Below are 225,118 nucleotides of genomic sequence, written 5' to 3'. Positions count from 1 at the left end.
CGCGGTCTACACCGAGTGGGAGCGCACCCGCGTCGACCTTGCCATCCAGGAGGACGTCGCGCGGGCCATAGCGCTCCGGATCGCGCACCTCACGGACGAGGCCCGCCGCTGGAAGCGCCGCTGGGCAGGAGCCGTCGCCCAAGCCCGCAGCGAGCACGCCGACTCGGAACAGTTCAGCGAGGCCGTCAACCGGTTGATGAACGCTCGCGCCGAGGATCAGCGACTGATCCAGGAGCTCCGCTCCGAGCTGGCGGACTACCAGCTGGCCGACAGCGAACGTCAGGGCGCCGAGCAGCGCACGTCGGAGACCAACCCGTGAGCCGCCCGAACCCGGAGGCGCTGCTCTGGCCCGGTGTCAGCATCACCGCGGTCGGCGCCCTCAGCTTGGCCATCCCGCTGCTGATCCTCGGCTTCGCGCTCATGGCGGTCGCCGTCGGAACCGGCAGCGTTCGCGCCGCCCGGCAGGTCCGGAGCTGGTGGCGCAGGCCCACCTGGCGCGAGCAGGTTCTCGCCGCAGTCGACGACCTCCGGGACGAGCTGATCGACGCCGAGCTCGCCGAACTGCTCCACGCTCCGCTCAACCCCACCAGCCAGAACCACGAGGAGCGCTGACTCGTGGCCATCGCCCTGTTCGCGCTCTACCTGATCGGCGTCGTCGGGTTCACCCGCCACACCTCCGACCAGCTGAAGGACCTGTCGACCACGATCGGGCGCGCCGCGAAGAGCAGTCCGGCGCTCGCCGGTCTGGTCGCCGCGATCGTCGTGGGCCTGTGGCCCGTGGTACTTCCCCTCGGCGCGCTCCTGACCAAGCGCCGGCCCTGACTTCCGCGTAGGGGCGCGCCTTGCCCGGCCAAGGTTCGGGCGCGCCCCCGGCAGTGATCACCGTAACCCCACCAACCAGGGAGACCACGTGAGCACCGCCGACACCCGCAACACCCTGAAGCTCCTCCGCGACCACCTCGGAGACCTCAAGGCCGCGCAATACACCGACCCCAACCCCGTCTGGCCCCCGCAACGCCTCACCACCGAGATGTGGGCCATCCGCGACCAGGAAGCCGCCGCCGAGCGTGCCGAGCGCAACGAGTACGCCCTCGGCGACGCCCCCGCCCCAGTCCTCAACCTCACCGCGATGGAGACCTTGCAGCACGTCGAGGCCGAACTCCTCGCCCTGGCCGACATCGTGGCGAACACCTGCCAGCGGCCCGTGCCCACGCTCACGGTCAAGTCCAGCCCCATCGACATCCTCCGGGCCAGGAACGACCACACCGACCCGCGCCGCTGGCACTACAACGCCAGCTGGAAGCAGGGCGCGCACTGGGCCGCGGTCTACGTGGACGGCCGCCTGGCCGACGAGGACGTCTGGGAGCCCGACTCGCTGTTCCTGCCGATGCCAGACCGCACCCGCCGCGAGGCAGGCGAGGTCATCCGGGACTGCTGGCAGCGCACCGCCACCATCCTCGGCATCGGCGACCGCCGCGTCACAATCCCCGACCGGCCGTGCCCCTGGTGCGGCGGCGTCCTGATCCTCCACCAGCCCGCCGACGAGTCGCCGTCGATCACCTGCCAGACCGGCACGGACTGCACCGCCCCCGTCACCCGCGACCAGCGCGGACGCGCCGTGTGGGACTGGCTGCACCTCGGCGCGCTGGTCAACGCCCTCGACGCCCTCGAGCGCGGTGAGGGCAACCTCCTGTCGGAGTAGTTCATTGGCCTCACTTCGATTAGACCGTAGGGGTGCCTACGGAACCATTCCGATTCCGCTCGCACCGCCTTCTTGAGGCCTAGCCTGGCTTTCTTCGATGCGTCCGGAGGCATGCTCACGAAACCGATAGACTTCACGTCTACTAAACCGATCAACTTCCGATAGGACAGATACAGCGACGTTCTTTACTCTTATCCTGGCCCAGGGACTGGAAGCCATCACCGTGACAACCGTGGCACCCCCTACAAGCAAGGCCGTCTCGCCGCCATGACGGAAGTGACTAACATGTTCTCCGGGAACCCTATTTGGTTTTCGCCACGGTCGCCAAACTCGAATCTTTGGCATTCTCACTCCCTAGCGCACGAAGCTCAGCACCACGATCGATGCCATCTGAACTACCAATAGGATGATGCAAAGATCGTAGGACCCCGACATTTCATTCAGCGTCTTATCATTCGCTTCGGCGGAGACCGCCAACGCGAACACAAGCGTCGCCTTCGCATCCGCGCAAGTGCCAGGTTCGTATTCCAGGATCGCTTTAGGATCAACCCCGACGTGCCAATCGGTCGGCCCCAGAATGGAGAAGCTAAAGTATGCGACCAGGACCAGTAGCAGAATGACTAGGGCAGCAAATGCCTTTCCGGGAATTGCCGAATGCGCGACGTGAAATCGCCCGAGGGCCGCCCCGAACGAAGTGCCCAAAGCGGAAACGGCCAAGAGGCCGCCCGCCCTTGTTCTTAGACTGTCCAGCATATTGCCCTGCTGATCCAGGATTCGGACCGCAGCATCCAGGGCCAGGTCGGTTACAGCTTTCCTATGCTCGGAATCGCATGGCGTGTTCACAATGCACCTTCGCAATTTTGTCTGCGTCTTGCATTTCAGAAATAGTGAGCACCGGCCACTTCTAGGATGCAACACACTCAGCATGTCGGCATCTCCGCAACACGCCCAGCCACAGGTCGCGTCGGATCGTGGCCTCCGCGCGAAGCAGCCTCGGCTATATCGTCGTCAAGCCCGACCCCCGCCGGCCCGACGGCGGCGCCTCCCGCCCCGCCCTCGGCCGACTCCGCCACGACGGCCGGGTTCAGCTCGGCGAGTATGAGCAGCGGCTCGCCCGCTCCGTCGGGCCCACAGAGCAGGCCACGCAATCCTCGACGCCAGCCCTGACGCCACGGCGAGCTGACGACAAGCTACGCGATCTCCTGATCAGGCCGCCCGGCAGAGAGGCGCCCAATGGCGCAGCGGGAGCTGGTAAAGTGGAGTACCGCTTACTTCGATGGTTTCACTGTCAACGTAGCGCCCGGGTGCCTTGAGTCTCAGCGGGCTCAGCTTCTTCTCCGGGTGACTACGCCATTTCGCTATGCGAAAGGCGCAGTCACCTTGCTTTTTTTGATCTTGCTCGCTTGCGCTCCGATGCTCCTGATCCTCGTGATCGGAGCTGTGCTCGTGACCGCCGTACTGCGTTGCCGACGACGGGACATTCCCCGGGTCGTCAAGGCCATGCACTTGAAGACTCGCCTCGACTGGCGGAGCCATCGCCAGAAGAAGTGAGAATCGAGAGCCCCAGTCGCATTTCCGGCTGGGGCTCTCTGATGTTGAAGTGACTTCGGTCACGCCGATTGATCACTTCAGGTCACACCCTCTCTATGCGTAGTCTCGACGCCAGGTCAACTGTCAGTGCTGGCTGGGACTCTGGCCGCACAAATGATCGAGAGAGGAGGAACCGTGAGCAAGAAGCAGAAGGCAATCCTGGTATGGGCCGTAACCCAGGCCGCGGACGTGGCGATCCAACGCCAGGGCAAGAAGATCAACGCCCCGCAGTGGCAGATCGAGATCGCGAAGGTCGTCATCGCCATCGCGATCGCCGCGGCGATCTGACAGTGAAGCCCGGCCCCGCGGTCATCGGGGCCGGGCTTCTCGCCGTCGTCATTCTGCCCGACGCTGTTCACGGCCATTCCTCCGGTCCGCCGTCGTGCCAGGTGATGCCGGCGACGCCGTACACGTCGTGCTCTTCGAGGAGCACCAGCAGACCTATGAGGCTGACCGCGACGCCGATGTCCTCGCCGTCGACCTCAACTACGCGGCCGACGGGGTGTCCGGGCCCCGATTCGATGCCCCAGACGGTGACGTGGTGTCCGGTCACCCGCCCTCCAGGATCGCCCTGTACCAGCCGCTGCATTCGGGGCAGAGGGCCTCGGGCGGCACCGTCTCGATCTGGTTCATGGGGACGGTGGCGGCCACGGGGCTGAGCAGCTGGTCGCAGACGCTGGTGAACTTGCCTGCGCGGGTGATGTGCCAGACCACGGTCTCCTCGTCGGCGAACGGCTCGTGGCGGTGTTCGACGCGGAGTTCGTAGTCGGCGGGCGAGATCACGACGCCTTCCTTGGTGCCCGCTTCTTCGCCGTGGTCTTCTTGGCCGGCGCGGCGTCTCGTCCGGCTTGGGTTTCGGCGATGGATGCCTGGAGTGCGGCCATGAGGTCGAGGACCGGGGCTTTGGCCGCGCCGGTGGTCACGGTCTCGTGGGCGGGCTCCAGGTCGTTGGCGCGGGCCCGGAGGGCGTCTTCAAGGGCGACGACGTACGCGTCCTTTTCGGCGTCGAGGTCGTAGCCCTCGGACTTGCTGTCCATGAACTGGCGGGCCATCTTCAGCTCGGCCGGGTGGAGTTCTTCGTCAGCGGGCGCGCCTTTGATGCCCTCAGCACTGCGGATCTCGTCGGGCCACTTCACGGTCTGAAGGATCAGCAGGCCGTCCCGCTCGCGGAGGATCGCCAGGGACTCACGTCCACGGAGCGCTACCTTGGTGACGGCGACCTTCCCGGACCCGCGCATGGCTGCGGCGAGTAGCTTGTAGGGCTTCGCCGGGGCCTTGTCGCCAAGCCCCACGAAGTATGGGGAATCCCAGCTCAGAGTGTTGATCGAGGTCTCGTCCACGAATGCGTGGACGTCGATGACGTTCTTGCTGGGGAGCGGCAGCTGCTCCAAGTCCTCGTCGGTCAGGACAACCATGCGGCCGTCCGACGCCTCCCAGCCTTTCGCGAGTTCTCCGTATTCGACCTCGCGGTCCTCGGCGATGCAGTACCGCTTGTTCCGCACTCGGCCCGAGTCCGCGCGGTGGTACTGGTGCATCTCCGGGCCGGAGTGGGACTCCGTGGCCGGGTACAGCTTGACCGGTACGGCGACCAGGCCGAAGGTGATCGATCCGGTCCACGAGGGCTTGATCGCGATGGGCTCTCCCATGACTTCACGCTAAGCCTGGGTGGCCAGCTCGGCAGGTCGATCTTCAGCGGCCGTGGAGCAGCGACACCACCGTGATCGCCGTCGCCACGGCAGCCCCCAGCCCGGAGAGGATCGCCGCGCCGTTGAAGGTGATCGGGAGTCCCGGATGAGCGCCGAGCCCGTCCTGCCAGGTCCGGAACGCTACTCCGAAGAGGACCACGGTGACGAAGGCGAGTACGCCCCACATGGTCCAGATCTGGCCCGTGGTGAGGCTGCCGAGGTGCAGCGTGCCGATGGGCTTCACGGCGGCGAGGGGCAGGTGGTTCACGCGTGCAGGTTACGCGACCGCTTATACGGCAGGGCTGGTCGGCCTAGGAGAAGTCCACGCTCCTCGGGACCCATCTGACCCCGGAGAGGGCGTCTTCGACGAGCTGGACCTGCTTGTGCAGGGCAGCGAGTCGGGCGCCCTCCTGCTTGTACTGCTCCAGCTTTTCCTCGATCTGGTTGGGTTCGAAGTGGTCGGCGAGTTCGACGCGGGCGCGGCGGTAGGCGTCGCGGAGTCCGGCGAGGTGGGCTTCGACGAGGTAGCGGACGTCGCGGGCGAGCATGAGTGGCGCGCGGCGGTAGATCTGACCGGAGAGGCCGTCGCGCCAGGCGCCGGGGGCGTGGTCGATGAGCCACTTCGAGGCGGACTTCTCCCAGTCGGGCAGACCGGGGCCGGCGACCTGGGTGGGCCAGTCGGCTGGGAGCGTGGGCTTGAAGTCGGACACGTGTTCGAGTGAAGCACTACGGAGGACGCCGTACCAGCCGCTCCGGCGCGCACCCTCCGTCCTCCCGGGCGGAGAATGGAATACGGCAAGGGAGCCGCGATGCCCTTCTACCTGCGCGCGCACCTGGGCCCGATCGGCTGGAGCACCCGACTGGGCAGCTCACGACGGCCATCACAGCAGGGCAACGGCTGCGCGTGGATTACGCTCGCCACGGTCGCCATCGGCGTCCTTGTTGCGATCATCCGGTGGTGGTACATCTCGCTGCCGATCATCCTCGTCCTCGGTAGCCTCTTGGCTTTGTGGATCGCTTCCATCAGACGTGAAGCTGTGAAGCCGCCTGAGGAAGACTTCGAGCTCTTGGTCAAACTGAAGGCCGATACCTCAGCGCCCCAGTCCACTCCTCCACCTCTCCAAAACACCGCGGTCAGCCAGCCGTCCGCTCTGATCGTCGTGCAGGGGCCGCAACCGCTGAACTGGCGTGACCACGTGACGTTGCGCGAGGTACGCGATGACGTGCCCTACTACGAGCTCAAGGCGTCATCCGTGGAGATGGCCGAACAGATACAAGCCCTGATGGAAGCAGACGGCTGGAGCGTGACGATCGAGCGGTTCACAGGACACTGAACCGATCCGGCTTGAGTTCAGGCCCAGTCTGCCGCGCTCCGATTGCCGCCCTACGCTGACCCCGTGACCGACACCCCGCTGCCCGGCCTCGCCATCGAGCCCGACACCGAACAGCTCGTGCGCTGCACCGGCTGCGGCCGACCCCTGCGCGACCCCACCTCCCGGGCCCGCGGCCACGGCCCCGTCTGCACCGAAGTCCGACTACCAGAGCCACCGCGCGGCGAACAGGCTGAGACGCTGCCCGGATTGTGAGCCGCACACGCGCGATGCAGCGTGCCCCCGTCGGCCTACGTCGTCAGACTTGAGACGAATGCCTCGATCGGGGGGCCAAAGCAGCTGATAGTCACTTAGCAGCTTTGTGCGACGCTAGAGTTATGCGTGGTTGACGACGATCGCCGCCCGGATGTGCCGCTTGCTCATCAGGGGCAGCGGCGGGCTCTCGACAGAGGGCCTTGGCGAAAGGGGTCAGCCGTGACCAGCAAGTGCAACCGCAAGAAGCACCGGCCGCCCGACGGCGAACACCGGCCCTGGTGGGCCTGGCTTGTCCGCAGCACGGCCGAAGGCTTCTTCGTGGGCGTCGCCGAGGTGGTCGCCGTAGTGCTGCTGAGGCACTAGGTGGAGGGTGAAGGCATGAACGACCGGGCGAGGGTTGCGAAGAGCAGCCCGAGCGATTCCTAAGCGGTCGGGCTGCTCCGCCTGGCAAGGGTGGGGGGCCGGTCCTGGCAGACCGAGCCCCTCACGCCACGTCAGGGCGCGACAGCGTGAGCTGTCGACTCTTAATTTACAGACTAGCTCAGGAATGCACCCCGGCGGCATTCTTGCAGATTCCGAGCCCCAGTTTATGTGTCAGCTTGGATGCCGGACTTCCCATAAGCCCAGGTCACTGGCTGTGCGGTCGGCAACCTCTGGCTCCGGCTCCAAAAGTGCGGCGCTACAGCTTGCCGGCCGTGCCATCGCCGCGCTCGGCGCCGCCGTCTTGCCGCGAGGAGTCCTGACTCTTTGGCCGCGAGGACCATGAGCGCGAATAGCCGCGCAGGATGTCCTGAACGGTGCCCAGCGACACCCCGACCTCGGCTGCGATCTTCCGCAGCGAGACGCCGTCATCGCGGAGAGCGACGACGCGCTGCTGCCGTTCTGACTGCCACCGCTTGTTGCGCGCGGCCTGAGCCGCCATCACCTCGCCCATCGCCCGCACTCGCTCACTCGGGTCGGCGATCGACTCCACCGCATCGAGAGCATCCGACACCCGTTTCGTCTCCTCGCTCACCCTGGAGGCCCTTCTTCGGGCGGTCCGCTTCCATTGAGTGTATGGAGTCCATACACTCAGAGGAAGGCAGCCGCATGCTGCCGACATAGAACGGCCCCGACCACTCGCCTAGGAAACGTTGGTCGGGGCCGGCCAACCATCCCGACATCACCGGGAGGCCGACATGGCTGATCGTACGGGCGCCGCGCGCCCAACCCCACCCCAACTGCGCATTCGCCTCGTCGGAGCGCCCGACGAGGTCGACATCGCCGTCCACCGACTCCGCAGCGCCTTCGCCACGATCGAGGCCGACAAGCCGAGCACGCTCATGTACGACCCCGAGCTGGTCCGAGTCCACGTCAAGGCGGTGCTGTGATGGCCCTGTTCGGCCTGTTCGGCAACGACCGCACGATGGCCAGCAGCACCTACGCGGGCCGGGAGTCTGCCAGTGCCCGCCAGCAGCGGAAGGCCGCCGAGCGCGAGACCGTGCGCCGCGCCAGCGCGGTCCGTGGACACCGCCGCGCCGCGACCAAGCTCGACCGGCAGGTCGCCGCCGCCGAGGACAACAACCGCCGCGCCGACTCCGCGCCCCAGCGCACCCGGAGGTGGTGGTGATGAAGACGTTCTGGCCCGTCCGCATCGCCCGCGTCCTCGGCTGGACCGTGGTCCTGGGTGCTGCCTTCGCGTTCACGACCTGGTCGCTCTTCTCCGTCGCGCACGGCCGCTACGGCGTGCCCGCCGTCCTGTCCGGGTTCGCTGGCGCGGTCTACGACGGGGCTGCGCTCCTCGCCCTCGATGCCTGGTCGTCGGCGGCCGCCGATCCGCGCCAGTCCACGCTCCGGCCCCGCATCGTCGCGGTCGCCCTGCTGACGACGAGCATCTATCTGAACGTCACCCACGCCACGTGGCAACACCAAGGCCCACCTGCCGCCGTCCTGTTCGCAGCGCCGGGCATGGTGCTGTGGGCGATGGCGGAGCTGCGCCTCGGCGCCCGTCACGCCTCCGCGCGGCATCAGCTCGGCCTCGGTTTCGCACCCCGCCGTGCATACGGCGTGGATGCCTGGGTGGTGCGACGCGGCCGCGCGTGGCGGGCGTACACGGCGCACCTAGACGCGCGCCTCGACCACGCCCTCCCCGCCGCAGAAACCGCCCGGGAGGTGCTGCTAGGCCGCGAGCTGGAGGCCGGTGATGCGGACCTGATGCGCGGTGATGCGCCGCAGGTCAGCGGCCCACGCCCGGCGACGCTCGCCGCCGCGATCATGGCCGCCGCATCAGCGATCGGCGCTGATGCGCAGCCCGCCGACATCGCCGAGCTGATCGGCCGGAACCACGGCCTGGACCTGGACCTGGCCTACGTCCGGACCGTGCTGTCCCGGGCGAAGAAAGACACCGACGGCGAGCCGGACCATCAGCCGGCCCCCGCGAAGAACGGCCCCTACCTGTGACAACTTCCGACACCGCGTCCCGGCCCGGCCGGGGACTGCTCTTCCACGCCACCGCCGGGGCCGCCGCACTCATGCTGCTGCCGTGGTGGCATCGCGTGCTTCACGTCGGCGGCGACGAGTACGGCGGCGCGTGGGCGCTGGCCGGCCTCGCCTGGTGGCTGCACCACCGCCGCCCGACCTGGCTCCGCCACGCGCTGGTCTGCTCCGCCGTCGCGGGGGCGGTCACCGACCTGCCGGTCCTCCACGACTCCGTCAGTTGGCTGACGGGAGCCGTCTGGTGAGTACCACCGTGGGCGGCGCGCTGTTCGGGCTGATCGCGGCGCTGATCGTACTGCTGCCCTGGTACCGGAAGTCCGGCGGCGGCGCGGCGAAGGTCGACCTGGCCAAAGGCGGCCCGCCGAAGAGCGCCGGGCGGGGTGGCCGGAACTGGAAGCAGCTCGGCCCGTTCGGCTTCGCGTTCGCCATCGGCACCCTGTGCTCCCTGTGCTCGGGCGGCCTCCTCGGGGCGATGGCACACCAGCTCGGCAACGGCAGCAGCAGCATCGGCTCCAATGTCCTCGCGGTCCTGACCGGCGCGGCTTCCCCGGCGGTTGCCCGGCACGCGCAGCAGCGGCTCACCGCAGGCGGCGCGGTGGTCCTGGTCCTCCTCGTCGTCGGGGCGATCGTGTGGTGGCGCGGCTCCGGCCGGGGCATGCACCGCGACCTGCTCTGCGGCATGCTGTCGGGCGTCACGCTCGGCCCGACGGCCGGGATCGGCGGACTCGCGGCGGTGGCGTTGTCGCCGGTCGTCGATCAGGTCGGCGGCTGGCTGGTGGGCCTGCTGTGAACTGGCTCCGACGCCTCTCGGCGCGCGTGTACGACGGCAGCGTCGTGATCGGCTGGCGGGTCGCGCGCTGGCCGTGGGCGACCGCCGAGGGCGGCAGCCGTTTGGGCCGGCTGATCGTCCTCGCGGTGATCGGCAGCTTGTCGTGGCGAGTGCCGTGGCTGTTCTGCGCGTGCTGGGCGTTCGCCGCGTGGCGCGCCGCACCGCTGGAGCCCGAGCGCGCGCCCGAGCCGACTCCGACGCCGCAGAGCCCGGATGAGTTGTACCTGCGGCTCATCCTCGGTCACATCGGCGATGAGACCGGCATCCACCTCGCCGATCTGCTCCCCGCGATCCAGCAGGCAGAGGAAGGGCTGGAGCACATGACGCGGGACGACCTCCGCGACCTGCTGGCTGCGCTCCGCGTACCGGTTCGGGCGCAGCTGCGCGTCGGCGTGCGCACCGGGGTGGCCGGAGTGCACCGCGACGACGCCGCTCAGGCCCTCGTGGCGTACCTGGCTCGCGCCCCCTCCCCCGAGGCGTAGCCCCACCCGTAGGAGCGGGCGTAGTCGCAGGTCGTAGCGCCTTGTAGGCCCGCCGTAGGACCCCCGTAGACCCCGATGTAGACCCGCGTAGGCGACCCCTGATGATGCGACGCCTCGCAGCTGCGCTGCGGCGGGTGCCGACGTACTGCCCGGTGTGCGGCTGGTGGACCCAACGACACAGCCACTGACGAAACGAGAGGAGGATGGCCCCATGCGTTCTGTGGATCGGATCTCCGAGTGCTGGGGCGACAGTGTTCGGCGGCAGGCACGACGTGACGCCGGATTCCGCGAGGTCATCGGCTTGCTGGCGGGGATGGTGACTGCGATGGCGGGAGTCCTTATCGGGCTCCTGGCCTCGCTTCCGCACTGACGAGAGGGACACTGAACATGAGCGAGACCGAGACGGTACGCGTCCAGGTGCTGTTGCTCTTCGGCGAGGATGCTGAGGTCCGCGCGGACGCGGCGGACTGGTCGGAGCCCGAGCGGTATCCGGCGGCGGAGATCGCCGCCGCGCTCGGAGTGGCAGCGAAGGAGTTGCCGGGCATGCGGATGCTCGCGGACGTCGGGCCGGGTGACCGGCTGACGAATTGGCGACTGCCGTAGGCTGTGCGGCATCCCTTCGGGGTGTTGGTGACCGGCGGGCTTTCCGGCCTAGCTCCTGCACGGAGCGGGGTGCCCCTGATGGGGTGGGCCTGCCGGTCATTTGTGTGCCCGTCAGGGCGAATGTGAGCAGCGGCGAAGCCGCTTCCTTCGGCCCGAAGGGCCGCGAGCCCCGCGAGCGCAGCGAGCTGGTGGGGGCTCGCCCCGGCCGTCGGGCCGGGCTTGGCCGCCCGCGCCGCAGGCGCTTAGGGGGCGGCCGACCAGCCGCGCCCGCAGGGCGCTTAGGGCTGGTCCCGATTGTGCGCCGCAGGCGCTCCTTTACCGCCGCAGCCGCCCGTTCATGATCACAAAGGGGGTCGCCCCGGCTGGCTGCCGGGGCGACCGAGCGGGCCTACTCCTCGCTGCTGAACCGGTCAACGAGCCAGCGGGCGAGCTCCAGCGCGTACTCCTCAGTTGCGAGGAAGGAGCACATCGCCGCACCGGCGAGGTACTTCCTGCGGTGGTGGTCGTAGGTCGCCAGCAGGTCCATGCCGCCCACGAAGAGCAGGGCGACCATCTCCAGCTTGACCTGCTGATCCTGCGGCATGGGCTGGTCCTTGGCCAACTCGGCGAGCTGGATCACGCTCGGCTTGACCTGTTCCGGCGAGACCTCCCCGGAGGGCAGCTCAACGGGGACGGGCAGGATCCTGGAGGCCATGATGATGACCTCGTAGACCTTCCGGGCGAGCGCGGCCACGCCCGCGTAGATCAGGTCCTCATGGTCGGACACGTTGGTCCTTCCCTTCGGTTGGGTGTTGGTGGCCCGTCCGGGGTTCCGGCCCCGGTGTGGGCCGCGCCCCGCTCGGTGCGGGGTGCGGGGTCAGGCAGCCGTGTGGGCGGGTGGGAGCAAAGTCGCGGTGCGCGAGCGTCAGCGAGCAGCGACTTTGACGGTGGCCCGGTGCGCGCCGAAGGCGCAGGGCCACGGCGTCCGGCCCCCTGGCCGGATGGATGCCGGTGAACGCGCACGAAGTGCGCCCGGCGTCCACCCCGGAGGGCGCACCAGCGCCCGCAGGGGCGTCCCGCCCGCGCGCGCGGCACCCTGCCCCCGCACCCCGAAAAGACCCGTGCTGCGCCCCGCTACCGACCCGCACCGGCGCGCCCAGTAGCGCATCAGCCACAGCAGCATCACATCAACGTGACAAACCCTCAGTAGCGCTTCACATCAGGGAGCATGGCCGCCATGCAGATCCTGATCACAACCCTCGCGTCAGCGGCCAGCTCGGTGCTGATCTTGCTCCTCGGCCAGTGGACGGCACGTGCGCAGAAGCGCAGGGATGATGAGAAGGGGGCCCGTGCGGCCCTGCGGCGCGACTACGAATCCCTCCTGGCAGCCATGGCCAGATTCCGTATGGAGCGTGTAGCCCACCTCAAGGTCAGAATGAGCTGGCGGGCGCGCGGCAACGTCGCGATGCGCGCTGTGTACGAGTCCCTTGCGGCCTACGAGATCGCCGCGACCGACCGGAGCGTCGCCAGGTTCCGAGCCGTGGGACCTGCAATTCGATACATCACCGATTGGCGCCAGCGCGTAGACGAGCAAGAGCTGTCCGTCCTCGGGCCCATGAACGAGGTAGTCCGGGCGGCGATCCCGCTGGCGGGCTCGGACTTCGAGCAGGTCGCCTCCGCGACCAACAAGGTTCTTGGCCTGCTGCCAGACGATGATGATGAGGCCATGGACCGAGCACTCGCCGTACTGCGGCGAGCCATTCTCGACGCCGAGGCCGCGATGCAGAAGCGCCGACGGTTCCCCATCCGGCGTCGGCGGCCGGCACTGGTGACCAGTGAAACGAACAGCCTCTCGCCCGAACTGGAGACTGGCCAGCGCAGGCCGAGTACCAGGAGTAGCGTCCGCACATGAACTGGGCAACCATCTGGCCAACGCTCGCCTTCTTCTTGGGCGGCCTCTCTTCCTACGCTCGCGACGCCCTGACAGAGAAGCGGCAGCGGCACCGCCTCGCCGCCGAACGATCAGCCGAGCGTGCGCGAGTAACGCTCGATCGGCGGGAGGCATTCGAGCTGGACCATCTTCAAAGGCTCAACGACGCACTGCAAGACCTTGGACGTGCCGCCGGTCGAATGCACTACCTGGACACCATGGCGAGCCATCAGACTGGCATCTACGCCGGACCTGGGGTGCCCGAAGACGCTTCGACAGCACTCCTAGACGCGAACCGTTCGGTCCACACTCTCAAAGGCCTTGTGCTCGATGACGAGCTTCGCGAGAAGGTGGCGGAGACGCAAAGGCTGCTCAACATCCCCAGTTCGATGCACAACTCCACGCCGGCTGAGGCTGAGCGAGCCTTCGAGCCTGCCATTCGGGCTCTGGACGAGACACAGGCAGCCGTTTCCGCCCGGATTCGGGAGATCTACATCTCCCAGGCGGCAGCACAGCAACTGCTGGCCTCTGGCGTGCCACGTCGCCGCGTTATCCCTTCGTGACATTCGGCGGCTGATCGTCTATAGTCACGTCTCGAAGCGGCATGCCCGGAAACGGGAAGCCCACCGAAGCCCCGCCCTGTGCGGGGCTTTCGCTTTCCACCTCGGCGCTTCAGGGCCGCTCGGCCGAAGCGCCGAGCTTCCGGGCCTGCGACCTGGCTACCACGACGTAGCCGACGGCAGCGATCAGCGCGACAGGCAGCGCGGCGAAGCCGATCCACGACTTGTGGAGCAGCATCGAGGCGTAGCCGGCGACACCGATCGCCGTACTGACGGCATAGCGAGCGGCTTCGAGCCACCGCCGCTTGCAGGCCTGGAACGAGGCCAGGCCAAGGCCAACGGTGACGAAGCCGATGAGCACCCCTATGAGCATCGCTGGAGCATAAGCCCTGCGTCTGGGCTGTCGGCGTCCGCCCCTACCGGGCCCCTCAAGACCCACCACCTCACTCCGGAGGCACCCTCATGCCCGCGCCCGACGCTGCTCTCCTCGCCGAGTACCAGCGCGAACCCCGCAAGATCCGCCGCTACGTGTCCCGCGACCTCGCCCGCGCCTACCCGGTCCCGCCGCGGCCACCGCGCCACGACGCCGTCCCCCGCCAGGTGAACGCCCGTCGGCCGATCCCGAAGCGCTACCACGGCATCATGTCCGCGCTCGGCGGGGCGGTGCCGAGGTCCGGGCAGGCCCGCATCAACGCGAAGCGCAACCAGCGCAACGTCTTCTGGGCCGCCTTCGAGGTGGACCGACTGCTCATCGCAGCGGGCTGAGCATGGACCTCACCGGCCGCCACCCCGCCACCGCCGCAGTCGCGAAGCACTTCGCCTTCGAGCACCTCCCCGAGCACCTGCGCGCGATCAGTCAGCCCTGCCACGACCTCGCCGAGCAACTGCTCCAGCGATTGCCGGACGGGCCCGAGCTCACGGCAGGCCTGCGGAAGCTGCTGGAGGCGAAGGACTGTTTCGTCCGCGCCGCCCTGGAGTAGCCGATGCCAGCGAACCGCGCGCAGCAGACCAAGACCGCTGACCGGCGCCGCCAGGCCGTCGAGCTCCGCATCGCCGGCCGCTCCTGGCAGCAGATCGCCGACCAGCTGGAGTACAGCTCGAAGGGCGCGGCGTGCACGGACGTGCGGCGGGCGCTGGAGAAGGCCGTCGAGAAGCTCGCCATCCCCCTGGAGGCACACCGACAGCTCGAACTCGACCGCCTCGACGCCATCCAGAACGCCCTCTGGGACAAGGTCCTGGACGGCGACACGAAGGCGATCGACACCACGCTGCGGCTGATGGACCGCCGCGCGAAGCTCCTCGGCCTGGACGCCCCGCAGCGGCACGAGCTGACGCTGGAGGCGATCGATGCCGCCCTCGCTGACGTGGAACAGCAGCTCGCCGCTGCTCGAAGCGAAGCGGCGGAAGCTGAAGGAGCTGAAGAGGAAGAGGGCTGAACTCCGCCGCCTGGAGACGGAGCGGCTCCGCAACCTCGACGTCTTCAAACTCCTCGGCTACGTCCCCACTCCGAGGCAGCAGGCGTTCCACGACGCGACCGAGTTCGACGTCCTCTACGGCGGCGCGGCCGGCGGCGGGAAGACCCGCGCGCTGCTGATGGACGGCATCCGAGACTGCGTCCGCTACCCCGGCATTCGGGTGGGTGCGTTCCGGCGCACCTACGGGGAGTTGAAGGAGTCGCTGCTCGCGGAGCTCGCCGAGGTCGGCTACGCGAAGGCTCTCGGCGCGAGCTGGAACGGGACCGAGTACGAGCTCCGCTTCGGCAACGGCAGCCTGCTGATGTTCCGGTACGCGGAGACCATCAAGGACGCCACCCGCCGGCAGGGTGGCCAGTACCAGAAGCTGCTCTTCGACGAGCGCACTCTGACCGGCCCGGAGGTGTGCGGGTTCCTGGAGTCCCGGCTGCGGTCCGGGCGCGCCGACCGGCCGGTCCTGGGCATCCGGTCCGGGACCAACCCGGGCGGCCCCGGGCACGGCACGGTGAAGACCCGCTACATCGAGCCGACCGCCTACGGCCAGCGGATCATCACCGACCGGCGCGGCCGCACCGTCCGCTTCATCCCGTCGAAGCTCGCCGACAACCCGCACGTCAACCCGGAGTACGCGGACGACCTGCGGAACCTGCCCGAGCAGCTGCGCAAAGCCTTCCTGGACGGGGACTGGGACAGCTTCATGGGCCAGGCGTTCGGCGAGTGGTCCCACGACCGCCACACCCTCGACCCCATCACCCTGCCCGCCGAATGGCGGCGCGTGATGGGCGTCGACTGGGGCTTCGCGAATCCCTGGGCGGCGCTGTGGTTGGCGGTCGACGAGGACGACCGCGTGTGGGTCTACCGCGAGGCGTACAAGACGAAGGTCGGCGAGCAGGACCAGGCGAAGATGATCCTCGCCGCCGAAGCCCCCGGGGAGCACGTCGCACCCCGGTGGGCGGACGACGCGATGTGGGCCACCCGGGGCGGCGCGCGGCCGATCGCCTCCATTTACGCCGAGCACGGCGTGCACCTCACCGAGGCCAGCAAGGGCGGCCGCGTCGCTGGCTGGCAGCGCGTGCGGTCCTACCTCGGCGACGGCCCGGCGTGCCCCCACCACCGCGAACTCGGCTGGGTCACCTGCCCGCGCCTACACGTCTTCCGGACCTGCGAGAACCTCGCCCGCGAGATCCCCGCACTGCCGTTCGCCACGACCGGCGACCCGGAGGACGTCGACACCAACGCCTCGGACCACGCGGCCGACGCGCTGCGGTACGCGCTGATCAACCTCGGCGGCGGCCCGAAGTTCCCGATGGTCAACAACGGCCCCGCGCCGCTTGTCGAGCAGGAGCTGAAGGCGCCCTTCGGCAGCCGCTACGCGCAGACCACGGACCCGGACACACCCGTGCCGGACGACTTCGACGATGAGCCCGTGCAGCGGGGGAAGGTGGTGACGTCGCCGTGGGCGCAGTGATCGACGCGGTCCGCCGCTTCACCCGGCCCTTCGCCGAAGACGTCGCCGAAGCCGCCCCGACCGTTTACGCGGGGAACGGGCGGCCGACGGACGCGCAGGCGCAGCGCAGGGGCTACGAGTACGGCATCCCGCGCGGCGGGACGACCGAGACCAACCAGGGCGGCGGGGACCTCGGCGGGGACCGCCGCGAGCAGCTCCAGCAGATGTACCAGGTGTACGCGACGTGCACCTGGTCGTCGGCATGCGTGGACGCGATCGCCAGGACGGTGACGGCCGGGGGGCTGTACATCGACTGGGCCTCCGACGACCAGGAGGGCTCGAAGGCCCCCGCCCGCCCGGCTGAGGTCATCAGGTTGCAGCAGCTGATCGACTACTGCAACCCGTACGAGGACATGCAGCAGCTGCTACGCGGCATGATCACGGACCTTCAGGTCGCCGGGGACGCATACCTGGAGGTCGTGTGGTTCCTCGGCGAACCGATCGCCCTGTACTCGCTGGACGCCGCGAGCATGCGGATCATCTCCGACGAGCACGGCGTCGTCACCGAGTACGTCCAGGTCACCGAGGACAGCCAGAAGGCGTCCTTCAAGCCGGACGAGATCATCCACGTCTCCATGGACACACCCCGGTCCGGCCTACACGGCATGTCGCCGACGGAGAAGGCGATCCTCCCGATCACCACCTGGCTGTACGCGTCGGGGCTGCTGAAGGAGACGATGCGGAAGGGCGACCCGCCCATGCTCCACATCGACATGCCCGACTCCATGAGCGACAACGCCATCCGCCGCTGGCTGCACCAGTTCCGGGTCCGCGTGCTCGGCCCGAAGAACAAGGGCGAGCCGATCATCACCCAGGGCGGCGCGCACGTCACCGAGCTCCAGCCGTCCAAGCTCGTCGACCTCCAGTCCATCAAGACCCAGTCCCGCGACGAGATCCTCTCCGAGTACGGTGTCCCGCCGGCCCTCGTCGGCGTAATCGAGTCCGGCAATTTGGGAGGCGGCACCGGCGACTCCCAGCGGAAGACGTTCCTCACCAACACCTGCGGGCCGATCGCCTCCTTGATCTTGGAGAAGCTGAACTTCTTCCTGACCAAGCGCGGCTTCGGCATCGACGGCTGGACGCTGAAGCTCCGCGAGGTCGACATGCGGGACTCGCTGACGATCGAGCAGATCCGCGACATCCGCATCCGCAACGGCCTGTGGATCCTCAACCGGGGCCGCGCGGACATCGGAGAGCCGCCGGTCGACGGCGGCGACGACGCGGTGCTGATCGACCGCCAGAACCTGGTCCTGTGGCGCGACATCGCGATCATGTCCAAGGCGATCATCGCGAAGAACGCCGCACCGGGGCTTCAGGCCGGGGCCCTGATCGACGGCATCGACATGAAGCCCGAGCCGGAACCGCAGCCAATCCCGCCGCAACTCGCCGCCGTACCGGGCCAGCCACCGGTGCCGGGCCAGCCACCGGCACCGCCCGGCACACCAGCGGAGTCGGTCTACGACTGGCAGCACTACCTCGACGAGGACCAGGACGAGGAGCCGGATCGGTATGAATACTTCGACCGGCTCCGCCGAGCTCTCGCCGCCTGAGCCACCAGGCCCGACCGGGCCCGAGCCGGAACCGCCGATCGATGGCCCCGCGCGGGCACCGGACGGCGCACTCACAGCGGCCGGGGCCTGGCCGCTGATCCGCAAGACCATCTTCTGAGGAGCCGACCATGACGCAGCCCGCCCCGACCATCGGCCGGATCGTCCACTACACGCTCCACGAGCACGACGCGGCCGCGATCCAGCACCGGCGCAAGCAGGCCGGGACGCTGGCCAACTTCGTGGAAGAGGGCCAGACCTATCCGGCGATCGTCGTGCGCGTGTGGTCGCCCGACAGCGGCTCGGCGAACATCCGGGTGCTGCTCGACGGCAACGACGACCTGTGGGTCACCAGCGCAACGCCCGCGAACGAGCCGACGCCGGGCCGCTGGAACTGGCCGCCGCGCGCATGACCCGGCGCCCGCCGACGCTGCGTCTCGGTCAGCTCACCGGCACCTGGGCGACGGTCTACGCGGAGCGGGACCGGCTGGAGGCCGACGCCGATCGGGACGCGCTCGCCGCATGGCGGGCGCTGCTCGGCGACGTGGACCTGGCCGACGTCGTCGCCCTGGCCGCCGAGAACCCGCCCCCGCCCGGGAGCGACGAGCAGGCCAGGTTGCGGCGCCAGCACCTCCAGCAGGCCCTCGCCGCCGCCGTACTCGCCCGCCTGACGCTCCTCAGTCGCGCGCCCGGCTGGGCCCGCTTCCTGGCGGTCCTCGCTTCGGGGCTCGCCGGAGCGAACGCCACTGGGGCGGCTTCAGGCGACGCGGTCACCTCAAGCGCCGACACGGTGGCCGCCGGGCAGCCGGCCGCGCCCGGTGCGGGCGAGGACGTCGCGGCGTACCTGCTGGCGGCCCAGGCGCTCAAGGGCCTCGCCGCGACGGTCGCGCGGGTGCTCCTGGCCGGGGCCGCCGACGGCGCCACCTCAGCGCAGCTGGCCAAGGCCGCGCGCGGGGTCCTCGCTGAGGCGCTCCCCCTGACGTTGGCCGTGGCCACAGCCGTTGCGGTGGCGTTCACCGCCGGCCTCACCTCCGCGTACCTCGCCTTCGGCGCCGGCGAGCTCGCGTTCATCACCGCTGGCGACACCAACGTGTGCGCTACGTGCGCGGCCGCCGAGGACGCCAACCCCTATCCGGTCGCGAGCGTGCCCGCACCGCCGCTGCACCCCAACTGCCGCTGCACCCTGCAACCAGCCTGACGGGAGGTCACATGGCCATCGCGACGATCCGGGGCACGGCCATCGCCCCCGGCGTGTCCCGCAACAAGCGCCTCTACACCAAAGAACTCCTGGCCCGAGCGGTCAAGCGCGCGAACGAGCGGCTGACCGGCGGTGAGCCGATGACGATGCTCACCCATCACGGCGCGGAGGACGACTCCACGCGCATCGTTGGCCGCGTCACCAGCCTGAAGCAGCGCGACGACGGGTCGGTGGCGTTCGAGGCGGAGATCGCGGACACCGCGCACGGCCGGGACATCGCCGCGCTGGTGACCGGCGGCTCGCCGTTCCTCGACGGCGTCTCGATCCGTGGGGCGTGGCTGGGCAAGGTCCGGCGCGTCCAGCATGACGGCGAGGCCGTGGAGGTCGCCGACGAGCTGGAGCTGCACGGCCTGGACTTCACCAAGACCCCCGGGGTGCCGCTTGCGCGGATCGAGCCCGGAACCGGCCCGGCCGAGGCCACTACCGTCGAGCGCCTGGTCTACGAGTCCGTCACCGAGGCCACCGCCGCCCCAGCCGAGGCTCCGCGAGGAGATGTGGACTACGCCGATCCCGGCTACCTCGACCGGCAGCCCCGGTACCAGCTTGAGACCCAGCGGCGCGCCCGCGCGGCGTGGTCGCACATCAACGAGGCCGACAACGCGCGCCGGTACACCCCCCGCCAGCTCAAGCGCGTCAAGGGCCGCATCAAGAAGGCCTTGCGCCAGTTCGGAGTGACCGTGACAGCCGAGACCGCACCGCTGGTGCCGCTCGCCGAGAACGCGATGTGGGAGGCCGTGGCCGAATGCTACGGCGACGATCGCGCCGGGTTCTCCATCAGCGCCCGCAACGGCCCGATCAACGTCAACATCTCAGCGTACGACGGGATCGAGCCCGCCGAGCTGGAGGTCATCGCGAAGGCCGCCATGGCGGCCGCGTGCGCCGCGCTTCGCGCGATGGACCCGGACATGGACGCCGACATCGACGTCCCCGGCGCACCCAACGCGGACACTGACGGCGACATGGAAGCCGCTCGCCGGCCGGACGACAACCAGATGGAGACCGCCTCGCGGGCGCTCACCTCCGAGCAGTCAGCAGCGCTCCAGGCGGCGGGCCTGCTACCCGGCACGGTCGTCACCAAGGCCGTGCTCGCCGAAGCCCTCGCATCGACCGCCCCGGCCGCACCGGTTGGGGAGACCACCACAGCCCAGGAGGTGCCCGCCGTGAGCGAGCCCACAACTCCGGCCGCGCAGGCGGCCACCACCCCGGCCGCTGCTCCGGCCGTCATCCAGCTGACGCAGGAGCAGTTCCAGGCCCTGATGGGCCGGGCCCCGGTCGCAGAGACCACACCGGCAGTGCCTGCCCCGGCCGCGCCGGTCGTCGAGACCGAGGACCAGCGCATCGCGCGTCTCGTCGCCGAGGGCGTCGCCGCGCAGCGCGAGGAGCTCCTGGAGCAGCTCCGCGGCGAGGTCCGCCAGTCCGGTCCCGCCCGCAAGGGCCTGCGGACCGCGCAGCCCGGCGGTGTCGCCGAGACCGCCGACGCAACCAGCCCCGAGGCCGTACGCGCCGCCAGCAACGAGGCCCTCCTCAGCTGGGTCTCCAACGGCCGGTACAGCAACTACGAGGACTGACTCGCTCATCGCATAGCTGACTGACCGCCACCCAGACCCGGGTGGTGCCGCACGGCAGGAATGGTCGCCCGCCCCCGACAGCGCGCTCGCGCCGGGGGCTTTCGCACACCCACCCCCTGCCCTGGAGGCACCCCCATGTCCGTTGAGCTCCGCGAGGCGCTGACCGCAGCCGGCGCATCCGCGCTCGTCCCGAAGGTCATCGACCCGAACCTGTTCGAGAAGCTGCGCCGATACTCTCCGCTGATCGAGGTCCTGCCGTCGCAGAAGATCAAGACCACGACGTACTACTTCAACACCCGCAACGGCCTCGCGTCCGGCGGCGCGGTCTCCGACGGCGGCGCCCGGCAGGTCTCCACCGGCTCGTACTTCCAGACCGGCGCGACGATCAAGAACCTTCAGGTCGTCGGCGCGGTCACCGGCTACGCCGAGGAGGTCACCGCCGACGTCATCGGTGACCTGCGCGCCCGAGAGATCATGGGCGCCGTCAAGGGTCTGCGCTGGGACACCGAGCAGATGCTCATGTACGGCAACGCCGGAGCCACCCAGTTCGGCCCGTACCCGCAGTTTGACGGCCTGGCCTCCCAGATTGGACAGTTCACCGCCACCGGCAGCCTCGGGCAGAACTGCATCGACGCCGCAGGCAGCAACATCAGCATCTCGCTGCTGAACCAGATCATCGACATGGTCGAGAGCTACACCGCCGAGCAGGTCACAAGCGGCGGCTCCGACTGGATGCTGGTCATGTCCAGCACGGCCGAGGGCGCGCTCGCGTCGCTGCTGACCAACCAGCAGCGCTTCGTCGACGTCGAGGTCGCCCCGGGTCTCGTCGTGCCGTCGTACCGGAACATCCCGATCATCCGGTCCTCGTTCCTGGGGACCAAGGGCAACGCCATGGGCACCGTGACCGCCACCCCGGCGACCACGGGCGGCACCCTCGCGGCGGGCACCTACTACTACAAGCTGGCCCCGGTCCTGTCGCGCCAGGGCGAAGCCGCCGCGTGCCCCGAGGTCACGGTCACCACCACCACGGCCACCAGCACGGTCACCCTGGCGTTCACCACCCCGGCCGGGTTCCAGACCTCCACCCCGCAGACCTACATGCTCTACCGGGGCACAGCGGCAGGTGCGGAGACGCTGCTCGGCGTCGTGGACGCGACCGTGGGCCTCGCGGCGGACCAGGTCACGCCGATCCTGACCACGTCGATCGTGGACACCGGCACCGCGCTGGTCCCGCAGAACGGCGCCACGGTCCCGGCGCAGACCCCGGCCACCTACGTGGGCACGAACGCCGGGCTGAAGCCGCGCTCTTTGGGCCAGGAGGACCTGTACCTGATCTCCCGGGACCGCGACAACCTGCTACGCCCGTACGTCCGCGACATCCAGCCGAAGGACGTCTTCCCGACCACCCAGTCGCCCGACTCGATGCCGTTCGCGGTCGTCTCGGACACCTGCCTCGCGATCCGGGGCCCGGAGTGGGTCGGCCGCATGACCCGCCTCGCGCCGACGCTCTGACTCCTTCGTCCGGCCGCCCCCGCTACTCCCGGGGGCGGCCGTGCTCTATCCCCTCGAACTGCCTGGGAGGCAGCAATGTTCGTCAAGAAGCGCAAGCCCGGCGGGACCTCGCACGGCTACCAGTGGCCCAAGGGCGGCGAGTGGGTGGAGATGCCCGCCGATCACGCCCACGAGCTCGTCACGATCCAGCCCGACGAGTTCGAGGCGCAGCCGGAAGTGCCGCGCGGCGGGAAGCTCCACAAGCCAGCCGCCGAGGACGACGGCGACGACGGCAAGACGCCGGAGGAGTAGCCGATGGTCGCCGACGCTCCCGCGCTGCTGTGTACCTGGGCGCAGCTCACCGAGGGCCCGCTCGGCGACTTGGTCCGTTCCTACCCCTCCGGCCAGGCTCAAGCCGACCTGCTGGCCGAGGCGACGCGCCTGTGTGAGGACATCGCCGACCGCAGGCTCGCGCCGTTCACCGGCCTGATCGAGACCGAGCGGTCGACGGGCATCGACCCGGACGAGTACATCGACGCTGGGAACGTGCCGCTCGACTTGGCGGGGACGCTGGGGCGGTCGTACGCCTACGCGATGGGCACGACCAGCCTGGTGCGGCACGGCTGGCTCCAGCAGTGGGCGCCGAAGTACCAAGACCTGTGGACCTACTCGTTGCAGTCGATCACGATCCACCGCTCCTACGGCGGCGACCAGGTCGTGAACCTCTCGACGGTGCGCGGTCCGGACGCGGACACCGGGCACCTCTGGTACAACATCGGCACGTTCCTGCCGATCGGGAGCCTGGTCACCTACGTGTACGGCGGCGGCTACTCCACCATGCCGGCCAGCCTGGTCCGCGCGGGCAAGTGGATGGCCGGGAGCATCGCCGCCCGCGAGCTCGACCCGACCGGCCAGCAGCACGGCCACGACCCCCACGCGCTGCTCGACTGGGCACACGAGGCCCTGGCCGAGTACGGCAGGTAGCGGCCCGCTCCTACCTGTCGCCGGGCTGCGACCGGTTGGCGGGCCGGATCAGCGGCCACTTCTCGGCGATCTTCTGCAAGGTGCCCCCGGGCGTGAAGTACTGCTCGAAGTAGCCGCAGCTCGTGCACACGAAGTCCTCGGACTGCGCGGTACTCCACGCCCCGCGCACGGTCAGGCCGAACGCCTGGCCTCGCCGGATGCCGTTCCGCGTGAAGTGCACGGAGGCGCTGCGGCACTTGGGGCAGATTCCTGATCGCATGGCCGCGACCCTACCCGCGCGGAGGTGACCCGTGGCCTGGGGGACCCACCACCGGCGCACCGGCCGCCACCACAAGCACCACCTACAGGCTAAGCGCCGCAAGGGCCACCGCCTGCGGCACAAACGGCACCTGAAGCACAAGGTGCACCGCAAGCGCGGCTACCACCTGAAGCACAAGCGGCGGCACTTCCACCTCAAGCACAAGCGCCACCTGCGCCACAAGATCCATCGGCGCAAGGGCTACCACCTCAAGCACAAGAGGCACCTGAAGCATCCCGTGCACCGCCGCCGCGGTTACCACCTGAAGCACAAGCGCAAGGGCTCGCACCGTCGCCTGGGCCACCACCGCACGACCGCGCACCACCGTCGTGCGACGAGTCGTCGGGCCGGCCCGCGCGGCCGCAAGCACGGTCGGCGCCACTGGGGCACCCACCCGCGCCGCCACCACAACCGGTACAAGCACCTGAAGCACCGTGTGAAGCGCTGGACGAAGCCCGGCCACCACGGCAAGCAGACCCACTACCGGCCCCGCGCACTGCGCGCAGGCGGCCGGATCGCGCGCCGCACCGACCGCGCGGCCGCCCGGCATCGCCAGCGGAGGAGGCGCCGATGAGCGGCTTCACCACGGCCGACGCAGTGGCCCGCGAGGCAACCTGGCTGGCCGGCCACGGCGACGGCCTCCCAGCGCTGCTCACCGCCAACGGCGGCCCGTGGGACATCGTCCAGGCGTACCTGCCCCGCACCCCGGCCGCCCGGAAGTCCCAGCTCTATGTGCTGCGGCGACGGCTCCAGACCGAGCGGATGTCCCAGCAGCGCCGCCTGGCGACGTACACCTTCCACCTGACGTTCTACTGGCCGATCGGCGCCACCACCGTCGGCACGAACCTCGCCGAGTCTGAGCAGCAGGCCCTCGACAACGCCTTGGACCTGGTCCGGCAGCGTGTCGAGGGCTTTGTGGGCGACAAGACCCACGGCGGGAAGTTCCTGTCAGTGGCGGAGTCGCCGAGCGGCACCCGATTCGACGTCGAGATGAGCGACCCGGGCCAGAGCATGTCGGGCGGCGCCTTCCTGGAGGGCTTCGCCACATACGTGGCGGACGACGCCGAGTACGTCATGTGACACACCAATACCCCACGCCCCCGGACCGCGCCGCGTCCGGGGGGTTCCTTCATGCCCGGAGGCACCCGTGCCGCTCCAGCGGAACATCACCGATCACCCGCTGGACGTGCCAGCGGTCCCCATCACCCTCCAGCCCGGCGACGAGGTCGACTGGGACGACCCGATCGTCGGCTGCGAGCCCGTGCCCTCACCCCCAGCGAAGAAGAGCGCCGCGAAGTCGGCCACGACCCCGGAGGGCTGACGGATGGCACTGCTCGCACGCAACGGCTGGCTCGGAGCCGCGAAGGAGGCGTCCGGCTCGCCGGGCGTCTACCTGCCGCCGACGATCAACTTCCCCTACACGGGCTCCTCCGGCTTCGAGGACATGATCGCGTCGATCCGCGACGAGTCGGTCCGCGCGGACGACTCCGTCCTCCACGGCGTCTACCAGGGCCCGGCGCACGCCGAATGGGCGATCGACCACCACGCCTACCCGGACCTGGTCGGGCACCTCTTCGCCGCGACCGTCGGCCCGGACACCGTCACCGCGGCGACGGCGACCACGCTCAGCGCCAATACGCTCGTCAACGCGACCGCTGTCTCCTCGGCCGTGGCGCTCCCCGCCGGAACGGTCGTCAAGGTCGGCACCGGCCTGGCGCTCGAGTACGCGTGGACCGACGGAGCCGCAACCGGTGCTGGCCCCTACACGTCGAACGTGACCACGGTCCTCGGCCGGACCGGCGTCAACCGCGTCGGGCTGCTCAACGCCCACACCTCGGGTGATCCGGTCCTGACGACGACGCTGCACACGTTCAAGCAGAACCCCGCCATCGCGCTGCCGACGTACTCGTTCACCTACTTCGATACCGTCGGCTACATCTCCTGCTCGTACGGCCGGTTCTCGGACCTGCAGATCAAGATCGACCCCAAGGGTGCGATCTCGTTCTCGTCGAAGGCGATGAGCTTCCCGTCGGTCCCGGCCTCACTGGTGGCCCCCGCCTTCAGCCCGTACGACCCGCTGATGGGCTGGTCGTGGAACATGACGAGCGGCGGCGCGAGCTCGACGCGCGGCCTGTCGTACGACGCCACGATCAAGCGCGCTGTCGAGGCCATCCAGGCTTCGGACGGAACTCAGGCACCGCGTGAGGTCTTCGCGGGAGCGATCGAGTACAGCGGCACCCTGAAGGCGATCTACGAGAATGGCCTCGACCTGAATCTGTACCTTCAGAACACGCAGTTGCCGTTCATCGTGTCCGCGCAGCAGCCTGTGGTCCGCGGCGGCCAGTCCTTGACCGTCACCAGCTCGAAGAGCGCCTTCACGAAGGGCAAGCGCGACCTGTCGCAGCCCTACGCGCAGGCCGACTTCTCCATCGACGGCATCGCCAACACCACCGACGGCGGCGTCCTCCAGGTGGCGCTGGCGAATTGGCAGACCACCGCCTACTGACGCTCGCCGGGGCACGGGATGCTGGGGCCAGGCTGGCAGGCGGCCTGACCCCAGAGGGTCACCGGTAGAGCCTCAGGGAGTTCACTCCGCTGGCGAGATCAAGGATGTCAGGGACCAGCTGCCCGTGGGCGTTGATCATCTGATAGTTGCCCAAGACTTCTGGGAGGACCGTCCAGAGACCGGTGGGAGCGGTATTGCTGAAGGTTATCTGCACGTCAACGTGGTACCAGCGGCCCGGCGTCATCACGATTTGTCGACCTTGAGGAGCCAGGTCGAGCCAGAAGTCCCCCCACCGGTCGCTGCGATTGGAGTTCTGCCACTGGCCAGTGAAGGGGTTGAGCCAGCGTACGCTGACGCCCCGCTGTGGCTGCTCGACGGGCTTTCCTGCCACCACGTAAAAGCTCTCAAGCAGGGTCCGCTCCGGCGAGCGCTCCATGTACCAGACGCGCGTGTGAATCGTTCCGCCGCGCTTCAACGCGCTGGGGAAGCCCAGTGGGGCGTAGTGGAACTTCCCGACTGTTCTGACTGTGGCCGCGCGATCCCGCGCCTGGGCGGCTGGAGTGCTCAAGGTCAGCCCGCACAGCAGTCCCAACGTCCCGACGAGCGCAGCAGCGCGCTTTCGTTTGATGGCCATGTAGTCCCCTCCCCTGTGATCGCTGCGATCACCAGGCCGCGATCCTAGGGGATGGCCCCGAGGCCCTTGCAGGCCCTATCCCCTCGCTGCTCCACCTCAACTCGGCGCGGCCGCGCCTATCTGACTCCCGGTGCGTGGGGCGAGAGCGCTACGACGTGTGAGGGCGCGGGGAGCGCGCCCCCGCGCACCGGGACCAACCACCCCCGACACCCTCACAGGAGCCACAGCATGACCACGCCCATGCCCGTCTACCCGCCCACCGACCAGCCCTACCCCACACCGGCCCCGATGCCCAACCCCGCCAAGCCCGCCATGCCGGCGGCCCCGATGCAGCCCGTCGACGTGCCTCCGACGTTCCAGCCGCAGGCCGCCGTCCCGCTGCCCGCCTACGAACAGCAGCTCGTCGCCGACACCCCGCAGCCGCCGGCCCCGGTGCAGATCCCGAAGGGCGGCTACGCGCAGCGGTTCGTCACCGTCCCCCTGCCTACGTTCAACCTGCCCGGCATCGACTGCCAGGTGAAGCTGCGCAACCCCGGAATGATGGCCCACGGCGCGACCGAAGACATGGTCGCCGCTGTCGAAACAGTCGAGCTTGACGACGACGGCGAACCCGTCAACAAGGCTCAGGCGTTCCCGATGCTCCACAGGCAGCTGCTCGGCCTGATCGCCGCGTGGACGATGTGGGACGCGACCAGCCCGGACGACAACCCGCCACTGCTCCCATCGCCCCCCGCGAGCATCGACGACCTCAAGCGGGCGCCCTCCGGTGCGATCCAGGCGATCCTCGCGGCCGTCGCGGAGCTCCAAGTCCCTCAGTAGAGCTCGGCTCGTCATACCTCGAAAACGTCCTGTGGCCCGCCCAGTCCGTTTACGCGGACACCTGGGCGTCAGGGCCGATCCCGGTCGAGGTGGAGTGGGCCGAGCTCATGCGCGAGTACCCCTGGTCCTGGGACCAGTACCTGGCCACACCCCCCTACGTGCGGCGGGTGTGCTGGGACCTGATGATCGCCCGCCGCGAGGCCCAGGACGCGGCCCAGCAGCGCGCGAACGGAGGCAGCTGATGGCGACAGAGCTGCGGCCCGGCGTCTTCACTGCGGGCTTCGCGCGCCTCGACGCCGAGGGCCAGATCCGGGGGCGGCTCGGCCTGGAGGATCTCGCCCTGGCCGTACAGCGGAAGGCGAAGGCGAACGCCACCAACGGCACCCACCCGCGCGGCACGCCCACCCCGGCCCGGCCCGGCCAGGGGCCCGCGCGGATCTCCGGGACGCTGCGGAACTCGGTGGACCACTCGCACATCGCGAAGGACGCCACCGGGTGGGCCACGAAGGTCGGGCCGAAGGTCAACCAGTTCCCGGAGTACAACTCCCGGACTCCGGCTGACCGGTACGGCTATTACCTGGAGACCGGTCTGAAGAACGGCACGACGTTCCCGTGGCTCAAGCCCGCCGCGGAGTTCGCGTGCCGCGTGAACGCCCCGAAGATCTACAACAAGGCCTACGGCCACGGGGGCTGGGGCCGGATCTTCTGATTAGCGCTGCGGGCCGATCGAGCAGACGTGCCGGGTGCCGTCCGGGTCCTGGAGGATCGCACCGGCGCCGTCCACCTGGGTGAGCGCGACGGCGTCGACGTAGGTGCGCGGGCCGGCCTGCACTTGGTCGTCGTGGCGGAGCAGGTCACCGCCGGTGCTGTCCAGGTGCGTGATGATCTCCCCTGCCGTCGAGAACTGGAACTGGACCACGGTCGTCTGTCCGTCGGCGCGGTAGATCATCGCGCAGGGCGTGCCCGGGTCGCCAGCCTGGTCAATCGCGGCTGCTGGGTGGACGGCGCTCGGGGTGACCGTGACGGTGGCGCTCACGAGCGGGGCGCCACTCCGTCGCGGCGACGCCTTGGAGCTGGGGGCCGGCAGCGTAGCCCCGCTGACGGCGGACGCCGCCGCGTTGGGGTCCTGCGGTCCGTGATAGCCGGCCAGCGAGCCGACCCCGTACACGACCACCGACAGCGCGCAGAACCCGCCGATCCCAAGCCACACCTGCTGTTTGCGGGTCATCGGTTGCCGCGCCCCGCCTCGCCTACCGGCCACTGCACCCGCTCCTCCCGCGCGCCCGCTGCGGCGCGACACGGCACTGGACCGTAGCCCCGCACCGGCGGGCCGCGCACGAGAACTTCACAACTGCTCGATCGGAGGTGCCCTCTTGGCCTCCGAGATCGGCGACCTGTACGTCGTCCTCCGCGCCGTGACCGAGCCGTTCAAGCGGTCCATGAAGGAAGCCTCCGTCCAAGGCGAAGCATCCACCTCGTCCATCGGCGGGGCGTTCAAGAAGCTCGCCAGCATCGGCATGGTCGCCGGAGGCGCGGCGATCGCGATCGGCGTGGCCAGCGTGAAGTGGGCCGCCGACTTCCAGACCCAGATGACCCGCCTGTTCACCGCGGCGGGCCTGACGAACGGCATGCTCAAGCAGGCGGGCATGACGTCCGGCCAGCTCGATGACCAAGTCCTCAAGCTCGGCAACCAGGTCGGCATGACCGGCCAGCAGATGGCTGAGGCGCTGTACCACCCGATCTCCGCTGGCCTGGACCTGAAGTCGGCGTTGCAGGTTGTGAAGTACGCCGCGCAGGAGGCTCAGATCTCCGGCGCGTCGTTGGACGACACGACCTACTCGCTGTCGTCGGTGATGAAGGCGTTCAACCTGTCCGCCGCACAGGCCGGACCGACCATGGCGTCGCTGAACGCCATCGTCGGCGAGGGCGACATGCGCTTCCAGGACTTCAACGTCTCGGTGAAGAACTGGGCACCGACGGCCGCGCAAATGGGCATCTCGATCAACTCGATGGGCGCCGCGCTCGGCTACCTGACGGACCGGGGCAACAGCGCGGAGGAGGCATCGACCCGGCTGACGATGGGCCTGTCGATGATGACGACCCCGTCGGCCAAGGCCACGAAGATGCTCGTCGCGTTGGGCGTTGCGTCGACGGACGTGAAGGCGTCCAGCTCTGCGATGGAAGCGGCCATGAAGAAGGCCGGGATCACGCAGAACCAGCTGGCGATGGACCTGAAGAAGCCCGATGGGATCTACGTCGCGCTGAACGATCTGCGACAGTCGCTGAACCGAGCTGGGGTGTCGGGGACTGAGGCTGATTCGGTCCTGGCGAAGATCTTCGGTGGTGGCCGCAGCGACAAGGCGATCATGTCGCTGATGCAGAACCTTGACGGGCTCAAGGGCAAGTTCGACAAGGTCAACGCCGACGCGAGCATGTCGAAGTTCGGCTCGGAGTGGGCCAAGGCCCAGCAGACGTTCGGGGTGCAGCTCAAGCAGACCGAGGCAGCCCTGGTGAACATGGGCATCAAGCTCGGCACGGTCCTGATGCCCTACGTGCAGGCATTCCTCGGCTGGGTGCAGAAGGGCGTCGCCTGGCTGTCCCAGCATAAGGGCGCAGTCATCGCCCTGGCCGGGGCGCTGGGCACCGCGCTGGTCGCCGCGATCATCGCAGTGGGCGGTGCGATGGCCACGGCCTTGGGGCCGGAACTCGCCATCGCGGCCGGGGTGATGGCCGTAGGCGCGGCGCTCGTCTATGCGTACTCGCACTTCCGCACCTTTCGGACGGTCGTGAACGAGGTCGGGAAGTTCCTCGGCGGCGCGTTCAAGGTCGCCTGGCAGGTCGCCGGAGCGGTCATCCACTGGTTCTCGACGACGGTCCTGCCGTTCCTGAAGTCGGCGATCAGCGCGGTGTTCTCGTGGTTCGACGGTCACAAGGGCAGCTTCTCTGGCGCCTGGAACAGCCTGGTCAAGACGGTGCACGGCCTGGTGGTCTGGCTCGACAAGAACGTCCTGTCGTGGATCAAGGCGCGGATCGCTGATCTGACGGCGTGGTGGCACGAGCACAGCCAGCAGATCGCGCAGATCTGGGGCGTCGTCTGGAAGATCATCGAGACGGCGTTCAAGGTCGTCTGGGATGGGGCGATCAAGCCCGGTCTCGCGATTCTGATGGCGGTATGGAAGGTCGTCTGGGGCGTCATCAAGGACACGATCAAAGTCGTATGGGCGGCGATCTCCGGCGTGATCACTTTCGCGATGCACCTGGTGATGAACACCATCGGCTTGGTCCTGGATGTCATCACCGGCAAGTGGGGCAAGGTCTGGGGCGATCTGAAGAAGCTCGTCGGTCAGGCGTTCGGCGACATGCTCAACCTCATCGGCAACGTCACCGCCAAATTCGGCACGCTGCTGTGGGACGCCGGTGCGAACATCATCAAGGGCCTGATCAGCGGCATCAAGTCCATGATCGGCGGCATCGGCAACGCCATGGGCGACGTCGGCAAGACGATCCGTAGCTTCTTGCCGTTCTCCCCGGCCAAGCAGGGCCCACTTTCCGGCTCGGGCTCGCCCGACATCGCCGGGGCGAAGATCGGCCAGATGGTCGCCGACGGCCTCACCTCTTCCACCCGCCACGTCGCCCGCGCGGGACACCTCCTCGCCGGCACCGCCGCCATGGCCATCAGCGGCAGCGGCGGCGGCTTCGGCATGCTCGCGATCGGCGGCGGCATGGCGGCCGCCAACTCGGGTGCGGGTGGGCAGTTGCCGCCGATCGTCGTCAACGTCGACGGCCACCAGCTCTTCGAGATCCTCCAGGCCCAGGCGCTGCGAAACGGCCGCAGGAACCCGACCACCGGCCTTGTCTACAAGGGGAGGTGATCGTGCTCCCGCTGCTCGGTTCCCTCATCGACCCCTTCACCGCAGGGGCGTTGAACACTGCGGTGTGGACGGCCACGTCCAGCGGCGGACTGGTCACCCTGGCCACGCCCGGCCGTGTGGCCGTCCAGGCGACTGCGGCATACCCCGCCCTGGGGGCGGCGGGCCCGTACGAGGCGACCGGACAGGCGCTCTACGCCCGGGTCACCCCGGCTCTGGCCGGCACCGGCGGCGGCGCGGTGCAGACGACCATGAGGGTCCAGCAGGACCCGAACAACTACGCCGCGTTGGTCTGCACCCCGGGGACCTCCTGGCAGGCCGTCGTCTACAACGCGGGCGTCGCGACCACCGTTCCACTGCCCACGTTCGATCCCGCCCAGCACGCCTGGTGGCAGCTCACCGAGCGGGCCGGGCAGTGGCTGTTCTCCGTGTCCGCCGACGGCGCGGCATGGACGCAGCTCGCCGCGATCGCCTACACCTGGTCCCCGCACGCCGTGCTGGCGTACTTCATCGCCGGGTCGTCCACCGTGTCCGGCCAGTCCGCGTACGTCGAGCACGTCAACACCCCGCTCGGCACCAGCTCGGTGATGCCCTCCTGGCCGAAGATCCGGTTCCAGGTGGCGTTCAACCAGGGCGCGAACACCGGTGGACAGCCCTCGTTCGTGGACCTGTCGTGGCGGCTGCGCGGATCTTGGTCGGCGACGCCGTCGGGGCGGCAATACGAGCTGGACCAGGTGCAGTCCGGGCAGATGACGTGCACGCTGTGGAACCTGGACGGTGCGCTGGACGCGCTCAACACCGGCTCCGCGTACAGCCCGAACGTGTTGCCGATGCGGCCGTGTCGGCTCCAGGCCGTGTGGCCGCCGACGCGGAACCTGGTCCCGCAGGCGATGAGCAACGGCACCGCGCCCCCATCAGCCTGGTACGCCTACAACGGCACCGTCGCCGCGGCGACCGGGCTCGCCCCGGCGCCCACCGGGCACACCACCGCGACAGCCTGGCAGTTCCCGATCACGGGCAGCCTCGCGAACCAGTACCCGATCCTGACCGGCGTCACCGGCGGCAGCGCCGACCCGACCGCGTTCCCCGTGGTCGCAGGACAGTCCTACACCTGGTCGGGGTGGGCGTCGCGCTCCGCTGGCGGGGACGCCAGCCTGGGCATCACCCAGAACATCCTCTGGTACGACCAGACCGGCGCGCAGATCACCGTGTCCGGCGGCAGCCTCCCCAGCGTGCCGGTCTCCCCGGCCTGGGCGCAGAACGTCGTGACCGGCACGGCCCCGGCCACGGCCGTGTCGGCGCGGATTGGGACTTGGCTCACCAACGCGGCGACGACCGCCGTGAACACGATCTACCTGACCGGCATGCAGTTCGAGCAGGCCGCGACCGCGACCCCGTGGACGGCTGGCGGCGTCGTCTACCCGCTGTGGGCCGGATACGTCGAGCGCTGGCCGCAACAGTGGGACTACTCGGGCACGTACGGCATGGCGGATCTGACCTGCATCGATGCCCTCGCAGGGCTCGCTCAGTTCACGCTCCAGCCCAACTTCGCCGCGTCGCTCACCGCACTCAAGCCGACGTTCGTCTTCCCGCTCAATGAGGCTGCGGGTGCGACGCAGTTCCACGATCTCCTGGGCGCGAATCCACACCGGTTGACCTATAGCCCGCCCGCACTGGGTGCGGGCGGCGGCACGATCTCGGCGGGCAACAGCGTGCAGGGCGCGGGCAGCGTCGGCTCCTCTGGGCCGGTCATCACGCTCACCAACCCGAACTGGGGCATCAACGGCACGACGAAGGCCGGCGTGCTGCTGGCGGCGCAGCCGGGCAAGAACTTGCCGCCCACCCAGCGGCGGCTTCACCCGGGTGATCTGCTACCGCACCACGAATGTCCCGGCCACCGGCGGCGCGATGTGCCTGTGGGCCGCGACCGGCCCAGGCGTCTACGGCGCGGGCGGCTCCCAGGGCTGGATTGGGATCTACATCGGTGCGGACCAGCACCTGTACGGCATCGTGCAGGACCCCACCGGCGCCTACGGGGCAACCGTGCCTGTGCCGGACATCGCGAGCTGCGACGGGAACTGGCACATCGCCGTCGTCCAACTCTCCGCCGACGGGAAGACGTTCACCGTCGCCAACGACGCCCACGGCTACCAGGCGACGACTGCAGGGAACTACACGCCGTCGGGCTGCAACGCGGACACGATCGGGGCACAGGCCAACCCCTTCGCGAACTCCTGGCAGCAGTACTTCCAAGGTGACCTCGCCTTCGCCGCCCAGTTCCCGTACGCCATCGGGAACAGCTCGGCGTACGACCTCGGAGCCGGGTTCGCCACGGGCTGGGCCGGCGAGAGCAGTGCGCAGCGCGCGCAGCGGATCCTCAACTTGGCCGGGTACGGGGGCACGATCAACACCCAGGGCGCCGCGCTGGCGATGGGCGGCGCCTCCCTGGCGGGCACCGACCCGATGTCGGCCCTGACTCTGGTCGGGGACACGGAGGCCGGGCAGGCCTACGTGGACGGCGCGGGGGCGATCTGGCTGACGGGCCGTCTGTGGCGGTACTTGCAGCCCAGCCCGACCGTCGTCTTCGGCGAGCAGCAGGGCAACGGTGAGGTGCCCTACCTGGGTGACGTGGCGATGGACTTCGACACCACGCACATCTACAACGCGGCGCAGGTCACGCAGGTGGTGGCTCCGGGCGCTCCGCAGCCACCCGTGCAGCCGGCCAACAACACCTCCTCGCAGGCGTCGTATCTGCCGCGGACCGTTCAGCGGTCGATCAACACACAGGATCAGACGCTGGCCCTGGCGGCGGCGCAGTACCTGGTGTCCCAGTACGGCCAGCCGCTACCGCGCGTGGCCGCGCTCAACATCGACCCCGCGAGCAACCCGGCGTTGTGGGCCACGGTCCTCGGGCTGGGCTTCGGGACCAGAGCGCAGGTCAACCGGCGGCCGCCATCGGGTCCAGGGGCGGCGCAGATCAGCGTGCAGCAGTTCGTCGAGCACCTGACCTGGTCCGGCGACAACCAGGGCAACCTGAAGGCCACGGTCCAGCTCACCCCGGCGGCCCCGTACCTTAACTGGTGGGTCGCCGCGAGCCTGCACACGACCGTCACCGTCGGTGTCCCCTCTGGGCAGGCGACGCTCACGCTGGGAGCGCTGACCGGCGCGGCCACCAACCCGGCGGCCGCGGTGCTCGTGGCGGGGACCGTGCTGACGGTCGGCTACGGCACGGCCAACGCCGAAAACCTGACCGTGAAGTCCGTCGCCGCGACCGTCGCGGGCTACACCAACGTGGCGGTCACCTTCACCACCAGCACAGTCAACCCGCACGCCCTCGGCGAGACCGTGTGCCAACCCCTGCCGGGCGGCTACCAGCTGCCCGCCGCGACGGCGGCCGGGTTCCCCGCCTCGCTGGATCCGGCCGCGACGCTCAGCTCGACGGGCCCCCGCGCCGCCTACTGACCCCGATCGGCCCGGCCCCGCCAGCATGCCGCCGGGCTCCCGCCACGCCCTTGGAGGTGCCCGTGTCCGGCCTCGCCCCGCCCAGCCCCTATCAGTGGTCCGTCGCCGACGTTGCCACCGCCGCGGTGCTCAACGCCCAGTTGTACACGGGGCTGACGTTCCTGCTCGGACCCCCGATCGCGATCTACGCGCAGACCTCGGCGCAAGCCGTGGCCTCCACGACTGCGACCGCGATCACCTGGCCCACCCCGTCCGTCGACACCTACGGCGGCTACTCCGCTGGGAGTCCCACCCGGTACACCCCCCAGCAGGCCGGCTACTACCTGACGATGGCCACGGTCGCCTATGCCCCGAACGCAACCGGCGGACGAGGCGCGGCGATCAACAAGAACGGCTCGACCCTCGCCCAGTCGACCGTGGGCAGTGCCGGTTCCGTCTATGCCACGAACGCTCCGATCGTCTTCCCCGTGTACTGCAACGGCACCACGGACTACCTGGAGATCGGCGCCGCGCAGAACTCCGGTGTGTCCCTGAACACGCAGATCACGGTGACGAACTTCGCCGCGTTCTTCATCCACGTCTGACCCCGGAGCCCTGGATGACCACACCCGCCACACCATCCTGCGACCGCACCGGCTGCACCGCCGGTGCCGTCGTTCATTGGTCCCGCCGACCGACGGCCGAGGAGCTCGCGGCGACCCCCGCCGAGCAGCAGACCAGCGACATGCGGCGCCTGGTGCACGCGTGCGGGCCACACGCGATCGGCCTGGACCTGGCCGCGCACGTGCACTCCTCCACCTGCGCGGGCCCGAACGCGGGCACGCTGCCGCAGTGCGGCTGCACACCGGAGCCGCTGACACCCACCCAGCTGCCGACCCTAGCCACCCTGACCACCGGCTGGCAGATCACCCCCTGACGGTCACCCCCATCCCTGACGCCCCGCCAGCGCGCGGGGCTTTCGCATGCCCGGAGGCACCCGCATGTCCCACGCACACGACGGCCCCGTCGCCGCCCACGACCAGGCGGGCACCGCGCACTGGATCGCACACGTCCCCGCCCACGAGCCCCGCGAGCACGACCCGCACTACCACCTGTTCCACGCCGCGAAGGAGCGGATGCGCCGCCTCGGCCTGCTCCGGTGCGCGATCCCCGGCTGCAACTTCCCAGGCCCGATCGAGCTCCACCACACCCACATCGAGTTCTCCCTCGAAGGCGGGGTCGACCTGGAGCTCGCCTCGAAGGCGTATGGCCACCACTTCGCGGACGACGACGAGTTCGCCCAGTGGATCGAGAGCCCGGGGAACCTGGAGCCGCTGTGTGCAGTGCACCACCGCACGCACCTCGGCGTGCACTCGCTGCCCGGACCGCTGTGGGAGCCGCTGAGGGTGTGGCGCGCGGACATGGCCCCGCCCGCCGAGGTCGTCACCGGACGGGAGGCCGGACGGTGAGCCGCATCGCGCGGTTCAACGAGTGGCTGGCCGTGAAGGCGACGAACGTCTTCGGCAGCATGGGGATGACGTACCTGTTCTTCGGCTACGGCTTCGTCCCCGCGCTCGTCCCGTCCCTGATGGTCACGCTCCTGTACTGGAGCAACACCATCCAACTGTGGTCGCTGCCGCTCCTGCTCGTCGGCACGAACGCAGCCGCGCGGGGCATCAACGCGCTGATCCGCGAGACCCACGACACGGTCATGAAGCAGCTGACCACGCAGCAGGAGATGACCGCCACACAGACGGAGACCCTCGGCCTGGTCCGTGAGGAGATGCAGCTGCTCCGGGAGACTCACGACGCCGTCGTCGAGGAGGTCCGACTGCTGCGGGGCGAGCCCGCCACCGCGCCGGTCCGCGCCGGAGAGTCGGCGTGATCCCGCTCGCCGCGTCCCCCGGGGCCGGCGGACTGGCGGTCGGGCTCGGCGTCGCGGTCTCCGCGTCGCTGCTGATCGCAGCGCTGATCCGGGCAGGCCGTTGGATCGGGTCCGTCGAGGACCGCCTCGACCGCCAGGACACGGCACTCCAGCGCCTCGGCACCGCCGTGGCCAACAACGACCAGGACGAGGAGGGCTCCTGATGGCCCGGACCATGTACGACGCAGTGACGGCAACCAACGTGCCCGATTCCGCGACGCTGATCGCCGGGTACGGCGACGGCTACTACCAGAACACAGCCGAGTTCCGGGCCCGGTTCCCACACGCCACGATCGTCGAGATCGCAGTCTCCTCGCACCACGACCTCGGCCAGGTCCTCGACGTCGAGACCGGTGACGCCACTCCGGCCGAGGCACCCGGTTGGGTGGAGCGCAGGCGTGCAGCGGGCGTGGATCCGACGATCTACTGCAACTCCTCGACCTGGCCAACAGTCCGGGCCGCCTTCCAGGCGGCGGGGGTTGCCGAGCCGCACTACTGGATCGCCCAATACGACGACGATCCGACCATTCCGACGGGCGCGGTCGCCAAGCAGTACGCCGACCCAGGCCCGTACGACCTTTCGTCCGTGGCCGACTACTGGCCCGGCATCGACCCCCAGGAGGACGACATGCCCTACACCCCCATGCAGCTGGTGGAGTTCGCCCGCGAGGGCGCGGCCGCGGCGATCCAGGCTGAGCGCTCCGAGCGCGTGGCGGACAACCTGTGGTGGTGGCAGCACGCCATCTCCGGGGTCGTGCCCGCCGGGGCGTCGCCGGCAGCGGCGGCGGCGATCGTGGCGATCCACGCAGCGGTGAAGACGCTGGAGACCGAGACCGAGACCGCACCGGCGCCCGTCCCGAAGCCCACGCCGAAGACCAGCTGACCTCGCACAGCACCCAGCCCGGCCCGCCAGCGTGCGGGCCTTCGTCATGCAGAAGAAGGGGGGCGGCGTTGACGTCGCTCGTACAGGAGATCAAGACCGAGCTGAGCGACCGGTTCGTCCGCGCGCAGCTCGGCCGGTTCGCACGCCTGACCGTCGCCGGGTTCGTCGCTGAGCTCGCGCTGCTCGGCACAAGCCACCTCGACGGCAAGGCGTTCGCAGCCGCTATGGTCGGCGTCGTGGAGACCGCGTACCGGCAGTGGGCGCCGACGGTTCCGTGGGCGCAAGTCGCCGAGAAGCTGCACGCTGCCGACCAAGCCGTGCAGCAGGCAGCCGTCAGCGCGCCCGAGCCGCCTGTGGCGGGTGGGAAGTGACATCACCTCCGCCGGACACCGGCGTCTACATCTCGACAGCGCAGATGTACCAGCAGCTCCAGGGCGTCTCCGAGACGGTGAACCGCATGGACGCCAAGATCGACACTCTAGCCGCGCAAGGCGTCCAGCTCTCCGACCACGAAGTCCGGCTACGCCACCTCGAAGAGCGGCGCCTGCCGCAGTCCACGATGACGTGGCTTTCCCTCGCCGCTGCTGCCGGGGCCGCGTTCATGTCCGCGTGGCCCCACCATTGAAACCCGCCCCCGTTCCTGCCTCAGGGCAGGAACGGGGGCGGCTTCATCATTGCGGCAACAGCGGCTTTGGGAGGCTCCGCCTAGGTAACCTAGGCCGACCTGGAGTCCGGCCACCTGCGGAAACTGGCACGGCTTGCCCGTGAGTCCCCGGGATTACTCGAGCGATCCCGTCCCATCTGGCGCAGCTGTGGCGCGCGGACCATGCGAGGGCTGAGCCCCTCAACCGGCTTGATGCTCATCTCCTCCGCGGATGACGGTTCGGGAACAGCGCACCGAGGGTCGTTGAGACGATGGCTCCGAACGAGAGACCCCACCACGGCAGCCCCGTCAGCCCTCCCGGGCGGTGCGAGATGAGGGCATACGTGACAATCCCAAGCGCTCCGCACACCGCGAAGCTCCCGCCGCTGCGAAAAGCAGACCGCCACCTGGGCTGGTCGAGTCCTGAAGTCACGACGCGCATTCTCCACGCCGCCAGGGACGCGATCAAGAGGCGAGCGGCTTTGCAGACTGCTTGGCGTCCTGCCGTTGCGCCTCTTCTGACCTGCGGAGCGGTCCCCCAGACTCCCAGGCCGAACGTGCTTGGTCCGTCTCAGGTCGGGGGCGCTCGGGTTCCTCACCCTCATCCTCGTCCGCAAGAAGTTCAATTCGCGGGTGATGTGCCGAAAGTACCGGTCCACGAGGTTATCGTCAGAGCCGAGAACTACCCCGTTGACCAGGTGCTTTGCGCGTGTGCGAGACTCCGCGAATGCGCATCTCCCCGAACGTTCTGCTCATAGCTGTGGCAGCTGCCGCTGTCTTCGGCGTCGTCGCCTACGGCTCAGCCAACAGCAGCCATTCGTCGCCCGCGCCGATCAACACGCCTTCGCTTAGCCGCGACGCTCTCAAAGCCATTGACGCCCAGGTCTGGCAGTGGGATCGAACGGGTGGACAAGATCTCATAACGTTGATCAGCCAGGTGCAGAAAACCGGCAAGGACATGGCCAGCAAGGGCACAACCAGAGATGTCCTGTCCGCTGACTGCGCAGCCATTTCCAGCGACGCGACTCAGGTACAGCACGATGCCCCGATCCCGGACGGTCCGGCGGAGGCCCACCTCACACGTGCCCTCCAGGACATCCTGCCTGGCGCCAGCCAGTGTGGCCCAGGATCCAACCAAGGCGTCGAGGCTATGGGCAGTGCGACCTACATGATCAACCAGGGAATACTGGAGCTCGAAGCCCTGAACACGCGACTCGAGGATCTAGACGCCAGCAGGTAGAGCCGTGGCCGCACTTGCTCGGCCTGAGGGGTGGTCCCTCCTCGATCGGGCAGCTCTGCCGAACCGGCACTCAGACCGCCTCGGCGATCTCGCGCGCGGCCTTCTTGCGGGCCTGCTCGGTCTGCCACGCGCTTCGCCCCGCGAGGGCCTGCTGCGTGGTCGCATGCCGGTGGATGGTCATGACGAGCTCCAGCTGGGCGGCACGGAGTCGCGCCAGCTCGGCGGATTCCTCCTCCGTCCACGCGTTCCGCTCGCGGTACTGCTCCGGTTCCGGGTAGCGCTCGCGGTACTCAGCCGTCTTGCGCTGGCTGTACTCGGCGAGGGCCGCGCCAGCGGCGTCAAGGTCCCGCTGGAGCTGGACCAGGTCATCGGGGATCGGGAGAGCGTCAGCCATGCGTCCGAGCGTACGGCGCACCACCGACGAGATCGCGGAGGTGGCAATGTCAACAGCTTGCTGCGTCCCGGCCGAGGCCCCGACTACGGTCAAATCATGAATCTTGTCGATGCGGAGTGCCGAGCCCGGGTGGCTGCGGCGCGCTCAGCGCAGCTCGCGACGGCCTCCGCCGCAGGTGTGCCCCACCTGGTACCCATCACGTTCGCCCTGGAGGTCGACCGCCTGTACTTCGCCATCGACCACAAGCCGAAGTCCTCGACCGCCCTGCGCCGACTGCGGAACATCTACGAGAATCCGAGCGTCAGCGTCCTCGTCGACCACTATGCCGACGACTGGGAGCAGCTCTGGTGGGTCCGGGCCGACGGGCGTGCTGACGTTTGGAACGAAGGACCCGCGCGCGAGCACGCCTTGGATCTCCTCGCCGCCAAGTACCCGCAGTACCAGCAGACGCGGCCCTCTGGAGCCGTTGTTGCAATTGCGATCGAGCAGATCTCGGGCTGGGCGTACCGAGACTGACAGGCCGCTCCTGCCGTAGCCTGGCTTGCATATGCAAGCGGAGGCCACGTTGCCCATGACCGAAGCGCCACTGTTCCGGCAGATCGCAGACGCCCTGCGAGACGCCGTGCTGCGCGGTGAACTCAGGCCGGGCCAGCAGATCCCCTCTGAGAACGAGCTCAAGGACCGCTTCCACACCACCCGCGTCACAGTCCGCAAGGCCATCGCACTGCTGAAGGCAGACGGCCTCCTGGTCAGCCAGCAGGGCAAGGGCGCCTTCGTCAGGCCTCGGCCGGCCGTCCAGATGCTCACTACCGGCGCCAACTTCCGCCGCCGCCGATACAGCGGGGAGCCGAACTACAACGCCGAGGCCACGGCTCAAGGCCGCAACGCCCGCCAGGAACTCATCGACGTGGAGACGGTTCCCGCGCCGCCGGAGATCGCGGCGCGCTTCGATGTGCCCGAGGGAACGCCGGTCATCGTCAGGCGTCTGCGCTTCCTCGCCGACGAGGAGCCGATGCAGCTCGTCAACGCGTACTACCTCGCCGCACGCTTCGCAGGCACGGCCGTCGCTGACCGCCGGCGGATCCGCGGCGGCGTGAGCCAGCTGATCGAGGACCCAGACGGGCCGATCCAGCAGCGCATCGTCCAATTCGTTGAGGAGCTCGAACTGAGGATGCCGCAGCCGGACGAGCGAGACCTGCTGGCGATCCCGCCGGGTGTGCCGCTCGCCCGGGTCTTCCGCACGGGGCACGTTGCCTCTGGCGAGATCGTCGAGGTTCTCGACTCCCGCGTGCCCTGCGACCGGCACACGTTCCGCTATGTGATCGACATCCCGTAGTGCCTTCCGTGCCAAGGATCTGACGGGGCATTCGGTCCGCTATAGCTTGTATATCCATGCTCACGCTCCTATGGTGGTCTCAGCTTGTATATCCAAGCTAGGCGCTGCCGTCCGGCGCCTCTACCTGCGTGGTCCGCCTCACGAGTGCGTTGGCTGACGCGCCGCCTGAGCATGGAGGAACGCCGTGTGGGGTTTCACGCCCAGGGCATCCCAGTGGGATGACTGGCCCAAGCGGACGGCCAAGGAGGGCCTGGTCGAGATCGAGTGCGGCGTCCGCTTCGACGCGGTCCGCATGCCGGAGGCGCTGGGGCTGCGGATCTTCCAGGTCTGGCAGTGGGAGATGCACTGCGGCCCGCTCCTCCAGGCGTCTCCGTGGGTGTACGGGCTGACTCGGCCGCGCACCCACGCCGACATCTGGCGGCGTCTCAGCTCCGATTCCGCAGTACTTTCGACAGGCTCCTGGCTGATCTGCCCACGGCCGGACCGCCAGCATCCTGCGGCCGGTCGCTGGCTGAAGACCCCCGACGCCCCGCTGTGGGAGCCGACTCGGCTAGCCGACCTGCTCGCCGTGTTCGCCGAGCTCCAGCCCGACGTGTCCGCTTCGGCGATCGCGTGATGATCTCCCGTCCGGCCACTGATTCAGGGCCGCGGCCGGCCGGGGCGCAAGACCGCCCGGACGACCGTCCTGGCGAGCTCTACCGGAGAGGAACGAACATGGGCAAGAAGCTCACCACCGCGGCGCTGCCCGGCGTCACGTTCTCGGTCCTGTGCGACGACGACAACGTGGACCACTGCCCGGCCGTCACCAAGCTGCCGGACGGCTCCTTCGCCGTCACCAGCACCCTGCAACCCGAGCGCGTCGCGATCCTGACCGCCCAGGAGATGGACACCCTCCTCGGCCACGCCGATCAGATCCGCACCCTGTAGCAGCGGTTCACCCAACGGGGCCCCGGCCGAGAGAAGCGGCCGGGGCACCACCTCGACCCTAGCGACGAAGGAGCCCTCTGGGATGACGACCGCCCTGTCTCACCTCTGCGACCAGCCGGACGACTTCGCCGCGGCCTGGCCAGACACGCCCCGCGTGTACCAAGGCCACGACCTCCAGGCCCTCTTCCGGCCGCAGGACGCCACCGACATCTGTGCCGACCGCAGTATGTGGCCGCTCCAGGTCGGGATGGTTCGGCACAGCACCATCAGCAGCGACCCTCCCGCCGCCGATCACCCGACCGACACCCTCGTGCTGAACGGCATGCACCTGGCCTGGCCCTCGCTCAACGAGTTCTGCCGGCGACTGGAGGCCGAGCTCGGGCACCCGATGACAGCGAACATCTACCGCACCCCTCCCGGCGAGCAGGGCTTCGACGCCCACTGGGACACCCACCATGTCTGGCTCGCTCAGGTCGAGGGCAGCAAGCTGTGGCGACTGTCGGCCCCCATCTTCGACGCGCCGCTGGAGCACCACACCTGGAAGTCGATCGGGTTCACCGACGAGCAGCGCAAGAAAGCACTGTACGAGCCGGATCGGGTCGTCCGCCTCCGCGAAGGCGAGGTCCTCTGGATTCCCCGCGGCTGGGTGCACTGGGGTTCCACCGGACACGAGCCGTCGATGCACATCACGATCGGAGTCCATCTGCTCACGTGGAAGTGGGCGCTGGAGCAGCTCCTGGCCCAGATCGGGGACCGCTCGGTACCTCTGCGAGATGCACTGCCGCCCCGCCTCGACATCGACTCGTGGCCCGTGCTGGCCGACCGCGTCGTCGCGCTCGCCGAACAGGAACTTCACAGCACGGTGGGCAGCGAGGTGGCCGTGCCGCTGCGCAGTGCGCAGCACCGACTCTTCAACCACACCCACCACTGATGCACGCGGCGGCGCGGACCTTGCCTGGCGGGCAGCACCGCTTGACGTGCTGGTTCTGTAAGGTCCACGCGGCCATCCTGCGAGACGCGGACACCCTGCTCGTCTGGTGCCTCGGCTGCGCGCGGGACCTGTTCCACGTCGGCGACCCGGTCGTGTGCTTCACGGAGTTCGACGGCGACAGCTACGCGTTGGAACTCGCGCAGCGGGGCTACACCCGACGGACCCTTCCGGATCGCGACCCGCCGCACCCGCTGTAGGTCACGTGGCATCCTGGCGTTCATGGCGGGACGACACCGGCGAACATGCGTGTTCTGCACCGTGACGGCAGCGGAGATCGTGGACAGAGACACCGGCCGCGCGTGGTGCCTGCGCTGCGCGAGCGACCTGATCCACACCGGCGATCCGATCCTGTGCTTCTACGGGGCCGGCGCCCTGGCCTACGAGGTCGAGCTGTGCTCGCGCCGGATCGGCCGCCGCTTCGCCACGGCGGCCGACTGAATCCGGATCGTCAGCGGCAGGCCCAGAACACGAGCCCGGCCGCGAGGGCGCCAACCACTGTCCCCACCACGGTCTGTGCCGCCGTGTGGTCCTTCACCACCACGCGGGACCAGGCGATCAAGCCGACGACGAGGAATCCGGCCAGCCACCAGGCGCCGAGGCCGATGGACAGCATCGCCACGGCCCCGCCGGACACCGCCGTGTGAAGCGACACTTTCCACTTGAGCCCGGCTGTGATCGCGATGATCGGGATGAGGGTCGCGAACATAGCGAGGATCATCGCGATCATCTCTCGCGGCGCGCCCAGCACAACCATCAGCAGCAGGCCGACGATCACCGACGCGAGGATGACCGGCAGAACCTTCGCGCGCTTCGCGCGGTCGCCCACGTAGCGGTCACCAAGGTTGCCGCGTCGGATCCCGAACTTGATGAACGCCTGCGGTATGACGCCCGCGAAGAGCGCGGCGAACAGGGCCCATCCAACGCCCGCCCACCCGTGGTGCGCGGCACCGAGGATCACCAGAACGCCGATGATGACGTTCTGGGGGTCCAAGCCGCGGGTGACGGCCCGGGCCCAGAGGGGCGGCGTCTCGGCCGTCGGTTCCGCGGCGTCAGATTCGGGGACGGTGAGGTTCGTCATGCGGGCTGCTCTCCAAGGGTCGGAACGAGGTTGACGCGCGGGCGACGTCCGTAGGCTGCGGCAACCCGGACGAGCCGCTTGATCTCCTGCGTGACGTCGTCGCCGTGCGGCGCGCGGGCGGTCTCACTGCGCGCGGGCGCGCCGCTACGGAAGATGTCGAGCGCTGCACGAATCCACAGCGCCTCGGCCTCGATCTGGATCTGGTCGCCGCGCGCACCAGATGCTTCCGCAGCGGCTGTCGCCTGCTCGTGAAGGTCCTCAGGCGCGTAGCCGGCGAGCGTGAGAGCGGCGTCGCGAATCTCGACCGCGCGTCGTCGAAGCTGCAGATTCGGGCGCCCGGTGCGGATCTGGGCCCAGGCGGTAAGGGGCGGCTGTCCGAGGACGACGTGCGGGACGCACTCGGTGAGGTCGGCCCACAGGCGTGCGAGGCGGTTGAGGGCCCAGACGGCGCGGATGGTCCGCAGGAGGGCGGAGATGGGTGCCGTGACGGCGCCGGCCACGAGAAGCAGGATGGATACGGTCATGAGCAGTTCGGAGATCTGCTCCATGATGTTGATCATGGAGCTGCCGGTGGCCAGGAGCACGATCATGTAGGCGGTTCGCCAGGCGCCGAAAAGCCCGCCGAAGAGGCAGCCAGCCGCGAGCAGGACGATCCCACCAGGCCGCTGGTGTTCCTGACGGAGCTGGCGGATCCTGCGGATCAGAAGCGTCGTGGTCTGGGTACCGACGTAGACCATCCACAGGTAGAACAGGCACAGGAAGGCGATCTCGGCGGTGCGCCCGGAAGTCTTGCTGTAGTCCAAGGCGGCGGCGTTGTGCGGCATGAAGCCGACGTAGAGGACCGTCAGGGCTACCGAGAGAGCGCCAGCGAATATGTAGCGAGGGTGCAGGCGCCTGGTCAGCTGCGTGCCGTACAACGCGTAGACGAAGTCGGTGAGGCAGGCGAGAGCGCCGATGATCGCGAGGTGTTCCAGCAGGATCGTGGTGATCGACGTGACGCCCAGGAGCCCGTCCAGGCCGCCGATCACGGCGGGCATGCCCAGGACCAGCGCTGTGGCGAGGAAGGCGAAGCAGCCGATCAAAGCCCTCTGCTGCCGGGTGCCCCGCGCGGACGGCATTCCCCAGATGGAGAAGGCCACGAGCACGACGGGCATGACTATATGGACAAACCAGATCACGAATTGCTCCCCTGACGGTGTGCGGTGCGCAGGTCGGTGAGGTTGAGCAGAAACTGGTCAGCGCGAGGCGGTTCGGCCGCAGCGCGCTCGGCGATGAGCGTGGCCAGCATCTCTGCCTCCTGCTCATCGCCGCTGTTGTAGCTGGTCCGCCCCATGACGACCGGGCGGCGGCGCAGTTTCCGCTGGATCAGGCCAGCGGAGAGGTTGGGCAGGACACGGCGGAGCATCGCCTCGTCGATGACACCGCGATGGCCGCAGAGAAGGTGGGAGAGCTCATGGAGCTTGATCTGCTCCTGGAGCAGGGGCGACGCATGAGCGTCGTAACAGACCAGATCGCAGTCCTCCAGGGCGAACCATTGGCCGCAGGGCAGATCGGCGTTTGACTCGCCGAGCGGAAGCAGCAAGATGGGCCGACCTCGTAGCGCCCCTATCGCCTGCGCGTAGGCGTCAGCCGTGAACGGATCGGGCAGCGGCGGTAGTTGGTCCAGGGTGGCCTCAGCACGCACCAGGAGGTCGGTGAGGCTGGCAGCTTGACCAGCCTGCTGGCGTTGGCGGCGTCTATGTATCGCCACCGTCCAGGCCCTCCCTCCGGCGCGCGGCGTCGATCTGGGCGTTGATCTGCGCGAGCGCCTGGGAGGACAGGCCCGCGGAGCGGAGCGCGATGGTGCGGATCTCGCCGCTGGAGATCGCGTCGAGGAACTTCAGCTCTTCGTCGATGCGGGAGGCGACCTCGTCGTCGAAGAAGTAGGCGGCGTCGACACCGAAGTACTCAGCCAGCAGGTTGAGCAGTTGCCGGAGGGGGGTGACGTCGTCGCCACCAACGTTGCCCCACGCGGCTCGGAGTGCCTCTGGGTCGCGGTTGACGAAGTACGAGGGATCAACGTCGAAGTGCGAGGCGATGATCGACAGGTGCCGGAGCGTGGGATTGTCCTTCTTGCCCGTGCTGAGCTGCCAGGTGTACGGAGTGGAGATGACGCGCTCGCCGGCCTGGATGTTCATCTCGGCGGCCATCTGCTCGTAGGACGGCGGCTTGGAGGGGTCCTCGGCTGTTGCGCGCCGGAGGTATTCGATCTTGTCCGCGAGAGTGGCGCCCGGCCCCGGAGGCGTAGGGGGGGCGGCGTCCCGGGGTTCGGGCGTCTCTGTCACACGGTCTCCTTTGAGCCGCGGTATGCCGCGGCCCTGCCGGGTCGAGTGGCAGGGGCGACGCAACGCGGACGCGGATCTTCAACATGGCCTTGCACGCCAGCCATGTACTCATGTTAAGTGATGACGTGAACGATTGTCGTGGGCATCATGGGGAATTTGTGAACCACGAGGTAGACGGGGGGTCTATCTGACGGCACAGGCCACCGGCCGACTCGGGCGCGATCGAGCGCTCAATGCCGAGTGCGGGCGCGTCAATGCTGCCGCATCCCATTCCCACCATCGGGCCGAGCCGAGACCGACGATGACTACCCTTCGGCCCTCCACCCCGGACAGCCGAAGGCCGGGGCCGCACCCACCTGCATCCCCAGGCGGCGGCCCCGGCCTTCGGCTTCACTCCTCGGTCAGCCCAGGAGGCGCGAGGAGGTGATCTTGGATCGGGACTACGTCAATCTGCTAGCTTCTATCAGCTTCTGCCAGGTCCCAATTCACCCAGCCGCTGGTCAGCGCTCTGACCAGCTGGATCATGCAGGGAGAAAGGCAGCTTCTGGGATGTTCTCCATCCCCTCGACCCACGGACGGAAGAAGATCTTCAGCAGCGGGGCGACGATCATCTTCATCAGCCGGTAGAACAAGCCTGACCTCCATAGTCACCTGACCAACGAGAACCTTAGACCGGTTTCCCGCAATCTCCCTCCACCCTGCGCCGCCGGGAACAGGGATGCTGTACGGGTGCGTTGCCGACATGGGACGATGACGCCACTGGCGTGTCACGTTTCTGCACATGTTCGAGCCGTTTGTTCGAGCCCTGGGGAAGGACCACAGATGCCGCTGCTGCCCGGCGCCGAGCCGTACCGCCATCATGGCGGGCCTGTGGGGATCCTGGTCTGCCACGGCTTCACCGGCTCGCCGTTCTCGATGCGCGGCTGGGCAGAGCGCGCCGCCGCCGAGGGCTACAGCGTGTCGCTCCCCCTGCTGCCGGGCCACGGCACGCACTGGAAGGACCTCAACACCACCCGCTGGCCGGACTGGTACGCGACGGTCGAGCGCGAGTTCCTCAGCCTGACGGACGAGTGCGACCAGGTCTTCGTCTTCGGCCTCTCCATGGGCGGACTCCTCTCCCTGCACCTCGCTGCGCGGCAGGGCGCCGGCGTGAGTGGACTGGTCCTGGTGAACCCGCTGGTCAAGATGCCCGGACAGGCGCATGTGGCGCTGCCGGTCGTACGGCACCTGGTGCCCAGCTTCCCGGGCATCGCCAACGACGTCGCCAAGCCCGGCGTGGAGGAGGGCGGCTACACGCGCACGCCGCTGCACGCCGCGCACTCGATGAAGCAGCTCACCAAGATCGTCCAGGGCGAGCTCCCGACGGTCACCCAGCCGCTGCTGCTCTTCCGCAGCCCGCAGGACAACGTGGTCTCGCCCAGCAGCGGCAAGCTGCTGTTGGAGCGTGTGGGCTCCAAGGACGTGGAGGAACGTCTGCTGGAGCGGAGCCTGCATGTCGCGACGCTGGACTACGACGCCGAGACGATCTTCGACGGCAGCGTGGACTTCGTGCGTCGGCTGACCGTCCCCGCGACGAAGGGCTGAGCGCGATGGCCGAGCCCGAGGGCGCGGAGCGCCCTGAGCCGACGGAGCCGACCCGTTCGGACGACGAGCTCTTCGCCGAGCTGGTCGCCGGCTTCGACGACCCGGTCGCCGAGGGAGAGCGGAACTGGCCGAAGGCGGAGGACGTCTCCGACCTCTCCGACTTCGCCCCGCAGGCGCGGCCACGGCCACGACCGGCGATCCGCCCACTGCCGATGGTTCCGGCAGTCCCCCCGGTCGACCCCCGCGCGTGGTCTCCTGCGGAGGACCCGGACGAGGACCACTACGTCCCTCCGGAGCCGCCCCCGGTCCCCAGCGCCGAACCCGCGACGAAGCTGGCGCTGTTCGCCCTGGTGGGCGGCGTCATCCTGGCCCTGCTGGGCGGCTTCGGCCAGCTGCCCGGCATGGCGACGTTCCTGGGCGTGGCCTGCGCGGCGGGCGGCGTGGCGACTCTCGTCGCCCGCATGAAGGATCCGGACGAGGACGACCATAACGACGACCCGAACCACGGTGCCGTTGTCTGACCGGGGAAGTTGCACCATCAGGGGCGCGAGGAACTGCGCGGCAAGCCACCCACGCAGGTAGAGCCCCGAACGCGCAGGGCCATCCGCACAGGGGGGTTACTCGCGCAGTTCCTCGCGCCCCTGAGGTACTGCGAGTACCGCCAGGACCGGAAGGTGATCCGTCGCGAGGGTCAAGTCCTTCGCGCGGAGTCCTGGGAATCCTTCTCCCACCACGCCGCAGGCCAGTACCTCGATGTCGCGGGTGGCGAAGACGCCGTCGATGCGTTGGAACGGGTTCTTCGGGACCGAGCTGAACTCGTGGCCCCACGGGGTCGTCGCCCAGCCGTCCTGCAGTCTCGATGCCAGCAGGTCCCAACCCCGTTCGCCCGGGTGTTCGTTGAAGTCGCCGCCGACCACGCCACCGGGCACGCCCAGACCGTCCAGATGATCCAGCAGCAGCTCGAACTGCTGGAACCGCTCGTCCCCGTCCAGCGAGAGGTGACAGCTCGTCACCGAGAACGGCGTCGCCGAACCCAGCTGCACCACAGTCGTGGCGAAGCCACGTTGGTGGAGGCCGGGCGTGCGCGGGAGCCAGACGTCGTGGACGGAGAGGGGCTGGGCGCGGAGGCGCCCGAGAAGCAGGGGGCCGGAGGCCGACTTGCCGCCGCTGAGGACCATCAGGCCGGCCGAGCGGGCGAGCCAGGCCGCCTGCGGGCGGGGGAACCAGAAGCGCGGGGACTCCTGGATGCAGACCAGGTCCGGCTGGAGCGCGCGCAGCACCCGGACCACTGCCGTGCGGTCGTCCCGCAGCGAGCGGATGTTGTAGCTGACCACCCGGACGATCTCCGAGCCGTCCGGCTGCGGTCCTGAGGCCGGCAAGCTCCACGTGTCCTGCGCCGCAAGCGAGTCCATGATCCGAGTGTGGCAGCAGACGCCGCCGCCCGCACCGAACTACGATGCGGGCGCGTCGCGCGGGAACCCGAGCCGGTCAGGACTGGCGGGCCAGGTCCGCCGCGCCGATGATGCCGGCGGCCGAGCCGATCGTCGCCAGCACGACCTCCGCTCGGGGCCGGTGCACGCCGCCGATGATGTACTTCTCGAAGGCCTTGGCGACCGGGTCCAGCAGCAGCCGGCCCGAGTCGGAGACGCCGCCGCCGAGCACGAAGACCGCAGGGTCGAAGAGGGAGGCCAGGTCGGCCAGGCCGCGGCCGAGCCAGTCGGCCAGCTCGTCGTAGACGTCCAGGGCGAGCGGGTCGCCCTCGTTGGCCGCCTGGGTGATCTGGCTGCCGGTGATCGTCTCGGCCACGCCCTCGTTCAGTTCGAGAAGGCGCTTGCCGCGCACCGGGTCGGCCGCCGCGTGCTCGCGGCCGTAGCGGCGCAGCGCGCGGCCGGAGCCGTACTGCTCCCAGCAGCCCCTGGAGCCGCAGCCGCAGGGAAGGCCCTCGGGCACCATGTTGAGGTGGCCGATCTCGCCCGCCACGCCGAAACTTCCACGGTGCATCCGGCCCTCGATGACGATGCCGCCGCCGATGCCGGTGCCGACCGTCACCATGATCATGTCCTGGTGGCTGGCCGCCGCGCCGAAGCGGAACTCGCCCCAGGCGGCCGCGTTGGCGTCGTTCTCGATCACCGTGGGGAGGTGGACCAGGTCCTCGATCCGGGCCTTGAGCGGCTCGTTCTCCCAGGCGATGTTCGGCGCCATGATGACCGTGGAGCGACCGCGGTCGATGTAGCCGGGCGCACCGACGCCGACGGCGGTGATCTCGTGGTCTCGCCGCAACTCCGTGATGGCGTCGGCGATGGCGCCGACGGCCCACTGCGGATCGGCGGGCGTCGGCACGCGCGTGCGTCCCAGGATCGTGCCGTTCTCGTCCACGACACCGGCTGCGATCTTGGTGCCGCCGACGTCGACGCCGATGGTGAGTCCCATGTGTCCCTCAGTCTTCGGTGGTTCTCCGCTGGGCGGTACCGTACCCGCCCACAGGGGGGCGGGTACACACCTCTGCGTACATTAGCCGAAGACAGGGTGACTGGGCTTCCAGTTGGCGGCTTCAGAAGTCGTAAACAATCCCGCGGTCCGGGTCAGTCCAGGTCGATGTGCTCCGAGCCGTTCTGCTTCGGGGCCGACCAACGGCGTTCGGAGGCTGAAACCGCCGCCCGGTACGCGGCGATCAACTCGCCGCCGGCCGCGAGCAGGTGCCCGTAGACCGCGGGGTTCTTGGTCCGGAGCGGGGCGGCGAGGTTCTGCAGGACCTCCATCGGGTCGCTGCCGCCGTTGCTGACCGCGCTGACCTTCTCGCCCACGGCGGAGGCGAATTTGCGCACCTCGTCGACGAGCGGGCCCAGGTCGGCACCGAACGGCAACTCGGGGCCGGTGGGGGCCTCCTGCGCCTTCGGCTCGGCGGCGGGCTCGTCCTTCGAGACGGGCACCGGCTCGGTCTCGTGGAGCTGCTGCTCGGCCACCGCCTCCGCCCAGACGTCCCCGTCCTCGCGCTTCTCGGATGCGCTGTCGTCGGCACTGGTCATCGTGCATCTCCTTCGTGGACCCGGAGGTTCGTCTGCCTTCGACGCTACCTGAGCGAGGCGGGCCACAGGGAAGGGTCGGGAGCGAATCGCACCATCAGCAGGCCGTCGAGCAGGGACGCCCCCGCGACCGTGCAACGGCGCAGCGCGGAGGGCAGCGGGACGGTGCGCCGGTAGGGGCCGACGCCGAGGGAGAGTTCGTCGCCGCGCCGGACCAGGTCGAGGTCGCCCCGCTCCGCGCCGGGCAGCGGGATGTGCCAGACCAGCACCCGGTCCGGGGTGTCCAGCCGGTCCTCGACCTGCCAGGCGGCGGATTCGCGGGCAAGGTCGTCGGTCCAGGTCCAGGTCACCAGGGCGGCGGGCGCGGCCAGTCCGCCCAGGTCGGCCCGCTCCGGCTCGCGGCCGAGGTCGGCGACGAGGTGCACCGGCACGTCCGCGTCCATTCCCATTCCCACGTCGGCCCCCGGCGAGGCGCCGTTCACGATCAACGACTCCAACGGCAGCTGATGCAGGGCCAGTCCGGCGCGCATCCGGCGCAGCTCGGTGCGGGCCCGCGGACCGCGCGGCGGGGCCACGACCAGCCGCACGGTGGTGCCCGGCGCCTCCAGCGCGGCGCGCACCTCGGCGAGCTCGGCGGAGGCCCAGGCGCGGGCCTCGAAGAGCCACTGCGACGGCATCGGCACACCGGCGAGCCCGGCCAGCACCGGCCGCAGGGCCCGCGCCGCCTGGCGTTCGTCGGGCAGCAGCCGGGCCAGGTAGGCGTCCAGTTGGGCGGGGAGCGCGAGCGCGGGCACAAGTTCGTGCACAGGCTGCGCGTCGACGACGACGAGATCCCACTCGTCCGCGCGCCCGTGCGTGCGCAGCGCGTCCAGGAGGGCGAGCTGGCGCGCGCCCGGCAGGGCGGTCAGCTCCTCTGGTTCCAGCGGCTCGACGCCGAGCAGGTCGAAGAGCGACTTGGCCCGTTCCAGCAGTCGGACCCCGGCGGCGCGGAAGGCCGCCTGCTCGTCCAGTCGCAGCGCGAAGAGGCCGGGCTCGGAGGCGACGCGGAGGGGTTCGGCGCTCAGCCGGTGGCCGAGCAGCCCGTCCACCGCGCGGTGCGGGTCGTCGGCGGCGACGAGCAGGACGCGCTCGCCCGACTCGGCGGCCAGCGCCGCCGTCGCGGCGGCGATCGTGCTGCGTCCCGCGCCGCCCGCGCCGGTGACCAGGACGAGCCGGGGCGCCATCAGCCCTCGACGCGCTTCTTCAGCCCGGCGAGCGCGCGGTCGATGATGACCTTCTCAGCCTTGCGCTTGATCATGCCCAGCATGGGGATCTTGACGTCGACGGCCAGCTGGTAGGTGACCTCGGTGCCGGCGCCGGCCGGGGCGAGGCTGTAGGAGCCGTCGAGGGACTTGAGCATCTGGCTCTTCACCAGCGTCCAGCTGACCTTGCGGTCGCCGTCCCAGGTGTAGGCGAGGACGTGCTCGTCCTTGATCGCGCCGGCGTCCAGCAGCAGCCGCACCTGCTCGGCGCGACCGTCGTCGCCGGTGGCCAGCACCTCGATCTCCTTGACCTCCCCGGTCCACACCGGGTACGCCGCGAAGTCCGCGATCACGGCCATCACCTGGGCCGGGGTCGCGTCGATCGTGGTGCTCGACCTGGTGTGCTCCGCCATCGGATGGCCTCCGCCTCTCGACCTGCTGTCATGGATCTCGCCCTGAGGCTACCGCGTTCGGGGGTCCCGGCTCGGACGGAGGCCCGCAACAGACCGTCAACAGAGGCCCTCAGATGTCGAGGACCCAGGGCCGGCCGGTCGCGTTGAAGTGGCCGACGTTGACGCACTCGGTGCGGCCGATGCGCATCCGGCGTCGGAGCGGCTGGTGCACGTGGCCGAAGAGGGCGTAGTCCGGCTGGGTGGTCCGGATCGCGTCCAGGACCGCTTCGCTGCCGCGCTCGAAGCGGCGGGCCACGGTGTCGTAGGTCAGCTCGGGCAGCGCGGGCGGGATATGGGTGCACAGCACGTCGACTCGTCCGAGCGCGGCGACCTTCGCGGCGTACTCCTCCTCGGAGATCTCGAAGGGCGTGCGCATCGGGCTGGGCAGCCCGCCGCCGACGAAGCCGAAACGGCGGCCGCCGATCGTGGCGACCTCTCCGTCCAGCACGGTGACGCCCGCGCGGGCGAACTCGGGCCAGAGCCGGGGCAGGTCGACGTTGCCGTAGGTGGCGTAGGTGGGCGCGGGGAAGGCGGCGAAGAGCTCTGCGTACTGGCGGCGCACGGCTCCCTCGATGGCCTCGCGCCGGTCCGTCCCGATGCCGGCCCAGAGCTCGGCGGAGAGGACGCGCGCCTCCTCGAACCGGCGCTGGTTGCGCAGCTTCACCAGGCGCGACGCGTTCTCCGCCCCGAAGAGGTCGGGGAAGATGCCGCGGCCGTGGTCGGCGTAGTCGAGGAAGAGGATCAGGTCGCCGAGGCAGACCAGCGCCTCCGCGCCCTCCCCCGCCCGCGCCAGGGCCTCGCTGTTGCCGTGCACGTCACTGACCACATGGACCCGCATGACTGCCAGCCTAGCCAGCCCCTACCCTGGACCGAGTGTGACCCTGGAAACACCTTGGCGGGTACATCTATCCAGAAAGTCCTACCCGCTAGTAACGTCCTGGCGTCCCAGCAGCGTGGCCGTGACAGCGCCCCTGGTCCCCGACCCGGCCGGCGCTTCGATGATCGAGGAGCAGCTTTGCGCGAGTTCAGCCTTCCGGCCCTCTACCAGGTGCCGAGCGGCGGAAACCTCACCGATCTGGTCCACCGCAACGCCGAGCAGTACCCGGATCTCCCCCTGGTCGCCCGCAAGGTGGACGGCGTGTGGGAAGACCGCACCGCCGCGCAGTTCCTCACCGAGGTGCGGGCGGCGGCGAAGGGCCTGATCGCCTCCGGCGTCGGCCCCGGCGACCGGGTCGGCCTGATGTCGCGGACCCGGTACGAGTGGACGCTGCTGGACTTCGCGATCTGGTGCGCCGGCGCGGTCACCGTGCCGGTCTACGAGACCTCCTCGGCCGAGCAGGTCGAGTGGATCCTCGGCAACTCCGGCGCCGTCGCCTGTATCGCCGAACTGCCCCGGCACGAGGCCGTGATCGGCGAGGTGCGCGAGCGGCTGCACGACCTCAAGCAGCTCTGGCAGCTGGAGGCCGGCGGGCTGACGGACCTGGTTCGGGCCGGAGCCGACGTCTCGGACGAGGCGATCGAGGAGCGCCGGGCCACGCTCGGTCCCGACTCGCTCGCGACCCTCGTCTACACCTCCGGCACCACCGGCCGCCCCAAGGGCTGCATGCTCACGCATGCCAACTTCATGGCGGAGCTGGGCAATGTGACCGCGCGACTGGAACCGCTGTTCCGCCCCGGCGAGGCCTCGGTCCTGCTCTTCCTGCCGCAGGCGCACGTGCTGGGCCGGATCGCCGAGATCGCCGCCGCCATGGCGCCGATCAGAATCGGCCACGTGCCGGACATCAAGGAGGTCACCGCCGAGCTGGCCTCGTTCCGGCCGACGCTGATCCTCGGCGTGCCGCGCGTCTTCGAGAAGGTCTTCAACGCGGCCCGCGCCAAGGCGCAGAGCGAGGGCAAGGGCAAGATCTTCGACCGCGCCGCCGACACCGCCATCTCCTACAGCCGGGCGCTGGACACCACGGCCGGCGCCTCGCTCGGCCTGAAGCTGCGTCACAAGCTCTTCGACGCGCTGGTCTACAGCAAGCTGCGCAACGCGCTGGGCGGCCGGGCCACCCATGCGATCTCCGGCGGCGCGCCGCTGGGCGAGCGGCTGGGCCACTTCTACCGCGGCATCGGCTTCACCGTGCTGGAGGGCTACGGCCTGACCGAAACCTGCGCGGCCACCGCCTTCAACCCGCACGACGAGCCCCGGATCGGCAGCGTCGGCCAGCCGCTGCCCGGCTCCTCGATCCGGATCGGCGAGGACGGCGAGATCCTGCTGAAGGGTCCGCAGATCTTCACCGGCTACTGGGAGAACCCGGAGGCCACCGCCGAGGCGCTGCAGGACGGCTGGTTCGCCACCGGTGACCTGGGCTCGCTGGACGACGACGGCTACCTGAGCATCACCGGCCGCAAGAAGGAGATCATCGTCACCGCCGGCGGTAAGAACGTCGCCCCGGCCGTGATCGAGGACCGGATCCGGGCGCATCCGCTGATCGCGGAGTGCATGGTGGTCGGCGACCGCCGGCCCTTCATCGCCGCGCTGATCACCGTGGACCCGGAGTTCTTCCCGGCCTGGAAGAAGCTGCACGGCAAGCCGGAGGAGGCCACCGTCAGCGACCTGGCCGGCGACTCCGACCTGCTCGCAGCCGTGCAGGCCGCCGTCGACGACGGCAACGCGGCGGTCTCGCACGCCGAAGCGGTCAAGAAGTTCGCCGTACTGGACACGGTTTTCTCGGAGGAATCCGGGCATCTGACGCCCTCGCTGAAGCTGAAGCGCGCCGTGGTGATGAAGGATTACGCGGCGGCCGTCGAGGCGCTTTACTCACGCTGATCGCATACCCACGTCTTACCTTGGCTTACCGGAATCACGCCCACCCCCCGGAATGTAAAATTCCGGGGAGTGTTGCATTAACGGGCCGTATATTCATGCAGATTCCGACACACACCCCCCACAACCGTTGCGATCCTGGGCCCGCGCATTCCGCGCTCATCATGACGAGGGGGGACTTCGTCCGCGATGCCCGTTCGCAAGTTCGCGCCACTTCTGGCTGCCTTCAGCCTGACCGCTGCCCTGTTGGGCGGAGCCGCCGTCTCCGCCACCACCGCTCACGCGGACGAGACCACGGTGTCCCAGGACACCTACCGCACCGGATGGGACCAGAACGAACCTGGGCTGACGCCCTCTCAGGTCTCCTCCTCCGACTTCGGCCAGCAGTTCTCCACCGCCGTGGACGGGCAGGTCTACGCCCAGCCCGTCGTCATCGGGAACACCCTGGTGGTGGCCACCGAGACGAACCACGTCTACGGGCTCGACCCGGTCACCGGGACCGTGAAGTGGACCGACGCCTACGGCGCTCCCTGGCCCGCCTCCGGGGTCACCACACCGGGTGCGACCTGGTCCTGCGGTGATCTGGCTCCCTACATCGGCATCACCTCGACGCCCGTCTACGACCCGGCCTCCGGCTACCTCTTCCTCACCTCCAAGGAGGACGGCGGCCAGTACCACGACGCGCCGGTCTGGAAGATGCACGCGATCGATCCGACCACCGGCAACGAGAAGACGGGCTTCCCCGTCGTCATCAGCGGTTCCCCGAGCAACGACCCGACGACCGTGTTCACTCCCGTCCAAGAGGGCCAGCGTCCCGGCCTGCTGCTGATGAACGGCGTGATCTACGCGGGCTTCGGCTCGGTCTGCGACCACGGCAACTGGCGCGGCTTCGTGGTCGGCGTCAACACCGCCGGTACTCAGACGGCGATGTGGGTCGACGAGACCGGCGCGCGGAACCAGGGCGGCGGCATCTGGAACGCGGGCGGCGGCCTGGTCGGCGACGCCCAGGGCCACATCGAGTTCGCCACCGGCAACGGCATCTCGCCGCCCGCCGGACCGGGCAGCAGCCCGCCCGCGACCATGTCCGAGTCGGTCATCTCGCTGACCGTGCAGGGCGACGGCTCGCTGAAGGCCAACGACTTCTTCGCCCCGTCCGACGCGGCCTACCTCGACCAGAACGACCGCGACCTCGGCTCCGGCGGCGTCATGGCGATACCCGACGGCTACGGCACCTCCGCGATACCCCACCTCGCCGTCACCCAGGGCAAGGACGGCCGGATCTTCCTGCTCAACCGTGACAACCTCGGCGGCATGGCCCAGGGCAGCGGTGGCGGCAACGCCAACGTGCAGACGCTCGGCCCCTATACCGGCTGCTACTGCCACCCGGCCTTCTGGGGCGGAGGCGGAGGCTACGTCTACTACTCCAGCAACGGCGGCCCGCTGCAGGCCTTCCACCTCGGCACCGACGGCAGCGGCAACCCCGCGCTCGCGCTGACCGGCCAGGGTTCGCTCAACTTCGGCTACCTGAACGAGGGTTCTCCGACCGTCACCTCCACGGGCACCACCGCGGGCAGTTCGGTGATCTGGGTCTCCCGCGCCAACGACATGTACGGCAACGGCGCCACCCTCTACGCCTACAACGGCACCCCGAACGCGGACGGTTCGCTCAGCGTGCTCTGGTCCGCCCCCACCGGCGTCGCGCCCAAGTTCGTCACCCCGGCCACCAGTGGCGGCCGCGTCTACATCGGCACCCGTGACGGGCACATCCTCGCCTTCGGCCGCCCGGCCTCCTCGGTGCTGACCGGCCAGCCGGTCGCGATCGGCAACGTCAACGTCGGCTCGACCGGCAGCGGCACTCTGACGATCACGGCCTCGCGCGCCCTCAACATCACCGGCATCACGACCTCGGCGCCCTTCTCGGTCACCGCGCCGACGCTGCCGGCCGCCCTGGCCACCGGCGGAAGCCTGAGCATCCCGGTCACCTTCGCCCCCACCGCGGCGGGGGCGACCAGTGGCATCGTCAGCGTCGCCACCGACCAGGGCACGGTGGGCTTCTCGGTCGGCGGGAACGGGGTCAAGGCGGGCTTCGCGACGTCGCCGAGCTCGCTGAACTTCCCGAACCAGCCCACCGGGGTGCCGATCTCGACCTCGGTCCAGTTCACCAACACCGGCACCGGCAACGAGACGGTCTCATCGACGACCGCGCCTGCCGCCCCCTTCACCGTCACCGGCGCGCCGGCCGTCGGCACCGTGGTCGCCCCCGGCGGCAGTTTCACCGAGAGCGTCACCTACAGCCCCACCGTGGCCGGCTCCAACAGCAGCGCACTCTCGGTGATGTCGACCTCGGGCACCTTCACCGTGCCGCTGAGCGGCTCCGCGGTCACCGGCCAGGGGCACCTGACCATCACGCCCACTGCGCTCAATTTCGGTTCGATCCCGGTCGGCACCACCTCGCCGCAGCTGAGCTTCACCGTCACCAACGACGGCAACGTCCCGGTGACACTGAACAAGGCCAAGGCGCCGGTGGGCACCTTCAGCAGCCCCAACGCGATCGCCGAGGGCACCGTGCTGGGCCCGAACCAGTCGGTCTCGGTGCCGATCGTCTTCGCGCCGAGCACGGCAGGGGCGCTGAGCGACAGCTACGAGATCACCGGCAACACCGGCCAGGGCGACCTGTACGTCCAGCTGACCGGCACCGGTCTGGCCACGCTGCCGCAGCCGCCCACGAGTTGGACCAGCAACGGCTCGGCGACGCTCACCACGGGCTCGATCCAGCTGACACCGGCGACGACCAACCAGTCCGGCTCCGCCTTCTACTCCAGCGCCGTCAAGACCGACGGCCTGACCGCCTCGTTCACCTCGACCTTCAGCGGCGGCACCGGCGGTGACGGCGCGACGTACGCGCTGATCGACTCGACCAAGGGCACCGCGACCAAGACCGGCGCCACCGGCGGCGGCATGGGCTTCTCCGGTCTGCCGGGGCTGGCCGTCGTCCTCTCCCGCAGCTGGAACGGCCAGACCGGGATGGGCAACTTCGTCGGCATCGCCCAGGGCCCCGGCTCGGGCACCGACAACCTCACCTATCTCGCCTGGGCGAAGATCCCCACCTCGCTGGAGACCGGCAGCCACCCGGTCACCGTCACGACGGCCGGCGGCCACGTCAAGGTCGGCGTCGACGGCAGCCAACTGCTGGACTACGTACCGGCCGCGGGCGTCCTGCCCAGCAACGCCTACGTCGGCTTCACCGCCGCCACCGGCGCCAGCACCGACGTCCACACCATGAACAACCTGACCATCACCCCGCCCGCCTCGGCCAGCACCGGCCCGCAGGTGCTGACGGCCACGCCGACCTCGGTCGCCTTCGGCTCGCAGACCGTGGGCGGCACGGCCACCCAGTCGGTGACGCTGATGAACAACGGCAGCGCCACCGAGACGGTTTCGGCCGGCACCGCACCGGCCGCGCCGTTCGGGGCGACCCTCCCGGCCACCGGGACGACCGTCGCGCCGGGGGCCTCGATCACCGTCCCGGTCACCTTCACGCCGACCCTGACGGGTGCTCTGAACAGCTCCTTCGCGGTCACCACGACGAGCGGCACGGTTACCGTCTCGCTCTCCGGCACCGGCCAGCCGGCCAGCACCGGAGGCACGCTGCCGGGCTTCACCGACAGCAGCTGGCACCTCAACGGCGTGGCGAGGCTCAACTCCGGTGTGGTGTCGCTGACCACGGACGGGATGACCTCGTCCAAGGGCGACATCGTCAACGGCACCGCGGTCTCGCCGCTCGGCCTGCACGCGAGCTTCACCGAGCAGATCAGCGGCACCAGCACCCAGCAGGGCGACGGGATGACCCTGGCGCTGCTGGACGCGTCGAGCAGCACCACCGCGTCGATCGGGCACGACGGCGGCGGACTGGGCGTCACCGGCCTCAACGCCACCGTCGCCGGGCTCGCGGTCTTCTCCAACTTCGGCTCGGGCAGCGCGCCCGTGCTCGGCGGAGCCACGACCAGCAGCAGTACGACGACCTTCAACACTCTCGGCTACAACAACGCCATCCCCGCGCTCCAGGGCGCGACGCACACCGTCGACGTGCAGATCACCACGGCGAGCCATCTCGTCGTGAAGATCGACGGAGTCCAGCAGTTGGACGTCGCGGTGACGCTGCCGAGCAAGGTGCTGGTCGCCTTCACGGCCGGGGTGGGGGCCTCGACCGACACCTTCGCGGTCTCGGCGCCGACCATCACCTACACGTCGTGAAATACACACTCTGAAATAGTGCTGATTTCGGCCATCGGCCGGTTTTTCGCGGCCGCTCGTTAAATTCCGGGGAAAGAACTGTTAAGTCCCGGCGCAGGCGAGCGGCCGCGTCATACCTTGTGCGGGGGGAGGGGAATCCATGATTTCTGCGTTCATCGTGCTGTGCTCGCTCGCATTGTTCTGGGTCGCCGTGTTCACATTGTGGTGGATGTTGCACGCGTGGCGGACACCGGAAACTCTGGCGGGAACCCGATTCGGGGATCCTGACGGAACCGGAGCACTGTCGTTCTCTCTGCTGGTGCCCGCGCGGCACGAGCAGGAGGTGCTGGAGCACACCGTGCTCCGGCTGCTCGAGTCCACACACCTCGACTACGAGGTCATCGTCATCGTCGGCCACGACGACCCGGACACCGCCGCGGTCGCCCACCGGCTCGCCGCGGAGCACCCGCGGCTGGTCAGCGTCGTCACCGACACCCACGAGAAGAAGAACAAGCCCAAGGCGCTCAACACCGCGCTGCCCAGCTGCCGCGGCGACGTGGTCGGCGTCTTCGACGCCGAGGACCAGGTCCATCCTCAGCTGCTCAGCCACGTCGACCACGCCTTCAGGGACACCGCGGCGGACGTGGTGCAGGGCGGCGTCCAACTGATCAACTTCCACTCCAGCTGGTACAGCCTGCGGAACTGCCTTGAGTACTTCTTCTGGTTCCGCTCGCGGCTGCACCTGCACGCCGCCAAGGGCTTCATCCCGCTGGGCGGCAACACCGTCTTCGTCCGCACGGAGCTCCTGCGCACCTTCGACGGCTGGGACGCGACCTGCCTGGCGGAGGACTGCGACCTGGGGGTGCGCCTGTCCAGCCAGGGCGCGAAGGTCGTCGTCGCCTACGACTCGGAGATGGTCACCCGCGAGGAGACCCCGGACTCGGTGGTCTCCCTCTTCAAGCAGCGCACCCGCTGGAACCAGGGCTTCCTGCAGGTGTACCGGAAGAGGGACTGGAAGCGGCTGCCCTCCTTCCGGCAGCGGCTACTGGCCCGCTACACCCTGGTGACGCCCTTCATCCAGGCGTTCTCCGGGCTGGCGCTGCTGGCCGGCGTGGTGCTGGCCTTCATCGCCAAGGTGCAGGTCGTGGTCGCGCTGATCTCCTTCTCGCCGCTGGTGCCGATGGCGGCGATGACGGCCTTCGAGGTCGTCGGGCTGCACGACTTCGGCAAGCAGTACCAGCTCACCGTCCGCTTCAGCCACTACGCGAAGTTGCTGATCGGGGCCCCGTTCTACCAGCTGATCCTGGCCGGGGCGGCGCTGCGCGCGGTCTGGCGGGAGATGCGGGGGCGCAAGGACTGGGAGCTGACCCGCCACGTCGGCGCACATCTCGCGGAGAGCTGAGGCGCTTCGTCGAATCGAAGCAGTACCAACACTGAGGGGGGAAAACCGCGATGACGTCTGTCGTCGAGGTCGTCACCGCACAACCTTCGGCCGAGGAACCGGCCGCGCCGTCGCCACGCGGGAGGATCGCCCTTTGGGCGGCCGCCCGGCCCGACCTGATCCTGATCACCGCGCTGGTGCTGGTCGTCGTCGCGGTCCAGGGCGTCAACATCGCCAACTTCCCGACCGTCAGCGACGACGAGGGCACCTATCTGGCCCAGGCCTGGGCCATCCAGCACGAGGGCGCGCTGGCCCACTACAGCTACTGGTACGACCATCCGCCGCTGGGCTGGCTCCAGATCGCGATGCTCTCGTGGATCCCGGCCCTGTTCGACCACGGTGCGAACGTGGTGATGCAGGCCCGCATCATCATGCTGCCGGTCACCGCGATCTCCTCGGTGCTGGTCTACCTGGTCGCCCGCCGGATCGACCTGCCGCGCTGGGCCGCCGCGCTGGCGCTGGTCGTCTTCGGGCTCTCGCCGCTCTCGGTCACCATGCAGCGCGAGATCTACCTCGACAACTTCGCGGTGCCGTGGATCCTGGCCGCCTTCGTCTTCGCACTGTCGGCGCGTCGGCACCTGTGGCACCACATCGCCGCGGGCGTCTGCGCGGGCATCGCGGTGCTGTCCAAGGAGACGATGGTCATCGCCGTGCCGGCGCTGATCATGGCGCTGTGGCGGGGCTCCGACCGCAGCACCCGGATCTTCTCCATGGTCGGCTTCGCGATGAGCTTCCTGTTGCTGGACTTCCAGTACCTGCTCTACGCGTTGCTCAAGGGCGAGCTGCTGCCCGGCGTCGGCCACAACTCGCTGATCGGGGCGCTGCAGTTCCAGCTCAGCCGTGGCGGCAACTCCGGTTGGCTGCTGCAGACCGGCTCGGTCACCAACCTGACCCTGCACTGGTGGCTGGTCCGCGACCCGGTCATCCTGATCGCGGGCGTGGGCGCGACGATCGTCGCCCTCTTCGTGCGGAGGCTGCGTCAGGTCGCGGTGGCCTCGGCGCTGCTGGTCCTGGTCGCCGCGCGGCCGGGCGGCTACCTGCCGGCCATGTACGTGCTGCAGGTGCTGCCGTTCTTCGCGCTCTGCATCGCCGGCGTCGCGGACGCGGCGGCCCGGCAGTTCCAGAGCGGACGGGTCTCACGGTGGCTGCCACAGTCGCGCAACGTGCTGGCCTTCGGCGCGGTGATCCTGGCCGGCCTGGTGGCCCCGCACTGGGAGACCGGGGACGAGACGGCCGACACCGCCTACTCGAACCAGGAGTACGTCCAGGCCTCCGCATGGATCCGAGCCCACATCCCCGACCGGACGGGCGTCCGCATCGTCGCGGACGACGCGATGTGGCCGGACCTGGTGGCCCAGGGCTTCAAACCGGGCCTCGGCGCGATCTGGTTCTACAAGGTCGACCTCGACCCGGCCGTCACCAAGACCCTCCCCCACGGCTGGAAGGACCTCGACTACGTGGTCTCCTCCTCCATCATCCGTGAGGACCCGAACGGCCTGCCCACCGTCCGCGCCGCGATGGAGCACTCCGTGGTGGTGGCTCACTTCGGCACCGGCACCCAGGAGATCGACATTCTGCGCGTCGACAAGACCGGCCAGACCAACCACGCCGCCAACACGACGAACGGAGGCGGCCAGTGACCGGCGACACCACCGTCGTGGCGCTGCCGGCGCCGCGCAAGCCGCTCGAAGCGCGCGGCACCGCAGCCCGCGTCCCCGCGGCGCTGCGCACCCGCTGGCCGCTCTTCGCGGTGCTGGCCCTGCAGATCGGCCTGGCCTACATGCTGACCAACACCGCCTTCGAGGACGAGGCGCTCTACCTCTACGCGGGCCACCGCGAGCTCGGCTGGCTGCTGCACCACACCCCGACGTACGACACCTACGCGTCGTATTTCTCCGGGGCCCCGTTCCTGTACCCGGTGCTGGCCGCGCTCGTCGACGGCCTGCTCGGCCTGGAGGGCGCGCGGGCGCTGAGCCTGGTGTTCATGCTGGGCGCGACGACCTTCGTGTGGATGACGGCGCGTCGACTCTACGGCCGCCAGGCGGCGATCGTCGCGGCGGCGCTGTTCGGCGTCTCCGCGCCGACGCTCTTCCTGAGCCGACTGGCCACCTACGACGCCCTCTGCGTCTTCCTGCTGGCGCTCGCGCTCTGGCTGGTGGTCCGGCCGGCCCGGGCGAATCCCGCGTGGGTGCTACTCGCGGCTCCGGTGCTGGTGCTGGCGGCGGCGTCCAAGTACGCGTCCGCGCTGTACCTGCCGACGGTGGTGGCGGCGGCGCTGCTGGTCGTCCCGGCGACGGGCGGTTCCTGGGCTCGGGCCTGCGTTCGGGGTGGTCTGCTCGCGGTGGGCGTCACCGGCCTGGGCTGGGCGGCGCTGACGGCCTGGCCGGACCTGCGCACGGGTCTCTCCCAGACCACGGTCAACCGCGCGGCGGGCGCGGAACCGCTCTCCAACATCCTGCGGCTGTCGGCGGTCTGGGGCGGCTGGATCGCTGCGCTGGCGATCGTGGGCGTGTGGTTCGTCGCGCGGGGACAGCGGGACGCGAAGCGGGTGCCGGGCGTGCTGCTGGCGGCGACGCTGATGCTGACGGCGACGCTGGCCACGCTCTACCAGGCGCATCTGGGCACTTCGGTGTCCCTGCACAAGCATGTCGGCTTCGGCCTGCTCTTCGCCGCGCCGGTCGCGGGCCTGGGCCTGGCCTCCGTCGCGAAGCTGGGACAGCTGCGGGCAGTGCCGGGGTTCGCGCTGGGCGTCTGCGTCCTGCTGGCGTTCTACGCGAACCACGCGGTGAGCCCGACGTTCGGCGGCTGGCCGAACTCGTCGCGGGAGGTCGCGGCGCTCCGGCCCCTGGTGGTGCCGGGGCAGTCGCAGAAGTACCTGGTGGAGGAGAACGAGATCCCCCGGTACTACCTGGCGAACCAGGCGGAACCGTACGAGTGGCTGACGACGTACTTCTTCCAGTACAAGGCGCTCACCGGGGTGCCGGCGTACCAGGCGGCGATCCACGACGGGTACTTCAACCTGGTGGTGCTGGACTTCGGGCCGACGGCGGCGCTGGATCGTCAGTTGACGACACTGTTGAAGGCGGAGCCGACGAAGTACCGACTGCTCACGCAGGTTCCGGGTGAGACCAGCCACGGGAACCAGACTTACTACATCTGGCAACGCCAGTAGGGGCGCGAGGCTCTGCTTGATTCACTGCGTGCGCGAGAAACCACCGTGTGCGGATGGCCCTGCTCGTTCGGATCAGCACCTGCGTGGGTGGCTTGTCGCGCACGCAGTTCATCGAGCAGAGCCTCGCGCCTCTGGATGTCGCAACTGACCGTTTAGAGCAAACCTTCCAGCCTGTCCGCCAGAAGGTCCCAGCGCCAGGCCTGTTCGACCCACTGGCGGCCCGCTGCTCCCATCCGGGTCCGGAGTGACTCGTCATTCAGGAGCTCGATCAACCGCTCCGCGAGCTCACCCCGGTCCCGCCCCGGCACGACATAACCCGTCTCGCCCTCGCGGACCGCGTCCGGCGCACCGCCGGAGTCGCCCGCGACGACCGGCAGGCCCGTCGCGGAGGCCTCGAGGTAGACGATGCCCAGGCCCTCCACGTCCAGGCCGCCGCGGCGCGTGCGGCACGGCATCGCGTAGACGTCGCCCGCGCCGTAGTGCGCGGGGAGTTCTTCCCACGGGACCGCGCCGGTGAAGACCACCGAGGCCGCGACGCCCGTCGCCGCCGCCAGCTTCTCCAGGTCCGCGCGGTAGGGGCCGCCGCCGACGATCAGCAGTACGGCGTCAGGGAAGCGGGACAGGACGGCGGGCCAGGCCCGGATCAGCGTGTCCTGGCCCTTGCGCTTGACCAGGCGGGAGACGCAGACCACCACCGGACGGTCCGTCAGCCCCAGCCGGGCCCGCACCTCCGCGCCGCCCGAGCCGGGGTGGAAGGTCTTTTCGTCCACCCCCGGCGGGACCTGCACCATTCGGGCCGCCGCCGCAGGGCCCACCGCCGCGGCGATCCGGGAGCGGGTGTACTCGCCGAGGTAGGTCAGCGTGTCCGTGCCCGCGCCGATCCGGCGCAGCAGTTGGCGGGAGCCGGGCAGCTGGGCCCAGGCCGCCTCGTGGCCGTGCGTCATGCCGAGCAGCCGCTCCGCGCCCGCGCGGCGCAGCGTCGGCGCCATCAGGCCGAGCGGGGCCGCCGCGCCGAACCAGACCGACGCGCAACCGTGCGCCCGCAGCAGCTCCGCCGCCCGCCGCGTCACGCGCGGGGTCGGCAGCAGCATCGTCGTGCCGTCGCGGATCACCTCGAACGGCTGCTCCGCGTCGAAGCGGCGGACCTCGCTGCCGTCACGCCAGGTGGAGGCGTAGACGACGACGCGGTCGGCCGGCAGTCGCGTCGCCATGTTGTGCACGAAGGTCTGGATGCCGCCCTGGCGCGGGGGGAAGTCGTTGGTGACGATGAGGGTCTTGTTCACTACGTTCGCGTTCCTCGGTCCGGGGACGGCTGATCCGTACGATAGGCCAATGCGGACATTCGCCGACGGCGACACCGGCAGCCGGCGGCTCTCCCTGAGGGCTCTGCCCGGTGCTTCCGCCTGGGCGGGGTGGTTGTTCGGCCGGGCGCTGGTCCTGCTGATAGTGCTCGGCGTGCTCCAGGTGCCGCACATGGACGTCACCAACGACGTCAAGGTCATCTACCAGAGCTGGGCCGAGGTGCTGCGTACCGGCACCTTCCCGATGGACGACGTGACCTGGCAGTACCCGCCGCTCGCCGCTGCCGCGATACTGCTGCCGCTCTGGCTTCCGGGCTCGTACTTCACCGGCTTCCTGACGCTCGTCCTCGCCTGCGACGCGGCCGCGATGCTGCTGCTGCTCCGCGCCCGGCGGAACGGCGGCGGCGTGGCCGGGGCGCAGCTCTGGATCGTGGCCGTGCCGCTGCTGGGACCGGTCGTCTACTGCCGCTTCGACCTCGTGGTGACGCTGGTGGCCATGGCCGCGCTGCTGGCGCTGACCGAACGGCCACGGCTGGCGGGGACGCTGGCCAACCTGGGCGCGCTGCTGAAGGTCTGGCCGGTGCTGTTGCTGGTCGGAGCGGCCCCCGGGCGGCGTGGGGCGCGGGTCTGGATCTCCTGCGCGGTCACCGGCGCGGTGGTCTGCTTCCTGATCGCGGTGTCGATGACCGGCGCCTTCTCCTTCCTGGACTTCCAACAGAACCGGGGCATCGAGATCGAGTCGCTCGGCGCGCTGCCCTTCTACTTCGCCTCGCTCTTCCTGCGCTGGCCCGGGCACGCCGAGATGCACTACGGCTCGCTGGAGTTCCTCGGCCCGCACGTGCACGCGATCAGCCAGCTGATGCTCGCGCTCAGCGCGCTCTCGCTCGGCTTCCTGGTGCTGTGGCGGCTGCGGGCCCGCCGGTGGTCCAGGGCCACCGCGGCGGACGCCGGGCTGGCGGCCGTGCTGCTGTTCACCGTGACCAGCAGGGTGATCAGCCCGCAGTACCTGGTCTGGCTGATCGGCGTGGCCGCCGTCTGTCTGACCGTGGAGGGCAGTTGCCAGCGGCCGGTGGCCTGGCTGCTCGTCGCGGCCGTGCCGCTGACGACGCTGGAGTTCCCGGTGATGTTCGGCGATCTGGTGAACCGCACCGTGCTCGGGACCGCGCTGATCACCTCGCGGAACCTGCTGCTGCTGGCGGCGGCCGTGCTGGCCTGCGTCCGGCTCTGGCGCTCGACGGTCGGCCCCGCGCCCACCGCGGCTCCGACGGCCTTGGGCACGGCTACGGCTACGGCCGCAGCGCTGCCAGCAGATCTGCCCGCCACTGCTCGGTGAACCGCACCGTGCCGACGCCGAGCGTCGCGCGCAGGGCCCGGTCCAGCACGGCGTCCTGGCCGTCGTGGCCGCCGTCCGCCGCAACCGCGGCGTAGAGGGCGACCAGCTTGTCCTGGCCGTGCCGCTCGACCACGCTGCGGCAGGCGAACCAGGCCTCCTGGTAGGCCTGTTGCAGGCCGGTCCCGGGCGCCCCGCCGTCGAACGCGGCGTCGGTCGGCAGGGCCGCGAGCAGCGTCGGCGCGGCGGCTCCCGCCTGGGCGACCACAGCGCCCAGCTCGGGGGTGATCTCTCGTGGGGTGCGGCCGGTGCCGAGGTAGCCGGTCCAGTCGGCGACGCCTTCAGAGAGCCAGCGCGGTGTCCACCGCTCGGTCTGCGTCCGGGTGGCGACGTGGGTGGTCTCGTGGGTGGTGACGACGCGGCGGCCGAGCGCGTTGAGGCCGTCCCAGGCGGCGGGATTGACCGTGATCCGTTCGGTGCGGCCGCGGTCGGCCGCGCCGAGCTCGCCGGTGGTCACCGCGGCGATGCTCGCGAAGCCGGCCGGGTCCGCGCCGAGCAGCGCCCCGAACTGGTCCGCGCTCTGCGGCACGATCAGTACCGTGCGCTGCCCCCAGCCGCTCCCCCACACCGCGCTGACGGCGGGCACCGCCTGGTCCGCCTCCGCACCGATCGCGGCGAGCACCGCCTGCTCGCGCAGCCCGAGCACGAGGCTGTACCGGCCGCGTACGACGCGGACCGGGCCGAGATCCCAGAGCTGCACGTCCGCGCCGGCGTGGTCGCCGTCGGCGGCGAGCAGCCAGTCGCCGTCCGGCTGCCGCTCGAAGGTCAGGTACTGGGTGGCGGTCACCGGCTGCTCGTCGAAGCCGGTGAGCCGGTATCCGAGCTCCACCTCGACCGCCACGCGTTCGCCCCCGCCGACGACGGCGGGCAGCGGGTAGGCGTCCAGGGCGGCGACGCGGTAGCTCCACTGCGCCAGAGGCACCTGCGTGAGATTGGCCACCAGCTGGTACTGACGCCGCCTCAGCTCCGCCGCGCCGGGTGTCGGCACGACGGTCGCGGCCAGCGCCCGTGCGTCGCGGGCCAGGACGGCGGCCGCCCGGCGTCCGAGGGTGCGGGTCACCCCGGCGAGGCGCTGCTCGCGCCGGTCCTCCCCGGCGTCGGCCCAGGCCTGCCAGGCCGTGGTGCCGCCCCCGCCGAACACCGCCAGGCTCGCGGCGTAACCCAGCACCCGGCGACGGCTCGGACCGGAGCCCGGCATCAGACGCGGACCACCGCGACGGCGGGCATGTCGCGGACGCTCTCGTAGCGGACCCGGGCGCCGGGGTACGGAGCGTGGATGATCATGCCGTTCCCGGCATACATGCCGACATGGTGCATATCACCGTAGTAGATCACAAGATCCCCCGGACGAGCCTGGGACAGCGGCACGCGCCGCCCCGCGAAGGCCTGCTCCTGCGAGGTCCGCGGCAGCGCCACTCCGCCGTGCCGCCAGGCCCAGTACATCAGACCGGAGCAGTCGAAGGCGCCGGGGCCCGTCGCTCCGTAGACATAAGGCAGCCCCACCGCGCTGCGTGCGGCCGCCAGGGCCAGCATCGCGCGCGCGCTCGCCGGCCCCTCGCCGATCGGCAACGGCGTCCCCGCCGCCTGCGCGGCCAGCTGCGCGGCGGCGTCCTCCTGCTGCTGCAGCTGGTCGCGCTGACCGGCCGTCAGCGAGCCGAGCAGCGCCCGAGCCCGGCCAAGCCGACGTTGCGCCTCGGCCTTGCCGGTCGCGATCGACCGCCGCAGCTGCTCCAGCTCGGCGTACTGATCCAGGGCCTCCGCCCGGCCCTGCTCCAGCTCTCGCTCGTAGGAGCGGAGCCGACCGAGCTCCGCCGCCGTGCTCGCGTCCGCCTGGTCCAGGGAGGCGGCGCGGCTGAGGTACTCCTCCGGGTGGGCGCTGAACATCAGCTGCACCACCGGGTCCATCCCGCCGCCGCGCTGGTACTCGGCGCTCGCCAGCGCGCCGAGCCGCGCGGCGACGGCGTTGGCCCGCTGCTGCTCCTCGGCGAGCTGCTGCTGGAGCAGGGCGGCCCGGCGCAGCAGCGCGGCCTCCTGCTCCTGCGCGCTGTCGGCCCGCTGGCCCGCCGCCTCGGCCTGCGCGTAGAGCGCGTCGACCTGCCGCCGCACGTCCTCGGGGCTCCCCGGCCCCCCGCTCGAACCTGCGCCCGCACCACTGCCGCCGGACGGCCCCGGCAGCGCGTCGGCCCCGCCGGGAGCCGACAGCATCGCGGCCGTCGCCGCTGCGACCGTGATCGCCGCTCGGGACAGCACGGACGGGCCGACCGGTTTTCCTCGTCGATGGGACGCCACCTGCTCGCTCTCCGCTCCTCGGGGACGACGACCGACCGCAGACGCTAGCGAGTGGGACAGAAGCAGTCCAAGCTCCCAGAGCCTGAAAAATGGCAGCGAATCCCGCCCAAACGAACGAATCAGCAGGTCGCAGCGGAGCGGGGGGCCCGAACCGGGGCCGACACGCCTCGAAGGGACTCACCGCCGCACGCCCGTCCGAGTGAACGGCTGGACCAGGAACGGAGCAGCAACACGAGAGCCCGCCGTCGACAGGTCGACGGCGGGCTCTCGCGGAAGAGCGCGTGCTCAGATGTGGCGCATCGCGTAGACGGAGCCGATCCAGCTCATCTGCTCGAACTTGACGACGGTTCCGGTGTGCGGTGCGTGCAGCACCATGCCGTTGCCGGCGTACATGCCGACGTGCGAGTTGCCGTTGAAGAAGACCAGGTCGCCCACCTGCAGGTCGGCCTCGGAGGCCACCGGGGTGCCGGAGTTGATCTGGTCGTAGGTGCTGCGGCCGATGGAGACGCCGGCCTGGGCGTAGGCCCACTCCATGAGACCGGAACAGTCGAACTCGTTCGGGCCGGTGGCGCCCCAGACGTAGTTGTCGCCGAGACGCGTCTGCGCGGCGGCGAAGGCGGCGGCCTCGACGCTGTTGCCCGCCTTGGCGCTGCCGAGGTTGGGCCGACCGGTCGAGCCCGTGCCGCGGCTGGCGGCGGTGCTGCCCTGGTTGCCGGCGGCGGCGAGAGCGGCCTTCTGGGCGGCGGTCATCGAGTCGAGCAGCGACTGCGCCGCAGCGATCTTCTTCTGGACCTCGGCCTTGTTGGCGGCCAGCTGCTTGTTGGTGGCCTCGATCTGCTGGAGCGTCTGCTCCGCCGTGGCCTTCTCCGAGTCGAGCGTGTGCTGCTCGCTCTGGAGCGCCTTGATCTCGGTCGCCTGGTTGTCCGTGATCTGACCGAGCGAGGACGCCTGGTTCAGGTACTGGTCCGGCGTCGACGAGAGAAGCAACTGCACGGTCGGGTCGACGGAGCCGTTGGCGTACTGGGCGTTCGCGACCTGGCCCAGGGCGTCCATCTTGGTGTTCACGGCCGCCTGGGAGCGCGCGATCTGGTCCTGCAGCGTGTTGACCGCGGCCTGCTGGGTCTTCAGCTGGGCCTGGGCCGCGTCGTACTTCTGGATCGCCTGGTCGGACTCGGTGTTCAGCTGCTGGAGCTGAGCCCTGAGCTGGTCCGTGGTCGGCTTCGGCGCGGCCTGCGCGCTCTGCGCGGACACCGCGACAGCGGTGGCGGCGGCGGCCGTCAGCACGGATATGCGCGCACGACTGGGGGACTTGGGACGACGATGGGACGCCACGAAGGCGAGCTCCTTCTTCCTACGTCCGCCTACCGGGTGAGCTGACGGGTTCGGGCCAGGAAGTCGGCCCTACGACGCCTCACGGACCCGGGATCGCACCGGGCCGTCCTGGCGTCGATTCACCCCGGGGGAATTGGTTCCCCGGCTCCGACTCGACGGCTTCCCCAGTACGGGCTCCGCACGTCTCCGTGGTCGGCCCTGCCGCTTCGTCGAACTCGACGGTAACCTCCGCTGCCGCCCGGGTTGGGCGAACGACCGCACGGTGGTTCAGGCCATGACCCTAGTAACCCAACCGTGATCGGTTCAAATCCTTGTCAGTAAAAACTCTCATCACTTTCGACGACTCGTCAGCTCATGGACGCTCTGTAGTCACAACATGACCGGACGCCGACGACATGGTGGTCAAATCGGTCATTCGCGCACCAGGAGTCACTTGCGTGTGAGCTGACTCACAGAGCCGTCGGCGTGTCAGATCCGACGGATCGCCACAATGCCGCCGAAGTAGGACATCGGCTGCACCGTGACGTCGTAGCCGTACTGCGGGGCGTTGAGCAGCATCCCGTTGCCGGCGTAGAGGCCGACGTGCGCGCCGCTCTCCATCACGATGATGTCACCGGGCTTCGCGTCCGCCAGGCTCGGCACGTAACTGCCCACCGACTCATCCGCGTAGGAGGAGTGCGGCAGCGAGACGCCCGCCTGGGCGTAGGCCCACATCACCATGCCCGAGCAGTCCATGCCTGCCGGGGTGGAGCCGCCCCACAGGTAGGGCGTCCTGCCTATGCGGCTCATCGCCGCCTCCATCGCCGTACGCGCGGCCGCGGATATGCCACTGAGGTCGATGTGTCCGCTGTAGCTGCCGCCGGAGGGGGTCGAGCCGTAGCCGCCACCACCGGTGACGGCCGCGCGCTGGGTCGGGGTGAGCGCGTCGAGGACCGACTGCGCGTGCTTGAGCTTGGCCAGCGCCTGCGTCTTCTGCGTGCTCATCTGCTGAAGCAGCGTCTGCTCCTGCGCGAGCTCGGCGGCGGCCTGGGCCTTCTCCCGGTTGAGCGTGGCCTGCTGGGCGACCAGCTGCTCCAGCGAACCGGTCTGGCTGGCGGTGAGCTCGCTCTCGGCCCCGGCCTTCTGCAGGAAGGTGCTCGGGTCGCTGGAGAGCATCAGCTGCACCGTCGGGTCGACCGCGCCCGTGGCGTACTGGGCGTTGGCGATCTGGCCGAGGTTGGCCAGCTCGTTGTTGACCTGCGCCTGCTGCCGGGCGATCTCGTCCTGAAGGATCGCCACCCGCGCCTGCAGCGCCTGCTGCTGGGTGTGCGCGTTGTTGTACTTCTCGGTGATGCCGGAGGCGGCCTTCTGGTCCGCGTCGACCTGCGCCTGCGCGTCCTTTGTCGAGATCGCCGGGGCCGCCTGGGCGGCGGTCTGGGCCGAGAGGGCCACGACGGTCGCCGCAGCTGCGGTCAGCACGGAGACGCGGGCACGGCTGGCCTGGCGAAGACGGCGGTGAGAAGCCACGACGAATGCAATCCCTTCACACGCGGAAACGCCCGCATGCACGAAGAGAGAACACGAGTACGGACGTTGAGAGCTGAGGATAGTGAGCCACGGGGCCTGTTGTCTCCCCCGGCAGCCCTCTCTCTTAACAAAGCCTCAAGATCGCAGCTCAGGATCGGATCAGGCGCCGCAGAAGCATCGTGGACGGAACGGGCCTTGCGCCCGATTTGCGTACTCCATCGGCGACTTCGCGGTCCGTGGAGACCACCACGACCGGCCGGCCCTCCGGCTCGGCGCGCACGAGTCGGCGGATCAGCTCGTCGGCCGTCTCGCCGGTCCGGCTGAACAGCACCCGGACCCCGCGCGGCGGCGGCGCCATCGGGATCGGCCCGTCCAGATCCTGCCCGTCGAACACACAGGTCACCTCGGCGCCGGTCTGCACCGCCAGCAGACCCAGACCACGCAGGAGTTGCTGCCGCTGCCGGTCCAGCGGCATGTCCGGCCAGCCGGTCTTGGTCACGTTGTAGCCGTCGACCACCAGGTGCACCTGCGGCAGCTGCAGCAACTGCTCCAGCAGCGCCGGGTCGTCGCCCTCGATCGCGCGACGCGCGACGTCGTGCGGGGAGGCGGCGACCGGGGAGACGGCCTCGACCGAATCGGCCGGACGCCCGCTGAGCGGCGCGAGCCCGAGCTCGCGCTGGAGCCCTTGTGCGCCCTGCACCACGGTGTCGAGCAGCAGCCGCAGCCGGATCTCCTCCGCGGAGCGGCCCTCCCGCGCGGCGCGGCGGGACGCCTCCAGCGCCGCCTCCAACTCGCCGACGCGGTGCTTGAGTCGGCGCACCTCACTGTCCTGCGCGCCGCGTTCCGTTGCCCCGGTGGCGCGCAGCGCCTCCAGCTCGACGGTGGCCTTGCGGGTCGCCGCCTCGGCGCGCTTGGTGTCGGCGGCGAGCGAACGCAGCTGACGGCGGAGGCTGTCCCCCTCCTTCTTGGCGGACTCCAGCTCGGCCTTGGCCCGCTCGGCGTCCGTCCGCGCGGCGGCGCGCAGCTCGGCGAGCTCGCCCTGGAGCTTCTCGGCCAGCCGGGCCGACTCGGCGGCGTGGCCCTCGTGCTCGGCCCGCTCGACGACTTCGCCGACCTCGCCGACGATCCGGGCCCAGCCGGCCGTCCGCAGCAGGTATGCGGCGGCGGCGACGTCCTGCGGGTCGGCGGCGGCGGGCACGGTCCCCGCCTCCAGCGCGGCCACCAGATCGGGCTGCCCCTGGCGCACACGCTCCGCGATCCGCGAGCGGAAGCCGGGCTCGGTCTCCAGCGCGGCGGCGATGGCGGTGGCCCCGCGCTTGACCCTGGCCTCGCGGGTGAACTTCACGTACGGGCGCAGCCTGGCCGGCAACTCGGCGGGCGTGAGCGCGCCCAGACCGTCCGCGGCGATCCCGACGACCCGCTTGCGCACGCCTTCCGGAAGCGGCCGCTCCAACGCCTCGGCGGCAGCGGACGCGGGCGCGGCCTCGCTCGCGGCGGAGTCGGGGGATTCGGGGGCCGGAGAGTCAGGTGCCTGCGGTGGCACGGGAGGTGCCGGCGATGCGGGAGGCGCAGGTGTCCCCGGCGCCTGCGGCGGCGCGGGCTCTGCAGTAGCAGGGAGGGCCGCGTCGGGCGCCGCGGAGTCCGAGGCCGCGGATTCCGGAGGCGCAGGTGGCCCCGGGACCTGCGGCGGCGCGGGCTGGGCGGCAGCAGGAGGGAGGGTCGGTTCGGGCGCCGCGAGTTCGCCGCCCAGGTCGGGCCCATGCTCCTGAAGCAGCGATTCCTGGGCGTCCGGCGGAAGCGGAGGCATCGGCGGCTCGGGCAGGGCCGCAGCAGGCAGGGCCGCGTCGGGCGCGGCGAGTTCGCCGCCCGCGTCGGGCGCCTGTGCCTGCGCCTGATCTCGCTGCTCCACGTGCTCTGCTCCGATCCGCTCCGGGGGTCCCCACCGCCCGGACCGCCATTCTCCCCGCTGTCGCCCCCCACCTGTCACTTCGCCACGATCACGTCCTCACCCGGCCGGAGGCCGGGGAAGGGTCAGTCCCGCTTCGCCTGCTCCGCCGCCTCCGCAGCCGCGCCGGGACGGTCCACCAGCTCGATCTGGTCGACGGCGTTGCACCAGCGGCAGCGGACCGACTCGACGGTCTCGCTCAGGACCTCGCGCTCCTCGATGTTCGGCTCACCGGCCAGGTCCAGGTGGACGAACTCGACGACCCGGGAAGAACGGGTGACGTCGAAGCGGGTCAGGTTGCCACAGAGCGTGCAGCGCCACCTGGTCCCCTCGGTGGGAAGGGGAACGGCCATGGCGAGATCCTCTCGTCGGTGTCTACCTGGGAAACCCTATGGCCTCCGCGCTGGGCGCGGGCACCGTCCCCCACACGCCCCAGTGGACGGGTGTCAGATTCGTCCTGACAAGGAATGCTTTGCCCATGGTGAGCCTGGCAATTCCGGAAAGCGTTCCCCGCCCCGTGCCCTACCTGCCGGTGGTGACGTACGGGCTGATCGCCCTGTGCGTGCTCGTCTTCCTGGTCGGCCCGGTCTCCGGCCTGGACCCCTTCTACGGCTCCGGCACCGCCCGCGCCTGCGCGCAGACCGCGTACTACCACCGCTGGGGCGTGATCCCCGCGGAACTGCTCCACAACGCGGCCCGCCCACTCCATCTGCCGCACCGCTGCGCGGCGGACAGCGGGCTGCCGAAAGTGCCCGCGCTCTCCGTGCTCACCGCCATGTTCGTCCACGGCGGCTGGCTGCACCTGGCCGGCAACATGCTCTTTCTCTTCGTCTTCGGCGCGATGGTGGAGGAGCGGGTCGGGCCGCTGGCCTTCCTGCTCCTCTATGTCGCGCTCGGCTACCTGGCGACCTACGGCTACGCGATCTTCGAGGCGGGCAGCCCCGGCGCCACACAGACGCTGGTGGGCGCCTCGGGCGCGATCGCGGGGGTCCTCGGCGCGTACCTGTGCCTGTATCCCCGGGCCAGGATCACCAGCCTGATCCCGCTGCTGCTCTTCCTGCCGCTGCGCTTCCCCGCCTGGCTGGTCCTGGGCTTCTGGTTCGCGGTGCAGTGGCTCTCCGTCCAGGCCACCGACCCCGCCGTGCCGGGCGTCGCCTATGCGGCGCACCTGATCGGCTTCACCGGCGGACTCGCCTTCACCTGGCTGCTCTTCCGTTACCGCGCCCGCCGTCCCGGCGGCCTGGGGCTCACCACCGCCCTCGCCCGCCTGAGGCACCGGCGACACTAGAGCGGCGGCACTAGCATGTGCAGGGCCCGCCCTCGCCGACAGGAGACTCTCCGTGATCACCGCCATCGTGCTCATCAAGACCAGCGTCGACCGGATCCCGGAGATCGCCGAGAGTATCGCCGCCCTCGACAGCGTCACCGAGGTCTACTCGGTCACCGGCGGCTGGGACCTCATCGCGATGGTGCGGGTGCGCGCGCACGAGGAGCTGGCCGAGGTGATCCCCGGCCAGCTCAACAAGGTGCCGGGCGTCGCCCACACCGAGACCCACGTGGCCTTCCGCACCTACTCCAGCCACGACCTCGACGCCGCGTTCGCCATCGGCCTCGACGACTGAACGCTCGTAACCGCTCTCAGCGGCGGGTGTCGGGAACGCAGCGCCCGCCCTCGGTCCGGTAGGACCACTGCGCGCCGTCGCTGACCAGCTCCCGCACGGCGCGCAGGAAGCGGTCGACGTGCTCCTCCGGCGTCCCCGCGCCGAAGCTGACCCGGATCGCGTTCAGGCTGCGCTCCCCCGGCAGTGACGCCTCCGGCGCCCCGCACTCGGACGGCGCGGTCTCCTCGCTGCCCAGCAGCGTGCGGACGAGCGGGTGCGCGCAGAAGAGCCCGTCGCGCACGCCGATCCCGTACTCGGCGGAGAGCGCGGCAGCGAAGTGCGAACTGTTCCAGCCCTGCACGACGAAGGAGAGCACGCCGACGCGCGGGTGGTCCTCACCGAAGAGCGTCAGCACTCGCACCTCGGGGATCTCCGCCAGGCCCTCGCGCAGCCGCTCGATCAGCTGCTGCTCACGCTCCTGGAGCGTCTCGAAGCCGGCCTCCTTCAGCGCGCGGCAGGCGGAGGCGACGGCGTAGGCGCCGATCACGTTCGGCGAACCCGCCTCGTGCCGGGCCGGCCCCTGGTGCCACTCGACGGCGACGGAGCCGTCCGCCTCCCGCGCGACGGTGCGGCTCGCGCCGCCGCCCGCGAGGTACGGCTCGGCCGCGTCCAGCCAGTCCGCGCGCCCGGCGAGCACGCCCGCGCCGAAGGGCGCGTAGAGCTTGTGCCCGGAGAAGGCGACCCAGTCCACGTCGAGCTCGCGCACCGAGACGGCGTGATGCGGCGCCAACTGCGCCGCGTCCAGCACGATCCGCGCCCCATGACGGTGCGACACCTCAGCGAGCTCGGCGACCGGCCAGATCTCGCCGGTCACGTTGGACGCGCCGGTGACGCAGACCAGCTTCGGCCCCTCCCCGGCCTCCGCGAGCGCGGCGTCCAGCGCGGCGACGGCCTGCTCGGGGGAGCGCGGCGCGCGCAGGTAGGTGACGTCGAGCCCGCGTCCGGGCCAGGGCAGCAGGGACGCGTGGTGCTCGGTCTCGAAGGCGAAGACCCGGGTCCCTGCGGGCAGCGCGCCGGCCAGCAGGTTCAGTGAGTCGGTGGTGGCCCGGGTGAAGACGACCTGGTCGCCCTCGCGCAGATCGAGGAAGTCGGCGACGGCGGCGCGGCTCTGTTCGAACAGGTCGGTGGACAGCTGCGACAGGTAACCGGCCCCGCGGTGGACGCTGCCGTAGTAGGGCGCGTAGGCGGCGACGTCGTCCCAGACCCGCTGAAGCGCTGGAGCGCTGGCGGCGTAGTCGAGCGCGGCGTAGGTGACCTTCTCGCCGGACACGAGCGGGACCTCGACGTCACGGCCGAGGACGGGCAGGGGCTGACAAACCGCGACATTACGGGCGACGACAGACATGGCGGTACCTCCGGGGAATGCACATGGGTATGGCAAAGAAGCCCCTGCTTCGGGGCAGTGACGGAGAAGAGGAGGCGCTTCGGCCTCTACCGCATTCGCTTCGACATGGGAACACCCCTCGGAGATCCGCGCTTGCCCGACGGCACGTTTTGCCGCAGGCCTGGTCGTCACCCGGAGGCACCCCACCACGGTCGGAGGGTTGCCGGACAGCGAGCCGGGGCTTCAGCGGCGGACGCCGCGTGCTGTCACTCGTGACCTGTTCAGGAGTATGCCAGAGGACCACTCCGTGAGCGAAGGGCGTTCCGACATATGAGAAGTTGCACTACCCAGGGGCGCGAGGGCTCTTGCGCGCAGAGGGCAAGTTGCACCTCCAGGGGCGCGGGGAACTGCGCGAACAACCACCCTGTGCGGATGGCCCCGCTCGTTCGGCGGCCCAGCTCGCTGGGTGGCTTGTCGCGCAGTTCCCCGCGCCCCTGATGGTGCAACTAGCCCTTCATTGTCGCGCTCGCCCACTCCGCGAGCTTGCGTTCCGCCGCGCCGGAGTCCAGGGACTCTTCCGTGCGCGCCACCGCGGAGCGCATCTGCTCCACGAACGGCGCGTCCGTCTGCGCGAGCGCGACCAGCGCCGACGCGCTGTTCAGGACGACCGCGTCCCGGACGGGACCCTTCTCGCCCGCGAGGACCCGCCGCGCGACCTCCGCGTTGAACGACGCGTCCGCGCCGCGCAGCGATTCGATCGGGGCCAGCTCGATGCCGACGTCCCGAGGGTCGAAGGAGAGCTCCTCCACCTCTCCCCCGCGCACCCGCCACACCGTCGACGTCGTCGTGATCGTCAACTCGTCGAGGCCGTCGTCACCCCGGAACACCAGAGCCGAATTGCCACGCCGTGCCAGCACGCCGGCGATCAGGCCGGCCATGCGCCGGTCGAAGCAGCCGACCGCGTTCGCGCCCACCCGGGCCGGGTTGGTCAGCGGGCCGAGCAGGTTGAAGAAGGTCGGGATGCGCAGATCCCCGCGCGCCGTCGCGGCATGCCGCATGGAGGGGTGGAAGACCGGCGCAGGACAGTACGTGATGCCCGTCTGCGCGCCGACCTCGGCGACCCGCTGCGGGGTCAGGCCCAGGTTGACGCCAAGCTTCTCCAGCACGTCCGTCGCACCGCTCGCGCTCGATGCCGCGCGGTTGCCGTGCTTGGCCACCCGCGCGCCCGCGCCCGCCGCGACGATCGCCGACATGGTCGAGATGTTCACCGTCTTGGCCCGGTCACCGCCGGTGCCGACGATGTCCACCGCCGGTCCGGGCACCTCGATCAGCGTCGCGTGCGCGTACATCGCCTCGACCAGGCCCGTGATCTCCTCGACCGTCTCGCCCTTGGCCCGCATGGCGACCATGAAGCCGGCCACCTGCGCCGGCGTCGCCTCACCCAGGAAGATCTGATCCATCGCCCACGCGGTGTCCGCCGCGGCGAGGTTCTCCCCTGCCAGCAGCGGGATCAGGACGTCCGGCCAGGTGCGCACCCGCGCGGGGTCGTCGCCGCCGTACGCAGGATCGGGGTGCACCATGGCTGTCGCCTTTCGAAGGCCGGGTCGGTTCGCTCAGGACCGGCCCAGCCTATCGAGGCGCACACCCCTCAAGACGTCAGATCTCACGCGGCGAGATGAAGCCTCTCAGCCGGCCAGCGCCTGCGCGCCCGCGGCGCGCAGCAGCGCGCACGCCGTCTCCGCCAGCGTCACCGGGTCGACCGGCGCCGCGACCGCCGCGTCCGCGTGGCTCCACGTCGCCAGCCAGGCGTCCTGCGGACGGCCGATCAGCACCAGCACCGACGGGCACTGGTAGATCTCCTCCTTCAGCTGGCGGCACAGGCCCATGCCGCCCAGCGGCACCGCCTCGCCGTCCAGCACGAGCAGGTCGAACCGCTTCGCGCCCTTGGCGTGCGCGTCCATCGCCCTGACGACGGCCGGGGCGGTCGCGCACTCCAGATAGGCGAGCTCCGGCAGGTCGGCGTCCGGCCGCTTTCCGAGGGCGAGGCGAACCTGCTCGCGGGTGTTGCGGTCGTCGCTGTAGACAAGGACGTTCAGTGCCATCGCTCGTACTCCCCCTGCGGGCTGAGTGTGACTGCGGGCTGAGTGTGATCGGGACCACTGCGGGGTGCTCGGTCCGGATGCTACTCGCGTCCCGCGCGCCACGACAGCCCACTCCGGACAGCGGCACCCGCTTCACTACTTCGAGGGACTTCGAGAGACTCGGCGGCGGCTCGCGCAAGCGCGACACGCCGTCGAAGGGCAGCCGGACCGCCCGAACCGAGGAAGATCGGGGAGGTCGGAGGGTACGTCACCCCTCGGACACACCGAGGAAGACCCCCCGGCGTTAGTGCGGAATAAGGGACCGACATAATGTCGGTCGTGGCGACAGCAACTGCAGTAGAAACCGGGCACGCGCACGGTTCGGTCAACCGACCGAACCTCACCAGTGTCGGAACCATCGTCTGGCTGAGTTCCGAGCTGATGTTCTTCGCGGCCCTCTTCGCGATGTACTTCACGATCCGTTCTGTGACCGGGGTCCGCTTCTGGCATGAGGCAAACCACGCGCTGAACGTTCCCTTCTCCTCTGTGAACACCACGATCCTGGTGCTCTCCTCGTTCACCTGCCAGATGGGTGTCTTCGCCGCCGAGCGCGGTGACGTGAAGAAGCTCCGGTCCTGGTTCATCCTGACCTTCATCATGGGCTCGATGTTCATCGGCGGTCAGATCTACGAGTACACGGAGCTGGTCAAGAAGGACGGCCTCTCGCTGTCCTCCTCTCCCTACGGCTCGGTGTTCTACCTCACCACCGGCTTCCACGGGATGCACGTGACGGGTGGTCTGATCGCGTTCCTGCTGGTGCTCGGGCGCACCTACGCGGCCAAGAGGTTCACCCACGAGCAGGCGACCGCGGCGATCGTCGTGTCCTACTACTGGCACTTCGTCGACGTGGTCTGGATCGGCCTCTTCGCGACCATCTATCTGATCAAGTAGGCAGGGTCGGACCGTCCTGACGGTCTACCAGACTCCAGACGCTCCAGATCCTCACACCGGGGTTAATCCGTGAAAAAGCTCTCCGCACGACGGCGCCACCCACTGGCAGCGCTCGTCGTCCTCATCTTCGCCCTGGCGGTCACCGGGGGGCTGTATGCGGCGCTCGCGCCGACCAGCAGCGCCTCCGCTGACGCCAGCCAGTCCCTCAACGTGGAAGAGGGCAAGCGGCTCTACCAGGTCGGCTGTGCCAGCTGCCACGGTCTGAACGGCGAAGGCACCAAGGACGGACCCTCCCTGGTGGGTGTCGGCCAGGCGGCCGTCGACTTCCAGGTCGGCACCGGCCGTATGCCGGCGCAGCAGCCCGGCGCACAGGTACCGAAGAAGAAGGTCATCTACAGCCAGGGCCAGATCGACCAGCTGGCGGCCTTCATCGGCACCCTCGGCGCCGGTCCGGCGATCCCTACCTCGGACCAGTACAACGGCGGGGACGTCGCCAAGGGTGGCGAGCTGTTCCGCACCAACTGCGCCATGTGCCACAACTTCGCGGGCGCGGGTGGCGCGCTGAGCGAGGGCAAGTACGCGCCGAGCCTGGCCGGTGTCAGTGCCAAGCACATCTACGAGGCCATGCTCACCGGCCCGCAGAGCATGCCCCACTTCCCTGACTCCACCATGCCGGAGCAGCAGAAGAGGGACATCGTTGCCTACGTCACCCACACGACGAACAGCAACACCAACCCGGGCTACGGCGGTATGACGCTGGGCTCCATCGGTCCGGTCTCCGAGGGTCTCTTCGGCTGGATCTTCGCGCTGGGCGCCCTGATCGGCATCGCCATCTGGATCGCCGCCCGCACCCCCAAGGCCAAGAAGTCATGACGAGCCAGGACAACATGTCTGAAGAACACCTGCCGGAGGCCACGCACGGCCACGGCGGCGGAGCAGTCGCCGGCAAGGACGGATACTTCGCCGACCCGGGTCTGCCCGCCCACGAGCACCGCCGCACCGACATCGACGAGAAGGCCGCCCGGCGTGCCGAGCGTCAGGTCGCGATGTGGTTCCTGCTGTCGATGGTGGCGACCGTCGCCTTCATCGCCAGCTATGTCATCTTCAAGCCGGGGCCGACGCACCACGTCTACATCTGGCCCATCGGCAACGTCGGACCGCTGAACTTCTCCCTCGGCGTCACGCTCGGCGTCTCCCTGTTCGCCATCGGCGCCGGCGCGGTCCACTGGGCCCGCACGCTGATGTCGGACGAGGAGCACATCTCCGAGCGCCACCCGATCGAGGCCACGCCCGAGGTCCGCGAGCAGGTCTTCGCGGACTTCCGTCAGGGCTCGAAGGAGTCCGGCTTCGGCCGTCGCAAGCTGATCCGCAACACGATGATCGGCGCCATGGCGATGGTCCCGCTCTCCGCGGTCGTGCTCTTCCGCGACCTCGGTCCGCTGCCGGAGAAGAAGCTGGACACGACCGGCTGGAAGGCCGGGATGCTGCTGAAGAACATGAACACCGGTCAGCCGATGCAGGCTTCCGACGTGCAGATCGGCACGCTCACCTTCGCGATGCCGGCCGACCTGAGCATGGACGACGAGGACTTCCAGGTCCGCATCGCCAAGGACGCGCTCATGGTCATCCGGCTCGAGCCGGGCGACATCAAGGACAAGGCGTCGGCCGACTGGGGCTACCAGGGCGTGCTGGCCTTCTCCAAGATCTGCACCCACGTCGGCTGCCCGATCAGCCTCTACGAGCAGCAGACGCACCACGCCCTCTGCCCGTGCCACCAGTCGACCTTCGACCTCGCAGACGGCGCGCGCGTCATCTTCGGCCCGGCCGGCCACAAGCTGCCGCAGCTGCAGATCGGCGTCGACAGCACCGGCAACCTGCAGGCCCTCGGTGACTTCCCCGCCCCCGTCGGCCCCGGCTTCTGGGAGCGCAGCGAATGAGCACTCACATCAGCGACGCCGCAACCGGCGCGCACGGCTCCCACGAGGAGCAGATCGGCCACAGCGAGGCCGGTGTCGAGCAGAAGCACCTCGGCGAGAAGGCCGCGGACTGGACGGACGGTCGGCTGGGTGTCTACAACCTGGCCAAGACCAACCTGCGGAAGATCTTCCCGGACCACTGGTCCTTCATGCTCGGTGAGATCTGCCTCTACAGCTTCATCATCATCATCCTGACCGGCGTCTACCTGACGCTGTTCTTCAACCCCAGCATGGGCGAGGTCGTCTACCACGGCTCGTACACGCCGCTGCAGGGCATCAAGATGTCCGAGGCGTACAAGTCGGCGCTGGACATCAGCTTCGACGTGCGCGGCGGTCTGCTGATCCGTCAGATCCACCACTGGGCGGCGATCGTCTTCGTCGCGGCCATGCTGGTGCACATGATGCGCGTCTTCTTCACGGGCGCGTTCCGCAAGCCGCGTGAGATCAACTGGCTGTTCGGCTTCCTGCTGCTCTTCCTGGGCATGTTCGACGGCTTCATGGGCTACTCCCTCCCGGACGACCTGCTGTCCGGTACGGGTATCCGCTTCATGGAGGGCGCGATCCTGTCGATGCCGGTCATCGGCACCTACACGGCGATGTTCCTGTACGGGGGCCAGTTCCCCGGCACCGACATCATTCCGCGCTTCTTCACGATCCACGTGCTGCTGATCCCGGGCATCATGCTGGGCCTGCTGGTGGCCCACCTGATCCTGGTCTTCTACCACAAGCACACCCAGTTCGCGGGCCCCGGCCGCACCGAGAAGAACGTCGTCGGCATGCCGCTGATGCCGGTCTACATGGCCAAGGCGGGTGGCTTCTTCTTCCTGGTCTTCGGTGTCATCGCCTTCGTCTCGGCGATCGCCTCGGTCAACCCGATCTGGGCCTACGGCCCGTACCGCCCCGACCAGGTGTCCGCGGACGCCCAGCCGGACTGGTACATGGGCTTCTCCGAGGGCCTGATCCGCATCATGCCGGGCTGGGAGGTCCGCGCCTGGGGTCACACCCTGGAGCTGGGTGTCTTCATCCCGCTGATGATCTTCGGTCTGATGTTCATCGTCATCGCGATGTACCCCTTCCTCGAGGGCTGGATCACCGGCGACAAGCGTGAGCACCACATCCTGGACCGCCCCCGCAACGCCCCGGTCCGCACCGCCCTCGGCGTCGCGTGGATCGCGGAGTACATGATCCTGCTGGTGGGTGGTGGCAACGACCTGTTCGCCACGCACCTGCACCTGTCGATCAACGCGATCACCTGGACCTGTCGGATCCTCTTCTTCGTCGGCCCGGTCGCGGCGTTCATGATCACCAAGCGCTGGTGCATCGGCCTCCAGCGTGGCGACAAGGACAAGATCCTGCACGGTCGCGAGACCGGCACGATCAAGCGCCTGCCGCACGGTGAGTTCATCGAGGTCCACGCGCAGCTGTCGCAGGACGAGCTGTTCCGCCTGACCGCGCACGAGCAGAACGTGCCGGTCGAGCTGCCGCCCGCGGTGGACGAGAACGGCGTGAAGCGCAAGGTCAGCCTCACCAAGAAGCTCCGCGCCAAGCTGTCCGAGGGCTACTTCGGCCCCGCCGGCCAGATCGCGAAGCCGACGGTCGAGGAGCACGCCGAGATCACCAGCGGCCACGGCCACCACTGATCAGGCAGCACCCCCTGCAGTAAGCCGCCGCCACAGCGGTTGAGGCCCCCTCCCGAACTCGGGAGGGGGCCTCCGGCATGGGCCCTGCTGGCGGCCGGCGCGGGGACGGAACTGGCTACGGCGGTCGTCCTGGCCGTGCTGCCCGCCGCACTCCGGTCCACGGTGCCGCTGCTGAACCTGCTGTCCCCGACCCTCGACCGCCCTCGCCGTTCTGATGCTGCTCCTCGCCACGGCCGCGGTGCGCGCCCGCCGGGGCCGGACCGAGCCGACGCAGCCTCAGCGCTCCGGTTCGAGCTGCGTCCCCAGCGTGCTGCCGACCTGGCCGATGAACGCCTCCCAGCGCCGCACGAACTCCGGGTCGTGCGGCGAGAGGCCGGTCGCCATCCGGGTGACCTGGGGCAGCAGGGCCGGGTAGCTCACCATGGCGAAGCAGAGCAGCCGGAAGAGCGCAGGGTCGATGTCCGGAGGCAGGTGACCAGCGGCCTGACGGCGGGCGATCTCGGCGATCTGGGCCTGGATGACCGGCTCGCGTTCCGCCTCGCGCGGGACCGGCCGGTCGCCGTAGGCCAGCGCCTCCCGCTGGAGGTAGCGGAACCAGGGGGCGTCGGCGGCCTCCTGCTCGCGGTAGTGGAAGGGCAGGAACTCCCCCAGCGGCTCCGGCGCCTGCTCCGCGCGTCCCAGCCGCTGGCTGCGGACCCGGGCCAGCAGCTCGTTGAAGAGGGCGTCCCCCACCCGACCCCCGGTCGCCAGGAACATCGACCAGGCGAAGCCGCCCGCCCAGCCCGGCAGCCGCTCGATCAGCGCGTTGGCGGGCTGGCCGGGTGCCGTCGGCAGCCAGTGGACCAGCAGGGCCGCGCCCAGCAGCAGCCCTGCGCTGATCGGCATCAGCTCACCGAAGGCCGTCGCGTAGGCGGCGCCGACCGGCTGACGGCCCACCAGGGTGAAGAAGAGCAGCCCGAAGACGGCCACGCCGAGCACGTTCGCGGTCTGCATCGAGGTCGTGACGATGCCCGACGCGCCGCCCGCGTCCTTCGGCTCGACGCTGGAGAGGATCGTGCCGACCAGCGGACTCATCCCGAGCCCCTGCCCGATGCCGGTCAGCAGCATCGTCGGGGCCAGCGACCAGGCCGTCAGCGAGGTCCCCGCGACGGCCGCCGTCGCCGCGGTGCCGAGCAGGCCCAGCGCCGCCAGCACGTAGCCGATGCCGAGGACGTGCCGCCCGAGCACCGGGACCAGCCGGGGCGCGACCAGCGAGGTGCAGAAGAAACCGACCGCGCTCGGGGTGTACACCAGCGCGGACTTGAGCGGAGAGAAGCCGAGACCGGTCTGCAGGTAGACGGCCAAGGTGAACAGGAAGCCCGCGTAGGACATCATGAACAGGATCGCGATCGGCACGCCGGTGGCGAAGCCCCTGTTGCGGAAGAGATCGAGCCGGATCAGCGGCTGGCCGCCGCGCTCCGCCACCGACCGCTCCCAGCGCAGGAAGCCCCAGCCGACCGGCAGCGCGGCGACCAGCATCAGCACCAGCCAGAGTGGCCAGCCCTGGTCCCTGCCCAGCAGCAGCGGGACGCTGAGCAGCAGCAGGAAGACCGTCACCAGCCCGACGCCGCCGCCGTCCAGCTTCGTCCTGGACTCGCTCCGGTCGGCCGGCAGCCAGATCGCCGCGGCGACCGCGGCCAGCACCCCGATCGGCACGTTCACCAGGAAGACCGGCCGCCAGGTCCAGCCGAAGAGGTCCAGCGCCAGCAGGCCGCCGCCGATCAGCTGTCCGGCGATCGAGGCGATGCCGATCACCGCACCGAAGATCCCGAGCGCGCGGCCGCGTTCCGCGCCCTCGTAGGTGGTCTGGATGATGGCCAGCACCTGCGGGTAGAGCATCGCCCCGCCGACGCCCTGCAGCACCCGCGCCACCACCAGCACCGGCACGTCGGGCGCGGCCCCGCACAGCGCCGAGGCGAGCGTGAAGATCAGCAGGCCCAGCACGAACATCCGCTTGCGGCCGAGGATGTCCCCCAGCCGACCGCCCGTCACCAGCAGCGAGGCGTAGGCGATGGTGTAGGCGGAGACCACCAGCTCCACCGCGCCGAATCCGGCGTGCAGGCCGGACCGGATGGACGGGATCGCCACGTTGACGATCGCCACGTCGAGAATCGCCATGAACGTTCCGACCAGCACGATCGGCAGCACCAGCCGCCGCCCCAGATCGCTGCGCATGAAGAGCGCCCCTCCCCTTGATCACTCAGAATCCCCCATTCTCACGGGGATCGTGCGTGGTCGCAGGGGATTCGGTCAGGCGGTCGGACGCAGGTAGCCGACCGAGGCAGCCGGGGCCCCGCCCGTGGGCCCGACCGGTGCGGTGGTGACCGGCTTGCCGAGCGCGCTGCCCTTCTGCCACTGCGACCAGTCGAGGTTCCAGTCGCCGAAGCCGTTGCCGAAGGGCTCCATCTCGTGGCCCGCGCTGTTCACCACCTGGACCAGGTCGCCGCGCCGGAAGGTGTTGTAGAACCACTCCGCGTTGCCGGTGCTCATGCCGGTGCAGCCGTGGCTGACGTTGGAGACGCCCTGCGAGCCTTCCGACCAGGGCGCCGCGTGCACGTACTCGCCGCTCCAGGTGACCCGGGTGTCCCAGTAGACGTCCAGGTGGTAGGCGTTGGGACTGTCGGCGGCGATGCCGACCGTCGAGGAGTTCATGAAGACGTGCTGGGCCTGCTCCAGCACCACCTTGATGCCGTTGCGGGTGGAGAATCCGGGCTTGCCGGTGGTCACCGGGATGCTGCGGATCCGCTCCCCGTTACGGAAGACGCTCATGTAGTCGCTGGACGCGTCGGTGACCGCGAGCAGTTTGTCGCCGGTGTTGAAGCCGGCCGTCGCGGGCGTGCCCCCGTAGAGCCCCTCGGACACCCTCGCCCCGCCCAGGTCGAAGCCCGCCGAGACGGCCGCGTGCGCGGGCCAGTAGCTCTGCGGGCGGAAGTGCAGCGTCGAGTCGTCGACCCAGTACCAGCCGCCGACCACCGAGGGCGTCGAGCGGACGGTGAGGCCGCGCTCGACGACCTGACGGGCCGCCGGGTCGTGGACCGGGTGGTTGAGTGTGACCGTGATGGGCTCTCCGACGCCGTAGAGGGCCTTGTCGCCGGGCGTGAGCGTGGCGGTGAGGGTCGCGGCCGGGGTGAGCGTGGTGAAGCCCTTCTGGACGCTGCCGCGCCCGTCCCCGTCGCCGTTGGCCGCAGTCACCCTGACCGTGTAGTGCGTCCCGGCCGCCAGCGGCGCGCTGGAGCGCCAGGAGTGGCCGTCCCCGGCCAACGTCCCGGCCAGGCGGCGCCCGCCGTCCGCGACGACGGTGACGTCCGTCAGCCGGGCGCCGTTCTGCGCGGTGACCACCACCGGCGCGTTCGGGTCGACGGCCTTGCCGCCTGCCGGCGAGACCTGGACCAGCGCACTCGCGTCGACAGGCTTCTCCGGCCCGACGCCGGGGCCGCTGCTGCACCCGCTCAGCGCCGGCGGAACCACGGCCAGGGCCGTGCCGACGAGGAAGATCCGTGCTGCCTTCATGTCCGACCGCTCCGCCTCTCCGGGATTCCCGGATATTTCCGACGCTCCGTCACATCGTAGGAAACCCGGACATTCGGCACCCGTTCAGTCACCCGTCCGAGTGAGGAAGATCAGGCAATGGAGCAAACAAGGGGGCAAGCGAGGGAGCAAGCAGAAGGGCCGGGCCCCGTGCTTGCGCACGGAACCCGGCCCTCGGCGGTGGCCTCAGCCGCAGGAGATCACTGCGTCTGGTTCTCACCGCGGTAGTACTCGAAGGACCAGCCGAAGAGGCCCATGAGGATCACCGGCATGGCGAACATCATCAGCCACCAGCCGAAGATGACACCCAGGAAGGCCAGCGTGCCACCGAGGCCCAGGGCCAGCGGCTGCCAGCTGTGCGGGCTGAAGAAGCCCTGCACGCCGGCGTCGTCCGAGACCTCGGCCTGGGGGTTGTCGCCCGCGCCCGTGTCCACGCGCTTCGCGGTGAACAGCAGGTAGAAGGCGATGAACGACCCGAGGCCGAACGCCAGGAACAGGCAGGTGGTGCCGGTCGGGTCCTTGGACCAGACGCCGTACCAGATCGCGATGCCCAGTACGAAGACCGCGAAGCCGGCGAAGATCTTGCCTTGCTCCCTCATCGGTCACCCGCCTCCTTCTTCTCCAGTGCCACCTGCAGGTGGGCCGGCACCTCGCCGTGGTTCTCCAGGTAGTCCTGCGCCGCGATCTCCGGGTGGTGCAGGTCGAACGCCGGGGATTCCGAACGGATGCGGGGCAGCGTGAGGAAGTTGTGCCGCGGCGGCGGGCAGGAGGTCGCCCACTCGAGCGAGCGGCCGTAGCCCCACGGGTCGTCGACGTCGACCTTCTTGCCGTACTTGGCGGTCTTCCAGACGTTGTAGAGGAACGGCAGGATCGACGCGCCCAAGATGAAGGAGCCGATGGTCGAGATCAGGTTCAGCGTGGTGAAGCCGTCCGAGGGCAGGTACGTCGCGTAGCGACGCGGCATGCCCTCGGCGCCCAGCCAGTGCTGCACCAGGAAGGTGGTGTGGAAGCCGACGAACAGCAGCCAGAAGGTGATCTTGCCCAGGCGCTCGTCCAGCATCTTGCCGGTCATCTTGGGCCACCAGAAGTGGAAGCCCGCGAACATGGCGAAGACGACGGTGCCGAAGACCACGTAGTGGAAGTGGGCGACGACGAAGTACGAGTCCGAGACATGGAAGTCGATCGGCGGGGAGGCGAGCAGAACGCCCGTCAGACCACCGAAGACGAAGGTCACCAGGAAGCCGACGGTCCACAGCATCGGGGTCTCGAAGCTCAGCGAGCCCCGCCACATGGTGCCGATCCAGTTGAAGAACTTGACGCCGGTCGGAACGGCGATCAGGAACGTCATGAAGGAGAAGAACGGCAGCAGCACCGCGCCGGTGACGTACATGTGGTGCGCCCACACGGTCACGGACAGACCGGCGATCGCGATGGTCGCCGCGATCAGGGACTGGTAACCGAACATCGGCTTGCGGGAGAAGACCGGCACGATCTCCGAGATGATCCCGAAGAACGGCAGCGCGATGATGTACACCTCGGGGTGACCGAAGAACCAGAACAGGTGTTGCCACAGGATGGCGCCACCGTTGGCCGGGTCGAAGACGTGCGCACCGAACTTGCGGTCGGCCTCCAGCGCCAGCAGCGCGGCCGCCAGGACCGGGAAGGCCAGCAGCACGAGCACCGCGGTGAGCAGCACGTTCCACACGAAGATCGGCATCCGGAACATGGTCATACCGGGGGCACGCATGCACAGGATCGTGGTGATGAAGTTCACCGAACCGAGGATGGTGCCGAAGCCCGAGAGAGCCAGACCCATGATCCACATGTCGCCGCCGACACCGGGGCTGTGGATCGCGTCCGAGAGCGGCGCGTAGGCGAACCAGCCGAAGTCGGCCGCACCCTGCGGGGTGAGGAAGCCACCGACGGCGATCAGCGAGCCGAACAGGTACAGCCAGTAGGCGAACATGTTCAGTCGCGGGAACGCGACGTCGGGGGCGCCGATCTGGAGCGGCATGATCCAGTTCGTGAAGCCGGCGAACAGCGGCGTCGCGAACATCAGCAGCATGATCGTGCCGTGCATCGTGAACGCCTGGTTGAACTGCTCGTTCGTCAGCACGCCGCCGTCGGGCTGCGCGAGCTGTGCGCGCATGGTCAGCGCCAGCACACCGCCGACCAGGAAGAACGCGAACGACGTCACCAGGTACAGGGTGCCGATCGTCTTGTGGTCGGTCGTCGTCATCCACTTGATGATCGACGTACCGGCCTTCTGCCCCTTGGCTGGGCGACTCGCGGTGGCGGTTCCTCCGCTGAGCCCATGGGGTTCATTGAGGATGGTCATTTCTGGAGGTTCCCTGCTCCCGTGGTCGTGATGCCGGACGGAACGTTGCCGCCCTGACCCTTGGCCCGGAGGTCGGCGAGGTGCGCCTCGTACTCCGCCGGGGTCACCACCTTGACGTTGAACAGCATCTGCGAGTGGTTCACGCCGCAGAGCTCGGTGCACTTTCCGCGAAACGTGCCCAGCACGGTCGGGGTCACCTGGAAGTGGTTCACCACGCCGGGGATGACGTCCATCTTCATGAGGAAGTCGACCGGCCAGAAGCCGTGGATCACGTCGCGCGAGGTCAGGTCGAACTCAACGGACTCGCCCTGGGGCAGCCACAGCGTGGGCGGCTCGCCCGGCGTGCCGACGTCGTAGGCGCCGGGACCCCTGGGGTCGGCCAGCGTCTGGTCGTCGTGGATCTGCACCGAGTGCTCGTAGTTGAACGCCCAGCTCCACTGGAAGCCGACCACGTTGATGTGGTGCGTCGGCGAGCTGATCCTGGTCAGGTCCGTCTCGTCACGGGCGGTGTAGTAGAAGAACACCGACACCATGATCAGCGGGACGACCGTGAACAGGGCCTCGAGCGGCATGTTGTACCGGAACTGCGGCGGCACCTCGACCTTGGATCGGCTGCGCCGGTGGAACATGACGCTCCACAGGATCAGCCCCCAGACGAGCGCCCCGACCGCCAGGGCGGCGATCCAGGAGCTCTGCCAGAGGAAGAGGACCGTGTGGCCCTGCTGATCCCTGGGTTCAGGCATGCCCAGCCTGGGCAGGTTGCTGGACTGGCAGCCTGTGGCGGTGGCAAGGACGAGGCCCAGCGTCAGCGCTGAAAGCAGCTTCCGCCGCATCGAGCGCCGCGGCGAGCGGTCGGAGCCGTTGGGACTCACGTAGCGCCTTCCCGAAGTCTCGCCCGCTCACCAGCCGACCGAAGAGACACCGGAGATCTCTCCGGGATTCCCGATGGCGTGGTCACGGGCAGGGTTTGGATGTTTATGCGGCCCAAACCCTACTCCAGCCGAATCGAAGGTTCGCGGGCAGGTCCCACTAACGCGCCGATCATCCCCACGAACGGCGGCCGAACAGGCTGAATCGCAGGTCAGAGCCGTTCTGACGGCCCGCGTCCGGACACTGGACGACACGCCGGGGGGCCGCCTTCTGACGCCGCATGAGCCCGTAATACGATCAGCGGGGCCCGGGCACCGCTGTCTGCCGATTCCGGGCTGTTCGGCGACCCCGGCCCCCCACTGGTCCGCTCTCCTGGTCCGCCGCTGACACTGTGCCACCCACCTGCTGGTTACGGTGGAACCGTGCCGAACTTCGACGTCGCGTCCACCGCCCCGCTGCATCCACTGGCCAGGCAGGCCCTGCTCTCCGCGCTCGACGAGGGCTGGGCGGACCCGGCGCGGCTCTACCGCGACGCCCGGCACGCCCGCATGCTGCTCGACGCGGCCCGCGAGAGCGTCGCCGCCGACCTGGGCGTCAGGCCGGACGAGATCAGTTTCACCGCATCGGGTACGCAGGCGAACCATCTCGCCGTCCTGGGCCTGCTCGCCGGGAATCACCGGAAAGGGCGTCACCTCGTACACTCCGCCGTCGAACACTCGTCGGTCCTGCACGCCGCGGAGCGCCACGAGGCGGACGGCGGTTCCGTCAGCGCGGCGCCGGTGGACGCCACCGGTCGGGTGAGGCTCGACGCCTTCGAGGCGGCGATCGGCTCCCCCGGCACCGCGCTGGCCTGTCTGCAGTCGGCGAACCACGAGGTGGGCACGGTCCAGCCGGTGACCGAGGCGGCGGAGCTCTGCGCGGCGGCCGGCGTCCCGCTCTTCGTCGACGCGGCGCAGTCGATCGCGTGGACGCGGGTGGACGGCCCCTGGTCGGCGCTGGCCGCCTCCGCGCACAAGTGGGGCGGCCCGGCGGGCGTCGGAGTCCTCGCGATCCGCAAGGGCGTCCGCTACCGTCCGCCGTTCCCCGCGGACGAGCGGGAGGGCGGCCGCGTGCCCGGCTTCGTCAACGTCCCCGCGATCGTGGCCGCGGCGGTCGCCCTGCGCGCGGCCCGCCAGGAGGCGACGGAGGCGGACCCGCGCCTCCGCGCGCTGGTGGACCTGCTGCGGGCGCGGATCCCGGCCCTGGTCCCGGACGTGGCGATCCTCGGCGACGCGGAGCGGCGGCTGCCGCACCTGCTGACGTTCTCCTGCCTGTACGTGGACGGAGAGTCCCTGCTGGGCGCGCTGGACCGGGCCGGCTTCGCGGTCTCCTCGGGCTCCTCCTGCACGTCCAGCACGCTGACCCCGAGCCACGTGCTGGCCGCGATGGGCGCGCTGACGGAGGGCAACGTGCGCGTGTCGCTCGGGCGGGACGCGACGCGGGAGCAGGTGGAGGAGTTCCTCGCCGTTCTGCCGGAGGCGGTGGCCTCGGTGCGGGCCCACCTGATGCCTGCGGCGGCGAGTCGCTCTCCGCAGGAGGTCACTGTCATCGACGTCCTGGGGAAGCTCTGCCCGATCCCTGTGATCGAGTTGGCGAAGGAGTTCGTCAACGTACCGATCGGCGGCCTGATCGCTGTGCTCGCGGACGACGAGGCGGCAGCGATCGACATCCCGGCCTGGTGCCACATGCGCGAGCAGGAGTACGAGGGCCGGGCCCCGGCGAGTGAGTACCTGCCGGGAGCGCACGGAACCGCATATTTGGTGCGGCGGGTGGACTAAACCAGGGGCGCGAGGCTCTGCTGATGAGCGGCTCCGCCGCCATGAGCGCGACTAGCCACCCCAGGAGGTGACTCGCCGAACCAGCAGGGCCATCCGCACAGGGTGGTTTCTCGCGCACGCAGTTCATCGAGCAGAGCCCCGCGCCCCTGAGGTAGTGCAACTACCGTAGGTGCGAACGGAGCTCCGCCGCTGCCTCGTCGCCGTAGGCGAGCGCGAAGCGCTCAGCGAAGTGGCCGCGGCGGAGTTCGTACTCCTGGGTGCCCAGGGTCTCGATCACCAGGGTGGCCATCATCGCGCCCACCTGCCCGGCACGCTCCAGCGAGACACCCCAGGTCAGGCCCGCCATGAAGCCCGCGCGGAACGCGTCGCCCACGCCGGTCGGGTCGACCTTCGCCTTCTCCGCCGGGCAGGTGACGAAGATCGTCGGCTCGCCCTTGCGGTCGATCCGCGCGCCCTTCGCGCCCAGCGTGGTGACCCGGACGCCGACGCGGTCCAGGATCTCCTCCTCCGACCAACCCGTCTTCGTCTCGATCAGGGCCTTCTCGTACTCGTTCGAGAACAGGTACGCCGCGCCGTCCACCAGCCTCCGGATGTCCTCGCCCTCCAGGCGGGCCAGCTGCTGGGAGGGGTCCGCCGCGAAGGCGATCCCACGCGTGCGGCACTCCTCGGTGTGGCGGACCATCGCCTCAGGGTCGTCCGCGCCGATCAGGACCAGGTCCAGGCCGCCCGCGCGCTCCGCGACCGGCTGCAGCTCGATGCTGCGGGCCTCGCTCATCGCGCCGGTGTAGAACGACGCGATCTGGTTGTGGTCCTCGTCCGTCGTGCAGACGAAGCGCGCCGTGTGCCGGGTCTCGGAGATGTGCACCGAGGCGGTGTCCACGCCGTGGCGGTCGAGCCACGAGCGGTACTCGGAGAAGTCCGCGCCGGCCGCGCCGACGAGGACCGGACGCAGGCCCAGTACTCCCATGCCGAAGCAGATGTTCGGCGCGACGCCGCCACGTCGCACGTCCAGGGTGTCGACCAGGAACGAGAGCGAGACCGTATGCAGCTGCTCCGCGACGAACTGCTCGGCGAAGCGACCGGGGAAGGTCATCAGGTGGTCGGTGGCGATCGAACCGGTGACAGCGATACGCACGGCGGCGGGCTCCTCGGTACGGCGGTGGGTGAAGAGGTTCTACCGTACCGGGCCCCGCGTTCGCATTACCGCGAGGTAGGGCTGGAACGGCGGCCACCACGGATCTACTGTCGAGCTGAGAGGCGGCAGCGCAGCCGCCGAGGAGGCCCGTGATGATGCCCGACCGCAGCCCCATCCACATTCCCGCGTACCTGCGCGGTGAGGCGGATCCGGAGACCCTGGCGGGACTGGTCGAGGGCGGTCGGCGGCTGGGCCTGTTCTGGCCGCTGCTGGCCGGCGGCGAGCCGAGCGAGGCTCCGCAGCCGCCGCGGCGGCGTCCCGGTTTCCGGGTGGGCCCCCGCGAGACCCGGCTGATCGGCGGGATGTCGGAGTACGGCGACTGACTCCCTCGTTCTCCCCATCGAACTCCTCCATGGAACTCCCCCATGGAACCGGCAGCGTTGCCTCCGCGTCCCATGCTCGTTCAGCAAGGGACAGAGCAGGAGGCGTCACCGTGGAGTTCCGACACCACCCCCGCCGCAGCATGCGGGTTCTCAGCACGTTCGTCGCCCTGGTGGCGGCCGGAACCGCGGGGCTGGCCGCCTGCTCGTCCGGCACGGCCACCGGCTCGCCCTCCGCGGTGCCCAGCCCCGGGCCCACGTCCTCGCTGATCACGCCCGGCGGCCCGATCCTGTCCCCCTCGCCCGGCCCGAGCTCCTCCACGACGCCCCAGCCCGGAAGCCCGTCGGCGGGACAGACGCCGCGCGGCTTCCCGGCGAGCGGCTACAGCGCCGCCGGCACCGTGCTGACCGTGTACTTCACCGCCGGCGTCTGCGACAAGTACGGCGTGACAGCGGACCAGTCGCAGCCGGGCAAGGTGCTCGTCACCGTCGTCGTCACGCAGCACCCGCCGACCGGGCAGATGTGCCCGCTGGTCATCACGCCGCAGCACGCCAGCGTCGACCTCGGCCGCCCGCTGGACGGCCGCGAGGTCGTCGACACCGCCACCGGCAAGGCGCTCCCCCCGCAGCACGCGTGGACGAGCGGCATGGAGAGCCACGGGCCGGTCGGCAAGAACTGACGGGCGCCGGAAGCACAGAACCGCCCCCGGCCGACGGCCGGGGGCGGTTCTGACGGTGCTACGTCGGCGGGCCGACGATCAGCTGAAGGAGTCGCCGCAGGCGCAGGAGCCGGTGGCGTTCGGGTTGTCGATCGTGAAGCCCTGCTTCTCGATCGTGTCGACGAAGTCGACCGTGGCACCGATGAGGTACGGGGCACTCATGCGGTCGGTGACGACGCTGACGCCGCCGAAGTCGGCCACCACGTCGCCGTCGAGCGAACGCTCGTCGAAGAAGAGCTGGTAGCGCAGGCCCGAGCAGCCGCCGGGCTGCACCGCGACGCGGAGCGCGAGGTCTTCGCGGCCCTCCTGCTCCAGCAGGCTCTTGACCTTCGCCGCGGCGTTGTCGGTAAGGATGATCCCGCTCTCGACGCTGGTCTCGTCCTGGACGGTCATCTGCATACTCCCGGGTTTGACGACGTACTTCCACCGGCGGTAACCGGCGGCGCCCCGGATGTATTCCGGGCCAAGTCCTGACTGTCCATGCTCGCACACCCGGCCCCGCTCATCACTCCCCCGTCCGCGTTCATACGTGAGGCGCTCGCCACCCCGCCCGCCACCCCGCCCGCCGCGCTGCCCGCTTCGCTCGCCACCTCGGCCAGCCGGGACTCGGCGGAGTCGACGATCTCCAGGTCCGCCTTGGTGTGCGCGACGGCCGCGTCGATCAGCAGCGCCACCATCGGGTCGCCCGCGTGCTCGCGGCGCAGCCGGGTGAGCGCGCCGAGCTCGGCGAGGTAGGTCTGCCGCTGCGCGGCGACCAGCGTCGCCAGCTCGGTCTCGCCGAGCCTGGCCGCGCCGAAGAGCTTCAGGAAGAGCTCGTCCCGGAAGCCCGAGGTGCGCACCCACGGAGTCGTGGCCCAGCCGAGCAGCTCCTGCTGCCCCGCCGGAGCGAGGGTGTAGCGGGTCTTGTCCGGGCGGTCCGACTGGCTCACGTGCGAGCGGGTGACGTAGCCGTCACGGACCAGGCGGTCGAGGATCTGGTAGAGGTGCCCGATGTTCAGGCCGCCCCACTGCGGGCCGATGGCCTCCTCGAAGCGCCCTTTGAGCTCGTAACCGTGGCTGGGCCCGTCAGCCAGCAGGGCCAGCACCGCGTGGTGCAGCGGCATTTACACACCTCCTACCTTGTGCCAATGTACCGGTACATTGCCGCAATGTAAGGGGGATTGCAGATGCCGGTGAGCCTGCGCGGGGTGACCCGCGGCTATCCGGGACTGACGGCGCTCGACGCGGTGAACCTGGAGGTCGCCGACGGCACCGCGGTCGCGCTGACCGGGTCCTCGGGCGCGGGCAAGTCCACCGTGCTGCACCTCCTCGGCGGCATGGACGCGCCGACCACCGGCACGGTCGAGATCGACGGCAAGGCGCTGACCCCGCGCCGGATGGACGAGCACCGGCGTCAGGTCGGCTTCGTCTTCCAGCGCTTCCACCTGTTGCCCGCGCTCACCGTGCTCGACAACGTGCTCGCACCGGTCCTGCCGCGCCGCGTCGACTTCGACCGCCGGGCTCGCGCCGTCGAGCTGTTGGAGGCCGTCGGCCTGGCCGCCCGTGCCTCCGCGCTGCCGGCCGAGCTCTCCGGCGGCCAGCAGCAGCGCGTCGCCATCGCCCGCGCGCTGATCGGCCGCCCCCGGCTGCTGCTCGCGGACGAGCCCACCGGCAATCTCGACAGCGTCATCGGCCGCGACATCGTCGACCTGCTGCTCTCGCTGCGCGAGCGCTACGGCACCACGCTCGTCGTCGCCACCCACGACCCGGAGGTCGCGGCGAGCTGCGACCGGATCGTCCGGCTCCAGGACGGCCGGATCACGGCCGACACCGAACTCACCCCGCCCGCCGACGTGCTCGACCGGCTGGGAGGGCTGCGCCCGTGATCGCGATGATCCTCGCCCAGCTGCTGCGCCGCCGCGGCCGGGCCTTCGCCCTGGCCGCCGGGATCCTGGTCGCGGCCACCAGCTTCACCCTGCTGACCTCGGCGGTGACCACCAGCAAAGCGGAGACCGTCGGCACGGTCAACGCCAACTCCCGCGCCGCCTACGACCTGCTGGTCCGCCCGCCGGGGACGCGCACCGCCCTGGAGGAACAGCGGGGCCAGGTCGAGTCCAACTTCCTCTCCGGCATCTTCGGCGGGATCTCCACCGACCAGTACCACCGGATCGGGGCGCTGCCGGGCGTGGAGGTCGCGGCGCCGGTGGCGAACATCGGCTATCTGCTGATCGGCAGCACCCTGCGGCTGGACCTGTCCGCCTTCCTGGACAGCGGCGCACGCAACCAGCTGCTGCGCGTCCGTCCCGTGCTGAGCGCCGGGCTGGGGCAGTATCCGATGTCCGACCAGTACGTCTACGTCACCCGCGACCCGCTGACCGTGATCGACACCCGACCCCACGGAGGGTGGCTGCCACAGCTGCAGCTGCAGCAGAGCGGGACGAAGAGCTACGCGGTCTGCTGGTACGTCAACTACGACCGGACCGGCGTAGCGGACTCCGGCCCCTTCACATCGGACCCCAAGGGGATCGGCACCTCGACGCCCTCGCCCTTCACCCCCGCCGAACGGACCCGGATGACCTGCGAGCCGGGTCAGGGGAAGACCACCGTCGACATCTCCGTCGAATACCCGGTGCTGGTCACCGCGATCGACCCCACGGCCGAGGCCCGGCTGGTGGGCCTGAATCACGCGATCACCTCCGGACGCATGCTGACCGCGGCGGACAAGCCCCATGACGGGGTCAACGGCAGCCGCCCGAGCGTCGAGGTCCCGGTGCTGCTCAGCGCCCACGCGATGAGCGCCGGCACGCTGACCGCGACCGTCCAGCGCCTCGACGCCGGCGACCCGGCCGCGCTGCCCGCACGCCTGGACGGCCCCTCCGCGCACGCGTTCATCACGGGCCTGTCCGGGGCCACGGTCGGCACCCTGCACGAGGATCTGGCCACCGGCTTCCAACACCTCTCGGCGCACTCCGGCTACACGTCCGCCACCTACTGGACCGTCGGGCCGGTGACCTACCGCAGCACCTCCTCCGGCCTGGTGGCCGTGACGCGCCCCGCCCAGCCGTTCGGCATCTGGCGCGGTGCGGCCACCCAGGGATGGATCTACGACGTCCCCGAGGAGAACACCGGCCTCCAGTTCCGCGCCGTCACCCAGGTGCCGTCGGCGGACTGCGCGGGCGTGGAGGGCATGTGCGCGATCGACCCCAACGGCCGTCCGCCCTCCCCCGTTCTCGACTTCGTCGGTCGCTACGACGCCTCCAAGCTCAGCAACTTCTCCCAGCTCAGCGACGTTCCCCTGGAGACCTACCAGTCCCCTGCCGTCACCGGGGCCGACGCCGCGAGCCGCGCCGCGCTCGGCGACAAGCCACTGCTGCCGGACCGCAATCTCGGCGGCTACGTCAGCCAGCCGCCGACCCTACTGACCACCCTGGCGTCGGCCGACTCCTTCTTCGCGAGCCGCCCCAGCGACCCGGCTCAGCGCGCCGCACCGATCAGCGCGATCCGGATCCGCGTCGCGGGGGTGACCGGCGTCGACAAGGCCTCCCAGGCCCGGGTCAACGCCGTGGCGGCGGCGATTCGCGCGGCGTATCCGACGCTGGCGGTGGACGTCACCGTCGGCAGCTCGCCGATGCCGCAGACGGTCGTGCTGCCGGCCGGCGTCCGGGTGGTGGAGGGCTGGACCGCGAAGGGCGTCGCCCTGCGCATCCTCTCCGCCGTCGACGCCAAGAGCGCGGTGCTCTTCGTGCTGGTGCTGGTCGTCTGCGCGCTCTTCCTGGGACAGGCGGCGCTGGCGTCGGTCCGCTCCCGCCGCACGGAGATCGGCACGCTGCGCTGCGTCGGCTGGAGCGCGCGTGAGATCTTCCGACTGGTCCTCGGCGAACTGCTGCTGATCGGCGCCTCGGCGGGCGCGGCGGGCGCGCTGCTCGCCTACGCGCTGGCCGCGGCCTTCGGCCTGCACACCTCGGCCGCGAAGGCGGCCCTGGTCCTGCCCACGGCGATACTGCTCGCCCTGCTGGCGGGCCTGTTCCCCGCCTGGCGGGCGACCAGGGTCGGTCCACTGGACGCGGTCAACCCGCCGGTGACGCCCGTCCGCCGGGCCCGCCCGGTCCGCACGGTCCGTGGCCTGGCCCTGCGCAACCTGCTCCGCGCCCCCGGCCGCAGCGCGCTGGGCGCGGCGGGGCTGGCACTCGGCGTCGCGGCGTTCACGGTGCTGCTCGGCGTCACCCTCGCCTTCCACGGCGAGGTCGCCGGCTCCCTGCTGGGCAACGCGGTCGTCGCCCAGGCCCGGACGGTGGACTACGCGAGCGTGGCACTCTCCCTGCTGCTCGGCGCGGCGGGCGCGGTCGACGTCCTGGTCCTCTCCCAACGCGAACGCGCGGCCGACCTCGCCGTCCTGCGCGCGTGCGGCTGGAGCGGCGGGGAGCTGGCGCGGCTGTCGCTGGCGGAGGGCGTCTGGCTCTCCGCGCTCGGCGGCGTGCTGGGCGCGGGCGCGGGCCTGGGCGTTCTCGCCACGCTGGGCCAGGGCTTGCTCGGCGGCGGCCGCGTGGTCGATCTCACCTCTGCGGGCCTTCTGGCAGCGGCGGCGGGCGTCGCCCTGGTCTGCACCGCGCTGACCTTCGCGATCCGCGCCCTGGCCAGACTCGCTCCCGCCCGGCTCCTCGCAGCAGACCAGTAGTTGAGGCTCGACAGGTAGTTGCACCTCAGGGGCACGGGGAACTGCGCGACAAGCCACCCACGCAGCTGGCTCGCCGAACGGACAGGGCCACCGCACAGGGTGGTTTCTCGCGCAGTTCCCCGCGCCCCCAGATAGTGCAAGTATCTCCGAGTGATTCTGCGACCGGTTCGTGACTCCGCTTCAGACGCCGCCGTCGTCCGCGAGATCTACCAATCCGCCTTCGGCGTCCCGCCGCTCGGCGATCGGGAACGCGCCCGCGCCGACGTCCGGACCAGGAGACTCGCCGTCGCAGACAACGGCGGCTGCTGGTTCGCCGAGGAGGACGGCCGGCCGCTCGGCGTCGCCCTCTCGCTCAAACGCGAAGGCCTCTGGGGTCTCGCCCTCTTCGCCGTCCTGTCGGAGGCTCAGGGCAAGGGCACCGGCCGACTCCTGCTCGACCACGCTCTCGCCCACTCCCGCGGCTGCCTCCGCGGCATGATCGTCGCCTCGGAGGATCCCCGCGCCGCCCGCCGCTACCACGCCGCAGGCTTCAAGCTGCACCCCACCATGGCCCTGACCGGCACCGTCGACCGCACCGCGCTGCCGCCCAGCGGCGGCATACCCGTGCACCTCGGCGACGCCTCGCACTTCGCTCTGCTCGACTCCGTCGACCGCGGCAGCCGTGGCGCCGCGCACGGCGAGGACCACCTCGCCCTGCTGCGCACCAGCGACGAACTGCTCGTCGCCGACACCCTCGGCGGCTCCGGCTACTGCTACCGGCTCGGCGGCCGGGTGATGATGCTCGCCGCCACCACGCGTCGCGTCGCCACCGCCCTGCTCATCGAGGCGCTCGCGCGGATCCCCGAGGGCGAGCCCGCCGACGTCCGTACGCTCACCGCCGAGCAGGACTGGGCCGTCGACGTCGGCCTCGCCACCGGACTCTCCGTCAGCAACCGCGGCTACCTCGCCCTGCGTGGGATGAGGCCCCCGACGCACTACATCCCGTCGGGGGCCTACCTCTGACCGTCGGTCAGTCTGCTCAGACCATCGTGTCCAGGATCTCCCTGACCATCTCCGTCGTCGTCCCCGGGTGCAGGAACGCGAAGCGGGCGACGACCTCGCCCTCCCAGCCGGTCGGCGTGACGAAGCCGGTCTGGTCCGCGAGCAGGCGCTCGGACCAGGCGTAGTACTGCTTCGCCGTCCAGCCCTTGCGACGGTAGACGACGCTGGAGAGCTCCGGCTCGCGGATGACCTCCAGGTCGGGGTACTCCGCCTTGATCAGCGCGGCGGTGTCGCGGGCCAGCGCGATGCCGGTCTCGATCGCCTCCGCGTACGCCTCGGTGCCGTGGACGGCGAGCGAGAACCAGAGCGGCAGCCCGCGTGCGCGACGGGTGAGGTGGTACGCGTAGTCGGTCGGGTTCCACTCCTGCTCGTGGTCGGCGGTGTGAAGCACGTCCAGGTAGGAGGCGTCCTGGGTGTGGACGGACTTGGCCAGACGCGGGTCCCGGTAGATCAGCGCGGCGCAGTCGAACGGCGCGAAGAGCCACTTGTGCGGGTCGACGACGAAGGAGTCCGCGTGCTCGACACCCCGGTACTTCTCCCGCACGGACGGCGCGAAGAGGCCCGCGCCGCCGTAGGCGCCGTCGACGTGGAACCAGAGTCCGTGCTCACGGGCGACCTCGGCGATGCCCGCCAGGTCGTCCACGATGCCCGCGTTGGTCGTCCCCGCCGTGCCGACGACGGCGATGATCGAGCCCGGGTCCTCGTCCGCGGCGATGGCGGCGCGCAGCGCCTCGCCGGTGAGGCGGTGGTCCTTCGTCGGGACGACGAGCTTCTCGACGCCGATGATGTTCAGCGTGTTGGTGACCGACGAGTGCGCCTGGTCGCTGACCGCGATCCGCAGGCGGGCTCCGATGCCCACACCGAGACGGCGGCGTGCCGCGTCACGGGCGACGACGAGCGCGGAGAGGTTCCCCGCGGAGCCACCGGACACGAAACAGCCGCCGGCGGAGCCCGGCAGCCCGGCCTGGTCCGCGATCAGCCGCAGCACCTGGTTCTCGGCGGCGATAGCACCGGCCGCCTCCAGCCACGAGATGCCCTGGAGCGAGGCGCAGGAGACCACCATGTCGAAGAGCAGGGCGGCCTTGGTGGGCGCGCAGGGGATGAAGGAGAGATAGCGCGGGCTGTCGGCGGAGATGACGGCGCGGGAGAGCTCGTGGTCGTAGAGCTTGAGCACGTCCGCAGGATCGTTTCCGCGCTCGTTCAGCAGTCCCTCCAGCGCGCCGGCGAGCTTTTCGCCGTCACCCGGGTGGTCCAGCGGGACCGGGTCGTACTGCAGGCGCTCCCGCATGTAGTCGAAGACCAGGTCGACCATGCGGGCGTCGTACTGGTGCATCCGCTCGGGGTGGGGCACGGGGCGTTCCTTTGGCTGACAGAGGCTGGCTGTGGGGGCGTTCTCACCCTAGGCAGCAAGGGCTGCGCCCGGCATGTCGGAACCCTGCGGTGCACGCACGGAAGCTGCGTGATCAGTGCGCCCTACGCAGCATTCCTGCGCGCAGCGCAGGGGGCGCGAGGAACTGCGCGAACAACCACCGGCGTGCGGATGGCCCTGCGCGTTCGGCCTGCCAGGTGCGTGGGTGGCTTGTCGCGCAGTTCCTCGCGCCCCTGACGCGGCTAGCCGATCAGCCGACTGAGAACGACCGTGCTCCTACTCCGCTGCACGCCCGGCTCGCGCCGGATCCGTTCGATCACCGCTTCCAGATGCCGGGTGTCCGCCGCCCGCAGGTGCACGAGTGCGTCCGGGTCACCCGTCACCGTCCAGGCCGCGACGACCTCGGGGAACTGGCGCAGTGACGAGAGGATCTCCTCCGGGGGCGTGCGTTCGCGGCAGAAGACCTCCACGAAGGCCTCCGTGTGCCAGTCCAGCGCGTCCGGGTCCAGGACCACGGTGAAGCCGCGTACCACCCCGCGCTCGCGCAGCCGGTCCACCCGGCGCTTGACCGCCGTCGCGGAGAGGTTCACCAGCAGCCCGATCTCCGCGTAGGACGCGCGACCGTCGCGCCCCAGCAGTTCCAGCACCCGACGGTCGGTGTCGTCGAGGGCTGCGGGGACGGTGGTCGGCGTTCGCGGTACTGGCACGGATCAAGATTGGCACACGCTTACGCGGCCTCGCCCTCGTCCGAACGCGCGCGCTCCTGCGCGCGGTGCACGGCGAGCCCGACCGCGACCGCGAGCGCGCAGACCAGGCCCGCGACCAGGACCGTCGGCGACGCCAGGACCGCCACCGCCGCGACCGGCAGGATGAACTGCGAGACCCCCCGCTTCGCGTGCCGCGCGTGCAGCACCCAGACGGTGGCCAGGTAGAGCGCCGCCGGGACCGTCACCGCGAAGGTCGCGGCGTGCCCGGAGATGTGCGCCTTGCCGACCGCGTGCTCGATGGCGACCTCCAGCCCGGCACCGATCGCGGCCGCCGACAGGAAGACGAAGTAGTGGCCGTACCCCCACACGAAGGCCACCCGGTTGGAGCGCAGATGCTCCACGATCGGCGTGGCGAAGTAGATCCACCACGCGGCGAAGCAGATCAGCAGCCCGCCGGCCGCGATCGGCAGCAGCTCCCCGAGGGCCTGGTGCGTGTCCGCCGCCGACTGCACGGCGATGGTCGCCGCCGAGACCGTCTCGCCCAGCACGATCAGCGTGAAGAGCCCGTACCGCTCGGCGATGTGCCCGGGGTGCCAGGCCGACTGGGCGACCTGCTCGGCGAAGACCGGCACGCCGATTTCCGCGATCAGCCCGATCAGAAGGGTCCAGGTCCTGGCCGAGGCCGGGATGTAGATCACCCACAGCACCCAGTAGACCTGCACCAGCGCGACCCCGGCGGCGTACCGCAGCGCCACCGTCCGCTGCGGCCCGCTGCTCCCGTCAGCCGCCCGCAACCACTGACCGACCAGTGCCACCCGCATGACGACGTAGCCGGTGATGGTCACCGAGAAGTCGGAGTCCGCGAAGGCGCGCGGCACGCCGGCCGCGAGGATGAGCGCCCCCGCGATCTGGACGAAGGTCATCAGCCGATACGGGATGTCGTCGCAGTCGTAGGCGGAGGCGAACCAGGTGAAGTTCATCCACGCCCACCAGATGGCGAAGAAGACGAAGAGATAGCCGGCGATCCCGTGCCGGACGTGGCCCTCGGCCAGCGCGTGGGCGAGCTGGCCGCCCGCCTGGGCGACGGCGACGACGAAGCAGAGATCGAAGAAGAGCTCCAGCGGCGTCGAGGCCCGGTGCGTCTCCGCGCGCCCGCGCGGCCGCATCCGGCGGCGCGGGAGCTGCTCTGCGGACCCGGTGGTCAGCCCGTCGGTCATCGCCGCGTACCCTCTTCCTTCGCTGCCTGCGCTGACGCGTGCTCCGAGCCTGACGGCCTGCCCGAAGCCCCGCCAGCCCGGCTGCGCCAGTCCGGTACTGCCGTTCCGGACACAGCGGGGTGCGTCACATTGCCAGGTCGCCCATCGCCAGCGCGATCAACGCGGGCTATCATGGATAACGTCAAGTAGACGATAAGGCGACGGTCCCTCAACCGCCGCCGCACAGGAGGGCACCCGCCCGTGACCACCACCTCCGCGCCCGCCACGGGCGCAACCTTCGCCGAGCCCGGCGCGACGCCGCTGGCTCTGCTGCTGCTCGGCCGCGAGGCGGACACCGCCAGCGAGCGCGGTGTCGACTGCCCCGGCGATCTCCCCGCCGCCTCGGACCCGGACCTGGTCGCGCGTGCCGCCGCGGCCAAGGCCAAGCTGGGCGCCAAGGTCTTCATCCTCGGGCACCACTACCAGCGCGACGAGGTCATCCAGTTCGCCGACGTGACCGGCGACTCCTTCAAGCTGGCCCGCGACGCGGCGGCCCGCCCCGAGGCCGAGTACATCGTCTTCTGCGGCGTGCACTTCATGGCGGAGAGCGCGGACATCCTCACCTCCGCGCGCCAGCAGGTGGTCCTGCCGGACCTGGCCGCCGGCTGCTCGATGGCCGACATGGCGACCGCGGAACAGGTCGCCGAGTGCTGGGACCAGCTGGTCGACGCGGGCATCGCCGACACGGTCGTGCCGGTCGCCTACATGAACTCCTCCGCTGACATCAAGGCCTTCACCGGCCGTCACGGCGGCACGATCTGCACTTCCTCGAACGCGAAGCGCGCGCTGGAGTGGGCCTTCGAGCAGGGCCAGAAGGTCCTCTTCCTGCCCGACCAGCACCTCGGCCGGAACACGGCCGTGCGGGAGATGGGCTTCTCGCTGGACGACTGCGTCGTCTACAACCCGCACAAGCCGAACGGCGGCCTCACCACGGAGCAGCTGCGGGACGCCAAGATGATCCTGTGGCGCGGGCACTGCTCGGTGCACGGGCGCTTCAGCGTGGACGCGGTGGACGAGGTCCGCGAGCGCATCCCCGGCGTCACGGTCCTGGTGCACCCGGAGTGCAAGAACGAGGTCGTCGAGGCGGCCGACATGGTGGGCTCGACGGAGTACATCATCAAGGCGCTGGACGCGGCGGAGCCGGGCTCCAAGTGGGCGATCGGCACGGAGCTGAACCTGGTCCGCAGGCTCGCGAAGGCGCACCCGGACAAGGAGGTCGTCTTCCTCGACCGGACGGTCTGCTTCTGCAGCACGATGAACCGCATCGACCTGCCGCACCTGGTCTGGGCGCTGGAGTCCTTGGCGGACGGCCGGGTGCCCAACGTGATCACGGTGGACCCGGAGACGGAGAAGTTCGCGAAGCTCGCGCTGGATCAGATGCTCGCCTTGCCGTAGTGGCAAACGCTCAGGGGCGCGAGGAACTGCGCGACCAGCCATCAGCTCAGGTAGAGCGATGGCTGGCAGCGCAGTTCCTCGCGCCCCTGAGGATTCCCTAGCCGGGAATCAAGCCGTCCGGCTTCAGTAGGGCCCGGACCTCGTCCACCGTCGCGTCCGCGTACGGAAGCGTGGCGTCCGAAGAACCCAGGTAGTCGTCCGCCGTCGGTGTCCCGGCGGCCCGGACCGCGGCCAGCAGCGCCGCGAGGTGGACCCGGAAGTCCTCCTCGTGCCCGCTGTCCAACGCGGCCAGGACCGCGTTGTCCAGCTCGTTCAGGTGATCGACCAGCGAGTCGGGCACCTCGAACTGACCTTCCGTCAAGATCCTGACGATCACGGCCGGTCTCCCTACTTGTCCAAGTGGGGCTGGTCGTGCGGCGCAGCCTGCGGCTGCCCCTGCTCGATCGCCGGGGTCGGGGCGGAGCCACCCGTCAGCTCGGCCTTCATACGGGCCAGCTCCAGCTCGACGTCCGAACCCGCGGACATGCGGTCCAGCTCGGCCGAGATGTCGTCCTTGCGCATGCCGCTCGGGTCGTCGAGCGCGCCGCTGGCGAGCAGCTCGTCGATCGCACCCGCACGCGCCTGCAGCTGGGCCGTCTTGTCCTCGGCCCGCTGGATCGCCAGGCCGACGTCGCCCATCTCCTCGGAAATGCCCGAGAAGGACTCCGCGATCTGGGTCTGCGCCTGGGCGGCGCTGTACTGGGCCTTGATGGTCTCCTTCTTCGTACGGAAGGCGTCCACCTTGGCCTGCAGGCGCTGGGAGGCAAGCGTGAGCTTCTCCTCCTCGCCCTGCAGCTGCTGGTACTGGACTTCCAGGTCCTGCACCTGGCTCTGGACGCCGGAGCGGCGGGTCAGCGCCTCCCGGGCCAGGTCCTCGCGGCCGAGGGACAGCGCCTTGCGGCCCTGGTCCTCGAGCTTCGCGGATTGCTGCTGCAGCTGCTGCAGCTGCAGCTCAAGACGCTTGCGGCTGGTCGCCACGTCGGCGACCCCGCGACGTACCTTCTGCAGCAGTTCGAGCTGCTTCTGGTACGAGTAGTCCAGCGTCTCGCGCGGATCCTCCGCGCGATCCAAGGCCTTGTTGGCCTTGGCGCGGAAAATCATTCCCATCCGCTTCATGATTCCGTCGCTCATGGGCTTCGCGCGCCCCCTTCTCCGACCTGCCGGTTTCTCGTACCAAGCCTACGGGTCGCGCGGCCTTCACCGCAGCGCCCCGCGCTGCAACAAGAGTGCTACAGCCGAGGCGGGTGTTGCCTCATCCGTGGGGCTGATTGGCCGACCCTTGGGCGTACGCCACCGGTCGGAGTCCGTCCCGGAGAGATCCTCTACCCGGGGGGCTGGGGAATACACCCGCTGACCACGTACTCTTGCGGTGTGTTCCGACGAAGCTCCCAGGATGCCCCCGCCGACGCCGTGACGCTCGACAAGAGCGACGGCGACGACGCAGCGGCCGACGTGCCCACCGCCCAGGCGCCGAAGGGCCGCCCCACGCCCAAGCGGAGCGAGGCCGAGGCCAACCGTCGCGGCCGGGCCTACGTGCCACCGGACCGCAAGGCGGCCGCGCGCAAGAACCGCGAGGCGGGCCGTACCGACCGCGAGCGCCAGATGATGGCACTGCGCGGCCAGGGCGACCCCCGCGACCTGCCGCCGCGCGACCGAGGCCCGGTGCGTGCCTTCGTCCGCGACTACATCGACTCGCGCTGGACGATCTTCGAGTTCTTCCTGCCGATCCTGCTGGTGATCCTGGTGCTCAGCATCACCAAGATCCCGGTGCTGATCCTGACCTCGATCATCCTGTGGCCGGTCTCCATGGTCCTGATCGTGCTCCAGGCGGCCTTCCTGGTCTTCGGGCTGCGCAAGCAGCTCGCCCAGCGCTTCGCCGGCCAGAACACCAAGGGCGCCGTCGCGTACGCGCTCATGCGGATGATGCAGATGCGCCGCCTGCGTCTGCCCAAGGCCGTGGTCGCCCGGGGGCAGAAGCCCTGACCACCGGGTTCCCGGGCTACCCCGGCTACTCGTACTCGCCCCTGGAACCACGTCCGGGGGCGGACGAGTCGACGATGGTGCTGCCGATTCAGCGGGGTCACGACCCCGCGCGCCCGACCGGCTTCGCGCCCGGCTCGCACGCCTGGCTCGCCAAGCTGGGCGGACTGCGCAACGTCGTCCGGCAGGAGCTCGTCGCCCGCCAGCTCGGCGAGCAGCTGAGCGCGCAATTCGGCGTCGACGCCCGGCTGCGCGTCCTGGACGCCGGCTGCGGCCAGGGCACCCAGCTGGTGCGCCTCGCGCGGGCCGGTCACCAGGTGACCGGCCTCGACCCCGATCCAGACACGCTGGCCGCCGCCCAGCAGGCGCTCGCGCTCGAACCGCCCGAAGTGCGCAGCCGGGTCCAGCTGCTGCGCGGCGACGGCGGCGACTGCGGCCGCTGGTTCGGCCCCGCCAGCTTCGACGTGGTGCTCTGCCACGGCGTGCTGATGTACCTGCCCGAACCCGAGCCGCTGCTGGCCGCGCTGGCCCGGATACTGGCCCCCGGCGGGCTCCTCTCGGTCCTGGTCCGCAACGGTGACGCGCTCGCGCTCCGCCCCGGCCTGGCCGGGGACTGGCAGGGCGCAGTCGCGGCGTTCTCCGGCGACGCCTACACCAACCGCCTCGGCCTGCCCACCCGCGCCGACCGCCGGGCCGATCTGGCCCGCACGCTGTCCGAGCTGGACGTGCCGGTCCGGGCCTGGTTCGGCGTCCGGGTCTTCACCGACCAGGCCGCCGACGACGCCCCGATCCCGCCCGAGCCCGAGCTCGCCCTGCTGCTGGACGCCGAGGACCGGGCCGGCCGCACCGACCCCTACCGCCGCGTCGCGGCGTTGCTGCACCTGGTCGGCGCGCGGCCGTAGCCCTCTCCGTGGTCGCGCGCACTGCCGCCCCCGCCGTAGGGTCGGCAGCATGGAGTTTCGTCACTTGGGCCGTAGCGGCCTCGTCATCAGCGAGATCGCCTACGGCAACTGGCTCACCCACGGCTCCCAGGTCGAGGAGGACGCGGCGACCGCCTGCGTCCACGCGGCTCTCGACGCCGGGATCACCACCTTCGACACCGCCGACGTCTACGCCGCCACCCGCGCCGAGTCCGTGCTCGGCCGCGCGCTCAAGGGGCAGCGCCGCGAGGGCCTGGAGATCTTCACCAAGGTCTACTGGCCGACCGGCCCCGGTAAGAACGACACCGGCCTGAGCCGCAAGCACGTCATGGAGTCGATCGACGGCTCGCTGCGCCGCCTGCAGACCGACTACGTCGACCTCTACCAGGCCCACCGCTACGACACGGCGACGCCGCTGGAGGAGACCATGGTCGCCTTCGCCGACATCGTCCACGCCGGCAAGGCGCACTACATCGGCGTCTCCGAATGGACCGCCGACCAGATCCGCGCCGCGCACACGCTGGCGAAGGAGCTGCGGATCCCGCTGGTCTCCTCGCAGCCGCAGTACTCCGCGCTGTGGCGGGTCATCGAGGGCGAGGTCGTGCCGACCTGCGAGGAGCTGGGGATCGGTCAGATCGTCTGGTCCCCCATCGCCCAGGGCGTGCTGACGGGCAAGTACCTGCCCGGCGCCGAGCCGCCGGCCGGCTCACGGGCGACGGACGACAAGGGCGGCGCCAACATGATCTCCCGCTGGATGCGGGACGACGTGCTGGAGCGCGTGCAGCTGCTCAAGCCGCTCGCGGCGGAGGCGGGACTGACCCTCGCTCAGCTGGCGGTCGCCTGGGTGCTCCAGAACCCGAACGTCTCGGCGGCGATCGTGGGCGCGTCGCGCCCCGAGCAGGTCGCGGAGAACGTCAAGGCCGCGGGCGTGAAGCTGGACGCCGCGCTGCTCAAGCGGATGGACGAGATCCTGGCGCCCGTGGCCGAGTTCGACCCCGCGAAGACGGCGGAGAACGCGCCGAAGGGGCGGGTGCAGTAGTCGCCGGAAGCAGATTCGAGCCCGCCCTCCGACCTGTCGGTCGGAGGGCGGGCTCAGGTCACTGCTCGGTGGGGTGCAGGCTCATCGGGCCGTAGATCTTCTGGCCGTCCTCCAGCAGCACCACCTGGTCGACGCCGTCGGCGAGGAGGTCCTTCCAGATCTCACCGATCCAGGTCTCCGCGTCGCCCTGGGTGGGAAACTCCTCCGTGCCGTTGGGCGCGGCCACGGCCGACCCGTCGGCCTTCTCGAACCGCCACGTCCACACCATGCCGGACTCCTCTCCGCCGCTGCGCTCGCATCCTCGCAGAGGACAGTACCCAGAATCCGCAGGCCGCGTACGCGACGGGCAGAATGGCCGGATGCGGATCTTCAGCGAGCGGACCCCCGACGGCACCAGGCGTTTCGGCCTGGAGCTGAGCCGTCGCCGGCCCCCGGCCGCCTCCGTGCGCACCCTGCTGCTCGGTGGCGCCCGCTCGGGCAAGTCCTCGCTCGCCGAGCAGCTGCTCGCCGACGCCCCCGACGTCACCTACGTCGCCACCGCGGGCCGCCGCGAGGGCGACGCCGAGTGGGCGTCACGGATCGGTCTGCACCGCCGCCGCCGGCCCGACCGCTGGCGCACGCTGGAGACCTGCGAACTGGCTCCGCTGCTGGTCGAGCCGGGTGGACCGGTGCTGATCGACTGCCTCGCCCTGTGGCTCACCGACGCCATGGACCGCGTCGGCGCCTGGGACGACGACGCCTGGTACGACGGCGGCGAGGCGCAGCTGCGCGAGCGCACCGGCGAGCTGGTCGCCGCGCTGCGGGCGACGCCCCGGCGGGTGGTCGCGGTCAGCAACGAGGTGGGCAGCGGGATCGTCCCGGCGACGGCCTCCGGACGCCGCTTCCGCGACGAACTCGGCCGGCTCAACGCCGCCGCGGCCGGGGTCTGCGACGACGTCAGGCTCGTCGTTGCCGGTCGCGCGCTGCGATTGAGCGATCGGTGACGGTAACGTTCGGCCCGTGAGCACCTTCGACCTCGACGAGTTCTCCGCGCAGGTGGCGCGGCCCGACGACGAGTACCGCCTCGCCGCGGAGGAGCGCTTCGCCGCGCTCGACCTCCCGCGCGACGCGCTCGGTGAGCTGCAGGACCTGGCCGGATGGCTGGCCGCCGTCCAGGCGCAGGTGCCGACCCGGCCCATCGAACGCGCCAAGGTCCTGGTCTTCGCCGCCGACCACGGCATCGCCTCGCTGGGCGTCTCCACGCTCCCGCCCGGCACGACCGCGCGCCGGGTCCGGGCGGTCCTGGACGGTACGGCGCCGATCAGCGTGCTGGCCCGTCAGTTCGGCGCGCAGGTGCGTGTGGTGGACATGGGCGTCGACGCGGACGAGTCGGCGTTCCCCGCCGAGGTGACGCGGCATCGGATCCGCCGCGGCTCCGGCCGGATCGACATCGAGAACGCGCTGACCCGCGAGGAAGCGGAGCGCGCCTTCGCGGTCGGCATCGCGCTGGCGGACGAGGAGGCCGACTCCGGCACCGACCTGATCGTCCTGGGCGACCTCGGCGTGGGTTCGACGACCGTCGCGGCGGTGCTGATCGGCGTCCTGTGCGGCACGGACGCGGCGGCGGTGACCGGGCGCGGCTCCGGCATCGACGACCGCGTGTGGATGGTGAAGTGCGCGGCCGTCCGCGACTCGCTGCGCCGGGCCCGCCCGGTCCTGGCCGACCAGATCGACCTGCTGGCCACGGTCGGCGGCGCGGACTTCGCGGCGATGGCGGGCTTCCTGCTGCAGTGCGCGCTGCGGCGCACGCCGGTCCTGCTGGACGGCGTCGTCTCGACCGCCTGCGCGTTGGTCGCCCAGCGGATCGCGTTCCGCGCCCCGGAGTGGTGGCGCGCGGGCCAGGTCACCGGCGAGCCGGCCCAGGCGAAGGCCTACGAGCGGATGAGCGTCACCCCGCTCCAGAACCAACGCGTCTCCGCCGGCGCGGGCGCCGGCGCGATCATGTCGCTCCCGCTCCTCCAGGCCGCCGCCGCCCTCCTCGCCGACCTCCCGCTCCCCTCCCCTGCGGAGCCGGACACGAAGCCGACCGACGACGAGGACATATCCGGGTCGGCCACGTACGCCTCCGGCGCAGGCGCGGCTGTCGCAGTCGAGGCGGAGCACGGCGAAGCAGTTGCTGTCGCAGCCTCGACGGTCAACCCGGCCGCAGGCGCCTCCGGCGCAGCGGAGGCAGCCACCGGATCAGGCACGGCCGCACGCGAGACCCAAGGCGTGTCAGCCCCGGTCCAGCCCGGCACAGGCTCGCCCGCCGAGCCCGCCGCAGGCGGGACTCAAGGGTTGGCAGCCCCGGTCCAGCCGGGCGCGGCCGTGGCAGACGCAGGCGAATCCGGCGCAGCGCCCGCCGCCGCAGGCTCGCCCACCGAGCCCACCGCGCCCGCCGCAGGCGGGGCTCAGGGTGGGGGCAGCGGCCCCCTCGGCGCAGCCGCCGAGCCCGCCGCGGGCGAGGGCGCTGAGGGCTGAGGGCGCTGAGGGCTGAGGGTGTTGTCGGGACTGTTCGCAGCTCTGCGTGAGGCGCTGCGGTTCGCTTTCGGGACCTTGTCCGTGCTGCCCGTGCGGGTGAGCAGGTGGGATCGGCCGACCGCGGGGCGGGCCATGGCGATCGCGCCCGTCGTCGGGGTGGTGCTCGGGGCGCTCGCCGCGGGCGTCGCCGCCGGGCTGGCGTGGGCGCACAGTGGGGCGCTGCTCGCAGCCGTGGCCGGGGTCGGCACGCTGGCCGCGCTGACGCGCGGGCTGCATCTGGACGGGCTCGCCGATGTCGCCGACGGGCTGGGCAGCAGTCGGCCGCCCGCCGCCGCGTTGAAGATCATGAAGGCCTCGGACATCGGCCCCTTCGGGGTCATCGTGCTGATGCTCACCCTGCTCGCGCAGATCGCCGCCGTCGCACGCTGCTTCGACCTCGGGCTCGAGCGCGGCGCGTTCGCCCTGCTGCTCGCCGGCGTCACCTCGCGCACGACCCTGCTGCGGGGTTGCCAGGAGGGCGTGCCCTCCGCGCGGGAGGACGGGCTCGGCGCGATGGTCGCCGGTACCGTGCGCCGTCGGCACGCCGCCGCCATCGCGCTGCTGACGGTGACTCTGCTCTTCCTCGCCGGCTACTGCCTCGCCGAGTCCGGCGACGACCGGCTCCCGCTCGCGCTCGGCGCACTCGTCGCCGCGGTGGCCGGACTGGCCCTCGCCTCAGTGCTGCTGACGCACTGCGTGCGCCGTTTCGGCGGAATGACCGGAGATGTCCTGGGCGCGATGGTGGAGAGTTCCGCGACCGTCGCACTCTTGGTGTGGACGCTTTTCGCAGCTGCCACCCCGTAGCGGGGTGCTGTCTCAAGATTTCGGCCCCCGAGGCGGCGCGAGGGCCCACTATGCGGACTACCATGCCAGGTGCCGGTTCGTTTCCCGCCGTGGCGCGCCGACGCGCGCCCGCGCGAAAGTGTGCCCGCGCGACAGTGCGCCCGTGCACCCGGACATGCGAACCACTACGAGTCGACAGAACAGGACGCAATCCGTGACTGCAGTGTCTTTGAGCACCTCCACGGCCGCCGCGCTGCGCGCGGACGCCGTCGTCGTGGCCGTGGCCAAGGGCCCGAAGGGCCTGGTACTGGCTCCGGGCTCGGAGGCGGTCGACGAGGCGTTCGACGGCAAGCTCGCCGAGGTCCTCGCCACCGTCGGCGCCACCGGCGCCGACGGTGAGGCCGTCAAGGTTCCGGCCCCCGCGACGCTGAAGGCCCCGCTGGTGCTGGCCGTCGGCCTGGGCGACGTGGCCGAGGGCGGCTACGCCGCCGAGGTGCTGCGCAAGGCCGCCGGCGTGGCCGCGCGCACCCTGCACGGCAGCAAGAAGGCCGCCTTCGCGCTGCCCGCCACCGAGGCCGAGGCCGTCGAGGCCGTCGCCCTGGGCGCGCAGCTCGGCGCGTACACCTTCACCGCCTGCCGTAGCGACGCCGCCAACGCCGACGCCAAGACCCCCCTCGCCGAGGCGGTCCTCGTCGGCGGCAAGCGCGGCGACAAGGCGGCCAAGGCCGCCGTCGAGCGCGCCACCGTGCTGGCCGAGGAGATGAACCGGGCCCGCGACCTGGTCAACCAGCCCCCGAACGACCTCTTCCCGAAGTCCTTCGCGGACATCGCCACCGTCGCGGCCAAGGAGCACGGCCTCAAGATCGAGGTGCTGGACGAGAAGGCGCTGACCAAGGGCGGATTCGGCGGCATCCTCGGCGTCGGCGGCGGCTCCGAGCGCGGTCCGCGCCTGGTGAAGATCGCCTACACCCACCCCAAGGCCAAGGCGTCGCTCGCCTTCGTCGGCAAGGGCATCACCTACGACTCGGGCGGCATCTCGCTCAAGCCGGCCGGCCACAACGAGACGATGAAGTGCGACATGGCCGGCGCCGGCGCCGTCTTCGCCGCCGTCGTCGCCGCCTCGCGGCTGGGCCTGCAGGTCAACGTCACCGGCTGGCTCGCGCTGGCCGAGAACATGCCCTCCGGCTCCGCCACCCGCCCCGGCGACGTGCTGCGGATGTACGGCGGCAAGACGGTCGAGGTGCTCAACACCGACGCCGAGGGCCGTCTGGTGCTGGCCGACGCGATCGTCCGCGCCGGCGAGGAGAAGCCGGACGCGATCGTCGACGTCGCCACCCTGACCGGCGCCATGGTGATGGCGCTCGGCAGCCGCACCTTCGGCGTCATCGCCAACGACGACGAGTTCCGCAGCACGGTGCACACCCTCGCCGAGGAGGCCGGCGAGCCGGCCTGGCCGATGCCCATGCCGGCGCACCTGCGCTCCGGCATGGACTCGACCGTCGCCGACATCGCCAACATGGGCGAGCGGATGGGCGGCGGCCTGGTCGCGGGCCTCTTCCTGAAGGAGTTCGTCGCCGACGGCATCACCTGGGCGCACCTGGACATCGCCGGACCGGCCTTCAACGAGGCCGCGCCCTTCGGCTACACCCCCAAGGGCGGCACCGCGACCGCCGTGCGCACCCTGGTCGCGCTCGCCGAGCACGCGGCCGACGGCAAGCTCTGACCTGAAGCCGACCTGAAGCTCTGACCTGCATACCAGCGGGTAACCCAGCGACGGACCCCCGCCCCTGTTCGCCATCAGCGAACAGGGGCGGGGGTCCGTTCTGTCTCGGGCCGAACACCCCGATGACCAGCGGGCCTTCCTCGCGCTGGAATTCGGCTCTCGACCTGCGGAAACAGACATTTCCGAGCGAGCCGCCCAGCTCACGGCACCCGATTCGCACCGTCCACACCGTGACCCGGTCCATCACCACCAGGCAACAAGTGCGAGGATGTATCTCCGGCACGACGGGTCTCCCCACAAGGGAGCACCACACCCGGCCGGCGATCGACCGGGAGCATCCGCACCCCCCGCACGCTTTGCATGGAGGACGTGACGTGGCGAACGACGCCAGCACCGTTTTCGACGTAGTCATTCTCGGAGGCGGAAGCGGCGGATACGCCGCGGCGCTGCGGGCAGCCCAGCTGGGCCTCCAGGTCGCCCTGATCGAGAAGAACAAGCTCGGTGGCACCTGCCTGCACCAGGGCTGCATCCCGACCAAGGCGCTGCTGCACGCCGGCGAGGTCGCCGACCAGACCCGCGAGGCCGCCGGCTTCGGTGTGAAGGCCACCTTCGAGGGCATCGACATCAACGCGGTCCACGCGTACAAGGACGGCGTCATCGGCGGCCTGTACAAGGGCCTGCAGGGCCTGGTGGCCAGCCGCAAGATCACCTACGTCGAGGGCGAGGGACGTCTGTCCTCCGCGACCTCCGTGGACGTGAACGGCCAGCGTTACACCGGCCGCCACATCCTGCTGGCCACCGGCTCCGTGCCGAAGTCCCTGCCGGGCCTGGCCATCGACGGCAACCGGATCATCTCCTCCGACCACGCGTTGCACCTGGACCGCGTCCCGCAGTCCGCGATCGTGCTCGGCGGCGGCGTCATCGGCGTCGAGTTCGCGTCGGTCTGGAAGTCCTTCGGCGCCGAGGTCACCATCATCGAGGCGCTGCCGCACCTGGCCCCGCTGGAGGACGAGAACTCCTCCAAGCTGCTGGAGCGCGCCTTCCGCAAGCGCGGCATCAAGTTCGAGCTGGGCGCGCGCTTCGCGGGCGTCGAGTACACCGAGACGGGCGTGCGCGCCACCCTGGAGAACGGCAAGACCGTCGAGGCCGAGCTCATGCTCGTCGCCGTCGGCCGCGGCCCGGTCTCGCAGGGTCTCGGCTACGAGGAGGCCGGGGTCGCGATGGACCGCGGCTACGTCCTCGTCGACGAGTACTGCCGGACCAATGTGCCGACCATCTCCGCCGTCGGCGACCTGATCCCGACCCTCCAGCTGGCCCACGTCGGCTTCGCCGAGGGCATCCTGGTCGCGGAGCGCCTGGCCGGTCTGAAGACCGTGCCGATCGACTACGACGGCGTCCCGCGCGTGACCTACTGCAACCCCGAGGTCGCGTCGGTGGGCATCACCGAGGCCAAGGCCAAGGAGCTGTACGGCGACGACAAGGTCGTCACCGCCAAGTTCAACCTGGCCGGCAACGGCAAGAGCAAGATCCTCAAGACCGCCGGCGAAGTCAAGCTGGTCCAGGTCAAGGACGGAGCGGTCGTCGGCGTGCACATGGTCGGCGAGCGCATGGGCGAGCAGGTCGGCGAGGCCCAGCTGATCTACAACTGGGAGGCCCTGCCCGCCGAGGTGGCCCAGCTGATCCACGCGCACCCGACCCAGAGCGAGGCCCTCGGTGAGGCCCACCTCGCGCTGGCGGGCAAGCCGTTGCACAATCACGACTGACCTCCCCTCGTTGCACGCCAACCATCCGTACGCACCACAAGGAGCAACTGAAACCATGGCGGTCTCAGTAACACTGCCCGCACTCGGCGAGAGCGTGACCGAGGGCACCGTCACCCGTTGGCTCAAGGCCGAGGGCGAGCGCGTCGAGGTCGACGAGCCGCTGCTCGAGGTCTCCACCGACAAGGTCGACACCGAGATCCCGGCCCCTGCCTCCGGCATCCTGGCCTCGATCAAGGTCGGCGAGGACGAGACGGTCGAGGTCGGCGCCGAGCTGGCCATCATCGACGACGGCTCCGGCGCGCCGGTGCCGGCCGCCGCGCCCGCCGCTGCCGCTGCGCCGGCCGCCCCCGCTGCCCCGGTTGCGGCTCCGGCCCCCGTCGCCGCAGCGCCGGTCGCCGAGGCCCCCGCTGCTCCGGCCGCGCCTGCCGCCCCGGCCGGTGGCGCCACCGGCACCGCGGTGACCCTGCCCGCGCTGGGCGAGTCGGTCACCGAGGGCACCGTCACCCGCTGGCTCAAGGCTGTCGGCGAGACGATCGAGGTCGACGAGCCGCTGCTCGAGGTCTCCACCGACAAGGTCGACACCGAGATCCCGGCCCCGGTCGGCGGTGTGCTGCTGGAGATCCTGGTCGGCGAGGACGAGACCGCCGAGGTCGGCGCGAAGCTCGCCGTCATCGGCGCGCCGGGCGCTGCGCCCGCCGCGGCTGCGGCTCCGGCCGCGCCCGCTCCGGTGGCCGCACCGGCTCCGGTCGCTGCCCCCGCGCCGGTCGCTCCGGCTGCCCCGGTCGCCGCCCCGGCTCCCGTCACTGCTCCGGCTCCCGTTGCCGCGCCGGCCCCGGTTGCCGCCCCTGTCGCGGCCACCCCGGCTGCTCCGGTCGCCGCTGCTCCGGCTGCCGCCGTCGAGGCGTCCGACGCCTACGTGACGCCGCTGGTCCGAAAGCTGGCCTCGGAGAACGGTGTCGACCTGGGCTCCGTCAAGGGCACCGGCGTCGGTGGCCGCATCCGCAAGCAGGACGTCCTGGCCGCCGCCGAGGCCGCCCGCGCCGCCGCTGCCGCCCACGCTGCGTCCGCTGGTGGGGCCGTGGCTGCCACCGGTGCCGCCAAGGCCCCGACGACCATCGCCGCGGCCTCCCCGCTGCGTGGTCAGACGGTCAAGATGACCCGCATGCGCAAGGTCATCGCCGAGAACATGGTCAAGGCCTTGCAGACCGCGGCCCAGCTGACCACGGTCGTCGAGGTCGACGTCACCAACATCATGCGGCTGCGCGCCCAGGCCAAGAACGGCTTCGCGGCCCGTGAGGGCGTCAAGCTCTCGCCGATGCCCTTCTTCGTGAAGGCGGCCGCCGAGGCGCTCAAGGCCCACCCGGTGATCAACGCGTCCCTCAACGACGCCGAGGGCACCATCACCTACCACGCCGTCGAGAACATCGGCATCGCGGTGGACACCGAGCGTGGCCTGATGGTCCCGGTCATCCACGAGGCGGGCGACCTCAACATCGCCGGCATCGCCAAGAAGACCGCCGACCTGGCCGCCCGCACCCGTGACGGCAAGGTCACCCCGGACGAGCTGTCCGGGTGCACCTTCACCATCACGAACACGGGCTCGCGCGGCGCGCTGTTCGACACCCCGATCTTCACCCCGCCGACCGTTGCCATCCTCGGCATCGGCGCGACGGTGAAGCGTCCGGTCGTCATCGAGAGCCCGGAGCTGGGCACGACCATCGCCGTGCGCGACATGGTCTACCTGGCCCTCTCCTACGACCACCGGATCGTGGACGGCGCGGACGCGGCCCGCTTCCTGGGCACGCTGAAGGCCCGCCTGGCGGAAGGCGCGTTCGAGGGCGACCTCGGGCTGTGACCTGCCTCAGCTCCAGCTGACGCCGTGGGCCCCACTCCCTTTCGGGAGCGGGGCCCACGGCGTTTCGCGTGCGGTCGGGCCCTTGGGCGACGATGCTTGGGGACGTGATGGACGAGACGGACTTCTGGCTGCTGATCGACGACACCCGGGACGCGTCCCAGGGCGACCCGGTCGAACACGCCGATCTGCTGGTCGAACGCCTCGTCGAGCGGACGCCCGACGAGGTGCTGGACTTCGCGCGGCTGTTCGAGGCCCGGATGGCGCGGGCGTGGCGTACCGATCTGTGGGGCGCGGCGGACCTGCTGCTCGGCGGGGCGGGCGAGGACGCCTTCGAGTACTTCTGCGCGTGGCTGATCGGCCAGGGCAGGGAGGTCTTCGAGGGCGCGCTGGTCGATCCGGACGACCTGTCGGTCCTCCTCCCCGACTTCGACGAGGACGAGGACGGCGACGCGGAGGAGCTGGGGTACGCGGGCGACCGCGCGTACGAGCAGCTGACGGGACTGCACATCCCCGATCTCGGACGGCGGACGAACGACCCGCTGGGGGCGGAGTTCGACTTCGACGACCCGAGGGTGATGGAGCAGCGGTTTCCCCGGCTCTGGGAGAGATACGGGGGGTGAGCGGACACCAACGCTGGAGGACGGCTCGGTCCGTGCGGCGCTCTACATGAGTGGTGGGTCACCCGTCACAGCTGGATGCCCATCAGCACGTCGTCCGCGTACTCACCGGCCAGCAGGAACTCCTCCGGCTGCACGCCGGTCACGGTGAAGCCCGCCTTCTCGTACAGCGCACGGGCCACGGCGTTCCAGCCGAGGACCCGCAGCGTCACCCGGCGCGCCCCCTCCGCACGGGCCTTCTCCAGCGCGGCGTCCACCAGCCTGCGGCCGAGTCCGTGTCCGCGCATCTCCGGCGCGACGCACAGGCCCTGGATCGAGCGGATGTGCGCGTTGCTCGGCAGCGGGATCGACTGGACCACGCGGACCCAGCCGACGATCTCGGGGCCGTCAGGACCCTGGCGCTCGGCGACGAGCATGTGCTCGGGCCGGTGCCGCTCGTCGCCGAAGGCGGTGCTGTCCTCGGTGGGCGGATCCGGCCGCTCGCTGACGTCGGAGACCGGGGACCAGCAGCGGTGGTCGAGGACGTAGACCGCATGGCCGTCGCTCCCGACCGCCGGACGAATGAGTGGCAGCGATTCTCCCGATTCCATGGCGGGAGCCTACGCGGTCCTTACGGGACCGCCTGATTGAATATCGGCATGCGCATCGCGGTCACCGGCTCGACCGGGCTCATCGGCTCCGCACTGGTCCGCTCGCTGCTGGACGACGGGCACGAGGTCGTCCGCGTGGTGCGGCGTGAGCCGCAGGAACGCGCCGACGGCAGCGTCGAGATCCGCTGGAACCCTCCCCTGCGCGCGATCGACCGCACGGGCCTGGCCGACGTCGACGCGGCGGTCCACCTCGCCGGCGAGGGCATCGCCTCGCATCGCTGGTCGGCCCGTCAGAAGCGCAGGATCCACGACAGCCGGGTCCTCGGCACGGCGACCCTGGCGGACGCACTGGCCGCACTCCCGCGCCGCCCCCGCGTACTGGTGTCGGCCTCCGCCGTGGGTTACTACGGCCAGACGGGCGACGCGGTCATCGACGAGTCGGCCCCGGCCGGCGGCGACTACCTGGCCCGCGTCTGCGTCGAATGGGAGGCCGCGACGGCTCCGGCGTCCGACGCCGGCATCCGCGTCGCCCACGCCCGCACGGGCCTGGTCGTCGGCGCGGACGGCGGAGCGTTCGGGCGGCTCTTCCCGCTGTTCAAGCTGGGCCTGGGCGGGCGGCTTGGCAGCGGCGAACAGTACTGGAGCTTCATCTCCCTGCGCGACGAGGTCGCGGCGCTCCGGCATCTGATCGACACGGCGGGCCTCTCCGGTCCGTTCAACTTCACGGCGCCGGTCCCGGTGACGAACGCGGAGATCACGGCCGCGATGGGCCGTGTGCTCAGGCGTCCCGCCGTCTTCGCCGTCCCGGAGTTCGCGTTGAAGGCGGCGCTGGGCGAGATGGCGGTCGAGGTCGTGGGCAGCCACCGCTGCGTGCCTACCCGACTCCTCGACTCCGGCTTCCGCTTCGCCCACCCCACGATCGACCAGGCCATCCAGGCCGCGCTGTAGTTGCACCATCAGGGGCGCGGGGCTCTGCCGATTTGCGACTCCTCCCCCCAGGCTTCGGCCGGGAGGTGCCGCCTGCGTGGGCGCGAGCCGGTCAGCGAATGGGTCAGTTGCACCATCAAGGGCGCGGAGAACTGCGCGACAAGCCACCCTGCGAGGTAGAGCCCCGAACGTTCAGGGCCATCCGCACTGGGGGGGGTTGCTCGCGCACGCAGTGAATCAAGCAGAGCCCCGCGCCCCTCGGGAGTTGCCACCTCGGGTGTTGCCTATACTCCCGGCAGCTTGCCTGCCGAAGGGCGCAGGTAGACCGCCCAGGTGACGATGAAGCAGATCACGTACGCCGCCAGGAAGGCCGCATACGCCGCGTCTCCGTTCTTGCTGGCCAGGAACGACTGGCGGAAAGCCACATTCACCAGCACCCCGCCGAACGCCCCGATCGCGCCCGCCATCCCGATCAGCGCGGACGCGCGCCTGCGGGAGTCCTGTTCCGCCTTCGCGGGGTCAGTGCCCGCCGCCACCGCGTCCCGCGCCTTCGCCTGGAAGATCGCCGGGATCATCTTGTACGTCGAGCCGTTGCCGATGCCGCTCAGCACGAACAGCGCCACGAAGCCCGTCAGAAACAGCGGCAGGGACTTCCCCTGCGAAGCGGCAAGCACCAGTCCCGCGCCCGCCGCCATCAGCGCGAACGTCACCAGCGTCACCTTCGCACCGCCCCAGCGGTCCGCCATCCTGCCACCCACCGGCCGCACCAGCGAGCCCAGCAGCGGGCCGAGGAAGGTGAGGTACGCGGCCTTCACCGGGGTGTCGAACTGGTGGTGGAACTGCACCTGTAGGACCTGTCCGAAGGCGAAGCCGAAGCCGATGAACGAGCCGAAGGTGCCGATGTACAGCAGCGACATCACCCAGCTGTGCGGCTCCCTGGCGACCTCGCGCAGCGCGCGCTTGTCGTTCTTCAGCGAGGGCAGGTTGTCCATCTTCAGCGCCGCGCCCAGCGCCGCCAGCACGATCAGCGGCAAGTAGACCAGCGGCACCAGCCGCGGCTGCGCCGCGCCCGCCGTGGCCAGCACCAGCAGACCGACCAGCTGCACCACCGGTACGCCGAGGTTGCCGCCGCCCGCGTTGATGCCGAGTGCCCAGCCCTTGAGCCGCTGCGGGTAGAAGGCGTTGATGTTCGCCATCGACGAGGCGAAGTTGCCACCGCCGACACCGGCCACACACGCAACCGCCAGCAGCGTCCCGTAGGAGACGCCGGGCCGCAGCACGATCCCGGCCAGCACGGTCGGGACCAGCAGCAGCAGTGCGCTGAACACCGTCCAGTTGCGGCCGCCGAACCTCGCCACCGCGAAGGTGTACGGCAGGCGCAGAACCGAGCCGAGCGCGGTCGGCAGCGCGGTGAGCATGAACTTGCCCGCCGCGTCGATGTGGTACTTCGGGCCGAGGAAGAGCACCAGCACCGACCAGAGGCTCCACACCGAGAAGCCGATGTGTTCGGAGAGGACAGAGAAGACCAGGTTCCGGCGGGCGACTGTGGCGCCCGCCTCCGCCCAGAATTCCTCGTCCTCAGGACGCCAGTCGGTGATGCCGCGTACCCGGCCGGCGCCCGCCGCCGTGCCGGTCTCGGCGGTCGTGCCTTCGCTTCCGACGACAGTGCTCATCAGCTTCACCCGTCAAGAGAGTTGGGAGGTTGATGCGAACGACGCTAGAAGCGGCGGGTTTCGGCCAAGGCCTCCTAGCCGGTCCGCCGTGCTACGGCTCGCGCACACCAGCGCCGACCAGCTGTGAGGACGCGTGCGCGGCGCTCCCGCCGGGCCCGCCGCGCACGCACCGGACCGGCCAGACCCGCAGCACCGCGGGCGTGCCGTCGGGCGCGGTGTCCTCGTCCAGGCACCGGCCGTCGCGCAGGTCGAAGACCTGCTTGTACATCGGCGAGGCCACCGTCGGCGCGTCGGCGCGGCTGCCGAGGATGCCGCGGGAGAGCACATACGCGCCGCTGAACGGGTCGCGGTTGTCCACCGCGTACAGCTCGCCCGACCGGGTGCGGAAGACCGCGACCTGCTCGCCGCCCGCGCTCAGCGCGGCGACGCCGCGACCCGGGATCAGCTGCTCGAAGTCGCAGACTCGCCTCCACACCGTGCCGTCAAAGATCTCGACGCTGCCGTTCAATGCACTGCCGTTCAATGCGCTGCCGTTCAATGCACTGTCATTCATGCCGTACGCACCTCCAGTCGGGGGCCGGCGACCAGCGCCGGGGCGAGGATCTGCCCGTCCTCTTCGGGGCGGGCGGGGCGGATCTGGCCGCGTTCGGGAACGAAGGTCACCGCCGGGTCCGGCGTACCGGGGGCGTTGACGAAGGAGGCGAAGCGGCTCAGCCGCTCGGGATCGGCCAGCACGGCCGCCCACTCGTCCTCGTAGGCGGTGATATGACGTGCCATCAGTGCGTCGAGGTCGGCACAGATGCCCAGTGAGTCGTCCACCACCACCGCGCGGACGTGGTCCAGGCCGCCCTCGATCCGGTCCAGCCAGAGCGAGGTGCGCTCGAGCCGGTCGGCGGTGCGGATGTAGAACATCAGGAACCGGTCGATCGTCCGGATCAGCGTCTCCCGGTCCAGGTCGGCCGCCAGCAGGTCGGCATGACGCGGCGTCATGCCGCCGTTGCCGCCGATGTAGAGGTTCCAGCCGGACGAGGTGGCGATGATGCCGAAGTCCTTGCCCTGTGCCTCCGCGCACTCGCGCGCGCAGCCGGAGACGGCTGACTTGAGCTTGTGCGGGGAGCGCAGCCCCCGGTAGCGCAGCTCCAGCTCGATCGCCAGACCGACCGAGTCCTGCACGCCGTAACGGCACCACGTCTCCCCGACGCAGGACTTCACGGTGCGCAGCGACTTGCCGTACGCGTGCCCGGACTCGAAGCCCGCGTCCACCAGGCGACGCCAGATCGGCGGGAGCTGGTCGACGCTCGCGCCGAAGAGGTCGATCCGCTGGCCGCCGGTGATCTTCGTGTAGAGGCCGAAGTCGCGGGCGATCTCGCCGATCGTGATCAGTCCGTCCGGGGTGATCTCGCCGCCGGGGATACGCGGCACGACCGAGTAGGAGCCGTTGCGCTGCAGGTTGGCCAGGAAGTGGTCGTTGGTGTCCTGCAGCGCGCTCTGTTCGCCGTCGAGAATGTGGCCGGTGTCGAGACTGGCGAGGATCGAGGCGACGACCGGCTTGCAGACGTCACAGCCCTCACCGGTCCCGTGGGCGTCGACCAGCTCGCTGAAGTTGGCGATCCCGGTCACCCTGACGATCGCGTAGAGCTCGGCGCGGGTGTACGCGAAGTGTTCGCACAGGCTCTTGTCGACGGTGGTACCGCTCGCCTCGAGCTCCTCCGCGAGGATCGTCCCCAGCATCTTCACGCAACTGCCGCAGCCCGTACCGGCCTTGGTGCACTTCTTGACCTCGGGGACGGTCGCTGCGCCCTGCTCGTGCACGGCGGAGCGGATCGCGCCCTTGGTCACGTTGTGGCAGGAGCAGATCACCGCGTCGTCCGGCAGCGCGATCGGCCCGGTGGCCGGGCCCAGTCCGGCCGGCAGGACCAGCTGCTCGGGGGCCGTCGTCAGCGGTTTCCCGCCGATGGCGAGCGGACGCAGCAGGCCGTAAGCCTCGGTGTCGCCGACCAGTACGCCGCCCAGCAGCTGCCCGTCGCGGCCGATGACCAGCTTCTTGTAGATGCCGGAGCGGCTGTCGCTGTAGAGGACGTCGAGCGAGCCTTCGGTCGCGCCGTGGGCGTCGCCGAAGCTGGCGACGTCGACGCCGAGCAGCTTGAGCTTGGTGGAGGTGTCCGCGCCGGTGAAGCCGTCCGCGGCGTCCTCCTCGCGGGGCCCGGCCGCCAGCGAGCGGGCGGCCGTCTCGGCCATCGCGTAGCCGGGCGCGACCAGGCCGTAGACCTTCCCGTCGGCGGCCAGCGCGCACTCGCCGATGGCGTAGACGTGCGGGTCACGGGTGCGGCAGCGCTCGTCCACGACGATGCCGCCGCGCTCGCCGACCGGCAGGCCGCACTCCCTGGCCAGCTGGTCCCTCGGCCGCACGCCCGCCGAGAAGACGACGAGGTCGGCGGGCAGCTCCCGTCCGTCGGAGAGGCCCATGCCGCGCACCCGGCCGTCCGGGCCGGTGAGGATGGCCTGGGTGCCCGCGCCGGTGTGGACGCTGACGCCCAGCTCCTCGATCTTGCGGCGCAGCAGCCGGCCACCGCCGTCGTCCACCTGGATCGCCATCAGGCGCGGGGCGAACTCGACGACGTGGGTCTCCAGGCCGAGCGCGGTCAGCGCGCCCGCCGCCTCCAGCCCGAGCAGACCGCCGCCGACCACGACGCCGATCGTCGCTCCTTCTCCCTCTCCCTCTCCCCCTCCCTTGACCGCGCCCCCGGCCTGGTCGCGGATCGCCTCCAGGTCCTCGATGGTCCGGTAGACGTGGCAGCCGGCCGCGTCGTGGCCGGGGACCGGCGGCACGAACGGGTAGGACCCGGTGGCCAGCACCAGCGCGTCGTAGTGCAGCACGCTGCCGGAGGCGGTCGTCACCGTCTGGGCGGCGCGGTCGATCGCGGCGACCGCGTCACTGAGGCGCAGGTCGATGCCGTGCTCGGCGAGGAAGCCGGGCGGGGTCAGCGACAGCTCCTCGGCGCTGGTTCCGGAGAACCAGGAGGTGAGATGGACTCGGTCGTAGGCGGGTCGCGGCTCCTCGGCGAGCACCGTGATCCGCCAGCCCGCGGCGGCCGGCTGCTCGACCAGGGCCTCCAGGAAGCGCTGGCCGACCATGCCGTGACCGACGAGGACGAGATCCTTGAGACGGCCCGGCCGTCCGGCCGCATGGGAGTTCAGCTGAGAGTTCGTCATCAGGAGGCTCCGTAAGAGGTCAGCAGGTGCAGGGGTGGACGGTCGGACAGCAGGTCGTCGCGTTCGTAGGCGCGGGTCAGGTCGCCGACGGTGGCCAGGTCGCCGAAGAGGATCGCCCCGACCAGCCGGTCCCCGCGCATGACGAGCTTCTTGTAGCTGCCGCGCGTCGCGTCGGTCAGCCGCAGCACGTGCAGCTCGGGGTCGGCGGCGGCGGCGTTCCGGTAGGGGGCGTCCTCGGCGTGGTCCTCGTCGACGTCCACCTCGCCGAAGGCGGCGTACTCCAGCGGCCCGGCGCTGAGCCGGGCCAGTGGACGGGAGCCGGTGTAGCGGGCGTCCGGGTCGGCGCCGGAGAGCCGGGCGGCGAGCACGTCGGCCTGGTCCCAGGCGGGCCCGGACAGTCCGTGGACGGTGCCGCGGTGCTGGGTGCAGTCACCGATCGCGTACACCTGCGCGGCGGAGGTGGCGAGCGTGTCGTCGATGACGACGCCCACGTCCACCGCCAGCCCGGCCGCGTGGGCGAGCGCGGTGCGCGGCCGGACGCCGCAGGCGAGGACGGTCAGGTCGGTGTCGAGGCGGTAGCCGTTGGCCAACTCGACGGCGCCCGTGGCGGTGAGGGCGCGGGCCCGGTTGCCGAGGTACACCTCGACGCCCAGCGCGCGCAGCCCGCCGCGCAGCGCCGCCGACGCCTGCGCGTCGAGTTGACGCTCGATCAGGTGCGGTCCCTGGTGCACGATCTCGACGCTGACTCCAAGCGCTGCCAGCGCCCGCGCCACACTGACGCCGAGCACGCCGCCGCCGACGACCACGGCGCGCTTGGCCTGCGTGGCGTCCTCGGCCAGCCGCGCGCAGTCGGCGAGGGTCCGCAGCGCGTGGACCCTGTCGCGCAGCCCACCCCCGTCGGGCCTGCGCAGACCGCGGATCGGCGGCAGCACGGGGTTGGCCCCGGTCGCGAGGACCAGCTCGTCCCAGGCCTCGATGCTGCCGTCGGCCAGCGTGAGGGTGCGCGCGCCGACGTCGAGGCCGACCGCCTCGCTGCCCGGCCGCAGCTCCGCGTCCCCGACCTGGAGCGCGATGGCCTCGGCGTCGTAGCGGCCGGTCAGCACGTCGGCGAGAAGGACCCGGTTGTAGGGGGCGCGCGGCTCGGCGCCGTAGAGGGTGACCCTGGCGGTCCCGCCCAGCGCCCGATACCGCTCGGCGAAGCGTGCGGCAGCCATCCCCGCGCCGACCACCGCGATGTGACGTCCGCCCGTGGTCATACCCGCCCCCGGCCCGTGGTGTCGCCCGCTGTGCGTGCCGCCGCCTCGACCGGAACTGCTGCCTCGACTGGAGCTGCCGCCTCGACCCACCCCGCTGTCTCGACCCACCCCGCCGCCTCGACCCGCCCCGCCGCCTCGACCCGGACGGCGCAGACCTTGAACTCAGGCATCTTCGAGGTCGGGTCCAGCGCCGGGTTGGTCAGCGTGTTGGCACGGCCCGCGCCCGGCCAGTGGAAGGGCATGAACACCGTGTCCGGGCGGATCGTGTCGGTGATCCGCGCGGGCGCCATGGCCCGGCCGCGCCGGGAGGTGACCGTCAGCGGGTCGCCCTCCGCGACCTGCAGCCGCCGCGCCAGCAGCGGGTGCAGCTCCACGAACGGCCCGGGTGCCGCCGCGTTGAGCGCGCCGACCCGGCGCGTCTGCGCGCCGCTCTGATACTGGGCGAGCACCCGGCCGGTGGTCAGGTAGAGCGGGTACTCCGCGTCCGGCTCCTCCGCCGCCGGGCGGTGCGTCACCGGCGTGAAGCGGGCACGGCCGTCCGGCGTGGCGAAGGCGTCGAGGAAGAGGCGCGGCGTGCCGGGGTGGTCCTCGGTCGGGCAGGGCCAGAAGACCCCGTCCTCGGCGCGGATCCGGGCGTAGCTGATGCCCGCGTAGTCCGCCTGGCCGCCGGCCGAGGCGCGGCGCAGCTCCTCGAAGACCGTCTCCGGGTCGTCGTCGAACCCGCGCTTGACGCCCAGCCGTTCGGCCAGCTCCCGCAGCAGCCACAGATCGCCGCGCACGCCCGCCGGTGCGTCCAGGGCCCGCTGACGCAGGATCACCCTGCCCTCCAGATTGGTCAGCGTGCCGGTCTCCTCGGCCCACTGCGCGCTCGGCAGCACCACGTCCGCCAGCTGCGCGGTCTCCGACAGCACCAGGTCGCTGACCACGAGCAGGTCCAGCGAGCCGAGACGACCGGCGATGTGGGCGGCGCGCGGCGCGGAGACGACGGGGTTGGAGCCCATCAGCAGCAGCCCGCGCACGCCGTCCGGGCCCGGCCGACCGAGGCTGTCGAGCAGCTCGTACGCCGAACGGCCGGAGTGCGGCAGCGCGTCGGGGTCCACGCCCCAGACGCCGGCGACGTGGGCACGGGCCGCCGGGTCCTCGATCGAGCGGTAGCCCGGGAGTTGGTCGGCCTTCTGGCCGTGCTCGCGACCGCCCTGGCCGTTGCCCTGCCCGGTCAGGCAGCCGTAGCCGGAGTGGAGGCGCCCGGCCTTGCCGGAGGCGAGGCAGAGGTTGATCCAGGCGCCGACGGTGTCCGTGCCCTTGCTCTGCTGCTCCGGGCCGCGCGCGGTGAGTACCATGCCGGTCCTGGCCCGGCCGAAGAGCCGCGCCGCCTCCCGCAGTTGCGCCGCGGGGACGCCGGTCAGCCGCTCGACCCGCTCGGGCCAGTGCGCCATCGCTGCGGCCCGCGCCTGCTCGAAGCCGGTGGTGCGCTCGGCGACGAAGTCGACGTCGACCATGCCGTCCGCGATGAGCAGGTGCAGCAGGCCGAGGGCGAGCGCCAGGTCCCCGCCGGGGAGCGGCTGCAGATGCAGATCCGCCTGTTCGGCGGTGCGGGTGCGGCGCGGGTCGACGACGATCAGGGTGCCGCCGTTCTCCCGCAGTTCGCGGAAGTAGCGGAGCGCGGGCGGCATGGTCTCGGCCGGGTTGCCGCCGACCAGGATCAGGCAGTCGGTGCGGGGGATGTCCTCCAGTGGGAAGGGCAGCCCGCGGTCGATGCCGAACGCGATCCGGTTCGCCGCGGCAGCCGAGGACATGCAGAAGCGCCCGTTGTAGTCGATGTTCGCGGTGCCGAGCGCGACCCGGGCGAACTTGCCGAGCTGGTAGGCCTTCTCGTTGGTCAGCCCGCCGCCGCCGAAGACGCCGACGGCGTCCGCGCCGTGCTCGGCCCGGATCGCGGCGAACCCGTCGGCCACCCGCTCCAGCGCCTCGTCCCAGCTTGCGGCGCGCAGTTCGCCGCGCCGCCCGTCCCGCATATCCCGCCCGTCCCGCCGGTCCCGCCGGTCCCGGATGAGCGGGGTGGTCAGCCGGGCGGCCGGGGCGAGCAGCGCGGCGGCGTTCTGTCCCTTGCCGCACAGCGCACCACGGTTGACCGGGAAGTCCGGCCGCTCGAGCACGTCCACCGAGCCCGCCGTGGGGGCGCTCAGGCGCATGCCGCACTGCAGCGAGCAGTACGGGCAGTGGGTGTCGGTGGTCGTCGTCATGTCCTCGACCTTGACCGGCGGGCGTTACGCGGCCTTGTCCCCCGTGTTGCGCGCACGGTACGCGTCCCTCACACCGCAGGTGGGACGGGGTGGGTTCGCGGACATCCGCCGTAACACGGCACGACGTTTCGCTAACGCGAGCGTGATGGCCAGGCAACCTCTCGGAAACCCGGGGGCCTGAGTCTGCGTCCATGGGCACTGCTGCTTCTCCCCCGGCCGACTCCCCAGCCGACTCCCCTGCCGACTCCCCAGCCGGCTCCCCGCTCGGCACGTCCTCCGTCGCGCCGCACGCTCCGCTGACCGGTTTCACCATCGGCGTGACCGCTGCGCGCCGCCGCGACGAGCTCGTCGCGCTGCTGACCCGGCGTGGCGCGCGCGTGGTCGAGGCGCCTGCGTTGCGGATCCTGCCGCTGGAGGACGACGTCGCGCTGCGCCGCGCCACCGAGCTCTGCCTGACCGCACCGCTGGACTACGTCGTCGCCACGACAGGTGTCGGCTGGCGCGGCTGGATGAGCGCGGCCGACGGCTGGGGTCGCGGCGCGGAGCTGTCCGCCGCCTGCCGGGACGCGGTGGTGCTCACCCGCGGCCCCAAGGCGACCGGCGCGGTGCGAGCCAGCGGCCTGGACGAGACCTGGTCCCCCGGCACCGAGGCCACGGACGAGCTGCTGACCTGGCTGCTCGCCCAGCCGCTCACCGGCCGACGGATCGCGGTGCAGGAGCACGGGCTGCCGCTGACCTCCTTCGCGGCCGCGCTGAGCGAACGCGGCGCGGAGGTGATCGCGGTCCCGGTCTACCGCTGGGCCCCGCCGGAGGACCCGGGCCTGGTCCGTCGCCTGGTCGAGCAGACGGTGCGCCGTGAGGTCCACGCCCTCACCTTCACCAGCGCGCCGGCGATCACCGCCTTCCTCGAGACTGCCGCCGCGGACGGCCTGCACGAGCAGGTACTGGAGGCCATGCGCACCGACGTGCTCCCGGTCTGCGTCGGCCCGGTCTGCGCCCGCCCGCTGGTCGAGGCCGGCCTGCCGGTGGTCTGGCCGGAGCGCGGTCGCCTCGGCGCGCTGGTGCGGACGCTGACGGAGACACTGCCCTCGCGCAGTCGCCAGGTCCTGCGGGTGGGCGGCCGCGACCTGGTACTGCAGGGCAGCGCACTGCTGGTCGACGAGGAGAGCTACTGGCTCTCCCCCAAGGGCGCCACGCTGCTGCGCGCGCTGGCGGAGAGACCCGGCTGGGTGCTCAGCCGCGCCGAGCTGCTCCGCCGCGCCTGGGCCGACTCGGACGCGGACGAGCACGCCGTCGAAGCGGCGATCGCCCGCCTGCGCCAGTCGCTCGGCCCGCACAGCGACCTGGTCCGCACCGTCCCCAAGCGCGGCTACCGCCTGGCGGCGGCGTGACAGCGCATTCCCCTTCCCCGGCGACCCCGCCGCCCTGGGGGCCCGCTCGGCCCACTGCCACGCCGCCGGTCCCCGGGCCTGCCGCTGCGTCAGCCACTGCGCCGCCCACCCGCCCGCCAGCCTCCAAGCCCGCCGACGCACCGGCCTCCGGACCTCCCGCCGCGACAGTCGCTCGGCCCGCCACCGCGCCGGTCACTGGGCCCACTGCCGCGCCGCCGCTCTCCGGCCCCGCCACTGCGCTGGTCAGTGCGGCGCACACCCGCCCGCCGGCCTCCAGGCCCGCCGGTGCACGGGCCTCCGGACCTGCCGCCGCACCGGCCGCTTGGCCTGCCGCCGCGCCGGTCACGGCGCCCACGCTGCTGGCGGTCGCCCACGGCACGCGTGACGCGGCGGGCGTCGCGGCGACGGAGGCGCTGGTCGCCGAGGTGCGCGCGTTGCGACCCGAACTGCACGTCGAGCGCTGCTTCCTCGACATCGCCTCCCCCTCGCTCCCCGAGGCGCTGGCCCGACTGCGCGGGGACGTGGTCCTGGTGCCGCTGCTGCTGGGCGCGGGCTACCACGTCCGGGTCGACATACCCGAGGCACTCGCGGCCGCGCCCTGGCTGCGCGCCCGCGTCGCCGCCGCGCTGGGCCCGGACCCGCTGCTGGTCGACGCGCTCACCGACCGGCTCGCAGAGGCGGGATGGCGGGCCGGGGAAGGGCCGGTCGTGCTCGCCGCCGCCGGATCCACCGATCCTGCCGCCAACGCCGACGCCGCCGCCATGGCCGCGCTGCTCCGTTCCCGCCTGCCCGGGACCGCCGAGGTCGTCCCCGCCTTCCTCTGCGCCGCCAGGCCGACCCCCGCCGAGGCCGTCGCCTCCCTGCGCGCGGCCGGACACGACCGGGTGGCGATCGCCGAATACCTGCTGAGTCCTGGGTACTTCGCCCGTCGCGCCGCCCGCACCGGCGCGGACGCCGGCGCGTGGCTCACCTCCGCCCCGCTCGGCACACACGACGCGCTCGCCCGCCTGGTCACCCTCCGCTACGACCAGGCCGTCACCGCCGGGGAGCACGCGTCGGCTCGCAGGTCCGCTGCGGGGCGTACGGGGGCACGCCCAGGGCGCATGCTCACGCCGGGGTACTGAGGGGCGCACAGCTGGCCCCGTTTCGCGACTCAGCGTGAGCAAAACCTGACACTGCGCCAAAGATGGCGCGAACATCCTTGTCTGAGCTGCTGCTTGATGGGGCATCACACTGGGAAGCCCCGGAAGCCATGCACCCGGAGGGAGCCGTCCGTGCCCGCAGCAGCCATCCCCACCCCCCTGCACCCGCGCCGTCGCAGCACCGATGTCGTGATCGTCGGAGCCGGTCTCGCCGGCCTCGCCGCGGCTCGGAGACTGAGCGCGTGCGGACTGTCCGTAACCGTCCTGGAGGCCGCCGACCACGTCGGAGGCCGGATGGCCGGGCAGGAGTACGAGGGGTACCGGCTCGACCACGGCACCCACCTCCTCAACAGCTCCTACCCCGAGCTCGCCCGCACGCTCGACCTCGCCGAGCTCGAACTGCGCCCGCTCAGCCCGGATGTGATGGTCCGAGTCGGCGGGGACGCCGGGCCGAACGACGGCAGAGGGCTGGGCAACGGCAAAGGGCTGGGCAACGGCAAAGGGCTGGGCAGCAGCAAAGCATCGGGCGCCGGCAAGGGGTCGAGCGGCGACCGCCGCTATCGGCTCGGCGCCCCCACGACCGCCCGCGCCGCACTGGACGCCGCCCGCGCCCCCATCGGACGCCCGTGGGACAAGGCCAGGCTCGGCGCCAACCTCGCCCGCCTCGCCGGGACCCCCGTCGAGCGCCTGATGGCCCGCCCGGAGCGCACCACCGCCGAGGCCCTTGCCCAACGCGGCATCCCCGCCGCCACCGTCGACGGCTTCCTACGTCCGCTGCTCACCGCGCTGCTGAGCGACCCCTCGCTGCGCACCAGCAGCCGCGTCGCCGACCTGGTCCTGCGCGGCTATGCCCGCGGTCGCCTCTGCCTGCCCGCCCAGGGCGTCGGGGCGGTGCCGCTGGCGCTCGCGGAGCGGCTCCCCGCCGGGGCCGTCCGGGCCGGCGTCCGCGCCACCGGCATCGCCACCGACGGCGTCGAGACGGAACGCCACGGCCGCTTCGCCTGCCGCGCCGTTCTCATCGCCACCGACGCCCGCTCCGCCGGCGAACTCCTCCCCGGCCTGCATCAGCCGGAGCACCACCCCGTCACCACCTACTACCACGGGGCAGACGCCTCCCCGCTCGCCGAGCCGCTGCTCCTGCTCGACGCGACGCCCGGGGCCCTGGTCTCACACTCCCTGGTGCTCAGCGAGGTCGACCGCTCCTACGCGCCGAGCGGCGCGCTGATCGCCTCCACCGTGCTCGGTCATCGCGCCTCCGTCCCCGCGGAACCGGCGGTCCGCCGCGCCCTCGCCCGCCTCTACGACGTGGACACGCGCGGGTGGCGCTTCCTGACGGTCCGCCACTTCGTGGACGCGCTGCCCGCGATGCCGCCCCCGCACGTGTTCCGTCGCCCGGTGCGGGTGCTGCACGGCCTGTACGTGTGCGGGGACCACCGGGACACCAGCTCCGTCCAGGGCGCACTCGTCTCCGGACGCCGCGCCGCGGACGCGCTGCTGCGCGACCTCGGCGTGCTCCGTCCGCAGCCCGCGACGGCGGGAGAGCTGGCGGCATAGGCCGGTGCGGGGCCCGGCCTGCGGCGCCGAGCCAACCCGTCAGAACACACCACCCGTCAGATGACGCCCGCGGCCCGGGCCGCCTCCTCGAAGGCCCGGACCGACGGGTTGCCCCGGTACGGCGCCAGTCGACGCGCGAAGTCCCGCAGGTACTCCACCGCGCGCAGCGACCGCATCTCCGTCACCCCGCGCAGCGCCTCCGTCGCCGCCGCGCACGCCTCGTCGAGCTCGCCCAACCCCAGCCGCGACGTCGCCAGCACCACCCGGCAGAACACCCGGCTGCGCGCGTACGTCTGCGGTCGCAGGTGCAACGAGCGCTCGGCGTGCTGCGCGGCGGGACGCCACTGCTGCAGGTCGCGGTAGCAGTGTGCGAACTCGTCTGCCAACTGGGCCTCGTCGAAGAACCGCGCCCAGCTCGGCAGTTCGTCGCCGCCGTGCGAGGCCTGCAGGGCGCGCTCGGCGCGAACCAGCGCCGAGGTACAGGACCGGGCGTCCCCGAGCAACCCGTGGCCGCGCGCCTCGGCCGCATGCATCAGCGCCTGCACCGCCATCGGCGCCGTACTGCCCACGCCCTGCTGCGCGACACGCGCCAGCTGCACCGCCTCCCGGCCGTGGCCGAGGTAGACGGCCTGCCGACTCATCGTCACCAGCACATATCCGCCGTAGAGCCGGTCGTTGGCCGCCTGGGCGAGCCGCAGCGACTGGACGAAGTAGCGCTGGGCCAGTCCGTGCGCGCCGATGTCGTAGGAGGTCCAGCCCGCCAGCCGGGTCAGATCCGCGACCGCGCCGAAGAGCGCCCGCCCGATCGCCTCGCTGTAGCGGCCGCGCAGCATCGGCTCGGCCTCGCTCTCCAGGTACCTGATCAGCGCCTGCCGCGCGTGCCCGCCGCCGTAGGCGTTGTCGAGCGCCCGGAAGAGATCCCCCACCGCGCGCACCGCCGCGACGTCCCCCCTGCTGACGCGCTGCACCCCGCGCGGTGAACCCGCCGACTGCTCCCCGGCACCGCCCGCGCTCTTGACTCCCGCCTTGGGCCCGGTCTTGGCCCCTGCCTTGGCGCTGCCTGCCCTGGCCACTGCGGCACCGGCCCCGGTCGAAGTGGCCGGGCCTGCTTGGGCAGGGCCTGCTGCTGCCGGGCCCGTGCGGCGCGCCTGGGTCGGGATGCCGGCGCGGCCGAAGTCCTGCGGGGTCTCCCGCGCGACCCGCTCGTCCGTGCGCCCGATCAGCCAGTCCCGGCTCGGCACGACCAGCCCCGCTGGGGTGAACGCGATCCGGCGCAGCTCGCTGTGCGCGCCGGTGTCCTTGCGCCACATGCTGGCGACGATGTCGACCGCCTCGGCCGGGCTCTCGGCGAACTCCAGCCCCGCGTAGACGGGCGCGCAGGCGTCCAGGCCCAGATCCTGCGCGGTGAGGCGTCGCCCCAGCCTTCGGGTGAAGACCTCAGCGATCAGCGCCGGCGTCGCGCCACGCGGCTGCTGGCCTCGGAGCCAGCGGGTGACGGAGGTCTTGTCATAGCGCAGGTCGAGTCCGTGCTCGCTGCCGAGTTGGTCGACCCTACGGGCCAGCCCGGCATGAGAGAAGCCGGCCTCCTCGATCAGCGTCGAGAGCCGCTGGTTGTACTGCAACCGCTCCGCGCCGCCGCCCGCGCCCTCATCCGCCTCGGCACCCGCCGCGCTGCTCTTCGCCGCACTGCTCTTCGCCGCACTGCTGCCGGCCGCGCTGCTGTTCGCGGCGGGAGATTCCGGCACACGGGGTGGCCCGACCCGCTGAGCGTGCTCCGCGCGGGCATCGAGCGGCGGTCGATCGGTCACTGGCCGTTGGGGCATGTGGCACACACCTTCCGGGAGCCCGCGCCGGAGAACGCCGTGAGCTCCCTAGGGGAACGGCGTGAATGTAGCGAGCATTTGGAGTCCGTGACCGGTTACGAGCGGACAATCGTCCGAACGGGTGAAGGCCGCCCCTCGTACCGGGGAAGATGCGACGCATGGGGCGACGCCCAGCCGCGACGCGCTCGCCACCCGCCTGCCTCCGTTCCGCCGTGCGCCTCCGCGTGCCCCCTTCTGTCCCCCGCCTGCCCGCCGACCGCCCGCCGACCGACGGCCAGCCGACGGCCCGCCGACCGCGTCCCTGGCGTCGCCCGCCACAGGACTCGTCCGCTCTGTGGTGACAGCCCACATGGGAGCCCCCGCTCCGGCGGCCTACCGTCTCCGGCCATGGAGAGCACCCACAGCACCTTTCTGGCCGGGCGGAAGGCCCTGGTCACCGGCGCGGCCAGCGGCATCGGCCGAGCCTGCGCGCACGCTCTGGCCCGGTCCGGCGCCGGCGTGTACGTCGTGGACCGGGCGGCCGACGCGGCCAAGGCCGTGGCGGAGGAGATCGGCGGCACCGCGCTCGTCGTCGACCTGTCCGACCCCGAAGCCGTGGACGCACTCCCGGACGACGCGGACATCGTCGTCAACAACGCGGGCTTGCAGCACGTCGCCCCGGTCCACGAATTTCCACCGGAGCGCTTCACGCTGATCCAGCGGGTGATGGTCGAGGCACCCTTCCGGATCATTCGCCGCACGCTTCCCCACATGTACGCCAGTGAATGGGGACGCATCGTCAACATCTCGTCCGTGCACGGGCTTCGGGCCAGCCCGTTCAAGTCGGCCTATGTCACCGCCAAGCACGGTCTGGAAGGCCTGAGCAAGGTCGTCGCCCTGGAGGGCGCGGCCCACGGCGTGACCAGCAACTGCGTCAACCCCGGCTACGTCCGTACCCCGCTGGTCGAGGACCAGATCGCCGACCAGGCCCTGGCCCACGGCATCTCCGAGGCGGACGTGATCGACCGGATCATGCTCGACCGCACAGCCATCAAGCGCCTCATCGAACCGGCCGAGGTCGCCGCCGCCGTCCTGTGGCTCTGCTCACCGGGTGCCGCCAGCGTCACCGGCGCCTCCCTCCCCATGGACGGCGGCTGGACCGCCCACTAGCCCACCGCCCCGGCTGCTCCACCTCCCCCACCCCTGCTTCAACTGCCCACCCCACCAGCCCCTCACGGAAGGCCCCACTGTCGTGGCAACCGAAACCGCACCCGCCCGGATCCCCAGAGGCCTCACCAAGGTCGTCGGCGCCAGCCTCATCGGCACGACCATCGAGTGGTACGACTACTTCCTCTACGGATCCGCCGCCGCCCTCGTCTTCGGCAAGGTCTTCTTCCCGAAGGCCGACCCGCTCACCGGCACCCTGCTCTCGTTCCTCACCTACGCGATCGGCTTCGCGGCCCGGCCCATCGGCGCACTGGTCTTCGGCCACTTCGGCGACCGGCTCGGCCGGAAGAAGCTGCTGGTGATCAGCCTGCTCATGATGGGCACCGCGACCGCCCTGATCGGCTGCGTCCCCGGCTACGCCACCCTCGGCGCCGCCGCGCCGATCCTGCTCACGGTGCTCCGGCTCGTGCAGGGCTTCGCCCTCGGCGGCGAATGGGGTGGCGCGGTGCTGCTCGTCTCCGAGCACGGAGACGCCAAGCGCCGTGGCTTCTGGGCCTCCTGGCCACAGGGCGGCGCACCGCTGGGCAACCTGCTCGCGGTCGGCGTGCTCTCGCTGATGACCACGGTGCAGACGGACGCGGCCTTCGTCGCCTGGGGCTGGCGGATCCCCTTCCTGCTCTCCGCACTGCTGGTCGGCGTCGGTCTCTGGATCCGGCTCGGCGTGGACGAGTCGCCGCTCTTCAAGGAGGCACAGCAGCGCGCCGAGGCCCGCAAAGCCACCGGCGGCCACGAGCAGCCGCCACTGATCGCGGTACTGAGGCAGCACTGGCGGGACATTCTGGTCGCCATGGGCGCGCGGATGGCGGAGAACATCTCCTACTACGTGATCGTCACCTTCGTCCTGGCCTACTGCGTCGAACACCTCAAGCTGCAGAAGCAGACCGCACTCAACGCCGTACTGATCGGCTCGGCCGTGCAGTTCTGCCTGATACCGCTGTTCGGTGCGCTCTCGGACCGGATCGGCCGCAAGCCCGTCTACCTGTTCGGAGCGGTCGGCACCGGTGCGTGGGCCTGGGCCTTCTTCGCCCTGCTGGACACCAAGTCGTTCCCGGCGCTGGTGCTGGCGGTGACGATCGGTCTGGTCTTCCACAGCGCGATGTACGCGCCCCAGGCGGCCTTCTTCTCCGAGCTCTTCGAGACTCGAATGCGCTTCTCCGGTGCATCCATCGGCGCCCAGTTCGCGTCGGTGGCCGCGGGCGCACCCGCCCCGCTGATCGCCGTCGCGCTGCTGCAGTCCTATGGGAACTCGACCCCGATCTCCGTCTACGTCAGCCTCGCGGCGGTGGTCACGGTCGTGGCCCTGCTCTGCGCCCGCGAGACGCGCGGCAGCGCCCTGGACCGGCCCGAGCCCGGCGCCGAGACCACGGCCCTCACCGAGTCGGCCTCGGTCTGACCATCCCCGACCCACGGGGGCGCCCGCGGCCACGCGATGGGCGCCCCCGTGACAGACCCCCCGTGACACCGCCCACTCCTCCTGCCACGATGGCCCGCACCATGCACGCATCGCCCGAAGACAACACCCCCAACACCGCCCCCGCCATCGACCCCGGCTCCGCCCCCGAAGCCGCCCTGTCCGGCCCGTCCGGCCCGTCCGGCCCGTCCGCTGACGCCGCGGAGCGGCTGCTGCGCCTGCTCGCCGACGGCGCGTCCGCCGAGGAGCTCGGCGAAGCGGGCGCCGGTACGCCGGCCGCCGCCGGCCTGGCGCTGCGAGTCCACCGCACCCTCGCCCAGCACCGCCGCCGCGAGGCCCAGTTGACCGCGCTCTTCGACACGGCGACCGACCTGGCCGCCTCCCGCGACCTCGACGCGGTCCTGCAGGCGATCGTCCGACGGGCCCGGATGCTGCTCGGCACCGACCTCGCCTACCTCACCCTGCCGGACGAGGCGGCTGGCGATACCTACATGCGGGTCACCGACGGATCCGTCTCACCGCTCTTCCAGACGCTCCGGCTGGAGCTCGGCGAAGGCCTCGGCGGCCTGGTCGCACAGACCGCGCGCCCCTACGCCACGCCCGACTACCGCACCGACAGCCGCTTCCACCACACCCGGAACATCGACGCGGGCGTCCTGGACGAGGGCCTCGTGGGCATCCTCGGCGTGCCACTACTGCTGGAGAAGCAGGTCATCGGCGTCCTCTTCGCCGCCGATCGCAGCCCCCGTCCCTTCTCCCCGGACGAGGTCGCTCTGCTCTGCACGCTGGCCGCGCACGCGGCGATCGCCATCGACACCGCCCGCGCCCTGGACGACACCCGCGCCGCGCTCGCCGACCTGGCCGAGGCCAACGCCGTGATCCGCGAGCACTCGGCCGCGATCCAGCGCGCCGAGGAGGCCCACGACCGCCTCACCGACCTGGTCCTGCGCGGTGGCGAGATCACGGCTGTCGCGGAGGCGGTCTCGGCGCTGCTCGCCGGGGAGATCACCGTCCTCGACCCCGACGGCCAGCCCCTCGCCGGCGCGGCGCTGACTGCCGACATGCCGACCGCCGCCATCGAGGCGCTGGTCGCCGAATCCCGTGCGAGCGGCCGAGCAGTCGAGGCCGGCGGGCGATGGGTCTGTGCGGTGCTGGCGGGCCAGGAATTGCTGGGAAGCCTCGTCCTGAGCGGGCGTCCGCTGCTGGAGGACGCCGACCGGCGGCTCTTCGAGCGCGGCAGCGTCGTCACCGCGCTGCTCCTGCTGCTGCGCCGCTCCGTCGCCGAGGCCGAGAACCGGGTTCGCGGCGAACTGCTGACCGACCTGCTGGGCAGCCCCGACCGGGACCCGGCCGGTCTGGTCCAGCGCGGCCTGCGGCTCGGCGTCGACCTGCGCCGCCCGCATCTGCTCCTCGCCGCTCAGGCCTCCACCCCGTCGAACGCCGCCGCATCCCGGAGCAAGCTGGCCGGCGCCGCCACGCGGTTGCTCTTCGGCCGCGGCGGGATCAGCGCAGAGCACGGCGACACCGTCGTCCTGCTCCTCCCCGCAGGCGCGGAACCCGTCTCGACGGCCGCCGCGACAGCCGCAGCGCAGCTTTCCCAGCTCACTGCGCTGCCCGTCACCGTCGGCGCGGCCGGCCCGGCCGGGGGTGTGGCGCGGCTCGCCGCCGCCCACGCCGAGGCCCTGCGCACGCTTCGGGCCTTGCGGGCTCTGGGCCGTGAGGGGGACGGCGCCTGCGCTGCGGACCTGGGCTTCCTCGGCGTGCTGCTCGGCGAGGGCCATGACGTGAGCCGCTTCGTCCGCGAGACGCTCGGCCCCCTGCTGGAGTACGACGCCCGGCGTGGAACCGAGCTGGTCCGCACCCTCGACGCGTACTTCGCCTGCGGCGGCAGCCTCACCCGGGCGAAAGACGCGCTGCACGTGCACGTGAACACCGTCGTCCAGCGCCTCGACCGGGTGGAGGCGCTGCTCGGCCGGGACTGGAGCTCCCCCGAGCGAGCCCTGGAACTCCAGCTCGCGCTCCGCCTGCATCTGCTGACGGAGTGAACCCTGAGCCTCCCCTGCCGCGCCTCGCCGAGCCCGCTGCCCGGCCCGCTGCCCAACCGCTCGTCCTACGCCTCGCCCTGCGCCAATCCCTTGAGCACCAGGGCGACCACGGCCTCGAACTCCCCGTCCACACCAGGCCGGGACCACTCCCCGGCGTAGCCAGGGTCGTGATAGTGCGCCGTGGCCTGGAAGACCACGTGCCCGAGCAGGTCCGGATCTCCTGCGGCGAAGGAACCCTCCTCCTGGCCTGCCTGGATGATCCCGGCGATCTGGCTCTCCAGATCGGTCAGGTGCTCCGCGATCAGCTCACTGTTCTCCCCCACCAGCACCTGATAGGTCTCGAACAGCTCGGGATCCGCGAGCGCCTTCTCCTGCTTGGCTCGGAACAGTGCCGCCAGCCAGAGCCTGAGCCGCTCCCGCGGCTCCTCCGGCCCGGCGGCGATACCCGGCAGCTTGGCGTGGGCGCGGTCGAGCCAGCGGCGGGTGACCGCGCCACGCAGCACGGCCTTACTGGGGAAGTGACGGTAGACCGTGCCGTGGCTGACGCCGAGCGCACGGGCGACGTCCACCACCGTGGCCTTCGCCGGACCGTACCGGCGCAGGACATTTTCTGCTGTCTGCAGGATGTCCTCAGGGGTGAGCGCTGCCTCCGCCATTTACCTCTCGCTGTCCAGATGAGCCATCTGCGCAGCAACATACCGGTCGCCCGAGGCGGCGCCGCGCGGTACGGCTGCCTCGATGGCCGCCAGGTCCGCCGGCTCCAGTACCAGCTCGGCAGCGCCCAGCGCCTCGTTCAGCCGCTCCCGACGACGGGCGCCGACCAGCGGGACGATGTCCTCGCCCTGGGCCAGCACCCAGGCGATCGCCACCTGCGCCACCGAGGCGCCCTTGGCCTCGGCGACCCCGCGCAGCGCCTCGACCAGCTTGAGATTGGCGTCCAGGTTGTCGCCCTGGAAGCGCGGGCTCATCCCTCGGAAGTCGCCTGCGGCAAGCTGCCGGTCGGCCTGCCAGTGGCCGCTGATCAGGCCCCGCGAGAGCACGCCGTAAGCGGTGACGCCGATGCCAAGCTCGCGAACGGTCGGCAGGATCTCAGCCTCGATGCCGCGCGAGACCAGCGAGTACTCGATCTGCAGATCGGAGATCGGGTGCACCGCGTGGGCCCGGCGCAGCGTCTCTGCGCCCACCTCGGAGAGACCTATGTGCCGGACATGGCCCGCCTGGACCATCTCCGCGATCGCGCCGACCGTCTCCTCGATCGGCACACTCGGGTCGAGCCGGGCCGGGCGGTAGACGTCGACGTAGTCCGTGCCGAGCCGGCGCAGGGTGTAGGCCAGCGCCGTCTTCACGGCCGCGGGCCTGGCGTCGTAGCCGATCCAGTTGCCGTCGTAGTCGCGCTGGGCGCCGAACTTCACGCTGATCGCGACCTCGCCCCGGGCGCGGCCGCTGCTGCGCAGCGCGTCGCGGATCAGGAGTTCGTTGTGGCCCATGCCGTAGAAGTCGCCCGTGTCGATGAGCGTGAGGCCGGCGTCGAGGGCGGCGTGGATCGTTGCCGTGGACTCGGCCTCGTCGGCCGGACCGTAGAGATCGGACATCCCCATCGCGCCCAGACCGAGCAGGGAGACGACGGGACCGTCAGTGCCAAGAGTGCGTTCCTTGAGTGCCATGATTCGAGTATGCAAGATGGGCTGACAGATTTCAATATCTGTCACTCGTTCGAGCGGATGGGCACGTGAGAGCGGAAGGAACAGAAAGGCCGGGCCGTAAGGTTGCGTGGAGCAGTACAGAGACGTGCAGCAGTACGGCGACGTGCAGCAGCACAGAGACGTGCAGCAGCACAGCGAAGGCGAGGAACCCCGTGAGCAGCGACCTGCGCTTCGTCCCCCTCGGCGGCGGCGAACGCGTCCCGTACCAGGAGGCCCTGGACGAGCAGTTGCGGCTGCACGCCCTGCGCGTGGCCGACGAGATCCCGGACACCGTGCTACTGCTGGAGCATCCGCCGGTCTACACCGCCGGACGGCGCACCCGCCCGGAGGACCGCCCGCTCGACGGCACCCTGGTCGTCGAGGTCACGCGCGGGGGCGAGATCACCTGGCACGGCCCCGGCCAGCTGATCGGCTACCCGATCATCAAGCTCGACGAGCCCATGGACGTCGTCGCCTACGTCCGCCGTCTGGAAGAGGCGCTGATCCTCGCCTGCGCCGAGTTCGGCGTCCGGACCAGCCGGATCGAGGGACGCAGCGGGGTCTGGGTGCTCGGCGAGGAGATACCGGACGCGCGGGTCGACGAGTCCCAGGTGGTGAACATCGGCGCGCTCACCCTCCGCATGGGCGCGAAGCTCGGCCTCGACCCACGCCTGGCCGGCCCCGAGTACGCCCCCTCCAACGCCGGCCAGCGCGGAGACGATCGCAAGCTCGCCGCGATCGGCGTTCGCGTCGCCCGCGGCGTGACGATGCACGGCTTCGCGCTCAACTGCAACCCGGACATGACCTGGTTCGACCGCATCATCCCCTGCGGCATCCGCGATGCGGGTGTCGCCTCGCTCAGCAGCGAGCTGGGGCGTGACGTCACCGTCGCCGAGGCGCTCCCTGTCGTCCAGCGCCACTTCGCCGAGATCTTCGCCCAAGCGCCGCCCGAGGCCCCCCAGTCCGCGGCCCCGCAACCCGGACCCATGGCCTCCGCAGTCTGATCCCATGACCCTGGCGGCCTGAGCCCCGGAACAACCACCCAACCGCAGGCGTACCCTAGTGTCCGCACTGAATTTCGAAGATAGGGAGCCGCACGTGTCCGCTGTCGCACCCGACGGCAGGAAGCTGCTGCGTCTGGAGGTCCGCAACAGCGAGACCCCCATCGAGCGCAAGCCCGAGTGGATCAAGACCCGGGCGAAGATGGGCCCCGAGTACACCGAGCTGCAGTCCCTGGTGAAGCGCGAAGGTCTGCACACGGTCTGCCAGGAGGCCGGCTGCCCGAACATCTTCGAATGCTGGGAGGACCGCGAGGCCACCTTCCTCATCGGCGGCGACCAGTGCACGCGGCGCTGCGACTTCTGCCAGATCGACACCGGCAAGCCCGCCGAGTTCGACCGCGACGAGCCCCGTCGCGTTGCCGAGTCCGTGCTCACGATGGACCTCAACTACGCCACCATCACCGGCGTCGCCCGCGACGACCTGGAGGACGGCGGCGCCTGGCTCTACGCGGAGACGGTCCGCCAGATCCACGCCGTCACCGCCGACCGCGCCACCGGGCGCACCGGCGTCGAGCTGCTGATTCCCGACTTCAACGCGGTCCCCGAGCAGCTGGCCGAGGTCTTCTCCTCCCGCCCCCAGGTGCTGGCGCACAACATCGAGACCGTGCCGCGCATCTTCAAGCGGATCCGTCCCGGCTTCCGCTACGAGCGCTCCCTCAAGGTCATCACCGAGGCCCGCGCGGATGGCCTGGTCACCAAGTCGAACCTGATCCTGGGTATGGGCGAGACCCGTGAGGAGGTCAGCGAGGCCCTGCGCGACCTGCACGAGGCCGGCTGCGAGCTGATCACCATCACCCAGTACCTGCGCCCCTCCCCCCGACACCACCCCGTCGAGCGCTGGGTCAAGCCGCAGGAGTTCGTCGAGCTCCAGGAGGAGGCCGAGGAGATCGGCTTCGCCGGCGTCATGTCCGGCCCCCTCGTCCGCTCCTCCTACCGCGCCGGCCGCCTCTACCGGCAGGCCCTGGAGCGGCGCGGCGCCGCTGCGGTCTGACGCAGCCACGATGTCGTCCGAGTACCGCTCTGTGACGTCTGTCGCACACCTTTCACGGGGGTTTGACCGACTGGTCATGGAGCGGTAACACGGAGTGGCGAGTATGGCCTGGTAACCCGAGGGGAGACGGTCACCATGCAGTTCGCACACAACGTCACCACGGCCCTGCGGATGGCGGAGTCCCTGCTCCTCGGCAGTGGTCAGCAGACAGCCCGGCGCAACGCCTGGGACGCGGTCTGCGAGAACCGCCGCCACGCGCAGGACCGCCAGGAGACCGAGCGCGTGCTGCTCCGCGCCGTGCGGTAGCGCATCGCCACCGGTACACATCGCCACCGGTACACATCGCGACCGGTACACATCGTGACTGGCCGCATCACGACTGGGACACAGGCGGCGTTCGGTCGACACCAGGCTTGGGCAACGGCAGGTCCCGCCCCGTACCATGAACCACATGGCGAGGCAGGAAAACTCCGATAACCCTGGACGGCTCTCTCAGATCCGTCAGGCGTACACCATGACCCAGCGGGTCGACCCGAAGATCGGTCTCATCGTCGGCGGCGTCGGGCTCGGCATCTTCGCGGTGCTTCTCGCCATCGGCTTCGGGATCGGCCACCCGATCTACTTGGGCATCCTGGGCTTCGTGCTCGGCCTGCTGGCCGCCGTGGTGATCTTCGGCCGGCGTGCAGAGAAGGCCGCCTTCGGTCAGCTCGAAGGCCAGCCCGGTGCCGCGGCCGCGGTGCTCAACAACATCAAGCGCGGCTGGAACATCCAGCTCGTCGTCGCGGCCAACCGCAACCAGGACGCGGTGCACCGAGCGGTCGGCCGTCCGGGCGTCGTGCTCGTGGGCGAGGGCAACGTCAACCGACTCCGCCCGATGATCGCGGCCGAGAAGCGGAAGATGAGCAAGGTCGTCGGCGACGCCCCGGTGATCGACATCGTCGTGGGCAACGACGAGGGCCAGATCCCGCTCAAGAAGCTGCAGATGCACATGGCCAAGCTCCCCCGCGCGATCTCCGGCGCCCAGGCCACCCAGATCAACGACCGCCTGCGCGCGATGGGCGACCTGATGGCCAACGCCCCGGTCCCGAAGGGCCCGCTCCCCAAGGGCGCGAGGATGCCCAAGGGCGCCGGCAAGACGCGCTGACCCGGCTCCGACCCGCACGAACAGGCCCCGGCCGGTCCACACGGACCGACCGGGGCCTCTCTACGTTCCTGACCCGAGTGCCTCAGACCCGAGTGCCTCAGACTCGAACCAAGCAGACCCGAGGCATGCCGCAGACCCGAGCCAATGCCTCAGACCCGGACCTCGACCGTCCCGACGGCCTTGTCGTGCAGCCCGCGGCCGTCACGGTCCCAGATCAGCGCGGGCACGGCCAGCACCAGCAGGAAGGTCCGCAGCGCCACCTGGCCGATCCCGGCGCGCCGACCGTTCAGGCTGATCACTCGCAGTCCGAGCAGTTTCTTGCCCGGCGTCGCCCCGGCCGTGCTCAGCGTCAGGACGCTGACCAGGAAGAACAACACCATGATCCAGATGTTGACCTTGCTCACGTCGCGATTGACGATCAGCGCGTAGGCGACCAGATAGCAGAGCATCCAGTCGATGAAGATCGCCGCCAGCCGTCGGCCTGTGCCGGCGATCGACCCGGGCCCTTCCTCCGGCAGCCCCAGGCGCTTGCCCCGGTACCCGAATTCGGCGCCCATCTGCTCGGCGCCCGTTCGCGGACCCTCGATCCAGCTTCCAATGGCTTTACGGCTCTCATCCACGTCACCACAGTAGCCCGGTACTCCACCGCGTCCGGAAAGCACCCCCGACGCCGCCTCCCGTCCCTCCAAAGATGTCTAGACCACTCACCGACGAGTGAACCCGCTCTCCGCCGCTGACACCCCGATCGAGCAGGAACGATGCGGGTTGTGCGGCCGTTGACGAGTTGCGGTTAACATCCGTGAAACATATGGGTCACGGCCGAGAAACGGCCGCTTCCTATGGTTTTCAGCACCGGTATCGCCGGACGGGACCGGCGATCCGCACCCGCAATCCCGGCGACTGCCGGGGCCGAGGAGGATGGATGTTCAACAACGCCGACGAGGTGTCGCGCTACATCTCGGACAACGACGTCAAGTTCGTCGATGTCAGGTTCTGTGACCTGCCGGGTGTCATGCAGCACTTCACCGTGCCCGCCTCGGCTTTTGATCCGTCCGAGATGCTGATGTTCGACGGTTCGTCGATCCGCGGCTTCCAGGCGATCCACGAGTCCGACATGGGCCTGGTCGCTGACCTCGGCACGGCCCGCCTGGACCCGTTCCGCAAGGACTCCACCCTCAACATCAACTTCTTCATCCACGACCCGATCACCGGCGAGCAGTACAGCCGCGACCCGCGCAACGTGGCCAAGAAGGCCGAGGCCTACCTCGCCTCCTCCGGCATCGCCGACACCGCGTACTTCGGCCCCGAGGCCGAGTTCTACGTCTTCGACGACGTGCGCTTCGAGACCAAGGCCAACCGCTCGTTCTACGAGATCGACTCCGAGGCCGGCGCCTGGAACACCGGCCGGGTCGAGGAGGGCGGCAACCGCGGCTACAAGGTCCGCTTCAAGGGCGGTTACTTCCCGGCCCCGCCGGTCGACCACTTCGCCGACCTGCGCGCCGAGATGTCCCTGGAGCTGGCCGCGGCCGGACTGCAGGTCGAGCGCCAGCACCACGAGGTCGGCACGGCCGGCCAGGCGGAGATCAACTACAAGTTCAACACGCTGCTCGCCGCGGCCGACGACCTGATGCTGTTCAAGTACATCATCAAGAACGTCGCCTGGCGGAACGGCAAGACGGCGACCTTCATGCCGAAGCCGATCTTCGGCGACAACGGCTCGGGCATGCACTGCCACCAGTCGCTCTGGACCGACGGCTCCCCGCTCTTCTACGACGAGCAGGGTTACGCGGGCCTCTCCGACACGGCCCGCTACTACATCGGCGGTCTGCTCAAGCACGCCCCGTCGCTGCTGGCCTTCACCAACCCCACGGTGAACTCCTACCACCGCCTGGTCCCGGGCTTCGAAGCGCCGGTCAACCTGGTCTACTCGCAGCGCAACCGCTCCGCGGCGATCCGCATCCCGATCACGGGCGCCAACGCCAAGGCCAAGCGCATCGAGTTCCGCGCGCCGGACCCGTCCTCCAACCCGTACCTCGCCTTCTCGGCGATGCTGCTGGCCGGCCTGGACGGCATCAAGAACAAGATCGAGCCCCTCGAGCCGGTCGACAAGGACCTCTACGAGCTCGCCCCCGAGGAGCACGCCGCGGTCCCGCAGGTCCCCTCCACCCTCCCGGCCGTCCTCGAGGCCCTGGAGCAGGACCACGAGTACCTCCTCTCCGGCGGCGTCTTCACCCAGGACCTCATCGAGACCTGGGTCGACTACAAGCGCGCCAACGAGGTCGCTCCCATCGCGCTGCGCCCGCACCCGCACGAGTTCGAGCTGTACTTCGACATCTGAGCAGGTAGGGCGAATCGACCCTTGTCCGACACGGGTCCTCGCTCGAAATGACGCCTCTGACCTGCAGGAATATCGCTCAAGATCGCGCACTGGCCTCCGCTGGTTTTCAGTCTCATGTGGAGTCAGTGTGGAAGATGATCTCTGAGTGCTGATGGGTCGTCAGCGAATGGGTAGCCCCCGTCACTCCTCACACAGAGTGGCGGGGGCTACCCATCTTCTGGGCAAGACGGGCGGAAGCGGGTTCGGGGTTCACCGGACCAGGAAGGCCGTCCTGACGGCGACTGCTCGGGCGAACCGAGAGGCCCTAACAGGGCTGGGGATCGCGGAGCTGCCATGATGTGCGCGTGTTCGACTTCGGGCTCGTCGGCCACCGGCCGCGGTGGCTGAGCGGCATCGGCGCCATCACGTCCGCGCACGCCGGCGCATTGCGCTCGCTGGTCGGCCTGACGCTGACTTCATCCTGGCTGGTCTGGGACCTGGACGACGATGAGTGGTTCGCTGACTGCCCCGTCCTGCTCGACTTCGGCGGGACACAGGTCGAGATCCAGCACCACAAGTTCGACGATCTCTCGATCACCTGGAACGAGATCAACCCACTCGCCCCCGTCAACTGGCCGGGAACAGAGCCAGAGTTCCATTTGGCATGGCGCCGGGACGCGGTGCCGCGTCTCTCCGAACTGCGCGACCAGCGCGTAGCCGGGCGTCGAACTCCTCGAATGGGCCGGCCCAGACGCCGCATCTGGGATGGTCGCGGTCAGCATCGTCCTCGATCACGGCAGGGTCACCATTCACAACGCGATGGACGAGAACGGTCTGGCCTTCGCCCACCCAGAGCTGGAGTACCGCGTCCACCGCTTGTGAGGGCCCACCACCGCCATCCCGGCTGCCCGTACCCTCCCATCGCGAGCTGTTGTGGCTGCCCGCGGCTGCACGGTGCGAGGCCGTGGGCGCGGGAGCGTTGGGTGGGCCCGCCGTCGTTGGGTGTGTCCCCTGATCATCGGCGTGGTGGTCCTGGCCGTCTCGGCGCTGCTGGACGTCAAGGCGGTCAGTGGTGTGTCGCTGCGCGAATTGGAGAAGCGCACCGGGCTGCCCCGGACCACTGTCGCGAACGCGCTGAACGGCAAGAGGGCCTGGAGACCTACGTCATCGGCGGAAACGAAAACCGCAAAGCCATACGACTGGACCCACAACGGCACCCCACTCAAGACCGCCTGATCAACCGCAACGAGGCAGCACTACGATCGTGGTCAACGCGGGCGGGAACGGCGGAGTGGTCGCTGCCACCGTCGGCGTGATGCTTGTCCTCGCTCTCGCGACGCTCGTCAACCACGGCTGGAGCACCACCACACTCACACCCGAGGGAATGGTGTTGGCGTCCCTGACAAGTCGTAGAACCGTACCCTGGAACCGCATCAACCGGATCGAGGTCCGTCGCAGGACCGGACGGTACGGCACCGCCTGGATGGAGGCGCGCATCCTCCTCGCGGACGCGCCCCCGCTGCGGCTGCCGGGGCTGCAGCAGGCCTGGGGCAGCCAGTCCAAGGAAGAGTTCCAGGATCACGTCGGCGTCATGCTGCGCTACTGGCAGCAGGAGACCGGCCGCACCGAAGCGGTGCTCGTCCGGCCATGAGGGTGCATCTGACCAGGGACAGCGTCGCGATGGGCGACGACGTTGACGCTCCGCACGAGGACGCAAGGGATCTGCCCGCCGAGATGTCAGTCCGCGAAGCGGTCGACAGCGTCGTCAAGGGCGGATACCTCGCCCGGATCGCGGGGGGCAAGGCCAGTTGGATCCTGACCAGTGCCGGTGCCGCGATCGCGGTGGTCGCACAGCAGTGGAAGGAGCCCCGGCTCCTCACCCCCGTGGCCTCCACGCTGGCTTCACTTCCTACCGACGACGGAGTCGTCCGCTGGCACTTCGTCTACCTAGCCCAGCGGGACCCAGTGGCGGTCTTCGAAGGGCTGAGATCTTCTAGGGCAGGGCTCTGACCTGCGCCAGGACTGAAGGCCTCAGACGCGGTCACGTGGGGGCCTGGATTGCTGCTGTCGAAGCTTCCGCTGGCGACACATGCGGAGCGAGCTCCGCAACGGGGCGGATCATGGCCGGCGGGCGGCCCCGCCAGAGCGCGACGACTGAATTGGCACCTCCCGCTCCAACCTGCCGCCGCATCCCTCGGCCACCGCGCCTCCCGACCACCCCACCTCCCGTGGGTCAGCCGTGGGCGGCGATCGCGGGCCGGGGAAAGCAGCGAAGGAAGCGCGCTGACACGTCGAGGTCCCCGGTGACCCGCGCATCCCCGCTCGCCAGGGCGGCGGTGAGCGGGAGGCCGCCGAAGACGAGGGAGCGCAAGGTGGTTGCTCCGGCGGTCAGCGTCGCGTCGGCGTCCGGGGCGCTACCGCGTGAGATCTGGAACCGGCTGCCGCCGTCGATCTCGGCGCGGAGCAGGTCGTCGCCGATCCGCAGGGCGAGGACCGCGCGGAGCCCATCTGCCGCGTCCGGGTCGAAGGTCGTCCGCAGGGCGAGGGCGAGGGCGTCGACGCTGAGGTCGGCGGCGGACTCGAGCGGCAGTCCGCTGCCCCAGCGGGCCAGAGCGAGCAGCACCTGGTCGAGCCCCGCGCCCAACTCGGTCAGCTCGTAGCCGCCGGTGCTGGCCGGCGGCCCCAGCCGGACCCGGCGGACGATCCCCGCCTGCTCCAGTTCGCGCAGACGCTGCGACAGGACGTTCTGACTCATGCCGGGCAGCCCGCGACTCAGGTCCGAGAAGCGTTTCGGGCCGAGCAGCAGCTCCCGCACCACCAGCAGCGCCCACCGTTCACCGACGAGGTCGAGTGCCCGCGCCACACCGCACGGGTCGTCGTAGTTCCGCCTGCCTGCCATGGTGCCGATTGTAGTCAGAGCGGTTGCCTTTCCGATGCACTCACTCCTAAATTAGGAGTATGAGGCCGACTACCGAAGAACTGCTCACCCTGCCCCAGGGCGATCTGCGCCTGCTGGGAAGTGAGACCGCGGAGCGCCTGCTCGCCTCCACCGAGTTGGCCCGCCTCGCCTACGTCGTGGCGGACGGGACTCCGCGCGTGATGCCGATGATGTTCCACTGGACCGGCGACGAGCTGGTCTTCTCCACCTTCGCCGGAGCGCACAAGATCGCCGCCCTGCGCGCGCGACCCGATGTCGCCGTCACCATCGACACGCCCGGCCCGCCGCCGCAGGTGCTGCAGCTGCGCGGGCGGGCTACCGCCACCGAGGTGGACGGGATCGTCCCCGAGTACGCGCTGGCGCACCACCGTTACTACGGGCCGGACCAGGGCGCACGCACGTCGCGGCCGTCGACCACCCCGGTACGCGGATGGCTCGCATCGCCCTGCGCCCGAGCTGGGTGGGCGTTCTCGACTTCACCACGCGCTTTCCTGGCGCCCTCGCCGAGCGGAGTTGACCATGAAGACCTATGTCCTGATTCCCGGCGCCGACGGCCGGGCCTGGTACTGGCACCGGCTGGTCCCCGAGCTGCACGCGCGGGGACACGAGACAGTGGTCCTCGACATGCCGACGCGCGATGACGCGGGGCTCGACGCCTTCGCCGACGCCGTCGTCGACGCGATCGGCGGACGCGTGCGGCCGGTTCTGGTGGCCCAGTCACTGGCCGGGTTCACCGCGCCGCTGGTCTGCATGCGGGTGCCGGTCTCCGAGCTGGTGCTGGTCAACGCCATGGTGCCGGCGCCGGGCGAGTCGGCCGGCGAGTGGTGGGGCAACACCGGACACGCACAGGCCCGCGCCGAACACGCCAGGGCGGAGGGCCGCGCACCCGATGCGCCGTTCGATCCGCGTGTCGACTTCTTCCACGACGTCCCGGCCGAGGTGACTGACGTGGCCTTGGCGGAGGAGATCGGTTCGCCCCCGGCCGCGCTGTTCGGCCAGCCCTGGCCACTGCAGAGCTGGCCCGACGTGCCGACCCGGTTCCTTCAGGGCAGGGACGACCGGTTCTTTCCGCTCGAGTTCCAGCGCCGCCTGGTGAAGGAGCGGCTCGGGCTCACTCTCGAAGAGGTGCCCGGCGGTCACCTGAACGCCCTCAGCCGACCGGCCGAGCTGGCCGCCACGCTCTGAGGACCGGTCAACCGGTGTCAGCCCCACGTCGGCGGGGCCGCCATGGCGACTGCACAGTCAGTCTCGCGCACCTGGTCCGCGCTCGCTCGATGGGGCGGCACCGGGATACGACCCGCGGAATTCCGCTGCCAGCGCAGGCGAACCGCTGATTGGATACGCCGCATGAACGGTAGCCAATTCATAGAGGCCCCCTGGGGCATGTCCGTTTTCGGCGCGGCCAGCGTGGACACCGCACCTGATCTGGCCCGGCTGAAGGTCGCGATCAAGCAGACCCGGCAGAAGCCCGGCGAGGCCTTCGAGGTCACCAGGGCCGGGGTCAACCAGATCCGCGAAGTGCTGCGCGGCCACAACATTCCGGACTCCGCCGTCTCGACGTCCCGTCTCGACCTGAAGTCGTCCTGGAGCTACGGCAACGATCGAAAGTTCCTTGGCTACGAGTGCACCGCGTCCTTCGTGATCGAGCTGCGCGAACTCGACGTCCTGGAGATCATCCTCGTGGACGTCGTCGAAGCCGGTGCCAACCAGGTCGACGGCGTCACCTTCGATGTGCGCAACAAGAAGGACCTGCGCGCCCAGGCCCGAACGGCCGCTGTGGCGGCGGCGAAGGAGAAGGCGGCCCTGTACGCCGAGGCCGCCGGGTCCCGGCTGGGACCGGTCATCCACATCAAGGACATCGACTCCGACCAACTGTCGAACGCCTACCGCAGCCACGGGGGTTACGCCTCCGGCGACGGCGGAGAAGGCGACCTCGCCCCGGGGAAGATCAGCGTGTCCGCAGGAGTGGTTCTCGGGTTCTCCCTGATCACCGGCTGACGCGGGTCGAGCCGTCGAGGTAAGGCACTCAACTCGACCACCTCGGTGTGCCCCCATCGGGCGGCGCGGCGGGCCAGGCGGGCCAGGGCGTGAGCGTTGGCGCACCGGACTCCGAGCGGGAACTGGACGCCGCGGCCGGGGAGGCGGAATCCGCCGGTGGCGGCGACCAAGGTGTCGCCCGCCACCGGCACCGCCGCGATGCCGATCATCTCGGTCGCGCTCGGCCCACGGACGGCCGGGCTCAGCGGAGGCCGGAGGCTCGCGCAGGCCCTTGCCGGGTGAGGAGGTGAGCCGCCGAGCCACTGAACCGCCGAACCGCCGATCCGCCGATCCGCCGAGCTAGGAAACCGCCGAGCGGCCGATGCGACGCGGAACGGGCAGACTGAAGGCATGCCCGAGCTGCCGGAAGTCGAGTCGCTGACCCGCTTTCTGGCCGACCGTCTCGTCGGCCGGACCGTCGAGCGCGTGTACCCGGTGGCGGTACACGCACTCAAGACCTACGACCCACCCATCACGGCGCTCGAGGGCCGGACGTTCGAAGGCGCGGACCGGCACGGCAAGTTCCTGGACCTCCGGGCCGGCGAGCTGCATCTGGTCATCCATCTGGCTCGGGCCGGCTGGGTCCGGTGGAGCGACCGGCTCTCGACGGACCCGCCGCGTCCGGGCAAGGGACCGCTTGCCCTCCGCCTGCGGCTCGCCGACCCGCCCGGCACGGGGTTCGACGTCACCGAGGCGGGCACGCAGAAGCATCTGGCCGTCTACGTGGTCCGCGACCCCCTGGACGTGCCAGGCATCGCCCGCCTCGGCCCCGACCCCCTGTCGGCCGACTTCACCCTCGACTCGTTCGCCGCGCTGCTCGCGGCAGAGCGGCGGCAGATCAAGGGCGTGCTGCGGGACCAGAGCGTGCTGGCCGGCATCGGCAACGCTTACTCGGACGAGATCCTGCACGCGGCCCGGATGTCACCGTTCAAGCTCGCGGCCAACCTCTCCGAGGAGGAGGTCGCCTCGCTCTACGCCGTGATCGGCACGACGCTCGCCGACGCCGTGGCGCGCGCCGAGGGGCTCCCGCTGCGGGACTTGAAGGCCGAGAAGAAGAGCGGGCTGCGCGTCCACGGCCGCACCGGCGAAGCCTGCCCGGTCTGCGGCGACACGATCCGCGAGGTCTCCTTCGCCGACTCGTCCCTGCAGTACTGCCCGACCTGCCAGACAGGCGGCAAGCCGCTCGCCGACCGCCGTCTGTCCCGCCTGCTCAAGTAGCCGTCGGCCGCACGCGCCACCTGCGCTCGGCTCCGCGCGCGTCCGCCCGGCTCCGCTCGGCTGCGCTCGGCTCTGTGGTCGCGTCATCCGCACCAGAAGAGCACCTGGTGGCAGGTCGCACTCGCCGACGGCCGGGCCGAGGGCGAGGAGGCACCGCCGCCCGTGCTGCCGCCGGAGGTGCCGGTCCCGCCAGTCGCCGTGCTCGGCTTGGCGCTCGTCCCCGCACCTGTGCCTGCGCTCGTGCCCGACTTGGAGGTCGACTTGTCCGTCGGCGAGGGTGAAGCGGAAGCCGACCTGGGCTTCGCCGGATGCGACCGATGCGCCTTGCCGGCTCTTGCGACCCCGCTCGACTCCGGCACCGGCGTGGCGCTGTCCGTCGCCGTGGCGCCAGAACCGTCCGCCACAACGCCGCTGCCCGTCGGCACGCCGACGGACGCGGGCGTGCTGACCGCGACCGCGATGCCCGCAGCCGCGAGAACCACCGTGCTCAGCCCACCGATCAGCAGCCCCCGCCCCCTGCGGGGCTCCTTCCGCCGCCGGCTCTGCGGGCGACCGGCCCCCGGCTGCTCGTAGGCCACGGTCCGCGACGCAGGCTGCTCTTCAGGCATGGCCTGCGGCAGCTCGGCGGCCTGCGCCCCGCAACCGGGGCAGGACAGTGCACCGTTGAGATGGCGTCGGCAGGTGGGGCAGTAGTTCATCGCGTCTTCCGTGCCTGTCATGCGGGATGAGCAGTTGATCCGTACCTGCCGAGCCTAGGAGCGATGTGACGTCCGGGAACAGGTGAACGAGGTGAGACTTATGGGGAGAAGTAGTGGAACTCTCTCCCGATCCCACCTGGCCTCGGCCTCGGATCCGGCCCCGGTGACAGTCAGCGGTATTCGCGCCGCTTCACTGACACTGGATGTCAGTGAAGAGCTCCTAGCCTCGTCCCATGACCACCCCACGGCTTCTCGTCGTCGCCGCGTTCGCGACCGCGCTCGGCAACAACGCCCAACTCATCGCCGGCGCCCTGCTGATGATTCGCCAGCAGCACACGATGATGGCCGTGGGCTGGCTCTTCATCGCGGTGGCCCTGCCTCAGGCGCTGCTGTCCCCCTTCTTCGGACGTGTCGCGGACCGCTTCGACCGGCGCCGGCTCTGGATCGCCTGCGACGCCGGCAGCGCCGCGCTGGCCCTCGCCCTCCCCGCCTGGCTCGCCCTCGGCGGATCCACCACGACCGGCGTCTATGTCGCCAACTTCGCGCTCGCGCTGGTCGCCGCGCTCTTCTTCCCGGTGTCGGCGGCCCTGATCAAGGAGCGCATCCCGGAGTCCGACCTGCGTCGCTTCAACGCAGGCTACGAGATGGCCACCCAGGCGGGGATGCTGCTCTCCGCGACGGTGGGCGGGCTCGCGGTCCAGATCCTCGGCGCCCAGCCGTTGTTCGTCTTCAACGCCGCGACGTTCGCTGCCTCGGCCGTGTGCGTCGCCGCCATCGGAGTCGGGTGCGTGGCGCCGACATCCACGCAGGTCGACACGCTCACCGACGCGCCCCGCACTCCCCGGCCCACAGCCCGCACACCGCTGCGCGTCATCGTCCTCTACGCCCAGGGCAGCGTCGTCGTCACCGTCTTCAACGCGCTGCTGCCGACCTTCGTCCTCGCCGAACTGCACCGGGGCGCGGGCACCTTCGGCGCCGTCGACGCGCTCGGCAGCTTCGGCTTCCTCTTCGCGGCGGCCGCGTACCGGACGGTCGCCCGACGTCACCCGGACCTGAGGATCGCGCTGGTCGGCTTCCTGATCTGCAATGTGCTCATGGTCCTGCAGGGACTCTTCGGAGTTCTCGGGCTGATGCTCCTGGTGCCCGTGGGAGCGTTCGTCTTCGGCCAGGCCAGGATCGCTTCGCGGAACCTGCTGATGGCGGCCGTGGACACCGACACGGTAGGCCGCGCCTTCGGCCTCGCGAACGCGGGTGGTCTCGCGGCGACCGTCCTCGCCATGCTGCTGGTCGCCACCCTCACCGACCACACCGACGCCCGCTTCGGCTTCGCCGCGACGGCTGCGCTGGGCGCGGTGTCGACCGTCTCCGCGGCGGCGCTGCGCCGCCGCGGGCAGCGGCAGCGGCAGCCCGAGCCGCAGCTGCCTGCGGCACCGGCTGGCGGGTCTCGGTCGGTCAGTCGGCCGTTGAGTGCGCACTGACGAACGAGTCGCCGAGCACCTCGTGGGCCGCCTTGAGGTGGTCCAGGTCGACCTCGCCGTACTCGGCCGCGTGACCGTCCAGGGCCTGGAGGATCCGCTCGACCGGATCGTGCGCGCCGTTGAGTCGCTGCTCCGCGTAGACGGCTACCCCGAGCTTGAGGAACAGCTTGGCCGCGTGGCGGTGGGCGGCGTAGTCGCCGACAGCGTCCCCGGTTGCCTCCGCGCTGTGCTCGATGACCTCAACTGCGCGCTCGATGAAGCTCATTGCGCCACTCCCTGGGCTGCCGACGTGTCGGCTTGCTGACGTTACGCGGCGTACCTTAGGGCAGGAGATGATCTTCGCGCATCGGATGGGAGATCACGTTTTGACCCCGGCGGAGGCGGACCGGTTACAGAAAGCCACGATCGAGTGATGGCGGGGCTACTTTCCGTCACCTAGAGTGCTTGGATACGTACACGTCGGATCGAGACGGGGGTGTGCGCCCACCATGCCGGGAGCCGGGACGGGATACAGCGTCGACATCGAGGCGTTGCAGGCGACGGTGCGCCAACTGCGCGTCCTTGCCGACAGCCTGGAGAATCCGCGTGCGAACGCCCGCTATGACACGACAATCCCTGCCGGAATGCTGGGCCGCGGCTTCGCAGGGGCCGAAGCCCTGACGGACAAGCACAACGAGATGCGCGACTGGCTCGAGTCGATGATCGGCGAGCTCCAGGGGTTCATCGAGCGCTACGGCGGGCAGACGCAGCGGGCGGTGCAGGCGTACGCGGAGCAGGAACGACGAACGAAGCAGGACTTCTTCTCGTCGGCGGGCAGCGCGTGAGCGGCGGCGGGGAAGGGCCTACGGGCTTCCGCGGCGCGGCCCTGCCCGACCTGCGCGCGATGATCGCGGACGCGGACGCAGGCGGGTTGGACGCGGTGGCGGCGAAGTGGTCAGCCGTCCACGACGCGCTACGCCAGGCCCAGGACGACCTCCTCCATCACACGCTCGCCGCGACCACGCACTGGACCGGCGCCGCGGCCGACGCCTTCGCCGCCCGCGCGGACGAACTCCACCTCTCCCTCGGCAACGGCGCGGCCTACGCGTTCAACGCCTCATCCGGCGTCTCCTGCGCGGCGGACGCCCTCCGCACCGCCCAATCCACGATGCCCGCCGCCCCCGACCCACTGGAGCAGGCCGCGCGCTGCGCGGCCGCGGGCACGTGCGGCGAGCCGTCCCCGCTGATGGTGCAGCGGCGGAGTGAGGCGGCGGGGGTGATGGAACGCCTGGAGGAACGCTACCGAGCGGCAGGCGAGATGATCGGGACGCCTGCTCGCTCAAAGAGGGCCGAGGATCGCGGAGTCTTCCCACCACCACCTGAGACTTCGGTTCACAACAACAAGGCACAAGTCGAGTCAAGCCGTCAGGGCTTCAAGCAGGGGACAAGCATCGCCGCCACTGACGCCGGCCTTCTGTCACAGACCCCTGAGGCCATCGGCCATCCACCGACCGATCCTGGGATTCGACCAGTCAGGAGCCGAGACGCTCTAGCACCCACCCCGGGCTCGTCCCAAGTCTCAGCCAGCACATCCATGCCCGATTCTTCTGTTCTGCCAGGCGATTCTGGAGCAAGTTCAACGACAAGCATGGATCAGCACCGCAGTTCAACCTCGCACATTTCCACATCTCATCGCGGGCATTTCAGCGAGGACCGGCAGCAAGTCCTATCGAGGCTCGAGGCCACATCGTCTCCTGTCCGATTTGGAGCGTCAGCCCAGAATGGCTCAATCGATAATCTTCAGCAGCACCAATCAGGCACTCATGTGCAGTACACAATTGGCGGAGAGCATCTGCGGCCATCAGGCTCCAATGAATTCACCAGGCAAGGCCTTCCTCTTCAGAGCGACTCAGGAACTGCTGCATACAGAGACGCCAAAGAGGGCCCACCTCCCTTCGCTCCGCCCGCAATTGATCCCCCTAGTCCCGAGCAAAATCACTGCAGTACAAATGGAGGAATCGTTCCATTCAGCCGACAATCGACCCCCAGCAGAGGAAGGCGGCGGCGAGCGCAGTACCTAACGGAAGACGAGTCCACGTGGCTACAAACGACCAGCGCAAACCCCCAAGTTATTGAGTAGTTCAAGCCAGGCCGCCATCAAAAGGGCATGATGAAATCAAATAGGCGCAGAATCCACACGCTTGCAACTGGATTGACCATCATTCTAGTCATCCCAGCTTCATACCCGAGTGGTGATAATGTGAGGAATGCGGAGTGGCCTTTGACTCTCTTTCATGTCGCCTCTCGAGTGTGGCCACACTCAAGAGGCGACGGTGTACTCGTTGCAGTGTTGGACTCTGGAGTGCGGGCCACTCATCAAGATCTCACAGGTCAGCTAATTCCTGGAAGAGACTTCTCCGTAGGCGGCAGAGGCTGGATCGATCACGATTCAATGGGGCACGGCTCGGCCATGGCTAGCCTAATCGCAGCCCATGGCCATGGGCCGGGTAACCACGAAGGCATTTCGGGACTTGCCCCAGGCGCCCATATCATGCCATTGGCAATCGACCTGGGCTCAACTGCGGAGATTTCGAAAGAGGAGGCCACTGCAATTAACTATGCCGTCGACCATGGCGCAAGGGTCATCAACATGTCTTTCTCAGGACCGAGTCGCGAGCCCAAAGAGATTGATGCAGTGACTTACGCGGAATCTCACGATGTAGTCCTAGTCGCAAGTTGCGGCAATGGCGGATCGCGGAACGTTGAATGGCCCGCCGCATATCCCGGCGTCGTGTCCGTCGGAGCAGTGGATGTGAATGGGAATGTATGGCCCCAATCAAACTACGGACCGCAGCTCACGCTCACCGCACCAGGCGTGAATATCGTCGCGGCTGGGGCGAACAGTGACACCGAATACCGGCTCTCCGATGGGACCAGCGATGCCGCCGCATACGTCTCCGCGGAGGCGGCGTTGGTGCGGGCCGCGTTTCCGAAGTTGACCGCTGGGCAGGTGGTGAATCGGATGGTCAAGTCGGCCGTGAATCCCACAGGGAAAGTGCACGACGATCACTACGGCTACGGGATCATCCGGCCGGACGCGGCGTTGACGTTCGACATCCCGGCGGGGCCGGCCACAGGGCCGTTGCCGCAGCTCGCAGGGGGCACGGCCGCGCCCGCCGCCGGTGCCGCCGCGGCCGCAGGCGATGGGCAGGTCGCCGCCGGGGCGCGGCCGCAGGGAGGTGGGTCGTGGGGCCGGGTGGCTGTCGCGGCTGTGGTCGGGGTTGGGGCCGTCGGAATGGGTGGATGGTGGTGGAGGAGAAGGCGCGCGCGGGACGCGGGATGAGCGGTTGCGGATCCACCGGGGGTGGCGTGGCATGGAAGCCCGGTAGTCCGGAGCGCGGGAGAGGAGCGGAGCCATGCAGAACCGTGCCTCGTCCTCGCAGGCGGGGCCGCGGACGAGTCGGATCCTGCTGCTGCTCCCCCTCGCGCTCATGGCGCTCATCGCCCTGACCGACATCCTCGCCCCCGCCGACATCCACCTCGGACCGCTTCTCGTCGTCGCGCCCGCCATCACCGCCTCCTTCGGAGGCGCTCGCGCCACCGCCGCCATCGGCTCGCTCGCTGTCGCCACCCTCGTGGCGATCGGCATCGCCCGCGGCGTGATCACCACCGAGAACCTCGAAGTCCAGATCGCCTCCCTCGTCGCCATCGGCGCGTTTATCGTCGTCTTCGTCCGCCTGCGCGACCGCCGCGCCATCGAGCTCGAGCAGGTGCGCTCCGTCTCCGAGGCCGCGCAGCGCGTGCTGCTGCGGCCGCTGCCCACCCGGGCCGGCCCGCTCCGGATCGCCTCCACCTACCACGCCGCCACCACGGACGCCCGCATCGGCGGCGACCTCTACGCCGCCGCCCGGACCCAGGAGAGCACCCGGCTCGTCATCGGAGACGTCCGCGGCAAAGGTCTGGAGACCCTCGGGGACGCCGCACTCCTGCTAGGCGCGTTCCACGCCGCCGCGCACCGGCAGGCACCGCTCCCGGAGCTCGCCGCCTCCCTGGAGGACAGCGTCAGCTGGGGCCTGGCGGAGCTCGCCACCACCAACGGCGAGGCCGAAACCGACGCCGGCGAGCGATTCGTGACCGCTGCGATCGTGGACATCCTCGACGAGCGTCCGCTGCTCCGTCTGATCAACTGTGGGCACCCGCACCCCCTGCTGCTGCGCGAGGGCCACGCCACGTCTCTGGAGGCGCCTGAGCAGTCCCCTCCGCTCGGCCTGGGACTCGGAGCGCGCAAGGAGCCGTTCCCACTCGCCGAGTTCCCGTTCGAACCCGGGGACTTGCTACTGCTCTACACGGACGGGCTGGTCGAGGCCCGCGACCCGAGCGGGCGGTTCTACCCCCTGATCGAGCGGGTCGAGGCCCTCGCGGCGGGCGCACCGGAGGAGCCGGACAGGCTGCTGGCGCGGTTGACCGCCGATCTCCGCCGTCACGTCGGCGGCCCGCTCCAGGACGACGCGGCGATGATCGCGATCGCCCGAGCCCCGCATCCTTCGGTCAGCTGACGGAGTTGGCGCCGCCGAGCGCCGGCTCAGCGGTGGCATCGGCCGCCGGGGCGTCACTCGTCGCGGCCGGAGCGAGGGCAGTGGTCGAGGCAGTGGTCGAGGCAGCGGTCGTGGTGCGCAGCGGAACCTCCTTGATGAAGAGGATCGCCACCACCGCCGCCAGGGCGAAGGGTGCGCCGTAGAGGAAGACGTCGCCCACGCCGTGGCCGAAGGCGTTCTCGACCACGCCCCGCACCGGCGCAGGCAGCGCGGACAGCTTGGGCAGGCTTCCGCCGTTGCCGGCAGCGGAGTGAATGCCGAGGGCCGAGAGCCCGTCGGCCATGTCGTGGGTGACCTTCGTCGACATGATCGACCCCAGCGCTGAGACACCGATCGCGCCGCCGAGGGTCCGCATGAAGGCGACGACGGCGCTCGCCGCGCCGAGCTCCTCCCGGCGCACCTGGTTCTGCACGGAGAGCACCAGGTTCTGCATCGTCATGCCCAGGCCGGAACCGATCAGGAACATGTAGACCGCGAGCAGCCAGTAGTCGGTATCGGCACGGACCGTGCCCATCAGGAAGAGGCCGACGGCGGTGAGCAGCGCGCCGATGACGAGGATCGCCTTCCAGCGCCCCGTTCGGGTGATGATCCGTCCGGAGACGAGCGAGACGGCTGCGAGCCCCAGGATCATGGGCAGCGTCATCACGCCCGCCATCGTCGGCGAGTTGTCGCGAGCCAGCTGGAAGTACTGGCTCAGGAAGGTGGTGGTCGCATACATCGCCACACCGATGAACAAGCTGGCGAGCACAGCGAGCGAGATGGTGGGCTGCCGGAACAGGTGCAGCGGGATGATCGGTTCGCTCGCCTTGGTCTCGGCGAAGAGGAACAGCAGCCCCAGCAGCACGGCTCCGCCGACCATCGCCCCGCTCTGCCACGACCCCCACGCGTACTTGTCGCCCGCGAACGAGACCCACACCAGCAGCAGCGACACGGCCGCGGTCACCAGCCCGGTACCCAGCCAGTCCACCTTGACGCGACGCTTGGCCACCGGCAGGTGCAGCGTCTTCTGCAGCACGATCAGCGCGACGATGGCGAACGGCACCCCGACGTAGAAGCACCAGCGCCAGCCGAGCCAGGTGGTGTCGACGATCGCTCCACCAATCAGCGGCCCGCCGATGGTCCCGAGAGCGAAGACCCCACCGAGGTAACCGGAGTAGCGGCCACGCTCGCGTGGGGAGATCATCGTCGCCATGATCGTCTGGGTCAGCGCAGTCATGCCGCCCGCGCCGATGCCCTGAATCACTCGGGCCGCGATGAGCATCCCGGCGTTGTGCGAGAGCCCGGCGATGCAGGAGCCCACGACGTAGATGACAAGACCGAGCTGGACCAGCAGCTTCTTACTGACGAGGTCGGCCAGCTTGCCCCAGATCGGGGTCGAGACGGTCAGGGCCAGCAGCGTCGAGGTAATGACCCAGGTGTAGGCGGTCTGACTGGCGTGCAGATCGGAAATGATCGTCGGGAGCGCGTTCGACACGATCGTCGAGGAGAGGATCGCGACGAAGAGGCCCAGCAGCAGGCCCGTCAGCGCCTCCATGATCTGCCGGTGGCTCATCGGTTCGCCGTCCGCGATCGGACTCTTCTCCGCTTGCCGAGCATGCATGGGTTGCTGGGACATCAGCCACGTTCCTTCATCGTCTGCGTGCACCCATGCGGCGAGTGCGGGCATCTCGGGACCTTGGTCCCGATTACTTGCCTAAGGCAACTATACATAGTTGGTTGCTGAACGCAACTAGCTGTCGAGGCGTGAGCCTTTCTCGCTTATTTGTTCGATTCGAGGAGTAGGCTCGTCCCATGGCCCTCACCACACCACTGCAGGCCTCCCTGTTCGACGAGGCCGAAGAGACGCGACTCCGTCCACTGCAGCACTCCGTCCCCGAGCGCATCGACCTCGGCGCCGGCGCGTGGATCGACCTTCTGCCCGGCTGGCTGACGGGCGCGGACTCGATGTTCGAACGGCTGGCGACGCAGGTGCCGTGGCAGGCGGAGCGGCGCAAGATGTACGACCGGGTCGTCGACGTCCCACGTCTGCTCGCCTTCTACGACGAGGACGATCGCCTCCCGGACCCGCTACTCGCCGAGGCGCGGGAGATGCTGAGCGCGCACTACGAAGGCGAACTCGGCGAGTCCTTCACGACGCTCGGCCTCTGCTACTACCGCGACGGCCGCGACAGCGTCGCCTGGCACGGCGACACGATCGGGCGCGGACGGACCGAGGACACCATGGTGGCAATCCTGTCGGTCGGCGAACCGCGCGCCCTGCTGCTGCGCCCAAGGGCCGACTCGGGAGCCTCGGGCACGACGGTGCGCCAACAACTGGGCCACGGCGACCTCATTGTGATGGGCGGTTCCTGCCAGCGGACGTGGGAGCACGCCATTCCGAAGACGGCCCGCGCGGTCGGCCCCCGCATCAGCATCCAGTTCCGCCCCCGGGGTGTGCGGTAGCCGACGACGGTCGCTGCCTGACCCACTGCATGCGTGCGGGCGTGCCGATGGGCCGCCTGGTGGGGCGGCTCATGGGCCGTGCTGTGGGTCAGCCGGGGTATCTGGTGTTGGGGGGTGGTGGGGTGTCGGGTGGTGGGACGGCTTGGGGTTGGCCGTTGATCATTTCGAGTTCCCAGCCGGTTTGGTGGAGGTCGGTGTGGTGTTCGCCGCACAGGAGGGCGAGGTTGTCGAGGCTGGTGTGGCCGCCGTCGGCCCAGTGGGTCAGGTGGTGTGCTTCGCACCAGGTCGGGGGGCGGGTGCAGCCGGGCCAGACGCAGTGCCGGTCCCGCGCGATGACCGCGTCGCGCAGGTGGGCGGGGACGGTGCGGGTGGCGCGGCCGATCGAGACGGGCTTGTCCTGGCCGCGCGTCAGGATGACGCGGAGCTGGCAGTCGCAGGCTTCCTTGCGGGCCTGCCAGGCGGGGAGCTGGTAGCCCCGGGTCGTGGTCGCCGCCACCCGAGGGCGCAGCAGCCCCGACAGGTCATCCCCACCCTCGGGCTCGTCGTCCTCGGACTCGTCGTGGTCGAGGGTGGGGTGGGTGGGGCAGGTCGTCCGCAGCGCGTCCAGGTCCGCGATCAGCGTCAGGTGCGGACGCTGACCACCCGTGGTCGGCAGCTGGTCCGAGCCGAGCGCCAGGTCCGCGACCGTCTCGAACGCGTCGCCCATCCGCTCCGCATGCGTGCGCGGGTCCCCGTCCACCGGCATCCCCATGGCGGCCTCCAAGGCGACGCGGAGCTTCTCCCCCACCACCGGCGACAGTTCCCCCGACAGGACCCAGAACGGGTCGTCCGAGGTGCCGGTCGGCGACAGCTTCGCCCAGGACTGGAACGACGCCGGAACATCGTCCGCCTTGGGGTCTTCCTCGGCGACGAGGTGGGCGTGGACCTGCTGGGCGGCCGGCGCGATCTCCCTCGCGATGACCTCCACCTGGCTCGAGGACAGCTCACCCGCCGCGAGGGCGGCGCGGACGCTGCGGAGCCTGTCCAGGTCCCGCGCCCGGCCCACCAGGTGGTTCGCGTGCTTCTCCGCGAGCTGCCCGTGGGTGCGGAGGAAGCCCTTCGTGGTGCGGGACCGGACGGCCGTGGCACCGCCGGTGCGGTCGAACACCGCCAACCGGCGCGCCAACTCCGCACCCACCATCTCCTCGAACCGCACCAACGCCAGCAGCTGCTCGGACTGGAACCGGGCCCCGGCCGCGTGCAGCACCTCATCGTCCTCCGCCGCCAGAGCGGCCAGAAACGACAGCGCGGAAGCGGGCAGGGTGCGGAGGGGCTCCGCACAGTGGCGGGCCTGGCGGGAAGACTTGGGGGTCAGCGGGTCCGCACGGAACACATCCCCGAGCGAGGGGCCAGAACAGCCCTCACCCATGGACGCATCTCCGTCTTCACACCCGCCCCCGAACATCGAGGCGTCCATAGAACCAATTATCAACCCCCGCCCACCCCACCACCATGGCCCAACAGGACTATCTTCCGAACACGAACGAGTTAGTCATTCCGTTCGATAAGGCTGATATGGCGTCATCGCACATGCAGGCCTCCCCCACCATGGCCCCAGACCCCACGGGCCGCCGCGCTTCCCGATCAGTTCGCCGGCACTCGCGCGCTCGACGGCCTAGAGCTCGGCGAGTAGACGTCGGTGCCCTCAGACGGAGTTCGCCAGCCCGGAGCGGCGCAGCACGGCCAGCTACGGCGACAGATTGCAACGTTCCACATCGATCTCGTCTTGCGCAGCGGGACAGGCGCGCGCCTCACCCTTCCCGCTGCTCGCTCGCCCCTGCCCCGGACCCTCCCGCCCCCGACGCTCCCGCCACGGCGGCTTCCGTCGCAGCAGCTTCAGCCGAAACGGTCTCCGAGGACACGTCCACGCTGCCCTCGCGGGCCTGGCGCAGGGCCTCCTCCAGCTCGTCCAGCGCACGGGAGAGCCCCAGTGGATCCTGCGCAGCCACGGCCTCCGCGAGCGCGGCGCGTGCGTCGGTGACCTGCTTGAGCAGCAGCTGTTCGTTCTGGTCCACCGCGTCCTCCTCGGAGTCTTCCCCGGAAGCCCCCTCAGCTGCCACCATCCCAGGAATTGAATAACTCTTCAATTCGCAGACAGCTGCGCAATTCCTGACGCAACCGTCGTGGACCCGGAGACGCCCGAGCATTCGTGCGGCGCGCGCGGGGGACAGGTCTGCGCGCTCTTGTTACTGACGAGTCAACTCCATAGCATCGGGACTGTGACAGCACCCCTGTCAAACCCTCGCCGTGGAGGCCCGATGCCCGAGACCCCTCCTTCCCGCCCCGCACCCACCACCGCGCCCGCCGCCGCACCCATCAGCGGCCCGCTCGCCGGGGTGCGCGTGCTGGAGCTGGCCGGGCTCGGGCCCGGTCCTTTCGCGGCGATGCTGCTGGCCGACCTGGGCGCGGACGTCGTGCGTGTCGACCGGCCGGGCGGGTCCGTGCTGAGCGGTGATCCGGCGCTGGACGTGACCAACCGCAGCAAGCGCAGCGTCGTGCTGGACCTGAAGTCGCCCGAGGGAGCCGCCAGGGTCCTCGACCTCGCGCAGCGCGCCGATCTGCTCATCGAGGGCTTCCGCCCCGGCGTCGCCGAGCGGCTCGGGGTCGGGCCCGCGCAGTGCCTGGCTCGGAACCCGGCCCTCGTCTACGGGCGGATGACCGGCTGGGGGCAGGACGGGCCGCTCGCGCAGGCCGCGGGACACGACATCGCGTACATCGCCACCGCCGGCGTCCTCGGTCTCGTCGGGGCCGCGGACGGGCCACCGGCCATCCCGGTCAACCTGGTCGGCGACTACGCCGGCGGCTCGCTCTACCTGGTCGTCGGCCTGCTGGCGGCCCTGCACCACGCGACGGCCACCGGCCGCGGGCAGGTCGTCGACGCGGCGATCGTGGACGGCGCCGCGCACCTGACCTCCGTGCTCTGGGGATTCATGGCCGGCGGGCGCTGGAGTGACCGGCGCGGCGTCAACATGATCGACGGCGGCGCTCCCTTCTACGCCGTCTATGCGACCGCGGACGGACGCCACGTGGCCGTCGGCGCGCTGGAGCCGCAGTTCTACGCCGAGTTCGCCAAACTCCTCGAACTCCCCGCCGATGCGCCGGGGCAGCGCGATTTCGGACGCTGGGACGAGCTGCGCACACTGATCACCGACCGCTTCGCCGCCCGCACGCTGGCGGAATGGCAGACGGTCTTCGAGGGCGCGGACGCCTGCGTCGCGCCCGTGCTGAACCTGTACGAGGCGGCCGCCCACCCTCACCTCGCCGCACGCGGCAGCTACGCGAGCCATGACGGGGTGCTGCAGCCGAACCCGGCCCCCCGCTTCTCCGGCACGCCGACCCCCGTGCCCCGCCCACCCGCGCTGCCGGACGCGCACCGCGCGAGCGTCGCCGCGGACTGGGACGTACCGGCGTTGATCGAAGGCACGCCCGAACCCAGTTCCTGAGGCCCACGCCGCACCACCCGAACGATCATGAACCACCCTGAACCACCATCTGTACTCCTCCGCAAACCAGCAGCACGTCATCCCGCCAGAAAGCAGGCAGCCAACGTGACCACCGAAGCATTCGTCTATGACGCGATCCGCACCCCTCGCGGCCGAGGCAAGGCCACCGGTTCGCTGCACGGGACCAAGCCGATCGACCTCGTCGTGGGCCTGATCCACGAGATGCGGCGGCGCTTCCCCGACCTCGACCCCGCCGCCATCGACGACGTCGTGCTCGGCGTGGTCAGCCCGCTCGGCGACCAGGGCTCGGACATCGCCAAGGTCGCCGCGATCGCTGCCGGGCTGCCCGAGACGGTGGCGGGCGTGCAGGAGAACCGCTTCTGCGCGTCCGGGCTGGAGGCGGTGAACATGGCGGCCGCCAAGGTCCGTTCGGGCTGGGAGGACCTGATCCTGGCCGGCGGCGTGGAGTCGATGTCGCGCGTGCCGATGGGCAGCGACGGCGGGGCCTGGGCGATGGACCCGATGACCAGCTTCGAGACCGGCTTCGTGCCGCAGGGCGTGGGCGCGGACCTGATCGCCACCATCGAGGGCTACTCGCGCACGGACGTCGACGCCTTCGCTGCCGAGTCGCAGGCGCGGGCCGCCGAGGCGTGGAAGGAGGGGCGCTTCGACCGCTCCGTCGTGCCTGTCAGGGACCGGAACGGGCTGGTGGTGCTGGACCACGACGAGTTCATCCGCCCCGGCACCACGGTCGAGTCCCTCGCCTCGCTCAAGCCCTCCTTCGCCACGATCGGCGAGCTCGGCGGCTTCGACGCCGTCGCGCTGCAGAAGTACCACTGGGTGGAGAGGATCGACCACGTCCACCACGCGGGCAACTCCTCCGGCATCGTGGACGGCGCGGCCCTGGTCGCGATCGGCAACGCGGAGGTCGGGGAGCGCTTCGGGCTGACGCCGCGGGCGCGGATCGTCTCCGCCGCGGTCTCCGGTGCGGACCCGACCATCATGCTGACCGGACCGGCCCCGGCCACCCGCAAGGCGCTGGCCAAGGCCGGGCTGACGCCCGATGACATCGACCTGGTCGAGATCAACGAGGCCTTCGCGGGCGTCGCGCTCCGCTTCATGAAGGATCTGGGCTTCGACCACGCGGAGGTGAACGTCAACGGCGGCGCGATCGCTCTCGGGCACCCGCTGGGCGCGACGGGCGCGATGCTGCTCGGCACCGTGCTGGACGAGTTGGAGCGACGCGATCTGCGGCGCGGACTGATCACGCTGTGCGTGGGCGGCGGCATGGGCATCGCGACGGTCATCGAACGCGTCTGACCGCAGAGACAGCAGACAGCGCAGAGACAGCAGACACCGCAGAGCCCGCCGGACAGGTGACCCCACACGCCACGTGACGTCCGGCACCCGACGTCCACTCACCCACCGCCCGCACCGCGCCCCTGGAGACAGAGAGACATGACCACCGAGACCACCGACCCGACCGGCACCATCCGCTGGGAACAGGACGCCGACGGCGTCGTCACGCTCGTGCTGGACGACCACTCCCAGTCCGTCAACACGATGACCCCCGCCTTCACGGCCTCCCTCGCCGCCGCCGTCGCCCGGCTCACCGCGCTCAAGGACGCGGGCGAGCTGCGCGGCGTGATCGTCACCTCCGCCAAGAAGACCTTCTTCGCCGGCGGCGACCTGCGCATGCTCAGCTCGGTCCGCCCCGAGGACGCGCAGGAGTTCTTCGAGGGCTCGATGGGGATCAAGCGCAACCTGCGCGCCCTGGAGACCCTCGGCGTCCCCGTCGTCGCCGCCGTCAACGGCGCCGCTCTGGGCGGCGGGTTGGAGATCGCGCTCGCCTGCCACCACCGGGTGGCCCTCGACAACCCCGCCTCGAAGATCGGCCTGCCCGAGGTGACGCTCGGTCTGCTGCCCGGCGGCGGCGGCGTCGTGCGCACCGTGCGGCTGCTGGGAATCGCCGACGCGCTGCTGAAGGTGCTGCTGCAGGGACGGCAGTACCGGCCCGCGCAGGCGCTGGAGGTCGGTCTGGTGCACGAGCTCGCCGCCGACCGCGACGAGATGCTGGCCAAGGCGCGCGCTTTCATCGACGCGAACCCGACCTCGCAGCAGCCCTGGGACGTGAAGGGCTACAGGATCCCCGGCGGGACGCCGAGCAACCCGTCCTTCGCGGCCAACCTGCCCGCTTTCCCCGCCAACCTGGCGAAGCAGTTGCAGGGCGCCCCCTACCCCGCGCCGCGCAACATCCTGGCGACCGCCGTCGAGTCGGCCCAGGTCGACATCGACACCGCGCTCGCGATCGAGGGCCGCTACTTCACCGAGCTGGCCACCGGTCAGATCGCGAAGAACATGATCCAAGCCTTCTTCTTCGACCTCCAGGCCGTCAACTCCGGCGCGAACCGCCCGGCCGGCGTCCCGGCCTCCAACGTGACCAAGGTCGCCGTGCTCGGCGCGGGCATGATGGGGGCGGGCATCGCGTACTCCTGCGCCAAGGCCGGGATCCAGGTGGTCCTCAAGGACGTGAGCCAGGAGGCGGCCGAGCGCGGGGGGATCGGCTTCCCGGGGTGGACGGGCGGTGTGCTGCAGTACATCAACGGGTACGAGGGCGGCCTGGCCGGTTTCACCGCGCGGGCACGCGAGCTGGCGGCGGCGTACGGGGAGCGGTTCGAGCCACCGGCGCTGCTCGTCGAGAAGGCCGAACGCGGGGAGAGCTTCACCGACTGAGCCCCGCCCAGCGCACGCGCGGCGGCGGCGCGCCGCGAGCGGGCGGCGCGGCCGCCTAGCACGGCCGCGCCGTCAGCCGCCCGCGCTCGGTGTCCGACACGGCGTAGCGGACCCGCCGGAGGCGGAGGGCATCCGCTCCCGCGCCCGGCTCGTGCCCGCCGAGCGCCGCCGAGTCGGCAACCGCCCGCTCGATGTCCCATACGGCGAAGCAGACCCGCCGGAGGCAGAGGGCGCCCGCGCCCGGCTCGTGCCCCCGAGCGCGGCCGCGCCGTCAGCCGCCCGCGCTCGATCTCCGACACGGCGAAGCAGACCCGCCGGAGGCAGAGGGCGTCCGCGCCCGCGCCGGCCTGGTGCCCGCCGTGCGGGGCCGAGTCGGCAACCGCCCGCTCGATGTCCCATACGGCGAAGCAGACCCGCCGGAAGGGGAGGGCGCCCACGCCCGGCTCGTGCCCGCCGGGCCGGGCGGGGCAGCGGGCCGGGCGGGCCGGGCGATGCTCCGGCAGCGCACCCACCCCGGCCGGGCCGGGTCAGGAGGGTGCGCCGCCGTGGAACGTGAGGGCCACGCCGTAGCAGGCCGAGCCGACCGCGGCGGCGGCCAGTGGCCACCAGGCCGCTGCTGTCCGCCCGGCCAGCCGTCCGGCCAGCCACTGCGCGGCGGGGAAGAGCAGCGGGAAGGCCGGGAGCAGGAAGCGGGCGATCGGCGGCAGCGGCGAAGAGTTGACGAAGTCTATGGCCAACATTCCGGCGCCGAAGACGAGCAGCACGACCGGCTGCCGCTGCGGACCCCGCTGTCGCAGGCAGGCGACGAGCAGGGCGAGGTAGACCAGACCCGTGATCGCGATCGGCAACCGGCCGAAGGCGTGGCGCTGGGCCTCGTGGCCGGCGAAGAGGTGCGTGAACTCGTGCCCGTACCAGCGGAGCGTGCTCCATCCGCCGTCGATGCCGGTGTCCCACGCGGCCTGGATGCGGAAGTAGGCGCCCAGCGAGCGTTCGGCCAGGCTGACGTAGCCGATGTAGCCGAGCCACCCGAGCGGTGCCAGCAGGGCCGCGGCGAGCGGCCGCCAGCGCCAGGCCCGGACGCGCCGGAGTTCGAGCGCGGCCGCCACCGTGACGGCGGCGATCAGCGCCGTGGCGCTGGGGCGGGTGAGACCCGCCATGAGGCAGAGCAGACCGGCCGTCAGCCACCTGGTCCGCAGCACCGCGTAGAGAGACCAGGCGCAGAGCGCGGTGAACAGCGACTCGGAGTAGCCCATCGACTCCACCGCCGCGAGCGGCAGCACACCCCAGAGGATCACTGCGACGAGACCGACGCGCCGACCCCAGAGGCGGTGGGCGATGGCGAAGATCCCCCACGCGGCCGCGAGCGACGCCGTCCAGGCGGTCAGCACGAGCGCGCCCGCCGTGCCGAGACCGGTCACCTCGGAGACGAGGCGGCTGACACCGGGATAGAGGGGGAAGAAGGCGCGCGGCGAGAAGGGGATGCCGTGTGCCCCGGTCAGGCCGTCGGAGACCGCGTAGCCGTGATCGACGATCCGTGCGTACCAGGCCGCGTCCCACAGCGTGCCGAGCCGGGTCACCGGTGCGATGCCGTGGCCCCAGCCCCAGCCGAAGACGAGCAGGACCCCGAGCCCGCGTACGGCCGCGTAGGCCGCGAGCGCGGGAAACGCCCGGCGCAGCGCGGCGGTCGTGCGGTCGACCCAACGGCGGAGCGGGCGACCGGACGGGGGAACGCGAAACGGATCGGCGGGTGGGCCGACGAGCGCCGAGGTCTCGACGTGGTCGGCGCCGGAGACTGCGGTTCCCCGTTTCAGGACCGGAGCAGAAGTCATGTTCGGAAACACTAGGCCACGGGTACGACCGCGCAGGCGCGGTTTTCCGTCGAACGGAGCCGCGTCCTGCCCCGGCGCCGCAGCGGCGTCGGGTGCGAGGAGGACGCCCCGCTCGCCGTCACGTCTCGTCGGCGTCATCAGCGTCCGCGTCCCGCGCGGGGTCGGCGCCGGCGTCAGTGCCTCCGCTGCTCGCCTGCGCGCGGACAGGATCGGTGTCCTGGGCCGCGCGGCGCAGCGCCGCGCGCAGGGTGCTGCGCACGTGGGATTCGGGGATGCCGAGCTCCGCCGCGATCCTGCGGTGCGCGCCGCCGTCCAGCGCGTGGACCTCAGGCACGTCGTGCCCGGCCTGCCCGGCTTGCCCAACCTTCCCGGCTTGCCCAGCCTGCGCGGACTGCGCGTCGCGCGCGTCCCGGCCGCGCTGGGAGGGGAACGGGGAGCGGGCGGGGTCGCCCACGGCCTCGGCGCTGAGCAGCGCATCGATCAGGTGGGTGTCGCCGTAGCCGACCGCGCCCGCCCGCAGCCGGGAACCCGTGCTGCGCCGGAAGGCGAGACGCGCGGCGGACATGAGCTGGGCGCGGGCCTCCGCCGACTGGGACGCCGTCGCACGCTCGAGCGCGGGCCGGGTCACTCCCCAGAGCAACTGCGCGGCGTGCAGCGACTCCTCCAGCGGGACGCCGTCCACCGCCCGGCGCGCGCCCATCAGCTCCAGGCTGACCCAGTCCGCGGCCGAGAACTCCGTATGCTCGCCGCGCAGCCCCGCGGCGCAGTCGCGCAGGATGGACTCCGCCTGTCGCCTGACGCGGGACCAGCGCCGGCGCGGCTCCAGCAGCGGACTTCCTGCCGCCGCCAGTGCACGCTCGTATGCTTCGACGATCCTGGGTCGCTCGTCCTCGAACCGGACCGCGACCGACTGCACCCCCTCCAACTGCCGCCCCCGTTCCTCGGACGCCCCACACGTCCCACACGTCCTGATGCCTTCGATCCTAAGGGGCGGCCTGAGGGCAAAGCCGGGCGGATCCCCTCCCTTTGCTGGTCAGAAGGGGACGCGGACGAACGATGGAGACCCGGGGCGGCTCCGGGAGCTCCTGAGCGGCGTCGCGCAGTGCGGCTCTGGAGCGGCCCTAACCGAGCGTCAGCCTGGCCGCCAGGGCGACCAGCATCGCCGCGTGGGTGGCGTACTGGGTCACCATGAACGCCCGGTACGGGCCGCGACCGGCGCGCGGGTGGCGGCAGCGCAGGGCGACCCAGACCGCGCCCGCTGCGAGCGGAACCGCGCCGGCCAGGCAGATCGGCGCCCAGAAGCCGGAGGCGAGCAGCATTCCCGTGGCGACCGAGAGGGCGCCGACGGCCGAGGCGATCCTGGCCGCCCGCTCGCCCCGGACGACAGCGAGGGTGCGGCGGCCGGCGAGGGCGTCGCCGCGCACGTCGCCGAGGTCCTTGGCGATGGCGCCGACGCAGCCCATCCACAGGGACATGGCGATGCCGAACAGCAGCACCTCTCCCCCGATCCGGCCGCCGGCCGAGAGCGCGCCGCCCAGATAGGTGGTCAGGCCCATCGCGGTGACGGTGGCCGCCGCCGTGAACGTGGTGCGCTTGGCGGGCAGCGGCGGCCCGGAGTAGGCGTAGCCGAGGACCAGCATCGCCAGCACGTCCCAGTCGAGACCCGGCACGGCCGCACCGGCGAGGAGCGCGCCCGCTGCCAGCGCTGCGACGATCGTGGCGGCGAGCCCGACCGGCAGGTCACCGCGCGCTATCGGCCGGATCGAATCGTTGGCCCGGTCCTCGGTGACATCCATGACCCCGTTGACGAGGTAGGCGGCGAGGACCGCGAGCACCCAGGCGACGGCCCCCAGCGCCGCGCGCAACGGGCTCAGCGTGCCCGGTAGTTGGAACAGCAGGCCGGTCATGAACCGCATCAGGAACACGATCTGGACCACGGGCCGCGCCTCGGTCACGCACATCCGCGCGACCTGGACGATGTGGGCGACAGCCCCCGACTTCCCCCTGGCGATAGCGCCAGCTATCTCACTCATGCCGCGCAGACTAGGGCGGCAAATCGGACTAACCGGTGTAAGACACGCTGATCTTGGCAAGATGTTCATGGCCGTCCATGCCGGACGAATCGACCGCCCCGACACGGCGCCCGACCGTCTCGACGCCCTCGACAGCGCGGCCAGGCGGCTCGATCGCCTGCCGCGACGCGGGGAAGAACCAGCCGGCGAGGGCCACTCCGACGACCGTGCCCAATAGTTGGGCGGCCAGGAAGCCGGGCAGCGATCCGGGCGCGAGGCGGGTCGGGCCGCCGGTCAGCGCACGGACGACGGTGATCGCGGGGTTCGTGAAGGCACCGGAGGGGGTGAACCAGATCCCGGCGCCGATGGAGGCGGGCATTTTGTCAACCTCTGCTGAGCGACTCATGACACCCGGATGAGAACGGGTGCGTCACTTCGTAACCGGATCTCACCTCAAATTTCCGATCTGTACACATGGGCCTGACACGCTCGGTGACTACCTTGCCCTGACCACTTCCGGGCCGGCCGATACAGCTCTGCCGCCGATCGCTTCGAGGAAACCGTGACCGTTCCGACCCGAGCGCCCGCCGCCGAGCATCGCCCTGCGAAGGCGCCGAACCTTGCACGCTCGGCGGCCGTGCTCGACTCGCTGCGTGCCGCCGAGCCGGCCCTGCTGCTCTTCCTCGTCGCGCGAGCCACCGGCCTGTCGCTGATGCTGCTGCTCGGCCCCGGTTCGCCCACGTACACGCTGCGCCGGCTCGCCGTGCACTGGGACGCGAGCTGGTACCTCGACATCGCCCAGCACGGGTACGACCACGCGATCCGGCCGTGGCTGCCCGGTGCCGCGTTCCAGGAGACCAACCTCGCCTTCTTCCCGGTCTTCCCCGCGATGATCCGGGCCGTGCACACGGTGCTGCCGTTCCTGCCCTGGGGCGTGACCGGCATGCTGACCGCGTCGGTGTGCGCGGTCGGCGCGGCCTGGGGCATCTACGCCGCCGTCTCGTTCCGCTACGGCGCGCGGTTCGGCACCTTGGCCGCGCTGCTCTGGGGGGCCTCGCCGATCGCGGCGATCGAGACGGCCGGCTACAGCGAGTCGGCGTTCACCATGTTCGCGGCGTGGGCGCTCTACTGCGCGGTCTCCCGGCGCTGGGTCTCGGCGGGCGTGCTCTCGGTCCTGGCCGGGCTCACCCGGCCCACCGGCGTCGCGGTCGCGGCGGCGGTCATGGCGGCCGCCGCGATGGAGATCTGGGTGTGCCTGCGGGCCCGCGGGGCGCGTCCGACCCTGCCGGGCCGGCTGGCGTGGCTCGACCGCGTGCTCTGGTTCGACGGCGCAGACCAGCAGGCCGCGCCGCTCGCCCAGGAACCCGGATTGCGTCGACCCCTGCTCGCCCTGCTGCTGGCGCCGCTCGGCTGGCTCGGCTTCGTCGCCTGGACGGGCGTGCGGCTGCACACCTGGGACGCGTACTTCCGGATCCAGGCGCTGTGGCAGTCCCACTTCGACTTCGGTGCCTCGACCGCACACGACGTCAGGCTGCTCTTCATGACCGCGACCCCGGTCGGCCTGTACTACCCCGTGGTCGCCGGGATGCTGGCGGCGGCCGCCGTGCTCTTCGTGGTCACGATCGCGCAGCGGCAGCCGCTCGCCTTCGTCGCGTTCACTCTCGTCATCATGCTGATCGCGTTCGGCGACACCGCGTTCTTCTCCTCGCGCGGCCGCTTCCTGCTGCCCGCCTTTCCGCTGCTAGTCCCGATCGCCTCGGGGCTGGCCCGGGTGCGGACCCGCGCGGTCCTCGTCGCCACGCTGGCCGCGTGCACGATCCTGTCCGGGCTCTACGGGACCTACGTGCTGCTCTACTCGACGAAGGCGCCCTGACGGCCGACAGCTGGTAACCGACGTGGTGCAGTCCCTCTTGTCGCGGAAGCTACTCTCCGGTAATTCTTACTGACAACAGGTCTAGCAAGAACCGTCGCGATACACAGGGAGCGCCGCCATGCCCGCCGAGGTCTCCTACGAGCACGACACCCCCCAGGGCGCCCGGACCGTCACCGTGCGGTACGAGCGCCGGGGCAGCGGCACGCCGCTGCTCCTGCTGCACGGCATCGGCCACCACTGGCAGGCCTGGGAGCCCGTGCTTCCGGCGCTCGCCGAGGAGCACGAGGTCTTCGCCGTCGATCTGCCCGGCTTCGGCGCCTCCTCGCCGCTGCCGCCGGGAGCGGCGTACGACCTGGACACGGTCGCACCCGCGCTGGGCGGACTCTGCACGGCACTCGGTCTGGAGCGGCCGCACGTCGCAGGCAACTCCCTCGGCGGGCTGCTGGCCCTGGAGATGGGCCGCCGTGGCCTGGCCCGCTCGGTCACCGCGCTCTCACCGGCCGGTTTCTGGACCCGACCCGAGCAGATCTACGCGTTCAGCGTGCTGCTGTACATGCGCTTCGGTGCGCGCACGCTGCCCGAGGCCCTGGTCCGCCGCCTCGCGGCCAACCCGAGCACCCGCGGCCTGCTGGTCGGCACGATCTACGCCCGGCCGAAGCTCCGCTCGCCCGAGGACGCGATCGCGGAGACGCACGCCCTTCGCGACGCCACGGGCTTCTCGGCCACGCTGCGGGCCGGACTGGACGTCAACTTCAGCGCCGACATGACCGACGTCCCGGTGACCATCGGCTGGGGCAGCAGGGACCGGCTGCTGATCCCGAAGCAGGCGGACCGCGCCGAGCAGCGCCTGCCGAAGGCGAAGCTCGTCCGCCTGCCGGGCTGCGGCCACGTCCCGATGAACGACGATCCGGCCCTCGTGGCGCGAACGATCCTCGACGGCAGCCGAGACGCGTAGACCGAACCCGGACGGGCAACCGATCCGGCGCGCGCGGAACAGGGTCCGGAGAGCGAAGCGCGGGTCCGGCGAGCGAGGGGTCCGGCGAACGAGGCGGGGCCGCCGAGCGCGCGGTCCAGGGCGCAGCGGCCAAGGCGGTGGGCGAGCGCGCCATGTGCGTCGTGCTCTCCTCACGCCCGGTCAGCGACCTGTCCCGCACCCCGCCGAACGCTGGGCGTCGGGTGAACTCCTCCGAGGCGGCGGGTCACGCCGGGGCCGGGGGCCGAGGGCGCGAACCAGCGCAGCGAGGAGGGCGGCGAGGCGCAGCGACGCGCGCGTGGGACTCACCCGATCGTGTGAATGGGGTTATCCCCGCGCGTCGCCAGGAATCCGCAGGTCAGCGCGGTGAGTCGGGGCGACGCGCGGGGTGGCCGCACAGGCCGGGACTGCTGACTGCGTGTCACCATTCGGGCGTGCCACCTGTGATGTCCCGTGACCCCGCCGCCCCACTCGACGACGAGCCCGACGACAGCGCGGCACCCGTCGCGGCCTCCCCGCGGCCGCGCGGCGAGCGCGTGCGCCGGGCCTTCCGCTGGCTGCTCGCCGGGCACAGCGCCCCTGAGCTGCTGCGCCTGCCGCCCGCGCAGGTCAACCGGATGCTCACCGTGCTGGCCTGCGCGTCCATGCTGATCGGCGCGCGGGACATCTGGAACCGCACCATCGTCAACCAGCAGGTCCACGCCTTCGCGGTGATCCTGTACTTCGGCGCGATCCTCGGGATCGGCGTGCTGGCGCTCAGCGTCCGCACCCGCCGGAGCATGACGCTGGTGGACGTGTCGATGCTGACCGTGGCGGCGCTGCAGTGCCTGAACCGCTTCTACGTCGTCACCGCCGCCAAGCCGCCGGTCCCCGGCGTGCCGTCGAGCCACGTCTACTACGGCACAGACGAGGGCTCGCTGATTCACATGGCGGCGCGGACGCTGCTGCACGGCGGGCACATCTACGGCACGCAGTGGCCGCAGATCTTCAGCCTCTTCCACGTCGGGACCACCCCGCTGATGGACGGCGGGGCCGCGACCGGTCTCGACTACCCGCCGCTCGGTCCGGTGTTCACGGCCGTGCCGATGGGGCTCCACCTCAGCCACCCCCCGGCCGGGCTCGCCGCGACCGCGATGCTGCTGGCCGCCGCAGTCGTCATGTTCGTGCTGCTGCCGGTCGCCTGGCGGCCGGTCGCGGTGATCGTCTGCTTCGGCTTCGGCTGGCTGCCGAACTACGCGCAGATGGGCTACCCGGGCTGCATGGAGCTGCCCTTCCTGCTGATCGCGGTCGCCTACTGGCACCGGACCGGGCGCGGCGGGCGGCTCGGCCGGGTGGGCGTCACCCAGGCGGTCTGCCTCGGCATCGCGGCCTGTCTGCACCAGCTGACCTGGTTCCTGGCGCCGTTCCTGCTGATCGGGCTCTTCATGATCCGGCGCGGCGAGATGCCCGCCCGCGCGGCGGCCCGCCTCGTCCTGCGCTACGCCGCGATCAGCACCGGGGTCTTCCTGGCGATCAACCTGCCCTTCATCCTGCAGGGGCCGCGGGCCTGGCTGGAGGGGGTGCTGACGCCGCTGACGCAGCAGGCGATCCCGGCCGGGCAGGGGCTGGTCGGCATCTCCTCGTTCTTCACCTCCGGGAGCGGCAACCTCCACCTCTACAGCGTCGCTGGACAGTTGCTGGGCGTCGCGATGATGGTGCTGCTGGTGCTGTTCCCGCGGCGGCTCGGCCCGGCGGTGACGGTGATGCCGTGGCTGGTCTTCTACCTGTCGACCCGCTCCCAGCAGGACTACTTCGACCTGACCGTGCCGCTCTGGGTGATGGCGGCGGCGACGGTCTCGGCGGCCGACTTCGACCGGGCCTGGCACCCGCGCTTCGGCTGGCTCGGCTCGCGGGCCGTGCGCACGGCCGTGGTGCCGCTGCTGCTGGCGCCGACGGCGGTGGCGATCTGCGCGGCGGTGCTGACCCCGCCGCCGCTGCGGATGGACGTGACCGCGATGAGCGGCACGGCCGGCAACGGGCAGCTCGCGCTGGTGGACCTGCTGCAACGGGTCAGGGTGACCGTCACCAACACCAGCGGCGAGGTGGTCAGCCCGCACTTCGCGACCAGCACCGGGGCGACCATCTCGGACTACTGGAAGGTGCTCGCAGGTCCCGCCACCCTGGCCCCGCACAGCAGCGCCGTCTACCTGCTCAAGGCGCCCTGGGGCGGGGTGGACACGCCCGGCATCAAGGGCAGGATCCTGCTGCGCGCGGTGACCTCGGAGCCGATGAGTCTCTCCTCGCAGCTGATCGGCGTGGGTCCTGACCCGTCGACGCTGCCGGCGGCGATCCGCAAGATCCTCTCCTCCGGGCAGGGCTTCAGCAGACACAACTCGAACGACGGCCTGGTGCCGCGCACGGGGGTGGAGGGCCTTCAGGGGCGGTAGGGCGCATGGGGTAGCCGCCCGCCGTCACGGCCGGAACGGCAGCGCGGGCACGTCGAAGCAGTTGGCGTTCATGTCCGGCGTCTGAGTGACCCAGCCGCCCTTGCCGCCCTGTGCGGAGTCCTCCCAGCGGGCGACGTTCAGGCAGGCGTGCTGCGGGCCGGTGGGCGGGGTCGGGTGCGGCACGAAGTCGGCCGGGATCAGCACGCCGTGGGCGTCGTAGGGCTGGGGGCGGGTCATGAAGCCGTCCACGCAGGCCCGGGTGACGTTCGCGCCGCAGGAGGCGGCGGCGTCGCTGAACCACTGGGCGCCCGCCCAGCCCAGCAGCTCCCACTCGGAGAGCTGTCCCTGCCGGTCCGGGTAGTACTTCTGGATCGCCGCGCGGAACGCCGCGACGGCCGGGTACTGGACGTCCTCGTAGTTGCGCGCGCCCGCCGTGGTCCACAGCGCGGCGCGGCAGCCGGGCACCTGCTGGTAGTCCTGGCGGACCTGCTCGGACCAGTTCTGCTCGTTGGTGACCTTCGCCGCGACGCTGACGCCCGACGAGGCCATCGCCTGGCACAGTGCGGTGTTGCCGCGCACGTCCATGGCGTCCAGCAGCAGCTGGGCGTGGTCGGCCTTCATCCCGGCGGCGACGGCCGCGAAGTCGGGCAGGGCGAAGTCGACGGTCTCGCTGAGCACGTCGTAGCCCTCGGCCTTGAGACCCTGGGCCAGCTCGGCGGCGTAGCGGGCGGAGTCGCCCTGGTTGTAGGCGACGACGACGGCGCGGCTGAGGCCGAGCTTCGTCTTGAAGTACCGGTAGACCTCGGTGGTCTGGTACATCACGCCGTTCCAGCCGACGGCCTTGCCGTCGCGCGGCTCGTTGCTCCCGTAGACGGCGTAGAGGTGCGGGTACTGGTCGTAGGCGGTGCCGATGGTGATGCCGCCGATGTCGGGGACGCCCTTGGAGCTGACGTACGAGGCGCCCGCGTACTGCAGCACGCTGCCGGAGACGAGGGCGACGACGTGGTCCTGATCGACCAACTGGTGCACGCAGCTCTGGTTGCCGATGCCCGCCCCGCTGTCGTCGCAGGTGAAGACCTTCACCTGACGCCCGCCGACGCCCCCGACCGCGCCGATGCCGCCCGCGTCGTTCAGCGCGCGGAAGAAGGCCTGCGCGCCGTAGAGCGGGCCGGTGAAGGCGTCGCCGCCGATCGGGCTGCTGACGGAGGTCACGATGCCGACCGGGATCGGCGGCGCGGCCGGACCGCCCGGCCCGGCGGCGGTCGGGCCGGTCTCGAAGTCCTTCAGCGGCAGCCTGCTGCCGCAGCCGGTCAGGCCGGTGGCGCCGGCGAGCAGCACCAGCAGCGCGAGGACGATCCCCCAGGCCGTCCTCACGCCGCTGATGCCCGCCACGCGGTTGGTACGCGAGGTGCGGTGACGCGTCACCCGTTCATCCCGTCAGGTTCGTCCCGTCAGTCTTGTCCCGTCGGTTCAGGAGCAGCCGGGGATCTTGGTGGCGCCGGCCTTGAGCTGGAGCAGGCTGCAGAGGGTCGCGTCGCCGACCTTCCAGACGCCGCCGTCGAGGACCGACTTGCCCTTGCTGCCCGGCAGCGCGACGGTGCCGCTGAGGCAGACGTTGAAGGTCACGTCGGCCGTCGTCGCGCTGGTGAAGTTCACCGCCGTGACGCTGACCGTGGTCTGCGCGGCCTGCGGGTCCTTGCCGAACATCTGCATGACCGGCGCGAAGGCCGTGCCGTTCTGCAGCAGGCCGATCTTGGTGCTGGCCGAGGTCGCGGGGTCGAAGAACTGCGCGTAGTCGGTCGCGACCTTCGCTGCGGCCCCCGCGGTGTCGGCGGGGCCGCTGCCCGAGACCGTCGGCGGGGTGCCGTTGCCGCAGGCCGCGGCCGCCACGCTGCCCGACGCGCTGGGGCTGGCGGCCGGAGGCGTGCCGGCCTGGGTGGTCGCCGTGGGGCTGGGAGTGGGATTGGTGCCGCCGCTACTGCTGCAGGCCGCCGCGAGCAGCAGGACCGCTGCCGCCGTGCCTGCTCGGAACACGAGGGTGCGCGGACCGGCCGTGCGCTCCCGGTCTGTGTCCATGAACCTTCACCGCCCTGTCGTGAAATCAGCTCTGTCGTGAAATCTGACTTAGCATCAGTTCTGGATGACCAAGCTAGCCCCCAGGGGATCGTCAGGAACCCTCTCCTGCGGGTATTGATGAGGGAACGTGACCATTCGGCCCTGGGGCCGGCGACCGCGAGAGAAGGACGCCATGAACGAGCCGCCACCGGGGGTACGCGGCCTGCGCCTGCCGCGCGGCAGATCCGGAAGCTGGAGCGCCGGCAGGACCGGGTGGGTCTGCGGCGCGGCCGGCGCGCTGCTCTGCGTGCTGGGCTGGTACGGGATCTCCGGTGAGCGTTTCGCCGAGCGTCAGCTCCCCTACCTCGCTTCCGCCAGTATCCCAGGGGCGGCCCTGATCGTCGCGGGCGCGGTGCTGATCGCCCGGCCCGATCCCGACCAGGCACGCGAGCAGGAGCAGGAGCGTGCCGCGCGGGACGACGAGCTGCGCCGCCGGCTCGCGCTCCTCTACGACCTGCTGGTGGAAGAGGCCGGTCGGACTTCGCAGGGCGGCGGCCCCACGGGGTCCGCCGCGACGTCGCCCGGACCGCTGTCGTACCTGCCGAACGGGCGCACCTATCACCGGGCCGGCTGCCTGCTGGTCGAGGGACGCGGCGACGCTCTGCCGGTCACCGCCGCCGGGGCGCGCGAGCGCGGGCTGCGGCCGTGCCCGCTCTGCGCGCCGGACAAGCCGGCCGAGGCGGGTGAGGCGGGCGGGACCGGCGGGCCTCGCGGGTCTCGCGGGACCGGCGGGACCGGCGGGCCGACACCGCTCGCGCCGGGGGCCTGAGTGGCCGCCGCCCAGCTCACCGCCCTGCTTCACCAGGAAGTCGGACTCGAAGGGGCCGGGCTGCAGCTGGCCTCGCTCCCGCTCGACCTCGCGCAGGCGGGGTTGACCGTCGGGGCCGCCGCCGCGCTGTCCGGCATCGGACTGGTCGTCTGCTACCGGGCCACCGGCGTGCTGAACCTGGCCCAGGGCGCGATCGCCATGGTCACCGCCTACGCGCTGCGGCAGACCATCGTGGTCTGGCACTGGCCGCGCGCGCTCGCGATCCCGGCCTGCCTGCTGGTGTTCGCCCCCGCGATCGGCTGGGCGCTGGACGCCACCGTCTTCCGTCGGCTGCAGCGGCGCGGCGCGGGACCGGTCGAGACGCTGGTCGCCTGCCTGGGCGTCTTCGTGCTGCTGGTCGGCGCGGCGTTCCTGCTCTGGGGGCCGACCCCGCTGGCCGACGCGCCCAGCCTGCTGCCGTCCTCCCCGTGGGCGGTGCTGGCCGTGGTCGCGGTCCTCGCGGCCGGGGTGGCCGCGGTCGGGCGCTGGACGCCGTTCGGGACGCAGGTCCGGGCCGTCGTCGACAACCGGCGACTGGCCGAGCTGGCCGGGGTGGACGCAGACCGGGTCTCCTCGGTCGGCTGGGCCTTCGGCGCGTTCACGGCGGGGCTGACCGGCGCGGTGCTCGCGCCCGGCCTGCGCCTCGACCCGTACGGGCTGCCGCTGCTGGTGATGGAGACGATGGCGGTCGCGGTGATCGCCGGGCTGCGCAGCCTGACGGCGGCCGTCGCGGCGGCGCTCGCGCTCGGCGTGCTGCAGAGCGAGCTGACCCAGTTCCACCCCGGCGGCTGGACGCAGTCGCTGCTCCAGGCCGTGGGCGCGAACCTGTTCGTGCTCGCGCTGCTGGCGGCCGTGCTGTTGCTGCCACTGCGCTTCGCGGGATCGGAGCGGCGCGCGTATCACGCGGTGCTGACGGGCCCGGCGACCAAGCCCGCCTCCTCGCGCGCCTTCGCCGGGCGGGTCGCCTGCGCGACGCTGCTGCTGATGCCCTTCGCCTTCCGCGCCGACGACCTGCGGGCGGCGCTGCAGGTGCCCGCGCTGGCCCTGGTGCTGCTGTCGATCGTCGTGGTGACCGGCTACGGCGGCCAGGTCTCGCTCGGCCAGGCCGGATACGCGGGCCTCGGCGCGCTCTTCACCGGGCTGCTGGCGGGCGGCCGGCTCCCCGGCCTGCCGGCCTTCCCCGCGCCGGTGGCGTTGCTGCTGGCGGTGGTGCTGGCCGCGCCGCTGGGGCTGTTGGTCGGCTGGCCGGCGATCCGAAGGCGCGGGCTCGCCCTCGCGCTGACGACCTTCGCCGTCGGCACGGCCATCAGCCGACTGGTGTTCCAGCAGCCCGCCGCGACGACGGGCGTGGTGCTGGACCGGGTCGGCCTGCTCGGACAGGACCGCTTCTTCTACGGCGTGGAACTGGCGGTGCTTGCGGGCGCGTTGCTGCTGGTCAGGGCACTGCGCCGGGGCCGGCTCGGCCGGGCGCTCGGCGCGATGCGGGACCACGAGGCGGGCGCGGCGGCGGCCGGGGTGGACGTGCCACGGCTCAAGCTGCTGGCCTTCGTCGTCGGCGCGGCACTGGCCGCGCTGGGCGGCGGGCTGCTCGGACTCGGCGGGCAGGCCTTCGATCCGAACGCCTTCGACCCGGTACTCGGGCTGATCTGGTTCGCGGCCGTGGTCGTGTTCGGCGCGGACAGCGCGGTGGGGGCGGTGCTGGCGGCCGCGCTGCTGGTCGGCCTGGATGCGGGCACCGTCGCCGGGGTCTCCGCGGCGGCGGTCGGCGCGCTGGCGCTGCTGCTCGGGCGGATGCCGCCGGGCGGCCTGGCCGGACTGGCGCGGTTGCCACGGTTGCCGGGGCGCGGCCTGCGAGCGGCAGCGGCTGGCGAGGCGGACGAGGGGGCGGTGCGGCTCACGGAGCTCGGGCGGCAGCTGGCCGCCCGCGTCCGCCTGCCCGCACCGGCGGGCGAGCCCGCACCGGCGCCTTCGCCGCGACCGGCTCCGCTCCCCCGACGTGAGGGCGAACGGCTGACGGCACGGAACCTCACCCGCCGCTTCGGCGGCGCGACCGCCGTCGACGGCGTCACGCTCGCCGTGCCGCCGGGGCGGATCACGGCGTTGACGGGGCCCAACGGGGCGGGCAAGAGCACCCTTTTCGACTGCCTCAGCGGCGCCGGCCGGCCGGACTCCGGTCAGGTGCTGCTGGGAGGCCGGGATCTCACCCGGCTGCCCGAGCACGCCCGCGCCCGGCTCGGCCTGGCCCGCACCTTCCAGCAGATCGCGGTCTTCCCCGGGCTGACCGTCGCGGACAACATCCGTGTCGGCGCGGAGCAGGCGGCCCGGCGCAGCTCCCGTCAGTCCGCCGAGGACGCGGAACGGGTGCTGCGGCTGCTCGGCCTGACCGCCCTGCGCGACCACGCGGCGGCCGAGCTGCCGACCGGCACGCTGCGGCTGGTCGAACTGGGCCGGGCACTGGCGGCGGAACCCGCCGTGCTGCTGCTCGACGAGCCGGGCGCGGGTCTGGACCGGCGGGAGACGGCACTGCTGGTGGAGCTGCTGCGCTCGCTGGCGGACGGCGGACTGGCGCTGCTGCTGGTGGAGCACGACCGCGAGCTGATCGACGAACTCGCCTCCGGCGTCCACGTGATGAGCGCCGGCCGGACGCAGTTCCAGGCGCACGGGCAGCTGCAACTGCGGGCGGCGGGCGGGCGGTTCGGGGAGGGCGCGCGGTTCGGGGAGGGTGGGGAGGTCCGGCATGGCGGTTGAGATCGAGCTGCGCGGGGCGCGGGTGCGCTACGGACCGCTGGAGGCCCTGCACGGGGTGGACCTGGCGGTGCCGTCCGGGGCGGTGACGGTCCTGCTGGGCCGCAACGGGTCGGGGCGCACCAGCGTGCTGCACGCGCTCGCGGGCGTCGTACCGCTCGCCTCGGGGAGCGTGCGCTGGTACGGCGGGGCGGAACGGCCGCGCGAGATCACCGCTCTCGACACGTACCGGCGCTCGCGTCTCGGCATCGCCCTGCTTCCTGCCGAGCGGGCGGTCTTCCCCTCACTGAGCGTCGCCGAGAACCTGACGCTGCTCAGCGGGACGAGCGTCCCGGAAGCGCTGGAACTCTTCCCGGAACTCTCGCGGCTGCTGCCGCGCACGGCGGGCACGCTCTCGGGGGGCGAGCAGCGGATGGTGGCGCTCTCCCGGGTGCTGACCGGCCCGGCGCGCCTGCTGCTGCTCGACGAACTCGGCCTCGGCCTCGCCGAGGAGGTGGTGACTCGCGTCCACGCCGCGCTGTCGGCGCTGGTGGACGCGGGCCGGACGGTGGTGCTGGCGGAGCAGTCGCTTCCGCCGGAACCAGTACGGGTCGACGTGGTCTACGAGCTCAGGCGCGGAACGGTCGTGTCCGCGCGCGAGCCGGTCTGATTCAGCCTTGTTCAGCCTGGCTCCAGCCCGGACTCACCGCAGCCGCAGGACCGTCCCTATGGTCAGGTTGTCCGGGCTGGGCCCGATGACCGCGCGGTTGCGGGCGTAGAGGGCGGGCCAGCCGCCGGGCAGCTGGTAGCGGTGGGCGATGGCGGCGAGGGTGTCGCCGGGCTGGACCGTGTAGGTCGCGGGCGCGGTCACCGGCGGCCTGCCAGTCGGCGGCTTGCCGGTCGGCGGCTTCCCCGTCGGCGGTTTGCCGCCCCCGGTCGGGGGCCCGCTCAGTCCGAGGTCCCGCGAGCAGCTGGGCCAGGCGCCCCAGCCCTGCCACGCGAGGATCTTCTCCCCTATGACGATCTGCTGTGCCTTGCCGGCCAGGTCCGGGCGGGACGCGTAGCGCTGTCCGCCCGTCTCCCGCCAGGTCTCCAGGGAGATCTGGAGCCCGCCGTAGTACCCGTTGCCCGTGTTGATGTGCCACCGGCCGCTGCTCTCGCACATGGCGAGCCGGTCCCAGACGGACACCGGGACCCGGTTCGACGCGGCGTCAGCAACCTGTGGCAGCACACCGAGCAGCGCGGCCGAGGTTCCGAGCGCAGTACCGATCAGACACTTTCTGGCTATGCCCATGGCGGCTGACGCTACGTCGGCTCACACGGCGATCCGACTATCCGATGATCCGCCACGCCGCTGGATCACCCGGACGCCGTAATCCGGCCGGGAGCGGCCGTAGCTGGCCAGAGGGCGAAGCGCGACAGCGCGGCCCCCTGCCGGAGCAGGAGGCCGCGCTGGTGTCGTCACGCAGTCAGGCGTGCCTCAGCCGAACTGATCAGCCGAGGTTCAGGACCTGGCCCGGGAGGATCAGGTTGGCGTCGCCGCCGATGGTGCTCTTGTTGGCGGCGTACAGCGCCTGCCAGTTGGTGCCGTGAGCGGCGGCGATGGCGCTCAGGGTGTCACCGGCCTGGACGGTGTAGCTGCCGGAGGCGGAGCTGCTGCTCGCCGCCGGGGCGCTGGTGGAGGTGCTGGTGGAGGTGCTGGTGTCCTGCGAGGGCGCGGCCTGCGAGGAGGTGTCCTGCGAGGTGGCGGAGCTGCCCGTGGAGGAGCTGGAGGAGGACGAGCCGGAGGAGGACGAGGAGCTGGAGGAACTGCTGCCGGAGGTGTCGACCGAGGCAGCGGCGCCGCCCTGGCTCAGGCCGGCCTGCGGGCCGCAGACGGGCCAGGCGCTCGGGCCCTGGGCGGCCAGAACCTGCTCGGCGACGGCGATCTGCTGGCCCTGGGTGGCCTGGTCGGCGCTGGCGGCGTACTGGGTGCCGCCGTAGGCGGCCCAGGTGCTCGCGTCGAACTGCAGACCACCGTAGTAGCCGTTGCCGGTGTTGATCGACCAGTTGCCGCCCGACTCGCACTGCGCGACGGCGTCCCAGGTGGAGGTGGAGGCAGCGGAGGCGCTGGTCGCAGTGAGCAGACCGGCGACGGGGGCGGCGAGGAGGGTGGCGCCGACAACAGCGGTACGAACGCGGAACTTCATGAAACGCCTTTCGACACTCCCGGGCGGGTCGGCAGACCTGGCGCGCAGCGCCTGTTCGGCTCCGCGCTTCGCTGGTCCGCGCCCTCGCTCCGCCACTCGCCGCCGACCTGTCCGTGCGGCGGCGGGCACGTCCCCACGCTGCGCCGAGGGGCGCCGCAGGAGACGGTGCGAAGACGGGCGAACCCGGGTGGTGCTCGTTGCACCAACGTCAACGACCGTAGGAACCCCGGGCGAGAGACTCAAACCCCTGGGAGAAGTCCCAGCTCACGCTGCCGTTACCGGTAGTAAGAATCTTGGAAATTGCCACCCGATGTCCGAATTGGGACGTTTGTCGAACCGTCAACGAACCAGTTTCGTGACCCCGGTCACAGATAAGGCGGTTGAGCGGTCCGTGAGCTGCCCCACACGGTAGACAGAGGGTCACTTCCGAGCGCACACGCGTGACCGGATCCGACCTCTTTCCCGTGCCCTCGCGGCCTCAACCGTGACCCCGACCACATCCGGTGCGTTTGTCATCACGGCCGGGCAGACACGCTCCGGCCCCCGCGATTCGAGGAGTCATTCGTGCAGCGCATGATCGACGTCAGCGACGAGGTCCGTGCCGAGATCGGTGACGACGAGGCCGACCGCCTGCTTCAAGGGGCCACCGCCCCCGACCGCTACGACTGCACCTCCTGCCGGGCGCCCGGAGACGTGACGCAGGACCCGACGGCGACGGTGCTCTTCGTCGGCGAGGAGACGGCGGTTCTGGCCTTCGCCCACGCCCGGTGCATCCCCTCCCAGGTCGTCGAGGTGGCCGAGGAGCAGCTCCAGGGCGCCGTCCGCAGCATCAGCGCCGCGATGGCGGCGCCTGCCGCCCAGTCCGCGTCGGAGCAGCCGGTCCGCACGCCGGTGCAGGGCCCGGCGAACGGCGGCCAGGTCGCCCCGGCCGTGCTGGGGGTGACCTGCGGCCTGGTGCTCTGTCAGAACGGCCCGTTCCCCGGCACGCCACGCGCGGCGCTGGTCGTCGAGCCGACGGGCCCCGTCGGCCGTCCCGGCATGACGGTCGGCGAGGACGCGTTCGTGGAGCTGCTTCAGGAGCACGGTTTCCAGCTGATCGCCGACGTCGACTACCCGCCGGCGCAGCTGCGCGGCTGGTCGGTCCTGATGGCGATGGGTCAGCTCCACGCCGTCCTCCAGCCCGCGCAGGGCGGCGGCACGAACGCCTGGTGGCAGGCGCACCAGCCGCTCCAGGTCACGGATGCGTGGCGCGCCGCCGCGTCGCAGCAGGCCGAGGTCATCATGTACGCGGCCCCGGCCGGCAGCATCGGGCGCCAGCCGCGCGAGGATCTGCTGCGCCACGCGCTGGACGGCGCGGCGCGGCGCGGCCTGCTGCTTGGCGCTGTGCTCCCCCTGGCGGGAACCTGAGCACAGGCCTGAGCCATACCAGGGGCGCGAGGAACTGCGCGAGAAACCACCGATGAGCGGATGGCCCTGAACGTTCGGGGCTCTACCTCGCAGGGTGGCTTGTCGCGCACGCAGTGAATCAAGCAGCGCCTCGCGCCCCTGGTGGTGCAACCACAGGGGGTAGCGAATCTGCGGGTTCCGCGCCCCTGAGGTGTCGCAACTGACCCGCATCCTGGCAGGTGCTGTGTCGTTGGCCATTACGTGCACACCTTCGACACCTTCCCCCCGCCCCGACGCGAGGCCAGGGCGTGGCCCGCGTACGCAGAGACCGTCGCCGTGCCCGCTGCGATCCCCGCTATGCGGCCCGCGTTCGAGCGGGACGCCGGCCGGGACACGCCGATCTACGACGCGCTGTACAGCGAGTTCCGCCGCCTCTTCCGCAGTCTGCCCGGCGACCGCACCGGCGAGGAGAGCTTCAAGCTCCCCTACTTCTCGGACTTCACGCCGCCGCAGGTCCCCCACCTCGCGCCGCCGGGAGCCGGGCGGCACCGCAGCTACCTCTCGCTGCCGCCCGGCGAATCCTGAAGCCGTGTCGCCTACTTCTTGCGCCCGCGCTTCTCGCGGACCCGCACGGAGATCGAGATCGGCGTTCCGACGAAGCCGAACTCCTCGCGCAGCCGGCGCTCGACGAAGCGCCGGTAGCCCGCCTCGATGAAGCCGGAGGCGAAGAGCACGAACCGCGGCGGCTTCGTGCTGGCCTGCGTGCCGAACAGGATGCGCGGCTGCTTGCCGCCGCGCACCGGGTGCGGGTGGGCCGCGACGAGCTCGCCGAGGAAGGCGTTCAGGCGCGCGGTCGGGATGCGGGTCTCCCAGCCGGCAAGCGCGGTCTCGATCGCCGGGACCAGCTTCTCCATGTGGCGGCCGGTGCGGGCGGAGACGTTGACCCGGGGCGCCCACTGGACCTGGACCAGGTCCTGCTCGATCTCGCGCTCGAGGTAGTAGCGGCGCTCCTCGTCCAGCAGGTCCCACTTGTTGTAGGCGATGACGACGGCGCGGCCGGCCTCGACGGCCATGGAGATGATGCGCGTGTCCTGCTCGGTCAGCGTCTCGCTGCAGTCGATCAGGATGACCGCGACCTCCGCCTTCTCCAGCGCGGCCCCCGTCCGGAGCGAGGCGTAGAAGTCCGCGCCCGCGGTCTGGTGCACGCGGCGGCGGATACCGGCGGTGTCGATGAACTTCCAGGTCTTGCCGCCGAGGGTGATCATCTCGTCGACCGGGTCGCGGGTCGTGCCGGCCAGCTCGTTGACGACCACGCGGTCCTCACCGGCGACCTGGTTCAGCAGGCTGGACTTGCCGACGTTCGGACGGCCGATCAGCGCGACGCGGCGCGGGCCGCCGAGCGTCTGGTCGCCGAAGGTCTGCTCGGGGGCCTCGGGCAGCTTCTCCAGGACCGCGTCGAGCAGGTCGCCGGAGCCGCGGCCGTGCAGCGCGGAGACGGGGAAGGGCTCGCCGAGGCCGAGGTTCCACAGCGCGGCCGCGTCGGCCTCGCCGGAGATGCCGTCGACCTTGTTGGCGCAGAGCACGACCGGCTTGCCGGAGCGGCGGATCAGCTTGACCAGCGCCTCGTCGGTGTCGGTCGCGCCGACATTGGCGTCGACGACGAAGAGCACGGCGTCGGAGTTCTCGATGCCCATCTCGGCCTGCGCGGCGACCAGGCCCTCCAGGCCCAGCGCGTCGATCTCCCAGCCGCCGGTGTCGACCAGCTTGAAGCGGCGCCCGTTCCAGGTGGCCTCGTACTGGACCCGGTCACGGGTGACCCCGGGACGGTCCTCGACGACCGCCTCGCGGCGGCCGATGATGCGGTTGACCAGCGTGGACTTGCCGACGTTCGGGCGGCCGACGACGGCGAGCACCGGCAGCGGCACGTGGCGGCCCTCGGCGTCGAGGTCGCCGATCTCTTCGAGGTCGAAGCCCTCCTCCGAGGCGAGCTCCATGAACTCGGCGTACTCGGCGTCGTCAAGCTCGCCGTGACCGGCATGTCCGGCGTTCTCAATGCTCATCTGGCGGTGCCAACTCTCGTCTTCATCTGCGGCAAGCGGTTCGGGAGGGCGAAGGCCCTGGCGGGCGGCGTCAGCCCAGGCGGGCGGCGGCGCGGTCGCGCACCAGCCCGATGATGTGCGCGACGACCTGGTCGGGGCTCATCTCGCTGGTGTCGACCTCGACGGCGTCGTCGGCCTTCCGCAGCGGCGCGGTGGCCCGACTGGAGTCGGCGGCGTCGCGGCGGTTGATGTCGGTCAGGATGGCCGCTATCTCGGTCTCGTCGGTGACGCCGAGCTGAGCCGCGCGGCGGGCGGCGCGGGTCTCGGCGGACGCGGTGAGGAAGACCTTCAGGTCGGCGCGCGGGAAGACGACGGTGCCCATGTCGCGCCCCTCGGCGACGATGCCGCGGGGCGCGGCGAGCGCGGACTCCCGCTGCAGTTCGACGAGCCGGTCCCGCACCTCCGGCACGGCGCTGACCGCGCTGACGGCGGCGGTCACCGGCTGCTCCCTGATGGGCGTCGAGACGTCGACGCCGTCGACGGTGATGGTGGGCGTCCCGGCGTCGGTACCGGAGACGATCGCGGGCTTCGCGGACGCGACGGCGACCGCGTCGGCGTCGTCGACCTCGACGCCGTTGGTCAGCAGCCAGTACGTCATGGCGCGGTACATGGCGCCGGTGTCGAGAAAGCTGAGCCCCAGCTGCGACGCGATCTCCCGCGACACGGTCGACTTTCCGGTGCCGGCGGGGCCGTCGAGCACGACGACGACCGGGGCAGAGGAGTTGTCCACGGTGAGATCCTTCGGGGAGCGACGGCAGGGGTACTACATAAAGGTTACCGTCCGCAATTGGTGACACTGCCAGGGCGCGGGGCTCCGCTGATTTGCGGCTCCTCCCCCAGCCTTCGGCCGGGAGGCGCCCCCTGCGTGGGCGCGAGCCTCTGAGCAAGAGGGTCAGCCGCACTACCCAGGGGCGCGGGGCTCTGCTCGATGAACTGCGTGCGCGACAAGCCACCCTGTGCGGTGAGTCCCCGAACGAGCAGGGCCATCCGCTCGTCAGTGGTTGTTCGTGCACGCAGTTCATCGAGCAGAGCCCCGCGCCCCTCGGGGAGTGCAACCGACCCGCTTGCCGAAGGGCTACCGAAGGCTCCAGCCGCGGTCGCGGAGCGCAGCGACCAGCGTCGCCACCACGCCCGGGGCCACCGAGAGGGTCACGAAGCCGGCCTGTTGGCCGGTCGAGTGCTCGATCGTCACGTCCTCGATGTTGACCCCCGCCTGGCCCGCGTCAGCGAAGAGGCGGGCCAGTTCGCCCGGCTGGTCGCCGATGAGGACGGCCACGTCCTCGTAGCGGGTGGGCGGAGCCCCGTGCTTGCCGGGGATGCGGGCCCGGCCCGCGTTGCCGCGGCGCAGCACGTCCGCGACCGCCTCGGCGCCCTCGCCGCGCTTCGCCTCGTCCTCGGCCTGCAGCGACCGCAGACCGGCGACCGCGCCGCCGAGGTCGCTCGCCAGCTCCTCCAGGATGTCGGCCACTATCCCCGCGTTCGCGCTCAGGATCTCGACCCACATCGCCGGGTTCGACCCGGCGATCCGGGTCGTGTCGCGGATGCCGGGGCCGGCCAGCCTGACCGCGTTCTCCGAGGCGTGCTCCAGCCGCGCCGCCACCAGCGAGGCCAGGACCTGCGGTGTGTGCGAGACCAGCGCGACCGCGCGGTCGTGCGCGGCCGCGTCCATGACCACCGGGACCGCCCCGCACAGCGCGACCAGTTCCAGCGCCGCGTTGAGGGTGTCGGTGTCGGTGTCCGGCATCGGAGTGAGCACCCAGGTGCGGCCCTCGAAGAGGTCGGCTCGCGCGGCCAGCGGGCCGCTGCGCTCGGCGCCGGACATGGGGTGGCCGCCGATGTAGACGCTGGTGTCGCAGCCGAGGGCGACGACGTCCTGGCGCGGGCCTTCCTTGACGCTCGCCACGTCCGTGTAGTGGCGGGCCAGGCCCTCGCGCTGGGCGTCGGCCAGCACCCGGCCGATCAGCGCCGGCGGCACCGCGACGACCGCCAGGTCGACGACGCCCTCCGGCGGGTCGACCGTGCCCGCGCCGAGCGACGCGGCGGTGCGGGCGGAGTCGGGGTCGGCGTCGCGCAGGTGGACCGTCATGCCGCGCGCGGTGAGCGCGAGCGCGACGGAGGTGCCGATCAGTCCGGTGCCGATCACGAGGGCGGTGCGCATGGCGGGGTACGTCCTCAGCTTCTGATTGCGACGACAGCTGCTCAACATCATCGCCGACCGACGAGCGGGCTAGCGGACCAGCGGACTAACGGCGGCCGATCGGCTCGGGGCGCAGTCCGATCCGATCGGCGGGGCCGCTGTGCTGTCACCGTAACCGCGAGTGCCCGACTGCTGACACGACCGTCCGCAGGGCAAGACGCGGGCCGCCCGACAGGACGCTCAGCCTCAGCCGGCCAGGATGCGCAGCTCCCGGCTGGTGAGGTTGAGCCGCTCGCCGCCGTCGGGCGTGCAGACGGCGATGTCCTCGATCCGAGCGCCGAACTCGCCGGGCAGGTAGATGCCGGGCTCGATGGAGAAGGCCATGCCCGGCTCCAGGGGCCGCGCCGAGCCGGAGACGATGTAGGGCTCCTCGTGGGTCTCCAGGCCGATGCCGTGGCCGGTGCGGTGGATGAAGTAGTCCCCGTAGCCGGCCTTGGTGATCAGGTCGCGGCCGACGGCGTCCAGCGCCTCCGCCGTCACTCCCGGCGCCACCGTGTCGCACTGCTCCTTCTGCGCGGCCAGCAGCACCTCGTAGAGGGCGTCGTAGCGGGCCGGCGGGCGGCCGACGCAGTAGTTGCGGGTCGAGTCGGAGCAGTAGCCCGAGGGCATCGTGCCGCCGATGTCGACGACGACCGGCTCGCCCTCGCGGATCACCCGGTCGGAGACCTCCGCGTGCGGGCTCGCGCCGTTGGGGCCCGAGGCGACGATGACGAAGTCGACCCGGACGTGCCCGGCGGCGATGATCGCGTCGGCGATGTCGCGGCCGACCTCGCGCTCGGTGCGGCCGGGGCGCAGCCACTCCTCCATCGCTGAGTGGACCTTGTCGATCGCCTCGGCGGCCTCCAGCAGCGCCGCCACCTCGGCCGGGCTCTTGCGGATGCGCAGCTCGCCGAGGACGCGCCCGGCCAGCGTCTGCTCGGCGCCGGGAAGCGCGTCGCGGAAGGCGAGGACCTTCTCGGCGAACATGTGGTTGTCCAGGCCGACCCTGCCGAGCCCGCGCGGCAGCCGGGCGGCGACCAGCGCGTAGGGGTCCTCGGTCTCGCGCCACGGGACGATCTCGACGTCCAGCGCGCCGACCGGCGAGGCCTCGGCGGCGGGCTGCTCCAGCAGCGGGACGACCAGGAAGGGGGCGCCCTCGGCGGGTGCGACCAGGCAGGTGAGCCGCTCCAGCGGCAGTGCCTCGTAGCCGGTCAGGTAACGCAGGTCCGCGCCCGGGGAGATCAGCAGGGCGTCCAGCCCGGCGGCCTTGGCCGCCGCCTGGGCGCGGCCGATCCGGTCGGCGGGGTAGAGGTCAGGGTCAACAGCCGCGTCGTGTGCCATGGCAGAAGTCCATCACGCCCCGCCCGTCACCGCAGCCCTCTACTCGCGCGGCGCGAGTTGGGGTACAAACAGGACATGCTCTTCCACCTGACTCCTCTCGATGCCTGGCTGGAACATCCGGACCGCCCCTACGCCACGGCCTCGCTGGCGCTGGAGGGGTTCATCCACTGCTCCGCCGACGAGGAGCAGGCCCTCGCCGTCGCGAACGCGCGGTTCTCCCGGACCCGGGGGCCGCTGATGGTGCTGCTCATCGACGAGGACGCGCTCGACGCGCCCGTGCGCTGGGACGAGATCGAGGAGGGCGTGACCTTCCCGCACATCTACGGGCCGGTGAACCGCACGGCCGTCGTCGGGATGCTGGAGGTCGAGCGGGATGCGAGCGGCCGCTGGGCCTCGCTCGCGGTCTGGAGCTGACCCGTCGTAGCGGTGGTGTGATTCTCCGTCAATTCACCTGCGGGTAACGATGAGTCCCCGTAGGTCCTCTTTCGCACTCGCTGCCCCCGTGCCACTGTGGTGCGTCACGTTCTACGCGCGTCATACACGACACGGGACCAACGAGGGAGCAGGATGCGCAAGAGCAAGGTGCTGGCCCTGGCGGTAACCGCCGGGCTCGGAATCGGGGCCGCTGTCGCGGTCCCGGCGACGGCGGCGCAGAGCGCGCCGGCGCAGGTGAAGGCGGGGGCGGACCAAGCGGGGGCGTGTCGTCTGGACGCGACCAACCCAGGTCTCAAGCACGTCATCTACCTGCAGTTCGACAACGTGCACTTCACCCGGGACAACCCGAACGTGCCGTCCGACCTGGAGCAGATGCCGCATCTGCTCAACTTCCTTTCCAGCAACGGCGTGCTGGACAGCAACCACCACACGCCGCTGATCGCGCACACCGGCAACGACATCCTCACCTCGCTGACCGGCGTCTACGGCGACCGGCACGGCCAGGCGGTCTCCAACTCGTACCGGTACTTCAACCCGGACGGCACCTCCAACTCGGCCAGCAGCTTCGCCTACTGGACCGACGGCGTGGCCGACACCTCGGTGCCCACGCCCAGCGACGCCGCCTACACGATGGTGACCAAGGACGGGAAGAACGCCCCCGCGCCCTGGGTCTCCTACACCCGTTCGGGCTGCGACTTCGGCGCGGTGTCCGCGGCGAACACCATCCTGGAGAACACCACCGTCGACATCAACAAGGTCTTCGGGGCCAACTCCGCGCAGGCCGCCGAGGCCAAGGCCGACCAGGCCAAGGCGCAGGCCGACTACGTCGGCATCGGCGTCCACTGCGCGCAGAACTCCAAGCTCTGCGCCGCCGCAGGAACGGGCGCCAGCGCGGACCTGCTGCCGGACGAGCCTGGCGGCTACACCGGCTACCAGGCGCTGTTCGGCGCCAAGTCGGTGGACCCGGCGATCTCCGGCACCGGCGTGGTGAACTCCACGGCCGGCACCCAGATCACCGACTCCCACGGCAATCCGGGCTTCCCCGGCTTCGACGGCATGAGCGCGGCCAACTCGCTCGGCTACGTGGCGCAGATGCAGGAGGCCGGCGTCCCGGTCACCTACGCGTACATCTCCGACGCGCACGACCGCCACGCCGCTCCTTACGGCGCGATGGGGCCGGGCGAGGCCGGATACGTGACCCAGCTGAAGACCTACGACGACGCCTTCTCCGCCTTCTTCACCCGGCTCGCCAAGGACGGCATCACCACCAAGAACACCGACTTCGTGGTGACCTCCGACGAGAACGACCACTTCGTCGGCGGCAAGCCCATCCCGGCGAACTGCGACGGCGTGACCACCCCGTGCAGCTACGCGCAGATCGGCGAGGTCAACGCCAACTCGGCGGGCCTGCTGGCCACCCAGCAGGGCGTCACGACGCCCTACAAGGTCCACTCGGACTCCGCGCCGAACTTCTACGTCACCGGCAACCCGGCCCAGACCGCGGGGAGCACCCGTGCGCTGGAGCAGGCCTGGGCCAAGGTGACCGCGGTCAACCCGATCACCGGGAACACCGACACGGTCAACAGCTACCTGGCCGACCGGACGGAGATGAAGCTGCTCCACATGGTCACCGGCGACGCGGCCCGCACCCCGACGTTCACCTCGTTCGCGGATCCGAACTACTACGTCTACGCGGGCGCGCCGAACTGCAACTCCTCGTGTGTGGCGCTGGGCCCGGGCTACGCGTGGAACCACGGTGACTTCGCGAGCGACATCAACACCACCTGGCTCGGCATCGCCGGCGTCGGCGTCAAGCACCTGGGCGTGACGGACAAGGTGTGGTCCGACCACACCGACATCCGGCCGACCATGATGGCGCTGACCGGCCTGCGGGACGACTACCTCAGCGACGGCGTGGTGCTCACGCCGTTCCTGAAGACGTCAGGGATGCCCGACCCGCTGGAGCACAGCGCCCACCAGTACGCCAAGGTGGCCGCCGCCTACAAGCAGCTCAACGCGGGTGTCGGCGCTTTCGCCGCGGCCACGCTGACGCTGTCGAACAAGGGCGTCTCCTCGGTCTCGACCGGTGACGCCACCTACCTGGCCGACGAGGCGACGCTGACCACGCTCGGCGCCGAGCGCGACGCGCTGGTCGCCCAGATCGCGGCCGCGCTGGACGACGTCGCCTTCGGCCACGGCCGCCTCGGCGACAGGAAGGCCGACCTGCTGGTGAAGCAGGCCGACCTTCTGATCAAGCAGGCGCAGCAGGCCGCCGCCGCTTAACTGTCACCCGTTCGCGCCCGTCCCGTCCGCATGGAGCACCGTCACATGTGGACGGCGACGGGCGCGTTCGCGTCCTGCTGGGGCCGGCCGCGCCGGTAGAGCACGGCGCTGAGGACCAGGCCGACGACGAAGAAGCCTGCCGACCACCAGTAGGCGGTGGCGTAACTGTGCAGCTGCGCCTGGGCCATGGCCTCCGGGGACGGCGCCTTGCCGACCAGGTAGCTCGCGCCCGCGCTGGTGGCGAGGGTGTTGAGCAGCGCGGTCCCGATCGAACCGCCGATCTGCTGCATGGTGTTGACGGCGGCCGACGCCACGCCCGCGTCCTGTTCGCCGATCCGGTCGGTGGCCAGGCTCATCGCCACCGGCATGATCAGACCGAGGCCGAAGCCCATCACCAGCAGCGGCGGCAGCACGGCCGAGGCGTAGGAGCTGTGCAGGCCCAGGTTGGTGAGCCAGACCATGCCGATCGCGGCCAGCGCCATACCGAAGGGCACCAGCGGCTTCGGGCCGATCCTGGGCAGCAGCGCCAACGTGGCGAGCTGCGCGGCGACCATGAGCGCGCCGATCATCGGCAGGAAGCCGAGGCCGGTCTGGACCGGGCTGTAGTGCAGCGTCTCCTGGAGGTAGTAGGTCAGGAAGAGGAAGACGCCGAACATGCCCGCGCCGGTGATGCCGAAGGCGATGAAGCTCGCGCCTCGGTTGCGGTCCAGCAGCACGCGCAGCGGCAGCAGCGGGTGCTCGGCGCGGGTCTGCCACCAGGTGAAGACGGCGAGCAGCAGGCCGCCGGCGGCCAGGAAGCCCCAGGTCTGCGGCGAGCCCCAGCCGTGCGAGTTCGCGTTGGAGAAGCCGTAGACCAGGCCGAAGAGACCGGCGGAGACGAGGAAAGTGCCGGGGATGTCGAGCTTGGGCCGGTCGGCCGGAGCGCCCTTGCGCAGGAAGGTGACGCCTCCGGCGAGCGCGAGGGCGGCGAAGAGCAGGTTGACGAAGAGGGTCCAGCGCCAGCTGGCGTGCTCGGTGAGCAGCCCGCCGAGGAGCAGTCCGATGCCGCCGCCGGCGCCGGCGATGGCGCCGAAGATGCCGAAGGCCTTGGCGCGCTCCTTGGCGTCGGTGAAGGTGGTGTTGAGGATCGACAGCGCGGCGGGCGCCAGCAGCGCGCCGAAGAGGCCCTGCAGCGCACGGCCGGTGACCAGGACGGAGAAGTCCCCGGCGGCCCCCGCGAGTGCGGAGGCGGCCGCGAACCCGCCGACGCCGACCAGGAAGACGATCTTGCGCCCGAACAGGTCGGCCAGCCGTCCGCCGAGCAGCAGCAGGCTGCCGAAGGCGAGCGCGTAGGCGGTGACGATCCACTGCCGGTCGGCGTTGGAGAAGCCCAGGGCCTGCTGAGCCGAGGGCAGGGCGATGTTCACGATGGTGCCGTCGAGCACCACCATCAGCTGCGCGATGCCGATGACGGCCAGCACCCACCAGCGGTGGCTGCCGGACCGGACGGCAGCGCGGCCTGTCTCGACGCTTTCGCGTGCGACGGCTGTCTGCGACATGAGCACTCCGATTGAACGAAACGGTTTCGTACTACTCGTTCATACAATACGCCCATCGAAACGAAGTCGTTTCGATGGGCGTATGTGACGAAGGTCTCAGCTGTTGAGCAGCGCCGGCAGCACGACGGCGTCGATGTACCGCTTCATGAAGTCCGGGTCGGCGAACTGATCGTCCAGGACCTTCCGGGCCGGAAGCGCGCCGACCAGCATGTGGCCGAGGAACTCGCCCGCCGCCGCGCCCTCGCGCAGCTCGCCCCGCTCGACCGCGCGCGCCAGCATGGTCCGGAGCAGCGCCAGCACGGGCTCGATCAGCATCTCGCGCAGCGCCACGCCGAGATCCGGGTTGAGGTGGACGGCGTGACCGATGGCGTTCATGAAGACGGTGTCGTCCTCGAGCGCCATGTTGGCCTCGGCGAGCGCGTGCAGGTCGCCGCGGAGGCTGCCGGTGTCGACGTCGTCCAGCAGCCGCGGGCGGGTGTGCCGCATCGCGGAGGCGACCAGCTGCGGCTTGCCCTTCCACTGGCGGTAGAGCGTGGCCTTGCTGCTGTGGGCGCGGGCGGCGACGGCGTCCATGGTCAGCGAGTCGTAGCCCACCTCGCGGACCAGCTCGATGACATGCCGGTACAGCTCCCCCTCGCGCTCGGCCGTCAGCCGACCCCGCCCCGCCGCCGCTGCCTGGGTCACTTCGGTCAGAGCCCCACGGCCTTCATCAGCTGGCCGACCTCGGGGTTGGTCAGGCGGCGCAGCCAGCCGGACTTCTGGTCGCCGAGCGCGATCGGACCGAACTGCGTGCGCACCAGCTTCTCGACCGGGAAGCCCGCCTCGGCCAGCATGCGCCGGACGATGTGCTTGCGACCCTCGTGCAGGGTGACCTCGACGAGGTAGTTCTTGCCGACGTTCTGGACGACCTTGAAGCCGTCCGCGCGGGCCCAGCCGTCCTCGAGCTCGATGCCCTTGGCGAGCTGCTTGCCCAGGTCGCGCGGGATCGGGCCCTGGATGGCCGCGAGGTAGGTCTTCTTCACGCCGTACTTGGGGTGGGTGAGACGGTGGGCCAGCTCGCCGTGGTTGGTGAGGAGGATGATGCCCTCGGTCTCGGTGTCGAGGCGGCCGACGTGGAAGAGCCGCGTCTCGCGGTTGTTCACGTAGTCGCCCAGGCACTGACGGCCGTCCGGGTCCTCCATGGTCGCGACGACGCCGGCCGGCTTGTTCAACGCGAAGAAGAGGTAGTTCTGGGTGGCGACGGTCAGGCCGTCGACCTCGATCTTGTCCGTGTTCGGGTCCACGCGCTTGCCCTGCTCGCGCACGACCTCGCCGTTGACCATGACGCGGCCCTGATCGATCAGCTCCTCGCAGGCGCGGCGGCTGCCCATGCCCGCGCGGGCCAGCACCTTCTGCAGGCGCTCGCCCTCGAGGTCGGTGCCGGTGACCTGCTTGGCGGGCTTGTCGTGGCGGGCGCGGACCGCGTCCTCGACGCGGGCCTGCAGCTCGCGCGGACGCGAGGGGGCCGTGCCCTTGGGCCGGATCTGGCCGACACGGCCCGTGCCGCCACGGCCGGCGCCGCCGCCCGCTCCTGCCGGGCGCGGCTTGGCGTTCTCACCGCCGCCCCACTCCGGACGGTCGTAGCGGCGCTGCTCGGGACGGGGCGTGCCCTTGTCGCTGCCGCCCGCGCCCTGGCCGCGGCGCTGGCTCCCGCCCTGGCCCTGGCCCCGTCCCTTGGAGCCCGAACCGCCGCCGCTGCTGTTCCTGCTGTTACCGCTACGCATCAAAAGTCCGCTGTTCTGCTTGTCCGTCTGGTCCGCCTGACCTGGCTGGTCCGGCCGTCGTCTGTCAATCTGCTGCCGCGACCGCCTCGGCGATCACGGACCCCTCCTGCGAGTCCGCCTCCACGTCGTCGGCCTCGGGGAGGAAGGGGGCCAGCTCCGGCAGCTCGTCCAGGCCGCGCAGCCCCATCCGTTCCAAGAAGTGGTGAGTGGTCCGGTACAGGAACGCCCCCGTCTCCGGCTCCGAACCGGACTCCTCGACCAGACCTCTCTGTACCAGGGTACGCATGACGCCGTCACAGTTCACACCACGCACGGCGGAGACCCGCGAACGGGAGACCGGCTGCCGGTACGCGATGACCGCCAGCGTCTCCAACGCGGCCTGCGTCAACCGCGACTGCTGCCCGTCCAGCACGAACCTGTCCACGACGGGCGCGCACACCGCCCGCGTGTAGAACCGCCACCCGCCCGCGACAAACCGCAGCTCGAATCCCCGCTCCTGTGCGTCGTATTCCGCCGCGAGCGCGGCGAGCGCCGCGGCGACGACTTTCTTCGGCCGCTCGAGCACTTCGGCAAGCCGCGCGACGGTGACGGGCTCGTCCACGACCATGAGCACGGCCTCGAGCGCGGCCTTCAGTGGAATCTCAGGCCCGTCCCCGACCTCCGCCTCCGGCGCGGGCGCGGGCTTCGGGGCAGCCGCCCGCGCGGGCGCGGGCAGGCTCGGCGCAATCGCCTCCGGCGCGGGCGCAGCGCCCACGCGCTCCGGGGCCCCGGGCGAAGCCTCGTGGCTCGGCACACGCCTCGACGGCTCCGCGCCGAGCTCCCGCGTGGGCCCGGGCAGGCGCGGCGGCGCGGCAACCGCCTCCGGCGCGAGCTCGGACTCGAGCTCGGGCTCCGGCTCCGGCTCCGGCTCCGGCGCGGCAACCGCCTCGGGCGCGAGCTCGGGCTCCGGCTCGGACTCGGACTCGGGCTCCGGCTCCGGCTCCGGCTCCGGGGCAGCCGCTCGTGCGGACAGGCTCGGCGCGATCGCCTCCGGCGTGGGCGCAGCGCCCACGCTCTCCGGGGCCCCGGGCGAAGCCTCGTGGCTCGGTACACGCCTCGGCGGCTCGGCTCCGAGCGGCGCCCGCTCCGCCAGCACCGCATCGCCGGACGCCACGGCCGAAGGCCCGTGGGCGGGTGGCGGAAGGACCGGCTCGACCGCAGATCCGCCTGCCGCGGCCGAAGGCGCGTGGCCGGGATGCCGCACCGAGGGCCCGGCTGTCGGCTCACCGGTCCCTGCGTGGCCGGGACCCCGCCTCGGCGGGTCGGTCACTGCCCTCGCGGGTGCCGACTCGGCCGGCGCCGCGTCCGCGGCAGCCGTGTCCGGGTCGCCCAACCGGGCCGAATGCCTTCCCGCATCCGGGTCGTCGACCACCTCGTCGCGGAAGACCGTTTCGAGCTGTTCGCCGGGGCGGGGGCGGCCGGGGAGGCCGAGGCGGCGACGGGGGGCGGGGATGTCGTCGGGGTGGTCGGTCATGTCAGCGTTCCTTGCCCTTGCCGCTCTTGCCTGCGTCCTCCGCCGAGTCCAGCGGAGCCGCAGGCGCGTCGAACTCGTCGCCGAGGTCCGCCGCCACCTCCACCTCGCCGTCAGCGACCCAGCGGATGAGGAGCTCACCCAGGGCCTCGGGCTGGTCGAAGGCCAGCAGCTTCTCCCGGTACAGCTCCAGCAGCGCGAGAAAGCGCGCCACCACCGTCAGCACGTCCGGCGCGTCCGCCGCCAGCTCCGCGAAGCGGGCCTCGCCCTGCTCCCGCAGCAGCGCGACGATCAGCTCCGCCTGCTCGCGCACGCTGACCTTGGGCGTGTGGATGTGGTCCACGTAGACGACCGGCTTCGGCTTCGGTTCCATCGCCTTCGCCGCCAGCCTGGCGAAGGCGTCCAGGCCGATGCTGATGACCACCTCCGGCAGCAGCTCCGCGAACTGCGGCTCCAGCCCGACCGTCCGCGGCCGCCGCAGCTGCTCCGCCTCCCACCGTTCCGCGAACAGCGCCGCGACGCGCTTGTACGCGCGGTACTGCAGCAGTCGGGCGAAGAGCAGGTCGCGGGCCTCCAGCAGGGCGAGGTCCTCCTCGTCCTCCAGCTCCGCGACCGGCAGCAGCCTGGCCGCCTTCAGGTCCAGCAGCGTCGCCGCGACGACGAGGAACTCGCTCGCCTGGTCCAGGTCCCAGTCCGGGCCCATGGCCCGGATGTGCGCGATGAACTCGTCCGTCACCTTCGAGAGCGAGACCTCCGTGACGTCCAGCTTGTGCTTCGCGATCAGGCTCAGCAGCAGGTCGAACGGGCCCTCGAAGTTGTCCAGGCGCACCAGAAACCCGCCGGACGGCTGCTCGGGCGGCTCATCTGTCGACGGGGTCTGGGATTCGGGCGGGGTGTGCATCGGGGCCTATCGTGCCCTGTCACCCGCCGACGGGGCGAGCGCCGCGCCTGGGCGATCAAGCGCCGCGCGAAAGCGCGCCTCAGCGCCCGCGCAGCCGCCGGACCAGGATGCTGGCCTCGCCGCGCTGCTCCAGGTCGGCCAGGACCACGGCCACCGCCTCACGCACTATCCGGCCGCGGTCCACCGCGAGGCCGTACTCGCCGCGCAGCACCAGCCGGGCGTGCTCCAGGTCGATCAGCTCCTCGGCGGAGACGTAGACGGTGATCTTCTCTTCGTGCCGTTCACGCCCCGTCGGCCGGGAGCGTGGGGCCCGCGGCTTGCGGCGCGCGGCGGAGGGCTGGGAGACCGCGTCGGACGCCGCCTGGGCGGCCTTGGTCGCGGACCCCGCGTCGCCCCGCGAGGGGCCGGGGACGGATGGCGCGGAGGACGGCGCGGCGACCGCGCCGTGCTCCCCCGCCGGATCGGCCGGACGGCCCTCCTCCGACGCGGAGGCAGACCCGGAGGCCGACGCCTGCCGCCGCGGCTCCCCGGACGGCCCGGGGGCGGGCGACGCGGCCGACCCGTTGGACTGGTCCGGCGCACGCGGCACGGGCGTGAGTGCGGTCCCCCCGGTGGTCCGGAACAGTTCGTCCGCCCCCGGGAGACTCACTCGACGGGGCACCGGGCGAGCACCTCCCTGGCGAGCTGGCGGTAGGCGGCGGCGCCGACCGAGTTGGACGCGTAGGTGGTGATCGGCTCGCCGGCCACCGTGGTCTCGGGGAAGCGGACCGTGCGACCGATGACGGTGTGGAAGACGTGCTCACCGAACGCCTCGACCACGCGTGCCAGCACCTCGCGGCTGTGCACGGTGCGCGAGTCGTACATCGTGGCCAGGATGCCGTCCAGGCGCAGGTCGGGGTTGAGCCGCTCGCAGACCTTCTCGATGGTCTCGGTGAGCAGCGCGACCCCGCGCAGCGCGAAGAACTCGCATTCCAGCGGCACGATGACACTGTGAGCGGCCGTCAGCGCATTGACCGTCAGCAGGCCCAGGGACGGCTGGCAGTCGATGATGACGTAGTCGTAGTCGTTCAGCAGCGGCTTGAGCGCCCGCGCCAGCGCCGACTCCCGCGCCACCTCGCTGACCAGCTGCACCTCGGCTGCCGACAGGTCGATGTTGCTGGGGAGCAGGTCCATCCCGGGCACGGCCGTCTTCAGCAGCACCTCGTCGGCCGTCAGACCCCGCTCCATGAGCAGGTTGTAGACGGTGAGGTCCAGCTCCATCGGGTTGACGCCCAGGCCGACCGAGAGGGCGCCCTGCGGGTCGAAGTCGACCAGCAGAACGCGGCGGCCGTACTCGGCCAGCGCCGCGCCCAGGTTGATGGTCGAGGTCGTCTTGCCGACCCCGCCCTTCTGGTTGCACATGGCGACGATGCGCGCCGGGCCGTGCTCGGTGAGCGGTGAGGGGATCGGGAAGTACGGGAGCGCCCGACCTGTGGGACCCACCCGCTCGCGGCGCTGGCGCGCGGCGTCGGGGGCGAGGGTGGCCGCGTACTCCGGGTCCGGCTCGTACTCGGCGTCGGGGTCGTAGAACTGACCGTCCGCCATCTCGCTCTGCACCAGGCCGGGCTCGACGGGGGCGTCCAGCGCGCTCGCGTAGCGCAGCGCGTCATGATCGGAAATCGGGTACTCCAGGCTCGGGTAGCCGGGCTGCTGCTGACGTGCGTCAAAAGTGCGCGGGCCGCCACTCCCGGGAGCAATTGTCGACTCATTCACAAGTCGTCTTACCTCCTTGGCGACCGCCGTTGTGACCGGGCTTCGGGGCTCTGCCCCCTCCAGTGGGCGGCATTCACCGCACCGCAGCCTAGCAACGACACAGTAGCGTCAACCAGCACACCAGTGATGCACTAACCAACATGTCGATATGACAATTGCTGTCCAAAGGTCCCAGGCACTGTACGAAACTGCCGTTCGGCCTGCGGGGACACCCCTGTTCACTCCTCTGCCGAGGGTGATACTGAACGGCGCGCGATTGACGGACACGCCGAAGGAAACGCCTGAAGGGCGCCGCACGGAACGTGCGGCGCCCTTCAGGGCCGTGCTACATGGCGTCCCGTCAGGCGAGGACGTCGGCCAGCTCGACGAACGGCAGGCCGTTGGCCTCGGCGACCTCACGGTAGGTCAGCTGACCCTCGTGGGTGTTCAGGCCCTTGGCCAGCGCGGCGTCGCGGCGGCAGGCCTCGACCCAGCCGCGGTTGGCCAGCTCGAGGATGTAGGGCAGGGTCGCGTTGGTCAGCGCGTAGGTGGAGGTGTTGGGCACCGCACCCGGCATGTTGGCCACGCAGTAGAAGACCGAGTTGTGCACCATGAAGGTGGGCTCGGCGTGGGTGGTCGGGTGCGAGTCCTCGAAGCAGCCGCCCTGGTCGATGGCGATGTCGACGAGCACGGAGCCCGGCTTCATGCGGGAGACCAGCTCGTTGGTGACCAGCTTCGGGGCCTTGGCGCCCGGGATCAGCACCGCGCCGATGACCAGGTCGGCCTCGAGGACGGCCCTCTCCAGCTCGAAGGAGTTGGAGGCGATGGCCTTGATCTTGTTACCGAAGATCTTGTCGGCCTCGCGCAGCTTGTTGATGTCGCGGTCGAGCAGGGTCACGTCGTAGCCCATGCCGATGGCGATGGTGGCCGCGTGCCAGCCGGAGACGCCGCCGCCGATGACGACGGCCTTGGCCGGGTGCGTGCCGGGCACGCCGCCGGGGAGGGTGCCGCGGCCGCCGGCCGGACGCATCAGGTGGTACGAACCGACCTGCGGGGCCAGCCGGCCCGCGACCTCGGACATCGGGGCGAGCAGCGGCAGAGCGCCGTTGGCGAGCTGAACCGTCTCGTAGGCGATGGCGGTGGTGCCCGAGCTCAGCAGCGCGTCGGTGCACTCGCGGGACGCGGCGAGGTGGAGGTAGGTGAAGAGAGTCTGACCCTTGCGGAGGCGGTGGTACTCCTCGGCGATGGGCTCCTTGACCTTCAGCAGGAGGTCGGCCGTGGACCAGACCTCGTCAGCGGTCTCGAGGATCGTCGCACCGGCGGCGACGTACTCCTCGTTGGGGATCGAGGAGCCGACACCGGCGTTGTTCTCGATGAACACCTCGTGCCCGTTACGGACCAGCTCATGCACGCCAGAAGGCGTGATGGCCACGCGGTACTCGTGGTTCTTGACCTCGCGGGGGATGCCGACCTTCACGACGAACACGTCCCTTGCACATGGGGTTTCCTCCCACCGGCGGGAACGCAGGCGGAAGCCACGCGCAGCGGCACTGCTTGCGCGGCACTTCCGAGTGTAATGAAGCCGGGGGGATGCGACAGCCTTCCAAACTGACCAAAAGCTTCGGATCGGTTGGCAGTTTCGTAGGCTTGCGCGAGCGACACGCCGTCGAATCACTAGAAATTTAACAACTCGGACATTCAATCGAAACCACGGCATTCCGCCTGCGGTGGGCAGGGGCCAGCAGGCCGGGGCGGGAGGCGACGGCTGCGCCTGGGGGCGGGCGGAGGTCCGGCACCTGCGGGCGCGTGACGCCTGACACGGGGGGAATCGGGCGTCGGCGGGTGTGCTGGAGCAGCCGGGCGTGGATGTTGGGGGCGCGGGCTGGCGGGTCAGGGGGGTTCGGGGTCGCGGCGGGGGGCGGGGGGTTGGGGGGCCGGAGGCTGAGCGGGCGGGGGTGGGGTGGGGGCGCCGAGGGTGGTGGCCTGGGTGCGTTGGAGGCGGGCGCCGGCGGGGTCGCCGGCGCGTTCGAGGGCGTCCGCCATGCGGAGCAGGACGAGGCCCTCCAGGCGGCCCCCGACCCGGCGGGCGGCCTCCAGCGCCTCGCGCTGCGTGCGCAGCGCGGCCTCGGTGCCGCCGGAGAGCTCCTGGACCCGGGCCGCGCCCAGGATCGCGCCGACCGCGCCCGCCTCGTCGGAGAGCTTGCGGTACAGGGCCACCGCCGCGCGGTACTCGCGCAGCGCGTCCTGGTAGCGCCCCTGCGCGCTGTGCGTCGCGGCCAGCCGGCCCAGCAGGCGGGCCTCGTCGGCGCGCTCACCACGGTTGCGGCGCAGCGTGAGGGCGCGACCGTAGAAGTCGACGGCGCGGACCAGGTCGCCCGAGGCGCGGTACGCGCCGGCCGTGGCCTCCAGGATGCGCCCGACCGCGACGTGGTCCTGCGCGGCGCGCGCCGGAGCGAGCGCGCCCCGGTAGCGCTCCATCGCGCGGGCGTGTTCGCCGGCGGCGGCGTGCAGATCGCCGAGATTGACCAGCGCGGCCGCCTGCCGACGCGGCTGCCCGCTGCGGCGCGCGAGCTCCTGTACGGCGGAGTGCAGCGCGTACTGCTCGACCGCGACGGAACGGCCCCTGCCCTCCCCCCAGACCGGCAGCGCCCGGACCATGACGGTCGCCAGCCGGGTCATCAGACCGTCCAGGCCGCCGCGCGCGACGCCCGCGTCCACGGCGGGCAGCAGCGTGGGCAGGGCGGAGTCGAGCCAGGCCCAGGCCTCGGCCGCGCTGCGGAAGCGCAGCGGCACGGGAGGCACCTCCCCGTCCGTGGGCGCCTGCTCGGGCGCGAGCCGGACCAGGCAGGCGCCGAGCAGCCGGACCTGGCGCTCCAGCCAGCGCGCCTCGGCGAGCTCGACGAGGGCGGGCTTGTCCTCCGCCTCGCGCAGGCGGGTGAGGACCGGCCGCAGGCTCTCCGGCAGGCGGTAGTGGCCGTCGCCCTCGTCCCGCAGCAACTGCTGTGCCGCGAGGGACCCCAGCAGCGCGCCCGCGGCCTCGATCGGGCTGCCGACCAGCGCGGCCGCCCCGCGCGCGTCCAGCACCCCGCCGGGCACGACCGTCGCCAGCCGCAGCAGCAGCTGCGCACTCGCGCCGAGCCCGCCGTAGACGAGCGCGAACGCGCGCCGCAGCGGATCGTCGCTGCGCTGCGCGCCGCGCGGCGGTGGCGGCGGAGCCGTCGCCGGGCCGGACGCCTTCCGGTCGGCGCCCGCCGCCCCCGGCGGATACGTCGGCATGGGCGGCACGGCCTGCCCGGGCAGGCCGAGGACGGGCATGCCCCGGTCCGGCGCCTTCGGCGGGGCCGGCGCAGTCGATTCAGGCCGCGTCGATTCGGGCACGGTCTCCCGCGCCGAGCCCGCGTCGCCGGAAGCCCCGGCTCCCGCGCGGCGCGGTCCGCCCCACCGCCAGGCGGACCGTGTCGGCTCGGCAGGCGCGCCCGGGTCGGCTGCGCCGGGATTCCTGCCGCCGCCGACGCGACGGGACGCGGCCTGTCCACCGGCCGAGGTCCCCGGCGGGTGACCGGGCTCCGAACCCTGGCCACGCGCGAGACCTGCCGCGTCGGAGGCCGTGCGGTCCGCGCCGGTCGGGGCACTCCGCCCCCGCGCCGGGCGACCCGGCTCCGCCGAGGAGTCCGGCGGGTCGCCGGGCTCCGAGCCCTGGCCGCGCGGGAAACCGGCTGCATCGGGAGTCCTGCCGTCCGCTCCGGTCCCGACGGCACCCTGCCCCCACCCCCGACGGCCTGCCGACGGGCCCTGACCATCCGTCGGAGCGTCCACGCGCGAAGGTGCGGCGCCTGCACCGCTCGGCGGCGGGCCCGGGTCGGGAAAGACGTCTGCGGGGATCTCGCGCAGCGCGCGGAGGGCGTCGGTGACGGAGGCGCGGGGGCGGGCGGCGAGCCAGCCGCCGAGGAGGCGCAGCGCGCCGGCGTGGCAGGCGACGGCCTCCGAGAGCGCCTGCGCGGCGACCGGGTCGACGACGACCCGGATGTCGCCCGCGAGCGCGGCGAGGAGTTCGCGGGCGGAGGTGTAGTCGAGGCCGCCCAGCACGCACGGCCGGACGTCGTGGATCGCGCTCAGCGGACCGGCCGCGACCGCCACCACCAGCGAGCCCGGCGACTGCGGCAGCAGCGCCCGGACCTGTGCCGCGTCCGTCACGTCGTCGAGAACGAGCAGGACCGGCTCCGACGCGAAGTGCTCGCGCAGCGCGGCCTCAGCGGCGGTCTCCGCGTCCTCCGCGGCCAGCGCCGTGGGCCGGGGCAGGCCCAGCGCGTCGAGCAGGCGGCGGGCAGGGAAGGGCGCCGAGAGCGAGAGATGCGCGGAGAGCGCGAAGCCGGTCGTCAGCTGCTCCGCCAGGCGCAGCGCCAGCGAGGTCCGGCCGGAGCCCGGACGGCCCGCGACCAGCAGCACCCGAGGACCCGGCGGGGTCGCACCGGGTCCCGGCCGTTCCCACTCCTCGCGCAGCCGCGCCAGCTCGGCCCGCCGCCCCACGAAGGGCGTGGGCGCTACGGGCACGCCGATGGTCGAGGCCAAGGCCGACTGAGCTGACACGCGCGCCGCTCCCGTCCGTCAGACAGAAACCGTCAGACAGAGACCGTCAGAAACCGAATGAACTGCGGACTTCTGACGCAGCGTAATTCACTCGGCGCACAGCCAGGCACACCTTCGTACCGGCGGGCGCGTGCTCAGTCCAAGCTCACTCGAACGGACGCGCGGGCCAAGGGGCGTCCGCAGGCCGCAGCGCCTCCAGACCGGCGCCGGCCAACGCCGCCTTGAGCGCCAGCGCCGAGGCGATCAGCGCGCCGTTGTGGAGCTCGCCGGCGAGGATCATCGCCACGACCTCGTCCAGGTCGAAGCGCCGGACCTGGAGGTCGAGCTCCTCGCCGGTCGCCGCGTAGCGCTCGCCGTCGGCCTCGGCGAGGTCCTGGGCCAGGAAGACCCGGATCGCCTCGTCGGAGCCGCCCGAGCTCGGGTAGAGGTCGACCAGGACCCGCCAGTCGCCCGCCTTGTGGTGGGCCTCCTCGTAGAACTCGCGCTGGGCCGCGTGCAGCGGGTTCTCGCCGGGGATGTCGAGCAGGCCGGCCGGGAGCTCCCAGAGCCGGTGCCGGACCGGGTGCCGGTACTGGCGCACCAGCAGCACCCGGCCCTGCTCGTCCAGGGCCAGCACCCCGACCGCGCCGGGGTGCTTCATGTAGTCGCGCGTCGCCGCGCGGCCGTCCGGCATGACGACGTCGTCGGAGACGATGTCCCAGACCTTTCCCTCGAAAGAGGTGCGCTCGGCGACGACCTCCCACGAATCGGGACTGTCCTGCAAGACCTGACGCTGCTCCACGATCGACATCCTCCCCGGAGCCGGACGGCTTCCCTGCTGCTTGCGTGCCTGGTACCGGACCCTACTCGGCGTCCTGCACCTTGATCGCCGCGGCGACCAGGCCCGCGAAGAGCGGGTGCGGGCGCGTCGGGCGGGACTTCAGCTCCGGGTGGGCCTGGGTCGCCACCAGGTAGGGGTGCACCTCGCGCGGGTACTCGACGTACTCGACCAGGTCGCCCTTGGGCGAGAGACCGGAGAACTGGAGGCCCGTCTTCTCCAGCTCGCTGCGGTAGGAGTTGTTGACCTCGTAGCGGTGACGGTGGCGCTCCTCGACGTACTGCTCGCCGCCGTAGACCTCACGGACGATCGAGCCCTCGGCGAGCTTCGCCGGGTAGAGGCCCAGGCGCATGGTGCCGCCCAGGTCGCCCTTGCCGTCGACGATCTCCAGCTGCTCGGCCATCGTCGAGATGACCGGGTGCTTGGCGGCGGCGTCGAACTCGGTCGAGTTGGCGTCGCCCAGCCCGGCCAGGTTGCGCGCGGCCTCGATGACCACGCACTGCAGGCCCAGGCAGAGGCCGAGCAGCGGGACGCCGTTCTCGCGGGCGAAGGTGATCGCGCCGACCTTGCCGTCCACGCCGCGCTCGCCGAAGCCGCCGGGGATGCAGATCGCGTCCACGTCACCGAGCTGCTCGCGGGCGCCCTCGGGGGTCTCGCAGTCGACCGAGGTGACCCACTTGATCTCGACCTTGGCGTGGTTGGCGAAGCCGCCGTGGCGCAGCGCCTCGGTCACCGACAGGTAGGCGTCGGGCAGGTCGATGTACTTGCCGACCAGCGCGATCTTCACGGTGCGGCTGGGCTCGTGGACACGGCGCAGCAGGTCGTCCCACTGGGTCCAGTCCACGTCGCGGAACGGCAGGTCCAGGCGGCGCACGACGTAGGCGTCCAGGCCCTCGCTGTGCAGCACCTTCGGAATGTCGTAGATCGACTTGGCGTCGATGGCCGCGACCACGGCCTCCTCGTCGACGTCGCACATCAGCGAGATCTTGCGCTTGATGGCCTGCGGGACCTCGCGGTCGGCGCGGAGCACGATCGCGTCCGGCTGGATGCCGATGTTGCGCAGCGCGGCGACGGAGTGCTGGGTCGGCTTGGTCTTGAGCTCGCCGGAGGGGCCGATGTAGGGCAGCAGCGAGACGTGCACGAAGAAGACGTTGTCCCGGCCGACCTCGTGGCGGACCTGGCGGACGGCCTCCAGGAAGGGCAGCGACTCGATGTCGCCGACGGTGCCGCCGACCTCGGTGATGACGACGTCGACGTCCTCGGTCGCCATGCGGCGGATCCGCGACTTGATCTCGTTGGTGATGTGCGGGATGACCTGGACGGTGTCGCCCAGGTACTCGCCGCGGCGCTCCTTGGCGATCACCGTCGAGTAGACCTGGCCGGTCGTGACGTTGGCGCTGCCGTGCAGGTTGGTGTCGAGGAAGCGCTCGTAGTGGCCGATGTCGAGATCGGTCTCGGCGCCGTCGTCGGTGACGAAGACCTCGCCGTGCTGGAACGGGTTCATCGTGCCGGGGTCGACGTTCAGGTACGGGTCCAGCTTCTGCATCGTGACCCGCAGTCCGCGTGCCTTGAGCAGGGCCCCGAGGCTGGAGGCGGTCAGCCCCTTGCCGAGCGAGGAGGCGACGCCCCCGGTGACGAAGAGATGCTTGGTCGTCGTGCCGGCCTTACCGGAATGGGGCTGTGCCAAGAGGGGGCTCCCGTGGGTCGCGTCATCACCCGCACCGACCCGTCGCGGGGGTGCCAGAGGTGGTGGATCGAGAAGGGCTCCGAGTCGAACTCGGAACCAATCCACGGAGTACCAGGGTATCAGCCGTGCCGCCCACCTGCGCTCCGGTACCGCGCGCCCGGCGCGCCGGTTCCAGAAGCGCTCCCGGTCACCGCATGATCCGAAGTATTCTGCACGGACACCTTCCGGTTTCACGGCCCCACCGGCCCAAGCCGCCACAGCGGCCAACTGCCATACCGAGCAGGGCTCAGGGCTTCCACGATGGCGAGTCGTTCGTGGTTCCAGCCGTACTGCACCCCCGTCCCGCACAGTGTCCAGCACCCGCTCAATGTCCAGCACCCGCTCAGTCTTCACCGTGAACTGGAGAACCACGTGGCCGCCCGCATCGAGGACTACGCGCTCATCGGTGACATGCAGACTGCCGCCCTGGTCAGCCGGGACGGTGCGGTGGACTGGCTCTGCCTGCCCCGGTTCGACTCCCCCGCCGTCTTCGCCGGCCTGCTCGGCACGGACGAGCACGGCTTCTGGCGGATCGGCCCGGCCGAGCCGCTGCCCGAGCCGGCCGAGGAGGCGACGTCGCCCGGGGCGGGCGCGACGGCGCCGACGGGTGGCACGGAACAGGTCGCGGCGTTCGAGGACACCGGCGAGTTCCGGGCGCTGCCGCCGACCGCGGCCGCCCCCGCGCCGCCGGCCGCGCGCCGCCGCTACCGGGGCGACTCGCTGATCCTGGAGCAGGAATGGGACTCCCCCGGTGGGTCCGTTCGGGTGATCGACTTCATGCCGCCCCGCGGGCTGCCGGAGCGCGGCGCGGTGCCGCAGATGATCCGGATCGTCGAGGGTCTCAGCGGCCGGGTGCGGATGCGCTCCGCGCTCAGGATGCGCTTCTCGTACGGGCGTGTCGTGCCCTGGGTGCACCGGGTCGAGGTCGATGGGCAGACCAGGACGGTCGCCGTGGCCGGCCCTGACTCGGTCTGGCTCGACGGCGAGGCCGAGACCTACGGCCGCAACCTCACCACCTACGCGGACTTCACCGTCGGTGCGGGCGAGCGGATCGCCTTCGCGCTGACCTGGCAGCCCTCCCACCTGGGCCCGCCCGACATGCCGGACCCCGAGGACGCGCTGGCGACCACGGAGGAGTTCTGGAGCGACTGGGTCGCCCAGTGCACCTACCAGGGCCCCTACCGCGAGCCCGTGGTCCGCTCGCTGATCACCCTCAAGGCGCTCACCTACGCGCCCACCGGCGGCATCGTCGCCGCGCCGACCACCTCGCTGCCCGAGGACATCGGCGGGGTGCGCAACTGGGACTACCGCTTCACCTGGCTGCGGGACGCGACGATCACCCTCTCCTCGCTGCTGCGCACCGGCTACCGCGACGAGGCCCGCGCCTGGCGCGAGTGGTTGCTGCGCGCGGTCGCGGGCGACCCGGAGAACCTGCAGATCATGTACGGGATCGCGGGCGAACGGGAGCTGAGCGAGAGCACGCTGGACTGGCTGCCCGGCTACGAGGGTTCGGTCCCGGTCCGGATCGGCAACGGCGCGGCCGACCAGCTCCAGTTGGACGTGTACGGCGAGGTCGTCGAGGCGCTGCACCTGGCCCACATGACCGGCCTGGCCCGCAACGACCACGCCCACATGCTGCAGCTGCGGCTGATCTCCTGGCTGGAGGACCACTGGAACGACCCGGACGAGGGCATCTGGGAGGTCCGCGGCCCGCGCCGCCACTTCGTCCACTCCAAGGTGATGGCCTGGGTCGCGGTCGACCGCACGATCCGGATGATCGAGCAGACCCCGCACGAGGGCCCGCTGGAGCGCTGGCGCGAGCTGCGCGACACCATCCACGAGGACGTCTGCGCCAACGGCTACGACAAGGAACGCAACACCTTCACCCAGTCCTACGGCTCCCGCGAGCTGGACGCCTCGCTGCTGCTGATCCCCCAGGTGGGTTTCCTGCCGCCGGACGACAAGCGGGTGATCGGCACGATCGAGGCGATCCAGCGCGAGCTGCTGACCCCGGACGGCTTCGTGCTGCGCTACCCGACGAGCGGCGGCTCGGAGGGCGTGGACGGCCTGCCGGGCGACGAGGGCGCGTTCCTGGCCTGCTCGTTCTGGCTGGCGGACGACCTGGCGATGATCGGCCGCGTGGGCGAGGCGCGGGAGCTGTTCGACAGGCTGCTGGGCATCCGCAACGACGTCGGCCTGCTCGCGGAGGAGTGGGACCCCCGCCTCCAGCGCCAGGTGGGCAACTTCCCGCAGGCCTTCAGCCACGTCCCCCTGATCGACACGGCGCTCCGCCTCACGGCTGTCGCCGGTCTGCCGGGCCTCTGACGTTCGGCAGGGCAGCGCCTTGTGGGGCGCGAGGCTCTGCTCGATGAACTGCGTGCGCGACAAGCCCTCGCGCCCCTGATGGTGCAACCGACCCTCCGTCGTGACCTGTTACGCCCACGCGGTGGTGCCCCGCGCCCCTAACGCCTGCGCGGTCGGGTTTTGTATAGTTGAGGCACAAAATGCTGCTGCTGCCCACCCGGGAGACGACGTGCCGATGGACCTCACCGCCCGTGCCCTGCTGCTCGACATGGACGGCACGCTCGTCGACTCCGGTGCAGTCGTCATGCGGGTCTGGGGGCGCTGGGCGGCAGCCCATGGGCTCTCGCTTGCGCGGGTCGAGGAGGTCGTCCACGGTCGTCAGGGCCACGAGAGCATGGCGATCCTGCTGCCCGACCGGCCCGTCGCCGAGAACCTCGCCGACAACGCCCGGATGCTCGCCGAGGAGACGGCCGATCTCGACGGCATCGTGCCGATACCCGGCGCACCCGCGTTCCTCGCCGCGCTCGCGGGCGTTCCGCACGCCCTGGTGACCTCCGCCGACGTCGGCCTCTCCACCGGTCGCATGCGGGCCGCAGGCCTGGCGCTGCCGGACGTGCGGATCACCGCCGAGGATGTCAGCGCGAGCAAGCCGGACCCGGAGGGCTTCCTCAAGGGCGCGGCGCAGCTCGGCTTCACGCCGGAGGAGTGCGTGGTCTTCGAGGACTCCCCCGCCGGCGTCGCGGCCGGGCTCACCGCGGGCATGCGCGTGGTCGGCGTCGGCGCGGCGACGGCCGCCTACGGAGCGACGGCCTCCGTCGGCACCCTGGAGCAGGTCGCCGTCCTGCCGAACCCCGACGGCTCGGTGACGCTGCGCATCACGCCTCAGCGCTGAGAACGGTCCGCCGGGGCCTCCTGGACCACCCAGCCGTTGCCGTCCGGGTCGTTGAAGCTGACGAAGGAGTTCCACGGCCCGCCGGGACCGGACTGCTGCCCGTTCTCGCCGAAGTGGAACACCTCGCTGACGTCCACGCCGCGCCCGGCCAACTGCGCGTGGGCGGCCTGGATGTCGCTCACGCAGAGCTGGAGGCCCTGGTAGGTGCCGGGGGCGACGGGGGTCAGCCCGTCGCCGATGGTGATCGAGCAGGCGGAGCCTGGCGGGGTCAGCTGGACGACCCGCACCTTCTCGCTCATCCGGCGGTCGACGTCGACGGCGAAGCCCAGCTGTTCGCTGTAGAAGGCCTTGGCCCGGTCGACGTCGGAGACGGGCAGCACGACGACCTCGAGAGTCCAGTCCATGAGGTCCACCGTAGGCCCTGTCTCAGCGCTGCGACGTGAGTTCGTCGTAGACGCTGAGGACCTGGGCCACCGTGTCCGCCTCCGTCGGCCAGGTCTCGGCCTGCACCGGGCCCGCCTGGGCCAGTTCGGCCCGGCGCTCCGGATCGGCCAGCAGGGAGGAGACCGCCGCGGCCAGCGCCGTCGCGTCCCCCGGAGGGACCAGCACCGCCGCGTCGCCGACCAGCTCGGGCAGGCCGCCCACGGCCGTCGCGACAACCGGCACACCGGCGCGCAGCGCCTCCTGGGCGACCATCGGGCGGGCCTCCCAGCGGGAGGAGATGACGACCACGTCGGCGGCGGCCAGCAGATCCGCCACGTCCTCGCGGTAGCCGAGCAGCCTGGCCGGCAGCCGCTCCGACTTGATCCGGGCCTTGAGCGCCGGCTCCTCCGCCCCCACGCCCGCGATGACGAGCAACGGCTCCTCGCCCCCGCGCCAGCCGGAGGCGGCGTCCAGCAGCAGCTGGAAGTTCTTCTGCGGCGTCAGCCGTCCGATGGCCAGCACGATCGGGCGGTCGGGCGCGTGGCTCTTGGCGTCCTTCGAGCCCTTGGTCGCCAGCAGCTGACGACGCGTCGCCTCCCGGTCCGCCGTCGCGGGCGCCAGCGGCGGGGCCACGACCGGGCCGAGCCGGGCGTCGGTCGCGCCGAGGTCGCGGGCGCGGGCGACGAGGTCCGAGGAGGCCCCGAGCATCAGGTCCGCGGCGCGGGCGACGCGACGTTCCATCATCCGCAGCAGCCGCCGCTCGACGCCGGTGGCCAGGTTCGCCGAGTGCGAGGTGACCACGAGCGGGATCTCCACCCGGGCGGTGCGCAGCGCGAGGTCGGACAGGAGCGCCGCCCGCAGGCCGTGGGCGTGGACCAGCGAGGCGCGGGCGAAGGCGCGACGCAGCTCGCCGACGGCGGCCGTGTCGGTGCGCGGACCGGGCGTCGGAGTGATCTCCACGGGGTGGAAGCGCGCCCCTGCGCCGGAGAAGCCGAACAGCTCGTCGGTCTCGGCCGGCCCGCACACGGTGACCTCGACCCCGTGCGCGCTCAGGCCTTCGGCCAGCGACCGCACGTGCGCGCCGATGCCGCCGGTGGTGCCGGCCAGCACGAGGACGGCCTTGAGGTCGCCGCTCGACACAGCTGGGCTCGGCGCAGCAGGGGTGGTGTGCTCCACGTTCCGCGTCGTCTCTCTTCGCTCGGGGGTGTCGGGTTCGGGGGATCGGGTTCGGGGTGCCGGGTGCTGCCGGGGTCAGGCTCAGGCGATGGACGGCCCGATTCCGGTCCTTCGGCTGCACCACCATGACAGTTCGTCCGGGACTTTGACAGTGGACGTACGTCAGCCGCCCTGACGCGTCGTGCCTGCGCGCGCGGCGGCCAGCAGCTCCTCGGCGTGCGCGCGGCCCAGCTCGGAGTCCTCCAGGCCGGCCAGCATCCGGGAGAGCTCGCGCACCCGCTCGGCGTCGTTGAGGGTCTTCACGCCGCTGCGGGTGACCGTGCCGTCGACCGTCTTCTCGACCACCAAGTGGCGGTCGGCGAACGCGGCCACCTGCGGCAGGTGGGTCACCACGACGACCTGCGAGGTGCGGGCGAGCCGCGCCAGGCGACGGCCGACCTCGACGGCGGCCTTGCCGCCGACGCCGGCGTCGACCTCGTCGAAGAGGTAGGTCGGGACGGGGTCGGCGCCCGCGAAGACGACCTCGACCGCGAGCATCACCCGGGAGAGCTCACCGCCGGAGGCGCCCTTGGCGATCGGGCGCGGCGGCGCGCCCGGGTGCGGGGCGAGCAGCACCTCGACCTCGTCCACGCCGTGGGGGCCGAAATCCGCCGTCCGGGTGATCCCGAAACTCACCCGCGCGTGCGGCATGGCCAGCTCGGTGAGCTCGGCGGTCACCGCCTCGGCGAAGGTCTGGGCGGCGGAGCGCCGGGCCGTGCTCAGCTGCTCCGCGAGCGCGGACACCGTCTCCGTCAGCGACGCCTGCTCCTCTTCGAGAGCACTGATCGTGTCGTCGTCGCCGTCCAGCTCGGAGAGCCGGCGGCCCGCCTGCTCGTTCCAGGTCAGGACGGAGGCGATCCCCTCCTGCGCGTTGCCGTACTTCCGCACCAGATGCGCCAGCACCGCGCGGCGCTCCTCGACCGCCGCCAGCCGGACCGGGTCCGCGTCCAGGTCCTCGGCGTAGCCGGCCAGCTCCTGGCCGATGTCGGCCAGCAGGTACGAGACCTCGCCGACCCTCTCCGCCAGTGCGCCGAGCCGCTCGTCGTGCGAGCGGACCGCGTCCAGCGCCCGCCTCGCCTGTGCGACCAGCAGGCCCGCGTCAACCACGTCGGGGTCGTTCGGGTCGCCCGCCAGCGCGCTGTGGGCGAGCGTGGCGGCCGAGGAGAGCGCGTCGGCGTGGCCGAGCCGCTCCGACTCGGCGGCCAGCTCCTCGTCCTCCAGCTCGCGCGGCTCTGCGGCGGCGATCTCGTCCAGGCCGAAGCGGAGCAGATCCGCCTCCTGGGCCCGCTCGCGCGCCCGCGTGGTCAGCTCCTCGAGCGTCGCCGCGACCTCGCGCAGGCGGCGGTAGGAGGTCTGGTAGTCCGTCAGCGGCTCGGCGACGGAAGGACCGGCGTAGCGGTCCAGCGCGCCGCGCTGGCGGGCCGGCTGCAGCAGGCGCTGCTGGTCGGACTGCCCGTGCACCGCGATCAGGTCCTCGCCCAGCGTCTGCAGCAGGCTGACCGGCACCGTGCGTCCGCCCACGTGGGCGCGGGAGCGCCCCTCCGCCGAGACCGTGCGGCTGAGCAGCAGGGAGCCCTCGTCCAGCTCGGCCCCCGCCTCCAGCGCACGCTCCGCGGCAGGGGAGCCCACCGGCAGCTCCACCCGCCCCTCGACGACGGCCCGCTCGGCCCCGGTGCGCACCAGCCCCGGGTCCGCGCGACCGCCAAGGAGCAGGCCGAGGCTGGTCACCACCATGGTCTTGCCCGCCCCGGTCTCACCGGTGACGACGTTGAACCCTGGCGCCAGTTCAACGACAGCGTCGTCGATGACACCCAGGGCTCGTATCCGCATCTCCTCCAGCACGCCCCTGACGATACGAGGTCCGGGGCCCTTCCCGCGACGAGCCACCCTCGCGCACGTACTTCGAGCATCTGTACGAGCACGCACGGACTGGGCGTCCGGAGAGTGCGTCAGTCCTCGTCGGCGGTACCGCGCCAGCCGGTGACCGGCAGTTGGAACTTGTGGACCAGGCGCTTCGAGAACGGCGCGCGGTGCAGCCGGGCCAGGAGAACTGGATTGTGCCCCTTGCGAACTTCCACCCTGGCCCCCGGCGGCAGCTCGAAGGTGCGGCGGCCGTCACACCACAGGACGCCGTGCGGGGTGCGCTGCTGGACCTGCACCTCCAGCACGGAGTGGGGCGAGGTCACCAGCGGGCGGGCGAAGAGGGCGTGCGCGCTGATCGGGACCATCAGCAGCGCCTCCACCTCCGGCCAGACCACCGGGCCGCCGGCCGAGAAGGCGTACGCGGTCGAGCCGGTCGGCGTCGCGCAGACCACGCCGTCGCAACCGAAGCTGGACACCGGCCGTCCGTCGACGCCGGTCACGACCTCGATCATGCGCTCGCGGGAACCCTTCTCGACGCTGGCCTCGTTCAGCGCCCAGTCGGTGTGGATGACCCGGCCGTCCTCGCGCACGACGACGTCGATCGTCATCCGCTCCTCGACCTCGTAGTCCTTGGCCACCACGCGTTGGACGACCTTCTGCAGGTCGTCCCGCTCGGCCTCGGCGAGGAAGCCGACCCGGCCCAGGTTCACCCCGAGCATCGGCACGCCGAACTCGCGCGCCAGCTCGGCGCCGCGCAGCAGCGTCCCGTCACCGCCCAGCACCAGGATCAGCTCGCAGCCCTCGCCTGCGGCGGGCCCGAGCGGAACGGCCTCGACACCCTCGGGGAAGCCCATGTCGGGGGCCTCCGCGGCGAGGACGCGCAGCTTGATGCCCTCCTTGAGGAGACCCTCGACCAGGCATTGGACGCTCTGCAGCGCGGCTTCCCGCCCGGTGTGCGCGAGCATGAAGACCGTGCGCTCGGCCGGAACCGTCATGGCGGTCGGGGTGGGCGAAGACGGGGCGGACAGGTCAGGCATGGGCTCCTCCAGCGCGGGCCCGGACGTCCTCGGCCGGACTGCGCCTCCCCCTCGTGGACGATCGTGACGGCAACGGCTGTCAGGGACGCTCTTCGACCCTACCCGTTGGGATGCCTTCTCCTCCGGTCCTATTTCCGGACTTACTGAGGCCCGTCGACCACGGCGCGGACGGCCTCGGCGGGATCGAGCGGAGGCGCGTCGCGGCGGAACCAGAGGAAGTACTCGACGTTGCCGGACGGCCCCGGCAGCGGGCTTGCCGTCACCGCCCGCACGCCGAGCCCGAGCTCGGCGCCCTGCGCGGCGACCTTCTCGATCATCTCCTGCCGCAGCTGCGGGCTGCGGACCACGCCGCCGCTGCCGAGGCGCTCCTTGCCCACCTCGAACTGCGGCTTCACCATCAGCACAAGGTCGCCGTCCTCGCGCGTCACGGCGACCAGCGCCGGCAGCACGAGCCCGAGCGGGATGAAGGAGAGGTCGCTGACGACGAGGTCGACCGCCGTGCCGCCGATCTGCTCCAGGGTGAGCTCGCGCACGTTCGTGCGGTCCATGACGACGACCCGGTCGTCACTCTGCAGGGACCAGGCGAGCTGCCCGTAGCCGACGTCCACGGCCAGCACCTGGCGCGCCCCGGCGCGCAGCAGCACGTCGGTGAACCCGCCGGTGGACGCGCCCGCGTCCAGGCAGAGCCGCCCCTCGACGGCGAGCCCCTGCGGGGTGAACGCGGCGAGCGCGCCGGCGAGCTTGTGCCCGCCACGGGAGACGTAGTCGGGGTCGTTGTCGTCCTTCGCGACGACGACGGCTGCTGCGGTCTCCACCTGCGTGGCGGGCTTCGTCGCCACCGTCCCGCCGACCGTCACCCGCCCTGCGGCGATCAACTCGCTGGCGTGCTCCCGCGAGCGCGCCAGCTTGCGACGGACCAACTCGGCGTCCAGACGGCGTCGTGCGACTGCCACGTACGGTTCAGCTCCTGCCCAGTGCGTTCAACGGCGTGGGCGCCTGCCCCGACCGTTCCTCCAACCCCGCGAGCGTATCCCGGAGCGCCTCGTGCACCTCCCCGTACACCCCGGCCCTCGCCTCGGCCGGCACGTCCCCAATCGCGGCGAGCCGCGCAAGCGCGGTGTCGACGGCGGCGTGCCCGGTCTCGACGACGGCCGGAAGCGGGGTCGGGGACGCGGCAACGGGCGCAGGCGCGAGGCCCTCCGGCCGGAGCCCGGCGTCAGCGGGCCGCGCAGCCGCGCCATCCACCGATGCGAGAGCGCCCGCCGGGCGCGCGAGCGGCCCCACACCCGGGGCCTGGCCAGGCCCGGGACGCGGACCCTCCGGCGGGCGCTCGGCGTGAGACGCCCGTGAGGCAGCCTCATCCACCGGCGTGCCAGCGCCCGACAGCCGCTCCGCAGCAGGCGCGCCGAAGGCCCCCACAGCCGAAGCCGGACCTGCCCCAGGAACCCCGCGCCAAGCCGAAGGCCCGGGACGCGGACCCTCCGGCAAAAGCTCGGCGCCAGCCGCCCGTGACGCAGCCGCATCCACCGGCGTGCCAGCGCCCGACGGGCGCTCCGCGGCAGGCGCAGGCGCGAGGCCGTCCGGGCGCGCGAGCGGCCCCACGGCCGGGGCCGAGCCTGCCCCGGGCCCCGGAACCTCGCGCCGGCCCGAAGGCCCGGGACGCGGACCGTCCGGCAAAAGCTCGGCGTCAGCCGCCCGTGGGGGCGAGCTGAGTGGCCGGCGGGAGGGGGGCTGGTGGGGTGGGGTCGGGTCAGTCATCGGATGGCGTCGGCTTGGGGGTCTGCTTCTTCGCGGTCGCCTTCTTGGCCGCCGCAGGCTTCGCGGGCGCGCCCTTCTTCGCCGGCGCGGCCTTCTTCGCCGGGGTGGCCTTCTTCGCGGTGGCCGGCTTCTTCGCCGCTGGTGCGGACTTCTTCGCCGAGGCTGGCTTCTCCGGGGCGGGGGCCGCCTTCGTGGTGGGCTTGCGAGCCGGGGATTTCTTCGCCGGCGCCGGAGCCGGCTTCGGCGTCGCGCGCTCTCGCATCGCGGGGACCGCGGCCGCGCGGCGGGCGGCGGCTGCCGCGGCGTCCGGGTCGTCGTCCACGACGACCCGGACCGGGCGGGGGCGTTCCTCCGCCTGGGGGAAGGCCTCGTCCGCTCGGGCCGGGGCGGGCGCGGGGGACGTGTCCGCGGCGCCGCCCTGCAACTGACGGAGCTGCCGCTCCAGGAACTCCAGGACCACGCCCGCCTGCACGACGCCGTCGCCCAGCCGGTGCCACGCCTTCTCGGCCTCCGTACGGGCCCGCTCGACCACCTCGTCCGCGATCTCGCGCACCTGAGGAGGCAGCTTCGCCCGCACCTCCTCCGCCACCCCGGTCGCGACACCGGTGGCGATCTTCACGTAGTCGCGAACCATCTCGCGCATGCCGCCCTCGTCCACACGTCCCTCCACTGCTCGCCTTCCTCCCGACGCTACCGCCTCCGCCGCCGCTGCGGTGGCCTGGCGCTGCGGTACGGTCGGTCGGAGGTTCACCCAACGCCCGCCACGCCCGCCCGGCCCGCCACGCAAGGAGCACCACCCCGGATGGCCACCGCGCTCGAATGCCGCGAAGCACTGACCACCTTCAGCGAGAACCTCGGCAAAGCCTCCGGCAACGCCCGCGCCGCCGCCCAGCTGGACCGCTCGCTCACCTGCTGGATCACCGATCTCGACATCACCTTCGCCGGCCGCCTGCGCGACGGCCGGATCCACGACCTGGTCGAGACCCCCGGCAAGCCCGCCGAAAGGGCGCAGATCCGTCTCGCGATGGCCGGCGACGACCTGGTCGCGATGGTCGACGGCTCGCTCCACTTCGCCAAGGCGTGGGGCTCCGGACGAGTGAAGGTGGAAGCGAGCATCTTCGACCTGTTGAAGCTGCGCGGCCTGCTCTAGCTGTTCACGATGCCTCAGAGCCCCAGCTCGGCCAGCGCCTTGTGCCACTCCGGCACCGCGCGGCCCGCGTCCGCCGCCGCCCAGGTCGCCGCACAGAGCGCGCGCAGGCCCGCATAGGGGTCCGCGCCGCGCTCCTCGCCGAAGGCGAGCCGACCGTCCTGGCGCGGCGCGACCGTCCAGCCGCCGCAGCGGAACGCGTCCTCGCCCACCCGCTCCACCGCCGCCGGGACCTCCAGCAGCCCGCGCAGGTCCCCGGCCAGGTAGGTCGGGCGGAACTTGACCTCCGCCTCCGGCAGATCGGCCGGGCGAGTCACGCCGGTGAAGACCAGTAGGCTGTCCACGCCGCCGTTGAACGCGCCCTCGATGTCCGTGTCCAAGCGGTCGCCGACGACCAGCGGGCGCTTCGCGCCGGTGCGGATCACCGTCTCGCGGTGCATCGGCGGCAGCGGCTTGCCCGCGACCTCGGGCTCGACGCCCGTCGCCGTCCGGACCGCCGCGACCAGCGTGCCGTTGCCGGGCGCGGTGCCACGCGCGGTCGGGATCGTCAGGTCGGTGTTGGAGGCCACCCACGGCAGCCCCCGCTGCACCGCGTAGGACGCCTCCGCGAGCTGCTGCCAGCCGACGGCCGGGTCGTAGCCCTGGACCACGGCCGCCGGGCCCTCGTCGAGCGAGCGCACCGGTACGAGCCCGCGCTCGCGCACCGCCTCCATCAGCCCCTCCCCGCCGATCACCAGGACCGCCGCGCCGGGCAGCAGCTTCTCCGCGACCAGCCGCGCGGCAGCCTGCGCCGAGGTGATCACATCCGCCGGCTCCGCCGCGATACCGAGCTCGGTCAGGTGCGCCGCGACCGCCTGCGGCGTGCGCGAGGCGTTGTTGGTGACGTACGCGAGATGCATGCCGGCCGCGCGCGCCGCGTCCAGAGACGGCACGGCGTGCGGGATCGCCGCCTGGCCCGCGTAGACGACGCCGTCCAGGTCCAGCAGCGCCGTGTCGTAGGCGAGGTGGAGGGGCTGCTGCTCAACGGACATCGGGTGACTCTCCCTGCTGTTCGGGCTGCGGGTCGGGCGCTGACTCCGGCCCGTCCGTGTGCTCCGGACCGGGCCGTACTCCCCCGACCGTACCGAAGCCGCCCGCCCTGGCCTTCAGCGTGGCCCTCGTCTGCCGCAGCGCGGCCCGGTAGTGCTTGGCCGACGGGCGCATCGCCACCGCCAGGGCCAGATGCTCGGCCGATGCCTCGAAATCGCCGAGCCGCGCGGCGGCCAGCCCCCAGCCGAACTGGGCGTAGTCGTCGGAGGGATCCGCCAGCGCGACGGTCCTGAAATTCTCCAGCGCCGCCGCGTACGCCCGCGCCTCGAACTGCGCCCGGGCCAGCGCCTCGCGGATCGCCCGCGACTCCGGCTCCGCCTCCACCGCATGACTGAGCAGCTGTACCGCCGCCCCGGCATTGCCCTGGTCCAGCAGCGCGCTGCCGCGCCGGAACCAGTCGTACACCTCGCCGCTGGGCCGCCCCTGCTCGCTCATCCGTCCCAGTCCTCCCATGCCCGGTCCTCCCATGGCCAGCCTCCCGCGCGTGGACCATCCGGCCTTCTGGCGATCAACAACCACACATATCCGATTACCATGCCCAGAGTGAGAGCTGTCAGTGCTGACGATGCGAGCGAAACCCGGTACGGCGACGCGGGGCGCGTCGCCGCGTGCGGACTTTCGCTCAATCCCTTCCGCGGTCTTCGCTACGACCCCGAGCGGGTCAGCTCCCTGGCCGCGGTCACCTCGCCCCCCTACGACGTGGTCGATCCCGACGGCCGCGTCCGGCTGGAGGACAGCGACCCGCACAACGTCGTCCGGCTGATCCTGCCGCGCCCGGAACCGACCGCCGAGGACGGCTACCGGCACGCGGCCCGGTTGCTCGGCGACTGGCAGCGCACCGGCATCCTCGCCGCCGACCCGGTGCCCGCCCTCTACGTCTACGAGCAGCAGACCAGCCCCGAGGACGGCGGCCTGCTCCAGCGCGGACTCATCGGCGCGCTCGCGGTCAGCGACGCACGGGCGGGCATGGTGCTGCCGCACGAGGACGTCATGCCGCGCCCGGTCGCCGACCGGGTCGGCCTGATGCGCACGACCAAGGCGAATCTGGAGCCTCTGCTCCTCACCTACCGCGGTGACGGCCGCGCAGCCGGGGTCGTCGAGGACGCCGCCGCGCGGGATCCGCTGATCGAGACGACGACGAGCGACGGCACCCGCCACCGTCTCTGGGCTGTCACGGCCCACGAGGAGTTGGCCGCCGTCTCCGCCGACCTGGCCACCTGCCGTGCACTGATAGCCGACGGGCACCACCGCTGGGCGATGTACCTGCGCCTCCAGCGCGAGCACCGGCATCTCGCGCAGAGCCCCTGGGACCGGGGCATGGTGCTGCTGGTCGACACGGCGCAGTACCCGCTGCGGGTACGCGCGATCCACCGGGTGCTGCAACGGCTGCCGGTCGCCGAGGCGCTGGCCCGGCTGGACGCCTCGGGCAGCGACGCGTGGTCGGTCACCGATCTCGGCGACCGGCAGGGCGACGCCCTGACCGCCCTGGCGGCCGCGAAGGCGGCCGGCACGGGAGCCTTCCTGCTCGCGGGCGACGGCCGGTACCGCCTGGTCGCCGGCCCGGACGAGAAGACTCTGGACGCCACCGTCCCGCTCAACCTTCCGGAGGAGTACCGGCGCCTGGACGCGACAGTGCTCCACTCGGTCCTGCTCGACCACGTCTGGCGGGTCCCCGACGACCCCGAGCACATCGGCTATCTGCACGACACCGACGCGGCGGTGCGGGAGGCCGCGCGCCTCGGCGGCACGGCAGTGCTGCTGCACCCGGTCGAGGAGGGCGTGGTCCGACGCCTGGCCGAGCAGGGCGTCACGATGCCGCGGAAGTCGACGTCGTTCGGCCCCAAGCCGGCGACGGGACTGGTCCTGCGCAACCTCCGACTCGACTGAGACCACGCGGCTGCAACTGAACTGAAACGCGGAAGGGGCCCGCCCCGGTCGTCGACCGGGGCGGGCCCCTTCTCTGCTCTCTGCCTGACCTGGAATCTGGTCGAGGTCAGCGCTGCTGGGCGCCGCCGGAGTGGCCGAAGCCCTCCTCCTCGTCCTCTTCCTCGTCGTCCTCGTAGTAGTCCTCGCCGGAACCGTCGGCGAACATGCCCTCGCCTTCGGCCTCGACGTCATCGGCGTCGAGGGCGTTGCCGATCTGGACGGCCTCGTCGTCGTCCTCGTCCTCGTCGTCGTCCGAGTCCTCGTGGGCGTCCTCGGCGTAGCCTTCGCCGGCGTCGCGGAGGTCGCCGGAGATGTCACCGCCGTCCTCGTCGTCGTCCGAGATGTCCGCGTCCTCGTCGAGAGCGTCGACGAACTCGATGCCGTCCAGCTTGGCCAGACGCTCGGCGGCGTCGGTCATGCCGCTCTGGTCCACCTCGACGGCCTTGGCGAACCACTCGCGGGCGTCGTCCTCACGACCGACCGCGAGCAGCGCGTCGGCGTAGGCGTAGCGCAGGCGCGCGGTCCACGGCTGGACCGAGTGCGACGCCAGCTCGGGCGACTCCAGGGTCACCACGGCGGCCTCGTACTGCTCCATGTCGCTGCGCGCACCGGCCGCGACGAGACGCATCTCGACCTGGCCGGCCTTGTCCAGCTGCTTGACCTCCGGCGCACCCGCCATCTCGAGCGCCCGCTCCGGACGACCGAGGCCACGCTCGCAGTCGGCCATGACCGGCCACAGGTCCGCAGAGCCGGTCATCCGGCGAGCCGCGCGGAACTCGGTCAGCGCCTCGGAGTAACGCTCGGTCACGTAGGACGCGAAGCCTGCCGCCTCACGGACAGCGGCGACACGGGAGGCGAGACGCAGCGCGACGCGCGAGTAGGCGTAGGCCTGCTCGGGCTCGGAGTCCAGCAGCCGCGCGACCATGACGAGGTTCTTGGCGACATCGTCGGCCAGCGTCTTCGGGAGGCTCATCAGCTCCTGGCGGACATCGGCATCGATCTCCTGACCCGTGACGTCCTCGTCGATCGGCAGTCGACGCGTCGGCTCACTGCGCCGCTCGTCGCCGCCGCCGTAGCCGGCGTCCCGCCGCTCGAAGCGGTCTCCGCCACGGTCGTCGCGACGCGGAGCGCGGTCACGGTCACCGTAGGACGGACGGTCGTCGCGACGGAAGCCGCCACCACTGGAGGGACGGTCGTCACGACGCGGGGCACGGTCACGATCACCGTAGGACGGGCGGTCGTCGCGACGGAACCCGCCACCGCCGCTGGAGGGGCGGTCGTCACGACGGGGCGCACGGTCACGGTCGCCGTAGGAGGGACGGTCATCCCGACGCGGAGCGCGGTCGCGGTCACCGTAGGAGGGACGGTCATCGCGACGGGGGGCACGGTCGCGGTCACCGAAGGAGGGCCGGTCATCCCGACGGAACCCGCCACCGGAGGGGCGGTCGTCACGACGCGGAGCGCGGTCGCGGTCACCGTAGGAGGGACGGTCATCCCGACGCGGGGCACGGTCGCGGTCACCGTACGAGGGACGGTCATCCCGACGCGGGGCACGGTCACCGAACGACGGGCGATCGTCGCGACGGAACCCGCCACCACCGGAAGGACGGTCGTCACGACGCGGAGCGCGGTCGCGATCCCCATAGGAGGGACGGTCATCGCGACGCGGGGCACGGTCACGGTCACCGAAGGAGGGACGATCGTCACGACGGAACCCGCCACCACTGGAGGGACGGTCGTCGCGACGGGGGCCACGATCACCGAACGAAGGGCGGTCATCGCGACGGAAGCCACCGCCCGAGGGGCGGTCGTCCCGGCGGGGCGCGCGGTCGCGGTCACCGTAGGAGGGACGGTCATCGCGACGCGGGGCGCGGTCGCGGTCACCGAAGGACGGGCGGTCATCGCGACGCGGGGCACGGTCGCGGTCACCCTGGGACGGACGGTCGTCACGGTCACGCCCGAACGAGGGCCGGTCGTCCCGACGGAAGCCACCACCCCGGGAATCGCGGGAGTCGCGAGAGTCACGGGCGTCCCGACGGCCCGCGCCGCCAGCGCCCTGGGGGCCGTCGCCCGACCGGCGCTCCGGTCGTCCGTTGGGGGGGTATGCCATTGGGGTGACTCCTGTCTGGACTGCTCTGCTTCGTGGCGCCGGCTGAAGAAGCAGCCACCGCGCTGTCACTCATTCTCCCGCACTCGACAGACCGCCGCTCACGGGATGGGCACGCAAAAAAGCCGAGGCCCCAGCACATCACTGGGGCCTCGGCTCTGAAAGGTTGTTCGGCGGCGTCCTACTCTCCCACAGGGTCCCCCCTGCAGTACCATCGGCGCTGTGAGGCTTAGCTTCCGGGTTCGGGATGTAACCGGGCGTTTCCCTCACGCTATGACCACCGAAACTCTATGAAACTGTCAACCCCCGCGATCATCAAAGATCCGGGACGGTCGTTGTTTCAGAACAACACAGTGGACGCGTAGCAACTATGGACAAGCCCTCGGCCTATTAGTACCGGTCAGCTCCACCCCTTACAGGGCTTCCACATCCGGC

At 71.1% G+C, this 225,118-nt stretch carries 219 protein-coding genes, 1 rRNA gene, 3 pseudogenes and 2 riboswitches (1 of these 225 cut by a window edge); of the genes and pseudogenes, 126 read left to right on the top strand and 97 right to left on the bottom strand.

Annotated features, from left to right (window positions below; genetic code table 11):
* From ABIA32_RS13575 to ABIA32_RS13560, 4 genes are all read left to right on the top strand, one after another.
* A protein-coding gene (locus ABIA32_RS13575) for a hypothetical protein (protein WP_370094492.1) crosses the window boundary here: on the top strand, positions 1-319 show its 3' portion. Its footprint begins 104 nt before the window's first position; the window shows 319 of its 423 coding nt (coding positions 105-423); its start codon lies off the left edge, out of view; the stop codon is at positions 317-319.
* On the top strand, positions 316-612 hold the full coding sequence (locus tag ABIA32_RS13570) for a hypothetical protein (RefSeq protein WP_370094490.1): 297 nt from the start codon (positions 316-318) through the stop codon (positions 610-612). The genes ABIA32_RS13575 and ABIA32_RS13570 overlap by 4 nt, the downstream gene beginning before the upstream one ends.
* A 3-nt stretch (positions 613-615) precedes the next feature.
* Entirely contained in the window at positions 616-822 is a 207-nt protein-coding gene (locus ABIA32_RS13565; protein WP_370094487.1) for a hypothetical protein, read from the top strand.
* Between the two features lie 88 nt (positions 823-910).
* Positions 911-1,702: a hypothetical protein gene (locus ABIA32_RS13560; RefSeq protein WP_370094486.1), complete on the top strand. Its 792-nt coding sequence runs from the start codon at positions 911-913 to the stop codon at positions 1,700-1,702.
* A 354-nt stretch (positions 1,703-2,056) separates the two neighbouring features.
* Here ABIA32_RS13560 and ABIA32_RS13555 read toward each other — a convergent pair whose 3' ends face one another.
* Complete coding sequence (locus ABIA32_RS13555; RefSeq protein WP_370094484.1) at positions 2,057-2,545, bottom strand: hypothetical protein; 489 nt, start codon at positions 2,543-2,545, stop codon at positions 2,057-2,059.
* A gap of 882 nt (positions 2,546-3,427) precedes the next feature.
* Between ABIA32_RS13555 and ABIA32_RS13550 the strand changes: the two genes are divergently transcribed.
* Positions 3,428-3,580, top strand: a complete 153-nt coding sequence (locus ABIA32_RS13550) for a hypothetical protein (RefSeq protein WP_370094482.1) — start codon at positions 3,428-3,430, stop codon at positions 3,578-3,580.
* A 67-nt stretch (positions 3,581-3,647) separates the two neighbouring features.
* On the opposite strand, the gene ABIA32_RS13545 is transcribed toward ABIA32_RS13550, so the two are convergent.
* The 5 genes from ABIA32_RS13545 to ABIA32_RS13525 are packed head-to-tail and all read right to left on the bottom strand — an operon-like array spanning position 3,648 to position 5,687.
* Entirely contained in the window at positions 3,648-3,845 is a 198-nt protein-coding gene (locus ABIA32_RS13545; protein ID WP_370094480.1) for a hypothetical protein, read from the bottom strand.
* Complete coding sequence (locus ABIA32_RS13540) at positions 3,842-4,075, bottom strand: hypothetical protein (protein WP_370094478.1); 234 nt, start codon at positions 4,073-4,075, stop codon at positions 3,842-3,844. The genes ABIA32_RS13545 and ABIA32_RS13540 overlap by 4 nt, the downstream gene beginning before the upstream one ends.
* A complete protein-coding gene (locus ABIA32_RS13535; RefSeq protein ID WP_370094476.1) occupies positions 4,072-4,938 on the bottom strand; it encodes a Ku protein in 867 nt (288 codons plus the stop codon). The genes ABIA32_RS13540 and ABIA32_RS13535 overlap by 4 nt, the downstream gene beginning before the upstream one ends.
* Before the next feature lie 43 nt (positions 4,939-4,981).
* Positions 4,982-5,245, bottom strand: a complete 264-nt coding sequence (locus tag ABIA32_RS13530) for a hypothetical protein (RefSeq protein ID WP_370094474.1) — start codon at positions 5,243-5,245, stop codon at positions 4,982-4,984.
* Between the two features lie 43 nt (positions 5,246-5,288).
* A complete protein-coding gene (locus ABIA32_RS13525; RefSeq protein WP_370094473.1) occupies positions 5,289-5,687 on the bottom strand; it encodes a hypothetical protein in 399 nt (132 codons plus the stop codon).
* A 99-nt stretch (positions 5,688-5,786) separates the two neighbouring features.
* Here ABIA32_RS13525 and ABIA32_RS13520 point away from each other — a divergent pair, with 99 nt between their 5' ends.
* The 3 genes from ABIA32_RS13520 (at position 5,787) to ABIA32_RS13510 (ending at position 6,926) form a co-directional block, all read left to right on the top strand.
* Entirely contained in the window at positions 5,787-6,311 is a 525-nt protein-coding gene (locus tag ABIA32_RS13520; RefSeq protein WP_370094471.1) for a hypothetical protein, read from the top strand.
* Between the two features lie 63 nt (positions 6,312-6,374).
* Positions 6,375-6,563 carry a DUF6011 domain-containing protein gene (locus ABIA32_RS13515; protein ID WP_370094469.1) on the top strand — a complete coding sequence of 63 codons (189 nt, stop codon included), beginning with the start codon at positions 6,375-6,377 and terminating at the stop codon, positions 6,561-6,563.
* A gap of 219 nt (positions 6,564-6,782) precedes the next feature.
* Entirely contained in the window at positions 6,783-6,926 is a 144-nt protein-coding gene (locus ABIA32_RS13510) for a hypothetical protein (RefSeq protein WP_370094467.1), read from the top strand.
* Positions 6,927-7,242: 316 nt separating this feature from the next.
* Here the strand turns inward: ABIA32_RS13510 and ABIA32_RS13505 are convergent, their stop codons facing one another.
* Entirely contained in the window at positions 7,243-7,578 is a 336-nt protein-coding gene (locus tag ABIA32_RS13505; RefSeq protein WP_370094466.1) for a helix-turn-helix domain-containing protein, read from the bottom strand.
* 163 nt (positions 7,579-7,741) lie between these two features.
* On the opposite strand from ABIA32_RS13505, the gene ABIA32_RS13500 reads away from it, so the two are divergent.
* From ABIA32_RS13500 to ABIA32_RS13470, 7 genes are all read left to right on the top strand, one after another.
* Positions 7,742-7,933: a hypothetical protein gene (locus ABIA32_RS13500; protein WP_370094464.1), complete on the top strand. Its 192-nt coding sequence runs from the start codon at positions 7,742-7,744 to the stop codon at positions 7,931-7,933.
* On the top strand, positions 7,933-8,172 hold the full coding sequence (locus ABIA32_RS13495; protein WP_370094462.1) for a hypothetical protein: 240 nt from the start codon (positions 7,933-7,935) through the stop codon (positions 8,170-8,172). Before ABIA32_RS13500 ends, ABIA32_RS13495 begins: the two co-directional genes overlap by 1 nt.
* On the top strand, positions 8,172-9,002 hold the full coding sequence (locus tag ABIA32_RS13490; protein ID WP_370094460.1) for a hypothetical protein: 831 nt from the start codon (positions 8,172-8,174) through the stop codon (positions 9,000-9,002). Before ABIA32_RS13495 ends, ABIA32_RS13490 begins: the two co-directional genes overlap by 1 nt.
* Positions 8,999-9,283: a hypothetical protein gene (locus ABIA32_RS13485; RefSeq protein ID WP_370094458.1), complete on the top strand. Its 285-nt coding sequence runs from the start codon at positions 8,999-9,001 to the stop codon at positions 9,281-9,283. The genes ABIA32_RS13490 and ABIA32_RS13485 overlap by 4 nt, the downstream gene beginning before the upstream one ends.
* A complete protein-coding gene (locus ABIA32_RS13480; RefSeq protein ID WP_370094457.1) occupies positions 9,280-9,828 on the top strand; it encodes a hypothetical protein in 549 nt (182 codons plus the stop codon). The genes ABIA32_RS13485 and ABIA32_RS13480 overlap by 4 nt, the downstream gene beginning before the upstream one ends.
* Entirely contained in the window at positions 9,825-10,349 is a 525-nt protein-coding gene (locus ABIA32_RS13475; protein ID WP_370094455.1) for a hypothetical protein, read from the top strand. The genes ABIA32_RS13480 and ABIA32_RS13475 overlap by 4 nt, the downstream gene beginning before the upstream one ends.
* Before the next feature lie 387 nt (positions 10,350-10,736).
* A complete protein-coding gene (locus ABIA32_RS13470) occupies positions 10,737-10,952 on the top strand; it encodes a hypothetical protein (protein WP_370094453.1) in 216 nt (71 codons plus the stop codon).
* Between the two features lie 388 nt (positions 10,953-11,340).
* Here the strand turns inward: ABIA32_RS13470 and ABIA32_RS13465 are convergent, their stop codons facing one another.
* Positions 11,341-11,718 (bottom strand): hypothetical protein, encoded by a 378-nt coding sequence (locus ABIA32_RS13465; RefSeq protein ID WP_370094451.1) that lies wholly within the window; start codon positions 11,716-11,718, stop codon positions 11,341-11,343.
* A 450-nt stretch (positions 11,719-12,168) separates the two neighbouring features.
* Between ABIA32_RS13465 and ABIA32_RS13460 the strand changes: the two genes are divergently transcribed.
* Both ABIA32_RS13460 and ABIA32_RS13455 read left to right on the top strand, forming a co-directional pair.
* The gene (locus tag ABIA32_RS13460) at positions 12,169-12,843 is read left to right on the top strand and encodes a hypothetical protein (RefSeq protein WP_370094449.1); all 675 of its coding nucleotides are present in this window, start codon (positions 12,169-12,171) and stop codon (positions 12,841-12,843) included.
* Positions 12,840-13,424 (top strand): hypothetical protein, encoded by a 585-nt coding sequence (locus tag ABIA32_RS13455; protein ID WP_370094447.1) that lies wholly within the window; start codon positions 12,840-12,842, stop codon positions 13,422-13,424. Before ABIA32_RS13460 ends, ABIA32_RS13455 begins: the two co-directional genes overlap by 4 nt.
* Before the next feature lie 109 nt (positions 13,425-13,533).
* On the opposite strand, the gene ABIA32_RS13450 is transcribed toward ABIA32_RS13455, so the two are convergent.
* A complete protein-coding gene (locus ABIA32_RS13450) occupies positions 13,534-13,794 on the bottom strand; it encodes a hypothetical protein (RefSeq protein WP_370094445.1) in 261 nt (86 codons plus the stop codon).
* A gap of 89 nt (positions 13,795-13,883) precedes the next feature.
* On the opposite strand from ABIA32_RS13450, the gene ABIA32_RS13445 reads away from it, so the two are divergent.
* The 11 genes from ABIA32_RS13445 to ABIA32_RS13395 all read left to right on the top strand — a co-directional run bounded on the left by ABIA32_RS13445 (position 13,884) and on the right by ABIA32_RS13395 (position 23,248).
* Positions 13,884-14,186, top strand: a complete 303-nt coding sequence (locus tag ABIA32_RS13445; protein ID WP_370094443.1) for a hypothetical protein — start codon at positions 13,884-13,886, stop codon at positions 14,184-14,186.
* A gap of 2 nt (positions 14,187-14,188) precedes the next feature.
* The gene (locus ABIA32_RS13440; RefSeq protein ID WP_370094441.1) at positions 14,189-14,401 is read left to right on the top strand and encodes a hypothetical protein; all 213 of its coding nucleotides are present in this window, start codon (positions 14,189-14,191) and stop codon (positions 14,399-14,401) included.
* Between the two features lie 3 nt (positions 14,402-14,404).
* Positions 14,405-14,857 (top strand): hypothetical protein, encoded by a 453-nt coding sequence (locus ABIA32_RS13435; protein ID WP_370094439.1) that lies wholly within the window; start codon positions 14,405-14,407, stop codon positions 14,855-14,857.
* Positions 14,769-16,361 (top strand): hypothetical protein, encoded by a 1,593-nt coding sequence (locus ABIA32_RS13430; protein ID WP_370094437.1) that lies wholly within the window; start codon positions 14,769-14,771, stop codon positions 16,359-16,361. The genes ABIA32_RS13435 and ABIA32_RS13430 overlap by 89 nt, the downstream gene beginning before the upstream one ends.
* A complete protein-coding gene (locus tag ABIA32_RS13425) occupies positions 16,349-17,950 on the top strand; it encodes a phage portal protein (protein ID WP_370094435.1) in 1,602 nt (533 codons plus the stop codon). The genes ABIA32_RS13430 and ABIA32_RS13425 overlap by 13 nt, the downstream gene beginning before the upstream one ends.
* A gap of 128 nt (positions 17,951-18,078) precedes the next feature.
* A complete protein-coding gene (locus tag ABIA32_RS13420) occupies positions 18,079-18,360 on the top strand; it encodes a hypothetical protein (RefSeq protein WP_370094433.1) in 282 nt (93 codons plus the stop codon).
* A complete protein-coding gene (locus ABIA32_RS13415) occupies positions 18,291-19,145 on the top strand; it encodes a hypothetical protein (protein WP_370094431.1) in 855 nt (284 codons plus the stop codon). The genes ABIA32_RS13420 and ABIA32_RS13415 overlap by 70 nt, the downstream gene beginning before the upstream one ends.
* An 11-nt stretch (positions 19,146-19,156) precedes the next feature.
* Positions 19,157-20,773 carry a DUF6582 domain-containing protein gene (locus tag ABIA32_RS13410; RefSeq protein ID WP_370094429.1) on the top strand — a complete coding sequence of 539 codons (1,617 nt, stop codon included), beginning with the start codon at positions 19,157-19,159 and terminating at the stop codon, positions 20,771-20,773.
* A 135-nt stretch (positions 20,774-20,908) separates the two neighbouring features.
* Positions 20,909-22,285, top strand: a complete 1,377-nt coding sequence (locus ABIA32_RS13405; RefSeq protein ID WP_370094427.1) for a phage major capsid protein — start codon at positions 20,909-20,911, stop codon at positions 22,283-22,285.
* A 75-nt stretch (positions 22,286-22,360) separates the two neighbouring features.
* The gene (locus ABIA32_RS13400; RefSeq protein ID WP_370094425.1) at positions 22,361-22,576 is read left to right on the top strand and encodes a hypothetical protein; all 216 of its coding nucleotides are present in this window, start codon (positions 22,361-22,363) and stop codon (positions 22,574-22,576) included.
* Positions 22,577-22,579: 3 nt separating this feature from the next.
* Entirely contained in the window at positions 22,580-23,248 is a 669-nt protein-coding gene (locus tag ABIA32_RS13395; protein WP_370094423.1) for a hypothetical protein, read from the top strand.
* 10 nt (positions 23,249-23,258) lie between these two features.
* Here the strand turns inward: ABIA32_RS13395 and ABIA32_RS13390 are convergent, their stop codons facing one another.
* The gene (locus ABIA32_RS13390) at positions 23,259-23,507 is read right to left on the bottom strand and encodes a hypothetical protein (RefSeq protein ID WP_370094421.1); all 249 of its coding nucleotides are present in this window, start codon (positions 23,505-23,507) and stop codon (positions 23,259-23,261) included.
* Between the two features lie 31 nt (positions 23,508-23,538).
* Between ABIA32_RS13390 and ABIA32_RS13385 the strand changes: the two genes are divergently transcribed.
* From ABIA32_RS13385 to ABIA32_RS13370, 4 genes are all read left to right on the top strand, one after another.
* Positions 23,539-24,120 carry a hypothetical protein gene (locus ABIA32_RS13385; protein WP_370094419.1) on the top strand — a complete coding sequence of 194 codons (582 nt, stop codon included), beginning with the start codon at positions 23,539-23,541 and terminating at the stop codon, positions 24,118-24,120.
* Positions 24,117-24,626 (top strand): hypothetical protein, encoded by a 510-nt coding sequence (locus ABIA32_RS13380; protein WP_370094417.1) that lies wholly within the window; start codon positions 24,117-24,119, stop codon positions 24,624-24,626. Before ABIA32_RS13385 ends, ABIA32_RS13380 begins: the two co-directional genes overlap by 4 nt.
* Before the next feature lie 67 nt (positions 24,627-24,693).
* The gene (locus ABIA32_RS13375; RefSeq protein ID WP_370094415.1) at positions 24,694-24,867 is read left to right on the top strand and encodes a hypothetical protein; all 174 of its coding nucleotides are present in this window, start codon (positions 24,694-24,696) and stop codon (positions 24,865-24,867) included.
* A gap of 3 nt (positions 24,868-24,870) precedes the next feature.
* Positions 24,871-26,052, top strand: a complete 1,182-nt coding sequence (locus ABIA32_RS13370) for a hypothetical protein (protein ID WP_370094413.1) — start codon at positions 24,871-24,873, stop codon at positions 26,050-26,052.
* A gap of 58 nt (positions 26,053-26,110) precedes the next feature.
* Here ABIA32_RS13370 and ABIA32_RS13365 read toward each other — a convergent pair whose 3' ends face one another.
* On the bottom strand, positions 26,111-26,686 hold the full coding sequence (locus ABIA32_RS13365; RefSeq protein WP_370094411.1) for a hypothetical protein: 576 nt from the start codon (positions 26,684-26,686) through the stop codon (positions 26,111-26,113).
* Between the two features lie 228 nt (positions 26,687-26,914).
* On the opposite strand from ABIA32_RS13365, the gene ABIA32_RS13360 reads away from it, so the two are divergent.
* The 3 genes from ABIA32_RS13360 to ABIA32_RS13350 all read left to right on the top strand — a co-directional run bounded on the left by ABIA32_RS13360 (position 26,915) and on the right by ABIA32_RS13350 (position 28,214).
* Positions 26,915-27,505, top strand: a complete 591-nt coding sequence (locus ABIA32_RS13360; protein WP_370094410.1) for a hypothetical protein — start codon at positions 26,915-26,917, stop codon at positions 27,503-27,505.
* A gap of 107 nt (positions 27,506-27,612) precedes the next feature.
* Complete coding sequence (locus tag ABIA32_RS13355) at positions 27,613-27,747, top strand: hypothetical protein (RefSeq protein ID WP_370094408.1); 135 nt, start codon at positions 27,613-27,615, stop codon at positions 27,745-27,747.
* The gene (locus ABIA32_RS13350; protein ID WP_370094406.1) at positions 27,747-28,214 is read left to right on the top strand and encodes a hypothetical protein; all 468 of its coding nucleotides are present in this window, start codon (positions 27,747-27,749) and stop codon (positions 28,212-28,214) included. Before ABIA32_RS13355 ends, ABIA32_RS13350 begins: the two co-directional genes overlap by 1 nt.
* Here ABIA32_RS13350 and ABIA32_RS13345 read toward each other — a convergent pair whose 3' ends face one another.
* On the bottom strand, positions 28,215-28,733 hold the full coding sequence (locus ABIA32_RS13345) for a hypothetical protein (RefSeq protein WP_370094404.1): 519 nt from the start codon (positions 28,731-28,733) through the stop codon (positions 28,215-28,217).
* A 145-nt stretch (positions 28,734-28,878) separates the two neighbouring features.
* On the opposite strand from ABIA32_RS13345, the gene ABIA32_RS13340 reads away from it, so the two are divergent.
* From ABIA32_RS13340 to ABIA32_RS13290, 11 genes are all read left to right on the top strand, one after another.
* The gene (locus tag ABIA32_RS13340; protein WP_370094402.1) at positions 28,879-31,377 is read left to right on the top strand and encodes a phage tail tape measure protein; all 2,499 of its coding nucleotides are present in this window, start codon (positions 28,879-28,881) and stop codon (positions 31,375-31,377) included.
* Complete coding sequence (locus ABIA32_RS13335; RefSeq protein ID WP_370094400.1) at positions 31,374-33,632, top strand: hypothetical protein; 2,259 nt, start codon at positions 31,374-31,376, stop codon at positions 33,630-33,632. The genes ABIA32_RS13340 and ABIA32_RS13335 overlap by 4 nt, the downstream gene beginning before the upstream one ends.
* A gap of 1,266 nt (positions 33,633-34,898) precedes the next feature.
* Positions 34,899-35,420, top strand: coding sequence for a hypothetical protein (locus ABIA32_RS13330; protein ID WP_370094398.1), 522 nt, complete (start codon positions 34,899-34,901; stop codon positions 35,418-35,420).
* A gap of 14 nt (positions 35,421-35,434) precedes the next feature.
* On the top strand, positions 35,435-35,752 hold the full coding sequence (locus ABIA32_RS13325) for a hypothetical protein (RefSeq protein ID WP_370094396.1): 318 nt from the start codon (positions 35,435-35,437) through the stop codon (positions 35,750-35,752).
* 64 nt (positions 35,753-35,816) lie between these two features.
* Positions 35,817-36,284: a hypothetical protein gene (locus ABIA32_RS13320; RefSeq protein ID WP_370094394.1), complete on the top strand. Its 468-nt coding sequence runs from the start codon at positions 35,817-35,819 to the stop codon at positions 36,282-36,284.
* The gene (locus ABIA32_RS13315; RefSeq protein ID WP_370094392.1) at positions 36,281-36,700 is read left to right on the top strand and encodes a hypothetical protein; all 420 of its coding nucleotides are present in this window, start codon (positions 36,281-36,283) and stop codon (positions 36,698-36,700) included. Before ABIA32_RS13320 ends, ABIA32_RS13315 begins: the two co-directional genes overlap by 4 nt.
* Complete coding sequence (locus tag ABIA32_RS13310) at positions 36,697-36,903, top strand: hypothetical protein (RefSeq protein ID WP_370094390.1); 207 nt, start codon at positions 36,697-36,699, stop codon at positions 36,901-36,903. Before ABIA32_RS13315 ends, ABIA32_RS13310 begins: the two co-directional genes overlap by 4 nt.
* Positions 36,903-37,622, top strand: coding sequence for a hypothetical protein (locus ABIA32_RS13305; protein ID WP_370094388.1), 720 nt, complete (start codon positions 36,903-36,905; stop codon positions 37,620-37,622). Before ABIA32_RS13310 ends, ABIA32_RS13305 begins: the two co-directional genes overlap by 1 nt.
* Before the next feature lie 68 nt (positions 37,623-37,690).
* Positions 37,691-37,993, top strand: a complete 303-nt coding sequence (locus ABIA32_RS13300) for a hypothetical protein (RefSeq protein ID WP_370094386.1) — start codon at positions 37,691-37,693, stop codon at positions 37,991-37,993.
* A 44-nt stretch (positions 37,994-38,037) separates the two neighbouring features.
* The gene (locus ABIA32_RS13295) at positions 38,038-38,247 is read left to right on the top strand and encodes a hypothetical protein (protein ID WP_370094384.1); all 210 of its coding nucleotides are present in this window, start codon (positions 38,038-38,040) and stop codon (positions 38,245-38,247) included.
* A 745-nt stretch (positions 38,248-38,992) separates the two neighbouring features.
* A complete protein-coding gene (locus ABIA32_RS13290) occupies positions 38,993-39,505 on the top strand; it encodes a hypothetical protein (RefSeq protein WP_370094382.1) in 513 nt (170 codons plus the stop codon).
* 70 nt (positions 39,506-39,575) lie between these two features.
* Here ABIA32_RS13290 and ABIA32_RS13285 read toward each other — a convergent pair whose 3' ends face one another.
* Positions 39,576-39,899 carry a hypothetical protein gene (locus ABIA32_RS13285; protein WP_370094380.1) on the bottom strand — a complete coding sequence of 108 codons (324 nt, stop codon included), beginning with the start codon at positions 39,897-39,899 and terminating at the stop codon, positions 39,576-39,578.
* Positions 39,900-39,995: 96 nt separating this feature from the next.
* On the opposite strand from ABIA32_RS13285, the gene ABIA32_RS13280 reads away from it, so the two are divergent.
* From ABIA32_RS13280 to ABIA32_RS13250, 7 genes are all read left to right on the top strand, one after another.
* A complete protein-coding gene (locus ABIA32_RS13280; protein ID WP_370094378.1) occupies positions 39,996-40,415 on the top strand; it encodes a TIGR03668 family PPOX class F420-dependent oxidoreductase in 420 nt (139 codons plus the stop codon).
* A 55-nt stretch (positions 40,416-40,470) separates the two neighbouring features.
* On the top strand, positions 40,471-41,235 hold the full coding sequence (locus tag ABIA32_RS13275) for a GntR family transcriptional regulator (protein ID WP_370094376.1): 765 nt from the start codon (positions 40,471-40,473) through the stop codon (positions 41,233-41,235).
* 184 nt (positions 41,236-41,419) lie between these two features.
* A complete protein-coding gene (locus tag ABIA32_RS13270) occupies positions 41,420-41,851 on the top strand; it encodes a hypothetical protein (protein WP_370094374.1) in 432 nt (143 codons plus the stop codon).
* A 98-nt stretch (positions 41,852-41,949) separates the two neighbouring features.
* Complete coding sequence (locus tag ABIA32_RS13265) at positions 41,950-42,162, top strand: hypothetical protein (protein ID WP_370094372.1); 213 nt, start codon at positions 41,950-41,952, stop codon at positions 42,160-42,162.
* 82 nt (positions 42,163-42,244) lie between these two features.
* Positions 42,245-43,093 carry a JmjC domain-containing protein gene (locus ABIA32_RS13260; RefSeq protein WP_370094370.1) on the top strand — a complete coding sequence of 283 codons (849 nt, stop codon included), beginning with the start codon at positions 42,245-42,247 and terminating at the stop codon, positions 43,091-43,093.
* A gap of 41 nt (positions 43,094-43,134) precedes the next feature.
* Positions 43,135-43,350 carry a hypothetical protein gene (locus ABIA32_RS13255; protein WP_370094368.1) on the top strand — a complete coding sequence of 72 codons (216 nt, stop codon included), beginning with the start codon at positions 43,135-43,137 and terminating at the stop codon, positions 43,348-43,350.
* Between the two features lie 79 nt (positions 43,351-43,429).
* Positions 43,430-43,591 carry a hypothetical protein gene (locus tag ABIA32_RS13250; RefSeq protein ID WP_370094366.1) on the top strand — a complete coding sequence of 54 codons (162 nt, stop codon included), beginning with the start codon at positions 43,430-43,432 and terminating at the stop codon, positions 43,589-43,591.
* Positions 43,592-43,601: 10 nt separating this feature from the next.
* Here ABIA32_RS13250 and ABIA32_RS13245 read toward each other — a convergent pair whose 3' ends face one another.
* From ABIA32_RS13245 to ABIA32_RS13230, 4 genes are all read right to left on the bottom strand, one after another.
* Positions 43,602-44,231 (bottom strand): hypothetical protein, encoded by a 630-nt coding sequence (locus ABIA32_RS13245; RefSeq protein WP_370094364.1) that lies wholly within the window; start codon positions 44,229-44,231, stop codon positions 43,602-43,604.
* Positions 44,228-45,409, bottom strand: a complete 1,182-nt coding sequence (locus ABIA32_RS13240) for an MAB_1171c family putative transporter (RefSeq protein ID WP_370094362.1) — start codon at positions 45,407-45,409, stop codon at positions 44,228-44,230. Before ABIA32_RS13240 ends, ABIA32_RS13245 begins: the two co-directional genes overlap by 4 nt.
* Complete coding sequence (locus tag ABIA32_RS13235) at positions 45,406-45,813, bottom strand: hypothetical protein (protein WP_370094360.1); 408 nt, start codon at positions 45,811-45,813, stop codon at positions 45,406-45,408. Before ABIA32_RS13235 ends, ABIA32_RS13240 begins: the two co-directional genes overlap by 4 nt.
* A 154-nt stretch (positions 45,814-45,967) precedes the next feature.
* On the bottom strand, positions 45,968-46,555 hold the full coding sequence (locus tag ABIA32_RS13230) for a hypothetical protein (RefSeq protein ID WP_370094358.1): 588 nt from the start codon (positions 46,553-46,555) through the stop codon (positions 45,968-45,970).
* A gap of 822 nt (positions 46,556-47,377) precedes the next feature.
* Between ABIA32_RS13230 and ABIA32_RS13225 the strand changes: the two genes are divergently transcribed.
* Positions 47,378-48,139: an alpha/beta hydrolase gene (locus ABIA32_RS13225; RefSeq protein WP_370094356.1), complete on the top strand. Its 762-nt coding sequence runs from the start codon at positions 47,378-47,380 to the stop codon at positions 48,137-48,139.
* A gap of 5 nt (positions 48,140-48,144) precedes the next feature.
* Positions 48,145-48,660, top strand: coding sequence for a hypothetical protein (locus ABIA32_RS13220; protein WP_370094355.1), 516 nt, complete (start codon positions 48,145-48,147; stop codon positions 48,658-48,660).
* A gap of 96 nt (positions 48,661-48,756) precedes the next feature.
* Here ABIA32_RS13220 and ABIA32_RS13215 read toward each other — a convergent pair whose 3' ends face one another.
* From ABIA32_RS13215 to ABIA32_RS13190, 6 genes are all read right to left on the bottom strand, one after another.
* On the bottom strand, positions 48,757-49,551 hold the full coding sequence (locus tag ABIA32_RS13215) for an endonuclease/exonuclease/phosphatase family protein (protein WP_370094353.1): 795 nt from the start codon (positions 49,549-49,551) through the stop codon (positions 48,757-48,759).
* Positions 49,552-49,627: 76 nt separating this feature from the next.
* Positions 49,628-50,569 (bottom strand): ROK family glucokinase, encoded by a 942-nt coding sequence (locus tag ABIA32_RS13210; protein ID WP_370094351.1) that lies wholly within the window; start codon positions 50,567-50,569, stop codon positions 49,628-49,630.
* Positions 50,570-50,721: 152 nt separating this feature from the next.
* Entirely contained in the window at positions 50,722-51,165 is a 444-nt protein-coding gene (locus ABIA32_RS13205; protein ID WP_370094349.1) for a DUF5304 family protein, read from the bottom strand.
* A 44-nt stretch (positions 51,166-51,209) separates the two neighbouring features.
* On the bottom strand, positions 51,210-52,385 hold the full coding sequence (locus ABIA32_RS13200) for an ArsA family ATPase (protein ID WP_370094347.1): 1,176 nt from the start codon (positions 52,383-52,385) through the stop codon (positions 51,210-51,212).
* Positions 52,385-52,816 (bottom strand): SRPBCC family protein, encoded by a 432-nt coding sequence (locus ABIA32_RS13195; protein ID WP_370094345.1) that lies wholly within the window; start codon positions 52,814-52,816, stop codon positions 52,385-52,387. Before ABIA32_RS13195 ends, ABIA32_RS13200 begins: the two co-directional genes overlap by 1 nt.
* A 109-nt stretch (positions 52,817-52,925) precedes the next feature.
* A complete protein-coding gene (locus ABIA32_RS13190; RefSeq protein WP_370094343.1) occupies positions 52,926-53,693 on the bottom strand; it encodes a metallophosphoesterase in 768 nt (255 codons plus the stop codon).
* 177 nt (positions 53,694-53,870) lie between these two features.
* Here ABIA32_RS13190 and ABIA32_RS13185 point away from each other — a divergent pair, with 177 nt between their 5' ends.
* The 5 genes from ABIA32_RS13185 to ABIA32_RS13165 all read left to right on the top strand — a co-directional run bounded on the left by ABIA32_RS13185 (position 53,871) and on the right by ABIA32_RS13165 (position 64,510).
* The gene (locus ABIA32_RS13185; RefSeq protein ID WP_370094341.1) at positions 53,871-55,667 is read left to right on the top strand and encodes a long-chain fatty acid--CoA ligase; all 1,797 of its coding nucleotides are present in this window, start codon (positions 53,871-53,873) and stop codon (positions 55,665-55,667) included.
* Between the two features lie 186 nt (positions 55,668-55,853).
* Positions 55,854-59,918 (top strand): beta strand repeat-containing protein, encoded by a 4,065-nt coding sequence (locus ABIA32_RS13180; protein ID WP_370094339.1) that lies wholly within the window; start codon positions 55,854-55,856, stop codon positions 59,916-59,918.
* A 139-nt stretch (positions 59,919-60,057) separates the two neighbouring features.
* Complete coding sequence (locus ABIA32_RS13175) at positions 60,058-61,299, top strand: glycosyltransferase (protein WP_370094337.1); 1,242 nt, start codon at positions 60,058-60,060, stop codon at positions 61,297-61,299.
* A gap of 50 nt (positions 61,300-61,349) precedes the next feature.
* Entirely contained in the window at positions 61,350-62,978 is a 1,629-nt protein-coding gene (locus ABIA32_RS13170; RefSeq protein WP_370094335.1) for an ArnT family glycosyltransferase, read from the top strand.
* On the top strand, positions 62,975-64,510 hold the full coding sequence (locus ABIA32_RS13165; protein WP_370094333.1) for an ArnT family glycosyltransferase: 1,536 nt from the start codon (positions 62,975-62,977) through the stop codon (positions 64,508-64,510). Before ABIA32_RS13170 ends, ABIA32_RS13165 begins: the two co-directional genes overlap by 4 nt.
* A 152-nt stretch (positions 64,511-64,662) precedes the next feature.
* Here ABIA32_RS13165 and ABIA32_RS13160 read toward each other — a convergent pair whose 3' ends face one another.
* Positions 64,663-65,793 (bottom strand): glycosyltransferase family 4 protein, encoded by a 1,131-nt coding sequence (locus tag ABIA32_RS13160; RefSeq protein ID WP_370094331.1) that lies wholly within the window; start codon positions 65,791-65,793, stop codon positions 64,663-64,665.
* Positions 65,794-65,842: 49 nt separating this feature from the next.
* Between ABIA32_RS13160 and ABIA32_RS13155 the strand changes: the two genes are divergently transcribed.
* Positions 65,843-67,144, top strand: a complete 1,302-nt coding sequence (locus ABIA32_RS13155; RefSeq protein WP_370094330.1) for a glycosyltransferase 87 family protein — start codon at positions 65,843-65,845, stop codon at positions 67,142-67,144.
* On the opposite strand, the gene ABIA32_RS13150 is transcribed toward ABIA32_RS13155, so the two are convergent.
* The 6 genes from ABIA32_RS13150 to ABIA32_RS13125 form a co-directional block, all read right to left on the bottom strand.
* Positions 67,098-68,399: a hypothetical protein gene (locus ABIA32_RS13150; protein WP_370094328.1), complete on the bottom strand. Its 1,302-nt coding sequence runs from the start codon at positions 68,397-68,399 to the stop codon at positions 67,098-67,100. The genes ABIA32_RS13155 and ABIA32_RS13150 overlap by 47 nt on opposite strands.
* Positions 68,399-69,490 (bottom strand): C40 family peptidase, encoded by a 1,092-nt coding sequence (locus tag ABIA32_RS13145; RefSeq protein ID WP_370094326.1) that lies wholly within the window; start codon positions 69,488-69,490, stop codon positions 68,399-68,401. Before ABIA32_RS13145 ends, ABIA32_RS13150 begins: the two co-directional genes overlap by 1 nt.
* Positions 69,491-69,775: 285 nt before the next feature.
* Positions 69,776-70,822: an NlpC/P60 family protein gene (locus ABIA32_RS13140; protein ID WP_370094324.1), complete on the bottom strand. Its 1,047-nt coding sequence runs from the start codon at positions 70,820-70,822 to the stop codon at positions 69,776-69,778.
* Between the two features lie 10 nt (positions 70,823-70,832).
* A riboswitch (cyclic di-AMP (ydaO/yuaA leader) is annotated at positions 70,833-70,990 on the bottom strand.
* A gap of 300 nt (positions 70,991-71,290) precedes the next feature.
* Positions 71,291-72,328, bottom strand: coding sequence for an NlpC/P60 family protein (locus ABIA32_RS13135; RefSeq protein WP_370094322.1), 1,038 nt, complete (start codon positions 72,326-72,328; stop codon positions 71,291-71,293).
* 148 nt (positions 72,329-72,476) lie between these two features.
* A complete protein-coding gene (locus tag ABIA32_RS13130; protein WP_370094320.1) occupies positions 72,477-74,237 on the bottom strand; it encodes an NYN domain-containing protein in 1,761 nt (586 codons plus the stop codon).
* A gap of 122 nt (positions 74,238-74,359) precedes the next feature.
* Positions 74,360-74,626 (bottom strand): hypothetical protein, encoded by a 267-nt coding sequence (locus ABIA32_RS13125; RefSeq protein ID WP_370094318.1) that lies wholly within the window; start codon positions 74,624-74,626, stop codon positions 74,360-74,362.
* A gap of 125 nt (positions 74,627-74,751) precedes the next feature.
* Between ABIA32_RS13125 and ABIA32_RS13120 the strand changes: the two genes are divergently transcribed.
* Positions 74,752-75,561 (top strand): rhomboid family intramembrane serine protease, encoded by an 810-nt coding sequence (locus ABIA32_RS13120; protein ID WP_370094316.1) that lies wholly within the window; start codon positions 74,752-74,754, stop codon positions 75,559-75,561.
* A gap of 52 nt (positions 75,562-75,613) precedes the next feature.
* Entirely contained in the window at positions 75,614-75,895 is a 282-nt protein-coding gene (locus tag ABIA32_RS13115) for an Lrp/AsnC family transcriptional regulator (protein WP_370094314.1), read from the top strand.
* Positions 75,896-75,911: 16 nt separating this feature from the next.
* Here ABIA32_RS13115 and ABIA32_RS13110 read toward each other — a convergent pair whose 3' ends face one another.
* From ABIA32_RS13110 to ABIA32_RS13100, 3 genes are all read right to left on the bottom strand, one after another.
* On the bottom strand, positions 75,912-77,279 hold the full coding sequence (locus ABIA32_RS13110; protein WP_370094312.1) for an aminotransferase class V-fold PLP-dependent enzyme: 1,368 nt from the start codon (positions 77,277-77,279) through the stop codon (positions 75,912-75,914).
* Positions 77,280-77,402: 123 nt separating this feature from the next.
* Positions 77,403-77,536: riboswitch (SAM riboswitch) on the bottom strand.
* Between the two features lie 228 nt (positions 77,537-77,764).
* On the bottom strand, positions 77,765-78,838 hold the full coding sequence (trpD, locus tag ABIA32_RS13105) for an anthranilate phosphoribosyltransferase (RefSeq protein WP_370094310.1): 1,074 nt from the start codon (positions 78,836-78,838) through the stop codon (positions 77,765-77,767).
* Positions 78,839-78,943: 105 nt separating this feature from the next.
* Entirely contained in the window at positions 78,944-79,360 is a 417-nt protein-coding gene (locus ABIA32_RS13100; RefSeq protein WP_370094308.1) for a hypothetical protein, read from the bottom strand.
* A 309-nt stretch (positions 79,361-79,669) separates the two neighbouring features.
* Between ABIA32_RS13100 and ABIA32_RS13095 the strand changes: the two genes are divergently transcribed.
* The 4 genes from ABIA32_RS13095 to ABIA32_RS13080 all read left to right on the top strand — a co-directional run bounded on the left by ABIA32_RS13095 (position 79,670) and on the right by ABIA32_RS13080 (position 83,906).
* The gene (locus ABIA32_RS13095) at positions 79,670-80,290 is read left to right on the top strand and encodes a heme-copper oxidase subunit III (protein ID WP_370094305.1); all 621 of its coding nucleotides are present in this window, start codon (positions 79,670-79,672) and stop codon (positions 80,288-80,290) included.
* 69 nt (positions 80,291-80,359) lie between these two features.
* On the top strand, positions 80,360-81,163 hold the full coding sequence (locus ABIA32_RS13090) for a c-type cytochrome (protein WP_370094303.1): 804 nt from the start codon (positions 80,360-80,362) through the stop codon (positions 81,161-81,163).
* Positions 81,160-82,227: a Rieske 2Fe-2S domain-containing protein gene (locus ABIA32_RS13085; RefSeq protein ID WP_370094300.1), complete on the top strand. Its 1,068-nt coding sequence runs from the start codon at positions 81,160-81,162 to the stop codon at positions 82,225-82,227. Before ABIA32_RS13090 ends, ABIA32_RS13085 begins: the two co-directional genes overlap by 4 nt.
* On the top strand, positions 82,224-83,906 hold the full coding sequence (locus ABIA32_RS13080) for a cytochrome bc complex cytochrome b subunit (RefSeq protein ID WP_370094298.1): 1,683 nt from the start codon (positions 82,224-82,226) through the stop codon (positions 83,904-83,906). Before ABIA32_RS13085 ends, ABIA32_RS13080 begins: the two co-directional genes overlap by 4 nt.
* 276 nt (positions 83,907-84,182) lie before the next feature.
* Here ABIA32_RS13080 and ABIA32_RS13075 read toward each other — a convergent pair whose 3' ends face one another.
* The 5 genes from ABIA32_RS13075 to ABIA32_RS13055 form a co-directional block, all read right to left on the bottom strand.
* Positions 84,183-86,120 carry an MFS transporter gene (locus ABIA32_RS13075; RefSeq protein ID WP_370094296.1) on the bottom strand — a complete coding sequence of 646 codons (1,938 nt, stop codon included), beginning with the start codon at positions 86,118-86,120 and terminating at the stop codon, positions 84,183-84,185.
* Positions 86,121-86,195: 75 nt separating this feature from the next.
* On the bottom strand, positions 86,196-87,455 hold the full coding sequence (locus ABIA32_RS13070) for an Ig-like domain-containing protein (protein WP_370094294.1): 1,260 nt from the start codon (positions 87,453-87,455) through the stop codon (positions 86,196-86,198).
* A 218-nt stretch (positions 87,456-87,673) separates the two neighbouring features.
* Complete coding sequence (locus ABIA32_RS13065) at positions 87,674-88,072, bottom strand: cytochrome c oxidase subunit 4 (protein ID WP_370094293.1); 399 nt, start codon at positions 88,070-88,072, stop codon at positions 87,674-87,676.
* Positions 88,069-89,811, bottom strand: coding sequence for a cytochrome c oxidase subunit I (gene ctaD / locus ABIA32_RS13060; protein ID WP_370094290.1), 1,743 nt, complete (start codon positions 89,809-89,811; stop codon positions 88,069-88,071). Before ctaD ends, ABIA32_RS13065 begins: the two co-directional genes overlap by 4 nt.
* Positions 89,808-90,683, bottom strand: a complete 876-nt coding sequence (locus tag ABIA32_RS13055; protein WP_370094288.1) for a cytochrome c oxidase subunit II — start codon at positions 90,681-90,683, stop codon at positions 89,808-89,810. The genes ctaD and ABIA32_RS13055 overlap by 4 nt, the downstream gene beginning before the upstream one ends.
* 420 nt (positions 90,684-91,103) lie before the next feature.
* Between ABIA32_RS13055 and ABIA32_RS13050 the strand changes: the two genes are divergently transcribed.
* Positions 91,104-92,498 carry a cysteine desulfurase/sulfurtransferase TusA family protein gene (locus tag ABIA32_RS13050; protein WP_370094286.1) on the top strand — a complete coding sequence of 465 codons (1,395 nt, stop codon included), beginning with the start codon at positions 91,104-91,106 and terminating at the stop codon, positions 92,496-92,498.
* Between the two features lie 160 nt (positions 92,499-92,658).
* On the opposite strand, the gene ABIA32_RS13045 is transcribed toward ABIA32_RS13050, so the two are convergent.
* Positions 92,659-93,633 (bottom strand): carbohydrate kinase family protein, encoded by a 975-nt coding sequence (locus ABIA32_RS13045; protein WP_370094284.1) that lies wholly within the window; start codon positions 93,631-93,633, stop codon positions 92,659-92,661.
* A 152-nt stretch (positions 93,634-93,785) separates the two neighbouring features.
* Between ABIA32_RS13045 and ABIA32_RS13040 the strand changes: the two genes are divergently transcribed.
* Both ABIA32_RS13040 and ABIA32_RS13035 read left to right on the top strand, forming a co-directional pair.
* Positions 93,786-94,016 (top strand): hypothetical protein, encoded by a 231-nt coding sequence (locus ABIA32_RS13040; protein WP_370094281.1) that lies wholly within the window; start codon positions 93,786-93,788, stop codon positions 94,014-94,016.
* A 110-nt stretch (positions 94,017-94,126) separates the two neighbouring features.
* Positions 94,127-94,693, top strand: a complete 567-nt coding sequence (locus tag ABIA32_RS13035; RefSeq protein ID WP_370094278.1) for a hypothetical protein — start codon at positions 94,127-94,129, stop codon at positions 94,691-94,693.
* Positions 94,694-94,771: 78 nt separating this feature from the next.
* Here ABIA32_RS13035 and erpA read toward each other — a convergent pair whose 3' ends face one another.
* Both erpA and ABIA32_RS13025 read right to left on the bottom strand, forming a co-directional pair.
* Entirely contained in the window at positions 94,772-95,125 is a 354-nt protein-coding gene (erpA, locus tag ABIA32_RS13030; protein ID WP_370094276.1) for an iron-sulfur cluster insertion protein ErpA, read from the bottom strand.
* Entirely contained in the window at positions 95,122-95,835 is a 714-nt protein-coding gene (locus tag ABIA32_RS13025; protein ID WP_370094274.1) for a PadR family transcriptional regulator, read from the bottom strand. The genes erpA and ABIA32_RS13025 overlap by 4 nt, the downstream gene beginning before the upstream one ends.
* Positions 95,836-95,898: 63 nt before the next feature.
* On the opposite strand from ABIA32_RS13025, the gene ABIA32_RS13020 reads away from it, so the two are divergent.
* From ABIA32_RS13020 to ABIA32_RS13010, 3 genes are all read left to right on the top strand, one after another.
* Positions 95,899-96,597, top strand: a complete 699-nt coding sequence (locus tag ABIA32_RS13020; RefSeq protein WP_370094271.1) for an ABC transporter ATP-binding protein — start codon at positions 95,899-95,901, stop codon at positions 96,595-96,597.
* 5 nt (positions 96,598-96,602) lie between these two features.
* On the top strand, positions 96,603-99,386 hold the full coding sequence (locus ABIA32_RS13015) for an FtsX-like permease family protein (RefSeq protein WP_370094665.1): 2,784 nt from the start codon (positions 96,603-96,605) through the stop codon (positions 99,384-99,386).
* Positions 99,387-99,536: 150 nt separating this feature from the next.
* Entirely contained in the window at positions 99,537-100,388 is an 852-nt protein-coding gene (locus tag ABIA32_RS13010; protein ID WP_370094269.1) for a GNAT family N-acetyltransferase, read from the top strand.
* Between the two features lie 16 nt (positions 100,389-100,404).
* Here ABIA32_RS13010 and ABIA32_RS13005 read toward each other — a convergent pair whose 3' ends face one another.
* The 3 genes from ABIA32_RS13005 to ABIA32_RS12995 all read right to left on the bottom strand — a co-directional run bounded on the left by ABIA32_RS13005 (position 100,405) and on the right by ABIA32_RS12995 (position 103,720).
* A complete protein-coding gene (locus tag ABIA32_RS13005; protein ID WP_370094267.1) occupies positions 100,405-101,778 on the bottom strand; it encodes an aspartate aminotransferase family protein in 1,374 nt (457 codons plus the stop codon).
* Between the two features lie 260 nt (positions 101,779-102,038).
* A complete protein-coding gene (locus tag ABIA32_RS13000; protein WP_370094264.1) occupies positions 102,039-102,503 on the bottom strand; it encodes an Lrp/AsnC family transcriptional regulator in 465 nt (154 codons plus the stop codon).
* Positions 102,504-102,523: 20 nt separating this feature from the next.
* Positions 102,524-103,720 carry a low temperature requirement protein A gene (locus tag ABIA32_RS12995; protein ID WP_370094262.1) on the bottom strand — a complete coding sequence of 399 codons (1,197 nt, stop codon included), beginning with the start codon at positions 103,718-103,720 and terminating at the stop codon, positions 102,524-102,526.
* A gap of 240 nt (positions 103,721-103,960) precedes the next feature.
* Between ABIA32_RS12995 and nadA the strand changes: the two genes are divergently transcribed.
* Complete coding sequence (nadA, locus tag ABIA32_RS12990) at positions 103,961-105,154, top strand: quinolinate synthase NadA (protein ID WP_370094259.1); 1,194 nt, start codon at positions 103,961-103,963, stop codon at positions 105,152-105,154.
* A gap of 97 nt (positions 105,155-105,251) precedes the next feature.
* Here the strand turns inward: nadA and ABIA32_RS12985 are convergent, their stop codons facing one another.
* Positions 105,252-105,530 carry a hypothetical protein gene (locus ABIA32_RS12985; protein WP_370094256.1) on the bottom strand — a complete coding sequence of 93 codons (279 nt, stop codon included), beginning with the start codon at positions 105,528-105,530 and terminating at the stop codon, positions 105,252-105,254.
* A gap of 11 nt (positions 105,531-105,541) precedes the next feature.
* Positions 105,542-106,324, bottom strand: coding sequence for a PspA/IM30 family protein (locus ABIA32_RS12980; protein ID WP_370094253.1), 783 nt, complete (start codon positions 106,322-106,324; stop codon positions 105,542-105,544).
* Between the two features lie 240 nt (positions 106,325-106,564).
* Between ABIA32_RS12980 and ABIA32_RS12975 the strand changes: the two genes are divergently transcribed.
* The 3 genes from ABIA32_RS12975 (at position 106,565) to ABIA32_RS12965 (ending at position 109,132) form a co-directional block, all read left to right on the top strand.
* Entirely contained in the window at positions 106,565-107,176 is a 612-nt protein-coding gene (locus ABIA32_RS12975; protein WP_370094250.1) for a DUF3043 domain-containing protein, read from the top strand.
* A gap of 74 nt (positions 107,177-107,250) precedes the next feature.
* Entirely contained in the window at positions 107,251-108,075 is an 825-nt protein-coding gene (locus ABIA32_RS12970; RefSeq protein WP_370094247.1) for a class I SAM-dependent methyltransferase, read from the top strand.
* 49 nt (positions 108,076-108,124) lie between these two features.
* Positions 108,125-109,132 (top strand): aldo/keto reductase family protein, encoded by a 1,008-nt coding sequence (locus ABIA32_RS12965; RefSeq protein ID WP_370094244.1) that lies wholly within the window; start codon positions 108,125-108,127, stop codon positions 109,130-109,132.
* 58 nt (positions 109,133-109,190) lie between these two features.
* Here ABIA32_RS12965 and ABIA32_RS12960 read toward each other — a convergent pair whose 3' ends face one another.
* Positions 109,191-109,400 carry a hypothetical protein gene (locus ABIA32_RS12960; protein ID WP_370094242.1) on the bottom strand — a complete coding sequence of 70 codons (210 nt, stop codon included), beginning with the start codon at positions 109,398-109,400 and terminating at the stop codon, positions 109,191-109,193.
* 115 nt (positions 109,401-109,515) lie between these two features.
* Between ABIA32_RS12960 and ABIA32_RS12955 the strand changes: the two are divergent.
* The 7 genes and pseudogenes from ABIA32_RS12955 to ABIA32_RS12925 form a co-directional block, all read left to right on the top strand.
* Positions 109,516-110,115: pseudogene (locus ABIA32_RS12955) on the top strand (bifunctional adenosylcobinamide kinase/adenosylcobinamide-phosphate guanylyltransferase); the annotation flags it as partial.
* A gap of 16 nt (positions 110,116-110,131) precedes the next feature.
* Positions 110,132-111,244 (top strand): annotated as a pseudogene (cobT, locus tag ABIA32_RS12950) (nicotinate-nucleotide--dimethylbenzimidazole phosphoribosyltransferase); the annotation flags it as partial.
* A 417-nt stretch (positions 111,245-111,661) separates the two neighbouring features.
* Positions 111,662-112,474 carry an adenosylcobinamide-GDP ribazoletransferase gene (locus ABIA32_RS12945; RefSeq protein WP_370094663.1) on the top strand — a complete coding sequence of 271 codons (813 nt, stop codon included), beginning with the start codon at positions 111,662-111,664 and terminating at the stop codon, positions 112,472-112,474.
* A 193-nt stretch (positions 112,475-112,667) separates the two neighbouring features.
* Positions 112,668-114,176 (top strand): leucyl aminopeptidase, encoded by a 1,509-nt coding sequence (locus ABIA32_RS12940; protein WP_370094239.1) that lies wholly within the window; start codon positions 112,668-112,670, stop codon positions 114,174-114,176.
* Positions 114,177-114,550: 374 nt separating this feature from the next.
* Positions 114,551-115,939, top strand: a complete 1,389-nt coding sequence (lpdA, locus tag ABIA32_RS12935) for a dihydrolipoyl dehydrogenase (protein ID WP_370094237.1) — start codon at positions 114,551-114,553, stop codon at positions 115,937-115,939.
* Positions 115,940-115,994: 55 nt separating this feature from the next.
* Positions 115,995-117,794: a 2-oxoglutarate dehydrogenase, E2 component, dihydrolipoamide succinyltransferase gene (gene sucB, locus ABIA32_RS12930; protein WP_370094235.1), complete on the top strand. Its 1,800-nt coding sequence runs from the start codon at positions 115,995-115,997 to the stop codon at positions 117,792-117,794.
* A 107-nt stretch (positions 117,795-117,901) separates the two neighbouring features.
* Positions 117,902-118,414, top strand: a complete 513-nt coding sequence (locus ABIA32_RS12925; RefSeq protein WP_370094661.1) for a DUF4240 domain-containing protein — start codon at positions 117,902-117,904, stop codon at positions 118,412-118,414.
* A gap of 65 nt (positions 118,415-118,479) precedes the next feature.
* Here ABIA32_RS12925 and ABIA32_RS12920 read toward each other — a convergent pair whose 3' ends face one another.
* Complete coding sequence (locus ABIA32_RS12920; protein WP_370094233.1) at positions 118,480-119,001, bottom strand: N-acetyltransferase family protein; 522 nt, start codon at positions 118,999-119,001, stop codon at positions 118,480-118,482.
* Positions 119,002-119,049: 48 nt separating this feature from the next.
* On the opposite strand from ABIA32_RS12920, the gene ABIA32_RS12915 reads away from it, so the two are divergent.
* Entirely contained in the window at positions 119,050-119,949 is a 900-nt protein-coding gene (locus tag ABIA32_RS12915; RefSeq protein WP_370094232.1) for a TIGR01777 family oxidoreductase, read from the top strand.
* Between the two features lie 263 nt (positions 119,950-120,212).
* On the opposite strand, the gene ABIA32_RS12910 is transcribed toward ABIA32_RS12915, so the two are convergent.
* The 5 genes from ABIA32_RS12910 to ABIA32_RS12890 all read right to left on the bottom strand — a co-directional run bounded on the left by ABIA32_RS12910 (position 120,213) and on the right by ABIA32_RS12890 (position 128,313).
* Entirely contained in the window at positions 120,213-121,601 is a 1,389-nt protein-coding gene (locus tag ABIA32_RS12910; RefSeq protein ID WP_370094230.1) for a nitrate/nitrite transporter, read from the bottom strand.
* Between the two features lie 91 nt (positions 121,602-121,692).
* Positions 121,693-122,154 carry a nitrite reductase small subunit NirD gene (gene nirD / locus ABIA32_RS12905; protein WP_370094229.1) on the bottom strand — a complete coding sequence of 154 codons (462 nt, stop codon included), beginning with the start codon at positions 122,152-122,154 and terminating at the stop codon, positions 121,693-121,695.
* Positions 122,151-124,814 (bottom strand): nitrite reductase large subunit NirB, encoded by a 2,664-nt coding sequence (nirB, locus tag ABIA32_RS12900; RefSeq protein ID WP_370094228.1) that lies wholly within the window; start codon positions 124,812-124,814, stop codon positions 122,151-122,153. Before nirB ends, nirD begins: the two co-directional genes overlap by 4 nt.
* Positions 124,814-126,070: an NAD(P)/FAD-dependent oxidoreductase gene (locus ABIA32_RS12895; protein ID WP_370094227.1), complete on the bottom strand. Its 1,257-nt coding sequence runs from the start codon at positions 126,068-126,070 to the stop codon at positions 124,814-124,816. Before ABIA32_RS12895 ends, nirB begins: the two co-directional genes overlap by 1 nt.
* Positions 126,067-128,313, bottom strand: coding sequence for a molybdopterin oxidoreductase family protein (locus ABIA32_RS12890; RefSeq protein WP_370094226.1), 2,247 nt, complete (start codon positions 128,311-128,313; stop codon positions 126,067-126,069). Before ABIA32_RS12890 ends, ABIA32_RS12895 begins: the two co-directional genes overlap by 4 nt.
* Positions 128,314-128,504: 191 nt before the next feature.
* On the opposite strand from ABIA32_RS12890, the gene ABIA32_RS12885 reads away from it, so the two are divergent.
* The 3 genes from ABIA32_RS12885 to ABIA32_RS12875 all read left to right on the top strand — a co-directional run bounded on the left by ABIA32_RS12885 (position 128,505) and on the right by ABIA32_RS12875 (position 132,400).
* Positions 128,505-129,704: a uroporphyrinogen-III synthase gene (locus ABIA32_RS12885; RefSeq protein ID WP_370094224.1), complete on the top strand. Its 1,200-nt coding sequence runs from the start codon at positions 128,505-128,507 to the stop codon at positions 129,702-129,704.
* A complete protein-coding gene (locus ABIA32_RS12880; protein WP_370094223.1) occupies positions 129,701-130,828 on the top strand; it encodes a CbiX/SirB N-terminal domain-containing protein in 1,128 nt (375 codons plus the stop codon). The genes ABIA32_RS12885 and ABIA32_RS12880 overlap by 4 nt, the downstream gene beginning before the upstream one ends.
* A 150-nt stretch (positions 130,829-130,978) precedes the next feature.
* Entirely contained in the window at positions 130,979-132,400 is a 1,422-nt protein-coding gene (locus ABIA32_RS12875; protein WP_370094222.1) for an FAD-dependent oxidoreductase, read from the top strand.
* Between the two features lie 56 nt (positions 132,401-132,456).
* Here ABIA32_RS12875 and ABIA32_RS12870 read toward each other — a convergent pair whose 3' ends face one another.
* Complete coding sequence (locus tag ABIA32_RS12870) at positions 132,457-134,022, bottom strand: regulator (RefSeq protein ID WP_370094659.1); 1,566 nt, start codon at positions 134,020-134,022, stop codon at positions 132,457-132,459.
* Positions 134,023-134,610: 588 nt separating this feature from the next.
* Here ABIA32_RS12870 and ABIA32_RS12865 point away from each other — a divergent pair.
* From ABIA32_RS12865 to ABIA32_RS12855, 3 genes are all read left to right on the top strand, one after another.
* On the top strand, positions 134,611-135,372 hold the full coding sequence (locus ABIA32_RS12865; RefSeq protein ID WP_370094221.1) for a 3-hydroxybutyrate dehydrogenase: 762 nt from the start codon (positions 134,611-134,613) through the stop codon (positions 135,370-135,372).
* 82 nt (positions 135,373-135,454) lie between these two features.
* Positions 135,455-136,822: an MFS transporter gene (locus ABIA32_RS12860; protein ID WP_370094220.1), complete on the top strand. Its 1,368-nt coding sequence runs from the start codon at positions 135,455-135,457 to the stop codon at positions 136,820-136,822.
* 101 nt (positions 136,823-136,923) lie between these two features.
* Entirely contained in the window at positions 136,924-138,885 is a 1,962-nt protein-coding gene (locus ABIA32_RS12855) for a helix-turn-helix domain-containing protein (protein WP_370094219.1), read from the top strand.
* Positions 138,886-138,950: 65 nt separating this feature from the next.
* Here the strand turns inward: ABIA32_RS12855 and ABIA32_RS12850 are convergent, their stop codons facing one another.
* Both ABIA32_RS12850 and ABIA32_RS12845 read right to left on the bottom strand, forming a co-directional pair.
* Positions 138,951-139,541, bottom strand: a complete 591-nt coding sequence (locus tag ABIA32_RS12850) for a TetR family transcriptional regulator (RefSeq protein ID WP_370094218.1) — start codon at positions 139,539-139,541, stop codon at positions 138,951-138,953.
* The gene (locus tag ABIA32_RS12845; protein ID WP_370094217.1) at positions 139,542-140,549 is read right to left on the bottom strand and encodes an aldo/keto reductase; all 1,008 of its coding nucleotides are present in this window, start codon (positions 140,547-140,549) and stop codon (positions 139,542-139,544) included. It abuts the gene before it with no gap.
* Positions 140,550-140,740: 191 nt separating this feature from the next.
* Between ABIA32_RS12845 and lipB the strand changes: the two genes are divergently transcribed.
* From lipB to ABIA32_RS12825, 4 genes are all read left to right on the top strand, one after another.
* Positions 140,741-141,571, top strand: coding sequence for a lipoyl(octanoyl) transferase LipB (gene lipB, locus ABIA32_RS12840; RefSeq protein ID WP_370094216.1), 831 nt, complete (start codon positions 140,741-140,743; stop codon positions 141,569-141,571).
* 94 nt (positions 141,572-141,665) lie between these two features.
* Positions 141,666-142,619, top strand: a complete 954-nt coding sequence (gene lipA, locus ABIA32_RS12835; protein ID WP_370094215.1) for a lipoyl synthase — start codon at positions 141,666-141,668, stop codon at positions 142,617-142,619.
* 135 nt (positions 142,620-142,754) lie between these two features.
* Positions 142,755-142,925 (top strand): hypothetical protein, encoded by a 171-nt coding sequence (locus ABIA32_RS12830; protein ID WP_370094214.1) that lies wholly within the window; start codon positions 142,755-142,757, stop codon positions 142,923-142,925.
* Positions 142,926-143,070: 145 nt separating this feature from the next.
* Complete coding sequence (locus ABIA32_RS12825; RefSeq protein WP_370094213.1) at positions 143,071-143,763, top strand: DUF4191 domain-containing protein; 693 nt, start codon at positions 143,071-143,073, stop codon at positions 143,761-143,763.
* Between the two features lie 149 nt (positions 143,764-143,912).
* Here ABIA32_RS12825 and ABIA32_RS12820 read toward each other — a convergent pair whose 3' ends face one another.
* Positions 143,913-144,320 carry an RDD family protein gene (locus ABIA32_RS12820; protein WP_370094657.1) on the bottom strand — a complete coding sequence of 136 codons (408 nt, stop codon included), beginning with the start codon at positions 144,318-144,320 and terminating at the stop codon, positions 143,913-143,915.
* A 365-nt stretch (positions 144,321-144,685) separates the two neighbouring features.
* Between ABIA32_RS12820 and glnA the strand changes: the two genes are divergently transcribed.
* From glnA to ABIA32_RS12800, 4 genes are all read left to right on the top strand, one after another.
* On the top strand, positions 144,686-146,101 hold the full coding sequence (gene glnA, locus ABIA32_RS12815) for a type I glutamate--ammonia ligase (protein WP_370094212.1): 1,416 nt from the start codon (positions 144,686-144,688) through the stop codon (positions 146,099-146,101).
* A gap of 1,002 nt (positions 146,102-147,103) precedes the next feature.
* On the top strand, positions 147,104-147,316 hold the full coding sequence (locus tag ABIA32_RS12810; RefSeq protein WP_370094211.1) for a hypothetical protein: 213 nt from the start codon (positions 147,104-147,106) through the stop codon (positions 147,314-147,316).
* Between the two features lie 79 nt (positions 147,317-147,395).
* Entirely contained in the window at positions 147,396-147,731 is a 336-nt protein-coding gene (locus tag ABIA32_RS12805) for a hypothetical protein (protein ID WP_370094210.1), read from the top strand.
* Positions 147,728-148,090, top strand: a complete 363-nt coding sequence (locus ABIA32_RS12800; RefSeq protein WP_370094209.1) for a hypothetical protein — start codon at positions 147,728-147,730, stop codon at positions 148,088-148,090. Before ABIA32_RS12805 ends, ABIA32_RS12800 begins: the two co-directional genes overlap by 4 nt.
* A gap of 223 nt (positions 148,091-148,313) precedes the next feature.
* On the opposite strand, the gene ABIA32_RS12795 is transcribed toward ABIA32_RS12800, so the two are convergent.
* Positions 148,314-148,979: a winged helix-turn-helix transcriptional regulator gene (locus tag ABIA32_RS12795; protein WP_370094208.1), complete on the bottom strand. Its 666-nt coding sequence runs from the start codon at positions 148,977-148,979 to the stop codon at positions 148,314-148,316.
* A 59-nt stretch (positions 148,980-149,038) separates the two neighbouring features.
* Here ABIA32_RS12795 and ABIA32_RS12790 point away from each other — a divergent pair, with 59 nt between their 5' ends.
* The 5 genes from ABIA32_RS12790 to ABIA32_RS12770 all read left to right on the top strand — a co-directional run bounded on the left by ABIA32_RS12790 (position 149,039) and on the right by ABIA32_RS12770 (position 152,273).
* Positions 149,039-149,659 carry a pyridoxamine 5'-phosphate oxidase family protein gene (locus ABIA32_RS12790; RefSeq protein WP_370094207.1) on the top strand — a complete coding sequence of 207 codons (621 nt, stop codon included), beginning with the start codon at positions 149,039-149,041 and terminating at the stop codon, positions 149,657-149,659.
* Positions 149,553-150,203, top strand: a complete 651-nt coding sequence (locus tag ABIA32_RS12785; RefSeq protein WP_370094655.1) for an alpha/beta fold hydrolase — start codon at positions 149,553-149,555, stop codon at positions 150,201-150,203. Before ABIA32_RS12790 ends, ABIA32_RS12785 begins: the two co-directional genes overlap by 107 nt.
* A gap of 162 nt (positions 150,204-150,365) precedes the next feature.
* Positions 150,366-151,016 carry an SIMPL domain-containing protein gene (locus tag ABIA32_RS12780; RefSeq protein WP_370094206.1) on the top strand — a complete coding sequence of 217 codons (651 nt, stop codon included), beginning with the start codon at positions 150,366-150,368 and terminating at the stop codon, positions 151,014-151,016.
* A gap of 156 nt (positions 151,017-151,172) precedes the next feature.
* A complete protein-coding gene (locus tag ABIA32_RS12775) occupies positions 151,173-151,298 on the top strand; it encodes a hypothetical protein (RefSeq protein WP_370094204.1) in 126 nt (41 codons plus the stop codon).
* Between the two features lie 108 nt (positions 151,299-151,406).
* A complete protein-coding gene (locus tag ABIA32_RS12770; RefSeq protein WP_370094202.1) occupies positions 151,407-152,273 on the top strand; it encodes an Fpg/Nei family DNA glycosylase in 867 nt (288 codons plus the stop codon).
* Between the two features lie 83 nt (positions 152,274-152,356).
* Here ABIA32_RS12770 and ABIA32_RS12765 read toward each other — a convergent pair whose 3' ends face one another.
* Positions 152,357-152,992: a hypothetical protein gene (locus tag ABIA32_RS12765; RefSeq protein ID WP_370094200.1), complete on the bottom strand. Its 636-nt coding sequence runs from the start codon at positions 152,990-152,992 to the stop codon at positions 152,357-152,359.
* Positions 152,993-153,204: 212 nt separating this feature from the next.
* Between ABIA32_RS12765 and ABIA32_RS12760 the strand changes: the two genes are divergently transcribed.
* Positions 153,205-154,449: an MFS transporter gene (locus ABIA32_RS12760; RefSeq protein ID WP_370094199.1), complete on the top strand. Its 1,245-nt coding sequence runs from the start codon at positions 153,205-153,207 to the stop codon at positions 154,447-154,449.
* On the opposite strand, the gene ABIA32_RS12755 is transcribed toward ABIA32_RS12760, so the two are convergent.
* Positions 154,424-154,714 (bottom strand): hypothetical protein, encoded by a 291-nt coding sequence (locus ABIA32_RS12755; protein ID WP_370094197.1) that lies wholly within the window; start codon positions 154,712-154,714, stop codon positions 154,424-154,426. The genes ABIA32_RS12760 and ABIA32_RS12755 overlap by 26 nt on opposite strands.
* 223 nt (positions 154,715-154,937) lie before the next feature.
* Here ABIA32_RS12755 and ABIA32_RS12750 point away from each other — a divergent pair, with 223 nt between their 5' ends.
* The 3 genes from ABIA32_RS12750 to ABIA32_RS12740 all read left to right on the top strand — a co-directional run bounded on the left by ABIA32_RS12750 (position 154,938) and on the right by ABIA32_RS12740 (position 158,984).
* Positions 154,938-155,273: a hypothetical protein gene (locus ABIA32_RS12750; RefSeq protein ID WP_370094196.1), complete on the top strand. Its 336-nt coding sequence runs from the start codon at positions 154,938-154,940 to the stop codon at positions 155,271-155,273.
* A gap of 1,322 nt (positions 155,274-156,595) precedes the next feature.
* Positions 156,596-157,771, top strand: a complete 1,176-nt coding sequence (locus ABIA32_RS12745; protein WP_370094195.1) for a S8 family serine peptidase — start codon at positions 156,596-156,598, stop codon at positions 157,769-157,771.
* Between the two features lie 73 nt (positions 157,772-157,844).
* On the top strand, positions 157,845-158,984 hold the full coding sequence (locus ABIA32_RS12740) for a PP2C family protein-serine/threonine phosphatase (protein WP_370094193.1): 1,140 nt from the start codon (positions 157,845-157,847) through the stop codon (positions 158,982-158,984).
* On the opposite strand, the gene ABIA32_RS12735 is transcribed toward ABIA32_RS12740, so the two are convergent.
* Entirely contained in the window at positions 158,977-160,575 is a 1,599-nt protein-coding gene (locus tag ABIA32_RS12735) for an MDR family MFS transporter (RefSeq protein WP_370094653.1), read from the bottom strand. The genes ABIA32_RS12740 and ABIA32_RS12735 overlap by 8 nt on opposite strands.
* Positions 160,576-160,814: 239 nt before the next feature.
* Between ABIA32_RS12735 and ABIA32_RS12730 the strand changes: the two genes are divergently transcribed.
* Positions 160,815-161,465: an alpha-ketoglutarate-dependent dioxygenase AlkB gene (locus ABIA32_RS12730; RefSeq protein WP_370094191.1), complete on the top strand. Its 651-nt coding sequence runs from the start codon at positions 160,815-160,817 to the stop codon at positions 161,463-161,465.
* A gap of 88 nt (positions 161,466-161,553) precedes the next feature.
* Here the strand turns inward: ABIA32_RS12730 and ABIA32_RS12725 are convergent, their stop codons facing one another.
* Together ABIA32_RS12725 and ABIA32_RS12720 are read right to left on the bottom strand one after the other, a co-directional pair.
* The gene (locus tag ABIA32_RS12725; RefSeq protein ID WP_370094189.1) at positions 161,554-162,873 is read right to left on the bottom strand and encodes a DUF222 domain-containing protein; all 1,320 of its coding nucleotides are present in this window, start codon (positions 162,871-162,873) and stop codon (positions 161,554-161,556) included.
* A 382-nt stretch (positions 162,874-163,255) separates the two neighbouring features.
* Positions 163,256-163,519, bottom strand: coding sequence for a hypothetical protein (locus ABIA32_RS12720; RefSeq protein ID WP_370094187.1), 264 nt, complete (start codon positions 163,517-163,519; stop codon positions 163,256-163,258).
* Between the two features lie 243 nt (positions 163,520-163,762).
* Between ABIA32_RS12720 and ABIA32_RS12715 the strand changes: the two genes are divergently transcribed.
* The 3 genes and pseudogenes from ABIA32_RS12715 to ABIA32_RS12705 form a co-directional block, all read left to right on the top strand.
* Positions 163,763-164,947, top strand: coding sequence for a CaiB/BaiF CoA transferase family protein (locus tag ABIA32_RS12715; protein WP_370094185.1), 1,185 nt, complete (start codon positions 163,763-163,765; stop codon positions 164,945-164,947).
* Positions 164,948-165,052: 105 nt separating this feature from the next.
* Complete coding sequence (locus ABIA32_RS12710) at positions 165,053-166,267, top strand: acetyl-CoA C-acetyltransferase (protein WP_370094184.1); 1,215 nt, start codon at positions 165,053-165,055, stop codon at positions 166,265-166,267.
* Between the two features lie 138 nt (positions 166,268-166,405).
* Positions 166,406-167,503: pseudogene (locus tag ABIA32_RS12705) on the top strand (enoyl-CoA hydratase-related protein); the annotation flags it as partial.
* A 704-nt stretch (positions 167,504-168,207) separates the two neighbouring features.
* Here the strand turns inward: ABIA32_RS12705 and ABIA32_RS12700 are convergent.
* The 4 genes from ABIA32_RS12700 to ABIA32_RS12685 all read right to left on the bottom strand — a co-directional run bounded on the left by ABIA32_RS12700 (position 168,208) and on the right by ABIA32_RS12685 (position 171,900).
* Complete coding sequence (locus tag ABIA32_RS12700; RefSeq protein ID WP_370094183.1) at positions 168,208-169,509, bottom strand: hypothetical protein; 1,302 nt, start codon at positions 169,507-169,509, stop codon at positions 168,208-168,210.
* A gap of 118 nt (positions 169,510-169,627) precedes the next feature.
* The gene (locus tag ABIA32_RS12695) at positions 169,628-170,434 is read right to left on the bottom strand and encodes a hypothetical protein (RefSeq protein WP_370094182.1); all 807 of its coding nucleotides are present in this window, start codon (positions 170,432-170,434) and stop codon (positions 169,628-169,630) included.
* 196 nt (positions 170,435-170,630) lie between these two features.
* Positions 170,631-171,542 (bottom strand): UbiA family prenyltransferase, encoded by a 912-nt coding sequence (locus tag ABIA32_RS12690; RefSeq protein ID WP_370094181.1) that lies wholly within the window; start codon positions 171,540-171,542, stop codon positions 170,631-170,633.
* A gap of 28 nt (positions 171,543-171,570) precedes the next feature.
* The gene (locus tag ABIA32_RS12685) at positions 171,571-171,900 is read right to left on the bottom strand and encodes a hypothetical protein (RefSeq protein WP_370094180.1); all 330 of its coding nucleotides are present in this window, start codon (positions 171,898-171,900) and stop codon (positions 171,571-171,573) included.
* Between the two features lie 183 nt (positions 171,901-172,083).
* On the opposite strand from ABIA32_RS12685, the gene ABIA32_RS12680 reads away from it, so the two are divergent.
* The 3 genes from ABIA32_RS12680 to ABIA32_RS12670 all read left to right on the top strand — a co-directional run bounded on the left by ABIA32_RS12680 (position 172,084) and on the right by ABIA32_RS12670 (position 176,793).
* Positions 172,084-173,394 carry a mannosyltransferase family protein gene (locus ABIA32_RS12680; protein WP_370094179.1) on the top strand — a complete coding sequence of 437 codons (1,311 nt, stop codon included), beginning with the start codon at positions 172,084-172,086 and terminating at the stop codon, positions 173,392-173,394.
* A 118-nt stretch (positions 173,395-173,512) separates the two neighbouring features.
* Complete coding sequence (locus tag ABIA32_RS12675) at positions 173,513-174,349, top strand: alpha/beta fold hydrolase (protein WP_370094178.1); 837 nt, start codon at positions 173,513-173,515, stop codon at positions 174,347-174,349.
* A gap of 452 nt (positions 174,350-174,801) precedes the next feature.
* Entirely contained in the window at positions 174,802-176,793 is a 1,992-nt protein-coding gene (locus tag ABIA32_RS12670) for a hypothetical protein (RefSeq protein ID WP_370094177.1), read from the top strand.
* 24 nt (positions 176,794-176,817) lie between these two features.
* On the opposite strand, the gene ABIA32_RS12665 is transcribed toward ABIA32_RS12670, so the two are convergent.
* The gene (locus ABIA32_RS12665) at positions 176,818-178,218 is read right to left on the bottom strand and encodes an ABC transporter substrate-binding protein (protein ID WP_370094176.1); all 1,401 of its coding nucleotides are present in this window, start codon (positions 178,216-178,218) and stop codon (positions 176,818-176,820) included.
* Positions 178,219-178,263: 45 nt separating this feature from the next.
* The gene (locus tag ABIA32_RS12660; RefSeq protein WP_370094174.1) at positions 178,264-178,869 is read right to left on the bottom strand and encodes a hypothetical protein; all 606 of its coding nucleotides are present in this window, start codon (positions 178,867-178,869) and stop codon (positions 178,264-178,266) included.
* A gap of 172 nt (positions 178,870-179,041) precedes the next feature.
* On the opposite strand from ABIA32_RS12660, the gene ABIA32_RS12655 reads away from it, so the two are divergent.
* From ABIA32_RS12655 to ABIA32_RS12645, 3 genes are all read left to right on the top strand, one after another.
* On the top strand, positions 179,042-179,677 hold the full coding sequence (locus ABIA32_RS12655) for a hypothetical protein (RefSeq protein ID WP_370094173.1): 636 nt from the start codon (positions 179,042-179,044) through the stop codon (positions 179,675-179,677).
* Positions 179,678-179,743: 66 nt separating this feature from the next.
* Positions 179,744-182,464, top strand: a complete 2,721-nt coding sequence (locus ABIA32_RS12650) for an ATP-binding cassette domain-containing protein (protein ID WP_370094651.1) — start codon at positions 179,744-179,746, stop codon at positions 182,462-182,464.
* Positions 182,454-183,110: an ATP-binding cassette domain-containing protein gene (locus tag ABIA32_RS12645; protein WP_370094171.1), complete on the top strand. Its 657-nt coding sequence runs from the start codon at positions 182,454-182,456 to the stop codon at positions 183,108-183,110. Before ABIA32_RS12650 ends, ABIA32_RS12645 begins: the two co-directional genes overlap by 11 nt.
* 33 nt (positions 183,111-183,143) lie before the next feature.
* Here ABIA32_RS12645 and ABIA32_RS12640 read toward each other — a convergent pair whose 3' ends face one another.
* Together ABIA32_RS12640 and ABIA32_RS12635 are read right to left on the bottom strand one after the other, a co-directional pair.
* Positions 183,144-183,734, bottom strand: a complete 591-nt coding sequence (locus ABIA32_RS12640) for a transglycosylase family protein (RefSeq protein ID WP_370094170.1) — start codon at positions 183,732-183,734, stop codon at positions 183,144-183,146.
* Positions 183,735-183,933: 199 nt separating this feature from the next.
* The gene (locus ABIA32_RS12635; protein WP_370094169.1) at positions 183,934-184,629 is read right to left on the bottom strand and encodes a transglycosylase family protein; all 696 of its coding nucleotides are present in this window, start codon (positions 184,627-184,629) and stop codon (positions 183,934-183,936) included.
* A gap of 564 nt (positions 184,630-185,193) precedes the next feature.
* On the opposite strand from ABIA32_RS12635, the gene ABIA32_RS12630 reads away from it, so the two are divergent.
* The gene (locus ABIA32_RS12630; RefSeq protein ID WP_370094168.1) at positions 185,194-186,036 is read left to right on the top strand and encodes a hypothetical protein; all 843 of its coding nucleotides are present in this window, start codon (positions 185,194-185,196) and stop codon (positions 186,034-186,036) included.
* A 240-nt stretch (positions 186,037-186,276) separates the two neighbouring features.
* A complete protein-coding gene (locus ABIA32_RS12625; protein WP_370094167.1) occupies positions 186,277-186,600 on the top strand; it encodes a hypothetical protein in 324 nt (107 codons plus the stop codon).
* Between the two features lie 11 nt (positions 186,601-186,611).
* Here ABIA32_RS12625 and der read toward each other — a convergent pair whose 3' ends face one another.
* From der to ABIA32_RS12605, 4 genes are all read right to left on the bottom strand, one after another.
* Complete coding sequence (gene der / locus ABIA32_RS12620) at positions 186,612-188,075, bottom strand: ribosome biogenesis GTPase Der (protein WP_370094165.1); 1,464 nt, start codon at positions 188,073-188,075, stop codon at positions 186,612-186,614.
* A 70-nt stretch (positions 188,076-188,145) separates the two neighbouring features.
* On the bottom strand, positions 188,146-188,844 hold the full coding sequence (gene cmk / locus ABIA32_RS12615) for a (d)CMP kinase (protein WP_370094163.1): 699 nt from the start codon (positions 188,842-188,844) through the stop codon (positions 188,146-188,148).
* Positions 188,845-189,189: 345 nt separating this feature from the next.
* Complete coding sequence (locus ABIA32_RS12610) at positions 189,190-190,272, bottom strand: prephenate dehydrogenase (protein WP_370094161.1); 1,083 nt, start codon at positions 190,270-190,272, stop codon at positions 189,190-189,192.
* Positions 190,273-190,497: 225 nt separating this feature from the next.
* Complete coding sequence (locus tag ABIA32_RS12605) at positions 190,498-191,631, bottom strand: M24 family metallopeptidase (protein WP_370094159.1); 1,134 nt, start codon at positions 191,629-191,631, stop codon at positions 190,498-190,500.
* Positions 191,632-191,706: 75 nt separating this feature from the next.
* Here ABIA32_RS12605 and ABIA32_RS12600 point away from each other — a divergent pair, with 75 nt between their 5' ends.
* The gene (locus ABIA32_RS12600) at positions 191,707-192,045 is read left to right on the top strand and encodes a DUF952 domain-containing protein (protein ID WP_370094157.1); all 339 of its coding nucleotides are present in this window, start codon (positions 191,707-191,709) and stop codon (positions 192,043-192,045) included.
* A 153-nt stretch (positions 192,046-192,198) separates the two neighbouring features.
* The gene (locus ABIA32_RS12595) at positions 192,199-194,349 is read left to right on the top strand and encodes a hypothetical protein (protein ID WP_370094156.1); all 2,151 of its coding nucleotides are present in this window, start codon (positions 192,199-192,201) and stop codon (positions 194,347-194,349) included.
* Between the two features lie 41 nt (positions 194,350-194,390).
* On the opposite strand, the gene ABIA32_RS12590 is transcribed toward ABIA32_RS12595, so the two are convergent.
* From ABIA32_RS12590 to ABIA32_RS12540, 11 genes are all read right to left on the bottom strand, one after another.
* Entirely contained in the window at positions 194,391-195,887 is a 1,497-nt protein-coding gene (locus ABIA32_RS12590; RefSeq protein WP_370094155.1) for a DHA2 family efflux MFS transporter permease subunit, read from the bottom strand.
* Positions 195,888-195,983: 96 nt separating this feature from the next.
* Positions 195,984-196,571, bottom strand: coding sequence for a TetR/AcrR family transcriptional regulator (locus ABIA32_RS12585; RefSeq protein ID WP_370094154.1), 588 nt, complete (start codon positions 196,569-196,571; stop codon positions 195,984-195,986).
* Positions 196,572-196,576: 5 nt separating this feature from the next.
* The gene (locus ABIA32_RS12580) at positions 196,577-197,650 is read right to left on the bottom strand and encodes a pseudouridine synthase (RefSeq protein WP_370094153.1); all 1,074 of its coding nucleotides are present in this window, start codon (positions 197,648-197,650) and stop codon (positions 196,577-196,579) included.
* A gap of 64 nt (positions 197,651-197,714) precedes the next feature.
* Complete coding sequence (gene scpB, locus ABIA32_RS12575) at positions 197,715-198,377, bottom strand: SMC-Scp complex subunit ScpB (RefSeq protein ID WP_370094649.1); 663 nt, start codon at positions 198,375-198,377, stop codon at positions 197,715-197,717.
* Between the two features lie 787 nt (positions 198,378-199,164).
* On the bottom strand, positions 199,165-200,061 hold the full coding sequence (locus ABIA32_RS12570) for a ScpA family protein (protein WP_370094152.1): 897 nt from the start codon (positions 200,059-200,061) through the stop codon (positions 199,165-199,167).
* A gap of 79 nt (positions 200,062-200,140) precedes the next feature.
* Positions 200,141-200,710: a hypothetical protein gene (locus ABIA32_RS12565; RefSeq protein ID WP_370094151.1), complete on the bottom strand. Its 570-nt coding sequence runs from the start codon at positions 200,708-200,710 to the stop codon at positions 200,141-200,143.
* Positions 200,707-201,645 carry a ParA family protein gene (locus tag ABIA32_RS12560; protein WP_370094646.1) on the bottom strand — a complete coding sequence of 313 codons (939 nt, stop codon included), beginning with the start codon at positions 201,643-201,645 and terminating at the stop codon, positions 200,707-200,709. The genes ABIA32_RS12565 and ABIA32_RS12560 overlap by 4 nt, the downstream gene beginning before the upstream one ends.
* A 508-nt stretch (positions 201,646-202,153) precedes the next feature.
* A complete protein-coding gene (gene ald, locus ABIA32_RS12555) occupies positions 202,154-203,269 on the bottom strand; it encodes an alanine dehydrogenase (protein WP_370094644.1) in 1,116 nt (371 codons plus the stop codon).
* Between the two features lie 413 nt (positions 203,270-203,682).
* Positions 203,683-206,379, bottom strand: coding sequence for a tetratricopeptide repeat protein (locus ABIA32_RS12550; protein WP_370094150.1), 2,697 nt, complete (start codon positions 206,377-206,379; stop codon positions 203,683-203,685).
* 145 nt (positions 206,380-206,524) lie between these two features.
* The gene (locus ABIA32_RS12545) at positions 206,525-207,169 is read right to left on the bottom strand and encodes an NUDIX domain-containing protein (protein WP_370094149.1); all 645 of its coding nucleotides are present in this window, start codon (positions 207,167-207,169) and stop codon (positions 206,525-206,527) included.
* A 52-nt stretch (positions 207,170-207,221) separates the two neighbouring features.
* Entirely contained in the window at positions 207,222-208,883 is a 1,662-nt protein-coding gene (locus ABIA32_RS12540) for a CTP synthase (RefSeq protein WP_370094148.1), read from the bottom strand.
* 411 nt (positions 208,884-209,294) lie between these two features.
* On the opposite strand from ABIA32_RS12540, the gene ABIA32_RS12535 reads away from it, so the two are divergent.
* Together ABIA32_RS12535 and ABIA32_RS12530 are read left to right on the top strand one after the other, a co-directional pair.
* Complete coding sequence (locus tag ABIA32_RS12535; protein WP_370094642.1) at positions 209,295-211,247, top strand: glycoside hydrolase family 15 protein; 1,953 nt, start codon at positions 209,295-209,297, stop codon at positions 211,245-211,247.
* 214 nt (positions 211,248-211,461) lie between these two features.
* Positions 211,462-212,118 carry an HAD-IA family hydrolase gene (locus tag ABIA32_RS12530; protein ID WP_370094147.1) on the top strand — a complete coding sequence of 219 codons (657 nt, stop codon included), beginning with the start codon at positions 211,462-211,464 and terminating at the stop codon, positions 212,116-212,118.
* Here the strand turns inward: ABIA32_RS12530 and ABIA32_RS12525 are convergent.
* The 6 genes from ABIA32_RS12525 to ABIA32_RS12500 all read right to left on the bottom strand — a co-directional run bounded on the left by ABIA32_RS12525 (position 212,109) and on the right by ABIA32_RS12500 (position 219,084).
* Positions 212,109-212,522 carry a VOC family protein gene (locus ABIA32_RS12525; protein ID WP_370094146.1) on the bottom strand — a complete coding sequence of 138 codons (414 nt, stop codon included), beginning with the start codon at positions 212,520-212,522 and terminating at the stop codon, positions 212,109-212,111. The two genes, ABIA32_RS12530 and ABIA32_RS12525, sit on opposite strands and share 10 nt — an antisense overlap.
* Positions 212,523-212,544: 22 nt before the next feature.
* The gene (locus tag ABIA32_RS12520; protein ID WP_370094145.1) at positions 212,545-213,717 is read right to left on the bottom strand and encodes a glycosyltransferase family 4 protein; all 1,173 of its coding nucleotides are present in this window, start codon (positions 213,715-213,717) and stop codon (positions 212,545-212,547) included.
* A 162-nt stretch (positions 213,718-213,879) separates the two neighbouring features.
* On the bottom strand, positions 213,880-215,610 hold the full coding sequence (recN, locus tag ABIA32_RS12515; RefSeq protein WP_370094640.1) for a DNA repair protein RecN: 1,731 nt from the start codon (positions 215,608-215,610) through the stop codon (positions 213,880-213,882).
* Between the two features lie 95 nt (positions 215,611-215,705).
* A complete protein-coding gene (locus tag ABIA32_RS12510) occupies positions 215,706-216,614 on the bottom strand; it encodes an NAD kinase (protein ID WP_370094638.1) in 909 nt (302 codons plus the stop codon).
* 182 nt (positions 216,615-216,796) lie between these two features.
* A complete protein-coding gene (locus ABIA32_RS12505; RefSeq protein ID WP_370094144.1) occupies positions 216,797-217,609 on the bottom strand; it encodes a TlyA family RNA methyltransferase in 813 nt (270 codons plus the stop codon).
* 797 nt (positions 217,610-218,406) lie between these two features.
* Positions 218,407-219,084, bottom strand: coding sequence for a hypothetical protein (locus ABIA32_RS12500; protein ID WP_370094143.1), 678 nt, complete (start codon positions 219,082-219,084; stop codon positions 218,407-218,409).
* A gap of 132 nt (positions 219,085-219,216) precedes the next feature.
* Between ABIA32_RS12500 and ABIA32_RS12495 the strand changes: the two genes are divergently transcribed.
* Positions 219,217-219,564, top strand: coding sequence for a sterol-binding protein (locus ABIA32_RS12495; RefSeq protein ID WP_370094142.1), 348 nt, complete (start codon positions 219,217-219,219; stop codon positions 219,562-219,564).
* Between the two features lie 14 nt (positions 219,565-219,578).
* On the opposite strand, the gene ABIA32_RS12490 is transcribed toward ABIA32_RS12495, so the two are convergent.
* A complete protein-coding gene (locus ABIA32_RS12490; RefSeq protein ID WP_370094141.1) occupies positions 219,579-220,592 on the bottom strand; it encodes an HAD-IIA family hydrolase in 1,014 nt (337 codons plus the stop codon).
* A complete protein-coding gene (locus ABIA32_RS12485) occupies positions 220,582-221,085 on the bottom strand; it encodes a tetratricopeptide repeat protein (protein WP_370094140.1) in 504 nt (167 codons plus the stop codon). The genes ABIA32_RS12490 and ABIA32_RS12485 overlap by 11 nt, the downstream gene beginning before the upstream one ends.
* Before the next feature lie 108 nt (positions 221,086-221,193).
* On the opposite strand from ABIA32_RS12485, the gene ABIA32_RS12480 reads away from it, so the two are divergent.
* Positions 221,194-222,537 (top strand): DUF1015 family protein, encoded by a 1,344-nt coding sequence (locus ABIA32_RS12480; protein WP_370094139.1) that lies wholly within the window; start codon positions 221,194-221,196, stop codon positions 222,535-222,537.
* Positions 222,538-222,643: 106 nt separating this feature from the next.
* Here the strand turns inward: ABIA32_RS12480 and ABIA32_RS12475 are convergent, their stop codons facing one another.
* The 3 genes from ABIA32_RS12475 to rrf all read right to left on the bottom strand — a co-directional run bounded on the left by ABIA32_RS12475 (position 222,644) and on the right by rrf (position 224,968).
* Positions 222,644-223,549, bottom strand: a complete 906-nt coding sequence (locus ABIA32_RS12475; RefSeq protein WP_370094137.1) for a hypothetical protein — start codon at positions 223,547-223,549, stop codon at positions 222,644-222,646.
* Positions 223,549-224,532 (bottom strand): hypothetical protein, encoded by a 984-nt coding sequence (locus ABIA32_RS12470; protein ID WP_370094135.1) that lies wholly within the window; start codon positions 224,530-224,532, stop codon positions 223,549-223,551. The genes ABIA32_RS12475 and ABIA32_RS12470 overlap by 1 nt, the downstream gene beginning before the upstream one ends.
* 319 nt (positions 224,533-224,851) lie before the next feature.
* Positions 224,852-224,968 (bottom strand): 5S ribosomal RNA (gene rrf / locus ABIA32_RS12465).
* Positions 224,969-225,118: the final 150 nt, after the last annotated feature.

Origin of the sequence: Streptacidiphilus sp. MAP12-20 (genome assembly GCF_041262525.1) — a bacterium.
Taxonomy (GTDB): domain Bacteria; phylum Actinomycetota; class Actinomycetes; order Streptomycetales; family Streptomycetaceae; genus Streptacidiphilus.
This window is presented reverse-complemented; position numbering and strand designations above follow the sequence as displayed.

Excerpts from the sequence above, each read along its gene's own strand:
- ABIA32_RS13535 (WP_370094476.1), bottom strand. The coding sequence starts at position 4,938 with ATGGGAGAGCCCATCGCGATCAAGCCCTCGTGGACCGGATCGATCACC.
- ABIA32_RS13520 (WP_370094471.1), top strand. The coding sequence starts at position 5,787 with ATGCCCTTCTACCTGCGCGCGCACCTGGGCCCGATCGGCTGGAGCACC.
- ABIA32_RS13500 (WP_370094464.1), top strand. The coding sequence starts at position 7,742 with ATGGCTGATCGTACGGGCGCCGCGCGCCCAACCCCACCCCAACTGCGC.
- ABIA32_RS13495 (WP_370094462.1), top strand. The coding sequence starts at position 7,933 with ATGGCCCTGTTCGGCCTGTTCGGCAACGACCGCACGATGGCCAGCAGC.
- ABIA32_RS13490 (WP_370094460.1), top strand. The coding sequence starts at position 8,172 with ATGAAGACGTTCTGGCCCGTCCGCATCGCCCGCGTCCTCGGCTGGACC.
- ABIA32_RS13470 (WP_370094453.1), top strand. The coding sequence starts at position 10,737 with ATGAGCGAGACCGAGACGGTACGCGTCCAGGTGCTGTTGCTCTTCGGC.
- ABIA32_RS13460 (WP_370094449.1), top strand. The coding sequence starts at position 12,169 with ATGCAGATCCTGATCACAACCCTCGCGTCAGCGGCCAGCTCGGTGCTG.
- ABIA32_RS13455 (WP_370094447.1), top strand. The coding sequence starts at position 12,840 with ATGAACTGGGCAACCATCTGGCCAACGCTCGCCTTCTTCTTGGGCGGC.
- ABIA32_RS13450 (WP_370094445.1), bottom strand. The coding sequence starts at position 13,794 with ATGCTCATAGGGGTGCTCATCGGCTTCGTCACCGTTGGCCTTGGCCTG.
- ABIA32_RS13445 (WP_370094443.1), top strand. The coding sequence starts at position 13,884 with ATGCCCGCGCCCGACGCTGCTCTCCTCGCCGAGTACCAGCGCGAACCC.
- ABIA32_RS13440 (WP_370094441.1), top strand. The coding sequence starts at position 14,189 with ATGGACCTCACCGGCCGCCACCCCGCCACCGCCGCAGTCGCGAAGCAC.
- ABIA32_RS13435 (WP_370094439.1), top strand. The coding sequence starts at position 14,405 with ATGCCAGCGAACCGCGCGCAGCAGACCAAGACCGCTGACCGGCGCCGC.
- ABIA32_RS13430 (WP_370094437.1), top strand. The coding sequence starts at position 14,769 with ATGCCGCCCTCGCTGACGTGGAACAGCAGCTCGCCGCTGCTCGAAGCG.
- ABIA32_RS13420 (WP_370094433.1), top strand. The coding sequence starts at position 18,079 with ATGACGCAGCCCGCCCCGACCATCGGCCGGATCGTCCACTACACGCTC.
- ABIA32_RS13410 (WP_370094429.1), top strand. The coding sequence starts at position 19,157 with ATGGCCATCGCGACGATCCGGGGCACGGCCATCGCCCCCGGCGTGTCC.
- ABIA32_RS13405 (WP_370094427.1), top strand. The coding sequence starts at position 20,909 with ATGTCCGTTGAGCTCCGCGAGGCGCTGACCGCAGCCGGCGCATCCGCG.
- ABIA32_RS13400 (WP_370094425.1), top strand. The coding sequence starts at position 22,361 with ATGTTCGTCAAGAAGCGCAAGCCCGGCGGGACCTCGCACGGCTACCAG.
- ABIA32_RS13395 (WP_370094423.1), top strand. The coding sequence starts at position 22,580 with ATGGTCGCCGACGCTCCCGCGCTGCTGTGTACCTGGGCGCAGCTCACC.
- ABIA32_RS13390 (WP_370094421.1), bottom strand. The coding sequence starts at position 23,507 with ATGCGATCAGGAATCTGCCCCAAGTGCCGCAGCGCCTCCGTGCACTTC.
- ABIA32_RS13380 (WP_370094417.1), top strand. The coding sequence starts at position 24,117 with ATGAGCGGCTTCACCACGGCCGACGCAGTGGCCCGCGAGGCAACCTGG.
- ABIA32_RS13370 (WP_370094413.1), top strand. The coding sequence starts at position 24,871 with ATGGCACTGCTCGCACGCAACGGCTGGCTCGGAGCCGCGAAGGAGGCG.
- ABIA32_RS13365 (WP_370094411.1), bottom strand. The coding sequence starts at position 26,686 with ATGGCCATCAAACGAAAGCGCGCTGCTGCGCTCGTCGGGACGTTGGGA.
- ABIA32_RS13360 (WP_370094410.1), top strand. The coding sequence starts at position 26,915 with ATGACCACGCCCATGCCCGTCTACCCGCCCACCGACCAGCCCTACCCC.
- ABIA32_RS13355 (WP_370094408.1), top strand. The coding sequence starts at position 27,613 with ATGCGCGAGTACCCCTGGTCCTGGGACCAGTACCTGGCCACACCCCCC.
- ABIA32_RS13350 (WP_370094406.1), top strand. The coding sequence starts at position 27,747 with ATGGCGACAGAGCTGCGGCCCGGCGTCTTCACTGCGGGCTTCGCGCGC.
- ABIA32_RS13345 (WP_370094404.1), bottom strand. The coding sequence starts at position 28,733 with ATGACCCGCAAACAGCAGGTGTGGCTTGGGATCGGCGGGTTCTGCGCG.
- ABIA32_RS13325 (WP_370094396.1), top strand. The coding sequence starts at position 35,435 with ATGACCACACCCGCCACACCATCCTGCGACCGCACCGGCTGCACCGCC.
- ABIA32_RS13320 (WP_370094394.1), top strand. The coding sequence starts at position 35,817 with ATGTCCCACGCACACGACGGCCCCGTCGCCGCCCACGACCAGGCGGGC.
- ABIA32_RS13305 (WP_370094388.1), top strand. The coding sequence starts at position 36,903 with ATGGCCCGGACCATGTACGACGCAGTGACGGCAACCAACGTGCCCGAT.
- ABIA32_RS13295 (WP_370094384.1), top strand. The coding sequence starts at position 38,038 with ATGTACCAGCAGCTCCAGGGCGTCTCCGAGACGGTGAACCGCATGGAC.
- ABIA32_RS13290 (WP_370094382.1), top strand. The coding sequence starts at position 38,993 with ATGCGCATCTCCCCGAACGTTCTGCTCATAGCTGTGGCAGCTGCCGCT.
- ABIA32_RS13285 (WP_370094380.1), bottom strand. The coding sequence starts at position 39,899 with ATGGCTGACGCTCTCCCGATCCCCGATGACCTGGTCCAGCTCCAGCGG.
- ABIA32_RS13280 (WP_370094378.1), top strand. The coding sequence starts at position 39,996 with ATGAATCTTGTCGATGCGGAGTGCCGAGCCCGGGTGGCTGCGGCGCGC.
- ABIA32_RS13275 (WP_370094376.1), top strand. The coding sequence starts at position 40,471 with ATGACCGAAGCGCCACTGTTCCGGCAGATCGCAGACGCCCTGCGAGAC.
- ABIA32_RS13265 (WP_370094372.1), top strand. The coding sequence starts at position 41,950 with ATGGGCAAGAAGCTCACCACCGCGGCGCTGCCCGGCGTCACGTTCTCG.
- ABIA32_RS13260 (WP_370094370.1), top strand. The coding sequence starts at position 42,245 with ATGACGACCGCCCTGTCTCACCTCTGCGACCAGCCGGACGACTTCGCC.
- ABIA32_RS13245 (WP_370094364.1), bottom strand. The coding sequence starts at position 44,231 with ATGACGAACCTCACCGTCCCCGAATCTGACGCCGCGGAACCGACGGCC.
- ABIA32_RS13225 (WP_370094356.1), top strand. The coding sequence starts at position 47,378 with ATGCCGCTGCTGCCCGGCGCCGAGCCGTACCGCCATCATGGCGGGCCT.
- ABIA32_RS13220 (WP_370094355.1), top strand. The coding sequence starts at position 48,145 with ATGGCCGAGCCCGAGGGCGCGGAGCGCCCTGAGCCGACGGAGCCGACC.
- ABIA32_RS13215 (WP_370094353.1), bottom strand. The coding sequence starts at position 49,551 with ATGGACTCGCTTGCGGCGCAGGACACGTGGAGCTTGCCGGCCTCAGGA.
- ABIA32_RS13210 (WP_370094351.1), bottom strand. The coding sequence starts at position 50,569 with ATGGGACTCACCATCGGCGTCGACGTCGGCGGCACCAAGATCGCAGCC.
- ABIA32_RS13205 (WP_370094349.1), bottom strand. The coding sequence starts at position 51,165 with ATGACCAGTGCCGACGACAGCGCATCCGAGAAGCGCGAGGACGGGGAC.
- ABIA32_RS13200 (WP_370094347.1), bottom strand. The coding sequence starts at position 52,385 with ATGGCGCCCCGGCTCGTCCTGGTCACCGGCGCGGGCGGCGCGGGACGC.
- ABIA32_RS13195 (WP_370094345.1), bottom strand. The coding sequence starts at position 52,816 with ATGGCGGAGCACACCAGGTCGAGCACCACGATCGACGCGACCCCGGCC.
- ABIA32_RS13190 (WP_370094343.1), bottom strand. The coding sequence starts at position 53,693 with ATGCGGGTCCATGTGGTCAGTGACGTGCACGGCAACAGCGAGGCCCTG.
- ABIA32_RS13180 (WP_370094339.1), top strand. The coding sequence starts at position 55,854 with ATGCCCGTTCGCAAGTTCGCGCCACTTCTGGCTGCCTTCAGCCTGACC.
- ABIA32_RS13175 (WP_370094337.1), top strand. The coding sequence starts at position 60,058 with ATGATTTCTGCGTTCATCGTGCTGTGCTCGCTCGCATTGTTCTGGGTC.
- ABIA32_RS13170 (WP_370094335.1), top strand. The coding sequence starts at position 61,350 with ATGACGTCTGTCGTCGAGGTCGTCACCGCACAACCTTCGGCCGAGGAA.
- ABIA32_RS13155 (WP_370094330.1), top strand. The coding sequence starts at position 65,843 with ATGCGGACATTCGCCGACGGCGACACCGGCAGCCGGCGGCTCTCCCTG.
- ABIA32_RS13150 (WP_370094328.1), bottom strand. The coding sequence starts at position 68,399 with ATGCCGGGCTCCGGTCCGAGCCGTCGCCGGGTGCTGGGTTACGCCGCG.
- ABIA32_RS13125 (WP_370094318.1), bottom strand. The coding sequence starts at position 74,626 with ATGGCCGTTCCCCTTCCCACCGAGGGGACCAGGTGGCGCTGCACGCTC.
- ABIA32_RS13120 (WP_370094316.1), top strand. The coding sequence starts at position 74,752 with ATGGTGAGCCTGGCAATTCCGGAAAGCGTTCCCCGCCCCGTGCCCTAC.
- ABIA32_RS13110 (WP_370094312.1), bottom strand. The coding sequence starts at position 77,279 with ATGTCTGTCGTCGCCCGTAATGTCGCGGTTTGTCAGCCCCTGCCCGTC.
- trpD (WP_370094310.1), bottom strand. The coding sequence starts at position 78,838 with ATGGTGCACCCCGATCCTGCGTACGGCGGCGACGACCCCGCGCGGGTG.
- ABIA32_RS13100 (WP_370094308.1), bottom strand. The coding sequence starts at position 79,360 with ATGGCACTGAACGTCCTTGTCTACAGCGACGACCGCAACACCCGCGAG.
- ABIA32_RS13095 (WP_370094305.1), top strand. The coding sequence starts at position 79,670 with ATGTCGGTCGTGGCGACAGCAACTGCAGTAGAAACCGGGCACGCGCAC.
- ABIA32_RS13085 (WP_370094300.1), top strand. The coding sequence starts at position 81,160 with ATGACGAGCCAGGACAACATGTCTGAAGAACACCTGCCGGAGGCCACG.
- ABIA32_RS13080 (WP_370094298.1), top strand. The coding sequence starts at position 82,224 with ATGAGCACTCACATCAGCGACGCCGCAACCGGCGCGCACGGCTCCCAC.
- ABIA32_RS13075 (WP_370094296.1), bottom strand. The coding sequence starts at position 86,120 with ATGCGCAGCGATCTGGGGCGGCGGCTGGTGCTGCCGATCGTGCTGGTC.
- ABIA32_RS13070 (WP_370094294.1), bottom strand. The coding sequence starts at position 87,455 with ATGAAGGCAGCACGGATCTTCCTCGTCGGCACGGCCCTGGCCGTGGTT.
- ABIA32_RS13065 (WP_370094293.1), bottom strand. The coding sequence starts at position 88,072 with ATGAGGGAGCAAGGCAAGATCTTCGCCGGCTTCGCGGTCTTCGTACTG.
- ctaD (WP_370094290.1), bottom strand. The coding sequence starts at position 89,811 with ATGACCATCCTCAATGAACCCCATGGGCTCAGCGGAGGAACCGCCACC.
- ABIA32_RS13040 (WP_370094281.1), top strand. The coding sequence starts at position 93,786 with ATGATGCCCGACCGCAGCCCCATCCACATTCCCGCGTACCTGCGCGGT.
- erpA (WP_370094276.1), bottom strand. The coding sequence starts at position 95,125 with ATGACCGTCCAGGACGAGACCAGCGTCGAGAGCGGGATCATCCTTACC.
- ABIA32_RS13025 (WP_370094274.1), bottom strand. The coding sequence starts at position 95,835 with ATGCCGCTGCACCACGCGGTGCTGGCCCTGCTGGCTGACGGGCCCAGC.
- ABIA32_RS13020 (WP_370094271.1), top strand. The coding sequence starts at position 95,899 with ATGCCGGTGAGCCTGCGCGGGGTGACCCGCGGCTATCCGGGACTGACG.
- ABIA32_RS13015 (WP_370094665.1), top strand. The coding sequence starts at position 96,603 with ATGATCCTCGCCCAGCTGCTGCGCCGCCGCGGCCGGGCCTTCGCCCTG.
- ABIA32_RS12995 (WP_370094262.1), bottom strand. The coding sequence starts at position 103,720 with ATGACCGACGGGCTGACCACCGGGTCCGCAGAGCAGCTCCCGCGCCGC.
- ABIA32_RS12980 (WP_370094253.1), bottom strand. The coding sequence starts at position 106,324 with ATGAGCGACGGAATCATGAAGCGGATGGGAATGATTTTCCGCGCCAAG.
- ABIA32_RS12970 (WP_370094247.1), top strand. The coding sequence starts at position 107,251 with ATGGTGCTGCCGATTCAGCGGGGTCACGACCCCGCGCGCCCGACCGGC.
- ABIA32_RS12965 (WP_370094244.1), top strand. The coding sequence starts at position 108,125 with ATGGAGTTTCGTCACTTGGGCCGTAGCGGCCTCGTCATCAGCGAGATC.
- ABIA32_RS12960 (WP_370094242.1), bottom strand. The coding sequence starts at position 109,400 with ATGGTGTGGACGTGGCGGTTCGAGAAGGCCGACGGGTCGGCCGTGGCC.
- sucB (WP_370094235.1), top strand. The coding sequence starts at position 115,995 with ATGGCGGTCTCAGTAACACTGCCCGCACTCGGCGAGAGCGTGACCGAG.
- ABIA32_RS12925 (WP_370094661.1), top strand. The coding sequence starts at position 117,902 with ATGGACGAGACGGACTTCTGGCTGCTGATCGACGACACCCGGGACGCG.
- ABIA32_RS12920 (WP_370094233.1), bottom strand. The coding sequence starts at position 119,001 with ATGGAATCGGGAGAATCGCTGCCACTCATTCGTCCGGCGGTCGGGAGC.
- ABIA32_RS12915 (WP_370094232.1), top strand. The coding sequence starts at position 119,050 with ATGCGCATCGCGGTCACCGGCTCGACCGGGCTCATCGGCTCCGCACTG.
- ABIA32_RS12910 (WP_370094230.1), bottom strand. The coding sequence starts at position 121,601 with ATGAGCACTGTCGTCGGAAGCGAAGGCACGACCGCCGAGACCGGCACG.
- nirD (WP_370094229.1), bottom strand. The coding sequence starts at position 122,154 with ATGAATGACAGTGCATTGAACGGCAGCGCATTGAACGGCAGTGCATTG.
- nirB (WP_370094228.1), bottom strand. The coding sequence starts at position 124,814 with ATGACGAACTCTCAGCTGAACTCCCATGCGGCCGGACGGCCGGGCCGT.
- ABIA32_RS12895 (WP_370094227.1), bottom strand. The coding sequence starts at position 126,070 with ATGACCACGGGCGGACGTCACATCGCGGTGGTCGGCGCGGGGATGGCT.
- ABIA32_RS12890 (WP_370094226.1), bottom strand. The coding sequence starts at position 128,313 with ATGACGACGACCACCGACACCCACTGCCCGTACTGCTCGCTGCAGTGC.
- ABIA32_RS12885 (WP_370094224.1), top strand. The coding sequence starts at position 128,505 with ATGGGCACTGCTGCTTCTCCCCCGGCCGACTCCCCAGCCGACTCCCCT.
- ABIA32_RS12865 (WP_370094221.1), top strand. The coding sequence starts at position 134,611 with ATGGAGAGCACCCACAGCACCTTTCTGGCCGGGCGGAAGGCCCTGGTC.
- ABIA32_RS12855 (WP_370094219.1), top strand. The coding sequence starts at position 136,924 with ATGCACGCATCGCCCGAAGACAACACCCCCAACACCGCCCCCGCCATC.
- ABIA32_RS12850 (WP_370094218.1), bottom strand. The coding sequence starts at position 139,541 with ATGGCGGAGGCAGCGCTCACCCCTGAGGACATCCTGCAGACAGCAGAA.
- ABIA32_RS12845 (WP_370094217.1), bottom strand. The coding sequence starts at position 140,549 with ATGGCACTCAAGGAACGCACTCTTGGCACTGACGGTCCCGTCGTCTCC.
- ABIA32_RS12830 (WP_370094214.1), top strand. The coding sequence starts at position 142,755 with ATGCAGTTCGCACACAACGTCACCACGGCCCTGCGGATGGCGGAGTCC.
- ABIA32_RS12825 (WP_370094213.1), top strand. The coding sequence starts at position 143,071 with ATGGCGAGGCAGGAAAACTCCGATAACCCTGGACGGCTCTCTCAGATC.
- ABIA32_RS12820 (WP_370094657.1), bottom strand. The coding sequence starts at position 144,320 with ATGGGCGCCGAATTCGGGTACCGGGGCAAGCGCCTGGGGCTGCCGGAG.
- glnA (WP_370094212.1), top strand. The coding sequence starts at position 144,686 with ATGTTCAACAACGCCGACGAGGTGTCGCGCTACATCTCGGACAACGAC.
- ABIA32_RS12805 (WP_370094210.1), top strand. The coding sequence starts at position 147,396 with ATGCTTGTCCTCGCTCTCGCGACGCTCGTCAACCACGGCTGGAGCACC.
- ABIA32_RS12800 (WP_370094209.1), top strand. The coding sequence starts at position 147,728 with ATGAGGGTGCATCTGACCAGGGACAGCGTCGCGATGGGCGACGACGTT.
- ABIA32_RS12795 (WP_370094208.1), bottom strand. The coding sequence starts at position 148,979 with ATGGCAGGCAGGCGGAACTACGACGACCCGTGCGGTGTGGCGCGGGCA.
- ABIA32_RS12790 (WP_370094207.1), top strand. The coding sequence starts at position 149,039 with ATGAGGCCGACTACCGAAGAACTGCTCACCCTGCCCCAGGGCGATCTG.
- ABIA32_RS12780 (WP_370094206.1), top strand. The coding sequence starts at position 150,366 with ATGAACGGTAGCCAATTCATAGAGGCCCCCTGGGGCATGTCCGTTTTC.
- ABIA32_RS12770 (WP_370094202.1), top strand. The coding sequence starts at position 151,407 with ATGCCCGAGCTGCCGGAAGTCGAGTCGCTGACCCGCTTTCTGGCCGAC.
- ABIA32_RS12765 (WP_370094200.1), bottom strand. The coding sequence starts at position 152,992 with ATGACAGGCACGGAAGACGCGATGAACTACTGCCCCACCTGCCGACGC.
- ABIA32_RS12760 (WP_370094199.1), top strand. The coding sequence starts at position 153,205 with ATGACCACCCCACGGCTTCTCGTCGTCGCCGCGTTCGCGACCGCGCTC.
- ABIA32_RS12755 (WP_370094197.1), bottom strand. The coding sequence starts at position 154,714 with ATGAGCTTCATCGAGCGCGCAGTTGAGGTCATCGAGCACAGCGCGGAG.
- ABIA32_RS12750 (WP_370094196.1), top strand. The coding sequence starts at position 154,938 with ATGCCGGGAGCCGGGACGGGATACAGCGTCGACATCGAGGCGTTGCAG.
- ABIA32_RS12745 (WP_370094195.1), top strand. The coding sequence starts at position 156,596 with ATGATGAAATCAAATAGGCGCAGAATCCACACGCTTGCAACTGGATTG.
- ABIA32_RS12740 (WP_370094193.1), top strand. The coding sequence starts at position 157,845 with ATGCAGAACCGTGCCTCGTCCTCGCAGGCGGGGCCGCGGACGAGTCGG.
- ABIA32_RS12735 (WP_370094653.1), bottom strand. The coding sequence starts at position 160,575 with ATGAGCCACCGGCAGATCATGGAGGCGCTGACGGGCCTGCTGCTGGGC.
- ABIA32_RS12730 (WP_370094191.1), top strand. The coding sequence starts at position 160,815 with ATGGCCCTCACCACACCACTGCAGGCCTCCCTGTTCGACGAGGCCGAA.
- ABIA32_RS12725 (WP_370094189.1), bottom strand. The coding sequence starts at position 162,873 with ATGGGTGAGGGCTGTTCTGGCCCCTCGCTCGGGGATGTGTTCCGTGCG.
- ABIA32_RS12715 (WP_370094185.1), top strand. The coding sequence starts at position 163,763 with ATGCCCGAGACCCCTCCTTCCCGCCCCGCACCCACCACCGCGCCCGCC.
- ABIA32_RS12700 (WP_370094183.1), bottom strand. The coding sequence starts at position 169,509 with ATGACTTCTGCTCCGGTCCTGAAACGGGGAACCGCAGTCTCCGGCGCC.
- ABIA32_RS12690 (WP_370094181.1), bottom strand. The coding sequence starts at position 171,542 with ATGAGTGAGATAGCTGGCGCTATCGCCAGGGGGAAGTCGGGGGCTGTC.
- ABIA32_RS12685 (WP_370094180.1), bottom strand. The coding sequence starts at position 171,900 with ATGCCCGCCTCCATCGGCGCCGGGATCTGGTTCACCCCCTCCGGTGCC.
- ABIA32_RS12675 (WP_370094178.1), top strand. The coding sequence starts at position 173,513 with ATGCCCGCCGAGGTCTCCTACGAGCACGACACCCCCCAGGGCGCCCGG.
- ABIA32_RS12660 (WP_370094174.1), bottom strand. The coding sequence starts at position 178,869 with ATGGACACAGACCGGGAGCGCACGGCCGGTCCGCGCACCCTCGTGTTC.
- ABIA32_RS12655 (WP_370094173.1), top strand. The coding sequence starts at position 179,042 with ATGAACGAGCCGCCACCGGGGGTACGCGGCCTGCGCCTGCCGCGCGGC.
- ABIA32_RS12645 (WP_370094171.1), top strand. The coding sequence starts at position 182,454 with ATGGCGGTTGAGATCGAGCTGCGCGGGGCGCGGGTGCGCTACGGACCG.
- ABIA32_RS12640 (WP_370094170.1), bottom strand. The coding sequence starts at position 183,734 with ATGGGCATAGCCAGAAAGTGTCTGATCGGTACTGCGCTCGGAACCTCG.
- ABIA32_RS12635 (WP_370094169.1), bottom strand. The coding sequence starts at position 184,629 with ATGAAGTTCCGCGTTCGTACCGCTGTTGTCGGCGCCACCCTCCTCGCC.
- der (WP_370094165.1), bottom strand. The coding sequence starts at position 188,075 with ATGAGCATTGAGAACGCCGGACATGCCGGTCACGGCGAGCTTGACGAC.
- ABIA32_RS12610 (WP_370094161.1), bottom strand. The coding sequence starts at position 190,272 with ATGCGCACCGCCCTCGTGATCGGCACCGGACTGATCGGCACCTCCGTC.
- ABIA32_RS12605 (WP_370094159.1), bottom strand. The coding sequence starts at position 191,631 with ATGGCACACGACGCGGCTGTTGACCCTGACCTCTACCCCGCCGACCGG.
- ABIA32_RS12600 (WP_370094157.1), top strand. The coding sequence starts at position 191,707 with ATGCTCTTCCACCTGACTCCTCTCGATGCCTGGCTGGAACATCCGGAC.
- ABIA32_RS12595 (WP_370094156.1), top strand. The coding sequence starts at position 192,199 with ATGCGCAAGAGCAAGGTGCTGGCCCTGGCGGTAACCGCCGGGCTCGGA.
- ABIA32_RS12590 (WP_370094155.1), bottom strand. The coding sequence starts at position 195,887 with ATGTCGCAGACAGCCGTCGCACGCGAAAGCGTCGAGACAGGCCGCGCT.
- ABIA32_RS12580 (WP_370094153.1), bottom strand. The coding sequence starts at position 197,650 with ATGCGTAGCGGTAACAGCAGGAACAGCAGCGGCGGCGGTTCGGGCTCC.
- ABIA32_RS12570 (WP_370094152.1), bottom strand. The coding sequence starts at position 200,061 with ATGCACACCCCGCCCGAATCCCAGACCCCGTCGACAGATGAGCCGCCC.
- ABIA32_RS12560 (WP_370094646.1), bottom strand. The coding sequence starts at position 201,645 with ATGGCGGACGGTCAGTTCTACGACCCCGACGCCGAGTACGAGCCGGAC.
- ABIA32_RS12545 (WP_370094149.1), bottom strand. The coding sequence starts at position 207,169 with ATGTCGATCGTGGAGCAGCGTCAGGTCTTGCAGGACAGTCCCGATTCG.
- ABIA32_RS12530 (WP_370094147.1), top strand. The coding sequence starts at position 211,462 with ATGGACCTCACCGCCCGTGCCCTGCTGCTCGACATGGACGGCACGCTC.
- ABIA32_RS12525 (WP_370094146.1), bottom strand. The coding sequence starts at position 212,522 with ATGGACTGGACTCTCGAGGTCGTCGTGCTGCCCGTCTCCGACGTCGAC.
- ABIA32_RS12510 (WP_370094638.1), bottom strand. The coding sequence starts at position 216,614 with ATGACGGTTCCGGCCGAGCGCACGGTCTTCATGCTCGCGCACACCGGG.
- ABIA32_RS12495 (WP_370094142.1), top strand. The coding sequence starts at position 219,217 with ATGGCCACCGCGCTCGAATGCCGCGAAGCACTGACCACCTTCAGCGAG.
- ABIA32_RS12490 (WP_370094141.1), bottom strand. The coding sequence starts at position 220,592 with ATGTCCGTTGAGCAGCAGCCCCTCCACCTCGCCTACGACACGGCGCTG.
- ABIA32_RS12485 (WP_370094140.1), bottom strand. The coding sequence starts at position 221,085 with ATGAGCGAGCAGGGGCGGCCCAGCGGCGAGGTGTACGACTGGTTCCGG.
- ABIA32_RS12475 (WP_370094137.1), bottom strand. The coding sequence starts at position 223,549 with ATGAGCCTCCCGAAGACGCTGGCCGACGATGTCGCCAAGAACCTCGTC.